The sequence below is a fragment of the Streptomyces sp. A0592 genome (assembly GCF_004795115.1).
Taxonomy (GTDB): domain Bacteria; phylum Actinomycetota; class Actinomycetes; order Streptomycetales; family Streptomycetaceae; genus Streptomyces; species Streptomyces erythrochromogenes.
Genome location: NZ_SSBM01000005.1, coordinates 56,602 through 283,234, shown reverse-complemented (window position 1 = coordinate 283,234; position 226,633 = coordinate 56,602). Strand labels below are relative to the sequence as shown.

At 71.3% G+C, this 226,633-nt stretch carries 217 protein-coding genes, 3 pseudogenes and 1 riboswitch (2 of these 221 running past the window's edge); of the genes and pseudogenes, 72 read left to right on the top strand and 148 right to left on the bottom strand.

Annotation, left to right across the window (positions count from 1 at the left end; genetic code table 11):
- Positions 1–319 carry the 5' portion of a DeoR/GlpR family DNA-binding transcription regulator gene (locus E6U81_RS10640; RefSeq protein WP_136229808.1) on the bottom strand. 638 nt of this gene lie to the left of the window's left edge, so 319 of the gene's 957 nt are visible here — the first part of the coding sequence; its start codon is at positions 317–319; its stop codon lies beyond the left edge, outside the window.
- Between the two features lie 175 nt (positions 320–494).
- Entirely contained in the window at positions 495–1,934 is a 1,440-nt protein-coding gene (locus E6U81_RS10635) for an NAD(P)H-quinone dehydrogenase (RefSeq protein WP_136229807.1), read from the bottom strand.
- A 211-nt stretch (positions 1,935–2,145) separates the two neighbouring features.
- Here E6U81_RS10635 and E6U81_RS10630 point away from each other — a divergent pair, with 211 nt between their 5' ends.
- The 3 genes from E6U81_RS10630 to E6U81_RS10620 all read left to right on the top strand — a co-directional run bounded on the left by E6U81_RS10630 (position 2,146) and on the right by E6U81_RS10620 (position 5,240).
- Positions 2,146–2,583, top strand: coding sequence for a gamma-glutamylcyclotransferase (locus tag E6U81_RS10630; RefSeq protein ID WP_031149742.1), 438 nt, complete (start codon positions 2,146–2,148; stop codon positions 2,581–2,583).
- A 168-nt stretch (positions 2,584–2,751) separates the two neighbouring features.
- Positions 2,752–3,558 (top strand): purine-nucleoside phosphorylase, encoded by an 807-nt coding sequence (locus E6U81_RS10625; protein ID WP_030661588.1) that lies wholly within the window; start codon positions 2,752–2,754, stop codon positions 3,556–3,558.
- A gap of 35 nt (positions 3,559–3,593) precedes the next feature.
- Positions 3,594–5,240 carry a phospho-sugar mutase gene (locus E6U81_RS10620; RefSeq protein ID WP_136229806.1) on the top strand — a complete coding sequence of 549 codons (1,647 nt, stop codon included), beginning with the start codon at positions 3,594–3,596 and terminating at the stop codon, positions 5,238–5,240.
- A gap of 127 nt (positions 5,241–5,367) precedes the next feature.
- Here the strand turns inward: E6U81_RS10620 and E6U81_RS10615 are convergent, their stop codons facing one another.
- The 3 genes from E6U81_RS10615 to afsQ1 are packed head-to-tail and all read right to left on the bottom strand — an operon-like array spanning position 5,368 to position 8,169.
- Positions 5,368–6,015 carry a hypothetical protein gene (locus tag E6U81_RS10615; RefSeq protein WP_136229902.1) on the bottom strand — a complete coding sequence of 216 codons (648 nt, stop codon included), beginning with the start codon at positions 6,013–6,015 and terminating at the stop codon, positions 5,368–5,370.
- Entirely contained in the window at positions 6,008–7,495 is a 1,488-nt protein-coding gene (locus tag E6U81_RS10610) for a HAMP domain-containing sensor histidine kinase (protein ID WP_136229805.1), read from the bottom strand. Before E6U81_RS10610 ends, E6U81_RS10615 begins: the two co-directional genes overlap by 8 nt.
- Positions 7,492–8,169, bottom strand: coding sequence for a two-component system response regulator AfsQ1 (afsQ1, locus tag E6U81_RS10605; RefSeq protein WP_063754818.1), 678 nt, complete (start codon positions 8,167–8,169; stop codon positions 7,492–7,494). The genes E6U81_RS10610 and afsQ1 overlap by 4 nt, the downstream gene beginning before the upstream one ends.
- Positions 8,170–8,369: 200 nt before the next feature.
- On the opposite strand from afsQ1, the gene E6U81_RS10600 reads away from it, so the two are divergent.
- Positions 8,370–9,068: a SigE family RNA polymerase sigma factor gene (locus tag E6U81_RS10600; protein ID WP_136229804.1), complete on the top strand. Its 699-nt coding sequence runs from the start codon at positions 8,370–8,372 to the stop codon at positions 9,066–9,068.
- A 172-nt stretch (positions 9,069–9,240) separates the two neighbouring features.
- Here the strand turns inward: E6U81_RS10600 and E6U81_RS10595 are convergent, their stop codons facing one another.
- Positions 9,241–9,942, bottom strand: a complete 702-nt coding sequence (locus E6U81_RS10595) for a hypothetical protein (RefSeq protein ID WP_078959232.1) — start codon at positions 9,940–9,942, stop codon at positions 9,241–9,243.
- 50 nt (positions 9,943–9,992) lie between these two features.
- Here E6U81_RS10595 and E6U81_RS10590 point away from each other — a divergent pair, with 50 nt between their 5' ends.
- The gene (locus E6U81_RS10590; protein ID WP_136229803.1) at positions 9,993–10,340 is read left to right on the top strand and encodes a hypothetical protein; all 348 of its coding nucleotides are present in this window, start codon (positions 9,993–9,995) and stop codon (positions 10,338–10,340) included.
- A gap of 213 nt (positions 10,341–10,553) precedes the next feature.
- On the opposite strand, the gene E6U81_RS10585 is transcribed toward E6U81_RS10590, so the two are convergent.
- The 3 genes from E6U81_RS10585 to deoC are packed head-to-tail and all read right to left on the bottom strand — an operon-like array spanning position 10,554 to position 13,862.
- A complete protein-coding gene (locus E6U81_RS10585) occupies positions 10,554–11,465 on the bottom strand; it encodes an aldehyde dehydrogenase family protein (protein ID WP_136229802.1) in 912 nt (303 codons plus the stop codon).
- Positions 11,458–12,894: an aldehyde dehydrogenase family protein gene (locus tag E6U81_RS10580; RefSeq protein ID WP_136229801.1), complete on the bottom strand. Its 1,437-nt coding sequence runs from the start codon at positions 12,892–12,894 to the stop codon at positions 11,458–11,460. Before E6U81_RS10580 ends, E6U81_RS10585 begins: the two co-directional genes overlap by 8 nt.
- A 5-nt stretch (positions 12,895–12,899) precedes the next feature.
- Positions 12,900–13,862: a deoxyribose-phosphate aldolase gene (gene deoC / locus E6U81_RS10575; protein WP_136229901.1), complete on the bottom strand. Its 963-nt coding sequence runs from the start codon at positions 13,860–13,862 to the stop codon at positions 12,900–12,902.
- A gap of 267 nt (positions 13,863–14,129) precedes the next feature.
- Here deoC and E6U81_RS10570 point away from each other — a divergent pair, with 267 nt between their 5' ends.
- The 5 genes from E6U81_RS10570 (at position 14,130) to E6U81_RS10550 (ending at position 17,436) form a co-directional block, all read left to right on the top strand.
- On the top strand, positions 14,130–15,146 hold the full coding sequence (locus E6U81_RS10570) for a hypothetical protein (protein ID WP_136229800.1): 1,017 nt from the start codon (positions 14,130–14,132) through the stop codon (positions 15,144–15,146).
- An 81-nt stretch (positions 15,147–15,227) separates the two neighbouring features.
- Positions 15,228–15,905: a class F sortase gene (locus tag E6U81_RS10565; protein WP_136229799.1), complete on the top strand. Its 678-nt coding sequence runs from the start codon at positions 15,228–15,230 to the stop codon at positions 15,903–15,905.
- Positions 15,880–16,515 carry a PH domain-containing protein gene (locus E6U81_RS10560; protein ID WP_136229798.1) on the top strand — a complete coding sequence of 212 codons (636 nt, stop codon included), beginning with the start codon at positions 15,880–15,882 and terminating at the stop codon, positions 16,513–16,515. Before E6U81_RS10565 ends, E6U81_RS10560 begins: the two co-directional genes overlap by 26 nt.
- Before the next feature lie 102 nt (positions 16,516–16,617).
- Entirely contained in the window at positions 16,618–17,196 is a 579-nt protein-coding gene (locus E6U81_RS10555) for a VanZ family protein (protein ID WP_240803750.1), read from the top strand.
- A gap of 39 nt (positions 17,197–17,235) precedes the next feature.
- Entirely contained in the window at positions 17,236–17,436 is a 201-nt protein-coding gene (locus E6U81_RS10550) for a PspC domain-containing protein (protein ID WP_136229796.1), read from the top strand.
- A gap of 9 nt (positions 17,437–17,445) precedes the next feature.
- Here E6U81_RS10550 and E6U81_RS10545 read toward each other — a convergent pair whose 3' ends face one another.
- The 3 genes from E6U81_RS10545 to E6U81_RS10535 all read right to left on the bottom strand — a co-directional run bounded on the left by E6U81_RS10545 (position 17,446) and on the right by E6U81_RS10535 (position 19,881).
- Positions 17,446–18,213 carry a hypothetical protein gene (locus E6U81_RS10545; RefSeq protein ID WP_240803749.1) on the bottom strand — a complete coding sequence of 256 codons (768 nt, stop codon included), beginning with the start codon at positions 18,211–18,213 and terminating at the stop codon, positions 17,446–17,448.
- A gap of 131 nt (positions 18,214–18,344) precedes the next feature.
- Positions 18,345–18,593: a hypothetical protein gene (locus E6U81_RS10540; protein ID WP_030964396.1), complete on the bottom strand. Its 249-nt coding sequence runs from the start codon at positions 18,591–18,593 to the stop codon at positions 18,345–18,347.
- Positions 18,594–18,732: 139 nt separating this feature from the next.
- Entirely contained in the window at positions 18,733–19,881 is a 1,149-nt protein-coding gene (locus E6U81_RS10535) for an adenosine deaminase (RefSeq protein WP_030663837.1), read from the bottom strand.
- A gap of 113 nt (positions 19,882–19,994) precedes the next feature.
- Between E6U81_RS10535 and E6U81_RS10530 the strand changes: the two genes are divergently transcribed.
- The 3 genes from E6U81_RS10530 (at position 19,995) to E6U81_RS10520 (ending at position 22,543) form a co-directional block, all read left to right on the top strand.
- Complete coding sequence (locus E6U81_RS10530; RefSeq protein ID WP_136229794.1) at positions 19,995–20,729, top strand: alpha/beta hydrolase; 735 nt, start codon at positions 19,995–19,997, stop codon at positions 20,727–20,729.
- A 98-nt stretch (positions 20,730–20,827) separates the two neighbouring features.
- A complete protein-coding gene (locus tag E6U81_RS10525) occupies positions 20,828–21,196 on the top strand; it encodes a cupin domain-containing protein (protein ID WP_136229793.1) in 369 nt (122 codons plus the stop codon).
- A 264-nt stretch (positions 21,197–21,460) separates the two neighbouring features.
- Positions 21,461–22,543, top strand: coding sequence for a helix-turn-helix transcriptional regulator (locus E6U81_RS10520; protein WP_240803748.1), 1,083 nt, complete (start codon positions 21,461–21,463; stop codon positions 22,541–22,543).
- A gap of 25 nt (positions 22,544–22,568) precedes the next feature.
- Here the strand turns inward: E6U81_RS10520 and E6U81_RS10515 are convergent, their stop codons facing one another.
- Positions 22,569–23,540, bottom strand: a complete 972-nt coding sequence (locus E6U81_RS10515) for a LysR family transcriptional regulator (protein WP_136229792.1) — start codon at positions 23,538–23,540, stop codon at positions 22,569–22,571.
- Positions 23,541–23,633: 93 nt separating this feature from the next.
- On the opposite strand from E6U81_RS10515, the gene E6U81_RS10510 reads away from it, so the two are divergent.
- Positions 23,634–24,917 (top strand): MFS transporter, encoded by a 1,284-nt coding sequence (locus tag E6U81_RS10510; protein WP_136229791.1) that lies wholly within the window; start codon positions 23,634–23,636, stop codon positions 24,915–24,917.
- Positions 24,918–25,006: 89 nt separating this feature from the next.
- Positions 25,007–25,735, top strand: a complete 729-nt coding sequence (locus tag E6U81_RS10505; protein WP_136229790.1) for a L,D-transpeptidase family protein — start codon at positions 25,007–25,009, stop codon at positions 25,733–25,735.
- A gap of 2 nt (positions 25,736–25,737) precedes the next feature.
- Here the strand turns inward: E6U81_RS10505 and E6U81_RS10500 are convergent, their stop codons facing one another.
- The gene (locus tag E6U81_RS10500; RefSeq protein ID WP_240803747.1) at positions 25,738–27,078 is read right to left on the bottom strand and encodes an MFS transporter; all 1,341 of its coding nucleotides are present in this window, start codon (positions 27,076–27,078) and stop codon (positions 25,738–25,740) included.
- A 188-nt stretch (positions 27,079–27,266) separates the two neighbouring features.
- Here E6U81_RS10500 and E6U81_RS10495 point away from each other — a divergent pair, with 188 nt between their 5' ends.
- Positions 27,267–28,277 carry a sigma-70 family RNA polymerase sigma factor gene (locus E6U81_RS10495; protein WP_136229789.1) on the top strand — a complete coding sequence of 337 codons (1,011 nt, stop codon included), beginning with the start codon at positions 27,267–27,269 and terminating at the stop codon, positions 28,275–28,277.
- On the opposite strand, the gene E6U81_RS10490 is transcribed toward E6U81_RS10495, so the two are convergent.
- A complete protein-coding gene (locus E6U81_RS10490; RefSeq protein ID WP_240803746.1) occupies positions 28,164–28,499 on the bottom strand; it encodes an STAS domain-containing protein in 336 nt (111 codons plus the stop codon). The two genes, E6U81_RS10495 and E6U81_RS10490, sit on opposite strands and share 114 nt — an antisense overlap.
- 56 nt (positions 28,500–28,555) lie before the next feature.
- Here E6U81_RS10490 and E6U81_RS10485 point away from each other — a divergent pair, with 56 nt between their 5' ends.
- Positions 28,556–28,747 (top strand): hypothetical protein, encoded by a 192-nt coding sequence (locus E6U81_RS10485; RefSeq protein ID WP_136229787.1) that lies wholly within the window; start codon positions 28,556–28,558, stop codon positions 28,745–28,747.
- Positions 28,748–28,749: 2 nt separating this feature from the next.
- On the opposite strand, the pseudogene E6U81_RS10480 reads toward E6U81_RS10485, so the two are convergent.
- The 12 genes and pseudogenes from E6U81_RS10480 to E6U81_RS10420 all read right to left on the bottom strand — a co-directional run.
- Positions 28,750–29,117: pseudogene (locus tag E6U81_RS10480) on the bottom strand (Uma2 family endonuclease); the annotation flags it as partial.
- Positions 29,118–29,263: 146 nt separating this feature from the next.
- On the bottom strand, positions 29,264–30,541 hold the full coding sequence (locus E6U81_RS10475) for a thymidine phosphorylase (RefSeq protein ID WP_136229786.1): 1,278 nt from the start codon (positions 30,539–30,541) through the stop codon (positions 29,264–29,266).
- Between the two features lie 105 nt (positions 30,542–30,646).
- A complete protein-coding gene (locus E6U81_RS10470; RefSeq protein WP_031149692.1) occupies positions 30,647–31,045 on the bottom strand; it encodes a cytidine deaminase in 399 nt (132 codons plus the stop codon).
- On the bottom strand, positions 31,042–32,304 hold the full coding sequence (locus tag E6U81_RS10465) for an ABC transporter permease (RefSeq protein ID WP_136229785.1): 1,263 nt from the start codon (positions 32,302–32,304) through the stop codon (positions 31,042–31,044). The genes E6U81_RS10470 and E6U81_RS10465 overlap by 4 nt, the downstream gene beginning before the upstream one ends.
- On the bottom strand, positions 32,301–33,416 hold the full coding sequence (locus E6U81_RS10460) for an ABC transporter permease (RefSeq protein WP_136229784.1): 1,116 nt from the start codon (positions 33,414–33,416) through the stop codon (positions 32,301–32,303). The genes E6U81_RS10465 and E6U81_RS10460 overlap by 4 nt, the downstream gene beginning before the upstream one ends.
- Complete coding sequence (locus E6U81_RS10455; protein WP_136229783.1) at positions 33,413–35,071, bottom strand: ABC transporter ATP-binding protein; 1,659 nt, start codon at positions 35,069–35,071, stop codon at positions 33,413–33,415. Before E6U81_RS10455 ends, E6U81_RS10460 begins: the two co-directional genes overlap by 4 nt.
- A 230-nt stretch (positions 35,072–35,301) precedes the next feature.
- Entirely contained in the window at positions 35,302–36,363 is a 1,062-nt protein-coding gene (locus E6U81_RS10450) for a BMP family ABC transporter substrate-binding protein (RefSeq protein ID WP_136229782.1), read from the bottom strand.
- A gap of 229 nt (positions 36,364–36,592) precedes the next feature.
- A complete protein-coding gene (locus E6U81_RS10445; RefSeq protein ID WP_136229898.1) occupies positions 36,593–37,837 on the bottom strand; it encodes an amidohydrolase in 1,245 nt (414 codons plus the stop codon).
- Between the two features lie 137 nt (positions 37,838–37,974).
- Positions 37,975–39,150, bottom strand: coding sequence for a hypothetical protein (locus E6U81_RS10440; RefSeq protein WP_136229781.1), 1,176 nt, complete (start codon positions 39,148–39,150; stop codon positions 37,975–37,977).
- Positions 39,151–39,267: 117 nt separating this feature from the next.
- On the bottom strand, positions 39,268–40,176 hold the full coding sequence (locus E6U81_RS40980; RefSeq protein WP_136229897.1) for an N-acetylneuraminate synthase family protein: 909 nt from the start codon (positions 40,174–40,176) through the stop codon (positions 39,268–39,270).
- A 441-nt stretch (positions 40,177–40,617) separates the two neighbouring features.
- Positions 40,618–40,992: pseudogene (locus tag E6U81_RS40975) on the bottom strand (NTP transferase domain-containing protein); the annotation flags it as partial.
- Positions 40,989–42,407 carry a DUF6716 putative glycosyltransferase gene (locus E6U81_RS10420; protein ID WP_136229780.1) on the bottom strand — a complete coding sequence of 473 codons (1,419 nt, stop codon included), beginning with the start codon at positions 42,405–42,407 and terminating at the stop codon, positions 40,989–40,991. The gene E6U81_RS10420 and the pseudogene E6U81_RS40975, both read right to left, overlap by 4 nt.
- Positions 42,408–42,583: 176 nt before the next feature.
- Between E6U81_RS10420 and E6U81_RS10415 the strand changes: the two genes are divergently transcribed.
- Entirely contained in the window at positions 42,584–43,564 is a 981-nt protein-coding gene (locus E6U81_RS10415) for a glycosyltransferase family 2 protein (protein ID WP_136229779.1), read from the top strand.
- Entirely contained in the window at positions 43,564–44,943 is a 1,380-nt protein-coding gene (locus E6U81_RS10410; RefSeq protein WP_136229778.1) for a polysialyltransferase family glycosyltransferase, read from the top strand. Before E6U81_RS10415 ends, E6U81_RS10410 begins: the two co-directional genes overlap by 1 nt.
- Positions 44,944–44,964: 21 nt before the next feature.
- Here the strand turns inward: E6U81_RS10410 and leuE are convergent, their stop codons facing one another.
- Positions 44,965–45,615: a leucine efflux protein LeuE gene (leuE, locus tag E6U81_RS10405; RefSeq protein ID WP_030822785.1), complete on the bottom strand. Its 651-nt coding sequence runs from the start codon at positions 45,613–45,615 to the stop codon at positions 44,965–44,967.
- 45 nt (positions 45,616–45,660) lie between these two features.
- Entirely contained in the window at positions 45,661–47,241 is a 1,581-nt protein-coding gene (locus E6U81_RS10400; protein ID WP_136229777.1) for a methylmalonyl-CoA mutase family protein, read from the bottom strand.
- 179 nt (positions 47,242–47,420) lie between these two features.
- On the opposite strand from E6U81_RS10400, the gene E6U81_RS10395 reads away from it, so the two are divergent.
- Entirely contained in the window at positions 47,421–48,293 is an 873-nt protein-coding gene (locus E6U81_RS10395; RefSeq protein WP_136229776.1) for a L,D-transpeptidase family protein, read from the top strand.
- Positions 48,294–48,623: 330 nt separating this feature from the next.
- Here E6U81_RS10395 and E6U81_RS10390 read toward each other — a convergent pair whose 3' ends face one another.
- Both E6U81_RS10390 and E6U81_RS10385 read right to left on the bottom strand, forming a co-directional pair.
- Complete coding sequence (locus E6U81_RS10390) at positions 48,624–49,640, bottom strand: hypothetical protein (protein WP_136229775.1); 1,017 nt, start codon at positions 49,638–49,640, stop codon at positions 48,624–48,626.
- On the bottom strand, positions 49,640–50,392 hold the full coding sequence (locus E6U81_RS10385; RefSeq protein ID WP_136229774.1) for an RNA polymerase sigma factor: 753 nt from the start codon (positions 50,390–50,392) through the stop codon (positions 49,640–49,642). Before E6U81_RS10385 ends, E6U81_RS10390 begins: the two co-directional genes overlap by 1 nt.
- Before the next feature lie 333 nt (positions 50,393–50,725).
- Between E6U81_RS10385 and E6U81_RS10380 the strand changes: the two genes are divergently transcribed.
- The 5 genes from E6U81_RS10380 to E6U81_RS10360 all read left to right on the top strand — a co-directional run bounded on the left by E6U81_RS10380 (position 50,726) and on the right by E6U81_RS10360 (position 54,888).
- The gene (locus tag E6U81_RS10380) at positions 50,726–51,331 is read left to right on the top strand and encodes a 2-oxo-4-hydroxy-4-carboxy-5-ureidoimidazoline decarboxylase (protein ID WP_136229773.1); all 606 of its coding nucleotides are present in this window, start codon (positions 50,726–50,728) and stop codon (positions 51,329–51,331) included.
- Positions 51,332–51,483: 152 nt separating this feature from the next.
- Positions 51,484–51,864 (top strand): succinate dehydrogenase, cytochrome b556 subunit, encoded by a 381-nt coding sequence (gene sdhC, locus E6U81_RS10375; protein ID WP_078628202.1) that lies wholly within the window; start codon positions 51,484–51,486, stop codon positions 51,862–51,864.
- A 5-nt stretch (positions 51,865–51,869) separates the two neighbouring features.
- Positions 51,870–52,352, top strand: coding sequence for a succinate dehydrogenase hydrophobic membrane anchor subunit (locus E6U81_RS10370; protein ID WP_136229772.1), 483 nt, complete (start codon positions 51,870–51,872; stop codon positions 52,350–52,352).
- Between the two features lie 23 nt (positions 52,353–52,375).
- Positions 52,376–54,130, top strand: coding sequence for a succinate dehydrogenase flavoprotein subunit (sdhA, locus tag E6U81_RS10365; RefSeq protein WP_136229771.1), 1,755 nt, complete (start codon positions 52,376–52,378; stop codon positions 54,128–54,130).
- Positions 54,130–54,888 (top strand): succinate dehydrogenase iron-sulfur subunit, encoded by a 759-nt coding sequence (locus tag E6U81_RS10360; protein WP_136229770.1) that lies wholly within the window; start codon positions 54,130–54,132, stop codon positions 54,886–54,888. Before sdhA ends, E6U81_RS10360 begins: the two co-directional genes overlap by 1 nt.
- A gap of 74 nt (positions 54,889–54,962) precedes the next feature.
- Here E6U81_RS10360 and E6U81_RS10355 read toward each other — a convergent pair whose 3' ends face one another.
- Positions 54,963–57,401, bottom strand: a complete 2,439-nt coding sequence (locus E6U81_RS10355; RefSeq protein ID WP_136229769.1) for a DUF4132 domain-containing protein — start codon at positions 57,399–57,401, stop codon at positions 54,963–54,965.
- The gene (locus tag E6U81_RS10350) at positions 57,401–57,793 is read right to left on the bottom strand and encodes a hypothetical protein (RefSeq protein ID WP_136229768.1); all 393 of its coding nucleotides are present in this window, start codon (positions 57,791–57,793) and stop codon (positions 57,401–57,403) included. Before E6U81_RS10350 ends, E6U81_RS10355 begins: the two co-directional genes overlap by 1 nt.
- A gap of 94 nt (positions 57,794–57,887) precedes the next feature.
- Between E6U81_RS10350 and E6U81_RS10345 the strand changes: the two genes are divergently transcribed.
- The 4 genes from E6U81_RS10345 to E6U81_RS10330 all read left to right on the top strand — a co-directional run bounded on the left by E6U81_RS10345 (position 57,888) and on the right by E6U81_RS10330 (position 60,171).
- Complete coding sequence (locus tag E6U81_RS10345; RefSeq protein WP_136229767.1) at positions 57,888–58,439, top strand: hypothetical protein; 552 nt, start codon at positions 57,888–57,890, stop codon at positions 58,437–58,439.
- A 158-nt stretch (positions 58,440–58,597) separates the two neighbouring features.
- A complete protein-coding gene (locus E6U81_RS10340) occupies positions 58,598–59,002 on the top strand; it encodes a hypothetical protein (RefSeq protein WP_136229766.1) in 405 nt (134 codons plus the stop codon).
- 3 nt (positions 59,003–59,005) lie between these two features.
- Complete coding sequence (locus E6U81_RS10335; RefSeq protein ID WP_240803745.1) at positions 59,006–59,431, top strand: DCC1-like thiol-disulfide oxidoreductase family protein; 426 nt, start codon at positions 59,006–59,008, stop codon at positions 59,429–59,431.
- A gap of 11 nt (positions 59,432–59,442) precedes the next feature.
- The gene (locus tag E6U81_RS10330; RefSeq protein ID WP_136229765.1) at positions 59,443–60,171 is read left to right on the top strand and encodes a TetR family transcriptional regulator; all 729 of its coding nucleotides are present in this window, start codon (positions 59,443–59,445) and stop codon (positions 60,169–60,171) included.
- On the opposite strand, the gene E6U81_RS10325 is transcribed toward E6U81_RS10330, so the two are convergent.
- The 3 genes from E6U81_RS10325 to E6U81_RS10315 all read right to left on the bottom strand — a co-directional run bounded on the left by E6U81_RS10325 (position 60,168) and on the right by E6U81_RS10315 (position 63,445).
- Positions 60,168–61,724, bottom strand: a complete 1,557-nt coding sequence (locus E6U81_RS10325) for an ABC transporter substrate-binding protein (RefSeq protein WP_136229764.1) — start codon at positions 61,722–61,724, stop codon at positions 60,168–60,170. The genes E6U81_RS10330 and E6U81_RS10325 overlap by 4 nt on opposite strands.
- 123 nt (positions 61,725–61,847) lie before the next feature.
- Positions 61,848–63,170 (bottom strand): metallophosphoesterase, encoded by a 1,323-nt coding sequence (locus E6U81_RS10320; RefSeq protein WP_136229895.1) that lies wholly within the window; start codon positions 63,168–63,170, stop codon positions 61,848–61,850.
- A gap of 5 nt (positions 63,171–63,175) precedes the next feature.
- Positions 63,176–63,445 (bottom strand): hypothetical protein, encoded by a 270-nt coding sequence (locus E6U81_RS10315; RefSeq protein ID WP_136229763.1) that lies wholly within the window; start codon positions 63,443–63,445, stop codon positions 63,176–63,178.
- Between the two features lie 121 nt (positions 63,446–63,566).
- Here E6U81_RS10315 and E6U81_RS10310 point away from each other — a divergent pair, with 121 nt between their 5' ends.
- A complete protein-coding gene (locus E6U81_RS10310; protein ID WP_240803744.1) occupies positions 63,567–64,817 on the top strand; it encodes a D-alanyl-D-alanine carboxypeptidase in 1,251 nt (416 codons plus the stop codon).
- Between the two features lie 235 nt (positions 64,818–65,052).
- On the opposite strand, the gene E6U81_RS10305 is transcribed toward E6U81_RS10310, so the two are convergent.
- The 4 genes from E6U81_RS10305 to glyA all read right to left on the bottom strand — a co-directional run bounded on the left by E6U81_RS10305 (position 65,053) and on the right by glyA (position 69,399).
- On the bottom strand, positions 65,053–66,006 hold the full coding sequence (locus E6U81_RS10305) for a YihY/virulence factor BrkB family protein (protein ID WP_136229761.1): 954 nt from the start codon (positions 66,004–66,006) through the stop codon (positions 65,053–65,055).
- Between the two features lie 178 nt (positions 66,007–66,184).
- Positions 66,185–66,790 (bottom strand): 2'-5' RNA ligase family protein, encoded by a 606-nt coding sequence (locus E6U81_RS10300; protein WP_136229760.1) that lies wholly within the window; start codon positions 66,788–66,790, stop codon positions 66,185–66,187.
- Between the two features lie 97 nt (positions 66,791–66,887).
- Complete coding sequence (gene trpS / locus E6U81_RS10295) at positions 66,888–67,901, bottom strand: tryptophan--tRNA ligase (RefSeq protein WP_136229759.1); 1,014 nt, start codon at positions 67,899–67,901, stop codon at positions 66,888–66,890.
- A 229-nt stretch (positions 67,902–68,130) separates the two neighbouring features.
- The gene (gene glyA, locus E6U81_RS10290; RefSeq protein ID WP_136229758.1) at positions 68,131–69,399 is read right to left on the bottom strand and encodes a serine hydroxymethyltransferase; all 1,269 of its coding nucleotides are present in this window, start codon (positions 69,397–69,399) and stop codon (positions 68,131–68,133) included.
- Between the two features lie 34 nt (positions 69,400–69,433).
- Positions 69,434–69,524: riboswitch (ZMP/ZTP riboswitch) on the bottom strand.
- 116 nt (positions 69,525–69,640) lie between these two features.
- Here glyA and rocD point away from each other — a divergent pair.
- The gene (rocD, locus tag E6U81_RS10285; RefSeq protein WP_136229757.1) at positions 69,641–70,846 is read left to right on the top strand and encodes an ornithine--oxo-acid transaminase; all 1,206 of its coding nucleotides are present in this window, start codon (positions 69,641–69,643) and stop codon (positions 70,844–70,846) included.
- 36 nt (positions 70,847–70,882) lie between these two features.
- Here the strand turns inward: rocD and E6U81_RS10280 are convergent, their stop codons facing one another.
- Positions 70,883–72,085, bottom strand: coding sequence for a glutathionylspermidine synthase family protein (locus E6U81_RS10280; RefSeq protein WP_136229756.1), 1,203 nt, complete (start codon positions 72,083–72,085; stop codon positions 70,883–70,885).
- Between the two features lie 7 nt (positions 72,086–72,092).
- Positions 72,093–72,389 carry a hypothetical protein gene (locus E6U81_RS10275; RefSeq protein ID WP_136229755.1) on the bottom strand — a complete coding sequence of 99 codons (297 nt, stop codon included), beginning with the start codon at positions 72,387–72,389 and terminating at the stop codon, positions 72,093–72,095.
- A 116-nt stretch (positions 72,390–72,505) separates the two neighbouring features.
- Between E6U81_RS10275 and E6U81_RS10270 the strand changes: the two genes are divergently transcribed.
- Entirely contained in the window at positions 72,506–73,348 is an 843-nt protein-coding gene (locus tag E6U81_RS10270) for a hypothetical protein (RefSeq protein ID WP_136229754.1), read from the top strand.
- Between the two features lie 58 nt (positions 73,349–73,406).
- Here E6U81_RS10270 and E6U81_RS10265 read toward each other — a convergent pair whose 3' ends face one another.
- Positions 73,407–74,804 carry a PLP-dependent aminotransferase family protein gene (locus E6U81_RS10265; protein ID WP_136229753.1) on the bottom strand — a complete coding sequence of 466 codons (1,398 nt, stop codon included), beginning with the start codon at positions 74,802–74,804 and terminating at the stop codon, positions 73,407–73,409.
- Between the two features lie 47 nt (positions 74,805–74,851).
- Here E6U81_RS10265 and E6U81_RS10260 point away from each other — a divergent pair, with 47 nt between their 5' ends.
- Positions 74,852–75,370 carry a carboxymuconolactone decarboxylase family protein gene (locus E6U81_RS10260; RefSeq protein ID WP_136229752.1) on the top strand — a complete coding sequence of 173 codons (519 nt, stop codon included), beginning with the start codon at positions 74,852–74,854 and terminating at the stop codon, positions 75,368–75,370.
- Positions 75,371–75,477: 107 nt separating this feature from the next.
- Here E6U81_RS10260 and E6U81_RS10255 read toward each other — a convergent pair whose 3' ends face one another.
- Positions 75,478–76,467, bottom strand: coding sequence for a malate dehydrogenase (locus E6U81_RS10255; RefSeq protein ID WP_136229751.1), 990 nt, complete (start codon positions 76,465–76,467; stop codon positions 75,478–75,480).
- Between the two features lie 195 nt (positions 76,468–76,662).
- A complete protein-coding gene (locus tag E6U81_RS10250; RefSeq protein ID WP_240803743.1) occupies positions 76,663–77,289 on the bottom strand; it encodes a short chain dehydrogenase in 627 nt (208 codons plus the stop codon).
- A gap of 71 nt (positions 77,290–77,360) precedes the next feature.
- On the opposite strand from E6U81_RS10250, the gene E6U81_RS10245 reads away from it, so the two are divergent.
- Positions 77,361–78,296, top strand: a complete 936-nt coding sequence (locus E6U81_RS10245) for a LysR family transcriptional regulator (protein WP_136229750.1) — start codon at positions 77,361–77,363, stop codon at positions 78,294–78,296.
- On the opposite strand, the gene E6U81_RS10240 is transcribed toward E6U81_RS10245, so the two are convergent.
- Positions 78,283–78,714 (bottom strand): DUF3017 domain-containing protein, encoded by a 432-nt coding sequence (locus E6U81_RS10240; protein ID WP_136229749.1) that lies wholly within the window; start codon positions 78,712–78,714, stop codon positions 78,283–78,285. The genes E6U81_RS10245 and E6U81_RS10240 overlap by 14 nt on opposite strands.
- Positions 78,704–79,564, bottom strand: coding sequence for a bifunctional methylenetetrahydrofolate dehydrogenase/methenyltetrahydrofolate cyclohydrolase (locus E6U81_RS10235; protein WP_136229748.1), 861 nt, complete (start codon positions 79,562–79,564; stop codon positions 78,704–78,706). Before E6U81_RS10235 ends, E6U81_RS10240 begins: the two co-directional genes overlap by 11 nt.
- A 245-nt stretch (positions 79,565–79,809) precedes the next feature.
- Between E6U81_RS10235 and E6U81_RS10230 the strand changes: the two genes are divergently transcribed.
- Entirely contained in the window at positions 79,810–80,472 is a 663-nt protein-coding gene (locus E6U81_RS10230; RefSeq protein WP_136229747.1) for a hypothetical protein, read from the top strand.
- 75 nt (positions 80,473–80,547) lie between these two features.
- Here E6U81_RS10230 and purH read toward each other — a convergent pair whose 3' ends face one another.
- Together purH and purN are read right to left on the bottom strand one after the other, a co-directional pair.
- Positions 80,548–82,143, bottom strand: coding sequence for a bifunctional phosphoribosylaminoimidazolecarboxamide formyltransferase/IMP cyclohydrolase (purH, locus tag E6U81_RS10225; RefSeq protein WP_136229746.1), 1,596 nt, complete (start codon positions 82,141–82,143; stop codon positions 80,548–80,550).
- Positions 82,140–82,763: a phosphoribosylglycinamide formyltransferase gene (gene purN, locus E6U81_RS10220; protein ID WP_136229745.1), complete on the bottom strand. Its 624-nt coding sequence runs from the start codon at positions 82,761–82,763 to the stop codon at positions 82,140–82,142. The genes purH and purN overlap by 4 nt, the downstream gene beginning before the upstream one ends.
- Before the next feature lie 244 nt (positions 82,764–83,007).
- Between purN and E6U81_RS10215 the strand changes: the two genes are divergently transcribed.
- Entirely contained in the window at positions 83,008–83,595 is a 588-nt protein-coding gene (locus tag E6U81_RS10215; RefSeq protein ID WP_136229744.1) for a hypothetical protein, read from the top strand.
- Between the two features lie 149 nt (positions 83,596–83,744).
- On the opposite strand, the gene E6U81_RS10210 is transcribed toward E6U81_RS10215, so the two are convergent.
- A complete protein-coding gene (locus E6U81_RS10210; protein WP_206309892.1) occupies positions 83,745–85,337 on the bottom strand; it encodes a DUF6350 family protein in 1,593 nt (530 codons plus the stop codon).
- Positions 85,338–85,456: 119 nt separating this feature from the next.
- Here E6U81_RS10210 and E6U81_RS41695 point away from each other — a divergent pair, with 119 nt between their 5' ends.
- On the top strand, positions 85,457–86,716 hold the full coding sequence (locus tag E6U81_RS41695; protein ID WP_136229743.1) for a transcriptional regulator: 1,260 nt from the start codon (positions 85,457–85,459) through the stop codon (positions 86,714–86,716).
- Positions 86,717–86,792: 76 nt separating this feature from the next.
- On the opposite strand, the gene sucD is transcribed toward E6U81_RS41695, so the two are convergent.
- The 5 genes from sucD to E6U81_RS10180 form a co-directional block, all read right to left on the bottom strand.
- Positions 86,793–87,683 (bottom strand): succinate--CoA ligase subunit alpha, encoded by an 891-nt coding sequence (gene sucD / locus E6U81_RS10200; RefSeq protein WP_030764277.1) that lies wholly within the window; start codon positions 87,681–87,683, stop codon positions 86,793–86,795.
- A 21-nt stretch (positions 87,684–87,704) separates the two neighbouring features.
- On the bottom strand, positions 87,705–88,883 hold the full coding sequence (sucC, locus tag E6U81_RS10195; protein WP_030659459.1) for an ADP-forming succinate--CoA ligase subunit beta: 1,179 nt from the start codon (positions 88,881–88,883) through the stop codon (positions 87,705–87,707).
- A gap of 291 nt (positions 88,884–89,174) precedes the next feature.
- Positions 89,175–90,371, bottom strand: coding sequence for a VWA domain-containing protein (locus E6U81_RS10190; RefSeq protein WP_240803742.1), 1,197 nt, complete (start codon positions 90,369–90,371; stop codon positions 89,175–89,177).
- Positions 90,372–90,426: 55 nt separating this feature from the next.
- The gene (locus E6U81_RS10185; protein ID WP_136229741.1) at positions 90,427–92,718 is read right to left on the bottom strand and encodes a DUF5682 family protein; all 2,292 of its coding nucleotides are present in this window, start codon (positions 92,716–92,718) and stop codon (positions 90,427–90,429) included.
- Positions 92,715–93,821: an AAA family ATPase gene (locus tag E6U81_RS10180; protein WP_136229740.1), complete on the bottom strand. Its 1,107-nt coding sequence runs from the start codon at positions 93,819–93,821 to the stop codon at positions 92,715–92,717. The genes E6U81_RS10185 and E6U81_RS10180 overlap by 4 nt, the downstream gene beginning before the upstream one ends.
- Before the next feature lie 134 nt (positions 93,822–93,955).
- Here E6U81_RS10180 and E6U81_RS10175 point away from each other — a divergent pair, with 134 nt between their 5' ends.
- Both E6U81_RS10175 and E6U81_RS10170 read left to right on the top strand, forming a co-directional pair.
- Positions 93,956–95,299 carry an SWIM zinc finger family protein gene (locus E6U81_RS10175; protein ID WP_136229739.1) on the top strand — a complete coding sequence of 448 codons (1,344 nt, stop codon included), beginning with the start codon at positions 93,956–93,958 and terminating at the stop codon, positions 95,297–95,299.
- Between the two features lie 252 nt (positions 95,300–95,551).
- On the top strand, positions 95,552–97,138 hold the full coding sequence (locus tag E6U81_RS10170; protein ID WP_136229738.1) for a DUF5691 domain-containing protein: 1,587 nt from the start codon (positions 95,552–95,554) through the stop codon (positions 97,136–97,138).
- Positions 97,139–97,499: 361 nt separating this feature from the next.
- On the opposite strand, the gene E6U81_RS10165 is transcribed toward E6U81_RS10170, so the two are convergent.
- Positions 97,500–97,901, bottom strand: coding sequence for a cobalamin B12-binding domain-containing protein (locus E6U81_RS10165; protein WP_030764263.1), 402 nt, complete (start codon positions 97,899–97,901; stop codon positions 97,500–97,502).
- A gap of 173 nt (positions 97,902–98,074) precedes the next feature.
- Here E6U81_RS10165 and E6U81_RS10160 point away from each other — a divergent pair, with 173 nt between their 5' ends.
- Positions 98,075–98,857, top strand: a complete 783-nt coding sequence (locus E6U81_RS10160; RefSeq protein WP_136229737.1) for an alpha/beta fold hydrolase — start codon at positions 98,075–98,077, stop codon at positions 98,855–98,857.
- A gap of 221 nt (positions 98,858–99,078) precedes the next feature.
- Complete coding sequence (locus E6U81_RS10155; protein ID WP_136229893.1) at positions 99,079–100,599, top strand: M23 family metallopeptidase; 1,521 nt, start codon at positions 99,079–99,081, stop codon at positions 100,597–100,599.
- Positions 100,600–100,690: 91 nt separating this feature from the next.
- Here the strand turns inward: E6U81_RS10155 and pcrA are convergent, their stop codons facing one another.
- Positions 100,691–103,207, bottom strand: a complete 2,517-nt coding sequence (gene pcrA / locus E6U81_RS10150) for a DNA helicase PcrA (protein WP_136229736.1) — start codon at positions 103,205–103,207, stop codon at positions 100,691–100,693.
- Complete coding sequence (locus tag E6U81_RS10145) at positions 103,191–103,538, bottom strand: helix-turn-helix domain-containing protein (RefSeq protein WP_136229735.1); 348 nt, start codon at positions 103,536–103,538, stop codon at positions 103,191–103,193. Before E6U81_RS10145 ends, pcrA begins: the two co-directional genes overlap by 17 nt.
- 125 nt (positions 103,539–103,663) lie before the next feature.
- On the opposite strand from E6U81_RS10145, the gene E6U81_RS10140 reads away from it, so the two are divergent.
- Both E6U81_RS10140 and E6U81_RS10135 read left to right on the top strand, forming a co-directional pair.
- A complete protein-coding gene (locus E6U81_RS10140; RefSeq protein ID WP_136229734.1) occupies positions 103,664–104,017 on the top strand; it encodes a hypothetical protein in 354 nt (117 codons plus the stop codon).
- A gap of 143 nt (positions 104,018–104,160) precedes the next feature.
- Positions 104,161–105,210, top strand: a complete 1,050-nt coding sequence (locus E6U81_RS10135) for a C40 family peptidase (RefSeq protein WP_136229733.1) — start codon at positions 104,161–104,163, stop codon at positions 105,208–105,210.
- A 58-nt stretch (positions 105,211–105,268) separates the two neighbouring features.
- Here the strand turns inward: E6U81_RS10135 and E6U81_RS10130 are convergent, their stop codons facing one another.
- The 4 genes from E6U81_RS10130 to E6U81_RS10115 all read right to left on the bottom strand — a co-directional run bounded on the left by E6U81_RS10130 (position 105,269) and on the right by E6U81_RS10115 (position 108,913).
- The gene (locus E6U81_RS10130) at positions 105,269–105,559 is read right to left on the bottom strand and encodes a hypothetical protein (RefSeq protein ID WP_136229732.1); all 291 of its coding nucleotides are present in this window, start codon (positions 105,557–105,559) and stop codon (positions 105,269–105,271) included.
- Positions 105,560–105,705: 146 nt separating this feature from the next.
- Complete coding sequence (locus E6U81_RS10125) at positions 105,706–106,809, bottom strand: alpha/beta hydrolase-fold protein (RefSeq protein ID WP_136229731.1); 1,104 nt, start codon at positions 106,807–106,809, stop codon at positions 105,706–105,708.
- Positions 106,810–106,898: 89 nt separating this feature from the next.
- Entirely contained in the window at positions 106,899–107,621 is a 723-nt protein-coding gene (locus E6U81_RS10120; protein WP_031147881.1) for a response regulator transcription factor, read from the bottom strand.
- Positions 107,618–108,913, bottom strand: coding sequence for an ATP-binding protein (locus E6U81_RS10115; RefSeq protein ID WP_136229730.1), 1,296 nt, complete (start codon positions 108,911–108,913; stop codon positions 107,618–107,620). The genes E6U81_RS10120 and E6U81_RS10115 overlap by 4 nt, the downstream gene beginning before the upstream one ends.
- Before the next feature lie 131 nt (positions 108,914–109,044).
- Here E6U81_RS10115 and E6U81_RS10110 point away from each other — a divergent pair, with 131 nt between their 5' ends.
- The 5 genes and pseudogenes from E6U81_RS10110 to E6U81_RS10090 all read left to right on the top strand — a co-directional run bounded on the left by E6U81_RS10110 (position 109,045) and on the right by E6U81_RS10090 (position 113,587).
- Positions 109,045–110,385 carry a PspC domain-containing protein gene (locus E6U81_RS10110; RefSeq protein ID WP_136229729.1) on the top strand — a complete coding sequence of 447 codons (1,341 nt, stop codon included), beginning with the start codon at positions 109,045–109,047 and terminating at the stop codon, positions 110,383–110,385.
- Positions 110,372–110,596, top strand: a complete 225-nt coding sequence (locus E6U81_RS10105) for a hypothetical protein (protein WP_136229728.1) — start codon at positions 110,372–110,374, stop codon at positions 110,594–110,596. Before E6U81_RS10110 ends, E6U81_RS10105 begins: the two co-directional genes overlap by 14 nt.
- A gap of 82 nt (positions 110,597–110,678) precedes the next feature.
- Positions 110,679–112,226, top strand: coding sequence for a recombinase family protein (locus E6U81_RS10100; RefSeq protein WP_136229727.1), 1,548 nt, complete (start codon positions 110,679–110,681; stop codon positions 112,224–112,226).
- A 182-nt stretch (positions 112,227–112,408) separates the two neighbouring features.
- Positions 112,409–113,117 (top strand): annotated as a pseudogene (locus tag E6U81_RS10095) (helix-turn-helix domain-containing protein).
- On the top strand, positions 113,117–113,587 hold the full coding sequence (locus E6U81_RS10090; protein ID WP_136229726.1) for an NUDIX domain-containing protein: 471 nt from the start codon (positions 113,117–113,119) through the stop codon (positions 113,585–113,587). The pseudogene E6U81_RS10095 and the gene E6U81_RS10090 overlap by 1 nt, the downstream one beginning before the upstream one ends.
- 8 nt (positions 113,588–113,595) lie before the next feature.
- On the opposite strand, the gene E6U81_RS10085 is transcribed toward E6U81_RS10090, so the two are convergent.
- The 4 genes from E6U81_RS10085 to guaA all read right to left on the bottom strand — a co-directional run bounded on the left by E6U81_RS10085 (position 113,596) and on the right by guaA (position 117,959).
- Positions 113,596–114,102, bottom strand: a complete 507-nt coding sequence (locus E6U81_RS10085) for a DoxX family protein (RefSeq protein WP_136229725.1) — start codon at positions 114,100–114,102, stop codon at positions 113,596–113,598.
- A gap of 18 nt (positions 114,103–114,120) precedes the next feature.
- On the bottom strand, positions 114,121–115,377 hold the full coding sequence (locus E6U81_RS10080; protein ID WP_206309891.1) for a hypothetical protein: 1,257 nt from the start codon (positions 115,375–115,377) through the stop codon (positions 114,121–114,123).
- A 102-nt stretch (positions 115,378–115,479) separates the two neighbouring features.
- Complete coding sequence (locus E6U81_RS10075; protein ID WP_136229723.1) at positions 115,480–116,250, bottom strand: class II aldolase/adducin family protein; 771 nt, start codon at positions 116,248–116,250, stop codon at positions 115,480–115,482.
- Positions 116,251–116,372: 122 nt separating this feature from the next.
- On the bottom strand, positions 116,373–117,959 hold the full coding sequence (gene guaA / locus E6U81_RS10070) for a glutamine-hydrolyzing GMP synthase (protein WP_136229722.1): 1,587 nt from the start codon (positions 117,957–117,959) through the stop codon (positions 116,373–116,375).
- 292 nt (positions 117,960–118,251) lie between these two features.
- Between guaA and E6U81_RS10065 the strand changes: the two genes are divergently transcribed.
- Positions 118,252–118,512: a chorismate mutase gene (locus E6U81_RS10065; protein WP_031147873.1), complete on the top strand. Its 261-nt coding sequence runs from the start codon at positions 118,252–118,254 to the stop codon at positions 118,510–118,512.
- A gap of 269 nt (positions 118,513–118,781) precedes the next feature.
- Here E6U81_RS10065 and E6U81_RS10060 read toward each other — a convergent pair whose 3' ends face one another.
- From E6U81_RS10060 to E6U81_RS10030, 7 genes are all read right to left on the bottom strand, one after another.
- Positions 118,782–120,413: an LPXTG cell wall anchor domain-containing protein gene (locus E6U81_RS10060; RefSeq protein WP_168714598.1), complete on the bottom strand. Its 1,632-nt coding sequence runs from the start codon at positions 120,411–120,413 to the stop codon at positions 118,782–118,784.
- Positions 120,414–120,579: 166 nt separating this feature from the next.
- Positions 120,580–122,397 carry a GMC family oxidoreductase gene (locus tag E6U81_RS10055; RefSeq protein ID WP_136229720.1) on the bottom strand — a complete coding sequence of 606 codons (1,818 nt, stop codon included), beginning with the start codon at positions 122,395–122,397 and terminating at the stop codon, positions 120,580–120,582.
- A 9-nt stretch (positions 122,398–122,406) separates the two neighbouring features.
- Positions 122,407–124,038, bottom strand: coding sequence for a succinic semialdehyde dehydrogenase (locus tag E6U81_RS10050; protein ID WP_136229719.1), 1,632 nt, complete (start codon positions 124,036–124,038; stop codon positions 122,407–122,409).
- Positions 124,039–124,141: 103 nt separating this feature from the next.
- On the bottom strand, positions 124,142–125,785 hold the full coding sequence (locus tag E6U81_RS10045; protein WP_240803740.1) for a serine/threonine-protein kinase: 1,644 nt from the start codon (positions 125,783–125,785) through the stop codon (positions 124,142–124,144).
- Positions 125,786–125,910: 125 nt separating this feature from the next.
- Positions 125,911–128,547: a protein kinase gene (locus tag E6U81_RS10040; protein ID WP_168714597.1), complete on the bottom strand. Its 2,637-nt coding sequence runs from the start codon at positions 128,545–128,547 to the stop codon at positions 125,911–125,913.
- A 77-nt stretch (positions 128,548–128,624) separates the two neighbouring features.
- Positions 128,625–130,877, bottom strand: a complete 2,253-nt coding sequence (locus E6U81_RS10035) for a protein kinase (protein WP_346766136.1) — start codon at positions 130,875–130,877, stop codon at positions 128,625–128,627.
- Positions 130,878–131,275: 398 nt separating this feature from the next.
- Entirely contained in the window at positions 131,276–132,982 is a 1,707-nt protein-coding gene (locus tag E6U81_RS10030) for a glycerol-3-phosphate dehydrogenase/oxidase (protein ID WP_136229717.1), read from the bottom strand.
- Positions 132,983–133,212: 230 nt separating this feature from the next.
- Here E6U81_RS10030 and E6U81_RS10025 point away from each other — a divergent pair, with 230 nt between their 5' ends.
- The 3 genes from E6U81_RS10025 (at position 133,213) to E6U81_RS41690 (ending at position 137,633) form a co-directional block, all read left to right on the top strand.
- Positions 133,213–134,442, top strand: coding sequence for a nucleotide sugar dehydrogenase (locus E6U81_RS10025; protein WP_136229716.1), 1,230 nt, complete (start codon positions 133,213–133,215; stop codon positions 134,440–134,442).
- Positions 134,443–134,909: 467 nt separating this feature from the next.
- A complete protein-coding gene (locus E6U81_RS10020) occupies positions 134,910–135,878 on the top strand; it encodes a hypothetical protein (RefSeq protein WP_240803739.1) in 969 nt (322 codons plus the stop codon).
- 12 nt (positions 135,879–135,890) lie between these two features.
- On the top strand, positions 135,891–137,633 hold the full coding sequence (locus E6U81_RS41690; RefSeq protein ID WP_136229714.1) for an insulinase family protein: 1,743 nt from the start codon (positions 135,891–135,893) through the stop codon (positions 137,631–137,633).
- Positions 137,634–137,702: 69 nt separating this feature from the next.
- Here the strand turns inward: E6U81_RS41690 and E6U81_RS10010 are convergent, their stop codons facing one another.
- The 4 genes from E6U81_RS10010 to E6U81_RS09995 all read right to left on the bottom strand — a co-directional run bounded on the left by E6U81_RS10010 (position 137,703) and on the right by E6U81_RS09995 (position 142,220).
- Entirely contained in the window at positions 137,703–138,827 is a 1,125-nt protein-coding gene (locus E6U81_RS10010; RefSeq protein WP_030659524.1) for a GuaB3 family IMP dehydrogenase-related protein, read from the bottom strand.
- A gap of 163 nt (positions 138,828–138,990) precedes the next feature.
- Positions 138,991–140,490, bottom strand: a complete 1,500-nt coding sequence (gene guaB / locus E6U81_RS10005) for an IMP dehydrogenase (RefSeq protein WP_136229713.1) — start codon at positions 140,488–140,490, stop codon at positions 138,991–138,993.
- 113 nt (positions 140,491–140,603) lie between these two features.
- Positions 140,604–141,233 (bottom strand): sigma-70 family RNA polymerase sigma factor, encoded by a 630-nt coding sequence (locus tag E6U81_RS10000; RefSeq protein ID WP_030659530.1) that lies wholly within the window; start codon positions 141,231–141,233, stop codon positions 140,604–140,606.
- A 375-nt stretch (positions 141,234–141,608) separates the two neighbouring features.
- Positions 141,609–142,220: a response regulator transcription factor gene (locus E6U81_RS09995; RefSeq protein ID WP_003948568.1), complete on the bottom strand. Its 612-nt coding sequence runs from the start codon at positions 142,218–142,220 to the stop codon at positions 141,609–141,611.
- 389 nt (positions 142,221–142,609) lie between these two features.
- On the opposite strand from E6U81_RS09995, the gene E6U81_RS09990 reads away from it, so the two are divergent.
- Positions 142,610–142,936: a WhiB family transcriptional regulator gene (locus E6U81_RS09990; RefSeq protein ID WP_030027725.1), complete on the top strand. Its 327-nt coding sequence runs from the start codon at positions 142,610–142,612 to the stop codon at positions 142,934–142,936.
- Positions 142,937–143,095: 159 nt separating this feature from the next.
- Here E6U81_RS09990 and E6U81_RS09985 read toward each other — a convergent pair whose 3' ends face one another.
- On the bottom strand, positions 143,096–143,995 hold the full coding sequence (locus tag E6U81_RS09985; protein WP_136229712.1) for a LysR family transcriptional regulator: 900 nt from the start codon (positions 143,993–143,995) through the stop codon (positions 143,096–143,098).
- A gap of 88 nt (positions 143,996–144,083) precedes the next feature.
- Between E6U81_RS09985 and E6U81_RS09980 the strand changes: the two genes are divergently transcribed.
- The 3 genes from E6U81_RS09980 (at position 144,084) to E6U81_RS09970 (ending at position 146,393) form a co-directional block, all read left to right on the top strand.
- On the top strand, positions 144,084–144,770 hold the full coding sequence (locus E6U81_RS09980; protein ID WP_136229890.1) for an MOSC domain-containing protein: 687 nt from the start codon (positions 144,084–144,086) through the stop codon (positions 144,768–144,770).
- 31 nt (positions 144,771–144,801) lie between these two features.
- A complete protein-coding gene (locus tag E6U81_RS09975; protein WP_136229711.1) occupies positions 144,802–145,575 on the top strand; it encodes an SDR family oxidoreductase in 774 nt (257 codons plus the stop codon).
- A gap of 107 nt (positions 145,576–145,682) precedes the next feature.
- Positions 145,683–146,393, top strand: a complete 711-nt coding sequence (locus tag E6U81_RS09970; RefSeq protein WP_136229710.1) for an ester cyclase — start codon at positions 145,683–145,685, stop codon at positions 146,391–146,393.
- Positions 146,394–146,457: 64 nt separating this feature from the next.
- Here E6U81_RS09970 and groL read toward each other — a convergent pair whose 3' ends face one another.
- The gene (gene groL / locus E6U81_RS09965; RefSeq protein ID WP_031147852.1) at positions 146,458–148,086 is read right to left on the bottom strand and encodes a chaperonin GroEL; all 1,629 of its coding nucleotides are present in this window, start codon (positions 148,084–148,086) and stop codon (positions 146,458–146,460) included.
- Between the two features lie 112 nt (positions 148,087–148,198).
- The gene (gene groES, locus E6U81_RS09960) at positions 148,199–148,507 is read right to left on the bottom strand and encodes a co-chaperone GroES (protein ID WP_030011064.1); all 309 of its coding nucleotides are present in this window, start codon (positions 148,505–148,507) and stop codon (positions 148,199–148,201) included.
- Between the two features lie 1,396 nt (positions 148,508–149,903).
- Here groES and E6U81_RS09955 point away from each other — a divergent pair.
- The 5 genes from E6U81_RS09955 to E6U81_RS09935 all read left to right on the top strand — a co-directional run bounded on the left by E6U81_RS09955 (position 149,904) and on the right by E6U81_RS09935 (position 155,937).
- The gene (locus E6U81_RS09955) at positions 149,904–150,584 is read left to right on the top strand and encodes a response regulator transcription factor (RefSeq protein ID WP_136229709.1); all 681 of its coding nucleotides are present in this window, start codon (positions 149,904–149,906) and stop codon (positions 150,582–150,584) included.
- Positions 150,577–151,914, top strand: a complete 1,338-nt coding sequence (locus tag E6U81_RS09950) for a HAMP domain-containing sensor histidine kinase (RefSeq protein ID WP_136229708.1) — start codon at positions 150,577–150,579, stop codon at positions 151,912–151,914. Before E6U81_RS09955 ends, E6U81_RS09950 begins: the two co-directional genes overlap by 8 nt.
- A 118-nt stretch (positions 151,915–152,032) precedes the next feature.
- Complete coding sequence (locus tag E6U81_RS09945; protein WP_136229707.1) at positions 152,033–153,247, top strand: LCP family protein; 1,215 nt, start codon at positions 152,033–152,035, stop codon at positions 153,245–153,247.
- A complete protein-coding gene (locus E6U81_RS09940; protein ID WP_136229706.1) occupies positions 153,235–154,629 on the top strand; it encodes an FtsW/RodA/SpoVE family cell cycle protein in 1,395 nt (464 codons plus the stop codon). The genes E6U81_RS09945 and E6U81_RS09940 overlap by 13 nt, the downstream gene beginning before the upstream one ends.
- 642 nt (positions 154,630–155,271) lie before the next feature.
- Complete coding sequence (locus E6U81_RS09935) at positions 155,272–155,937, top strand: HAD family hydrolase (protein WP_136229705.1); 666 nt, start codon at positions 155,272–155,274, stop codon at positions 155,935–155,937.
- Here the strand turns inward: E6U81_RS09935 and E6U81_RS09930 are convergent.
- Positions 155,918–157,144 carry a transcriptional regulator gene (locus E6U81_RS09930; protein ID WP_136229704.1) on the bottom strand — a complete coding sequence of 409 codons (1,227 nt, stop codon included), beginning with the start codon at positions 157,142–157,144 and terminating at the stop codon, positions 155,918–155,920. The two genes, E6U81_RS09935 and E6U81_RS09930, sit on opposite strands and share 20 nt — an antisense overlap.
- A 191-nt stretch (positions 157,145–157,335) precedes the next feature.
- Between E6U81_RS09930 and E6U81_RS39740 the strand changes: the two genes are divergently transcribed.
- Positions 157,336–157,497 carry a hypothetical protein gene (locus tag E6U81_RS39740; RefSeq protein ID WP_168714596.1) on the top strand — a complete coding sequence of 54 codons (162 nt, stop codon included), beginning with the start codon at positions 157,336–157,338 and terminating at the stop codon, positions 157,495–157,497.
- Positions 157,490–157,720, top strand: coding sequence for a hypothetical protein (locus tag E6U81_RS09925; RefSeq protein ID WP_136229703.1), 231 nt, complete (start codon positions 157,490–157,492; stop codon positions 157,718–157,720). Before E6U81_RS39740 ends, E6U81_RS09925 begins: the two co-directional genes overlap by 8 nt.
- Here the strand turns inward: E6U81_RS09925 and E6U81_RS09920 are convergent.
- Entirely contained in the window at positions 157,706–158,347 is a 642-nt protein-coding gene (locus tag E6U81_RS09920; RefSeq protein WP_136229702.1) for a hypothetical protein, read from the bottom strand. The two genes, E6U81_RS09925 and E6U81_RS09920, sit on opposite strands and share 15 nt — an antisense overlap.
- A 64-nt stretch (positions 158,348–158,411) precedes the next feature.
- Complete coding sequence (locus E6U81_RS09915; protein ID WP_136229701.1) at positions 158,412–159,170, bottom strand: GntR family transcriptional regulator; 759 nt, start codon at positions 159,168–159,170, stop codon at positions 158,412–158,414.
- A 198-nt stretch (positions 159,171–159,368) separates the two neighbouring features.
- On the opposite strand from E6U81_RS09915, the gene E6U81_RS09910 reads away from it, so the two are divergent.
- Positions 159,369–159,578 (top strand): hypothetical protein, encoded by a 210-nt coding sequence (locus E6U81_RS09910; RefSeq protein ID WP_136229700.1) that lies wholly within the window; start codon positions 159,369–159,371, stop codon positions 159,576–159,578.
- A 388-nt stretch (positions 159,579–159,966) separates the two neighbouring features.
- On the opposite strand, the gene E6U81_RS09905 is transcribed toward E6U81_RS09910, so the two are convergent.
- Both E6U81_RS09905 and E6U81_RS09900 read right to left on the bottom strand, forming a co-directional pair.
- On the bottom strand, positions 159,967–160,827 hold the full coding sequence (locus E6U81_RS09905; protein WP_136229889.1) for a polysaccharide deacetylase family protein: 861 nt from the start codon (positions 160,825–160,827) through the stop codon (positions 159,967–159,969).
- 14 nt (positions 160,828–160,841) lie between these two features.
- Positions 160,842–161,720 (bottom strand): polysaccharide deacetylase family protein, encoded by an 879-nt coding sequence (locus tag E6U81_RS09900; RefSeq protein ID WP_240803738.1) that lies wholly within the window; start codon positions 161,718–161,720, stop codon positions 160,842–160,844.
- Positions 161,721–161,905: 185 nt separating this feature from the next.
- Between E6U81_RS09900 and E6U81_RS09895 the strand changes: the two genes are divergently transcribed.
- Positions 161,906–163,096, top strand: a complete 1,191-nt coding sequence (locus tag E6U81_RS09895; RefSeq protein ID WP_206309890.1) for a methyltransferase domain-containing protein — start codon at positions 161,906–161,908, stop codon at positions 163,094–163,096.
- Between the two features lie 33 nt (positions 163,097–163,129).
- On the opposite strand, the gene E6U81_RS09890 is transcribed toward E6U81_RS09895, so the two are convergent.
- From E6U81_RS09890 to tsaB, 4 genes are read right to left on the bottom strand one after another with little or no spacing between them, the layout of a single operon-like run.
- Complete coding sequence (locus E6U81_RS09890) at positions 163,130–163,402, bottom strand: hypothetical protein (RefSeq protein WP_206309889.1); 273 nt, start codon at positions 163,400–163,402, stop codon at positions 163,130–163,132.
- On the bottom strand, positions 163,399–164,550 hold the full coding sequence (gene tsaD, locus E6U81_RS09885; RefSeq protein WP_136229697.1) for a tRNA (adenosine(37)-N6)-threonylcarbamoyltransferase complex transferase subunit TsaD: 1,152 nt from the start codon (positions 164,548–164,550) through the stop codon (positions 163,399–163,401). Before tsaD ends, E6U81_RS09890 begins: the two co-directional genes overlap by 4 nt.
- A complete protein-coding gene (rimI, locus tag E6U81_RS09880) occupies positions 164,543–165,022 on the bottom strand; it encodes a ribosomal protein S18-alanine N-acetyltransferase (protein ID WP_030825893.1) in 480 nt (159 codons plus the stop codon). Before rimI ends, tsaD begins: the two co-directional genes overlap by 8 nt.
- 26 nt (positions 165,023–165,048) lie before the next feature.
- Positions 165,049–165,711 (bottom strand): tRNA (adenosine(37)-N6)-threonylcarbamoyltransferase complex dimerization subunit type 1 TsaB, encoded by a 663-nt coding sequence (tsaB, locus tag E6U81_RS09875; protein ID WP_136229696.1) that lies wholly within the window; start codon positions 165,709–165,711, stop codon positions 165,049–165,051.
- 130 nt (positions 165,712–165,841) lie between these two features.
- Between tsaB and E6U81_RS09870 the strand changes: the two genes are divergently transcribed.
- A complete protein-coding gene (locus E6U81_RS09870; protein ID WP_168714595.1) occupies positions 165,842–166,408 on the top strand; it encodes a hypothetical protein in 567 nt (188 codons plus the stop codon).
- An 84-nt stretch (positions 166,409–166,492) separates the two neighbouring features.
- Here E6U81_RS09870 and E6U81_RS09865 read toward each other — a convergent pair whose 3' ends face one another.
- From E6U81_RS09865 to E6U81_RS09830, 8 genes are all read right to left on the bottom strand, one after another.
- A complete protein-coding gene (locus E6U81_RS09865; protein WP_136229695.1) occupies positions 166,493–166,681 on the bottom strand; it encodes a hypothetical protein in 189 nt (62 codons plus the stop codon).
- A 116-nt stretch (positions 166,682–166,797) separates the two neighbouring features.
- A complete protein-coding gene (gene tsaE / locus E6U81_RS09860; RefSeq protein WP_136229886.1) occupies positions 166,798–167,265 on the bottom strand; it encodes a tRNA (adenosine(37)-N6)-threonylcarbamoyltransferase complex ATPase subunit type 1 TsaE in 468 nt (155 codons plus the stop codon).
- A gap of 49 nt (positions 167,266–167,314) precedes the next feature.
- Positions 167,315–168,499, bottom strand: coding sequence for an alpha/beta hydrolase (locus tag E6U81_RS09855; protein WP_240803737.1), 1,185 nt, complete (start codon positions 168,497–168,499; stop codon positions 167,315–167,317).
- Between the two features lie 19 nt (positions 168,500–168,518).
- Positions 168,519–169,655 carry an alanine racemase gene (gene alr / locus E6U81_RS09850; protein WP_136229693.1) on the bottom strand — a complete coding sequence of 379 codons (1,137 nt, stop codon included), beginning with the start codon at positions 169,653–169,655 and terminating at the stop codon, positions 168,519–168,521.
- Between the two features lie 104 nt (positions 169,656–169,759).
- Complete coding sequence (locus E6U81_RS09845) at positions 169,760–171,163, bottom strand: NAD(P)H-hydrate epimerase (protein ID WP_136229692.1); 1,404 nt, start codon at positions 171,161–171,163, stop codon at positions 169,760–169,762.
- Positions 171,164–171,167: 4 nt separating this feature from the next.
- Positions 171,168–171,536, bottom strand: a complete 369-nt coding sequence (locus tag E6U81_RS09840) for a holo-ACP synthase (protein WP_136229691.1) — start codon at positions 171,534–171,536, stop codon at positions 171,168–171,170.
- 21 nt (positions 171,537–171,557) lie between these two features.
- Positions 171,558–173,405, bottom strand: a complete 1,848-nt coding sequence (gene glmS / locus E6U81_RS09835) for a glutamine--fructose-6-phosphate transaminase (isomerizing) (RefSeq protein WP_136229690.1) — start codon at positions 173,403–173,405, stop codon at positions 171,558–171,560.
- A 108-nt stretch (positions 173,406–173,513) separates the two neighbouring features.
- A complete protein-coding gene (locus tag E6U81_RS09830; protein ID WP_136229689.1) occupies positions 173,514–174,293 on the bottom strand; it encodes a hypothetical protein in 780 nt (259 codons plus the stop codon).
- Between the two features lie 263 nt (positions 174,294–174,556).
- Between E6U81_RS09830 and coaA the strand changes: the two genes are divergently transcribed.
- The gene (coaA, locus tag E6U81_RS09825; RefSeq protein WP_031152760.1) at positions 174,557–175,606 is read left to right on the top strand and encodes a type I pantothenate kinase; all 1,050 of its coding nucleotides are present in this window, start codon (positions 174,557–174,559) and stop codon (positions 175,604–175,606) included.
- A gap of 16 nt (positions 175,607–175,622) precedes the next feature.
- On the top strand, positions 175,623–176,597 hold the full coding sequence (locus E6U81_RS09820) for a DUF389 domain-containing protein (protein WP_136229688.1): 975 nt from the start codon (positions 175,623–175,625) through the stop codon (positions 176,595–176,597).
- Positions 176,598–176,602: 5 nt separating this feature from the next.
- On the opposite strand, the gene glmM is transcribed toward E6U81_RS09820, so the two are convergent.
- The 45 genes from glmM to rfbB form a co-directional block, all read right to left on the bottom strand.
- Complete coding sequence (glmM, locus tag E6U81_RS09815) at positions 176,603–177,961, bottom strand: phosphoglucosamine mutase (protein WP_136229687.1); 1,359 nt, start codon at positions 177,959–177,961, stop codon at positions 176,603–176,605.
- Positions 177,962–178,096: 135 nt separating this feature from the next.
- Positions 178,097–178,615, bottom strand: a complete 519-nt coding sequence (rpsI, locus tag E6U81_RS09810; RefSeq protein WP_136229686.1) for a 30S ribosomal protein S9 — start codon at positions 178,613–178,615, stop codon at positions 178,097–178,099.
- 42 nt (positions 178,616–178,657) lie between these two features.
- A complete protein-coding gene (gene rplM / locus E6U81_RS09805) occupies positions 178,658–179,101 on the bottom strand; it encodes a 50S ribosomal protein L13 (RefSeq protein ID WP_136229685.1) in 444 nt (147 codons plus the stop codon).
- A 238-nt stretch (positions 179,102–179,339) separates the two neighbouring features.
- Entirely contained in the window at positions 179,340–180,623 is a 1,284-nt protein-coding gene (locus E6U81_RS09800) for a glycosyltransferase family 87 protein (protein ID WP_240803736.1), read from the bottom strand.
- A gap of 30 nt (positions 180,624–180,653) precedes the next feature.
- Positions 180,654–182,282 carry an ATP-binding cassette domain-containing protein gene (locus tag E6U81_RS09795; protein ID WP_136229684.1) on the bottom strand — a complete coding sequence of 543 codons (1,629 nt, stop codon included), beginning with the start codon at positions 182,280–182,282 and terminating at the stop codon, positions 180,654–180,656.
- Positions 182,283–182,326: 44 nt separating this feature from the next.
- Positions 182,327–183,178 (bottom strand): tRNA pseudouridine(38-40) synthase TruA, encoded by an 852-nt coding sequence (truA, locus tag E6U81_RS09790; protein ID WP_136229683.1) that lies wholly within the window; start codon positions 183,176–183,178, stop codon positions 182,327–182,329.
- A 99-nt stretch (positions 183,179–183,277) separates the two neighbouring features.
- Positions 183,278–183,739 (bottom strand): 50S ribosomal protein L17, encoded by a 462-nt coding sequence (gene rplQ, locus E6U81_RS09785; protein WP_030154710.1) that lies wholly within the window; start codon positions 183,737–183,739, stop codon positions 183,278–183,280.
- Positions 183,740–183,845: 106 nt separating this feature from the next.
- Complete coding sequence (locus tag E6U81_RS09780) at positions 183,846–184,868, bottom strand: DNA-directed RNA polymerase subunit alpha (protein WP_007265920.1); 1,023 nt, start codon at positions 184,866–184,868, stop codon at positions 183,846–183,848.
- Positions 184,869–185,026: 158 nt separating this feature from the next.
- On the bottom strand, positions 185,027–185,431 hold the full coding sequence (gene rpsK / locus E6U81_RS09775; RefSeq protein WP_003956432.1) for a 30S ribosomal protein S11: 405 nt from the start codon (positions 185,429–185,431) through the stop codon (positions 185,027–185,029).
- 54 nt (positions 185,432–185,485) lie between these two features.
- A complete protein-coding gene (gene rpsM, locus E6U81_RS09770) occupies positions 185,486–185,866 on the bottom strand; it encodes a 30S ribosomal protein S13 (protein ID WP_007265919.1) in 381 nt (126 codons plus the stop codon).
- 198 nt (positions 185,867–186,064) lie between these two features.
- Complete coding sequence (gene rpmJ, locus E6U81_RS09765; protein ID WP_003956441.1) at positions 186,065–186,178, bottom strand: 50S ribosomal protein L36; 114 nt, start codon at positions 186,176–186,178, stop codon at positions 186,065–186,067.
- A 73-nt stretch (positions 186,179–186,251) separates the two neighbouring features.
- The gene (gene infA, locus E6U81_RS09760; RefSeq protein WP_003956442.1) at positions 186,252–186,473 is read right to left on the bottom strand and encodes a translation initiation factor IF-1; all 222 of its coding nucleotides are present in this window, start codon (positions 186,471–186,473) and stop codon (positions 186,252–186,254) included.
- A 138-nt stretch (positions 186,474–186,611) separates the two neighbouring features.
- Positions 186,612–187,463 carry a type I methionyl aminopeptidase gene (map, locus tag E6U81_RS09755; RefSeq protein ID WP_030653658.1) on the bottom strand — a complete coding sequence of 284 codons (852 nt, stop codon included), beginning with the start codon at positions 187,461–187,463 and terminating at the stop codon, positions 186,612–186,614.
- A gap of 92 nt (positions 187,464–187,555) precedes the next feature.
- Positions 187,556–188,203, bottom strand: coding sequence for an adenylate kinase (locus E6U81_RS09750; RefSeq protein WP_136229682.1), 648 nt, complete (start codon positions 188,201–188,203; stop codon positions 187,556–187,558).
- Positions 188,203–189,516 carry a preprotein translocase subunit SecY gene (gene secY / locus E6U81_RS09745; protein ID WP_136229681.1) on the bottom strand — a complete coding sequence of 438 codons (1,314 nt, stop codon included), beginning with the start codon at positions 189,514–189,516 and terminating at the stop codon, positions 188,203–188,205. Before secY ends, E6U81_RS09750 begins: the two co-directional genes overlap by 1 nt.
- A gap of 187 nt (positions 189,517–189,703) precedes the next feature.
- A complete protein-coding gene (gene rplO, locus E6U81_RS09740; protein WP_008739693.1) occupies positions 189,704–190,159 on the bottom strand; it encodes a 50S ribosomal protein L15 in 456 nt (151 codons plus the stop codon).
- A gap of 2 nt (positions 190,160–190,161) precedes the next feature.
- Positions 190,162–190,344 (bottom strand): 50S ribosomal protein L30, encoded by a 183-nt coding sequence (gene rpmD / locus E6U81_RS09735; protein ID WP_005313525.1) that lies wholly within the window; start codon positions 190,342–190,344, stop codon positions 190,162–190,164.
- Positions 190,344–190,946: a 30S ribosomal protein S5 gene (gene rpsE / locus E6U81_RS09730; RefSeq protein ID WP_046779243.1), complete on the bottom strand. Its 603-nt coding sequence runs from the start codon at positions 190,944–190,946 to the stop codon at positions 190,344–190,346. Before rpsE ends, rpmD begins: the two co-directional genes overlap by 1 nt.
- A gap of 45 nt (positions 190,947–190,991) precedes the next feature.
- Positions 190,992–191,375 carry a 50S ribosomal protein L18 gene (gene rplR, locus E6U81_RS09725; RefSeq protein WP_030026334.1) on the bottom strand — a complete coding sequence of 128 codons (384 nt, stop codon included), beginning with the start codon at positions 191,373–191,375 and terminating at the stop codon, positions 190,992–190,994.
- Between the two features lie 2 nt (positions 191,376–191,377).
- A complete protein-coding gene (gene rplF / locus E6U81_RS09720; RefSeq protein ID WP_030653648.1) occupies positions 191,378–191,917 on the bottom strand; it encodes a 50S ribosomal protein L6 in 540 nt (179 codons plus the stop codon).
- A 20-nt stretch (positions 191,918–191,937) separates the two neighbouring features.
- Entirely contained in the window at positions 191,938–192,336 is a 399-nt protein-coding gene (rpsH, locus tag E6U81_RS09715; protein ID WP_007265911.1) for a 30S ribosomal protein S8, read from the bottom strand.
- Between the two features lie 221 nt (positions 192,337–192,557).
- Complete coding sequence (locus tag E6U81_RS09705) at positions 192,558–192,743, bottom strand: type Z 30S ribosomal protein S14 (RefSeq protein ID WP_003956452.1); 186 nt, start codon at positions 192,741–192,743, stop codon at positions 192,558–192,560.
- Positions 192,744–192,748: 5 nt separating this feature from the next.
- Positions 192,749–193,300: a 50S ribosomal protein L5 gene (rplE, locus tag E6U81_RS09700; RefSeq protein WP_030154702.1), complete on the bottom strand. Its 552-nt coding sequence runs from the start codon at positions 193,298–193,300 to the stop codon at positions 192,749–192,751.
- Entirely contained in the window at positions 193,300–193,611 is a 312-nt protein-coding gene (gene rplX / locus E6U81_RS09695; protein WP_030008468.1) for a 50S ribosomal protein L24, read from the bottom strand. The genes rplE and rplX overlap by 1 nt, the downstream gene beginning before the upstream one ends.
- Positions 193,612–193,613: 2 nt before the next feature.
- Positions 193,614–193,982, bottom strand: coding sequence for a 50S ribosomal protein L14 (gene rplN, locus E6U81_RS09690; RefSeq protein ID WP_008739701.1), 369 nt, complete (start codon positions 193,980–193,982; stop codon positions 193,614–193,616).
- A 105-nt stretch (positions 193,983–194,087) separates the two neighbouring features.
- Entirely contained in the window at positions 194,088–194,369 is a 282-nt protein-coding gene (gene rpsQ / locus E6U81_RS09685; protein ID WP_136229680.1) for a 30S ribosomal protein S17, read from the bottom strand.
- A complete protein-coding gene (gene rpmC, locus E6U81_RS09680) occupies positions 194,369–194,593 on the bottom strand; it encodes a 50S ribosomal protein L29 (RefSeq protein ID WP_008739703.1) in 225 nt (74 codons plus the stop codon). The genes rpsQ and rpmC overlap by 1 nt, the downstream gene beginning before the upstream one ends.
- Positions 194,593–195,012, bottom strand: coding sequence for a 50S ribosomal protein L16 (rplP, locus tag E6U81_RS09675; RefSeq protein ID WP_030026326.1), 420 nt, complete (start codon positions 195,010–195,012; stop codon positions 194,593–194,595). The genes rpmC and rplP overlap by 1 nt, the downstream gene beginning before the upstream one ends.
- Positions 195,013–195,017: 5 nt before the next feature.
- Positions 195,018–195,857 carry a 30S ribosomal protein S3 gene (gene rpsC / locus E6U81_RS09670; RefSeq protein WP_007265905.1) on the bottom strand — a complete coding sequence of 280 codons (840 nt, stop codon included), beginning with the start codon at positions 195,855–195,857 and terminating at the stop codon, positions 195,018–195,020.
- Positions 195,857–196,204 (bottom strand): 50S ribosomal protein L22, encoded by a 348-nt coding sequence (rplV, locus tag E6U81_RS09665; RefSeq protein WP_037792011.1) that lies wholly within the window; start codon positions 196,202–196,204, stop codon positions 195,857–195,859. The genes rpsC and rplV overlap by 1 nt, the downstream gene beginning before the upstream one ends.
- Before the next feature lie 43 nt (positions 196,205–196,247).
- Positions 196,248–196,529: a 30S ribosomal protein S19 gene (rpsS, locus tag E6U81_RS09660; protein ID WP_008739713.1), complete on the bottom strand. Its 282-nt coding sequence runs from the start codon at positions 196,527–196,529 to the stop codon at positions 196,248–196,250.
- A gap of 12 nt (positions 196,530–196,541) precedes the next feature.
- On the bottom strand, positions 196,542–197,378 hold the full coding sequence (rplB, locus tag E6U81_RS09655) for a 50S ribosomal protein L2 (protein WP_008739715.1): 837 nt from the start codon (positions 197,376–197,378) through the stop codon (positions 196,542–196,544).
- A 39-nt stretch (positions 197,379–197,417) separates the two neighbouring features.
- Complete coding sequence (gene rplW, locus E6U81_RS09650; protein ID WP_030154694.1) at positions 197,418–197,741, bottom strand: 50S ribosomal protein L23; 324 nt, start codon at positions 197,739–197,741, stop codon at positions 197,418–197,420.
- A complete protein-coding gene (gene rplD, locus E6U81_RS09645; protein ID WP_136229679.1) occupies positions 197,741–198,391 on the bottom strand; it encodes a 50S ribosomal protein L4 in 651 nt (216 codons plus the stop codon). The genes rplW and rplD overlap by 1 nt, the downstream gene beginning before the upstream one ends.
- Positions 198,392–198,395: 4 nt before the next feature.
- Positions 198,396–199,040, bottom strand: coding sequence for a 50S ribosomal protein L3 (rplC, locus tag E6U81_RS09640; RefSeq protein WP_007265899.1), 645 nt, complete (start codon positions 199,038–199,040; stop codon positions 198,396–198,398).
- Between the two features lie 14 nt (positions 199,041–199,054).
- Positions 199,055–199,363 carry a 30S ribosomal protein S10 gene (gene rpsJ / locus E6U81_RS09635; protein WP_003948644.1) on the bottom strand — a complete coding sequence of 103 codons (309 nt, stop codon included), beginning with the start codon at positions 199,361–199,363 and terminating at the stop codon, positions 199,055–199,057.
- A 475-nt stretch (positions 199,364–199,838) separates the two neighbouring features.
- Complete coding sequence (locus E6U81_RS09630) at positions 199,839–200,963, bottom strand: hypothetical protein (RefSeq protein ID WP_136229678.1); 1,125 nt, start codon at positions 200,961–200,963, stop codon at positions 199,839–199,841.
- 94 nt (positions 200,964–201,057) lie between these two features.
- Positions 201,058–203,661: a peptidoglycan recognition protein gene (locus E6U81_RS09625; protein WP_136229677.1), complete on the bottom strand. Its 2,604-nt coding sequence runs from the start codon at positions 203,659–203,661 to the stop codon at positions 201,058–201,060.
- Positions 203,662–203,799: 138 nt separating this feature from the next.
- A complete protein-coding gene (locus E6U81_RS09620) occupies positions 203,800–205,608 on the bottom strand; it encodes a hypothetical protein (RefSeq protein WP_136229676.1) in 1,809 nt (602 codons plus the stop codon).
- Positions 205,609–205,639: 31 nt separating this feature from the next.
- Positions 205,640–206,539 carry a glycosyltransferase family 2 protein gene (locus E6U81_RS09615; RefSeq protein WP_136229675.1) on the bottom strand — a complete coding sequence of 300 codons (900 nt, stop codon included), beginning with the start codon at positions 206,537–206,539 and terminating at the stop codon, positions 205,640–205,642.
- Positions 206,540–206,545: 6 nt separating this feature from the next.
- Complete coding sequence (locus E6U81_RS09610; protein WP_136229674.1) at positions 206,546–206,968, bottom strand: DUF2304 domain-containing protein; 423 nt, start codon at positions 206,966–206,968, stop codon at positions 206,546–206,548.
- Entirely contained in the window at positions 206,965–207,654 is a 690-nt protein-coding gene (locus tag E6U81_RS09605) for a glycosyltransferase family 2 protein (RefSeq protein WP_030842670.1), read from the bottom strand. Before E6U81_RS09605 ends, E6U81_RS09610 begins: the two co-directional genes overlap by 4 nt.
- Positions 207,655–207,722: 68 nt before the next feature.
- Entirely contained in the window at positions 207,723–209,057 is a 1,335-nt protein-coding gene (locus E6U81_RS09600) for a hypothetical protein (protein WP_206309888.1), read from the bottom strand.
- A complete protein-coding gene (gene rfbD, locus E6U81_RS09595) occupies positions 209,054–209,926 on the bottom strand; it encodes a dTDP-4-dehydrorhamnose reductase (protein WP_136229884.1) in 873 nt (290 codons plus the stop codon). Before rfbD ends, E6U81_RS09600 begins: the two co-directional genes overlap by 4 nt.
- A 47-nt stretch (positions 209,927–209,973) precedes the next feature.
- The gene (gene rfbB, locus E6U81_RS09590) at positions 209,974–210,951 is read right to left on the bottom strand and encodes a dTDP-glucose 4,6-dehydratase (protein ID WP_136229673.1); all 978 of its coding nucleotides are present in this window, start codon (positions 210,949–210,951) and stop codon (positions 209,974–209,976) included.
- 81 nt (positions 210,952–211,032) lie between these two features.
- Between rfbB and rfbA the strand changes: the two genes are divergently transcribed.
- A complete protein-coding gene (gene rfbA / locus E6U81_RS09585) occupies positions 211,033–211,908 on the top strand; it encodes a glucose-1-phosphate thymidylyltransferase RfbA (RefSeq protein WP_030026474.1) in 876 nt (291 codons plus the stop codon).
- Complete coding sequence (rfbC, locus tag E6U81_RS09580) at positions 211,905–212,504, top strand: dTDP-4-dehydrorhamnose 3,5-epimerase (RefSeq protein WP_136229672.1); 600 nt, start codon at positions 211,905–211,907, stop codon at positions 212,502–212,504. Before rfbA ends, rfbC begins: the two co-directional genes overlap by 4 nt.
- A gap of 206 nt (positions 212,505–212,710) precedes the next feature.
- Here rfbC and tuf read toward each other — a convergent pair whose 3' ends face one another.
- The 4 genes from tuf to rpsL all read right to left on the bottom strand — a co-directional run bounded on the left by tuf (position 212,711) and on the right by rpsL (position 217,067).
- On the bottom strand, positions 212,711–213,904 hold the full coding sequence (gene tuf, locus E6U81_RS09575; RefSeq protein ID WP_136229671.1) for an elongation factor Tu: 1,194 nt from the start codon (positions 213,902–213,904) through the stop codon (positions 212,711–212,713).
- 146 nt (positions 213,905–214,050) lie between these two features.
- Positions 214,051–216,183, bottom strand: a complete 2,133-nt coding sequence (fusA, locus tag E6U81_RS09570) for an elongation factor G (protein WP_136229670.1) — start codon at positions 216,181–216,183, stop codon at positions 214,051–214,053.
- Positions 216,184–216,222: 39 nt separating this feature from the next.
- Positions 216,223–216,693 (bottom strand): 30S ribosomal protein S7, encoded by a 471-nt coding sequence (rpsG, locus tag E6U81_RS09565; RefSeq protein WP_007265894.1) that lies wholly within the window; start codon positions 216,691–216,693, stop codon positions 216,223–216,225.
- A 2-nt stretch (positions 216,694–216,695) separates the two neighbouring features.
- Positions 216,696–217,067 (bottom strand): 30S ribosomal protein S12, encoded by a 372-nt coding sequence (gene rpsL / locus E6U81_RS09560; RefSeq protein WP_007265893.1) that lies wholly within the window; start codon positions 217,065–217,067, stop codon positions 216,696–216,698.
- A 369-nt stretch (positions 217,068–217,436) separates the two neighbouring features.
- Between rpsL and E6U81_RS09555 the strand changes: the two genes are divergently transcribed.
- Complete coding sequence (locus E6U81_RS09555; protein WP_240803735.1) at positions 217,437–219,926, top strand: YfhO family protein; 2,490 nt, start codon at positions 217,437–217,439, stop codon at positions 219,924–219,926.
- Between the two features lie 346 nt (positions 219,927–220,272).
- Positions 220,273–220,446, top strand: coding sequence for a hypothetical protein (locus E6U81_RS39735; RefSeq protein WP_168714594.1), 174 nt, complete (start codon positions 220,273–220,275; stop codon positions 220,444–220,446).
- Positions 220,447–220,524: 78 nt separating this feature from the next.
- Here E6U81_RS39735 and E6U81_RS09550 read toward each other — a convergent pair whose 3' ends face one another.
- Together E6U81_RS09550 and rpoB are read right to left on the bottom strand one after the other, a co-directional pair.
- Positions 220,525–224,424, bottom strand: a complete 3,900-nt coding sequence (locus E6U81_RS09550) for a DNA-directed RNA polymerase subunit beta' (RefSeq protein ID WP_030653599.1) — start codon at positions 224,422–224,424, stop codon at positions 220,525–220,527.
- Positions 224,425–224,525: 101 nt separating this feature from the next.
- Positions 224,526–226,633, bottom strand: the 3' portion of a protein-coding gene (gene rpoB, locus E6U81_RS09545) for a DNA-directed RNA polymerase subunit beta (RefSeq protein WP_136229668.1). 1,375 nt of this gene lie beyond the right edge of the window; 2,108 of the gene's 3,483 nt are visible here — the last part of the coding sequence; its start codon lies beyond the right edge, outside the window; the stop codon is at positions 224,526–224,528.

Below are 226,633 nucleotides of genomic sequence, written 5' to 3'. Positions count from 1 at the left end.
GCTCCTGCGTCGTGGTGCCCGCGCCGACGACGACGGCCTCACCCTCTTCGACGAGGCCGGCCGCGACATCGGCGATGGCGGTCTTCTCCGCCGTCGCGAGATGGGACTTTTGCGGAAAGCCGGACTCCCGCGTGAAACCGCCCGGCAAGACCGCACCGCCGTGTCGGCGGTCGAGGAGTCCTTCGGCCTCCAGTGCCCGCACGTCCCGCCGTACGGTCACTTCGGAGGTCTGGACGACGCGGGCGAGCTCCCGGAGCGAAACCGCTCCGTTGGCCCGCACCATTTCGAGGATCAATTGGCGACGTTCTGCAGCGAACACGAAACTGACAGTAACCCCAACGACCGTCTGCTTTCAGCTCTTTGCGCCGGAATACCGAAGTTGTCCATATGGCAGGGCGACTAGTGGTATACGCGGCCCGAGGTCTGGGTGAACGTACGGCCACGCGGCGGCGCACCGCCCCAACGCCCTTGGGGCGCGGGGCGGTTGGGGTCGCTCACGCCTCCCCGGCGGCCTTCCGCGTGTGCAGCTGGCGCGCCACCTCGGCGATCGACCCCGACAGCGAGGGGTACACGGTGAACGCGTTTGCGATCTGCTCGACCGTCAGATTGTTGTCGACGGCGATCGAGATCGGGTGGATGAGCTCACTCGCGCGCGGGGAGACGACCACGCCGCCGACCACGATGCCGGTGCCCGGGCGGCAGAACATCTTCACGAAGCCGTCCCGGATGCCCTGCATCTTGGCGCGCGGGTTGCGCAGCAGGGGGAGCTTCACGACACGGGCGTCGATCTTGCCGGCGTCCACGTCCGCCTGGGTGTAGCCGACGGTGGCGATCTCCGGGTCGGTGAAGACGTTCGAGGACACCGTCTTCAGGTTCAGCGGGGCCACCGCGTCGCCGAGGAAGTGGTACATCGCGATGCGCCCCTGCATGGCGGCGACGGAGGCGAGTGCGAAGACGCCCGTGACGTCACCGGCGGCGTACACGCCCGGCGCGGAGGTGCGCGACACCTTGTCGGTCCAGATGTGCCCGGAGTCCTTGAGCCGGACCCCGGACTCCTCCAGGTTCATGTTCGCGGTGTTCGGAATCGCGCCGACCGCCATCAGGCAGTGCGTACCGGTCAGCACCCGGCCGTCGGAGAGGGTGACCTCGACCCGGTCGCCGACCCGCTTGGCGGACTCGGCGCGCGAGCGCCCGACGACGTTCATGCCGCGGCGCCGGAAGACGTCCTCCAGGACGGCCGCCGCGTCGGGGTCCTCGCCCGGCAGCACGCGGTCGCGGGAGGACACCAGGGTGACCCGGGAGCCGAGCGCCTGGTACGCGCCGGCGAACTCGGCTCCGGTCACACCGGAGCCGACCACGATGAGCTCCTCGGGGAGCTCGTCCAGGTCGTAGACCTGGGTCCAGTTCAGGATGCGCTCGCCGTCGGGCTGGGCGTCCGGGATCTCGCGCGGGGTGCCGCCGGTGGCGATGAGGACGGCGTCCGCCGTCAGGATCGTCTCGGTGCCGTCCGCGGCGGTGACGATGACGTCCCGGGTGCCGTCGATGCCCTGCGGGCCGCCCAGCTTGCCGCGGCCGCGCATGACCTTGGCGCCGGCGCGGGTGACGGAGGCGGTGATGTCGTGCGACTGGGCGAGCGCGAGGCGCTTCACGCGCCGGTTCACCTTGCCGAGGTCCACGCCCACCACGCGCGCGGCCTGCTCGATGTGCGGGGTGTCGTCCGCGACGATGATCCCCAGCTCCTCGTAGGAGGAGTCGAAGGTGGTCATCACCTCGGCGGTCGCGATCAGAGTCTTGGAGGGTACGCAGTCGGTCAGGACCGAGGCCCCGCCCAGACCGTCGCAGTCCACGACGGTCACCTCCGCGCCGAGCTGGGCCCCTACGAGGGCCGCCTCATACCCGCCGGGTCCGCCGCCGATGATCACGATCCGGGTCACGAAAAGTCCGCCTCACGTCTACCCGGCCGGCTGCCGCCCCGGCCGGTGTTCCGGGGGTTCTCCCCGGGGGATGCATTCCGTGCTCCATTGTCCCGCACGCTTCAAGGTGCTTCGCGCCCGGTACCGCCGCAGGGCTTCGTCGGGGGCTCCGTCCGGGGGTACGCCCGGCCGGGCACGCCCGCACGGCCACCCCTCCCGTACCCTCGACCTCATGTCGCTCTACGCCGCGTACGCCGGCAACCTCGACCCGCGGCTGATGACGCGCCGCGCTCCCCATTCGCCGCTGCGCGGCACGGGCTGGATCAACGACTGGCGGCTGACCTTCGGCGGCGAGCAGATGGGCTGGGAGGGCTCCCTCGCCACGATCGTCGAGGCGCCCCGTCACCAGGTCTTCGTCGCCCTCTATGACATCGCCCCGCTCGACGAGGACTCCATGGACCGCTGGGAGGGCGTCGGGCTCGACATCTACCGGCGCATGCGGATCCGGGTGCACACGCTGGACGGCGAGGACGCCGCCTGGTGCTACGTGCTCAACGGCTACGAGGGCGGTCTGCCCTCCGCGCGCTACCTGGGCGAGATCGCCGACGCGGCCGAGTCCGCGGGCGCCCCGCACGACTACGTGATGGAGCTGCGCAAGCGCCCCTGCTGACGGCGCGGCGGGACCGCCCGGGGCGGCCCACCCGACCGGTCACCCCAGGTCGTCGCAGGTCACGGTGGGTGGCGACGGACATTTGGTCGGAAACGACAAGACAACGATCCGAGCATGGTGAGCTGTGCCATCTACGCGCGTAGGCAATGAGCGGCTACGCTCGTCTGCGTGAACGCATCTGTTACCGATCCCACCGCCGCCGCCGACGCCGCAGCCGCCCGCCTGCGGGAGCTCACCGGCGCCGAGACCCACGATGTCGCCCTCGTCATGGGCTCCGGCTGGGCCCCCGCCGCCGAGGCCCTGGGCGCCCCCGAGGCCGAGTTCCTCGTCACCGAGCTGCCCGGGTTCCCCCCGGCCGCCGTCGAAGGACACGGCGGCAAGGTCCGCTCGTACAAGATCGGCGACAAGCGCGCGCTGGTCTTCCTGGGCCGCACCCACTACTACGAGGGCCGCGGCGTCGCCGCCGTCGCCCACGGTGTCCGCACCGCCGTCGCCGCCGGCTGCAAGACCGTCGTGCTGACCAACGGCTGCGGCGGTCTGCGCGAGGGCATGCAGCCCGGCCAGCCGGTCCTGATCAGCGACCACATCAACATGACGGCCACCTCGCCGATCATCGGCGCGAACTTCGTGGACCTCACGAACCTGTACTCGCCCGAGCTGCGCGCGCTGTGCAAGGAGATCGACCCCTCCCTGGAGGAGGGCGTCTACGTCCAGTTCCCCGGCCCGCACTACGAGACCCCGGCCGAGATCAACATGATCCGCGTCATGGGCGCCGACCTGGTCGGCATGTCCACGGTGCTGGAGGCCATCGCCGCCCGTGAGGCCGGCGCCGAGGTGCTCGGCATCTCCCTGGTCACCAACCTGGCGGCGGGCATCTCCGGCGAGCCGCTGAACCACGAAGAGGTCCTCCAGGCCGGCCGCGACTCGGCCGCGCGCATGGGCAAGCTGCTGACCCAGGTCCTCGCCCGCATCTGAGGCCCCGGGACCGTACGAGAGGTAAGGCGGAAGTAGTGCAGGAACAGGACGACCTGATCACCCGGGCCCAGGCCTGGCTGGCGGAGGACCCCGACCCGGAGACCGCGGCCGAGCTCGCCGCGCTCATCGGGGCGGGCGACACGGCGGAGCTGACCGACCGTTTCTCCGGCACCCTCCAGTTCGGCACCGCCGGACTGCGCGGTGAGATCGGCGCGGGCCCGATGCGGATGAACCGCAGCGTGGTCATCCGGGCCGCGGCGGGCCTCGCGGCCTACCTGAAGGCGCAGGGCCACGCCGGCGGCCTCGTCGTCGTCGGCTACGACGCCCGCTACAAGTCGGCGGACTTCGCCCGCGACACCGCGGCCGTCATGACCGGCGCCGGGCTGCGCGCGGCCGTCCTGCCCCGCCCGCTGCCCACGCCCGTCCTCGCGTACGCCATAAGGCACCTGGGCGCCGTCGCCGGCGTCGAGGTGACCGCGAGCCACAACCCGCCCCGGGACAACGGCTACAAGGTCTACCTCGGCGACGGCTCGCAGATCGTCTCCCCGGCCGACGCGGAGATCGCGGCGGAGATCGCCCGCGTCGACACGCTCGCCTCGGTCCCCCGCCCGGAATCCGGCTGGGAGGACCTCGGCGACGAGGTCCTGGAGGCCTACCTGGCCCGTACGGACGCCGTTCTGACCCCCGGGGGCCCGCGCGGCGTGCGGACCGTCTACACGGCCATGCACGGCGTCGGCAAGGACGTCGTGATGGCGGCCTTCGCCCGGCACGGCTTCCCGGAGCCGGTCCTGGTCGCCGAGCAGGCCGAACCGGACCCGGCCTTCCCGACGGTGGCGTTCCCCAACCCGGAGGAGCCGGGCGCGATGGACCTGGCCTTCGCCAGGGCCGCCGAGGTCCAGCCGGACATCGTGATCGCGAACGACCCCGACGCCGACCGTTGCGCGGTGGCCGTCCCCACCGCGGGCGGCTGGCGGATGCTGCGCGGCGACGAGGTCGGCGCGCTGCTCGCGGCGCACCTGGTCCACAAGGGTGCGACCGGCGTCTTCGCCGAGTCCATCGTCTCGTCCAGCCTGCTGGGCCGGATCGCGGAAGCGGCCGGCGTCGGCTACGAGGAGACCCTGACGGGCTTCAAGTGGATCGCCCGCGTCGAGGGCCTGCGCTACGGCTACGAGGAGGCGCTCGGCTACTGCGTGGACCCCGAGGGCGTCCGCGACAAGGACGGCGTGACCGCCGCCCTGCTGGTGGCCGAACTGGCCTCGGAGCTCAAGGAGCAGGGCCGCACCCTGACCGACCTGCTGGACGACCTGGCGATGGCCCACGGGCTGCACGCCACCGACCAGCTCTCGGTCCGCGTCTCGGACCTGTCGGTGATCGCCTCGGCGATGGCCGCGCTGCGCGCCGAGCCCCCGGTCTCGCTGGCGGGGCTGCGGGTGGTCTCGGCGGAGGACCTGGCCAAGGGCACGGAGTCGCTGCCGCCCACGGACGGCCTGCGCTACTACCTGGACGGCGCGTACAAGGCCCGGGTCATCTGCCGCCCGTCGGGCACGGAGCCCAAGCTGAAGTGCTACCTGGAGGTCGTCGTCCCGGTGGCCGAGGCCTCCGACCTGGCGTCGGCCCGCGCGACCGGCCAGGAAGTCCTGGACGCGGTCAAGAAGGACCTCGCGGCGGCGATGGGCCTGTAGGCCCTTCGGCAAGAACCGGCCTGCCTCGCCCCGTCCGGCGAGCCCGGCCCCGACGGCCCCCTTGAGTCCCGGCTCAGGGGGCCGTCGACATTTGCGCGGATCCTTCGCCCCGCGGGCGGGGCGCCGGTCAGCGGGACGCGGACGCGGACGGCGTCGGGCGGACGATCTCGCCCAGGGTCGGGACCGACTCCGGGCGGGAGCGGACCGCTTCCGTGCACTCCCACGCCCGCGGCGGATCGGCGTCCGGTCCGCCCAGGACCACCGGGCCCGGGCCGGCCGACACGGTGTCGCTGCCCGACAGCGTGCACACGATCTGCGACAGCGCCACCGGCGGCAGGTCCTCCGGCTTGCGGCTGAGCCGCACCGTGCCCGCCGGGTCGCCCGGCTTCGGTGCGCCCGCCGTCAGCCCGGCCGGCACCCCGGTCGAGAAGCCGGCGTCCCGTTCCTCCGCGCTCGGCGTCCGCTCCAGCGCCTCCAGCAGTGCCTGCGCGGCCTGCGTGACGGGATCCCGTACGGTGCCCTTCTCCGCCATCGGGACGACCCGCTCCACGCCGACCAGCTGCGACCCGCAGACCAGTTCCACCGTGGCCTGGAAGCCCGGTGCCCCGCTCTGCCCGCCCGGCTGCGCCGGGGTGTCGCACGAGACGCGCGACGGCGCCGCGCCCACGTCCACGGGCACGGTCGTCGCCCGGATCCCGCAGCCCGCGGTCGCGAGCAGCGCGATCCCGACGAGCGGGACCAGTACGGCCGGCACCGCCGGCAGGACCCTACGCATCCAGGTCACCAGTGATCGCCTTTCCCACGTCCACCGGCAGCCGCAGGGTGAACAGCGCCCCGCCGCCCGGCACGTTGGCCGCGGTGATGTCGCCGCCGTGGATGTGCGCGTTCTCCACGGCGATCGACAGTCCGAGCCCGCTGCCGTCCGACTTCGGCCGCGACGCGCTCGCCTTGTAGAAGCGGTCGAAGACGTGCGGCAGGACCTCTTCGGGGATGCCCGGCCCGTTGTCCTGGACCGCGATCACCAGCCAGTCCCCCTCCACGGTCACCGACACCCGCACCGGCGAGCCACCGTGCTTGAGCGCGTTGCCGATCAGGTTGGCCAGGATGACGTCGAGGCGGCGCGGGTCGAGGCGGACCACGATGCCGCGCTCGGCGTCGAGTTCGACCGCGTCGAGCCAGGCCCGGGCGTCGATGCAGGCCGTGACCTGGTCGGCGACGTTCACGTCGTCCAGCACCAGCTTCGCCGTACCCGCGTCGAAGCGGGTGACCTCCATCAGGTTCTCCACCAGGATGTTGAGGCGCCGCGTCTCGCTGACGACCAGCGCCACGGCCGGTGCGATCATCGGGTCGAGGTCCTCGACCTCCTCCTCCAGCACCTCGGCCACCGCGGTCAGCGCGGTGAGGGGCGTGCGCAGTTCGTGCGACATGTCCGCGACGAAGCGCCGGCTCGACTCCTCCCGCGCGCTCATGTCGGCGACCTTCTTCTCCAGTGCCTCGGCCGTCTTGTTGAAGGTGCGCGACAGGTCGGCGAGTTCGTCGGTGCCCGACACGTCGAGGCGGTGGTCCAGTTCGCCCTCGCCGAGCCGCCGCGCCGCGTCCCCCAGCCGCTGTACGGGCTTGAGCACGGTGCGGGCCGCGGCCTGCGCGAGCAGCGCGGAGCCGAGCAGGGCGAGGATGGTCGCGATGGTCAGCGACCAGGCGAGCGCGTTGAGGTCGTCCCGCTCCTGGGCGAGGGACTTGTACATGTAGCCGGTCGGTCCGCCGCCCACGATCCGCGTGCCGCCGACCAGGTACGGGTTGCCGCGCGGCTTCGTGCGCTGCCAGTACACGTGGTACTCGGCGTCGTTGGCCGCGGTCGTCTTCTGGCGGTCGTTCACCGCGTTCTGCAGGGACTTCGGGACGTCGGTCAGCCGGAAGTTGTCGGGCCCGGCCGCGCCGTACATCTGGCGGTTGTCCTTGCCCTCCTGCACGAGCAGCACGCTGTAGCCGGGGCTGCTGCCCGCCATCAGCTCGGCGGTGCGCTGCAGCTCCTCGGGCGTCGGATCGGCGGGCAGTGCGGCGGCACGGTTCTGCATCTCCTGGCGGAAGTCGCCGAGGGCCGCCTCCTGCACGCGGGTGAGCACGGCCTCGCGGTTGAGCCAGTAGGCGATCCCGGACGCGGACACGGCGGCCGTCAGGGCGACCAGTGCGAAGACGACGAGGAGCCGCAGCCGCAGGCTGGTCCAGCGCCGGCCCGCGAGCAACGACCGGATCACTGCGGGGAGTCCAGGCGGTAGCCGACGCCCCGGACCGTACGGATCAGGGTGGGCGAGGAGGGCACGTCCTCGACCTTGGCGCGCAGCCGCTGGACGCAGGCGTCGACGAGCCGCGAGTCGCCGAGGTAGTCGTGCTCCCACACGAGGCGCAGCAGCTGCTGGCGGGAGAGCGCCTGGCCGGGCCGGCGGCTCAGTTCGAGGAGGAGTCGCAGCTCGGTCGGCGTGAGCTGGAGGTCCTCGCCGTTCTTCGTCACGGTCATGGCGGCGCGGTCGATGACGAGGGAGCCGAAGCTCGCCGAGTCGCTCGACTCGCGTTCGCCGCGGCGCAGTACGGCCCGGATGCGGGCGTCGAGGACCCGCCCCTGGACGGGCTTGACCACGTAGTCGTCGGCTCCGGACTCCAGGCCGACGACCACGTCGATGTCGTCGCTGCGCGCGGTGAGCAGGATGATCGGCAGCTGGTCGGTGCGGCGGATCCGCCGGCACACCTCGAAGCCGTCGATCCCGGGCAGCATCACGTCCAGCACGATCAGATCCGGCCGCTGCTCTCGCAGTAGCTTCAGGCCGTCCTCGCCCGTCGCCGCGGTGGCCACACGGTGGCCCTGGCGTGACAGGGAGAGTTCGAGGGCCGTGCGGATGGCGTCGTCGTCCTCGATCAGCAACAGGAAAGGCACGGGCTCATTCTGTCTCATGGGCAGTCGGGAGTTCGACCGTCAGGGGGACGAGATCCTGCGTGGGTCCGCCGGGGTCCTGCCGGCGGTCGCTGTGACAGTGCTGTGACAGTCGACGGACACCCCGGTTAAGTCGGCCGGGCAATCTTCTACTCAACGCACAGCGATCCGAAGCAGAGACACTCCACGACGGGGGGCGCGAGATGAACACGCTGCACAGCACCAGCACCAGCGCGGTTGTCACGCGGCTGCACGATGTGAACCGCCGGGCGGGTGTCCGTTCGGTGGCGGTCGCCCGGCCCCGGCCGGCCCACGTCGTAGCCATTGACGCACACCAGTACCAGGCGGTTCCCGACCGGCAGCAGGCCCCGTCCTCGACGTCCGAGGCGGAGTTCACCGCCTACGTCCAGGAGCGGCGCGCCGCGCTGTACGCGACGGCCTTCCACCTCACCGGTGACCGTTACGAGGCCGAGGACCTGCTGCAGAGCGCGCTGTTCTCCACGTACCGCGCCTGGGACCGGATCAGCGACAAGGCTGCGGTCGGCGGCTACCTGCGCCGCACCATGACGAACCTGCACATCAGCGCGTGGCGTCGGCGCAAGCTGAACGAGTACCCGACGGAGGAGCTGCCGGAGACGGCCTCCGACACGGACGCGATGCGCGGTACGGAGCTGCGCGCGGTGCTGTGGCAGGCGCTGACCCGGATCCCGGAGCCGCAGCGCACGATGCTGGTGCTGCGCTACTACGAGGGCCGGACGGACCCGGAGATCGCGGAGATCCTCGGGATCAGCGTCGGCACGGTGAAGTCGAGCATCTGGCGCTCGCTGCGGCGCCTGCGGGAGGACGAGTCGCTGAGCTTCGGCCGCGACGAGGCGGAGTCCTTCGAGGAGCTGGTCGCGTAACGCGGCGCGGCGCACACAGACCATCGGGCCAGGGGGACCGTCCTACGGGGGTGGGGCGGGGGCCGCGGGGGGAAGAGGCGGGATCGAGCGGCCGGGGGTCCGCCCGATCCCGCCTTTTCGCGTGCGCGGGCTCCAGCGGTTCGCCGGGGCCGTGCCCGGCGCTCCGCGTCGGCTATGCCGGGGTGGTCGTGCGGTGGCGGCCCGCCGCGGCCGCGGCCAGGCGGCCGAGGGCCTCGTCGCCGGCGCAGGCGTGCGCGCCCAGTGCGACGTGGCGGGCCACGATGCCCCGTTCGGCGCGCATCAGCCGCAGGCCCCTGCGCAGCAGGAACGGCACGGACTTGCGGCCCTCGCGCAGATCGCGGGCGAGCCGGCGGCGGAAGGTGGTCGAGGGCCGGCCGCGCAGGCAGATGGCGTCCGCGAGGAGGCCGAGTTCCTGGCAGCGGGCGGCGACGTCCGCGGCGAAGATGCCCTCCGCGATGAACAGCGGGGTGCGGGCGATGTCGAGGGTGTCCCAGCCGGTGCGGGAGCTGGTGGCGATGTCGTAGACCGGCACGTCCGTCCGTCCCGAGGCGCACAGCTCGGCTATCGCGGCGACGGCGGTGTCGGCGTCCCAGGAGAGGGGGGAGTCCCAGTCGATGTCGGAGCTGCCCTCCACCAGCGGAAGGGTGGGGTCGTCGGCTTCCTTGTAGAAGTCGTCGAGGCGCAGCACGGGCAGCCCGGAGCGGGCGGCCAGCGAGGATTTTCCGGAGCCCGACGGACCGGTCAACAGGACGACTCGCGTCGGCGAAGGAGAGGAAGAGCTCACGGGACACCAGTCTGAACCATTCCCCCGGGTAGGGGATCCTCCCGGTGACCGGTTGGTGTCCAGGAACACACCTCCACTACGCTGCGTGCGCACGCGACTACGACACAGGCGGGATCCTCATGGCACGTCACGCAGCCCCTTCGGCACCGAACCGGCTCCGCAGCGCGGGCCTGACCCTCTCGATGGCCGGCGCCGCGCTGGCGATGGCCGCGGGCGGTGCGCAGGCCGGTGAGCTGGACGTCCCGGCGGCCGTGGCCGGGGTCACGGACCCGATCGCGAACCTGAAGGTGAACCCGCTGGCGCACACCGGTGTGGATCCGCTGGACAACGGTGTCGCCACCAAGGTCGCGGACTTCCCGGCCGTGGGCACGACCGCGGTGACGGGCATCCTCACCCAGGGCCCGTCGGTGGGCGAACTGCCCACGGCGGCGGTCTCGTCCCTCCTGGGCCCTCTCGCGCCCCGCTGAGGCCCCGCCGCGCCACGGGCGAGTGAGCCGAAGGCGGCGCGTCGGCGAAGGCGGGCGAGCGCCCGGAGGAACCGCGAGGCACGAGCGGTTTCGAGGACGTACGCCCGCCTGCAGCCGACAACAGCGCCGCCGGAGGCGAACCGAGCCCCGGAAAGCGAGTGGCCCCGGCAGCGCGGGGGACGCTGCCGGGGCCGGTCTCGTAGGGGGCCGGTCCTAGTAGGACGAGCCGCCCGCGCCCAGGGACCCGGTGGGGTGCCAGACGGTCTTGGTCTCCAGGAACGCCGTCATGCGGGAGGTGCCCGGGTCGGCGCTCCAGTCGTCCACAGGCTGTGGACGCAGGACGCGCTTGAGGTTGTCGGCCGCCGCGATCTCCAGCTCCTTGGCGAGGGCCGCATCGGCGCCGGCCAGGTCGATCGCGTTGACGTCCTGATGGGACGCCAGGTGCGGGCCCATCTCGCCGGCCTTGCCGGACAGGATGTTGACCACGCCGCCGGGCAGGTCGGAGGTGGCGAGCACCTCGCCCAGCGACAGCGCGGGCAGCGGGGACTTCTCGGAGGCGATCACGACGACGGTGTTGCCCGTCGCGATGACCGGGGCGATCACGGAGACCAGGCCCAGGAACGAGGAGTCCTGCGGGGCGACGACGGTGACGACACCGGTCGGCTCCGGGGTGGAGAGGTTGAAGAACGGGCCCGCGACCGGGTTGGCCCCGCCCACGATCTGGCCGATCTTGTCGGTCCAGCCCGCGTACCAGACCCAGCGGTCGATGGCCGCGTCGACGACGGCGGCGGCCTTCGACTTGGACAGGCCCTCGGCCTCGCCGACCTCGCGGACGAACTGCTCGCGCCGGCCCTCCAGCATCTCGGCGATGCGGTAGAGGATCTGGCCGCGGTTGTAGGCGGTGGCGCCCGCCCAGCCGCCGAAGGCCTTGCGTGCGGCGACGACGGCGTCACGCGCGTCCTTGCGGGAGGACAGGGGGGCGTTGGCCAGCCACTTGCCCTTGCCACCCGACGATGTTTGCGCGCTCACCTCGTACACCCGGCCGCTCTCGGAGCGGGGGAACTTGCCCCCGACGTACAGCTTGTAGGTCTTGAAGACGTTCAGACGCACAGAGGACTCAGACATCGAGGTAGGCCTCCAGACCGTGGCGGCCGCCTTCGCGGCCGAAGCCCGACTCCTTGTAGCCGCCGAAGGGCGAGGTCGGGTCGAACTTGTTGAACGTGTTGGCCCACACCACGCCGGCGCGGAGGTGGTTCGCGACCGCGAGGATGCGCGAGCCCTTCTCCGTCCAGATACCGGCGGACAGGCCGTACTGGCTGTTGTTGGCCTTGGCGACGGCCTCGTCGGGCGTGCGGAAGGTCAGCACGGACAGCACCGGGCCGAAGATCTCGTCGCGGGCGACGGTGTGCGCCTGGGTGACGTTGCTGAAGAGCGTCGGGGCGAACCAGTAGCCGGCGGACGGCAGCTCGCACGCCGGGGACCAGCGCTCGGCGCCCTCGGCCTCGCCGGTGTCCGCGAGCGCGGTGATCCGGGCGAGCTGCTCGGCGGAGTTGATCGCGCCGATGTCGGTGTTCTTGTCGAGCGGGTCGCCCAGGCGCAGCGTGGAGAGGCGGCGCTTGAGGCTGTCGAGCAGCTCGTCGTGGATCGACTCCTGGACCAGGAGGCGGGAGCCCGCGCAGCAGACCTGGCCCTGGTTGAAGAAGATGCCGTTGACGATGCCCTCGACGGCCTGGTCGATGGGGGCGTCGTCGAAGACGATGTTGGCGCCCTTGCCGCCCAGCTCCAGGGTGACCTTCTTGTCGGTGCCGGCGATCGAGCGGGCGATGGCCTTGCCGACCGCGGTCGAGCCGGTGAAGGCGACCTTGTTGACGTCCGGGTGCTCGACGAGGGCCGCGCCCGCGTCGCCGTACCCGGTGAGGATGTTGACGACACCCTTGGGCAGGCCCGCCTGGCGGCAGATGTCGGCGAAGAAGAGCGCGGAGAGCGGGGTGGTCTCGGCGGGCTTCAGGACGACCGTGTTGCCGGTGGCGAGCGCCGGGGCGATCTTCCACGCGAGCATCAGGAGCGGGAAGTTCCACGGGATGACCTGGCCGGCCACGCCGAGCGGGCGCGGGTTCGCGCCGTAGCCCGCGTGGTCGAGCTTGTCGGCCCAGCCCGCGTAGTAGAAGAAGTGCGCGGCGACCAGCGGGAGGTCCGCGTCGCGGGTCTCCTTGATCGGCTTGCCGTTGTCCAGGGTCTCCAGGACGGCGAGTTCGCGGCTGCGCTCCTGGATGATCCGGGCGATGCGGAAGAGGTACTTGGCGCGCTCGGAGCCCGGCAGCGCGGACCACTTCTCGAAGGCCTTGCGGGCGGCCTTGACGGCGCGGTCCACGTCGGCGGCGCCGGCCTGGGCAACCTCGGCCAGCACCTCCTCGCTGCTGGGCGAGACGGTCTTGAAGACCTTGCCGTCGGCGGCGTCGGTGAACTCGCCGTCGATGAAGAGCCCGTAGGAGGGGGCGATGTCGACGACCGAGCGGGACTCGGGAGCCGGTGCGTACTCGAAGAGGGATGCCATGGTGATCAGTCCACCGTCACGTAGTCGGGACCGGAGTAACGGCCGGTGCTCAGCTTCTGGCGCTGCATCAGCAGGTCGTTGAGCAGGCTGGAGGCGCCGAAGCGGAACCAGGTGTTGCTCAGCCAGTCCTCGCCCGCGGTCTCGTTGACCAGGACCAGGAACTTGATCGCGTCCTTGGTGGTGCGGATGCCGCCGGCCGGCTTCACGCCGATCTGGATTCCAGTCTGCGCCTTGAAGTCGCGGACGGCTTCGAGCATGAGCAGGGTGTTCGCGGGGGTGGCGTTGACGCCCACCTTGCCGGTCGACGTCTTGATGAAGTCGGCGCCCGCGAGCATGCCGATCCAGGAGGCGCGGCGGATGTTGTCGTAGGTCGACAGCTCGCCGGTCTCGAAGATGACCTTCAGGCGGGCCGCGCTGCCGTCGGGGCGGACGCAGGCCTCCTTGATGGCCTTGATCAGCTCGTACGTCTCCAGGTAGCGGCCGGCGAGGAAGGCGCCACGGTCGATGACCATGTCGATCTCGTCGGCGCCGGCGGCGACGGCGTCACGGGTGTCCGCGAGCTTGACCGGCAGCGCGGCGCGGCCCGCCGGGAAGGCGGTGGCGACGGAGGCGACCTTGACGTCGGCTCCGCCCAGCGCCGCCTTGGCGGTCGCCACCATGTCGGGGTAGACGCAGACGGCGGCCGTCATCGGGGTCGTGCGGTCGGTCGGATCGGGATTGACGGCCTTGGCGGAGAGCGCCCGGACCTTGCCCGGGGTGTCCGCGCCTTCCAGCGTCGTCAGGTCGATCATCGAGATGGCCAGGTCGATGGCGTACGCCTTGGCCGTCGTCTTGATCGAACGGGTGCCGAGGGAGGCCGCGCGGGCCTCCAGGCCGACAGCGTCGACGCCGGGCAGCCCGTGCAGGAAGCGGCGCAGCGCACTGTCGGACGTCGTCACGTCAGCGAATGCGGTGAGGGTGGTGGGCATGGTCACCAGATGAGCATATCTACGCGCGTAGCGACCTGTCACCCCCCTCCACCGGTTCTGACCGATCCGCTATGGAATCGACACCTCCGGCCGACACCCTTTGGCCCGTTACGCGACCATGACAGGAGGCGGATCGTCCGCCCGCACAAGATCCATAGATTTCTCTTCAGCAGCCCGCCACACCTGACCCGGTGAACCAGACCGAACAGACACAACGCGGCATGCGGCTCTCCTCCGCTCTCCTCATCCACGCTTCAAGGAGTCGTTATGCGTACCGCTCTGCGCACCTCCGTCGTCACTGTCGCCCTCGCCGGCGCGACGCTCGTCCCGGCCGCCGGCGCAGCGTTCGCGGCGCCCGCCACGACTCCGCGGCCCGCCTCGGCCCCGGCCCCGGACAACAGCCGCTACGAGGGCGAGCCCGTCTACATCGGGGAGGGCCTGGTCGCGGTGCTGCGCAACAAGGCGGAGGGCCCCGAGGCGTGGATCCGCGAGGTCGGCCCCCAGTGGAAGCCGGGCGACACCTACATGGTCCACGTCGTGACGAAGCTGGACCGGACCCTGCCCCACGACAGGGCCAAGGGCCTCGACCTGGAACTCACCAAGGCCGCGGGCGCCCGTCCCGTGCTTGTCGTCACCGCCGCGGACGGCAGCGCCACGTCCCACCCGCTGCCTGCGGGCGAGACCGGCACGGACTGCCGGGTCGGTCCGGTGGGGCAGGAGATGGGCGCGGGCATGAAGGCCGAGCTGTACCTCTCCGAGCTGGGCCCGAAGGTGCTGCTCTTCGAGGCCGGCGACGGTGGCCGCGGCTTCGCCCGGCTGGACCGCACCCACCCCTCGCTGCCGGAGTCCGCCGGCATCATCGCCCGGATCGTGCACCCGAGCAGTGCCGAGCCCGTCTTCGAGTGGAAGACGCAGGGCGGCAACGACACGGTCGGCCGGGTCGCGTTCCCCGCCTTCCCCAAGGGGTGCAGGCCCAGCTACGCGTTCACCGAGGACAAGCCGGTGACGAAGCGCACCACCCCCTCCTCCGCCTCCACCCCCGCTCCGGTGAAGCCGCAGACCGCGGGCCAGACGGCGGTGGTCCCGAAGGGCCCGGTCGCCGCGGGCGCCGAGCTCCCGGTCGCGACCGCCGCGGACACCGCCGGGACCGCCGCGGACACCGTCGGGACCGCCGCGGGCCGCGTCGACACCGCCACCATGACGGCCGGCGCCGCCCTGGTCGCCGCCTTCGGCGCCCTGGGCGCCAGCGTGGTCCTGCGCCGCCGCCGCGCCACCCGCGGCTGACGCCCCCGTCCCCGACCTCCTGCCCTCCTCCGGCGGGCCACCCGATCCGGTGGCCCGCCGCACGCCGTTCCCGGAGCACTCATGGCCCACCGTGTCCGCCCGCTGCTCGCCGCCGCCCTGCTGGCCGCCGCCCTGACCGGCTGCGGCGCGGCCACCGCCGGCCCGCCCGCACCCGGGGCGGCCGCCCCCTCCGCCGCCCCGGCCACCGTCACCCCCGGCACCGCGCCCGCGGACACCGCCCCGGCCGCCGCCCCGCTGCCCGCCTCCGAGCCCGTACGCGTGAGGATCCCCGCGGCCGGGGTGGACACCTCCCCGGTGCTCAAGCTGGGGCTGGCCGCCGACGGCACCGTCGAGGTGCCCTCCGTGGCCGACGGGGACAGGATCGGCTGGTACACGAAGGGCGTCACGCCCGGCGAGACCGGTCCCGCCGTCCTGATCGGCCACTTCGACACCGCCCGCGGCCCGGCCGTGCTGAGGGACGTCTCGCGCGTGCGCACCGGCGAGGAGATCACGGTCTCGCGGGCGGACGGGACCACCGCCGTCTTCCGCGTCCGCGAGCTGGAGCAGGTGGGCAAGGACCGGTTCCCGACCGCCAAGGTGTACGGCGACACCACCCGCCCGGAGCTGCGCGTCATCACCTGCGGCGGCGAGATCACGGACGGCCGCCGGCCCGACAACATCATCCTGTACGCCGATCTCGTGGGCCGAGATGGCGTGGGGCAGAATCGACCCCATGAGCAGCCAGCAGCCGACCGATGAGCCGGTCTATGACGACCGGGTCTACCGCTCCTCCATGGGCGTCGTCTCGGGGGTGCTGCTGCTCGCGCTGACGGCATGGCTCTGCGGGGACGCCGTGCTGCGCGGCTCGGGGAACACCCCGTGGATCGCGCTGGCGGCGGCGCTGTGCGCGGTCCCGCTGATCGTGGCGTTCACGATCCGCCCGGCCGTCTTCGCCAACGACGACCGGATGCGCGTACGGAACCCCTTCCGGATCATCGAGCTGCCCTGGGCCGCGGTCGACGTCGTGCGCTCCGGCTACTCGGCGGAGGTGCTGGCCGAGGGGTCGAAGTACCAGCTGTGGTCCGTGCCCGTCTCGCTGCGCGAGCGGAAGAAGGCCAACCGCCAGCGCCTGCGCCACGAGGGCCTGCGCGACCGGGAGGACCGGTCCGCGGGCGGGAAGGGCCGGGCTCCGGCCGAGCCGATGCGGGCCAGTGCCGACCGGATCGTCGACGAGCTCCAGCGGCTGGCCGAGCGCGGGGCCGAGCGACCCGGCGCCCAGGGCAACGTGCGCGTGCACTGGTCGTACGAGATCATCGCGCCCGCCGTGGCCGGCGCACTGCTGTTGATCGTCCTGGTCGCCACCCGCTGACCCGACCTGACCGAGGCGGTGGCCGACGGCCGGCACGGACCGTGCCCGCCACCACACCCCCGAGGCGGAACCATGGCTACCAGGTGGTGCGTCCTCGCAGGTGTGCAGCGTATTGAGGCCGACGGCGCTCCCGCCGGCGCCACCGCGATCCCCCTCCGTCTCCGACTCCTGGCCGGGGTCCTTCTCGCCGCCCATCTCCTGGTCGTCGGCTGGCTGACCCTGCGCCCCCTCGACGTCCCCTGGGCCGCTGCCGGCAATCTGACCCCGCTGGAGGGGATCAGGGCCGACCTCGCCCTCGGGCCGCTGGAGGCCGCCCGGCGGATCGGGGAGGGAATCGCGCTGCTGGCCCCGCTCGGGGTGCTGGTGCCGCTCGTCAGCGGGCGGCTCTGGCTGTCGAGGCTGGCCGAGTGGTCCTCCCTGGTGCGGACCACCGCCGCGGGCGCGCTGGTCTCGCTCAGCATCGAAATGCTCCAGAGCGGGGTCCCGGGCCGGGTCGTCGACGTCGACTCGGTGCTGCTGAACACCCTCGGCGTGCTGCTGGCGCACGCGGCCGTCGTACCGGCGCTGCGGGCACGGCTGCGCCGCTCACATGCCGTTTATCAGGGGGACACCCCGAAGATTTCCAGGGTCGGGCTCGGCCCCTGGACCGACGTTCTGTCAGCGGTCCAGCGGGAGTATTGAGTCATCGCAAGAAAGCGATCCCGACGAAGGAGAACCCCCATGAGCGCCCTGGTCCGCCCCCGTGACGGCCGTTGGATCGGCGGAGTCTGCGCCGGACTCGCACGGCGTTTCGGAATTTCCGCGAACGCGATGCGCGCCATATTCGCCGTCTCGTGCCTGCTGCCCGGCCCGCAGTTCCTGGTCTACATCGCGCTGTGGGTGCTGCTGCCGAACGAGAAGTCCACGTCGACCGCCTGGTAGCGGGGCCGCTCAGCCGGCCTTCCGGACCTTCTCCAGCTGCTTGTCGGTCACTTCCTGCGGCACCAGGACCTTCTGCGGGCCGCCCGCCACGTTGAGTGCCATCAGCCGCACGACGGTGTCGCCCTCGCGTACGACGACCAGGTGGACCTGCGCCGAGACGCCCTGGCCGGCCGCGGTCGTGGTCCAGCTGACGCTCTCGTCGCCGCTCGTGCGGTAGTCGGCGGTGCGGACCTCGCGGTAGCTGCCGGTCTGCTTGTCGACCGTGGCGGAGAAGCCGGTGCCGCAGGCGGCAACGGCGGTCTTGAGCCGGGCGATCAGCGCCTTCGCGTCGCTCTCGGCGTAGGAGCTGACGGAGGCGGAGACCGCGAGGCCCATCTGCTTCTGGGATCCGATGCCCCGGTTGACGGTCTCGCGGGCGGCGGGGTCCGGCTTGTCGCCCATGATGTCGGCGAGCGGCTGGCAGGCCTTCTTGTCGGCCTGCGGCTGACCGTCCGGGGCGCCCGGGTTCTTGCCCTGGGCGGAGATCTGATAGCCGGGCAGGTCGCCCTGGGTGAGCGCGGACCGGTCCAGCTTGGTGCCGCCGGTCTTCGGCGGGGCCGAGCCGGCCGGGTCCGGGGGCTCCGCGGGGGCGCCGGGCGCGCCGCCGGCGCTGCCCTCGGACCCCTTGGGGTCGGGGGACCTTCCCGTCGCGGGGGCGTCCGTACTGCTGCACCCCACCGCGGCGAACAGCAGGGCGGGGACCAGTGCGACCAGCGTCGCTCGTGCCTTCATGCGCATGACCGAGAACCTCATACCCAGTGCGTCGGCGGGCAGTTGGTGGTGATCGTGGCACACCGCGCGGCGGCACACACACCTTGTCGAAGGGGCGTGCGACCGCCGCGCGTGCGTTCGTCCGTCTCGCTTCGGCGTCAGCCGTTGAGGGCGCCGGTGACCGGGCCCAGCAGGCCGGTGACCGCGGCGGTGGGGTCGCTCGGCTGTCCCTCTTCGGCCTTCATCTGCTGCTGGCTGGTGACGCCCTCGAGCGCGCCGGTGGCGGTGCCGAGCGCGTCGGTGATGCCGATGGCGGGAACGGCGGCGGAGGCGGTACCGGCGGCGACGGCGGCGAGGGCGGCACCGACGGCGGCGGCACCGAGGAACTTGGCAGCTGACTGCTTCATGAAAGGTATTCCTTGCGACGGGGAATTGAGCGGCTCCGCAAACTAGTCACTTCAAACCCCCGCCCGCAAACATCCGATCATACGAGAAAGCGCCCGGAAATTGCCTCTCCCGGGCGCTTTCAGTACGTCATGCCGTGGCCTAGGCCGAGACAGAACCGCTGGTCGAGGCGGTCTGACGGAACAGCCACTCCGACTTCAGCTCCGCATAGCCGGGCTTGATGACCTCGTTGATCATGGCCAGTCGTTCATCGAAAGGAATGAACGCGGACTTCATCGCATTGACGGTGAACCACTGCATGTCGTCCAGCGTGTAGCCGAAGGTGTCCACGAGGTGCTCGAACTCGCGGCTCATGCTGGTGCCGCTCATCAGGCGGTTGTCGGTGTTGACCGTGAGCCTGAAGTGCAGCTTCCGCAGCAGGCCGATCGGGTGCTCGGCGTACGAGGCGGCCGCGGCCGTCTGCAGGTTCGAGGTCGGACACATCTCCAGGGGGATGCGCTTGTCCCGGACGTAGCTGGCCAGGCGGCCCAGCGTGACCGAGCCGTCCTCGGCGACCTCGATGTCGTCGATGATCTTCACGCCGTGCCCGAGGCGGTCCGCGCCGCACCACTGCAGGGCCTGCCAGATCGACGGCAGGCCGAAGGCCTCGCCCGCGTGGATCGTGAAGTGGTTGTTCTCGCGCTTGAGGTACTCGAAGGCGTCGAGGTGACGGGTGGGAGGGAACCCGGCCTCGGCGCCGGCGATGTCGAAGCCGACCACGCCGTTGTCGCGGTAGCGGTTGGCCAGCTCCGCGATCTCCAGCGCGCGGGCCGCGTGACGCATCGCGGTCAGCAGCGCGCCGACGCGGATGCGGTGGCCGTTGGCCTTGGCGCGGCGCTCACCCTCGCGGAAGCCGTCGTTCACTGCCTCGACGACCTCTTCGAGGGTCAGGCCGGCTTCCAGGTGCTGCTCGGGGGCGTAGCGGATCTCGGCGTACACGACGCCGTCCTCGGCCAGGTCCTCGGCGCACTCGGCGGCGACGCGGAAGAGGGCCGCCTTCGTCTGCATGACCGCGCAGGTGTGCGCGAAGGTCTCCAGGTAGCGCGGCAGGGAGCCGGAGTCGGCGGCCTCGCGGAACCAGATGCCGAGCTTGTCGGCGTCGGTCTCGGGGAGGTTCTCGTAGCCGACCTCGCGGGCCAGCTCGATGATGGTCCCGGGACGCAGTCCACCGTCGAGGTGATCGTGCAGGAGCACCTTCGGGGAACGACGGATCTGATCCGGGGTCGGCAGGTTGGGGGTCTCGCTCGTCATCTGCGCACTCTACTCCTACGCGCGTAGAGCGTCGTGTCCCCTGCGGGCGTCGATATGTAACAGAGACCGCGCGGACGGATGGCGTACACCCGAAGGTCTGAGACTGTTCCGCCATGGCACAGCATGCGCCGCCGGCGCGCGGGGCCCGCCTGGGGCGGGCGGCCGGCGCGAGAACCGGCTCGGGTCCGACGGAAAGCCCGGTCAACGGGGTGGTGCTCCTGCTTCCCGGGGCGTCCAGATTCTCCCCCGGTCCCCTGCGTCCGCTCGCGCGGGCGCTGGCCCGGGCGGGCGGTACGGACGGGCTGGTCGCGCACGCCGTCATCCACGGCGGGGAGTCCGCGCGGGAGGAGCAGGCGCGGTGGGCGGCGGACGAGGTGGTGCGGCGGTACGGGGACGTTCCGGTGTGCCTGGCCGGCTACGACGCGGGCGCCCTGGCCGCGCTGCGGGCGGCGGGGCACGGGGCCGTCAACTCGGTTCTGGCACTTGCCCCCTGCCTGGCGGAGGGGGTGCCCGCCGACTCCCCTGAACCGGTGAAACAGCTGTCGGGGCGGCAGGTGTTGATCGTGCACGGCACCAACGACGCGCGCAGCGATCCGGAGATCTCCTTCCGGCTGGCGGAGCGGGCCAAGAAGGCGAACCGCTCGACGTGCCGGTTCGAGGTGCACTCCGACGGGCACGGGCTGCGCGAGCACCAGGCGGAAGTGGTGGCGCTGGGCGTGGACTTCGTCCTGGGCGCGGTCTTCTCGGGGCGGTACTCGCGCCCCGTCACGGACGCCCTGGCCGCGCCGCCGCCGCTGGGCCTGAGGATGCCGCTGGCCTCCGGTTTCGGGAGGTCGCTGCGGGGATGAGGGGGGGCCGGCCGGGGCGCGGACGGCGAAGCGGGTTTCCGGGCGTACCGTGAGAAGTGGACTCGGGGTGCTCGCTCCTCTCCCGGAGGCGATCGGCCATGGCCGCAATCGACTGCAGGAACTTCGACCAGCCGGACGAGACCAGGCCGTTCGTCGGCGGCATGGGCAGGCTGGACCTGGTGGACACCGGGGACGGGGCGGTCGGGCGGGCCGTCTTCCTGCCGGGCTGGAAGTGGTCGGAGCACGTCCAGCCGCTGGCCGGGACGGACAGCTGCCGGGCCGACCACACCGGGTACGTCGTGAGCGGCCGTATGAAGGTCGTCATGGACGGCGGGGAGAGCGCCGAGTTCGGTCCCGGCGACTACATGCGGGTGCACCCGAGGCACAACGCCTGGGTGGTGGGCGACGAGCCCTGCGTGACGCTGGACTGGACCGGCTTCTCCGACTACGCGAAGCCCTCCGGCTGACGGCCCCGGCGCAGACCCGCAGACTCGCGGCCCCGGGGCCGCGGCTGCGGCCGGTCATCTCGCGCCGGTCCGTCCGTACCCGCCGTTCCGCCCCCTCTCGGTCGGATGGCACGGATGGACCGGCGCGACCGCGTTCCCCCTTCACGCCGTGTGACCACTGTGCCGCTTCGGCATGTGCCGAATGGGTCTTCTCAGGCGTCGTCTTGCCGCCTTGCGGGAACACGAGGGGTTTACGAACAGGTCCAGACCGGGACGAATACGCACATGCCAGCCGAGGGAACCGGAGCGTCCGGAGTGACGGCCGGGGCAGCCGGGGCAGCCGGTGCGTCCGGGGAGCTGACCCCCGCCGCCCGGCGCCTGTACGCGTACGCCGTCGAGCGGCACGCCTTCGACGCGGACGAGGCCACGCGGTCCCTCGGCGTGCGCGCGGCCGCGGCGATCACCGAGCTGGCCGCCGCGCACCTGCTCCAGCGGGCGCCGGGCGGCGGGCCGGACCGGTGGAGCGCCGTGGCGCCGCGGGCGGCGGCGGCCCGGGCCCTGGCCCCGCTGGCCCTGCTGGTACGGGAGACCCACGACGAGATGGACCGGCTGCGCGGGCGCCTGGAGGCGCTCGTGCCGGCGTACGAGGCGGGGACCGCGCACCGGGACCTGAGCGGGGCCGGACACCTGGAGCTGGTCACGGACCTCGGCGCCGTCCGGGGGCTGATCGCGGAGCTGGCCGCGGGGTGCGAGCAGGAGCTGCTGACCTCGCAGCCGGGCGGCGGCCGGCCGCCGGAGACCCTGGAGGAGTCGATCGGGCGGGACGAGTCGCTGCTGGCGCGCGGGGTCCGGATGCGCACGATCTACCAGCACACGGCCCGCTACTCGCGGCCCACGGCCGCGTACGTGGAGCGGGTGACGGCGCTGGGGGCGCAGGTGCGGACGCTGGGCGACGGGCTGATGCGGATGCTCGTGTTCGACGGGCGGACGGGGCTGATGGCGGTGCCGGAGCGCAGCGGGGCGGCGCTGGTGGTGCGGGAGCCGAGTGTCGTGCACTTCATGACCTCGGCCTTCGAGCGGTCGTGGCTGGGGGCGGAGCCCTTCCCCACGTCGGTGAGCCCGGAGGCGGCGCGGTCGATCTCGGACGAGCTGCGGCAGACGATCGTGCGGCTGCTGGCGGAGGGGCTGGAGGACAAGGTGATCGCGCGCCGCCTCGGCATGTCGGAGCGGACGTGCCAGCGCCACATCGCGGAGATCATGCGGGCGGTGGGCGCCAAGTCCCGCTTCCAGGCCGGCTACTTGCTGTCACCACCCCCCGTCCCGGCCCCGCCGGACCAGTACGGCCCGGGCCCGCCGCACCAGTCGTAATAGGCGCAGCTCCGGGCGGCGGCCATCAGTTTTCGCTCTGGTGGCCCTCCTGCGCCGCGAGCGGTTCCAGTTCCGGGATGAGGCGGCCGCGGCGGGAGAGGAGGAAGCGCTTGAACTCGGCGACCGGCGGGGTGTCGGGGTGGCCGTCGAGCCAGGCGACGCCGATCTCCCGGACCGCGCGCGGGGCGGTCACGTTCAGCTCGACCACCCCGGGGCGGGCCACGGCGGGGGGCGGCAGCAGGGCCACGCCTAGGCCGGCGGCGACCAGGCCGCGCAGGGTCTCGGCCTCCTCGCCCTCGAAGGCGACGCGGGGGGTGAAGCCGGCTTCCGCGCACAGGTCGTCGGTGATGCGGCGCAGGCCGTAGCCGGCCTCCAGGGTGACGAAGGTTTCCTCCGCGGCCTCGGCGAGGCGGATGCGCTTGCGGCCCGCGAGGCGGTGGTCGTCGGGGACGACCAGGCGCAGCCGCTGTTCGTCGAGGCGGCGGGCGACGAGGTCGGGGGCGTCGGGGAGCGGCGAGGTGAGGCAGAGGTCGAGTTCGCCGGCGCGCAGCTTCTCCAGCATGGCCTCGCCGTAGTTCTGGACCAGGGAGAAGCGCACGCGCGGGTGGTCGGCGCGGAAGGCGCGGATGAGGCCGGGTACGGTCTCGGGCCCGAGGGTGTGCAGGAAGCCGAAGGCGACCTTGCCGTAGGCCGCGTCGGCGTCCTGCTGGACGGACTCGGCGGCGTGGGCGATGCCGTCCAGGGCCTGTTCGGCGGAGACGAGGAAGGTGCGGCCGGCCGTGGTCAGGGCGACGGTGCGGCCCTTGCGGGCGAACAGGGAGACGCCCAGGTCCTGTTCGAGGCGGACCATGGCCCGGGACAGGGTGGACTGCGGTACGCCCAGCTCCTGGGCGGCGCGGGTGACGTGCTCGTGCCGGGCGACCGCGACGAAATACGCCAGCCGGGGCGCCAGCGACGTTGTCACTGCCATGTCTTCTACGTAACGGTTCGTCGACATCCACACTCCTGACCTCTACTGATGCATCAGTGGATCGATTATCGCGATTCTGTGCATTGGACGCATGAAAACCAGAGGCCTACCGTCGAAGGCATGCCTCCCGTTCATACCGGGGCACCCGTCATCCCGGGTGCCTCCACCGCGTCGTCCCCCGCACCGGAACCCCACTCCCCCGGCCGCCCCGGCTACCGCCGGATGAGCTTCGCGCTCTTCGCCGCCGGACTGGCGACCTTCGCCCTCCTCTACTCCACCCAGGCGCTGCTGCCCGCGATCTCCGACGACCTCGGGGTGACGGCGGGTCAGGCCAGCTGGACGGTGTCCGCGGCCACCGGCGCCCTCGCGCTGTTCGTGCTCCCGCTGAGCGCACTCTCCGAGCGGTTCGGCCGCACCCGGATGATGACGTGGTCGATGGCGATCGCCGTCGGCGTCGCGCTCCTCATCCCCTTCGCGCCGAACCTGGAGTGGCTGGTGGCGCTGCGCGCCGTGCAGGGTGCGGCGATCGCCGGCATTCCGGCCTCCGCGATGGCCTACCTGGCGGAGGAGGTCCGGCCCCGGTCGCTGGTGGCCGCGATCGGCCTGTTCGTGGCGGGCAACTCCATCGGCGGCATGAGCGGCCGCCTCGTCACTGGCTGGGCGGCGCAGCTGGGAGGCTGGCGGGCGGGTCTGGCCGCCGTCGCCGTGATGGCGCTGGCCTGCGCGGTGGTCTTCCTGGTGATGCTGCCTCGGGCGCGGTTCTTCCGCCCGGCGTCGCTGAACCCGCACGCGGTGGGCCGTACGGTCGCCGGTCATCTGCGCGATCCGCTGCTGCTGCGGCTGTACGGGATCGGCGCGCTCTTCATGACGGTCTTCGGCGCGGTCTACACGGTGATCGGCTACCGCCTGGTGGACGAGCCGTTCTCGCTCGGCCAGGGCGTGATCGGGTCGATCTTCCTGATCTACCTGGTCGGTACGGTGTCCTCCGCCGCCGCCGGCAAGCTGGTGGCCCGTACGGGACGGCGCGGCGCGCTGTACCTGGCGGTGACCACCACGGCGCTGGGGCTGCTGCTGTCGCTGTCGGACTCGCTGGTGACGATCGTGCTGGGGCTGGTCCTGATCACGGCGGGCTTCTTCGCCGGGCACGCGGTGGCCTCGGCCGCGGTGAGCCGGACCGCGAAGACGGGCCGCGCGCAGGCCTCCGCGCTCTACCAGTCGGCGTACTACCTCGGTTCCAGCGCGGGCGGCACCCTCGGCGCCCTCGCCTACCACGAGGCCGGCTGGGCGGCCACGGTCGGCATCGCGCTGCTCGCGGTGCTCGGCGTCGTCTCGATCACCCTGTACGGGACGCACGCGGCCCGCGCGCAGCGGCGCATACCGGCTTCCGCAGCGGGCGCGCGCTGACGGGACTTCGCTTCCACCGGAGGCAACCCCTGCTCGTTTTCCGGGCATTCAACACGGAGAACGAAGTGCGGTGAGCAGGGGAGGACCGGATGGGGACGCGGAAGGCGCGCGAACGAGCGGGACGGCGCGCGGCGGTGTGGGGCGGGGCGGTGTGGGGCGGGGCGGCGGCGCTGGCGCTGCCGCTGGTGGTGGTCGCGGGAGGCGGAACGGCAGAGGCCGCCTCCTGCAGCCCTGCCACCGGGCCGTACCAGCGCCAGGTGGAGAAGTTCCTGGGACGGCCCGTGGACGGCAGGCAGTCGACGGCCGACTGCACGGCCGTCAGGGCGTTCCAGACCAAGCACGGGATCAGCCCGGCCCAGGGCTACGCCGGGCCGCTGACCTGGCAGGCGATGAGCACGATGCTGGCCCAGCGGGCGGCGGGCAGCACCCCGAACAAGGCGGGCGACTGCCCGGTGGACCGGGGGCGGATCGCCTGCGTGGACCTGACGCGGCAGCTCAGCTGGATCCAGGACGGCGCCGCCCTGAAGTACGGTCCCGTTCCGGTCCGCACCGGAAAGGACGGCACGGAGACCCGGACCGGACCGAAGAGGATCTACCACCGCAGCATCGACCACTGGTCGACGGTCTACCACGTGTCCATGCCGTACGCGCAGTTCTTCGACGGCGGCATCGCCTTCCACTCGACCACCAAGAGCATGTGGAACCCGCCCGGTTCGGGCGGCTGCGTGAACATGCGGTCGGCCGATGCCAAGGCGTACTGGAACCTGCTCGGGAAGGGCGAGGACGTCTACGTGTACGGCCGCAAGCCGGGCACGTAGCCTCAGGCGGGCGCGGCGGCGGAAGCCGGGGCCGGCGTCCCGGCCAGGGCGTCCAACCTGCGCAGGCTGGCGCGGCGTTGGACGAGGGACAGGCCGGCCACCGCGGCCCCGAGGGCGATCCACCCGGCCGGGCCGGCCGCCATGACCGCCCCGGTGAGCAGCAGCGGGCCGGCGGACTTCTGCACGGACTGCGCCATGCCGGCCACGCCGAGGTACGAGGCGCGCGCCTCCCGGGGCGCGAGGGAGACGGCGAGTTCCCACGAGCTCACCGAGCGCATCAGCTCGGCCGCGGTGGCCAGCACCGCCGCGGCGAGCAGGGCGGCCGAGGCGGTCCAGGCCCCGCCGCCGGTCGCGGCGGCAAGGAGGGCGCAGCACAGGAGCGTGGTCAGCCCGTACAGGGCGACCGCCCCCGCCGCCTGGCGCGGGCCCTGGACCTTCGCCGAGACGCGCAGCTGGAGGACGACGACGAGGACGGTGTTGACGACCAGGAAGGCCGGGATCAGTTCGTGCGGCGCGGTCGTGCGGCTCACCAGCCACAGCGGGATGCCGATACCCAGAATCGAGTCGTCGAGGTGCATCGGGATGTCCAGCAGGACGAACCGGAGGTAGCCGCGGTCCCGCCACGGGCTCGGCCCTGCGGCCCCGGCAGCGGGCGCGGCGGCATCGTCGGCGGTGGGGGCGGGATCGTGGGCGGTCACGAGCCCGCGGCCGCGCGGTTCCCGGGTGCGCCACACCAGGGCGGCGGCCACGAGGAACGACAGCGCGTTGGCCAGGATGAGGACGTGGTAGGCGCCGCGGGTGCCGACGGCGAGGCCGATGGCGGCGAGGCCGGCGCCGAGCGCGTAGCCGGCGTTCGCCGAACTGCGCGACAGTGCCTGGTAGGTGGCGCGCCGATCGCCCGCGACCCGGGTGGCGAAGAGCATCTCCAGGGTCTTGGCCGCGCGGTCTCCGAGGTGGGTGACGGCCACCACGGGCAGCAGCAGCGCGAAGTCGGTGACGACGAGCAGCAGACAGAGGGTGACCAGGCGCAGCAGGTGGGCGCCGATCAGCAGGGAGCGCACCGGGAAGCGGTCGGCGAGGTGGCCCGCCAGGGGCGAGCCGGCGATGCCGGCGACCCCGGACGCCCCCAGCAGGATGCCGACCTGCCCGGGGTCGAGGCCGATGACGAAGGTGAAGTAGAGGACGCAGGCCGCGGCCCAGACGCCGGTGCCGGCGCGGTCCAGCAGCTGGGCGAGGAGCATGATGCGCGCGTCGCGGCCGCCGGGCGGCCGCCGCAACTGCGCCACGAGGCCGGGTTCCCGCTCCCCGCGCCGTGCTTTCCGGATCTCCCCGCCGCGCCGCATCCCAGGCCTCCCCGCCCGCCGTCCAGGTATCTCGACATCGAGATACAGGGGAAGCCTGCATCAGATTAATCTTGACGTCAAGATACTTGATGTCGATAGACCTGGGCGGCTCCGCGCTTCCGGCTGCCGTTGTCAGACCCCTCGGGTAGGTTCCGAAGCAGCCACGAACCTCAGGGGGATGGACCGACATGAGCGACCTCGCCACCACCAGTAGCGACCTCGACGCGGCGATGGACCGGTACCGGGTCGAGCTCACGGGCTACTGCTACCGGATGCTCGGCTCCGCCTTCGACGCCGAGGACGCGGTGCAGGACACCTACATCCGCGCCTGGCGCAGCCACGAGAAGTTCGAGGGCCGCTCCTCACTGCGGTCGTGGCTCTACCGGATCGCCACCAACGTCTGCCTGGACCTGCTGAACGCCGGGAACAAGCGGGCCCGTCCGATGGACCTGACCGCCCCGCAGCACCAGTCCTCCGCCGTCCTCAACCAGCGGCCCGAGGTGACGTGGCTGGAGCCCGTCCCGGACGGCCGGGTGCTGCCGCAGACCGCGGACCCGGCCGAGATGGCGCTCGCGAAGGAGTCCGTGCGGCTGGCCTTCGTCGCCGCCCTCCAGCACCTGCCGGCCAAGCAGCGCGCGGTGCTCATCCTGCGCGAGGTACTGGCCTGGAAGGCGGACGAGGTCGCACAGCTGCTGGACACCACGGTGGCGTCGGTGAACAGCGCACTCCAGCGGGCGCGGGCCACGCTGGCCGGGCAGCGGGTGCGCGAGAGCGAGTCGGCCGACCCGCTGGACGCGGAGCAGGCGAAGCTGCTGGAGCAGTACCTGGCCGCCTTCGAGTCCTACGACATCTCGCGCCTCACGACGCTGCTGCACGAGGACGCCGTCCTGTCCATGCCGCCGTTCGACCTGTGGCTGCAGGGCAAGGCGGACATCGCGGCGTGGCACCTCAACCAGGGCATCGGCTGCAAGGGCTCCCGCCTGATCCCGACGACCGCGAACGGCATGCCGGCCTTCGGCCAGTACCGCCCGCGCGAGGACGGCACGCCGGGGCACACCCCGTGGGCGCTGCAGGTGCTGGAGGTCTCAGACGGCCGGATCGTCGGCCTCAACGCCTTCCTGGACACGGCCCGGTGGTTCCCGCTCTTCGGCCTCCCCGAGCAGCTCGACGAGTCCGACGAGGCCCAGCAGGGCGCGTAGCGGGGGCGCGGCCCCGGTGACCCGCAGCGGCCGCCCCCGCGCGGTCAGCCGCAGCCGGGCCAGCACCTCCACGGCGCCCAGGCCCGGCGCGGTCACGGCGCGCGCGTCGCACTCCACCGCGCGCGCCCCTTCCTCGTACAGCCGGGCCAGGCGCGCGCACAGCAGGACGGCGTCGCGCGCGGTCGGGGCGGGTCCGGGCAGCACGAGTCGGGTGGTCTCCACGAGGTGATGACTCCCCCGCCCGCCGGAACTCATCGGCGGCTGCGCAGCAGGGCGGGATGAGACCTGCCTCCTGGGATCCGGTCGAGACCGTGGACCCGGTGGAAGCCGCCAGGATCGAGCCGCACTCCGGCTACGCCTGCGCCGGCGACGAGATCGACGACGGCCTGGAGGCCCACCTGCGCGGCTACCTGTTCCGGCTGGGGCACCGAGGCGAGCCGCGACCGGGCGAGGCCATGCCGGTGCTCTGAGCTCAGGGTCGGGGGAAGCCGGACGTGTCGAGCGCCAGGTCGAACGGCGCCGGAAGTTTCACGGTCTCGCCGAACTTGCCCGCCCACAGCAGGCGGTACGTGCCGCTCGTCGGCTCGCCGTACAGGTGAACCGCCGGTTCTCCGGTCGCGTGCGGATCGATGAGGAGATGGAGCGGGATGCCGGCGGTGGCGTATCCGTGGAGCTTGGCGACCCGGTCGTTGACCGCGTTCGACATCGAAGTGACCTCGACGACGAGTTCGGCGGCAGCCGCGGGAATGGAGTTGGCCTGATCGTCCCGGCGATGATCTCCACCTTGCGGCCCTCGGGCCAGTCCGTCTCCTCCCAGAAGCGGACGAGGCCCTCCCAGCTTCCGTGGGCGGGGGCGGGGGCGTCGGGAGTGAAGAGTGGTGCGCACCTGTCCTGTGCCTCCTGAACCCGTCGCCACCGATCCCAGCATGCCGAACGGGACCGGCGGGGGTCCACCGGTCCCGTTCACCCGCAAGGGAAGGCGCAGGTCAGGCGATGCGGTCCAGGACGATCGGCGTGGCGGAGAAGGCCGTGCCCGCCGGAGCGATGTCGTAGGTGCCCTCGAGCGCGCCCAGGGCGTACTCGAACTTCTCCGGGGTGTCCGTGTGCAGCGTCATCAGCGGCTGGCCGGCCGTGACGGTGTCGCCCGGCTTCGCGTGCAGCTCGATGCCGGCGCCCGCCTGCACCGGGTCCTCCTTGCGGGCGCGGCCGGCGCCGAGGCGCCAGGCGCCGACGCCGACGCCGTACGCGTCGAGGCGGGTCAGGACGCCCGACTCGGGGGCGGTGACGACGTGCTGCTCGCGGGCCACGGGAAGCGTCGCGTCCGGGTCGCCGCCCTGGGCCGCGATCATCCGGCGCCAGTGGTCCATCGCGGAGCCGTCGGCCAGGGCCTTCGCCGGGTCGGCGTCCTTGATGCCCGCCGCGTCCAGCATCTCCTTGGCGAGCGCGATGGTCAGCTCGACGACGTCGGCGGGGCCGCCGCCGGCGAGGACCTCGACCGACTCGCGGACTTCGAGGGCGTTGCCGGCGGTCAGGCCGAGCGGGGTGGACATGTCGGTGAGCAGCGCGACGGTCTTGACGCCCGAGTCGGTGCCGAGGCCGACCATGGTGCGGGCGAGCTCGCGCGCGTCCTCGATGTTCTTCATGAAGGCGCCGGAGCCGACCTTGACGTCCAGGACGAGTGAGCCCGTGCCCTCGGCGATCTTCTTCGACATGATCGAGGAGGCGATCAGCGGGATCGCCTCGACCGTGCCGGTGACGTCGCGCAGCGCGTAGAGCTTCTTGTCGGCCGGGGCCAGGCCGTCGCCCGCCGCGCAGATGACCGCGCCGGTGGTGTCGAGGACGTGCATCATCTCCTCGTTGGAGAGCAGCGCACGCCAGCCGGGGATGGACTCCAGCTTGTCGAGGGTGCCGCCGGTGTGGCCGAGGCCGCGGCCGGACAGCTGCGGCACGGCCGCGCCGCACGCGGCGACGAGCGGGGCCAGCGGGAGGGTGATCTTGTCGCCGACGCCGCCGGTGGAGTGCTTGTCGGCGGTCGGGCGGGAGAGGGCGTCGAAGTTCATGCGCTCGCCGGAGGCGATCATCGCCGCGGTCCAGCGGGCGATCTCGGTCCGGTTCATGCCGTTGAGCAGGATGGCCATGGCCAGTGCGGACATCTGCTCGTCGGCCACGACACCGCGGGTGTAGGCGTCGATGACCCAGTCGATCTGCTCGGGGCTCAGCTCACCGCGGTCCCGCTTGGTCCGGATGACGGAGATGACGTCCATGAGGTGCTTCCTTCTACGCGCATAGAGAGAGGGAGGAGAGGGGATCAGGGAACAGCAAGTGCGACGGCCCTCCGCCCCGGCAGGGGCGGAGGGCCGTCGGCACGGCTATCTCAGGTGACCGGGCCCGAAGGCCTGGGGCAGCATCGCCGCGAGCGGCAGGACCCCGTCCGGGGTGTCCACCAGCAGCTCGTCGCCGCCGAATTCGTACAGCAGCTGGCGGCAGCGCCCGCACGGGACGAGGATCTCGCCCTTGCCGTCCACGCACGTGAAGTGCGTGAGGCGGCCGCCGCCCGTGGCCTGGAGGGAGGAGACCAGGCCGCACTCGGCGCACAGGCCGAGCCCGTAGCTCGCGTTCTCGACGTTGCAGCCGGTCACGATGCGGCCGTCGTCCACGAGGGCGGCGACACCGACCGGGAAGCCCGAGTAGGGGGCGTACGCCCGGGTCATCGCCTCCCGGGCGTGCGTCCGCAGGGCTTCCCAGTCCACCGCGTGCTCCACGGTCACTTGCCCTGGCCCTTTTGGTACGGCATGCCGTCCGCCTTGGGCATCCGCAGGCGCTGCGCCGACAGGGCGAGCACGAGCAGGGTGGTCAGGTACGGGGCCGCGTCGACGAACTGGCTCGGCACCGCGTCGGTCACCGCGTACCAGACGAACAGCAGCGCGGCGAAGGCCGCCGAGATGCCGGCCTGGATGTACTTCTTCTTGTAGAGCTGCCAGACGCAGACGATGACCAGCAGGATCGCGATCAGCAGCAGCATCGCGTGGACGTTCTCGGCGCCACCGCGCAGCTTGAGGCTGTCGATGAAGCCGAACAGGCCCGCACCCAGCGCCATGCCGCCCGGCATCCAGTTGCCGAAGATCATCGCGGCGAGACCGATGTAGCCGCGGCCGCCGGTCTGGCCCTCCTGGTAGATGGGGCTGGCGACCTCGGACAGGTACACGCCGCCGAGGCCCGCGAGGGCGCCCGAGACGATCACGGCGATGTACTTGTACTTGTAGACGTTGACGCCGAGGGACTCGGCGGCGATCGGGTTCTCACCGCAGGAGCGCAGGCGCAGGCCGAAGGAGGTCCGCCACAGCACCCACCAGGTGGCGGGGATCAGCAGCAGGGCCACGATGGTCAGCAGCGAGATCTCGGTGATCAGGCCGCCGATGACGCCGGCGAGGTCCGAGACGAAGAACCAGTGCTTGGCCTGGAGGTCGGCCATCCAGTCCGAGAGCCCCGGAATGGTGATCTTGGTGATCGGCTCGACCTGCGGGGACTGCTTGGAGGAGCCGCCCGGCGCCTCGGCGAACGTGAAGTTCGACAGGTACTGGGTGAAGCCGAGCGCCAGGATGTTGATGGCCACACCCGAGACGATGTGGTTGACGTTGAAGGTCACCGTGATGATCGCGTGCAGCAGGCCGCCGACGGCGCCGCCGGCGATGCCGACGAGCACACCGGTCCAGGGGCCCCACTGGTAGCCGGCCCAGGCACCGAACCAGGTGCCGAGGATCATCATGCCTTCGAGACCGATGTTGACGACGCCCGCGCGCTCGGCCCACAGGCCGCCGAGACCGGCGAGGCCGATCGGCACGGCGAGGGAGAGGGCGCCGGAGACCTGGCCGATGGAGGTCAGGTCGTTGGCCCCGGAGATCACGCGGACCAGCGAGACGAGCGCGAGGCCGCCCGCGATGATCAGCAGGATCCAGGGAAGGGTGAGCTTCTTGCGGGCGCCCGGCGCGGGTGCCGCCTTCTTCGTGGAAACGGTGCTGGCGCTCACGCCGCGACCTCCTTCTCGGTCTTCATGGCGTGGCCCGCAGCCAGCTCCTCGCCGACCTTCTGCTGCTGACGGCGGATGCCGTAGCGGCGGATCAGCTCGTAGGAGACGACCACCGCGATCACGATCAGGCCCTTCATGATCGTGCCGATCTCCTTGGCGTAGCCGGCCGTGTCGAGACCGGCGGACGCCTTGTCGATGAAGGCCATCAGGAGGGCGGCGAAGAAGATGCCCACGGGGCTGTTGCGGCCGAGCAGCGCGATGGTGATGCCGGTGAAGCCCACACCCACGGGGAAGACGAGGGTGTACGTGTGGCTCTCGCCGAGCAGCACGGGCATGCCGGACAGGCCGGCGACGGCGCCGGAGATGAGCATCGCGGTGATGATCATCTTCTTGGAGTCGACACCGGAGGCCGCGGCCGCGGACTCGCTGGCGCCGCTGGCGCGCAGGTCGAAGCCGAAGCGGGTGCGGTTGAGCACGAACCAGTAGACGACGCCGAGGGCGAAGGCGATGAAGGTGAAGCCGTAGATCTCGCCCGAGTCGCCCATGGAGAGGGCCGGGAACCAGCCGGACTGCGCGATCTCGCCGGTGGTGAGGTCGTTGGAGCCCTCCACCTGTACGCCGAGGTTCTTCGGCAGGATCAGCCAGGCGATGAGGCTGGTGGCGATGGCGTTCAGCATGATCGTCGAGACGACCTCGCTCACGCCGCGCTTGGCCTTGAGGACACCCGCGATACCGGCCCAGAAGGCACCGGTCAGCATCGCGACGAGGACGATCAGCAGGATGTGCAGCGGACCGGGCAGCGCGATGGCGCCACCGACCACGGCGGAGATCATCGCGGCGAGGCGGTACTGGCCGTCGACGCCGATGTTGAAGAGGTTCATCCGGAAGCCGATGGCGACGGCCAGGGCTGCCAGGTAGTACGTGCCGGCCTGGTTGACGATGAGGACCTGGATGTCCTCGTAGCCGCCGTTCTCCACCATGAGGCGCAGCGGCTCGATCGGGTTGATGCCCGTCGCCGCCAGCACGATCATGGTCAGTACGAAGGCGCTGACCAGCGCGAGCAGGGGCCCGGCGATGGCGAGCAGCAGCCGGTCCTTGTCGAATTTCTTCATCGGGCCTCGTCCTCCGTCGTGTCACCGTCGGCAGCGGCGGAGTGGTTGTCGGTTGCTTCCAGGTGCCCCGAGGCGGCGCCCGTCATGGCGGTGCCGAGCTCCTCGGGAGTGACGGTCGCGGGGTCGGCGTCCGCGACCAGGCGACCGCGGTAGATCACGCGCAGGGTGTCGGACAGGCCGATGAGCTCGTCCAGGTCCGCGGAGATCAGCAGCACGGCCAGGCCCTCGCGGCGGGCCGCGCGGATCGCGTCCCAGATCTGCGCCTGCGCGCCGACGTCCACACCGCGCGTGGGGTGGGCGGCGATGAGGAACTTGGGGTTGTGGCTCATCTCGCGGCCGACGATCAGCTTCTGCTGGTTGCCGCCGGAGAGCGAGGCCGCGGTGACGTCGATGCCGGGCGTGCGCACGTCGTACTCGCGCACGATCCGCTCGGTGTCCTTGCGGGCCGCCTTCGGGTCGAGGATGCCCTTCTTGGAGTTGGGCGCCTCGGTGACGTGGCCGAGGATGCGGTTCTCCCAGAGCGGGGACTCCAGCAGCAGGCCGTGGCGGTGGCGGTCCTCGGGGATGTAGCCGATGCCGCCCTCGCGGCGCTTGCGCACCGGGAGCTTGGTGATGTCCTTGCCGTCGAGGGTGATGACGCCCGCGTCGGGGGCCATCATGCCCATGAGGGCCTCGATCAGCTCCGTCTGACCGTTGCCCTCGACACCGGCGATGCCGAGGATCTCGCCCTTGTGGATGGTGAGGCTGATGTCGTCCAGCAGGAGACGGCCGGCCTCGGCCTTCTCCAGGGTCGCGGAGTCCGGGGCGCCCGCGGGGACCAGGACCTCCGGCTCGGCGACGACGGCGTTGTCCGCGGCGACGGTCAGGCCCGTCACCTGGAGCATCGGCGTCGTGGTCACCGTCGACTCGCGGGTCTCCGGCGACGGCAGCTCGGCACCGACCATCAGCTCGGCGAGCTGCTTGGGCGTGGCGGTCTTCGGGTCGGCGGTACCGACCGTGGTGCCGCGCCGGATGACGGTGATGTCGTCGGCGACCTTCAGGACCTCGCCCAGCTTGTGCGAGATGAAGATGACGGTCAGGCCCTCGGACTTGAGCTCGCGCAGGTTGTCGAAGAGTGCGTCCACCTCCTGCGGCACGAGCACTGCGGTCGGCTCGTCGAGGATGAGGATCTTCGCACCGCGGTAGAGGACCTTGAGGATCTCCACGCGCTGGCGGTCGGCGACGCCGAGGTCCTCGACGAGGGCGTCGGGACGCACGCCGAGGCCGTACGCGTCCGAGATCTCCATGATCTTCTTACGGGCCTTGGCGCCGATGCCGTACAGCTTCTCGCCGCCGAGAACCACGTTCTCCAGGACGGTGAGGTTGTCGGCGAGCATGAAGTGCTGGTGCACCATGCCGATGCCGCGGGCGATGGCGTCGCCCGGGCTGGTGAAGGCGACCTGCTCCCCGTCGATGGCGATGGTGCCCTCGTCCGGCTTCTGCATGCCGTAGAGGATCTTCATCAGAGTCGACTTGCCGGCGCCGTTCTCACCGATGAGGGCATGGACCGTGCCCTTGCGGACGGTGATCGCGATGTCCTTGTTGGCGACGACGCCGGGGAAGCGCTTTGTGATGCCGTGCAGTTCTACGGCGAGGGGCGGGCTGGACGCGTTGATGACGCACTCTCCTTGGCGCGAAAGGAGCGGAAGGCAGGGAGGACAGGGCGGGGAGTGAAAGTATCGCGTCCACGATGCTTCTACGCGCGTAGCACTGTCGGAAGTGAAAACTCGCGGCCACGAAGGCTGCTAGGTCACAGACTAGTGATCACAGAACGGGCTCGGGGCCCGGGAGCGATGTCGACCGCTTCCCGGACCCCGGAGACCAGGACTACACGTTCAAGACGACCTTACGGAGCGGTCTTGACGGTGATCTTCTTGGCGATGATGTCGGCCTTGGCCTTCTCCACCGCGGCGGTGACGTCGGTCATCTCCTTGTACTTCGGGTTGGAGTCGGCCAGGCCGACGCCGTCCTTGTCCAGGCCGTAGCGGATCTCACCGGTGGTGGGCTTGCCATCCTCGACCGACTTGATCAGGTCGAAGACGGAGTCCGAGACGTCCTTCGTGACCGAGGTCAGGATGGAGTCCTTGTACTTCGCCAGACCGGCCTGGTTGTACTGGTCGGAGTCGACGCCGATGGCCCACTTGCCCTTGGCGGAAGCGGCCTCGATGGCACCGGAACCGGCGAGACCGGCGGCGGCGTAGATCACGTCGGCGCCCGCGTCGAGCTGGCCCTGCGCGGCGGCCTTGCCCAGGTCGGGCTTGGCGAAACCGTCGAAGTTCGGCGGCTGGGTCAGGTACGCGGAGAGCACCTTGGCGTTCGGGTTGGTCTCCTTGACGCCCTGGGTGAAGCCCGCCTCGAACTTCTTGATCAGCGGGACCTCGACACCGCCGATGAAGCCGACCGTGCCGGTCTTGGACGCCTTGGCGGCGGCGACGCCGGCCAGGTAGGAGCCCTGCTCCTCGTTGAAGACCATGTTGGCGACGTTCGGGCCGGTCACCGAGGTGTCGTCGATGATGCCGAACGTGGTGTTCGGGAACTTCGGCGCGACCTTCTTGATGGCTGGGGCGTAGGCGAAGCCGACGCCGATGACCGGGTTGTTGCCCTTGCGGGCCAGCTCGGTGAGGCGCTGGACCTTGTCGGCCTCGCCCTCGCCGTCGGTGGGCTCCGCCTCGGCGCCCTTGATCTTCAGCTCCGTCTCGGCCTTCTTCAGACCGGCGTAGGCAGCGTCGTTGAACGACTGGTCGCCGCGGCCACCGATGTCGTACGCGATGGCTGCGGACTTCTGACCGCCCGACTCCGAGGGGGAGGCGGCAGCGTCAGAGGACTTCTTACCGCCACAGGCGGTGGCCGAGAGGGCCAGCGCCGCGGACGCGATGCCCACGGTGGCGATCCTGGTGATCCGGCGCAAGGGGAGGCTCCTTCAAAACCTGACCGAAGCGCCACGACCGGCGCTGGTTTCGCGGCGATCGTAACGCGCGTAGATGTCAGTTAAAGGCCCGTTCATGAGTCGTTATCGGATCGTCGCGAACCGGACAGTGACCGATCGGTAACTGCCAAGGCGTCCAGCCCTTGTGTACCAAGGGCTGGACGCGCCCGCCGGGAGGCTCGCCGATGTTGTAAGGAGTGCCGCCCGATCGCTACCGGGAAGGCGGTGTGCGACGGCCGTCGATCAAGGCGGCGGCGGTGAAGAACTCGACGCCGACGGCGATCGCGTCCTCGTCCACGTCGAAGTCCCCGCGGTGCAGATCGCGCTTGGCGGTGTCGCCGGGAGTGCGCACTCCCAGGCGGGCCATGGCACCCGGGACGTGCTCCAGGTACCAGGAGAAGTCCTCCCCGCCCAGGCTCTGCTCGGTGTCCTCGACCGACTCGGCGCCGCAGCGGGCTCCCATCGCCTCGCGCAGCAGCTCGGTGATCACCGGGTCGTTGACCACCGGCGGCACCCCGCGCACGTGGTTGATCTCGAACTTGGCCCCGTGCATGGTCGCGATCTCGTCGATCGCCGCGTGGATCATGTCGGGCGCCTCGTGCCAGGCGGCCAGGTCCAGGCAGCGAACAGTTCCGGACAGCTCGGCGTGCATCGGAATCACGTTGCAGGCGTGCCCGGCCTCGATCCGGCCCCAGGTGACCGACATGCCCGAGCGGGCGTCCATCCGGCGTGCGAGCAGGGCGGGGGCGTCGACGGCCACCCGGGCGGCGGCGGTCACCAGGTCGGTGGTCAGGTGCGGCCGCGCCGTGTGCCCGCCGGAGCCGGTGAGGCTGACCTCCAGCCGGTCGCAGGCGGAGGTGATGGGACCGGCCCGCAGGCCGATCCGGCCGGCGTCGACCCGGGGGTCGCAGTGCACCGCCACGATCCGGCCCACCCCGTCCAGCACCCCGGACTCGATGGCGTCGGTGGCTCCGCCGGGGAGCACCTCCTCGGCGGGCTGGAAGAGCAGCCGCACCGGTCGCGGCAGGAGTCCCTGCCGGTCGAGTTCGGCGAGGACGAGGCCGGCTCCGAGGACGACGGCCGTGTGCACGTCGTGGCCGCAGGCGTGGGCGCGGTCGGGGGAGGTCGAGCGGTACGAGACGTGCGTCTTGGCGTCCGGAATGGGCAGGGCGTCGATGTCCGCGCGAAGGGCCAGCATCGGCCGGCCGCCGTCCCAGGTGCCTACGTCACAGATCAGGCCCGTGCCGGACTTCAGGACCCGTGGTCGCAGGCCGGCTTTCTCAAGCCTGGCCTTGATCGCCGCAGTGGTGCGGAATTCCTGGTGTCCGAGCTCCGGGTGCATGTGCAAGTCCCGGCGGAAGGCGATCAGTTCGGTGCGCAGGTGGTCCGGAAGTTTGCCGGGCAGCTCGGGCCGGTCGGACGCGACGGGCTGGAGGGTCTGGGACTCGCGGGACATCAACTGGTTCACCCGTTGAAGGGTAGGCGCACGGATGGCTCAACTGGCCGGGGATCACGAAAAGTTCATGCCGTTAGGGGAAAGAAACCCAGCCTCTGGACGCATGACCGGGTGACCCCGGGGGTAAACTCGCGCGCTCATCCGGCCGTGGGCGCCGCCTGGGCAGGCAGTCTGTGCACATCACGAGCGGTGTCGGTGACCCCCGCGAGGAAGCTCTTCGCACGCGCGGACGCGGACCCGGTGAGCCAGGCCGGGTCGACATCGCATACGGCGACCGTGACACCCGTACCGGTCAGGGCGTACGGCAATGTGTGGACGACGGTGGACGGAAAGCTGAGGATCGTCCGGCCGACGGGACCCCGACGGGCGATCAGTTCCAGCGGCAGGTCCGGGCGTACGATCTCCAGCCCGGTCTCCCGGCTCAGCGCGCGCAGCTTCTCCGGGGACTCGCGCCGGTGTGCGAAGTAGCGGGTGGCTCCGTGCTCCAGGGTGAGGGAGCGGACCGCGCCGAGGTAGCGGTCCGGGTCGACGACGCCGGTCTCCACGAGCGAGGTGCCGACCAGGTCGGTGCCCCTGGTCAGGCGGGGCGGACCGAAGCGGGCGCGGGTCCAGGCGAACTCGTTGGCCCGCAGCGCCATCCCGCCGTGCGGGGCGACCGGCATCGAGGTGAACACCTCGACGCGGCGGGCCCTGCCCGTGCCGGCGGCCGGGTCCGGGGCGAAGCGGCGCCGCGCCGCCGCCGAGACGGGCGCGTACGCCAGCTCGCGGACGCGGCCGGGCAGCCCTCCGCCGCCGACCCGGTGCCAGCGGACGAGGCGTTCGCCGCGGGCGGTCTGCGCGACGAACTCCATCGTCGCGGTGCCGTCGTCGACCACGACCAGTTCCTCGGCGCGCACCAGGGTGAGCAGGAGCTGGACGTAGCGCGAGAAGGGGTCGCCGACGACGACGGTGCTCGCCGCGCGGACGTCGCACGCCAGTGCGGCGAGGGCCTTCAGCGGCGCGAGCCGGCTTCCGCGCGCCTCCTGCCACTGCACCTCGCACCCCTCGTCCCGGGCCAGCGCCGCCATCCGGCGCAGCTGGCCGCGGGACATGGGGTCGGTGGGCGGCAGGACGACGATCCGCACGGGTGCGAGCGGGACCGCGGGGCGCGGGCCGGGCTCCGCCCCCGGGCCGGCGGCGCGGCGCCCGCGCTGGCTCGGGACTCCGTCCAGCGTTCTGCCGGCCGCGGTGGCACGCGCGTACGCCCACTCCAGCACGTTCAGGAGTTGGACCGGGCTCTCGACGAACGCCAGGGTGGAGGCGGAGGTGCTCACACGTGCTCCTTGTCGTGGGGCGGGGCTGGTACGCACGCCGGACGTGAGCCGGGCCGTCTCTTTCGGATCGAGGTGCGGTGCCGGGCGGCGCGGGCCCGGCAAGATCCGAGAGACGGCCTAGACGGCTGCCAGCTCGCCGCGGACGCGGCGGAGCTTCTTCATGGGGCCGAGCTCGGACTCGTAGACCCGCTTGACCCCGTCGCCGAGGGCGGTCTCGATGGTGCGGATGTCGCGGACCAGGCGGGTCAGGCCGCCGGGCTCGACGGAGGCGGCCTGGTCGGAGCCCCACATCGCGCGGTCGAGGGTGATGTGGCGCTCGACGAAGGTGGCGCCGAGGGCGACGGCGGCGAGGGTGGTCTGCAGGCCCGTCTCGTGGCCGGAGTAGCCGATCGGGACGTTGGGGTACTCGTCGCGCAGGGTGTCGATGACCCGCAGGTTGAGCTCCTCGGCCTTGGCCGGGTACGTCGAAGTGGCGTGGCAGAGCAGGATGTTGGCGCTGCCCAGCACCTCGACCGCGTGGCGGATCTGCTGCGGGGTGGACATGCCGGTGGAGAGGACGACGGTGCGCCCGGTGGCGCGCAGGGCGCGCAGCAGTTCGTCGTCCGTGAGGGAGGCGGAGGCCACCTTGTGGGCGGGGACGTCGAACTTCTCCAGGAAGGCGACGGCCTCGGTGTCCCACGGGGAGGCGAACCAGTCGATGCCGCGCTTGGCGCAGTGGTCGTCGATGGCGCGGTACTCGTCCTCGCCGAACTCGACCCGGTGGCGGTAGTCGATGTAGGTCATGCGGCCCCACGGGGTGTCGCGTTCGATGTCCCACTGGTCGCGCGGGGTGCAGATCTCCGGGGTGCGCTTCTGGAACTTCACGGCGTCGCAGCCGGCTTCGGCGGCGGCGTCGATGAGGGCGAAGGCGTTGCCGAGGTCGCCGTTGTGGTTGATGCCGATCTCGCCGACGACGTAGACGGGGCGGCCGGGGCCCGCGGTGCGGGAGCCGAAGGTACGCAGGCGGGGGTCGGGCGTGGAGGTCATGGCAGGGGGCGTCCTTCGGTGCGGGGGCGTTCGGGGTGCAGGGGGTGTACGGGGCGTGGGCTGCGGGTCGGGGTGGTGCGGGTCGGGGTGGTGCGGGTCGGGGTGGTGCGGGTCGGGGTGTGCGCCGCCGGGGCGGGGGTCGAGCAGCGGGGCGAGCAGCCGGGCGCGGGCCAGGTCGTGCGGGTCGTCGATCTCCAGCACGCGGGCGGGGTCGGTGGGGACGGGCAGGGTGCGGCCGAAGAAGCGGTGGCGGGCGGTGCGGAAGCCGGCGGCGTCCATGGCGTAGGCGGCGCCGGTCTCCAGGAGGTCCTGCGGCCGGGCCTGGCGGCGGGGCCGGTAGGCCGGGTCGTGGTTGATCCCCGTCCCGGAGCCGTCGGGGCCGTCCCGCCAGAGGAAGCCGTGGAAGGGGGCCACGGTCAGGGCCGAGTCGGCCGCCCCGGAGGCGACGGCGACGGCGACCGATTCGACGTCGGAGGTGGCGAGGAAGGGGCTGGTGCACTGGACGAGGAGGACCACGTCCACGGTGAGCGAGTGGAGTTCCTCGAAGGCGGAGAGGGCGTGCAGGAGGGCGGCCTCGCTGCTCGCGGTGTCGCCGGAGATCGCGGTGGGGCGGGCGATCACGTCGGCGCCCGCGGTGCGGGCGGCCTCGGCGATGGCCTCGGAGTCGGTGGAGACCACCACGTCGGTGACGGTCGGCGCGGCCCGGCAGGCCAGGACGGCGCGGGCGACGAGCGGGATGCCGGCGACCTCGGCGAGGTTCTTGCCGGGGACCCCCTTGGAGCCGCCGCGGGCGGGGATGACGGCGAGGACCCTCACAGCTCCCCCAGTCTGCGGATCACCGGGGCGACGCGCTGCACCCCGTGCCGGTACGCCCCGCGGGCGGCCTCGCGCAGGTGGGCGCGGAGCCGGCGGCGCAGCCGGGACTCCCCGGCCTCCTGCCGTGCGGCGCCGGGCAGCGGGGTGCCGTCGGGGGCGAGGCGGTGCCGGGCCAGGATGCCGGGCAGGTATCCGGGGGCGGTGGTGAGCGTGTAGTAGGGGGCGGGCGGGGGCAGCCGGGTCGCGGCGAGCAGGCCGGCGACCTTGGCCCGGGCGACGGCGTAGGCGTCACCGCCCGCGGCGGAGCCCGGTCCGGCCGCAGCGGGGACGCCGACCGGGCCCGCGCCTGCCGGGCCCGCGCCGACCGGGCCCGCGCCGACCGGGCCCGCGCCGACCGGGCTCGGGGCGCCGGGGGTGCGTACGCCCTGGGCGGCCAGCCAGACCGGGTCGCCCTCCGGGAGGAGCCCCGAGTCGAGCTGGTCCCAGGAGGCCAGGCAGCCGGAGCCCAGGAAGTGGTGGTTGCCGAGGGCCTCGCGGATGCCGAGGTCGGTGAGGATCGCCGTCGGGATGGAGCGGTGCAGGGACTCCAGGGCGGCCGTGGAGGAGACGGTGACCAGCAGGTCGGTGCCGTCCAGCACCTCGCCCATGTTCCCGTACACCAGGCGGCAGTTGGCGGGCAGTCCGCCGGGGAGCTTCTCCGCGAGCCGCTGGTAGGGCTGCTCCTCCAGGTGCGTGGTGTGCTCCCCTGGCTTGCTGCGCAGCTTGATCAGCACCTCCCGGTCGGGGTGCTTGCGGGCGTGGCCGGCGGCCCGTTCCAGCAGGTAGGCGCGGTCGGCGCGGCTGTCGGGCACGGAGGGCTGCACCGCGAAGACCACCGTGTGGGCGCGGCTCCCGGCCGGCTCGTACGGCGCCCCGCCCAGGAAGGGCAGCGCGGTCTCGGTGACGGCGCCGGCGTCCGCGCCGACCCCTTGGTACACGGCACGGAAGCGCTCGGCGTCGTGGCGGGAGTTGGCGAGGACGAGGTCGGCCCCGTGCCTCAGCAGCAGCCCGTCGGCGAGCTTCTCGTACACGACTCCGACATATCCGGTGACGAGTACGGGTCGCCCGGCGGGGGCCGGCCACAGGGCGCGCGCCCCGTGCAGGACGGCCTGGACGGCTCCGCCCACGAGCGCGAGGACGACCACGTCGTAGCGCTCGCGTTCGATCTCGGCGAGGAACTCGGCACAGGTCACCTCGGTCAGCCGGTCGGCCCGTACCCCGACCTCGCCGAGCTGGCGCGCGGTGGGCGTGGCACGGCCGCGCAGCAGGTATCCGGTGAGCCGGGGGTCGGGGACGAGGCGGCGGGCGGTGGTCGCGCCCCATTTCCATCTCGTGTCGGAATCGGCGAGTACGGCGACGCGTTTGCGTTCTGGCACGCGGCAGAAGCTATTCGGCGATTTCGGTGATCGGCCCAACGAACGCACAACAGCGGGTTAACAAAACGTCTACTGAATGCGAAAGCGCACGGGTTAACCCGCCCGCCCCGCGCCGTTCACATGAAATCCGCATCCGGGCCACAGTGAATGCCGGGCGGCGTCCTAGTGTCTCGCGGGTGCCCAAGCTCTCTGTTGTCGTGCCGTTCTACAACGTGCAGACATACGCACCGGACGCCCTGAAGAGTCTCGAACTGAACGCCCGGGAGGATTTCGAGTTCCTGCTCGTCGACGACTGCTCGACGGACGGGACGCCCGACCTGCTGGAACGGGCGGCGGCGCAGCTGCCCGGGGCGGTGCACCTCAGACACGGGAGCAACGGCGGCCTGGCGACGGCACGCAACACCGGGCTGGACGCGGCGCGCGGCGAGTATCTCGCCTTCCTGGACGGGGACGACTGGCTGGCCCCCGGCCACCTGGCCCGGATGTTGACCGCCATCGAGGCCCTGAACTGCGATTTCATCCGCACCGACCATGTCCGGTGCACGGGGCGGACGCGGAGCGTGCAGCGCGTGCCCTTCGGTCCGCAGTCCGTCGTGGCCGATCCGCGCGGAGCGATCCTGCCCGCCGACCGGGCGACGTCGGTGGACTATCCGTACGCCTGGGCCGGGATGTACCACCGGCGGCTGCTGAAGGCGGGCCTGCTGCACTTCACCGACGGACTGCGCACGGCGGAGGACCGGCCGTGGATCTGGCGGCTGCACCGGGAGGCCGAATCCTTCGCGGCGGTCGGACTGCCCGGGATCTTCTACCGGCGCGGTGTTTCCACGTCGTTGACGCAGATCAAGGACGAACGGCAGCTCGATTTCATCCGGGCATTCGACGAGGTCCTCGCCGGCGCCGCCGCCGACCGGGAATCCGATCTGCTTCTCCCGAAATCCGTACGAACGTACTGCGCAATTATCGCGCACCATTTCGGATCCATCGAAAGGTACGAACCGGCCGTGGCCAAGAAACTCCGCCTCATGAGCGCGGCCGCGCTCGGCCGCATGCCCCAGGACGTGCTGGACCAGGTCCTGGACTCGATGGACGCCGAACGCTCCGCGCTCCTGCGCCGCCTGCGCGGCAGCCGCCGCACCCCGTCGGGGGCGACCGTCTGATGCTCACGCAGATCTTCCTGGCCTCGACCCTCTACGGTGCCGCCACCCTCGCGGCGGGCGTCGACGCCGGCTCCTTCCCGCCCGCGGGCCGCCGGATCCTGCTGACCAGCAACCACGCCGTCACCGCCGAGGTGGCCCCGGGACCGGCCGGCATGCCGGGCTTCGCCGCGCTGCGCACCCGCTTCGACGAGGTGTTCGACTGGAACGCCGTGATCGAGCCGCAGCACCCGAGCACCTGGGCCCCGCGCGCCGAGGACGTCCCGATCTGGGAGCGGCACCTGCGCACGCTGTGGGGACTCGGCGAGGACCGGGTCGAGCTGATCGTGGAGTCCCTCCAGGTGCCTCCGGCCCAGTCCCTGTGCCGGCTCTTCCCGGGCGCAGCGGTCGATGTCTACGCCGACGGGCTGATGAGCTACGGACCCACCCGCTTCCGCCTCGACCCGCAGCTCGGGATGCGGGTGCGGCGGGTGCTCCACCTGGATCTGGTGCCCGGCCTGGAGCCGCTGCTGCTGACGGAGTTCGGGGCGCGGCCGGAACCGGTGCCGGCGGAGTCCTTCCTGAAGGTCCTCGCGGAGCTCCCCCCGCACGGCGCGGACCTGGACGGCGTCGGGGAGTCCCCGGCCCTGCTGCTGGGCCAGTACCTGTCGGCGCTCGACCTGATGACCCCGGACGAGGAGGAGGAGCTGCACGCCTCGATGGTCCGGGGCGCCTTCGCGCTCGGCCACCGGGAGCTGGTCTTCAAGCCCCACCCCAGCGCGCCGGCCGAGTACGCCCGCCGGGCCGCGGCGGAGGCCGAACGCCTCGGCGCCCGGCTCACCGTGACGAGCAGCCCGGTCCTGGCCGAGACCCTCTACCGGCGGCTGCGCCCGGCGCTGGTGGTGGGCTGCTTCTCCACGGGGCTGCTGACCGCCGCCACCCTGTACGGGCTGCCCGTGGCGCGCACCGGCACCGGGGCCGTGCTGGCCCGCCTGGCCCCGTACCAGAACAGCAACCGGGTGCCGCTGGTGCTGGTGGACTCGCTGCTGCCGGACCTGGCGGACCCGGAGGCGGTCCGCGCCTGGTCGCCCGCGTCCGTGGGCCGGGCGGGAGCGGAGCGGGCCGGGCTCCTGACCGCCGTCGGGTTCACCATGCAGCCGCAGATCCTGTCCGCGCGGCGGGCCCGGGCCGAGGCGTACCTGGCCGCCCATCTGACGCAGGGCACCTGGCGGTACTTCACGCGCCGCCGGCTGACGACGCTGGGCCTGCCCGGCGGCATCCCCGCCCGGCTGTCGTTCCTGCCGCGCAGCCGGACCGTGCGGCGCATGGCCCGGACGCTGCGCCGCGTCCTGAACCGGCGCGGCCCGAACCGACGCGGCCCGAACCGACACGGCCCGAACTGACGCGGCCTGGACCGCAAGGCGTCAGCTGACGGCGAGCTTGGCCGCGAAGCCGAGGAACAGCACGCCCGCCGCCGAGGTCGCCCCGGCCGACAGCCGCTTGCGGCGGCGGAAGGCCTCCGACAGGCGGGTGCCGCCGAATATCAGCAGCGTCAGGTAGAGGAAGCTGCCGGTCTGCAGCAGACCGCCCAGGACCAGGAACGACAGCGCCGGGTAGGCGTAGGACGGGTCCACGAACTGCACGAAGAAGGACATCAGGAAGAGGATGGCCTTCGGGTTGAGCAGGCTGATCAGCAGGGCGCGGCGGTAGGGCCGCTCGTTCTCGGCCGGGTCGGCGGGGCCCGCGGCCCGCGCCTCGTCCCGCTCCCGGCGCGTGCGCCACAGCGCCCAGGCGCCCCGCATCATCCCGACGGCCAGCCAGGCCAGGTAGCCGGCGCCGAGGAACTTCACCACGGTGAAGACCAGCGGACTCGCGCGGAGCAGCGCACCGGCGCCCACGGCGGTCAGCGCCATCAGGACGGCGTCGCCGGTGAACACCCCGGCGGCGGCCTTGTAACCCGTGCGCACCCCGCGGCGGGCGGCGACGGACAGCACGTAGAGCGAGTTCGGTCCCGGCAACAGAATGATCAGGACGAGGCCGGCGAGGTACGTCGGCAGATCGGTGACACCCAGCATGTGCAGGAGTGTCGCATGAGGACACACCTGACAGGCCATCCTGTTTCACCATGTGGAACCGGTGGGCTCGTACGTCCCCCAGACCTCCCGCAGCGCCCCGCACACCTCGCCCACCGTGGCCCGCGCACGCAGCGCCTCCTTCATCGGGTACAGCACGTTCGCCGTGCCCGACGCCGCCTCCCGCAGCGCCCCGAGCGCCGCCGTCACCGCCGCTCCGTCGCGCTCGGCACGCAGCCGGGCCAGCGCCGCGCACTGCCGCTCCTCGATCGCCGGGTCCACGCGCAGCGGCTCGTACGGCTCCTCCTGCTCCAGCGCGAAGCGGTTGACCCCGACCACCACCCGCTCCCCGCTGTCGGTCTCCCGTGCGATGCGGTAGGCGTTCCGCTCGATCTCCGCCTTCTGGAAGCCGGCCTCGATCGCGGCCACCGCCCCGCCCTGCTCCTCGACCCGCCGCATCAGGTCGAGGGCCGCCGCCTCCAGTTCGTCCGTCATCCGCTCCACCGCGTACGACCCGGCGAAGGGGTCCACGGTGTGCGGTACGTCCGTCTCGTGCGCGAGGACCTGCTGGGTGCGCAGCGCCAGGCGGGCCGACTTCTCCGTGGGCAGCGCGATCGCCTCGTCGAAGGAGTTGGTGTGCAGCGACTGGGTGCCGCCCAGCACCGCCGCCAAGGCCTGCACGGCGACGCGTACGAGGTTCAGCTCGGGCTGCTGCGCGGTGAGCTGGACGCCGGCGGTCTGGGTGTGGAAGCGCAGCATCATCGACTTCGGGTCCCGCGCCCCGAACTCCTCGCGCATGACGCGGGCCCAGATCCGCCGGGCGGCGCGGAACTTCGCGACCTCCTCCAGCAGGGTGGTGCGGGCGACGAAGAAGAAGGACAGCCGGGGCGCGAACTCGTCGACCGCCATCCCTGCCGCGAGGGCCGTACGGACGTAGGCGATGCCGTCGGCGAGGGTGAAGGCCACCTCCTGCGCGGGCGAGGCGCCGGCTTCGGCCATGTGGTAGCCGGAGATGGAGATGGTGTTCCATCTGGGGATCTCGGCCCGGCAGTAGCGGAAGGTGTCGGCCGTCAGACGCAGCGAGGGCTCGGGCGGGAAGATGTACGTGCCCCGGGCGATGTACTCCTTCAGGACGTCGTTCTGGATCGTCCCCGTCAGTTGCGCGCCCGGAATGCCCTGTTCCTCCGCGACCAGCTGGTAGAGCAGCAGGAGCAGCGCGGCGGGTGCGTTGATCGTCATCGAGGTGGAGACCCGGTCGAGGGGGATCCCGTCGAACAGCGTCCGCATGTCGTCGAGCGAGTCGACGGCCACTCCGACCTTGCCGACCTCGCCGTGGGCGAGGGGCGCGTCGGAGTCGTGGCCCATCTGGGTCGGCAGGTCGAAGGCGACGGACAGTCCGGTGCCGCCGCCCGCGATGAGCTGTCGGTAGCGGGCGTTGGACTCGGCGGCCGTGCCGAAGCCGGCGTACTGCCGCATGGTCCACGGCCGGCCGGTGTACATGTTCGGATAAATCCCTCGGGTGTAGGGGAAGTCCCCAGGTACACCCAATTGGACCTCCGGGTCCCATTCCGTCAGATCGCCCGGCCCGTACACCGGTTCGACCGGGATTCCGCTCTCCGTGCTTGCCATGTGACGAAGTCCTCCGTAGAGCAACCGGGCCCGGGGCTGATACAACCGTGCCCGCGCGTCGCTTCTTAAGGCCGTGGACGGTTGCTGGTCACAATGGCGCAACATCCCGGAACCCTGTGCAACTCTCCACGCGCGCCAGGCATCACCTAGATACACGACGTAGAAACCGGGGGACTGCAATGCAGCGCCAGAGAGTCATAATCCGCACGATCGGAGTGGCCGCCGCCGTCGCGCTCGCCGCGACCGCCTGCGGTCCGCAGAAGACGGAGTCCGCCGGCTCCTCCTCCGCGGCACCGTCCTCGCCCACGGCGGGCGCCACCCCGGAAGCCTCCCCGTCCACCGACAACAAGCCGGGCGAGCCCTCGCCGTCGGCCTCGACGTCCGCCTCCGCCTCCGCGTCGGCCTCGCCTTCGCCCTCGGTGAAGCAGATCATGGCCAACGGCGACGAGAGCGAGCAGGTCCGCGAGCTCCAGGCCCGACTGAAGCAGCTCAAGCTGATGACGGTGGCGCCGACCGGTTTCTACGGCTCGAAGACCACGGCCGCGGTGAAGTCCTTCCAGTCGAAGAACGGTCTGGACGCGACCGGCGGGGTCGACGAGAAGACCTGGAAGAAGATCCAGAGCTCCAGCAAGAAGCCCACCGCCGACGAGCTGCGCCCGCCGACCGTCAACGAGGTCGCGGCGCCCGACCCGCGCTGCATGACCGGCCGCGTCATGTGCATCAGCAAGGAGAGCCGCACGCTCGCCTGGATGATCGACGGCAAGGTCGTCTCCACGATGGACGTCCGCTTCGGCTCGGAGAACACCCCGACCCGCGAGGGCGTGTTCAACGTGGGCTGGAAGGCCAAGGACTGGACGTCGACGATCTACCACACGCCGATGCCGTACGCGATGTTCTTCAGCGGCGGCCAGGCGGTCCACTACTCGGCCGACTTCGCGGCCCGCGGCTACAACGGCGCCTCGCACGGCTGCGTGAACGTCCGCGACAAGGGCAAGCTGTCGAAGCTCTTCAACGACGTGCAGGTCGGCGACAAGGTCGTCGTCTACTGGTGAGCCCGCAGGGGGTGAAGCAGGGGCCCGGATTCCGGGCCCCGACCGTGCAGCCGGCCGCGAGCCGCTGAAACGCCACAGGCCGTCCTTTTCGTATCCCGCCACACCGGCGGGCTGCGAAAAGGACGGCCTGTCGCGTTGAGCGGCTGTCCCGTCGAGCGGGTCGAAGTAATGGGCGCGGGCAGGGCCGGGGGAACGTGCCCCGCCCGCGCCGGTTGCGCAGAGCCCAGGGGTACGGGGGGAACCCCGGCTCATGCGCGGCCGATGACCAGTCGGCTCGATTAGTACTGCGTCGCCGATTCGAAAAGTGTTACAGGCGGGTCGGCGTATGTGTCAGCGAACCGCGCGCAGGGGTGTGGAGCCCTGCGGAACGGTGGGCGTCAGGCTCGGCGCCCTGAGCGTCCCGCCCTCTGCCGGGGGCGAGTCGCGGCGCTTGGTGCCGTCGGCGTCCCGCTCCAGCACCGAGGCGCAGTAGGCCGGTATCCGCAGCAGTCCGTCGGCCAGACGTGAGAGGCGCTCGCGCCGGTCGTCGTTGAGCCGGCCCTTGCGGTACTCCTCGCAGAGGTCGGCCTTGAGCCGGCCGTCCAGCTCTCGCTGGCGGTCCCTGCCGAGCTCCCCGGTGCCCAGGTTGTCCCGGCTGCCTTCCCGGTCGCCCGGACCGCTGCGGTCGTCCGGGGTGTGCTTGCCCGTGCCGCCGCTCGTCGAGGTGCCCGAGGAGGTTTCGGGGGCCGTTCCGGTGTCGGGCACCGTATGTCCGTCCGCGTTCGGCGAGGGCGCCACGGGGGCGAACGCCGGGGCCGAGCCGTCCGGCTGCGGGGTGGGCAGCAGCTTCGGGGCGAGCGTGGGGGCACTGGTGCCGACGCCCGGGACCGGGCTCTCTCCTACGCTCACGGACATCGCCGGTCCGGGTCCCGCGGTGTCGTGCCGGGACCGGTCCAGCAGCCCGGCGCCCGCCGCGGCGGCCAGTCCGCCCGCGACGACGCTCGCGAGGGCCGCGGCCAGGCCGAAGCTCACGGTCCGGGCGCGCCGGCGGGCGGGTACGGGCGCGGGGACGACACGGCCGAGGTCGATGAGGGGTTCGCCGAAGGCCTCGGCAGCGGACGGCACGGCGGCGCGGGGCGCGCCGGCGCGCGCCGCGCGGTAGGCGTCCATCGCCGCGCCCTCACCGGGCAGTTCCGTACCGCTGGGCGCCGCGGCCACTGCGGCCAGGGCGTCCAGGGCGGCCCGCAGCCGGGCGGCCTCCATCGCGGCACGCGTGTCGGCGGCGGGCCCCACAGGTTCCGTCGGTCCGCCGCGCAGGAATGCTTCCGCCGCGGCCTCGTCCAGCCACCTGTCGCGCTCGTCGGCCATCACATGTCCTTCTGCGTCCGCCAACGTGAATGCGTCACACCGGTTTGTTCTGCGTAGCTGCCGCCCCGGCCACGCTGTGCGGGTACGGCGTCGAGATCCCTCCCGCCCCCGCCGTCCCACGCATGGCCATCGGCATTATGGCCGACCGCGGCGGCCGCCTTGGAGCCGGTGCCCGGACCTGCGTCGTAGCCGCCGTCCGCACCCTGCGCGGCGAGCAGTTCCGCCAGCTTCTTCAGACCGCGGTGCGCGGCGGTGCGCACGGCGCCGGGCCGCTTGCCCAGGGTCTCGGCCGCGCTCTTGGCGTCGAGGCCGACCACGACCCGCAGGACGACGGCCTCGGCCTGGTCCTGCGGGAGCTGGGCTATGAGCGCCATGGTGCGCCCGGTGTCGAGGGACTCCATCGCCGCGCCGGCCGTGTCGCACTCCGCGGCCCAGCTCGTCAGCTCGGTGTCGTCGCCGCCGATGGCGGGCCGGCGGCCGCGCATGCGTATGTGGTCCAGGGCCCGGTTGCGGGCGATGCGGGCGGCCCAGCCGCGGAAGCGGTCGGCGTCGCCGGTGAAGGAGTCGAGGTCGCGGGCGATCTGCAGCCATGCCTCGGAGGTCACGTCCTCCGCATCGCCGTCCCCGACGAGCGTGCGTACGTATCCGAGCAGGCGTGGGTGCACGGCACGGTACACAGCACGGAACGCGTTCTCGTCGCCGTCCTGTGCCGCGAGCACCGCGGCGGTCAGCTCCGCGTCGTCCCCCAGCAAAGTCCCCAACCTGTCCTGTACGTGTGGCGCAAATCAGCACGTTACGGCTTTCAAGCACCTCTCGTCCACGAGTGATACAACGTGCAACCAATCCTGCGCGGAGCGAGGTGTGACACAAAACGCACCCGAGGCGCTGACAGGGGTACGGGCTTGTCGCACGAGCCCGTGACGGATGGCGGCCGGGGCCTCTCCTGTGGGGGGTGGCGGCCTCGGTCGCCCTCCCCCTTTCGGGCATTCCACCATGCCCGCCCGTCGCGCTCACGTCATCCTTTCGGCTCACTTCCGGGTGAAATCCCCGCATGGGTACGACACACCCTGCCCTGCGTCGATAGCGTGGCGGGACACCCGCGCCACGCCCCGAGGAGCCCCCCGCTGTCCAGCCATTTTCCGGCACAGGCCCGCGGCTGCCCCGACCCCGCCCACGGCCCCGGACTGACGCGGTTCAATACCCTGTCCCCCGAGGCCGCCCGGGCCGTCCTCCTGCACTGCTGCGGAAGCCGCCGCTGGGCGCACCGGGTGGCGGCGCACCGCCCCTACCCCGACGCCGGAGCCCTGCTGGCCGCCGCGGACGAGGCCAGTTACGACCTCTCGCAGGCCGACCTGACCGAGGCACTGGCCTCGGAGCACTCGGCGGAACTGGACCACGGGGCGTCGTACGCCGCGCTGCTGGCGCTCGACGCGGCCCATGCGGAGTACGAACGGAAGTTCGGCCACGCCTTCGTGATCTGCCTCGACGGGCACCCGCCGGAGGAGCAGGCCGACCAGCTGCTGGGGGCGATCCGGCGCCGAATGGGGCACGAGGTGGACGAGGAGCGCTCGATCTCCGCGGACGAGCTGCGCCGTGTCGCGCAGTCCCGGCTGCTGGACCTGACGCGCTGGCTGACCCGCCCGGACGGCGCGTCTGCGGCTGAAATCGGGCTATTCGCCCCTGTGGGATAGCCCGTACGTGCCTGTTTGATCACACAGCCGGACCCCGCGCGAGGGAACCGACAACTCGTCGCTACGATGTCCGGGGCCGGTGGACCGTACCCGGCCGGGCCCGACCGACAAAGAAGCCGGCTGGCCCCCGCCCCGCTTCCGGAGGGTTTTCCGTGCCGGCTGGAACGTTGTACCGCGGCCGGGAAGGAATGTGGTCCTGGGTGGCTCATCGAGTCACCGGCGTCCTCATCTTCTTCTTCCTGTTCGTACACGTCCTCGACACCGCTCTCGTCCGCGTCTCCCCCGAGGCGTACGACGATGTCGTGGCTACCTATAAGACTCCGATCGTCGCGCTGCTGGAGTACGGCCTCGTGGCCGCCATCCTGTTCCACGCGCTCAACGGTCTCCGTGTCATCGCCGTGGACTTCTGGTCCAAGGGCCCGCGCCACCAGAAGACGATGCTCTGGTGGGTCGTGGGCATCTGGGTCGTGCTGATGGTCGGGGCTCTCTACCCCGTGCTCGGCCACGCGGCCGCTGAACTGTTCGGGAAGTGACGCGCATGTCCTCTGACACTTCTTCCCCCAAGGTGATCGGCGACGTGGAGGGTGTTTCCCTCTACGACGTGGACAACCCCGCGCCCTACATCGAGGCGCCGCGCAAGCGCACGGGCAAGACGCCCCGCTCGACCCGCGGCAACTTCGAGATGGTCGCGTGGCTCTTCATGCGCCTCTCGGGCATCGTGCTCGTCGTCCTCGTCATCGGCCACCTGCTGATCCAGCTGGTGCTCGACGGCGGCGTCTCCAAGATCGGCTTCGCCTTCGTGGCCGGCCGCTGGGCGTCCCCGTTCTGGCAGGTCTGGGACCTGCTGATGCTGTGGCTGGCGATGCTGCACGGCGCCAACGGCCTGCGTACCGTCATCAACGACTACGCGGAGCGTGCCAACACGCGGCTGTGGCTGAAGGGCCTGCTCTACACCGCCACGGTGTTCACCATCCTTCTGGGCACGCTGGTGATCTTCACCTTCGACCCGAACATCCGCTAGGCAACGGGGCTGAGGCGAAACCAATGAAGATCCACAAGTACGACACCGTCATCGTCGGCGCAGGTGGCGCCGGCATGCGCGCCGCCATCGAGTCGACGAAGCGCAGCCGCACCGCGGTGCTGACGAAGCTCTACCCCACCCGCTCCCACACGGGCGCCGCGCAGGGCGGCATGGCCGCCGCGCTGGCGAACGTGGAGGAGGACAACTGGGAGTGGCACACCTTCGACACGGTCAAGGGCGGTGACTACCTGGTCGACCAGGACGCCGCCGAGATCCTGGCGAAGGAGGCCATCGACGCGGTCCTCGACCTGGAGAAGATGGGCCTGCCGTTCAACCGCACCCCGGACGGCACCATCGACCAGCGCCGCTTCGGCGGCCACTCGCGCAACCACGGCGAGGCGCCGGTCCGCCGGTCCTGCTACGCCGCGGACCGCACCGGCCACATGATCCTCCAGACGCTGTACCAGAACTGCGTCAAGGAGGGCGTGGAGTTCTTCAACGAGTTCTACGTCCTGGACCAGCTCCTGGTCGAGGAGGACGGCGTCAAGAAGTCGGCCGGTGTGGTCGCGTACGAGCTCGCCACCGGCGAGATCCACGTGTTCCAGGCCAAGGCCGTCATCTACGCCTCCGGCGGCACCGGCAAGTTCTTCAAGGTGACCTCCAACGCGCACACCCTCACGGGTGACGGCCAGGCGGCCTGCTACCGCCGCGGCCTGCCGCTGGAGGACATGGAGTTCTTCCAGTTCCACCCGACGGGCATCTGGCGCATGGGCATCCTGCTGACGGAGGGCGCCCGCGGTGAGGGCGGCATCCTCCGCAACAAGGACGGCGAGCGCTTCATGGAGAAGTACGCGCCGGTCATGAAGGACCTCGCGTCCCGTGACGTCGTCTCGCGCTCCATCTACACCGAGATCCGTGAGGGCCGCGGCTGCGGTCCGGCCGGTGACCACGTGTACCTGGACCTGACGCACCTCCCGCCGGAGCAGCTCGACGCGAAGCTCCCGGACATCACCGAGTTCGCGCGCACCTACCTGGGCATCGAGCCGTACACGGACCCGATCCCGATCCAGCCCACCGCGCACTACGCCATGGGCGGCATCCCGACCAACGTCGAGGGTGAGGTCCTGGCGGACAACACCACCGTCGTCCCGGGCCTGTACGCGGCCGGCGAGGTCGCGTGCGTGTCGGTCCACGGCGCGAACCGCCTGGGCACCAACTCGCTGCTGGACATCAACGTCTTCGGCAAGCGCTCCGGCATCGCGGCCGCCAAGTACTCGCAGGAGAACGACTTCGTCGAGCTCCCCGAGAACCCGGCGCAGCAGGTGGCCGACCTGGTCGAGCACCTGCGCAACTCCACGGGCAACGAGCGGGTCGCCGAGCTGCGTCTGGAGCTCCAGGAGACGATGGACGCGTGCGTGATGGTGTTCCGTACGGAGCAGACCATCAAGACCGCGGTCGAGAAGATCGCGGAGCTGCGCGAGCGCTACAAGAACGTGTCCGTCCAGGACAAGGGCAAGCGCTTCAACACGGACCTGCTGGAGGCCATCGAGCTGGGCAACCTGCTCGACCTGGCCGAGGTCATGGCCGTGTCCGCGCTGGCGCGCAAGGAGTCCCGCGGCGGTCACTACCGCGAGGACTACCCGAACCGCGACGACGTCAACTTCATGCGCCACACCATGGCGTACCGCGAGGTCGGCGCCGACGGCAAGGATTCCGTCCGGCTGGACTACAAGCCCGTCGTCGTCACCCGCTACCAGCCGATGGAGCGTAAGTACTGATGGCCACCCCCACCCTGGACAAGATGGAGGCCGCGGCCGCGGCCTCGCCGTTCATCACGGTCACCTTCCGGATCCGCCGCTTCAACCCGGAGATCTCGGACGAGTCGGTCTGGCAGGACTTCCAGGTCGAGATCGACCCGAAGGAGCGCGTGCTCGACGGTCTCCACAAGATCAAGTGGGACCTCGACGGCACGCTGACCTTCCGCCGCTCGTGCGCGCACGGCATCTGCGGCTCGGACGCGATGCGGATCAACGGCAAGAACAGGCTCGCCTGCAAGACGCTGATCAAGGACATCAACCCCGAGAAGCCGATCACCGTCGAGGCCATCAAGGGCCTCACGGTGATGAAGGACCTCGTGGTCGACATGGAGCCCTTCTTCCAGGCGTACCGGGACGTCATGCCGTTCCTGGTCACCAAGGGCAACGAGCCGACGCGCGAGCGCCTGCAGTCCGCCGAGGACCGCGAGCGCTTCGACGACACCACCAAGTGCATCCTGTGCGCCGCGTGCACGTCCTCGTGCCCGGTGTTCTGGAACGACGGCCAGTACTTCGGCCCGGCGGCGATCGTCAACGCGCACCGCTTCATCTTCGACTCGCGTGACGAGGCCGGCGAGCAGCGGCTGGAGATCCTGAACGACAAGGACGGCGTGTGGCGCTGCCGCACGACCTTCAACTGCACCGACGCGTGCCCGCGTGGCATCGAGGTCACGAAGGCGATCCAGGAAGTCAAGCGTGCGCTGATCACGCGCCGCTTCTGACCTCCCGGTCCCTGCCTGTACGAGGGCCCCGTCCCCGGTTCTTCCGGGGGCGGGGCCCTCGTGCGTCGACGGCCTCAGCGGCGGCCCAGCTGGCTGGTGATCGTCGGGTCGGTGATCTCCGTGTCCTTCGCGAGGAGCATCGCCTTGGAGAGGATGACGGCGAGGGTGCGGTCCCCCTCGAAGGGCAGGTAGCCGGGATCGGCGGCGCCCGCCCCGCCGGAGCCGCCGGGCACGATGCACAGGTACTGGTCGTTCGGCGACATCAGGATGTTCCCCGAACCGAGGTGGATCTTGTACGTGTGCAGCTCGCCCCGCACGTGCAGGAACCGGCCCTCCACCGTGCAGCGGTCCGCGACGGCCAGCCTCGGCACGAGGCGCTCCAGCAGGGCCCGCCGGGTCTCGGCGCTCGCGCCGAGCTCGCCGAAGCCGTAGGAGGTCCAGTAGTCCCGGAAGCGGCCCTGCGGCCCGCCGTCGGACCACGTGGGGTCGTTGCCGACGCTGGCCACGCCCACGAACAGGTCCACGTCGCGCATCACCTCGCTCAGCACCAGCTCGGGTATCTCCGCCAGCGGCAGCGGGCCGTCCCCGCGGCGGCGGCCCGCCCCGGGCCACGCCGCGTACCCGCCGCCGTAGCTGCTCGCCCAGTTCTGCGGGGCGTCGATCGGATAGAAGCGCACCTGGTCGGTGCGCAGCCGCAGGTAGGTGCCCGACTCGGTGGTGTCGATGCCGTACTCGTGCCCCTCGCCCTCGATCCAGTACTCCGCCCGCAGCCCCCACCGGGGCAGCTCGCGGGTGGCGGGCGGGACGGAGTCGTCGACGCACAGGCGGAGCCGGTTGTGCCAGCCCCGGGCCGCGGTGAGCGAGTTGAACTGGTGCTGGCGCAGGATGTGCGCGGCGAACCGGTTGGAGTACGTCCGCGTCCTGCGTTCGGCGTCGGTCAGCAGGTACACCTCGCGGTGGGCCTGCTTGAAGGGCTGGGTCACGGCGTGCCGCTCCAGCCACTCGCGCCAGGCGAGCACCTCGGCGGGCTCCCGGCCGACGGGGTGCCACAGCTCGACGGGGGCGCCCCCGGTGCGGGCGGCGTCGGCGAGGGGGGCGCCGGCCAGGGTGCGCAGCTGCCCGTCCGCGAAGCAGACGGGCGTCCCGTCCACGGTCCAGATCAGCCGCCGGGCCAGCGTGCCGACCAGCGGGTGGTCGAGGTACCGCTCGCGCCACTGCCCGTACGCCCACCGGCGGCGGGCGAGGAACTGCCGGTCCAGCCGCTCCGCCTGCGCCGACAGCGACTTCTCGATGTCCTTGACCAGGCCCTTGAGCTCCTTGAGCTCCTCGGCGTGGTCCCGCCGCACGGTGGCGGGCGCGGTCCTGACCTGCCTCCCGGCGGCGTTGCGCCAGGCCAGGACGGCCCGGTTCCCGCGCACTTCGAGTTCCGCGGCGGCCTCGCCGAAGCGGAAGCAGGCTTTCCCCACCTCCGTGAGCCCGTACGCGGGAACGGCCAGTTCCTCGATCTCCTCCCGGCTCAGCCCGAGCGCGGTGGCCCGCGTCTGCAGCGCCGCGTCGACGAGCTTGAGGGTGCCCTTGTAGGTGACCCGGGTGCCGAGCCGGGCGAGCTCGGCGAGGGCGGCCTCACCGTCCGTCAGGGCCAGGGCGCCGACCGCCGCGTTGGCCACCTTGGGGTTGCGCGGGCCGACGCCTGCGGCCTTGCGCAGCGAGGTCTCCACGAGCGCACCGAGGGCGCGCACCGTGTCGGGGTGCGCCGGCAGCAGGGCCAGCAGCCGGACCAGGCCGCGCAGGGCGTTGGCGTTGTAGGGGTCGAAGGTGTTGTTGACGTCCGGCTCGTACTCCGCCCGGTCCAGTTCGAAGGTGCGGGGCCGCCCGACGAGGGCGAGCAGCGGCAGCAGGGCCTCACGGACGGTCTCGGCCCCGAGGCCCCCGACGAGCGCCCGGCCGCGCTTCTCCCAGGCGGCGGAGGGCTTGGCGGCCCTGGCGGTCAGCGCGTGCGCGAGCAGCTCGCGCAGCCGCTCGTCCTCCATGGCCCGCTCCGCCCACGCCTCGCCGACGTTGAGCACGGGCTCGGTGAACCGTGCGGCGAACCGGACGATCTCCTGGTCGGCGTAGGCGCCCACGGCGGTGCGCCGCACGGTGGCGATGACGGCGGGCGAGAGCTCCCGGCCCGCGGCGGCCTCGGCCTCGACGAGGGTCTCGCAGCGGTGCCCGTACCAGAAGGAGTGGGCGCGGCCGAGGACGTCGAGCTCCGCGGCCCGCTCCGCGGCCAGCGGGAGGCCGTCCAGGCCCCGGCCCACCAGCGCGGTCAGGGTGAGCAGCGTGAGCCGGACCGGGTCGGTGTCGCTTCCCCGCCGGTGGCGGTCGGCGAGCGCCTCGACCAGCAGGAGCCGTTCCTCGGGCGGGAGCTCCTCCACCGCGGCGAGCTGCTGCTTCACCGCGGGGTGGCGGAAGGAGCAGTTGACCACCCGGCGCACCAGCCGGTCCGCCATGACCTTGACGTTGCCGGTCATCAGCCGCCCACCAGCGCGACGAGCTTGAGGAAGGTGACCTCGACGCCGAGCGGGAGGTCCACCTCCTCGTCCAGGTCGGTGATCTGACGGTCCCCCACCAGGACGAGGAAGCCGTTGCGCTCGAACGCCCGCAGCGCCAGCTCGGTCTGCTTCTCCGGGTCGATGCGGCGCGGCGTCCGCAACGCGTACCCGTTGAGGGTGCGCTCGGCGCCCTCCGGCTGCACCAGCCCCTGGAACACCTCGGGCCGCTTGGCGTGGTACTCCGCGACCTCCTGGAACACCCTGCGCCGGATCAGCTCGCGCAGCGCGAGCCGCTCCTCGGCGATGTCGAGTCCCCAGCCGTCGCCACGGCTTCCGGCGGTCGTCTCGTCGACGAAGGTCACCATTCCCATGCCCTGGACAGTAGGGGTGCCCACTGACAAAGGGGGACGCCGAGCTGCGCGACCCGGGATACAGGGCGGGGGTGCCTGTGGAAGGATCGGCCGTATGAGCGAGCAGCAGCCGAACCCGTACACGAGCGACCCCGCCGGTCAGGGCGGCCCGCCCGGCGTGCCCGGCCAGGGCGACTACAAGTGGGGCCCCGGTGAAGCCAGTTACGGATACCCCCAGCCCTACCCGGCGGCCCCGGCCTACCAGCCGACCATCGGCGGCGCGGGCATGTCCGTCCCCGGCGGCTACCCCGCCGCCCCGGTCGGCGGCGCCGGCTTCGCCCTCGGCGACATCACCGTCGCCGGCGACCAGATCATCACCCCGTCGGGCGCCATGCCGCTCAGGGGCGCGATGTGGAACGCGACGGACTTCTCGCGCACCGAGGAGAAGATCCCGCCCCACGCGATCGTGCTGGCGATCGTCTTCTTCCTGTTCTGCCTGCTCGGCCTGCTGTTCCTGCTGATGAAGGAGAAGACCACCACCGGCTACATCCAGGTCACGGTGACCAGCGGCGGCCGCCACCACTCCACGATGATCCCGGCCGTGGACGCGAACACCTATCACTGGGTGATGTCGCAGCTCAATCACGCGCGTGCACTGAGCATGTGAGGATCCGGCACGACGCAGACGGGCCCCGGCCGAACGGCCGGGGCCCGCGTGCGTTTCCGGTGCGCCGAGCACACGGGAAACACTCGCTTGAACTTGTTCAAAAAACGTTCTAGAGTCATCGACGTCAGCATTTGAACACGTTCAAGGGGGCTGGGGCGATGGACCTCACCGTGGTCACATACGTCATCTACCTGCTCATCAGCATCGGTCTCACCGTCTGGGTGGCCCGTACGCTCAGCCGCAACGGCCGGGTCTTCATCGGCGACGTCCTCCACGGCAACGAGAAGCTCGCGGACGCCGTCAACCAGTTGCTCGTGGTCGGCTTCTACCTCGTCAACATCGGGTTCGTGACCCTCTACCTGCGCTCGAGCGAGGAGGTCGACACCGCCCGCGGGCTCTTCGAGGCGCTCTCGGTCAAGCTCGGCGTCGTCCTGCTGGTCCTGGGCGTCATGCACCTCGGCAACGTGTGGGTGCTGAACAAGATGCGCCGCCGCGGGATCATGGAGCGCCAGCAGACCCCGCCCGTCCCCCCGCAGGGGTGGACCGCGCCGGTCGGAGCCTGAGCCGTGGCACCCACCGGGGCCGTGCACCGGCTGACCGTCCTCTACGACGCCGACTGCCCGCTCTGCGTGCACATCCGGCACTGGCTGCTGGCGCAGCGGTGCCTCGTACCGATCGCCCTGGTCCCCGCCGCGTCCTGGGAGGCGCGGCGGCGGTTCCCGCGGCTGGACCACGCCTCGACGCTCCGGGAGATCACCGTCGTCGGGGACTCCGGGCAGGTGTGGACCGGGACCGACGCCTTCATCGTGTGCCTGTGGGCGCTGGTCGAACACCGGCCGAAGGCGAACTGGCTGGCGACGCCGGCCGGCCGCCCGTTCGCCCGGGCCGCCATGTTCACGGCCTCCGCCTGGCGGCAGGCCGTGCGCACCGAAGGGCAGCCCGGGGCCGTCGAGGGACCGGCCTGTGACGACCAGTGCTCCGTGCCCCGATAGGCTCATACACCGTGACTGATCAGAAGGCTCCCAAGAGCGAGCAGACCCGCACGCTCATCCTCGAAACCGCGCTCCGCCTCTTCCAGGAGCGCGGCTTCGACAAGACGACCATGCGGGGCATCGCGAAGGAAGCCGGTGTCTCGGTCGGCAACGCCTACTACTACTTCGAGTCCAAGGAACACCTGGTCCAGGGCTTCTACGACCGGATCAGCGCCGCCCACCAGGCGGCGGTCCGGCCGATCCTGGACAACGAGACCGATCTGCAGAAGCGGCTCGCGGGCGTACTGACCAGCTGGCTGGACATCGGCGCCCCGTACCACGAGTTCGCCTCGCAGTTCTTCAAGAACGCGGCGGACCCGGAGAGTCCGCTCAGCCCCTTCTCACCGGAGTCGGAGCCGGCCCGGCAGGCCGCGATCGACATCCACCGAGAGGTGCTGGCCGGCGCGAAGACCAAGGTGCCGGCCGAGCTGGCCGACGTACTGCCGGAGCTGATGTGGCTCTCGCAGATGGGCCTGGTGCTCTACTGGGTCTTCGACCGCTCCCCGGACAGCGAGAAGTCGCGGCGGCTCGCCGAGCGCGGGGCGCAGCTCACGACGCGGGGCATCGTACTGGCCCGCTTCCGGGTGCTGCGGCCGCTGGTGCGCGAGGTCCACGAGCTGTTCGCGGACTTCCTGCCGGGCATGGCCCAGACGGCTGCGGGCCGGCGCAAGGCGTCCGACCCGCACCCGGACACCGCCTAGAGCCAGTTGAGTTCCCAGAGGCGCCAGACACCGGTGCCGTCGGACAGGTTCTGGGCACCGGTGACGGCCTCGCGGGACATCACGTAGTCCTTCTTCTGCCAGATCGGCACCATCGGGGCCTGCTGGGCGACCGCCTTCTGCAGGTCCCGGAACTCGGTGGCGGCGTCGGAGCGCTCCGAGTGGGACTGGGTGCGGGTGATCAGCTCGTCGACGTGCTTGTCCGAGAAGCCGTTGTTCATGGAGGAGTCGGCGCCGACGAGCGGGGCGAGGAAGTTGTCCGCGTCCGGGAAGTCCGCGATCCACCCGATCGTGTAGGCGTCGAACTCTCCCGCCGCGTAACCCTTCTGGAAGTCGTTCCACTCCTCCACCGGCTTGAGCGTCACCAGGAAGAGGCCCGTGGCCTCCAGCTGCCGCTTGATCTCCTCGGCCTCGGGCATGTTCGCGCCGCGCACGTTCACACCGAGCCTGAGCTGCACGGGGCCGTTGATCCCGGCGTCCTTGAGGAGCTTCTTGGCGGTGGCGCCGCTGGGCGCGGGGTAGGCGTCGAAGAACGGGGTGCTGTGTCCGGCGATGCCCGCGGGGACCAGGGAGTACAGCGGGGTGACGGTGCCCCGGTAGACCTCGCCGGCCACCTTCGCGCGGTCCAGGACGGCGGCGACGGCCTGCCGGACGGCGAGCGGGGCGGCGGCGGAGCCGGGGCGGACGTTGAAGACGACCGAGCGGATCTCACTGCCGCCGGACGCCTGGTAACGGGTGTCCTTCATGCCCGGGTTGAGGCCGGCGAGCACCGCCGGGGGCATCTCCCGGTGGGCGACCTCGACCTGACGGCCGTTCCAGGCCTGGTCGAGCTGCTCGGAGTCCTTGAAGTACCGGACGGTGACGGCGGCGCGGGCGGGCCTGCCCTGCCCCTTGTACGAGGTGTTCGGCTTGAGCTCGGCGCTCGTACCGGCCTTGTAGGCGCCCAGCGTGTACGGGCCCGAGCCGTCGACCTTGCCGTCCTCGCGCAGGGACTTGGCCGGGTACTTGTCCTTGTCGACGATCGAGCCGGCACCCGTCGCGATCTTGAAGGGGAAGGTGGCGTCGCCCGCGGACAGGGTGAAGGTGACCGTACGGCCCTCGGCCTTGACCGACTCCAGGGTGTTGAGGAGCGGGGCCGGCCCCTGGTCGGAGTTGATCGCCTTGATGCGGTCGAAGGAGTGCTTGACGTCCTCGGCGGTGATCGCTCGACCGCCGCCGAAGGTCACGTCGGGGCGGAGCTCGCACCGGTAGACGGTGAGCTTCTGCCCCACGAACCCGCAGGAGGAGGCGGCGTCGGGCACGGGGGTGTCCGAGCCGGGCTTCATGGTCAGCAGCGACTGGTAGATGTTGCTGAACAGGGCCCAGGAGCCCGCGTCGTACGCCCCCGCCGGGTCGAGGGAGGACACGACGTCGCTGGTCCCGACGCGGATGGCACCGCGGCTCGCGGCATCCTCGGGCAGCAGCTGCCAGGCGGCGACGCCGGCCGTGCCGAGGACCAGCCCGGCCGCGATGATCTTCCAGCGGACAGACCGCATCCCGTGAACCCCACCCCTTGTCCCGGAGACAGCGACCCGCTGTCCGATTACCGGATATCCCATCACGGAATATCAGCCACCGGAAGATCGTTCCGGGCACGGCCGGTTGGCGGTTGGGGCGGGTCAGGCCTGGTATGAGGCGAGTTCGACGACTGTGATGTCGGACGGCGCGCCCACCCGGACCGGCGGTCCCCAGGCCCCCGCCCCGCGGGAGACGTAGAGCTGGGTGTCGCCGTAGCGCTCCAGGCCGGCGACGGTGGGGTTGGCGAGCTCGGCGAGGTAGTTGCCCGGCCAGAGCTGGCCGCCGTGGGTGTGGCCGGAGAGCTGGAGGTCGACGCCGTGCCTGATGGCGTCGTGGATGACCACCGGCTGGTGGGCGAGGAGCACCGCGGCCCGCGAACGGTCGCGGTCGCCGAGGGCGGCCCGGAAGTCGGGGCCGCTGCCCTCCTGCTCGCCCTGGATGTCGTTCACGCCGGCGAGGTCGAAGTGCGGCAGGGCGCGCCGGGCGTTCTCCAGCGGCGTCAGGCCGAGCTCGCGGACGTGGTCGACCCACTGCTCGGCGCCGGAGAAGTACTCGTGGTTGCCGGTGACGAAGAAGGACCCGTGGCGGGCGGTCAGCCCGCGCAGCGGCTCCGCCGCGGACCCGAGGTCGGGGACGCTGCCGTCGACGAGGTCGCCGACGATGGCGATGAGGTCGGGCTGGGTCCGGTTGACCGTGTCGACGATGCGCTGGGCGTGAGCACGGCCGAGCACCGGGCCGAGGTGGACGTCGCTGACGACCGCGATCCGGAAGCCGTGCGCCGCGCGCGGCAGTTTGGCCAGGGGGACCTGGACGCGCTTCACGCTCGGCCCGCGCAGCACTCCGTACGCGCCGTTGCCGACGGTGCCGAGGGCGACGGCGGCGGCCGCCCCGCCGATCGTGCGCGCGACGAAGGTGCGCCGGCTGAGCCCGCCGCCCGGGGCCGCCGCTGCCGGCTCCCCGCCCGACTCCTCGGACGTACCGTCCGCGGCGAGCACCGCGCCGGGCTCCGCCTCGGTGCCGTCGGTGGAGGACGGCGCCGCGGTCGTGGCCGCCGCGGGCCCGGCGGCGGATTGCTCCGCGGGAGGTCCTGCTACCGCCCCGGAGGGGTCGCGGTGGGCCAGACGGCGGAGCAACAGCGCGCGGATCGGCTCCGCGACCAGCATCGTCAGGGTCAGGTACAGGAGCACCGCGAGCCAGAGGTACCCCGGCCAGGACACCGTCTGCTGCAGCCAGAAGGGGGCCCCGGCGCGGCCCGCGGTCAGGGCGGCCACGGAGAGGAGGGGCAGGGCGATGGTCAACGCGGTGCCGACACGGCGGGGCAGGCCACCGGGGGCGGTGGTGTCCCGGACCAGGCGGACCCACAGCCAGCGGTGCACCGCGACGAGCAGGGCGCAGACCGCCAGCGCGACCAGCGCGAAGACCAGGATCGTCATGCCGCACCGCCCTCGGCGCCGGAACGTGACGCACGCCGCACGGCCAGGACTGCGCGCAACCCGATCACACCGACCGCCGTCCCCAGGAGAAAGGACGTCACCGCGAGCGTCAGGTGGACCCAGAAGTAGGCAGTGGGGTCACCCGCCGTGTCGAAGGCCTGGCCACTGCCGTTCTTCCACAGGTTCCGGACGAAAGACACCCAGATGAACCAGGTCCACACCCCGAAGGCGAGCAGGAACCAGGAGGCGGCACGGCTGAGTTTCATGTCCCCAGTATCGGTTTCGTCCCCGGGACGGACGCGCCGGGGTGGGCTGTCCCGGGGTTGGTTGCCGCGAAATGGCCGGTCCGCGACGCCATCCAGCTCATCGGGATGTACTTTCACCTGCGTGTCTGCCAAGACGACCGCACTGACGGTCCTTACCGCCGCGCTGCTGGTGCCCACCATGCTGGTGGCTCCCGTCCACGCCGCGCCGACCCCGCCGGCCGACGGGAAGGGCCAGGCCGCCAAGGCCCCGGCGGCGCCCGCACCGCCCGCCTCGATGTCCACGGTCGGCGGATCGCTGCTCGGCCAACCGGGGACGCAGGTGAACCTGCTGCCCGGCGCGCCCGCCCTGCCGACGAACCTCACGGGCCGGTCGTGGATCGTGGCGGACGCCGAGTCCGGCGAGGTCCTGGCGGCGTACAACGCGCACTGGCGGCTGCCCCCGGCCTCGACGATGAAGATGCTCTTCGCGGACACGCTGCTGCCGGGCCTGCCCAAGGAGCAGGTGCACAAGGTCACCGACCAGGACATGGACGGCGTGGGCCCGGGCAGCAGCCTGGTCGGCGTCAAGGAGGACCACGAGTACTCCGTCCACGACCTGTGGCTCGGGGTGTTCCTCCGGTCGGGCAATGACGCCGTGCACGTACTTTCGGCCATGAACGGCGGCGTCGAGAAGACCGTCAAGGACATGCAGGCGCACGCGGAGGAGCTCCAGGCGCTGGACACCCACGTGGTGTCGCCCGACGGGTACGACGCCCCGGAGCAGGTGTCGAGCGCGTACGACCTCACGCTGATCGCCCGCTCCGGACTGCAGAAGCAGGACTTCCGGGAGTACTGCGGCACGGCGAGCGCGAAGTTCCCCGGCCTGCAGGAGCCCGGGAAGCCGCGGGACTACTTCGAGATCCAGAACACCAACCGGCTGATGACCGGCGCGGGCGGGCTCTCCCCCTACAAGGGCATCGCCGGGGTGAAGAACGGCACGACGACCATGGCCGGCTCCACCTTCACGGGCGCGGCGCAGCAGGGCTCGCGCAAGCTGCTGGTCACCGTGATGAACCCGGGCGCGGGCGGCTTGAACTCGGTCTACGAGGAGACCGCCGCGCTGTTCGACTGGGGGTTCGCCGCGGCCGGGAAGGTCAAGCCGGTGGGTGAGCTGGTGCCGCCGAAGAGCGCGGACACCTCCCCGCACGGCTCGCCGGCCCAGTCCCACGAGAACAACGCGTCGGGGGACGGCCTGGTCCCGGGCGGCGGCATGGGCACCGCACTCGGCGTCGCGGGCGGCGCGCTCGTGGTGCTGGCGGGCGGCGCCTACGTGGTCAACCGGCGCTGGCCCCGCGGCCGTCGCAGCCGCGGCCGCGACGAGGAACTCGTCTAGGCCGTCTCTTCCGGATCTTGCCGGGCCCGCGCCGCCCGGCACCGCACCCGGCCGCGCTGTCGAGGCGCCCGAGTACGTCCAGTACACGGGCGCCCCTCCGCCTTGCCGGCCACGGCACCGGACGACGCGGGCCCGACCGACAAGATCCGAAAGAGGCGACCCAGGCCGTCTCCCGTCGGTCCGGGACCCCCCGCGCGGGCGGGGGTCCCGGACCGGCGGGTCGCCCGAACGGGTCCTACGAGCCCCCACGTGGGGTTTCGCGCGCCTCACCGACCGCCGGGGGATCCGCGGCGCCGTCGCCCGCACCGTCGCCCTCATCGCCGCCGTCATCGCCGCCGTCGTCCTCGCGGGTGGCCGTCCACGCGGAGACGTACAGCAGCAGCTTCGCCATGAAGTTGATCCAGAGCAGCAGGGCGATCGGCACACCGAAGGCCCCGTACATGCTCTTCGCCGCGACCCCCCGCATGTAGCCGCTGAGCAGCAGCTTCAGCAGCTCGAAGCCGGCCGCGCCGATCAGCGCCGCCTGGATGAGGCGGCCCCTCGGCGGTTCGACCCCGGGAAGCAGGGTCAGCAGGTAGAGCAGCACCAGGAAGGCCGCCACCACGCCGATCAGGAAGGCGAAGGTGCGCAGCAGTGCGCCACCGGGGCCCTCGCGCGGGATGCCCAGCCAGTCGGCGGACTTCCCGACCGCGCTGGACCCGAGGATCGAGGCCGCGGCGGAGAGCAGGCCCACCCCGCCGAGGCCGAGCAGGACGAGCCCGTCCTTGCCCTTGCGGACGATCGGGTTCCCGTCGTCCTCGTCGTCCTTGTCCCACACGGCGCGCAGGCAGTCCCGCATCGACCCCACCCAGCCGATGCCGGTGAAGAGCAGCAGGGCGCCGGCGACGAGGCCGATCGTGGCCGCGTTCGCGACGAGCCCGTTGATGTCGAGCTGGTCGGAGATGCCGGGGACCTGTTCGGCGAGGTTCTTCTCCAGCCGGTCCAGCTGCTCGGGGCTGAGCAGCGCCGCACCGACCGCGGCGGCCACGGTGATCAGCGGGAAGAGCGCGAGAAAGCTGATGAAGGTGATCGCGGCGGCGAGCCGGGTCCAGTGCACGCGGTCGAGGCGTTCGTACGAGCGCCACGCGTGCGTCCGCATGAGACGGCTCGCCAGCGGCCCGATCACCGGGAGTTTCGTCAGCCAGTCCATGGGGTCACCGTAAATGAGACGCCGGAAATAGCCGGGATTGTCGCTTTCAGGTACTACGGTCGTCGATTGTGACTTTTCGCCCAGCGCCCTCGATGGGGCGTCCGTTCCACACCCTCGTCCTGCGAAGGCTGAGGTTCCGCGCCCGGCGCACCGCCCGGCTGACCCTGCGCCCCCTCCGTCAGGAAGGGCGTACGGTCGCCCCCGCCGCCTCGGCGGTCTGGTCGACGGGAGAGCCCGGCTGCGCCGGAACGCCTATGGGCCCGCTCCCGAAAGGGTATTCACGCAGCTTGCGCCAGACCCCGTCGGAGCCCTGCTCGTAGAGGGCGAACCCCTCGCAGACCCACTCGGCGGCGTACTCGGCCAGCGTCGCGAACGCCACGTCCATCGCCTCGTCGGAGATCCCGTGGGCGACGGTCACGTGGGGGTGATACGGGAAGGCCAGCTCGCGGCTGAGCGGCCCGGCGGGGTCGCGGACCTCGCCCTGGAGCCGGGTGCAGCCCTCGACGCCCTCGACGATCTGCACGAAGACGACCGGCGAGACGGGCCGGAAGGTTCCCGTCCCGCTCAGCCGCATCACGAAGGCGGGGAAGGAGGCGGCGACCTCGGTGAGGTGGGCCCGGATCGCCGGGAGCCGGTCCGCCTCCACCTCGGTCGGCGGTACGAGGGTGACGTGCGTGGGGATGCCGTGCGCGGCGGCGTCCCCGAAGCCCGCGCGCAGCTCCTGGAGGCGGCTGCCGTACGGCTCCGGGACCGCGATCGAAACGCCGAGCGTTACGGTCCCCACGTATCTCTCCTTCGCTGGACCCTGTGGACTCCTGCCGCCCCAGTGTGGGGCCAGGACCCCTCTTCGTGCCAGAGCCGTCTGTCCGTAGTTGCGTTCGTCAGTGCTTGGCGGGCAGCAGACCCAGGCGGTCGTACGCCTGCGCGAGCGTCTCCGCGGCGACCGCGCGGGCCTTCTCCGCGCCCTTGGCCAGGATGGAGTCCAGCGTCTCCGGGTCGTCCAGGTACTCCTGGGTGCGCTGCTTGAACGGTGTGACGAAATCGACCATCACGCCGGCCAGGTCCGTCTTCAGCGCGCCGTAGCCCTTGCCGACGTACCGCTCCTCCAGGGCGGGGATCGACTCGCCCGTGAGGGTGGAGTAGATCGTGAGCAGGTTGCTGACGCCGGGCTTCTTCTCGGTGTCGAAGCGGACCTCGGCCTCGGTGTCGGTGACCGCGCTCTTGATCTTCTTCTCGGTGGCCTTGGCCTCGTCGAGGAGGTTGATCAGGCCCTTGGGCGACGACGCCGACTTCGACATCTTGATCGCCGGGTCCTGGAGGTCGTAGATCTTCGCGACCTCCTTGACGATGTGCGCCTGCGGGAGGGTGAAGGTCTGGCCGAAGCGGCCGTTGAAACGCTCGGCCAGGTCGCGGGTCAGCTCGATGTGCTGGCGCTGGTCCTCGCCCACGGGGACGGCGTCCGCCTGGTAGAGCAGGATGTCGGCGACCTGGAGGATCGGGTACGTGAACAGGCCGACGCTGGCGCTGTTGACGCCGCCCTTGGCGGACTTGTCCTTGAACTGGGTCATCCGGCTGGCCTCGCCAAAGCCGGTGATGCAGTTCATCACCCAGCCGAGCTGCGCGTGCTCGGGGACGTGGCTCTGGATGAAGAGCGTGCAGCGCTCGGGGTCCAGGCCGGCGGCCAGCAGCTGCGCGGCGGAGAGGCGGGTGTTCGCGCGCAGGTCCTTCGGATCCTGGGGCATGGTGATCGCGTGCAGGTCGACGACCATGTAGAACGCGTCGTGCGTCTCCTGGAGGGCGACGTACTGGCGGATGGCTCCGAGGTAGTTCCCGAGGTGGAACGAACCGGAGGTGGGCTGGATGCCGGAGAGCGCGCGAGGACGATCAGAAGCCATGGCTCCATTCTCTCAGGTGCGGAGCGGGCTCACGCCCGCACTCGGCCGGTTCCTCCCGCCGCGCGGTGCCCGTGGGCGCCGCCCGCACCCGCGCCCCGATCGTCGGCGGGGCCGGATCTTCGGCTCCGCCGGAATCGAGGCGGGGGCCGGGGCGGAGCCCCGGCCCCCGCCTCGCCGGCGTGTGAGGCGCGGGAGCCGGGGGCGGCGCCCCCGGCAGCGGTGCCGCGGGTCAGGACAGCGGGAGGCCCGGGGCCGGGAAGGCGGCCATCAGGTCGGCGACCTCGGTGCGCATCGCGGCCAGGGCCCGCTCGTCGCCCTTCGCGGCGGCGTCCACGGCGCGCGAGATCCAGTCGGCGACCAGCGGCATGTGCTCCGCGGACAGCCCGCGCGACGTCAGCGACGGCGTGCCGATCCGGATGCCCGAGGGATCGAACGGCTTGCGCGGGTCGAACGGGACCGTGTTGTAGTTCACGACGATCCCCGCCCGGTCCAGGGCCTTGGCCGCGACCTTGCCCGGCACCTCCTTGCCCGTCAGGTCGATCAGGATCAGGTGGTTGTCCGTACCGCCCGAGACCAGGTCGAAGCCCCGCTCCAGCAGGGCCGCGGCCAGCGCCTTGGCGTTGGCGACGACCGCGTGCGCGTACCGGACGAAGGACGGCTGCGCCGCCTCGTGCAGCGCCACCGCGATGCCGGCCGTCGTCTGGTTGTGCGGACCGCCCTGCAGGCCGGGGAAAACGGCCTTGTCGATCGCCTTCGCGTGCTCCTCGCGGCACATCAGCATCGCGCCGCGCGGACCGCGCAGGGTCTTGTGGGTCGTGGTGGAGATGACGTCCACGTGCCCCGCCGGGGAGGGGTGCGCGCCGCCCGCGATCAGGCCGGCGATGTGGGCGACGTCCGCGACCAGGACCGAGCCCGCCTCGCGCGCGATCTCCGCGAAGGCGGCGAAGTCGATGGTCCTCGGCAGGGCGGTGCCGCCGCAGAAGATCAGCTTGGGCCGCTCCGCGAGGGCCAGCTCGCGCACCGCGTCGTAGTCGATCAGGCCGGTGTCGGCGCGGACGCCGTACTGCACGCCGCGGAACCACGAGCCCGTCGCCGAGACTCCCCAGCCGTGCGTCAGGTGGCCGCCCATCGGCAGGGCCATGCCCATGACCGTGTCGCCGGGCTGCGCGAAGGCCAGGTAGACGGCCAGGTTGGCCGGGGAGCCGGAGTACGGCTGCACGTTGGCGTGGTCCACGCCGAACAGGCCCTTGGCCCGCTCGACCGCCAGGGCCTCGACCCGGTCGATGTTCTGCTGGCCCTCGTAGTAGCGGCGGCCGGGATAGCCCTCGCTGTACTTGTTCTGCAGCACCGTGCCGGAGGCTTCGAGAACGGCCGCGGACACGTAGTTCTCGCTGGGGATCAGGCGCAGGGTCTGCGCCTGCAGGACTTCTTCCGCGGCGACGAAGGACGCCAGTTCGGGGTCGGTCGCGGACAGGGCGGGATGGCGGCTCGCGGACATGGCGGGCTCCTCCGGGGTCGATGTGATCGGTACCCCGCGAGGCCCAGGCGAGCGGCCCTGAATGCGGTCGAGCGCGCACGACTCCCCCGGAGTTGGTTCTCCGTACGCCAGTCGCCGTGCGTACGAACACCCTAGCGGGCGCGCCGCGAACAGGTTTCCATGTCCGGGATACGAGCGACGATAAGAAGGTGACGCCACCCTCGTCACCGCTTCACCGGCCAGACGGACGATCGGAGACCCCGTGTCGACAACAGCTGATGCCATCCGCTCCGCCGACGCGCACAGCGCGCACAACTACCACCCGCTGCCCGTGGTCGTCGCGTCCGCGGAAGGCGCGTGGATGACCGACGTGGAGGGCCGCAGATACCTCGACATGCTCGCCGGCTACTCCGCGCTCAACTTCGGGCACGGCAACCGCCGTCTGATCGACGCCGCGCGGGACCAGCTGGAGCGTGTCACGCTCACCTCGCGCGCCTTCCACCACGACCGGTTCGCCGACTTCTGCACCGAACTCGCCGCGCTGTGCGGCAAGGAGATGGTGCTGCCCATGAACACCGGTGCGGAGGCCGTGGAGACGGCGGTGAAGACCGCCCGCAAGTGGGGCTACCAGGTCAAGGGCGTCCCGGACGGACACGCCAAGATCGTGGTGGCCGCCGACAACTTCCACGGCCGGACCACGACGATCGTCTCTTTCTCGACGGACCACGACGCCCGCGACCACTTCGGCCCGTACACGCCGGGCTTCGAGATCGTCCCGTACGGGGACCTCACCGCGCTGGCCCACGCCGTCACCGAGAACACCGTGGCCGTGCTGCTGGAGCCGATCCAGGGCGAGGCGGGGGTGCTGGTGCCGCCCGCCGGGTACCTGGCCGGCGTGCGGGAGCTGACCCGTGAGCGGAACGTCCTCTTCATGGCCGACGAGATCCAGTCGGGGCTCGGCCGGACCGGGAAGACCTTCGCCTGTGAGCACGAGGGGGTCGTCCCGGACGTCTACATCCTCGGCAAGGCGCTCGGCGGCGGCGTGGTGCCGGTGTCGGCGGTGGTCGCCGACCGGGACGTGCTGGGGGTGTTCGGGCCCGGCCAGCACGGGTCCACCTTCGGCGGGAACCCGCTCGCGTGCGCCGTCGCCCTGGAGGTCGTCGCCATGCTGCGGACCGGCGAGTTCCAGCAGCGGGCCACCGAACTGGGCGACCACCTCCACCACGAGCTGAACCTGCTCGTCGGCGGGGGCGCCGTGACCGCCGTCCGTGGCCGCGGGCTGTGGGCGGGCGTCGACATCGACCCCTCCCGCGGTACGGGCCGGGAGATCTCCGAGAAGCTGATGGAGCTCGGGGTGCTCGTGAAGGACACCCACGGCTCGACGATCCGGATCGCCCCGCCGCTGGTGATCACCAAGGAGGACCTGGACTGGGGCCTGGACCAGCTCCGGTCGGTGCTCGGCGCGTAGGACGCGCCGAGCACGCGGAGTTTCAGAGGGTGGCGTTCAGAGGATGACGTGGGGCAGGAAGCGGGCGTACTCGTCCGTGACCGGCCCCGCCGACTCGCGGATGCCGAGCCCCGCCGCCTCGTCCTCGACGACCCATGCGCCGAGCACCACCCGGTTGCCGTCGAAGTCGGGCAGCGGGGCCAGTCCCTGGAAGCAGTACCGCTCCCCCGGCTCCGGTACGAACGGCTCGGCGTCCGGGCCCGGCTCGTGCAGGGTGACGCCCGCGCCCTCGCGGCCGAGGAGGGGCTTGGCCACGTATCCGTCCGACCCGGGCTCCGCCAGCTCGCGCGGGCCGTCGAGGTAGGCGGGCAGCAGGTTCGGGTGCTCCGGGAAGAGCTCCCACAGGATGGCGAGCAGCGCCTTGTTGGAGAGCAGCATCTTCCACAGCGGCTCGATCCAGCAGGTGGTGCCGGATCCGCCGCCGTGGTCGTAGGTGCCGAGGACCTGCGGGCCGAACTCGTCCGTGGCCAGCCACTCCCACGGGTAGAGCTTGAAGCAGCTGCGGATGAAGCGGAGCTTCTCGTCGACGAACCGGCCGGACAGGCTGTCCCAGCCGATCTGCTCCACGGAGAGGGCATGCGTCTCCAGGCCGGCCTGGTCGGCGGTCTCCTGGAGGTAGGCGACCGTCATCAGGTCCTCGCCGAGCTCGTCGGTCTCGGAGTGCGCGAAGTGCAGCGGGCCGGGCGCCAGCAGCTCCGCCTGGCGGCGCCAGGCGTCGACGAGGCGCTCGTGCAGGGAGTTCCACTGGTCGGCGCCGGGGAACCGCTCCTCCATCCAGAACCACTGCGGGCTGGCCGCCTCCACCAGGGAGGTCGGGGTGTCCGCGTTGTACTCCAGCATCTTGGCCGGGCTGCCGCTGCCGTCGTAGCGCAGGTCGAACCGGCCGTAGAGGGAGGGCTGCTCGGCCCGGCGGCGCCAGGACTCGGCGATCAGCCCGGCGAGCCGCGGGTCCGTGATGCCGAGGTCGGCGAAGCGGTCGTGCTCGACGATGTGCGCGGCCGCGGCCAGGCACATGGCGTGCAGTTCCTCGACGACGTTCTCCAGCGCCTCGACCTCGGGGAGGGAGAAGGAGTAGTAGGCGCTCTCGTCCCAGTAGGGGCGCAGCGAGTCGTCGGGGTAGCGGGTGAGGGGATAGATCAGCCCCTGTTCCTCTACCGTCTTCTGCCAGCCGGGCCGGGGCTCGATGGTGTGGCGCTGCATCGTCTGATCAGCCGCCGCTGGAGCTGGAGTGGCCGCCGATGCCGCCGCGGGTGACGGCGGACTTGTCGAAGCTGCCGCCGCTGACCTTGCCGTTGGTGACGTGGCCGCCGTAGTAGTACGCGCCGGTTCCGCCGGTCTTGCACTCCTTGCTGTTCAGATGGTCCAGCGTGGAGCGGGACGCGCAGCGGCGGTCCGGTTCGTCGCTGCTGCCGCAGGCCACGAGGGTGGCCGCGAGCAGGCCCATGCCTCCGAGGGCGACGGCGCCGGAGCGCATACGGCGCTGGTTGGTGCTGCTGATGTCCATGTCTGCTGCTCCCCCTGGGGCCTGGCGTGCTCCCGACAGACTAGAGCGGGCTCCCCGGCCGATGGAATCCGGCCGCCGTGAGATCCGTGACCTAGAGTCAGTTCGTGCTGATTGGGATGATTTGTTCGCTGGGTGCGGCGGTGTGTTTCGGTACGGCGTCCGTTCTGCAGGCCGTCGCGACGCGTGCGGTGGAGCCGGGCAGCGGGTCCGGGGTGGACGCGGCGCTGCTCCTGCGGGCCGCGCGGCAGTGGCGTTACGTGCTGGGCCTCGGCCTGGACGGCGCCGGATTCGTCCTGCAGATCATCGCGCTGCGGCACGTGCCGATCTACGTGGTCGGGGCCGCGCTGGCCGCCAGTCTGGCCGTGACGGCGGTGGTCGCGTCGCGCCTGATGGCGGTGCGGTTGTCCCGGGCGGAGTGGGGCGCGGTGGGCGTGGTGTGCCTGGGGCTGCTGATGCTGGGGCTCTCCGCGGGCGAGGAGGGCGGCGGGACGGGTTCGCTCGCGCTGAAGCTGGGGCTGCTGGGGGTGGCGGTGCTGGTGCTGCTGGTCGGCGCGGTGGCGGGCGGCCTGCCGGACGGGCCGCGGGCGCTGGTCCTCGGCCTGGGGTCGGGCACGGGCTTCGGGGTGGTGGAGGTCTCGGTGCGGCTCATCGACTCGGTGTGGGACTTCGCCAACCCCGCCCTCTACGCGCTCCTGCTGGGCGGGGCGGCCGGGTTCCTGCTCCTCACCTCGGCACTGGCGCGCGGCTCGGTGACGGTCGCGACGGCGGGCCTGGTGCTCGGCGAGACCATCGGCCCGGCGGTGGTGGGCGTGGTCTGGCTCGGTGACCGCACCCGGGAGGGCCTGACGTGGCTGGCGGTGACGGGCTTCGCGGTGGCGGTCGCCGGCTCCCTGGCCCTGTCCCGCTTCGGCGAACCGAAGTCGCCGGCGGGGCCGAACTCCGGCCCCGCCGGCGTTTGAGGCGCGGGGTCCGGGGCGGAGCCCCGGGTCTTCCGGCCGCGCCGGGCACCCCGCAGGGTCACGGCAGGGAGGCGGCGAGCGCCGCGAGGGTCGGGGTCCAGGCGCTGTCCGACGGGGTCCCGTAGCCGACGACCAGCGCGTCCCGCGGCGCGAGCTCGGCCCGCGGGTGGCGGAAGGCGGACAGGCCGTGCAGGGCCAGGTCGTGCCAGGCCGCCGACTGCAGCACGGACCGCTCCGTGCCCGCCGGGAGGTCGAGCACCGCGTGCAGGCCCGCCGCGATCCCGGACACCCCCGCCACCCGGCCGCCCACCGCCGCCACCAGCTCGTCCCGCCGCCGCCGGTAGCGCAGCCGCATCCCGCGCACGTGCCGGTCGTACGCCCCGGATTCGATGAACTCCGCCAGCGTCAGCTGGTCCAGCGTGCTGGAGGTCCAGTCGGTGTACCCCTTCGCGGCGCTCACCTCCTCCGGCAGGCCCGGCGGGAGCACCATCCAGCCCATCCGCAGCCCCGGGGCGAGGGACTTGCTGGCGGTGCCGAGGTACACCACCCGGTCCGGATCCAGTCCCTGCAGAGCCCCCACGGGCTGCCGGTCGTACCGGAACTCCCCGTCATAGTCGTCCTCCAGGATCAGCCCGCCGGTGGTCCGGGCCCAGTCGACCGCGGCCGCCCGGCGGGCCGGGGTCAGGGCCGCGCCCGTCGGGAACTGGTGGGCCGGGGTCAGCAGCACCGCGCCCGCCGCCGCGGTCAGCTCCCCCGTACGGGCCCCTTCGGCGTCCACCCCGAGCGGCCTGGTACGCAGCCCCGCCCGCACCAGCTCGTCCCGGTGGAAGTCCAGGCCGTACCCCTCCACGGCCACCTCCCGCACCCGCCGCGCCCGCAGCACCGCCGCGAGCAGTTTCAGCCCGTGCAGGAACCCCGCGCACAGCACGATCCGGTCCGGGTCCGCGTACACCCCGCGCGCCCGCGCCAGGTACCCCGCCAGCGCCTGCCGCAGCTCGATGCGCCCGCGCCCGTCGGTGGCGTAGCCGAAGGCCTCGTTCGGGGCGGCGGTCAGCGCCCGCCGAGCCGCCGCCAGCCAGGCCGCGCGGGGGAAGCCGCCCAGGTCGGGGGTGCCGGGGATCAGGCTGTAGGCGGGCCCGCCGGGCGCGGGGCGCCGGACGGGGCCGGCCGTCGCGGGCCGGCGCGGGCGCGCCCGTTCGGCGACCCGGGTGCCGGAGCCCTGCCGGGCCGTGAGCCAGCCCTCGGCGACGAGTTCGGCGTACGCCTCCGCGACCGTGTTCCTGGCGATGCCCAGGTCGGCCGCGAGGGTACGGGACGACGGCAGCCGGGTCCCGGCCGCCAGCCGCCCGCTGCGCGCGGCCTCGCGCAGGGCCTCGGTGAGCCCGGCCCGCAGGCCGCGCCCGGCGGACAGGTCCAGATGCAGGTCGGCCCCGAAAGTGGCCCACGAATCCATCATGAATATGGACCATACCGGCGGGCCGCCTGCCTCCTACGGTGGAACACATGACCACCACCGCTGACAACCAGCAGACCCACTCGCACGCCTACGCCCCCGAGCACAGCCCGCGCCTGAACATGGCGAAGCTCGCCCCCGAGGCCTACAAGGCCGTCCTGGCCCTGGAGATCGCCTCCAAGAAGGGCCTGGATCCGTCCCTCGTCGAGCTCGTCAAGATCCGCGCCTCGCAGATCAACCACTGCGCCTTCTGCCTCGACATGCACACCAAGGACGCGATCGCGGCCGGTGAGAGCGTCGAGCGCATCGTGCAGCTGGGCGCCTGGGAGGAGTCGCGGCACTTCTACACCGAGAAGGAGCTCGCCGCGATCGAGCTCACCGAGGCGGTCACCGTCCTGACCGACGGTTTCGTGCCCGACGAGGTGTTCGCGAAGGCCGCCGCGCACTTCGAGGAGCGCGAACTGGCCCAGCTGATCACCGTCATCGCGACGATCAACGTGTGGAACCGCTTCGGCGTCACCACCCGCATGGTGCCGGGCCACTACAAGCCGGGCATGTACAAGGCCTGAGCGGCATCACGCCGAAGCGCCCCGGCCTGAGAGGGCCGGGGCGCTTCGGTTCGTCCTGCTTGCCGAGGTCGCGGGGGTGTCCGCGCTCCACGGCGAGGAGCGGTGGATCAGATCAGGCCGAGCTCGCGGACCGCGTCGCGCTCCTCCGACAGCTCCTGGACGGAGGCGTCGATGCGGGCGCGGGAGAACTCGTTGACGTCCAGGCCCTGGACGATCTCGTACTTGCCGTCCTTGCAGGTGACGGGGAAGGAGGAGATCAGACCGGCCGGGACGCCGTAGGAGCCGTCGGACGGGATACCCATCGAGGTCCAGTCGCCCTCGGCGGTGCCGTTGACCCAGGTGTGCACGTGGTCGATGGCGGCGTTGGCGGCCGAGGCGGCGGAGGAGGCGCCACGGGCATCGATGATCGCGGCGCCGCGCTTGGCGACGGTCGGGATGAAGGTGTCGGCGAGCCACGCCTGGTCGTTCACGACCTCGGCGGCGTTCTTGCCGGCGATCTCCGCGTGGAAGATGTCCGGGTACTGGGTCGCCGAGTGGTTGCCCCAGATCGTCAGGCGCTTGATGTCGGAGACGGCGGCACCGGTCTTGGCGGCCAGCTGCGAGATCGCGCGGTTGTGGTCCAGGCGGGTCATCGCGGTGAAGCGCTCGGCCGGTACGTCCGGGGCGGAGGCCTGCGCGATGAGCGCGTTGGTGTTGGCCGGGTTGCCCACGACCAGGACCTTGATGTCGTCCGCGGCGTGCGCGTTGATGGCCTGGCCCTGCGGCTTGAAGATGCCGCCGTTGGCGGCGAGCAGGTCGCCGCGCTCCATGCCCGCGGTGCGCGGACGGGCGCCCACGAGCAGCGCGACGTTGGCGCCCTCGAAGCCCTTGTTCGGGTCGTCGAAGATGTCGATGCCGGCGAGCAGCGGGAAGGCGCAGTCGTCGAGCTCCATGGCGGTGCCCTCGGCGGCCTTCATGCCCTGGGGGATCTCCAGGAGCCGGAGCTTGACCGGCACGTCCGCGCCGAGCAGGTGACCGGACGCGATGCGGAAGAGCAGCGCGTAGCCGATCTGGCCGGCGGCGCCGGTGACGGTGACATTCACAGGAGTGCGGGTCATGGCCTTCTCCGTTAGACAGCTGGCGGTGGGGCGTCCCTGCCCCATGTGCTGGAGGACGCCGCTCCCCTGTAAATCTTGACGTGAAGAGACATCCGCGGTCAGGCTATCCGACCCGGGCGCGGCCCAACCCCCGGGTCCCTGTGGTGCGTGGCACACGCCTCCGGTGTTTCGAAGGTCGAGTCGATGGCAGGACCTTTATTCGACCCGGAAGATCTGGCCCGTCCGGTGGCCCTCGATCGACTTGACGTAGGCGTTCGCCGCGCGGGCGACCGGTACGGCGTCGAATCCCGCGAAGGCGTCCCCGTACACGCCGAGGGACTCCTCGAAGACGGTGGGGCTGACGGCGTTGATGCGCTGGCGGCCCGGCAGTTCGATGGCGGCGGCGCGCACGAAGGCCTCGACGGCGCCGTTGACGAGGGAGGCCACCGAGCCGGTGAGCAGGGGCTCGCGCGTGAGGACGCCGGTGATCAGGGTGTACGAGGCGTGCGCGGGCAGGTGCGCGACGCCCTGGCGGACCAGCTCGATCTGGCTGACCGCCTTGCCCTCGATACCGCTGCGGATGTCGGCGGTGGTCAGTTCGGCGAGGGGGCGCCACGGCACGCTGCCGGCCGCGCTCGCCACGGCGTCGATCCCGCCGAACCGTTCGGCCAGCTGCTCGTACAGGGACCGGACGGATTCCGGGTCGGTGATGTCGACGAGGATGTCGGCGTCCTTGCGGGAGGCGGTGACGACCTGGTGCCCCCGCTCGTCCAGGGCCCGGTGGACGGCCCTGCCGAGGGTCCCGTTCGCTCCGATCAGCACGACCTTCTTCTTCGCGTTCATGAGATCGAGCATCACGCGACGCCAATGTGAAGTCCAGCTACTTCTTCTACATCGATCCTTAAGATGAACTCATGCTCGACGTGAAGCGGATGATCATCCTTCGGGACCTGGCGGAGCACGCGCGCGTGACCGCCGTCGCGGACCTGCACGGGGTGACGCCCTCCGCGGTCTCGCAGCAACTGCGCGCCCTGGAGGCCGAGGCCGGGGCCGCCCTCGTCGAACGGGACGGGCGCGGACTGCGGCTCACGGCCGCCGGCGCGGCACTGGCCGCCTCCTGCGAACCGGTCCTCGCGGCCCTGGAGCGGGCCGAGGCCGCGGTACGGGCCCTCGACACCGAGCCGAGCGGGGAGCTGGCCGTCGGGTGCGCTCCGAGCGCGCTGGCCACGGTGGCCGCGCCGCTCGTCGCCGAGCTCGCCGTGCGCCACCCCCGGCTGCGCCCGCGCATCGTGCAGACCGACCCCGAGGAGGCCCTGCCGCTGCTGCGCGGGCGCCGCCTCGACCTGGCGGTCACCTACGCCTACCCGCTGCTCGGGGCCCCGCCCGCACCCGGGACCACGGCCGTGCCGCTCTTCGACGACCCCCTGTGCCTCGCGTTGCCGCAGACGCTGCTGCCGGCCTACGAGCGGGACGGCCTCGCCGCCCTGCGGGACAGCGCCTGGGTCTCGGCCCCGGCCCCGAGCAGCTGCCGCGAGATGCTCCTGCACGCCTGCCGGAACGCCGGGTTCACCCCTCGTATCGCGCACGAGTGCGCGGACCTGCGCTCCGGGCTGTGGCTCGTCGCCACCGGGCAGGCCGTCTCGATCCTGCCGGGACTGCTGTGCGACGCCCCGCCGCCCGGCACCGCCGTACGGCAGCTGCCGGGCGCGGGGCGGACGCTGGACGTCCTGGTCCGGTCGGGCACCGAGAGCCGGCCCGCCGTCGCGGCCGCGCTGGCCGTCCTCACCGCGTCCGGCGCACCGGGCGCGCCCGGCGTACCCGGCGCGCCCGGCCCGCTCAGCGCACGGTGAAGCGGACCGCGCTCTCCAGGAACGGGATCTCCAGCAGCGGATAGGGCTCCATCACCAGCGCGAGCAGCGTGATCGCCACGCCCAGCAGCCCGTAGGTGATCATGTCGGTGAAGCGGGAGCGCACCGCGAGCATCCCCACCGAGGGCAGCACGCGCCGCAGCACCGCCGCCACGATCAGGGCCACACCGATCACCAGGCACCCGGCCCGGGCCTGCCCGAGCGCGGTGGTCAGCAGCCCCACCGCGGTCGCGGCGAGCACGCTGAGCATCGGCCACTGGCGGGCGGGCGTGGACACGGCCCCGGGGACGGCGCGGCCGCTGCCCTCGGGGCGGGCCGTGTCGCGCGTGACGGACGGGAAGCGCCGGGACTTGGCCGCGCCGCTCCCGTTCACGTGCTCGGCGCCCGGTTCAGCGCGCACTGCCGGTCCGCTCCGCCGCCTCGACGACGTTGACGAGCAGCTGGGCGCGGGTCATCGGGCCGACCCCGCCCGGGTTCGGCGAGATCCACGCGGCGACCTCGGCGACGCCGGGGTGCACGTCGCCGACGATCTTCCCGGACTCGTCGCGGCTGACGCCCACGTCGAGCACGGCCGCGCCGGGCTTCACGTCCTCGGGCTTGACCAGGTGCGGGACGCCGGCCGCGGCGACGATGATGTCCGCCTGGCGCAGCAGCCCGGAGAGGTCGCGCGTACCGGTGTGGCACAGCGTGACGGTGGCGTTCTCGGACTTGCGGGTCAGCAGCAGGCCGATGGACCGGCCGACGGTGATCCCGCGGCCGAGGACGACGACGTGCGCGCCGTTGATCTCGACGCCGTGGTGGCGCAGCAGTTCGACGATCCCGTACGGGGTGCAGGGCAGCGGGCCCGGCTCGTTCAGCACGAGCCGGCCCAGGGAGGTCGGGTGCAGGCCGTCGGCGTCCTTCAGCGGGTCCATCAGCTCCAGGACCCGGTTGGTGTCGATGCCCTTGGGGAGCGGGAGTTGGACGATGTAGCCCGTGCACTGCGGGTTGGCGTTGAGCTCGCGCACGACCTCCTCGATGTCCTCCTGGGAGGCCGTCGCGGGCAGTTCGCGCTGGAGGGAGGCGATGCCGACCTCGGCACAGTCCTTGTGCTTGCCGTTGACGTACCAGCGGCTGCCCGGATCGTCGCCGACCAGCAGGGTGCCGAGGCCGGGGGTGATGCCCCGGGCCTTCAGGGCCGCCACACGGGCGGTCAGTTCGGACTTGATCGCGGCCGCGGTGGCCTTGCCATCGAGAATCTGGGCGGTCATGCCCCCATCCTCCCGGATGAGGTGGCCCGGGTTCCAGTCAAGGTGTTCGCGGGACCGTAGGGTTCATTGCACTTGCACAACAAGTGACCGGCTTGTATGCCAACCAACTGGACAAGGCCTCGCCGGTCGGACCACGATGAAACGACTGAGTGCCGCGGGCAGTGCCGGGGGGCGGACCGCACCGTGCAGGATTCCTCCGCGCTCATTGCCGTGCGTCCCCGCACTTCCACGGAGGAACACCCCAGATGAGTTTCGGCGACCCGCACAATCCGTACGGACAGCAGCCGCAGGGCCAGCCCGGCTACGGCTACCCGCAGCAGGCCCCGCAGGGCATCCCGCCGCAGGGCGGCGGCTACGCCTACCCGCAGCAGGCCCCGCAGGCCTACCCCGGCGGCCCCGCCGGATACCCGGGCGGCTACCCCGGGGCGCAGATGGAGATGCCCGGCGGGGCGAAGGCCGCGCGCGTCATCCTCTTCGTCATGGGTGCCCTTCAGGCGCTCGGCGGCCTGTTCATCATCATCGGCGGCGCCCTGCTGGGCGCGGCGCTCTCGGACTCCTCCAGCTCCTCCGCCGAGGACGCGGGTGCCGTCGCCGGCACCGCGGGCGTCGTCCTGGGCCTGCTGTTCATCGGCTTCGCCCTGTGGCCCATCCTGACCGCGGCCAAGATGGGCAAGGGACGTGGCGGAGTACGCGTCTCCGGCATCATCTACGGCTCGGTCCAGACCCTCTTCGCCGTTCTCGGCATCCTGCTGAACCTGGTCGCGCTCGGCGCGAGCGAGCACACCACGGGCTCCGGCGGCCTCACCGTCATCTCCGTACTGCCGTCCGTGGTCTCCCTCGCCCTCGGCCTCACGATCGTCATCGGCCTCGCCAAGGCCGGGGACTACTTCCGCCGTCCCCAGTACTGAGCCGCCCCCCGACACGGCGAAGGCCGCGACCCGCACTGCGGGTCGCGGCCTTCGCCGTGTCGGGGTGGGCGTGACTCAGTGGAAGAAGTGCCGGGTCCCGGTGAAGTACATCGTCACGCCGGCCTTCTGCGCGGCCTCGACGACCTGCTCGTCACGGACCGAACCGCCCGGCTGGACCACGGCCTTGATGCCCGCGGCGGTCAGGATCTCCAGGCCGTCCGGGAAGGGGAAGAAGGCGTCGGACGCGGCGTACGAGCCCTGCGCGCGCTCGGCGCCGGCCCGCTCGACGGCGAGCTTCGCCGAGTCGACGCGGTTGACCTGGCCCATGCCGACGCCGACCGAGGCGCCGTCCTTGGCGAGCAGGATCGCGTTCGACTTGACGGCCCGGCAGGCACGCCACGCGAAGGCCAGCTCGGCGAGCTCCGCCGGGGACAGGGCCTCGCCGGTGGCGAGCGTCCAGTTGGCCGGGTCGTCGCCCTCGGCCTGGAAGAGGTCGCTCTGCTGGAGCAGCGCACCGCCGCTGACGGGCTTGAGGTCACCCGGCTGGTGCGGGGTGCCGTCCACCTTCAGGACGCGGATGTTCTTCTTCTTGGCGAGGATCTCGACCGCGCCGTCCTCGTAGCCGGGGGCGGCGATGACCTCGGTGAAGATCTCCGCGACCTGCTCGGCCAGCTCGACGGTCACCGGGCGGTTGACGGCGATGACGCCGCCGAACGCCGACAGCGGGTCGCAGGCGTGCGCCTTGCGGTGGGCGGCGGCGACGTCCGCGCCGACGGCGATCCCGCACGGGTTGGCGTGCTTGATGATCGCGACGCACGGCTCTTCGTGGTCGTAGGCGGCGCGCCGCGCGGCCTCGGTGTCCACGTAGTTGTTGAAGGACATCTCCTTGCCGTGCAGCTGCTCGGCGTTGGCGAGCCCGCCCGGCTGCCCGTCCGTGTAGAGGGCGGCTGCCTGGTGCGGGTTCTCGCCGTAGCGCAGGGTGGACTTGCGCTCCCAGGCGCCGGCGAGGAACTCGGGCAGGGCGCCCTCCTCGCTCTCCGGGGCGTACGCGTTCGTGAACCAGGAGGCGACGGCCACGTCGTAGGCGGCCGTGTGCTGGAAGGCCTCGGCCGCCAGCCGCTTGCGAGCGGTGAGGTCGAAGCCGCCGCCCTGGGCCGCGGCGATGACGTCGGCGTACCGCTCGGGGCTGGTGACCACGGCGACCGACGGGTGGTTCTTGGCGGCGGCGCGGACCATCGACGGACCGCCGATGTCGATCTGCTCGACGCACTCGTCCTCGGTGGCACCCGACTGGACGGTGGCCAGGAACGGGTACAGGTTGACGACGACGAGGTCGAAGGGCTCGACACCCAGCTCGGCGAGCTGGTTGCGGTGGTCCTCCAGGCGCAGGTCGGCGAGGATGCCGGCGTGCACGCGCGGGTGCAGGGTCTTGACCCGGCCGTCGAGGCACTCGGGGAAGCCGGTCAGCTCCTCCACCTTGGTGACGGGCACCCCGGCAGCGGCGATCTTCGAGGCGGTGGAGCCGGTGGAGACGAGCGCGACGCCCGCCCCGTGCAGGCCGCGGGCCAGCTCTTCCAGTCCCGTCTTGTCGTAGACGCTGATGAGCGCACGACGGATCGGCCGCTGGGTCGTGGTCGGGTCGTTGCTCGCTGCGGTGTCTGCGGCGGTCACTGGATTGTTACCTTTCGTCCCTCAATGCGGTAGCCGTGCCGGGCCAGGCGCCCCACGACATCGACGAGCAGCTGTCGCTCGACTTCCTTGATGCGCTCATGGAGAGCGGCTTCGTCGTCCTCGTCCCGGACCTCGACCACACCCTGGGCGATGATCGGACCGGTGTCCACGCCGCTGTCCACGAAGTGGACCGTGCAGCCGGTGACCTTCGCACCGTAGGCGAGCGCGTCCCGCACGCCGTGCGCTCCGGGGAAGGAGGGGAGGAGGGCGGGGTGGGTGTTGATGAACCGGCCGCCGAAGCGGTCGATGAACTCCTTGCCCACGATCTTCATGAAACCGGCCGACACGACGAGGTCGGGCGCGTGCGCGTCGGTCGCCGCGGTGAGGGCGGCGTCCCACTCGGCGCGGCTCCCGTAGTCCTTCACCGGGCAGACGAAGGTGGGGATCCCGGCCTTCTCCGCCCGCTCCAGGCCGGCGATGTCCGCCCGGTCGGCCCCCACGGCGACGACTTCGGCACCGAAGCCCTCGGATCCGCCGGGATGGGCGTCGATGGCGTCGAGCAGGGCCTGGAGGTTGGTGCCGGAACCGGAGACCAGCACGACCAGGCGGGAGGCGGCCATGGGAGGCCCTTTCTCGCGGAATTGCGGTGTTCGTCCTTGTGTGGTCATACGAAACTTCGGGGTACCGATATACGGGGAACCATACGAAGCCGCCGACCGCCTGCAACGATACCGGCACACCGGACGGCCCCCGAGGGACGGGGGGACGGGCGGGCGGTAGCGTCAGGCGTACAAGCCGCAAACTGGCCTCACCTCGCCTCGATGTCCTCGTGACGTCCATGACACAGGGGAAGTAACACACCCGATGCCGGACCGCCGTCAGCCCGACTCCCCCACCGACGACAACCCCTTCGCGGCCCCGCCGGAGGGCCGGCCCGACCAGCCGTGGCAGCCGCGCAGCGGTGGCGACGACGGCAGGAACGGCGACGGGAACGGCCCGGGGGACTCGGGCGGAGACCGCGGCCCGGCGCGCTGGGACCCGACGGACCCGATTCAGCGCCGCGCCCGCTACGCGCTGCTGGCGGGCATGTGGGGCCTCTTCTTCGGGATCTTCCTGGTCCCGTCGGTCGGCCTGCTGCTGGGCGCGCTCGCCCTGTACTGGGGGATCAGCGCGCTGCGCGGGAAGCCGGCCGCCGCGACCGGCGAGCCGGGTGCCCCGGAGGGCCTGGACGCCCTCGGCCCGGCGGCCCGACCGCAGCGCACGGCGGCGGTGAGCGGCCTGGTGACCGCCTCGCTGGCGATCCTGCTGGCCATGGGCACCTACGCGATGCAGCTCGCGTACAAGGACTTCTACGTCTGCCGCGACGACGCCCTCACCAAGACGGCGGAACTCCAGTGCAACACCCTCCTCCCGAACGACTTCGTCGGCAAGGTCCTGAAGGTCCCCCAGTAGCCCGCCAAGAGGCGCCGGGCCGAAGCCCCGGCGCCTCCCGCCCTGCGGCTTTTCCCGTCCCCGCCGGCGTTTGAGGCGCCGCTTCAGCCCCGCCGGCGTTTGAGGCGCGGGGGCTCGGGGGCGGGAGCCCCCGGGCGGCGCCGCACCGGCTAGGCGGGCGGCTTCCGCCGGGGCAGCACCCGCACGCCGGTCACCGGCGGCGGCACGGGCGGAACCGGCGGAACCGGCGGAACCACCGGAGCAAGAGCCGGGGCCGGGCCCGGGCGAAGGTCCAGCCCCGCGACCACGGTCACCGCCCGACGCGCCCGCAGCGCAGGTACGGCCGCAGCCACCGGAACCGCCTGAACCGCCGGAGGCGCCGGCTCGGGAACGATCTCCGGAACCAGCGTCCCCGACGCCTTCCGCATCGCCTCCCAGCGCAGCTCCCGCACCCCGCTGTCGTGCCACCCGTCGTCCACCGGAGCATGCGCGTCCACCGCGACCGGCCCTGCCGCCGGCCGGTAGCGCCATGCGTGCACGCCCACCGCCACCGGCACCGCCAGCGCCAGAGTCCACGCGAAGGCCGCCGCACCCGTGGCCCACCACACCGGCCCGAACTCGGCCAGCCTCCGCGAGCCCAGCGGTCCCGCCGAGACCGCCGCGAGCCCGGCCATCGCCAGACCGCACACCAGCGCGCCGAGGGCCGCCGTGAGCGCCGTCTCCCCGTACGACACCTCGCGCGAGCGGCGTACCGCGAACCAGCCCACCGCCAGCCCCGCCACCACCGGCACCCCGGCGGCGGCCCAGGTCAGCGGCGTGCCCGGCCCGGCGGCCGGGAGCGCCTCCAGCAGCGGGAACCGGGGCAGCGCGGGCGCGCCCGCGAAGCCCAGCGGGGTGGCCGTCACCTCGGCCCCGAGGGCGAAGCCGGGACCGAGGGCGTAGGCCGCTCCCCAGACCATGGCGTTCGGGATCAGGGCGATCGCGAGCAGCAGCACCGCGAACCGGCCCGACCACACCCCGGTCAGCGACAGGAACGAGGCCTGGACCTGCGCGCCGTGCCAGGCGAGCGAGGCGCCGACGAGGAGCGCTCCGCCGCCCAGGAGTACCAGGGCGCCGCCCGCGCCCGCCCGCAGCGCCAGCGCGTACCGAGGGCGCACGAACCCCCTCCGTACGCCCCCCGGCAGCCAGTTCGGCAGCGGCCCGAGCGGCCGCCCCTTGGCCCCCCACACCCCGCCGGCCGCGGCCAGCACGGCGACCAGCGGGACGTGCCAGGCGGCGCTGAGCGGGTCGGCCGGCATCGGGCCGCCGGCGGCGTACACGGTGGCGAACGCCCCGACGGCGAGGTACCCGCAGAGCACGGCCGAGAACACGGCCGTCGCGGGCAGCACCTCCTCGTCCTCCTCGTCACAGGCACCGCCCAGCCGGGCCGCCCGCCGCATGAGCAGGACGGGCAGCGCGACGAGCAGCAGCGGAGTCACACCAACGGGTGCAGGGACGCCGGAAAGAGTCTCGTACCGCAGCAGTTCGGTCCCGTGGGCGAGCAGCCACAGCCCGGCGGCGAGGTGCAGGGCCCCGCCGGGGCCGCTGTCGGGATAGGGGGAGCTGATCCACAGGACGATGACGAGCACGGCGAGGAAGCCGAGCCCGAGTCCGGCCGCCACGGCGCCGCCCACCACGCATGCGGCGGCGGCCGGCGAACGCCGCCGCACACCGGCTCGCGGGGCCGCCGACAACCGGGTCCCGCGTTCGGTCACTTGGGTCACCCCGTCATGGTGCCAACGACACGCGCTATGGGCGGGTAACAGGCGAATGTCCGTGGTGTCGCCCAATATACGTTTATGTACTTTATTGCTCAGGGCTGCCGGGTCGCGGGGAGTGTGGGATGACACGAAACGTCGAAGACCTGCCCACCCCGCACGAGCGCCGAAGACTGCGCGAAGCCGCGGAACTGACGCTCGATGAGGTCGCGGCGGCCATGGGCGTCACCGCGGCGACGGTCCGGCACTGGGAGTCCGGGCGCACGAACCCGCGCGGCCGCAAGCACGACGCGTACGCGCGGTACCTCGACGGCCTCGCCGCGCTGCCGGCGGCCGCGGACGCGCCCGGACCGCCGGACCGGACCGACCCGGCCGACGTCGCGGATACGGCGGATACGGCCGATACGGCAGAACCGTTCCTGGTGGCGGTGGCGGCGGCCCCCGGGGCCGGAGCCGCCGCCGGGGCCGGGGGAAGTCCGGCCACCCCTGAGGGGGCCGCGGTCACCGCCGAGGTCCCCGACACCGGCGGCGGCCCGCCGGGAGCCGTCACCCGACCGGTCGTACATCCCGTCCACGGACCGGCCGGCGCCTTCGACACCCTCTACGACCGGGCCGCGCCCACCCTCGCCCTGCAGGCCTACCTGCTCACCGGCCGCCGCGCCCTCGCCCTGGAGGCCGTGGACCGGGCCTTCACCCGGGCCTGGGACCAGTGGCCCGAGGTGGCCACCGACCCGGACCCGGAGGGCTGGGTGCGCGCGATCGCGTACGAGTACGCGCTCTCCCCCTGGCACCGGTTCCGGCGCGCCCACCGCAGACCCGACCGGCCCCCCGCCGATCCCGCCGACCGGATCGTCCTCGACGCCCTGCTCTCGCTGTCCCGGATCCACCGCCGCACCGTCCTGCTCTACGACGGCGTCGGCCTCGACCTGCCCGACACCGCCGCCGAGACGGAGGCCACCACCCTCGCCGCCGGCAACCGCATCCTGCACGCGCACGCCGACCTCGCCGCCCGGATCCCCGAACTGGCCGACGTACCCGCCGAGAAGCAGTCCGCGGCGCTGCGGGAGCGGCTCGTCGCCCTGCGTCCGCCGTTCCCGCTCGACCCGCGGCCGGCGTCGGCGGTCCGCGGCGGCGGCGAGCGGCGCGGCCGGCAGTGGACCCGGGCGACGCTCGGCCTGACCGCGATGATCACGGCCGCCACCGCGTACACGGCGACGACGGCGCCCACCCGGTACGACCCCCCGCCGGCGCCCGGCGAGAGCGTGACCGGGGTCCCGGCGCTCAGCGGCCCGCAGCAGCTCACCGAACGGAGCAGGCAACTCCACGACAAGCTGCGCGCGGATCCGCAGGCAGGTCCGGCGCGCATCACCCCGCAGATCGAGTGAGACCGCGTACGCGAATGGGCGTGGCCCGCACCCCGAGGGGGTGCGGGCCACGCCCGTTCAGCCGTACGGCCGCTGCTTACTGAGCGGCGTTCAGGATCGCGCGAGCGAGCTCGGCGGTCTCGGTCGGCGTCTTGCCGACCTTGACGCCGGCGGCCTCGAGGGCCTCCTTCTTGGCCTGCGCGGTGCCGGAGGAGCCGGAGACGATGGCGCCGGCGTGGCCCATGGTCTTGCCCTCGGGGGCGGTGAAGCCCGCGACGTAGCCGACGACCGGCTTGGTGACGTTCTTCGCGATGAAGTCCGCCGCACGCTCCTCGGCGTCGCCGCCGATCTCGCCGATCATGACGATCAGCTCGGTCTCCGGGTCGGCCTCGAAGGCCTCCAGGGCGTCGATGTGCGTGGTGCCGATGACCGGGTCGCCACCGATGCCGACGGCGGAGGTGAAGCCGATGTCACGGAGCTCGTACATCATCTGGTAGGTCAGCGTGCCGGACTTGGACACGAGACCGATCTTGCCGGGCTTGGTGATGTCGCCCGGGATGATGCCGGCGTTGGACTGGCCGGGGGTGATCAGACCCGGGCAGTTCGGGCCGATGATCCGGGTCTTGTTGCCCTTGGCGGTCGCGTACGCCCAGAAGGCGGCGGAGTCGTGCACCGCGATGCCCTCGGTGATGACGACGGCCAGCGGGATCTCGGCGTCGATGGCCTCGACGACGGCGGCCTTGGCGAAAGCCGGCGGGACGAAGAGGACGGAGACGTTGGCGCCCGTCTTCTCCATCGCCTCGGCGACGGAGCCGAAGACCGGGACCTCGGTGCCGTCGAAGTCGACGGTCGTGCCGGCCTTGCGCGGGTTCACGCCACCGACGATGTTGGTGCCGTCAGCCAGCATCAGCTTGGTGTGCTTCATGCCCGTGGCACCGGTCATGCCCTGGACGATGACCTTGCTGTCCTTGTTGAGGAAGATAGCCATGTGAGTCTTTGACCTCTGCCCTTACTTCGCAGCCGCGAGCTCGGCGGCCTTGTCGGCCGCGCCGTCCATGGTGTCCACGCGCTGCACCAGCGGGTGGTTGGCGTCCGAGAGGATCTTGCGACCCAGCTCGGCGTTGTTGCCGTCGAGACGGACGACGAGCGGCTTGGTGACCGCCTCGCCCTTCTCCTCCAGCAGGGCCAGCGCCTGGACGATGCCGTTGGCGACCTCGTCGCACGCGGTGATGCCACCGAAGACGTTGACGAAGACGGACTTGACGTCCGGGTCCCCGAGGATGATCTCGAGACCGTTGGCCATGACGGCGGCGGAGGCGCCACCGCCGATGTCCAGGAAGTTGGCGGGCTTCACGCCACCGTGGTTCTCGCCGGCGTAGGCCACGACGTCCAGGGTGCTCATGACGAGACCCGCGCCGTTGCCGATGATGCCGACCTCACCGTCGAGCTTGACGTAGTTGAGGTTCTTCGCCTTGGCGGCGGCCTCGAGCGGGTTCGCGGCGGCGTGGTCGACGAACTCCTCGTGACCCGGCTGGCGGAACTCGGCGTTCTCGTCGAGGGAGACCTTGCCGTCGAGGGCGATGACCTCGCCGGAGGCGACCTTCGCGAGCGGGTTGACCTCGACGAGGAGCGCGTCCTCGGCGATGAAGGTGTCCCACAGGGTCACGAGGACCTCGGCGACCTTCTCGGCGACCTCGGCCGGGAACTGCGCCAGCGCGACGATCTCGCGGGCCTTCTCGATGGTCACGCCCTCGTTGGCGTTCACCGGGACCTTGGCGAGCTTCTCCGGGGTCTCCTCGGCGACCTGCTCGATGTCCATGCCGCCCGCGACCGAGGCCATGGCCAGGAAGGTGCGGTTGGTGCGGTCGAGGAGGTACGAGACGTAGTACTCCTCAAGGATCTCGGGAGCGGTCTCCGCGATCATCACCTTGTGGACCGTGTGGCCCTTGATGTCCATGCCCAGGATGTCCGTCGCACGTGCGACGGCCTCGTCCGGGGTGGCGGCCAGCTTCACGCCGCCGGCCTTGCCGCGGCCGCCGACCTTCACCTGCGCCTTGACGACCGACTTGCCGCCCAGCCGCTCGGTGGCCTCGCGAGCCGCCTCAGGCGTGTCGATGACTTCACCGGCCAGCACCGGTACACCGTGCTTGGCGAAGAGGTCCCTCGCCTGGTACTCGAACAGGTCCACGCGCGTCCGTCCCTTGTCTTTTTAAAGATTCGCAGTGATTCGCGGTTGTCTGCTATCTGCGTGGGCGTGCCGCGGAGGGCAACGTGACGGCGCTGTCACAAGGAAGGCGCACACGGTGACCGTGGACGCGGCATGTCCGTCCGGCAGGTTATCCCCGTGGGGCGTGCGTCCCTAAATCGCAGATCACACCTGAGCGGTGATACCTGTCACAGAACACCTCACGGTTGAACTGGAAATTCGTGTGATCGGCCGATTCACACGGCGTGCCGGGGCGGGCGTGTCGGAGGATCGTCAGGGGGTCGGCAGGGGGCGCTTCTCCAGCGCCGCGGCCATTACCTCCGGGAACAGGTCGGGGGTGCAGGCGAAGGCCGGCGCACCGAGCGCGGCGAGGGCGGCGGCGTGCTCGCGATCGTAGGCCGGGGCCCCCTCGTCGGACAGCGCCAGCAGGGTCACGAATTCGACGCCCGCCCCCTTCATGGCCGCCACGCGTTTCAGCATCTCGTTGCGTATGCCGCCCTCGTAGAGATCACTGATGAGGACGACCACCGTGTCGGCGGGCCGGGTGATTTTCGACTGGCAGTAGGCGAGGGCGCGGTTGATGTCGGTGCCGCCGCCCAGCTGGGTGCCGAAGAGGACGTCGACCGGGTCGTCGAGCTGGTCGGTCAGATCGACGACGGCGGTGTCGAACACGACCAGGCGGGTGGCGATCGAGCGCATGGAGGCGAGGACTGCGCCGAAGACGGAGGCGTAGACGACGGAGGCCGCCATCGAACCCGACTGGTCGATGCAGAGGATGACCTCCTTCTTCACCGATTGCGCCGCCCGGCCGTATCCGATCAGCCGCTCGGGGACGACGGTGCCGTACTCGGGCAGGTAGTTCTTCAGGTTGGCCCGGATCGTGCGGTCCCAGTCGATGTCGCGGTGGCGGGGACGGCTGATGCGGGCGGATCGGTCGAGCGCACCGGTGAGGGTGGCCCGGGTGCGGGTCGCGAGCCGCTTCTCCAGCTGCTCGACCACCTTGCGGACCACGGCCCGCGCCGTCTCCTTCGTCGTCTCGGGCATCGCCTTGTTGAGCGAGAGCAGGGTGCCGACCAGGTGGACGTCCGGTTCGACGGCCTCCAGCATCTCCGGCTCCAGCAGCAGGGCGGACAGCCCGAGCCGCTCGATCGCGTCGCGCTGCATCACCTGGACCACCGAGCTCGGGAAGTACGTACGGATGTCCCCGAGCCAGCGGGCCACGTTCGGCGCGGAGCCGCCGAGCCCGGCCGACCGCGCCGACCCCGAGGCCCGGCGGGACCCTCCGTCGCCGCCTCCCCCGTACAGCGCCCCGAGCGCGGCGTCCATCGCCGCGTCCCGCCCGGTCAGCGCGTGCCCGGTGCCATCGGCGTCTCCCCCGCCCAGCACCATCCGCCACCGCCGCAGCCGCTCGACCCCGGAGGGGTCCGCGGTGTCCTGCCCGACCGCCACACCCATGTCCGTACCGCTCATCCGTCCGTCCCCCTGCACTCGTCGCACTCGTCGTACTCGTCGTTGCACCGCACTGTCAGGCGGCTGCCGCCCCGTCGGGAGCCGCGAGCAGCATCCGGACCAGCTCCGTCACCGCGTCCGCCCGCAGCGGGTCCAGGTCGGGGGCGAAGCCCTCGGGGGCCGAGCCCACCGCGCGCGCCGCCCCCGCGGAGGCGGCCGGGCCGCGCCGGACCAGCTCGCCCAGGGTCCGCTTCACCCCCGGCTCGTACGCCCCGAACGTCCGCCTCAGCAGCGGGAGCACGTCGGTGAAGGCGCGCTCCGGCACCCCCACCAGCCAGCTGTCGATCAGACCCAGCAGCCGGTCGTCGTGGACCAGCAGGGTGCCGCCGCCCGAACTCCCGCCCGCGAAGCCCTCGATCCAGCCCGCCGCGTCGGCGGGCGAGGCGGCCGGGGACAGCGCGAGCCCCATCAGCCGGGCCGTCTCCTCGGCCTCCAGCCGCCCGTCGTCGAGGAGCAGCCGGGCCGCCCTGCCCCGGATGACGCCCGGCACGGTGTCCCGGCCGGCCAGCGTCCGCAGCACCGCGGACCAGCGCTCCCGCAGCCCGTCTCCGGAGTCCGCCAGCAGGCCGACCGCCGTGTGCACCCCGTCGACGTGGCCGCGCAGCTCCGCCGCCGCGTCGGCGTCCAGGCCGGCCGCGCAGGCCGGCGGGAGCGCGACGCATATCCGCTCGGCGAGCCCGGCCGCGACCGCGCCGAGCGCCGTCGCGTCGGTGCCCCGCACGTCCCCGTAGCGCAGCGAACGGGCCAGCGCCGGCAGGGCCTTCGCGAGGCGGGCGACGTCGGTGTCCAGCGCGGCACGGTCCGCCAGGGCCCGCAGTACGGCCGGCAGCGCCTCGGAGAGCCCGGCCAGGAGGCACCGCTCGGCCAGTGCCGTGACCTCGCCCAGTTCCTCGGCGCCCGCGGCGTCCGCCTCCGCCCTGGCGGTGGCCGCCGCGAGGACGGTGGTGCCCCAGATCCCGGCCTCGGCCACCCGCACGGACAGTTCCGGCTCCCAGCGCAGCCGCCAGGTCTCCCGGAAGGTGCCGGTGCTGCTGCGGGAGGCGGTCGGGGTGCCCCAGCCGATGCCGAGCAGCCGCAGCCGGTGCAGCAGCAGGGACTTCGCGGCGTCGGTGTCCTTGCGCAGGTCCAGTTCCAGCTCGCGTTCCTGCGCCTCGGCCTTGAGCCGCAGCGACCGCTGCTGCCGCGTCAGGTCCCGCTGGAGCGGTACGACGGGCGCCGCGTCCGGGACCTCGCCGAGCACGTCGCCGACGACGAGGCGGTCCTCGATGAGCGCGAGCGGGACGTCGGAGCCGTCGCACATCACGGCCCGGACCGCTTCCAGGGTCTCCGTCAGGCCGGGCAGGGGCCTGCCCCGCATGGCGGCCAGGGTCTCGGCCAACCGGACCGCCTCGATGACGTGCGCCGAGGAGACCTGCCGGTCCTCCTCGCGCAGCAGGCCGGCGACCTTGGTCAGCCACCGCTCGACGGGCCGGTCCCGGGCGGAGAAGAGGTGGGCGTACCAGCCGGGCGAGGTGATCCCCGCGCCGTACCCGCCGGCCCGGGCGAGCCGGCGGTGCGTCCACGGCACCCAGGTGGTCTCCACCTTGACCTTCGGCAGTCCGGTCAGCAGCGCCCTGTCGGCGGCCACGGTGGTCTTCGCCCGCAGCGCCGGGACGTGCCAGGCCCCGCACACCACGGCGTACCCGTCGCCGAACTCACGGCGGGCGGCACGCATCCGCTGCCGCATGTACGCCTCGCGCACCAGGTCGCGGCGGTGGCCGCCGTCGCCGTAGGCCTCGCGCAGGGCTGCCATGGCCTCCCCGAGCGCCTCGAACGCACCGAGCGCCTCCTCCCCCGCGCCGCCGGTGCCCCGGTGCTCGACGACGTCCTCCCACCAGCGCTCGGGGTCGTCGTACCCGGCGGTCTCGGCGAGCACCGCGAGGGGGTCCAGCCGGACGGTGTCGGCCCCGGCGTGGTCCGCGTCCGGCTCCTCGACGGCGGCCAGCGAGTGCGCGGCGGGCAGGTCCATGAACCGGACCGGTACGCCGGCCTCCTGCGCCCAGCGGATCGCCACCCACTCCGGGGAGAAGTCGGCGAGCGGCCAGAACGCGGCCCGGCCCGGGTCGTCGGCGGCGTGCGCGAGCAGCGCCACGGGCGGCCGCATGCCGGGGTCGGCGGCCAGTTCGAGCAGGGCGTCCCCTTCGGGCGGCCCCTCGATCAGCACGGCGGCCGGGCGGGCCACGTCCAGGGCGGAGCGGACCGCGCGGGCCGAGCCGGGCCCGTGGTGGCGCACGCCGAGGAGCAGCGGGCCCGGGCGGGCCGCGCTCATACCGTCACCTCCCGGCAGGCGCGGTAGAAGTCCTTCCAGCCGTCGCGCTCGCGGACCACGGCCTCCAGGTACTCCTGCCAGACCACCTTGTCGGCGGCCGGGTCGCGGACGACGGCGCCGAGGATGCCCGCGGCCACGTCGGAGGGGCGCAGGACACCGTCCCCGAAGTGGGCTGCCAGGGCGAGGCCGTTGGTGACGACGGAGATGGCCTCGGCGGTGGAGAGGGTGCCGCTGGGCGACTTCACCTTCGTGCGGCCGTCGCCGGTGACACCGTCGCGCAGCTCGCGAAAGACGGTGACGACGCGGCGGATCTCCTCCAGTCCCTCGGGCACGGCCGGCAGGTCGAGGGCGCGGCCCATCTGGTCGACGCGGCGGGCCACGATGTCGACCTCGGCGTCCGCGGTGGCGGGCAGCGGCAGGACGACGGTGTTGAAGCGGCGGCGCAGCGCGCTGGAGAGCTCGTTGACGCCGCGGTCGCGGTCGTTGGCGGTGGCGATGAGGTTGAAGCCGCGTACGGCCTGGACCTCTTGGCCGAGCTCCGGTATCGGCAGGGTCTTCTCGGACAGGACGGTGATGAGGGTGTCCTGGACGTCGGCGGGGATGCGGGTGAGCTCCTCGACGCGGGCGGTCATGCCGTCGGCCATGGCCCGCATGACGGGGCTGGGGACGAGAGCCTCGCGGCTGGGGCCGTGGGCGAGGAGCCGGGCGTAGTTCCAGCCGTACCGGATGGCCTCCTCGGGGGTGCCGGCGGTGCCCTGGACGAGGAGGGTGGAGTCCCCGCTGACGGCGGCGGCGAGGTGTTCGGACACCCAGGTCTTGGCGGTGCCGGGAACGCCGAGCAGGAGCAGGGCGCGGTCGGTGGCCAGGGTGGTGACCGCGACCTCGACGATGCGGCGCGGGCCCACGTACTTGGGTGTGATCACCGTGCCGTCGTCGAGCGTGCCACCGAGAAGGTAGGTGGCGACGGCCCACGGGGAGAGCTTCCAGCGGGTCGGGCGGGGCCTGTCGTCGGCGGCCGCCAGGGCTTTCAGTTCGTGCGCGTAGGCGTCTTCGGCGTGCGGTCGCAGCGCTTCGGCGCCGATGCCGTTCTCGGGCTTGCTCATGGTCCCCCTCCAATGCTCGGCAGCCGCTCCCGACTGCTGTTCCAACGGTGCACCACGCCACTGACAACACCCCCCGCTCATCACGTTGTTGCAGGTCAGAGCGATTGTCAGAGGGGGTCTCTACGGTGGTTGTCATGACTGAGCAGGGGGTCCGCTGGACGGCGGAACAGGTACTGGCTCTGGCTCCTGACGATGCTTCACGCAAGGCGGGCGGCAGACTCGGCGGGGCGGGGCCGTGGTCACAGATCGGAGGTTCCGCTTCCGGTTCTGTATGGGGGCTGTGCAAGGGCAGCGGCAGCAATCCGTACCGGACGGTCGTCGACCTGACGGGACCGGCCTACAAGTGCTCCTGCCCGAGCCGGAAGTTCCCGTGCAAGCACGCGCTGGGACTGCTCCTGCTCTGGTCCGCCGAGGGGGTCGGCGAGCCCGGGGAGGCGCCGGAGTGGGCCGCGCAGTGGCTGGCGGACCGGGCGGCCAAGGCCGCACGTCCGGCGGGCGCGGCGGCCGGGCCGGTGGACGAGGAGGGGGCCCGGCGGCGGGCCGAGCGACGGGCGGCGCGCATCGGCGCCGGCGTCACCGAGCTGGAACAGCGGCTGGCCGACCTGCTGCGCGGCGGCCTCGCGGGCCAGGAGCACGCGGGGTACGCGGCGTGGGAGGAGACCGCGGCCCGGATGGTGGACGCCCAGGCCCCCGGACTGGCCGGGCGCGTAAGGGAGTTGGGGACGATACCCAGTTGCGGCCCCGGCTGGCCCGCCCGGATGCTGGAGGAGGCGGCGCTGCTGCACCTGCTGGACCGGGCCTGGATGGGGGTGACGGGGCTTCCGGACCAGTTGGCGGCGACCGTGCGCAGCCGGGTGGGACTGCCGGCCTCCGGGGAGGGGGAGGCCGTACGGGACCGCTGGCTGGTGCTCGCCCAGTACGACTCGGTGTCGCCGGACGGACGGCTCACCACCCGCCGGATATGGCTGCGCGGGCTGGCGGGCGGACGGCCCGCGCTGGTGCTGGACTTCGGACCGCCCGGGCGGCCGCCGGGGCTGGCGCTGCCGGTGGGGCTGGTGCTGGAGGCGGAGATGCGCTTCCGGCCCGGGTCTGCGGGGCTGCGGGCGGACCTCGGGGAGAGGTTCGCGGCGGCCGCGCCGTGCACGGAGGTTCCGGCCGGGGTGGGCACCCAGGCGGCCCTGGAGGCCTATGGGACGGCACTGCGGGACGACCCGTGGCTGGAGTCCTGGCCGGTGGTGCTCGGTCCGGTGGTTCCGATACCGGGAGAGCTCGGCTGGCAGCTGGCGGACGCGGAGGGCACCTCCGCCCTGCCGGTGCCCCTCACCGGGGCGGGCAGCCGCTCCCGCGGGGGTCTGTGGCAGCTGGCCGCGTTGTCGGGCGGGGGCCCGGTCACGGTCTTCGGCGAGTGCGGCCACCGCGGCTTCACCCCGCTGACGGCCTGGCAGCCGGACTCCTCGGAGCCGGTCGCCCTGTCCTGAGCCGGGCGGCGGGACGACAACCACATCGCAGGGGGCCTGGGGGGTCCTGTGCCGTCGTACGGCGGCAGCAGGGAGAAGTGCGGCGCCGGGGGGCGCCGTGCACGCAACGACGAGAAGCCGGGGGGCTTTCATGAACGACAACCACGCCAGTTGAGCGGACCCGTAAGGGACATCGACAGCCCCGGTCCCGCGGAGGGGGCGGGACCGGGGCACTGGACACCACCGAGGACGAGCAGCGAGGGAGGGGCACCGATGGGCGAGGGTGACGAGGGGTACGGGGAGTGGCAGGAGCTGGTCGGCGCCGCGCTGCTGGGCACCGACCGGCGCCGGGGCGGGGGCCCGGCCGGCTCGCCGGAGGCGCTGCTGGACGCGGCGGCCGTGCACACCGTGCGCCGCCGCGCCGGGTTGCGGCCTGCGGGAGCGCGCCCGCGCCCGGAGCCCGCACCCCGCGACCCGCGGCCCGCGCCTCCGCAGGCGGCGGCCCACCGGCTCGCGCAACTGCTGGCCGGGCGCAGCGGCCCGGTGAACGGCGGCGGGCGGCGCGGATCGGCCCCGGACCTGACGGAGCTGCTGCCGCAGTGGCTGGCCGCGGCCGGACGGCACGGCTACCGCGCGCCCGCCGCGCTCGTACCGGCGCTGCTGGACGCCGCCCGGGCCCGTACGGACCTGCGCCCGCAGGCGCTGGCCCTGGCCGGGACGCGGGGGCTGTGGCTGGCGCGGATGAATCCGGACTGGCGGTTCGCCCTGCGCGGCGGGGCGGGCGGCGGGGAACTGCCGGACGTGACCGACGCGTCCGCGGTGGAACGGCTGTGGGAGGAAGGGCTGTTCGCCGAGCGGGTCGCACTGCTCGGGGCCGTACGGGCCCACGAGCCGGCGGCCGCGCCGCGACTGCTGGCGACGACCTGGGCGACCGAACGGGCCGAGGACCGGCTGATGTTCCTCGACTCGCTGAGGGTCGGGCTGTCCCTGGAGGACGAGCCTTTCCTCGAGGCGGCGCTGGGCGACCGCAGCCGCAATGTCCGCGCGACGGCCGCCGAACTGCTGTCGGCGCTCCCGCAGTCGGCGCTGGCGGGCCGGATGGCCGAGCGCGCCCTGGCCTGCGTGGGACCGGAGGGGGTGACGCCGCCGGCCGAGTGCGACGGGGGGATGCTCCGCGACGGCGTCGTCAAGCGGCCGCCCGCCGGCCGCGGGGAGCGGGCCTGGTGGCTGGGCCAGCTGGTGGAGGCGGCTCCGCTGTCGTGCTGGCGGGAGCGGTTCGGGGGCCTGGGCCCGGCGGAGATCGTGGCACTGCCGGTGGCCGCGGCCGAGGGCTGGACGGAAGAACTGCACGCGGCGTGGTGCCGGGCGGCGGTGCGCCAGCGGGACCCGCAATGGTCGCGGGCCCTGCTCGGCCCGGCGTCGGCGCCGCCCGCGGCGGGTCCGGGTACGGCCTCTCTCGCGGAGCGGGCCAAACTGCTGGAGACCCTCCCCGAGGGGGAACGGGCCGAGTGGGTGGCGCAGTTCGTCCGGGCGCACGGGCTGTCCGAGGCGTTCCAGCTGCTCGGGGTGTGCGTGGTGCCGTGGGCGGGCGCGCTGGGCCGCGCCGTGGTGGACGCGCTGGACGCCGCCCGGGAGGCCGGCAGCTATCCGTGGAGCTTCAGCGGAGTGATGGGCCTGGCCGAACGCTGCCTCGACCCTTCCGAGGCCGGCCGGCTGGAGGCCCTGACCGCGTACGCGGCGGCGGAGGAACCGCCGGACGCGTCGCCGGGCGCGGCCGCGTACTGGGCCGAGGCCTTCCAGCGGCTGGTGGCCACGCTCCGACTGCGCGCGGCGATGCTGTCGGAACTGGCCCCGTCCTGACCGGGGACCTGCGGGGCACAGCGCTGAAATCCGGAGCCGGACCCCTGCGGGGCGTGGAGCCGACGCCCGGAGCCGGGCCACTGTGCCCGGATCCCGGGCCGGCGCACGGCCGGAGCTCCGCCCCGGCTACCGCCGGAAGGTGGGCCTGGGGCGTCCGGCCGGGCACCGCCCGGACCCGGCACAAATGCTGCGGCCGCTGCCGGGATGAGCCCCGCTCGGGCGTGGCGAATGCGGCGGCCCCCGCCGGGCACTGCCCGGCCCCGCGGGATCCCGCCCCGCGCGGGGCGGGTCCGGCAGGGCGGACTCCCAGGGGGCCGGGGCGCGGCCGGACGGACGGGCCCCACCGCAGGACCGCCGGAGGCTACTGGCGGACGTGGGCGTTGACCCAGTCCACGATCGAGGTGGTCGTCGCACCCGGGGTGAAGATCTCGGCCACGCCCTTCTCCTTCAGGGGGGCGATGTCGTCCTCCGGGATGATGCCGCCGCCGAAGACCTTGATGTCCTCCGCGTCGCGCTCCTTCAGGAGCTCCAGCACACGCACGAAGAGCGTGTTGTGGGCGCCCGAGAGGATCGAGAGGCCGATCGCGTCGGCGTCCTCCTGGATCGCGGTGTCCACGATCTGCTCGGGGGTCTGGTGGAGGCCGGTGTAGATGACCTCCATGCCCGCGTCCCGCAGCGCCCGCGCGATCACTTTGGCCCCGCGGTCGTGGCCGTCGAGACCCGGCTTGGCCACCACCACACGGATCGGACCGGTCACACCCATCGCACTGCCTCCCGAGTGAACGAACGTTAAGTACAGCATCGCGCACGCCGCCGTTTCGCGGTCAAGCACGAGGGGGAAATCACACGTGGGACGGCATTGCGCCACCGTGCCGACAGCCGCACGGCACGGTGGCGCGGCGGCCGTCGTCCCCGGAGCATCACAGGAGGCCGTCGATGGGTCTGTCCTTACCCGTGCCCGTCCCCTTCTCCGGCGCCGCACTGCGGGCCGGAGCCCTGGAAGTCGTCGTGCTCGGCGGGCACCTCCTGCTGTACCCCACCGGGGTGTGCCAGGAGAAGGTGGCCGCCGTCCCGGCCACGACACGCCCGCCCGTCCTGCTGCTCCACGGGTTCACCGACAACCGCTCCGTCTTCGTCCTGCTGCGCCGCGCCCTCGCAGTCGGCGGCCTGCGGCACGTGGAGGCGTACAACTACTCGCCCCTCACCCTCGACCTGCGCGTCACCGCCCGCCATCTCGCCCGGCGTGTCGAGGAGCTGTGCGAGCGCACCGGCCAGGAGCGGGTGGACCTCGTCGGGCACAGCCTCGGCGGCCTGATCGGCCGGTACTACGTCCAGCGCCTCGGCGGCGACACGCGCGTGCGCACCCTCGTCACGCTCGGTACCCCGCATTCCGGCACCCGGGTCGCCCCCTTCATGGACGCGCACCCCCTGGTGCGGCAGATGCGCCCGGACTCCGAGGTGCTGGCCGAGCTGGCGGCGCCCTCGCCCGGCTGCGCGACCCGCTGCGTGGCGTTCTGGAGCGAGTTCGACACGCTGATGGCCCCGGTGGGGAGCGCCCGGATCGAGCATCCGGACCTGCGCGTGGAGAACGTGCAGGTCATGGGTATCGGCCACCTCGCCCTCCCGGCGCACCCGGCGGTCATCACGGCGGTCGGACGCGCCCTCGACGGCTCGGCGCCGACCGTCGTGACGGGCCCCGACGCCGCATCCGTCGCCTGACCGTTCGGCGACCCGGAGTCGAACACATTTCGAACTCAAGGCCAAGGCTGCGTCTTTCGGCGACCGAAAGACGGCCGAATGCCCGGTTCCGCTGATCTGGGGACCCGGCGAAGATTGTCGTTGCGAGTAACCGACGGGTACAGTCACGCCACTGCTCTCCTCCGGTGAACTTCGAGTTCCCGGCCACCCAGGCCCCCACTGCCGAGGCGAAAGAGAAGTTGGTGAACGACCGCCCCTCGTCGGGCCAGTACCCGGATGCCGGGTATGACGGCCTCTCCACCACCGCTTTCGCTGGTGACTCGACCTACGTTTCCTACGAAACGCAGGGCCAAGGGGTCAACTACGCTGCCTACGGCTCCTATGAGACCGGCGCGTACGACACCACCGCGTGGACCTCGCAGGACCCTTACCTGTCCACGATCCCGTCGCAGTCCGCACCCGAGGACACCACCGGGAGCTGGGACGCGAACGCCTGGAACACGGCGGGGGCGGGCACCGACTACTCCGGCTACACCGCCTACCCGACCGCCTCCTTCGGCTACGACACCTCCGCCGAGCAGACCGGCCACTGGGCGATGCCGGGCTTCGGCACCACCGGTACCGAGACCGGCGCCTACGACGCGACCGCCTGGAACACCGTCACGCAGGCCCCGGCACAGCCCGAGGCCGAATACGCGTACGACTACCAGCCCGCGCAGCAGGACTACGCGTACGGCACGACCACGCTGGGCACCGTCGGCTACGTCCACGAGACCCCGGCCGCCCCGGAGACCGGGGCCGACACCTACAGCGAGACCGCCGTCTTCGAGGTGCTCTCCGACCCGGCGCCCGAGGCCGCCGAGGCGTACGAGCTGCCCGAGGTCCACGAACTGCACGGCGTGCACGACATGCCCACCCAGGCCATGCCGGTGACCTCCGCCCCGCGCTCCGCGCGCCGGACCGCCGCCAAGGCCAACGCCAAGACGGCCGGTGCCAAGACGACGGGCGCCAAGTCGGCCGGCGGCCGTCGGCGCACCCCGGCGAAGCGTTCCGCCCTGCTCACCGTCGCGGTTCCCTCCGCCTGCGTGATGGGCGTCGCGGGCGTCGCGGCCGCCTCCGTCGGCGGACTCACCGGTACGGACAAGCCCGGCGAGGACACCACCACGATGGCCGCGCCCGACCCGGCCTCGGTGAAGCCGGTCGCCGCGAACACCAAGCTCGACACCCAACTGGTCGCGCTCAGCGCCGACGCGGGCGACTTCGCGGACCGCGCGAGCCGCACCCAGGAGCGCATCGACCTGCACGAACGCCAGGAAGAAGAAAAGAAGAAGAAGGCCGAGGAGGCCGCGGCCAAGGAGGCCGCCCGCCCCAAGTTCGCGATCCCCGTCGCGCAGCACGGCCTCAGCGCCAGCTTCGGCCAGGCCGGCGGCATGTGGATGTCGGTGCACACCGGCATCGACTTCCCGGTGTCCTACGGCACCCCGGTGATGGCCGCCACCGACGGCACCGTGCGCACGCAGTACAACAGCGCCTACGGGAACATGGCCATAGTGACCGCGCCCGACGGCACCGAGACCTGGTACTGCCACCTCAGCTCCACCAAGATCCGCGGCGGCAAGGTCAAGGCGGGCGATGTCATCGCCTACTCCGGCAACTCCGGCAACTCCACCGGCCCGCACCTGCACTTCGAGGTCCGGCCCGGCGGCGGCTCCGCGATCGACCCCCTGGCCTGGCTGCGCAGCAAGGGCCTGGACCCGAGGTAGGTTCCTCGGCACGACCGGTTGACCGAGTGCCCGGCAGCGTTCCCGCTGCCGGGCACTCGTGCGTACACAGGAGCCCGGACCGGGCCGACCCTCAGAGCTTCTGCACCGGCGCGTACCGCAGCAGCAGCCGCTTCGGCTTGTCGTCGCCGAAGTCGATGGTGGCCTGCGCGTCCGCGCCCGCTCCCTTGACCTCCATGACGGTGCCGAGCCCGAACTGGTCGTGCGTGACCCGGTCCCCGACCACCAGGGCGATGACGGGCTTGTCCGCGGCCCGGCGCGTCGCGAACCCGGACGGGCCGGACTTCGTGCGCGACGAGGACAGGAAGGCCTCGGGCGAGGTGCCGAACGAGGACCGTCCGCCGCCCGAGCCCGAGCCGTAGCCCGAACTGCGCATCGGGCCGGCCGGCTTCTGGGCCGCACCCGTGCGCTTCCACTGCAGGTACTGGTCCGGGATCTCCTCCAGGAACCGCGACGGCGGGTTGTACGACGGGGTGCCCCACGCACTGCGCATGCTGGACCGGGTCAGGTAGAGCCGCTCGCGCGCACGCGTGATGCCGACGTAGGCGAGGCGGCGCTCCTCCTCCAGCTCCTTGGTCTGGCCCAGCGCGCGCATGTGCGGGAAGACCCCGTCCTCCATGCCGGTCAGGAACACCACCGGGAACTCAAGGCCCTTGGCGGTGTGCAGGGTCATGAGGGTGATGACGCCGGAGCCGTCCTCGTCCTCGTCGGGGATCTGGTCGGAGTCGGCGACGAGGGCGACCTGCTCCAGGAACTCGGCGAGCGTGCCGGGGCCGGCAGGTGCCGTGCCCTCCGGCGCCTCGGCGGCCGCGGCCTCGCGCGCCTGCTCGAACTCCAGGGCCACGGCGGCCAGTTCCTGGAGGTTCTCGATCCGCGTCTCGTCCTGCGGGTCGGTCGATGCCTGGAGTTCGGCGAGGTAGCCGGTGCGCTCCAGGACCGCCTCCAGCACCACCGCCGGGCCTGCGCCCGAGTCGACGATCGTACGGAGCTCCTCCATCAGCGCGTTGAACCGCTTCACGGCATTGGTGGAGCGGGCCGCCATGCCGAAGGCCTCGTCGACGCGCCGCAGCGCCTGCGGGAAGGTGATCTTCTCGCGCAGCGCGAGCGCGTCGACCATCGCCTCGGCGCGCTCGCCGATGCCGCGCTTGGGCACATTCAGGATGCGGCGCAGCGGGACGTTGTCCTCGGGGTTCGCGAGGACGCGCAGGTACGCGAGGACGTCGCGGACCTCCTTGCGCTCGTAGAAGCGGACGCCGCCGACGACCTTGTACGGCAGGCCGACCCGGATGAAGATCTCTTCGAACACACGGGACTGGGCGTTGGTCCGGTAGAAGATCGCGACGTCGCCGGCCCTGGCGTCACCGGCGTCGGTGAGCCGGTCGATCTCGTCGGCGACGAACTGGGCCTCGTCGTGCTCGGTGTCGGCGACGTAGCCGGTGATGACGGCGCCGCTGCCGGCCTGGGTCCACAGGTTCTTGGCGCGGCGGTTCTCGTTGCGCTCGATGACGGCGTTGGCGGCGGAGAGGATCGTCTGCGTGGAGCGGTAGTTCTGCTCCAGCAGGATCGTCGTCGCGTCCTTGTAGTCCTCCTCGAACTGGAGGATGTTGCGGATCGTCGCGCCGCGGAAGGCGTAGATCGACTGGTCGGCGTCACCCACCACGCACAGCTCGGCCGGGGGCAGGTCCGGGTAGCCGGTGCCGACCAGCTCGCGCACCAGCGTGTACTGCGCGTGGTTGGTGTCCTGGTACTCGTCGACCAGGACGTGCCGGAAGCGGCGCCGGTAGTGCTCGGCGACGTCCGGGAAGGCCTGGAGCAGGTGGACCGTGGTCATGATGATGTCGTCGAAGTCGAGGGCGTTGGCCTCGCGCAGCCGGGCCTGGTACATCGCGTACGCCTGGGCGAGCGTCTTCTCAAAACCGTCGGCCGCCTGGTCGGCGAAGGCCTCTTCGTCTATCAGCTCGTTCTTCAGGTTCGAGATCTTGGCGTTGAACGACTTCGGCGGGAACTTCTTCGGGTCCAGGTCCAGGTCGCGGCAGACGAGCGCCATCAGGCGCTTGGAGTCGGCCGCGTCGTAGATCGAGAACGAGGACGTGAAGCCGAGCCGCTTGGACTCGCGGCGCAGTATGCGCACGCACGCGCTGTGGAAGGTGGAGACCCACATGGCGTTCGCGCGCGGGCCGACCAGGCCCTCGACGCGCTCCTTCATCTCGCCGGCGGCCTTGTTGGTGAAGGTGATCGCCAGGATCTGGCCGGGGTGGACGTTCCGGGCGGCCAGCAGGTGGCCGATCCGGTGGGTCAGCACCCTGGTCTTGCCCGAGCCGGCGCCGGCCACGATGAGCAGCGGGGTGCCGGCGTGCACGACGGCGGCGGCCTGCTGCTCGTTCAGGCCGTCCAGGAGCGCCGCCGGGTCGATGACGGGCTTGGGGGCGCCGTCCCGGTAGTACGCGTCCCCGGTCATGGGCACGTCGAAGTGGCCGCCGAAGAGGTCGTCCGCACCCGCCTCCGGGGCGGGGTGCTCCTCGGGCGGCGGCGGGACCTCGTCGGAGGGGGTGAGGTCCGCCAGGAAGCTGTCGTCAAAGAGGCTGCTCATCGCATTCCGAGTCTAGGGGGCGGGACCGACAGGCCAGCACGAGTTCCAGCAGACCGGGGAAGCGGAGCTCCAGGTCGTCGCGGCGCAGCGTGAGGTAGAGCCTGCGGCCCTGGGCGCGCCGGCCGATGACTCCGCTCTCGCGCAGCGTCTTGAGGTGGTGCGTGACGCTCGACCGGGGCAGGCCGGGCACGACCTCGCCGCAGAAGGCCTCCTCGCCGGAGGCGAGCTTGCGGACGATCTCCAGCCGGACGGGGTGTCCGAGCGCCGCCAGGACGTCGACGAGCTCGAGCCGGTCGGCGGCGGGGTGGGGCAGGTCGGCGGCGGCAGGCATGCCCCCCACTGTACGCAGATCTCGTACGGACGTTGCCGGAGCGTTCCTGAGCAGGGCGGCAGGCCCTCGCCGGCGGGCCGACCCGCTTCTTCGGCCGGGTCCGCGCCCCCGTACGCTCGACTGCCATGGACGTACTCATCAGTGTCTTCGTCGGCCTGCACATCATCGGGATCGCCGCTCTCCTCGGCGGCTTCCTGACCCAGATGAAGGCGATGAGCGCGGGCACCGCCCGCTTCACGCCCGCCATGCTGCACGGCGCGCTCACGATGCTCGTCACCGGCGTGCTCCTCGTCGGCTTCAACGAGATGGACGGCACGCCCGTCAACAACATCAAGGTCGGCGTGAAGCTCGCGCTCCTCTTCGTGATCCTCGCCCTCGTCTACGTCAAGCGCGACGAGGAGCAGGTGGACAAGGCGCTCTTCGGGGCGGTGGGCGGACTGACCGTGATCAACATCTTCATCGCCCTTCTCTGGCACTGACCCGCACCGCAGCGATCCGCTCCGGTCCCGTGCGGCCAGCTCCGATCGCATCAGGACACTTACGATCATCGCGTCATCCGCCCGTTACCTTCGGGTCTAGCGTCCTCCTCCAAGCACCGGCAGAGGAAGGACGTGAGGCCCTCGTGGCCAGTCATCGAAAGCCCAGGCAGCGCTCGCTCTCCGGCGGCCCGGTACGGACGACCGCCGCCATCGCCCTCGCGGGCGCTGCCACCGCCACCGCCTTCGAAGGCGCCGCCCAGGCCGACCCCCGGCCCACCCCCGCGCAGATCAAGACGGAGGTGGACCGCCTCTACGAGGAGGCCGAGGCGGCGACCGAGCGGTACAACGGGGCGAAGGAGCAGGCCGACGAGGCCGAGAAGGCACTGACCGGCCTGCGCGAGGAGGCCGCCCGCAAGGCCGACCAGCTCAACACCGCCCGCAGCGCGCTCGGGACGCTCGCCGCCTCCCAGTACCGCAGCGGTTCCCTGGGCACCGCCGTACAGCTCGCCCTGGCGGACGACCCGCAGGAGTACCTCGCCCAGGCCTCCTTCATCTCCCGCGCCGGGGACCGCAACGCCGCCGGGATCACCACCGTGCGCCGCAAGCTGGACGAGGTGTCGAAGCTGCGGGAGCAGGCCTCCGGCCGGCTCTCCGACCTCCGCTCCCGGCAGGACGAGCTCGCCGCCCACAAGGCCGAGGCCGAGGAGAAGCTCGCCGCCGCCAAACGCCTGCTGGCCAAGCTCACCGCCGAGGAGCGCGCCGCCTACGACGCCCAGGCGCCGGGCGCCGCCGCCTCCGCAGCCCCCGGCCCGGTCACCGCCGCGCCCCCGCCGGCCGCCGACGGCTCGCGCGCGGCCCGCGCCGTGGCCTTCGCGTACTCCTCGATCGGCAAGCCCTACGTGTGGGGCGCGACGGGGCCCGGCTCCTTCGACTGCTCGGGGCTGACCCAGGCGGCCTGGCGCTCGGCCGGGGTCTCGCTGCCCCGCACGACCTACACCCAGATCAACGCCGGCCGGCGCGTCTCCCGCGACCAGCTGGCCCCCGGCGACCTGGTGTTCTTCTACTCCGGGATCACCCACGTCGGCCTCTACGTCGGCAACGGCCAGATGATCCACGCCCCCCGCCCGGGATCGACGGTCCGGCTGGCGCCGATCGACTCGATGCCCTGGGCCGGCGCCTCCCGCCCGGCGTGAGGTCCCGGCCCTGCACGGGGTCCCTGCCCGGCGTGCGGCCCGTGAGCCCTCGGCCCCCTCAGCCCTGCGCGCAGTACCCGCACGTCCCGCGCCGGCGGAAGTAGTGGGCGAGGGTGGCGGCGCCCAGCGCCGCTCCCCACACGACCCACAGCATCGCCGGGTAGTTGGTCCCCCAGCCGAAGGGCTGGTTGCCGGCGCGGATCATCATCAGGCCGCTGGGGACGGCCACCACGGAGACCAGCAGGGCCGGGACGATCGCGGTGGCGGGGGCGACCGGCCTCCCCGCCCTGAACGGCACCCACCGCGGCCAGACCTCGCCCCAGCGCGCGTTCAGCCCGTGGGTGAGCACTCTGTGCCATGGCCCCGATCCCCCTCGGAAGTCGTCCTGGGACCAGGCTCCCGGCCTGCGGCCACCCGGCACATCGGCCGACCGGCAGAGATCGGCCGCCCCCCGACGGCCGATGTCTGCCGATCGGCAGATCCGCGGGCCGCGGCCTACGGGGCCTTCACCACGCCGCTCAGCCAGCCGAAGGTCTGCGGCAGCTGCTTGGACCACGAGTCGAGGTTGTGGCCGCCGGTGACCTTCTCGGCATGGACGGCGGTGGGCTTCTGGGCGATCGCCTTGAGGTCCATGCCGGACAGGTAGCCGTCCTGCTCCGCGCCCGACAGCCAGAGCGAGACCGCCGGCGGCGCCGGCTGGGCCTTGAGGACGTTCTTCAGGTTGTGCGAGACGCGCAGCTGCGGGTCCTGGGCGACGAGCGAGGAGGGTTCCTGGCCCGGGTCGTTGTAGCCGGACAGGGAGACGGCCGCGCTGTAGCGGTCGGGGTGGGCGATCGCCAGCTTGGCGGCGCAGTAGGCGCCGGCCGAGTAGCCGGCCACGCCCCAGGTGCGGGCCTCGTCCGAGGCCCGGAAGTTGTCGACGACCATCTTGCGGACGTCGACGCTGAACCAGCTGTCCGCGTTCACCTTGCCGGGGAGGTTGGCGCAGCCGGTGTCGCCGTTGCCCACGAGCATGGCGCGCGGCGAGACGAGGATGAACGGCTGCACCTTGCCGCTCTTCATCAGCGGCTCCAGCACCTCGTGGGCCTTGAGCCCCTGGAACCAGGACTTGCCCGTCCCCGGAATGCCCGGGATCAGCTCGACGACCGGGAACTTCTTGTCCTTGAAGGCCGGGTCGTCGTACTGCGGCGGCAGCCACACCAGCACGTCGCCCTTGACCCCGGATATCTTCCCGTCGAGCTCGGTCTTCTTCACGCGGCCGCCGAGGCCCTCGACCGGCTGGAAGGCCTGCTTGACCTTCGGCGCCTCTTCGACCTTCTTGCCGCCCATGCCGTCCGGACCGAGGTCGGGAGCCGCGGTGACGTACTTGCCCGTGCCGAGCAGATCGCCCCACGAGTTGTAGAAGTGCTCGGCCCTGTTGACGGCGACGAACACCACGGCGACGGCTGTGACCTGGGCGAACAACACCATCAGGGTGCGCAGGACGGTGCGTACGACGGCAGGGCCGCGCACCTTGCTCCAGACGGCCAGGGGAAGGATGACGGCGATCACGGTCAGCGCGATCACCGACACGAAGAAGGGTGTACCGGTCAAGCTCATCACGCCAGCCTAGAGTGCGGCCGGAGGCAGCCCGGTTGCCCATTCGACCTGCGGTGTGGGTCACACCGCAGGTCGGGGGCCGTCAGGCGTCACACGAGTCGGCGGGCCGTCGCCCAGCGGGTCAGCTCGTGGCGGTTGGAGAGCTGCAGCTTGCGCAGCACCGCCGAGACGTGGGACTCCACCGTCTTCACCGAGATGAAGAGCTGCTTGGCGATCTCCTTGTACGCGTAGCCGCGCGCGATCAGCCGCAGCACCTCGCGCTCGCGCTGCGTGAGCCGGTCCAGGTCCTCGTCCACCGGCGGCGCGTCGGTGGAGGCGAACGCGTCGAGCACGAAGCCCGCCAGCCGCGGCGAGAACACGGCGTCCCCGTCCTGCACCCGGAAGACCGAGTCCACCAGGTCGGTGCCGGTGATGGTCTTGGTGACGTAGCCGCGCGCACCGCCGCGGATCACACCGATGACGTCCTCGGCCGCGTCGGACACCGACAGCGCCAGGAACCGCACCGGATTCTCGGCGGCCGCCATCAGCGGGGCGCAGCGGCGCAGCACCTCGACACCGCCGCCGCCGGGCAGGTGCACGTCGAGGAGGACCACCTCGGGCCGGGTGGCGGTGATGACGGTGACGGCCTGGTCGACGTCGGCGGCCTCGCCGACGACCTCGACCCCGGTCCGGTCGGTCTCGCCGATCTCGGCCTGCACTCCCGTGCGGAACATCCTGTGGTCGTCGACGAGCACCACCCGGACGCGCCCCCGGCTACCGCCGGGGGGACCCCCGGTCTCCCCCGTGCCTGCGTTCTCTCCGGCCTCGGTCATGCCGCGTTCGCCGCCCTCTCCATCTCCAGCTCGACTTCCGTGCCGCCGTCGGGCGCGGACCGCAGTCGCGCGGTCCCGCCGTTGCGCTGCATCCGGCCGATGATCGATTCTCGTACGCCCATGCGGTCTTCGGGTACCGCGTCGATGTCGAAGCCCGGTCCCCGGTCCCGTACGGACACGAACACCGTCTGCCCCTCCACCTCCGCGTACACCTGCACCGGGCCGCCCTCGCCACCGTACTTGGCGGCGTTGACCATCGCCTCGCGCGCGGCCTGGATCTGTGCGGCCAGCTTCTCGTCGAGGGGGCAGTCGCCGACGACGACGACCTCGATGGGCACGCCGTGGTGGTCCTCCACCTCGGCGGCGGTCTTCTTCACGGCCTCGGCCAGGGTGGCCGGTTCCTCGGCCTCGTCCTTGCCGGTGCCCTCGGGCTTGTAGAGCCAGTTGCGCAGCTCGCGCTCCTGGGCGCGGGCGAGCCGGCGCACCTCGCCCACGTCCTCCGCGTTGCGCTGGATCAGGGTGAGGGTGTGCAGCACCGAGTCGTGCACGTGGGCGGCGACCTCGGCACGTTCCTGGGCGCGGATGCGCATGAGCCGCTCCTCGGAGAGGTCCTGGGTCATCCGGATCAGCCAGGGGCCGGCCAGCAGGGCGACCCCGACGAGGACGGCGAGGGTGGCGGTCAGGACGTTCCCGAGCTGCGCGGCGGAGCCCCGTACGACGATGAAGACGGTGAGGCCCACCCCGACCAGGGCGACGCCGGCGAGCGCGCGGGCGGCCTGGAAGAGCCGCCCGTGCCGTCCGGCGGCGGTGGTCCAGTGGGCGCGGCGGGCGTTGTCGGCCTGCCGCCATACGAGGACCACCCCGGCCCCGACCAGCAGCGTCGGCCACACGTAGCGCCCGGACTCGCCGCCCAGCTGGACCTTGGAGATGAAGATGCCCGCGCCGATGAACAGGGCGATCAGTGCCGTGATCTGCCCGCGGTCGGGTTTGCGCAGGCGGCGCGTGCCGTCGGGAAGGGCCTCGAAGAAGGAGCGGTGCCCGGCGCGCCCGCCGACTCCGAGCGGTACGAAGACCCAGAACGCGGCGTAGAGCAGCACGCCCAGCCCGTCGCCCCACATGAACAGCAGGAGGAACGCGAGCCGGACCCAGCCCACGGGCAGCCCGAGGTGCCCGGCCAGCCCGCGCGCGACACCGCCGAGCATCCGGCCGTCCGCGCTGCGGTAGAGCTTGCGCTGCGGCGGGTCGTCGGCGTCCGGGGCGTGCGGGGGGCGGGAGGCGGCGGCTACGGGCATGTCACCAAGGGTCACACGGCGGGCCGCGGCCGGGCATCAGGGCATCCCCCCACTTCTGCCCGGGAGATTTCAGGGTTGCGCCAGGGTAGGGCCGGATTCCGGGTGCCCGCGCCGACCGTCACCATGGACGCATGACCGAAGTACACGACGCCCCGCCGGCGGACACCGGGGCACCCCGGGCGGCCGAGCCCCGGCCGCCCCTGCGCCGCAGCAAGCGCGACAAGCACCTCGCGGGCGTGTGCGGCGGCCTGGGCCGGTACTTCGACCTGGACCCGGTCGTCTTCCGGATCGTCCTCGGCGTCCTCGCGGTCACCGGCGGCGTCGGCCTCATCTTCTACGGCTTCGCGTGGCTGCTGCTCCCGCAGGAGGGCGAGGAGGACAGCGAGGTGAAGAAGCTGCTGACGGGCCGGGTCGAAGGGGCGACCCTGGCGGCGGTGTTCGCCGCCCTGGTGGGCTGTGCGCTGTTCCTGTCGATGCTGGACAACGGCGCGCTGGCGCTGTTCTCGGTCCTGGTGGTGCTGGCGCTCGGCGGCGCCTCGTACTGGTCCCAGCGGCGCCGGCAGAGCCTCGCCCCCGAGACGGAGGCGCCCGCCCCGGGCGGGGCCGCGTCCCGCGCCGCGCACTCTCCGGCGGCCCCGCCGGAGACGAAGGCGCCGCCCGCTCCCGGTTCCCCCTCCTGGTGGCGGGACCCGCTGGTCAAGGACGGCACCACCGGCCCCGTCGGCTCGACGGGGTACCTGTGGGGTCCGCCCGACGCCGCCGGCCCGGTGGAGTCCGAGGCCGCGGGCACCGCGGACGCGTCCGTACGGCCGCCCGCCGCCGCCCGGGTCCGCGGGGGCGGCATCGGCGGCCGGGTGTTCGTGCTCGCCCTGCTGGCGGGAGCGGCCGGTACCGCGGCGCGATGGGAGGGCAGCTCCCTCGGCGAGGCCCTGCAGACCGGGCTCGCCGCCGCCCTGATCGTCTTCGGCCTGGGCCTCGCGGTCAGCTCCCTGGTGGGGCGCACCGGCTTCGGCACGGTCGTGCTGGCCGTGTTCACCTCCGGTCTGCTGGCGGGCGCCGCGGCGCTGCCGCGCGAGATCGGCACCGACTGGCGGGAGGTCGAGTGGCGGCCGGCCGCGGTGGCCGACGTACGGCCCGAGTACGAGGCGGGCACCGGGCTGGCCACCCTGGACCTGAGCCGCCTGGACGTGCCCAGGGGCACCACCGTGGCCGTGAGCGCCTCCATCGACGCGGGCCGGCTCAAGGTGCTGCTGCCCCGGGAGGTCACCGCCCAGGCGGACGTCACCGTCCGGCGCCTCGGCGACATCCAGCTGCCGGGCGACTACGCGGGCCGCATCGAGCGGGCCGGGCCCGGGCAGCAGAACCGGACGGCGACCCTCGCCCCGGCCGCCGGCACCGAGGCCGGCGGGACGATCGAGCTGGACCTCAGTGCGGGTATCGGACAGGTGGAGGTGGCCCGTGCGGCGTCATGAGTTCCAGCCGGGACGGCTGATCGCAGGGCTGGTCCTGCTGCTGGCGGGCGCGCTCTACCTCGTCGAGACCACCGGTGAGGCCGACATGCCGTGGTACGCGGTCATCCCGCTGACCGCGGGCGGGCTGACGCTGGCCGCACTGGTGGGCCTGGTCACCTACGCCGTACGCCGTGACCGGCGCGAGGCGATCTCCGAATCCAGGGACAGGTAGGGCGCACCGGCGAGGATCAGCGGGGTCCAGGCCATCAGGTAGATCAGGTCACTGACGTACTGCTGCTATAGGGTCTGCGCCTATGAAGCCTGTGCGTGTACTGATCGCTCTCAGGATCAGCAACGAGACCGACGCATCCACTTCGCTGGAGCGCCAGCTCCAGGACTGCATGGCCTACGTAGCCGAGAGGCAGCACCTCGGATGGCAGGTTGTGGGCGTGGCCAAGGACGCCCACATCTCCGCCACCAAGTCCCATCCGTTCGAGAGACCACAGCTCGGGGAATGGTTGAACAACCGGGCACCTGAATTCGATCTGCTGCTGTTCTGGAAGATGGACAGGTTCGTCCGCAAAGTCGTCGACATGCAGGACATGATCAAGTGGGCGACGACTCACGGCGGCAAGTTCCTGGTTTCCGCCAAGGAACCCGTACTCGACATGGTCGGCCCATTTCGGCACGTCATCATCGACCTGTTCGCGGCTATCGCCGAGACCGAAGCCCAGAACATCTCCATGCGAGTCAAGTCGTTCCAGAGCTACGCCAAGTCCAAGAACGTCTGGGCCAAGGGAATCCCGCCCTACGGTTACGAATCATTCCGCGACACCGACGGAGCAATGAGACTCCGGGTGCGCGAGAATCAGAAGGAAGTCATTCGGGAGATGTACAAGCGGGTGGTCGAGGCCTGCGAGCCCTACTCGGCCATCTGCGATGACTTCAACGCCAGAGGCATTCTATCCCCTGGCGGCGAGAGGATGTCGAATCGCCGGAGGAACAACGGCGAACCTCTACCGATATGGCGGAGCCGCACCCTCACATCCATCCTGAGGTCTGAAACAATCCTCGGCTGGAAGTGCGAGGAAGTGAAGGTTCCCGGAAAGAAGTATGGATTCTCCCAGCCGATCCTGACTTCCGAAGGAAAGATTCGCATGGCAGACCCACTCATCACAGATGACGAGTGGTCGAAACTCCAGGACGAAATGAATGGGCGCCCAAGCGCTGCCCGCCGCTCGACGAAGAACACGACTGCATATCGCGGCGTGGTACTCTGCGGCGGCTGCGGCGGCAACTTGTATCTCTTCAATCCGGAGCGGCAACAGGGCAAGCCTGTCTATCGCTGCAACAAGTCGGCCAACCGAGAATCCTGCGGGAAGGGTTACGCCTTCCGAGCCGAGAAGGTGAGGGAGGTCGTAGAGAGCGCGGTACTGGGAGTCATCGGAGACTTCCCCATGCATGAGCGTCACTACGTCAAGGGTTCGAACAACTCCCAGAGACTCCAGGAGATCAAGGAGTACGTGACGGAACTCCAGAGGTCCATCCGCCCCGGAGGAAAGAACTCGGCCGGATTCGCCAAGAAGGCCACCGAAGAAGAGATCGCAGCCCTCTACGAGGAACATGATTCCTTGGCCGCCGAGGGAGACAAGCCGGACAGGTACGAATACCGGGACACCGGGGAGACCTTCCGCCACATGTGGGAGCGGAACGAGGGCAACGACACCGAGAGGACACGCCACCTACTCAAGGCGGGGATCACCGTCCGCCTGAACCCGCTCATCAAGGGAGTCTCGAATACCACGGACTTCGGCGCAGTGGTGGATCTGGGCAACCTGAGCCAGCCGTTCACTATGCACTGACAAACAACTGGGCCTCCAAAGGGGGCCCAGCGCTAAGTAGCACTAGATATAGAGAACCCCTCAAAATAGATGCACCTGTCTGCGAGCAATTCCCGGACGGAACCTCGCACATTCTCCACTTTGGGACGTCCCAATGAGGGTAGAACGTCCCTATGGCTGGCGATGAGCGTCTGCGGGCGACGATGACTTCCAGGGGGTGGACACACTGAACTCTTGCCGAGGCATCGGGAGTCGATCCCAAGAGCGTCGAGCGATGGGTGAACCTCGGGAGGGTGCCCCGGAGGGCAACCGCGATCAAAGCTGCCGAGGCCCTGGGAGAGGACATACACCTTTGTGGCCCGCGTTGAGGCAGGCTCGGTCGGCAAGGGCTGTGAGTCCCGAACTGGTGGCCCTCTCCGAGCAGCGGGCAGACCTTCCCGTGTCGGTGTTCGTCGACCTTCTGTCGTCGGCCCAAGAGCGGGTCGATGTCTTGGTTTATGCGGCCGTCTTCCTGCATGAGGCGTACCCCGCCTCAATGACCTACTCAGGGAGAGGGCAGAGGCCGGATGCCGGGTGCGCATCTGCTTGGGTGACGCCGACTCTCAGAACGTTCAGCTACGGGGCCAAGAGGAGAGATTCGGGCACGGCATCGAGTCACGATGCCGGCTGGCGCTGTTGCACTACCGGTCGCTTGTCGACGTCGCTGGTGTGGAGATCAGAACCCATGGAACGACGCTCTACAACTCGATCTACGGGGCCGACGACCAAGCCCTGGTCAATGCCCACGTGTGGGGCGTGAACGCGTACGGTGCGCCGGTGTGGCACCTGCGACGCGCTGACGGCGGGTCCATGTTCGACACCTACACCGAGAGCTTTGATGCCGTCTGGTCCACGGCACAGGAGGTCAGCTAGTGGCACGCATCGAGTACTTCGATGATCCGGACGCCCCGGAGCCGAACAGCATGGTCGTAGCGGCGTCTGCCGTGGTGACCGACGACATGGGCCGCATCCTGCTTCAGAAACGCTCAGACAGCGGTCTATGGGCTTTGCCGGGCGGAGGCATGGAGATGACCGACAGCCTGCCCGGCACGGCCGTCCGAGAGGTCAAGGAAGAGACCGGCCTGGACGTAGAGATCACCGGGCTCGTCGGGACGTACACCGACCCCCGGCACATCATCGCGTACACCGACGGAGAGGTCCGCCGACAGTTCAACGTGTGCTTCCGGGCCCGCCTGGTAGGCGGGACCCTGACTGTCTCGGACGAGTCCCTGGAACTCCGCTGGGTGGACCCTGGCGCTCTCGGCTCCCTGGACGTGCACCACACACAACGGCTGAGGCTGACCCACTTCTTGGAGGACCGGGAGGCCCCCTACCTCGGATAGCTCCGTCCTCAGGTGGTCGCCGTCCGCCTGCGCCTGATCAGGGCATCCAGTGACCAGTAAGGTGCTCCGGCCATCACAAGAGGTAGCCAGCAAAACAAGTAAGCGAGGTCGTTGCCGTAGTAGTACGGGGACACCGCCCACGACACCGTGAGCCACAGGCTGAGCGAGATCAGCGCCCCGCCGATCGCCGCGGTTCGCGACAGCAGGCCGGCCAGCGTGCCGAGGCCGACCAGGATCTCGGCGACGGCGAGGAACACGGCGAAGCCCACGGGGGATTCCAGGGACAGGTCCACGAGGGCGGGGATCGCCGAGGTGTCGCGCACCCCGCGCATCAGGTCGCCGATGGAGCCGTCGCCGGAGGCGGAGAGGAACGCGGGATCGAAGAGCTTGTCCAGTCCCGCGTAGACGAAGGTCACGCCGAGGAAGAGCCGCAGGGGCAGGAGGTGGTACCGGGCAGCCTGGTCACGCAGCCCGCGCGGTACGTCGGTCCGGGGAGGTGCTTCGGTTCTGGTCACGCGACATGTGTACCCCGATCACTCGGCCACGTCGATGGTGCAGCGGTTGGATTCCACTCCGGCGGCCGTGACCACCTGGATTTCGGTGCGCCCGGGTTCCACTTCCGCCGGGACCGGCACCGTCAGCACCGCGTCGGAGGGATTGGTGAACCCGCCGGGCACCGGGACCAGCGGTACGTGCACGTGGACCGCCCCGATCCGCACCACGAGCCGGGCGAGCATCTCCGGGGTCTGCGCCCCGGGCGGCACGAAGCCCACGCCCCGGATCTCGATGTCGTCCCCGGGGCGGACAGCGGCGTCCAGGTCCCCGGGCTCCCGTCTGCGCACCACCGACAGCACGAGCGGGCGGCTGCCCTCCGCGTACTTCGCCGCCAGGTACACCGCGGCGGACAGGGCGACGAGCAGGGCCAGCGCCCACGGCAGCTGCGGCAGCCGGTCCGGGAAGCGGGCGAGCGAGGCCGCCGCGTAGGCCAGGACGACCGTCGAGACGAGCACGTACTGGGCGTCCGGGAAGCTGCCGCGGCCCGCGTCGTCCGTCAGCAGGTCCGCTCCGCGCGGCCGGTCGGCCGGCAGCTTCTGCAGCCGCTGGCTCATGATGCGTACGGAGACCACCCGGCGCACCAGCACCGCCACCCCGGAGGTCAGCACGACCACCGACAGCAGCGGCAGCGCCCGGTCCAGGGCGAGGCCCGCGTACAGTGCCTGCCGCTCCGGGCCGGGGACCGACGCGGCCAGCCGCAGCGCGGGCAGCAGCGTGGCGAACGCCGTGAGCACCACCCAGGCGCTGGGCACCGCCTTCGAGGTGGACAGCCGGTTGTCCTCGCCGACCAGCGGGGCCAGCAGCCCGCCGCGCAGGGACTGGGCGCGGGCCGCGACCGTCAGCAGCCCGGCCAGCAGCAGGGCGGCGAGCAGTCCGGCGGTGCGGGCCGTGGACCAGCCGGTGCCGAGCGCGGCGGCGACCTGGACCAGCAGCAGGACGCCGGCGGCGATCCACACGGCGAGGACGGCCCGCCGCGAGAACACGTACAGCCAGGTGTTCCCGGCCTCCCGGCCGCGGTCGGCGACGTTGCGGGCGGACAGGGCCAGCTCGTCGGAGACCCACTGACGGGAGGCGCCGAGGGAGTGGGCGACGGCGGCCGGCACGCCCTGCCCGGCGGCGAACTCGTCGCGCTTCTCCAGGAACGCGGCGACCGCTCGGCGGTGCCCTTCACGTGCGCACTCTTCGCAGGCACAGGCAGTGGTATGGGTGCCGCGGGACATCTCTTGGACAGCCACGTACGTGCCGCCTCTCTGAACTACGGGGCAATGCCAGCGAATTGTGCACCACTGCGGCAGTGCTCCGGATTGCGCACGATGTCAGAGCAGGTGATTAACGGTTCATGATGTTGACGCCATGTCCGCGACGGTCTGCCACAGCGGCTGGTAGCTCACCCAGGCGGCGAGGTCCCCGCCGAACCGCTCGCGGGTGGCGAGGGCGCTGTGGTGGTCGATGAGCACCGGTTTCCCGGCGGCCCGTGCGAGCAGCTGGACCTGCGCCGCCCGTTCCGCCGCGACGAACCACCAGGCGGCCGCGTCCACGGAACCGCCGACGGTCAGCAGCCCGCGGTTGCGCAGGATGAGCGCCTTGTACGGGCCGAGCGCCCGGCCGATCCGCACGCCGTCCTCCGCGCCGGCGTACTCGTCGAGGAGCGCGTGGTCCTCGTAGAAGGCGCAGGCCTCGTGGGAGAGCGGGGAGAGCAGTTCACCGAGGGCGGCCAGGGCCCGGCCGTACGGGGCCTGCGCGCGGACGACGGCCACCGCCTCGGGGCGCGCCCGGTGCACGGCCGCGTGCACGGCGAAGGCCAGCTGGTTGACCCGCCGCTCCCCCTGCACCACGCGCCCGCCGCCGTCGACGAGCAGCAGGTCCTCGGCGCGGAGGGCGGCGAAGGAGCGGCCGAAGGGGTTCACCCAGTAGCAGTCGTCGAACTCCGGGTCCCGTGCGGTGACGTGCCCGGCGACCCCGTCCTCGTACCCGAGGCGGGCGAACAGCCGCAGCGTTCCGGCGAGGCGCTCCTTGCGGTGCGCGCGCTCCTCGGCCGGGTCGGCGTGCGCGGGCGGCATCTCGAACCGCAGCCGGTCCACGGGCACGGGTACGGGCTGGTCCGGCATGGGCGCTCCTTCGACGGCTCGGCACGCGGCGCAAGGTACCCGCGCCCCTGCCAAGTGGCCAGAGAAACGGCGGAGCCGCCGCTCCGAAGGAGCGGCGGCTCGTCACGCACTGCGGGGTGGGACTACTCCCACTCGATGGTGCCCGGGGGCTTGCTCGTGCAGTCCAGGACCACACGGTTCACCTCCGGCACCTCGTTGGTGATGCGGGTGGAGATCCGGGCGAGCACCTCGTACGGCATGCGCGTCCAGTCCGCGGTCATCGCGTCCTCGGAGGAGACGGGGCGCAGGACGATCGGGTGGCCGTAGGTGCGGCCGTCGCCCTGGACGCCGACGCTGCGGACGTCCGCGAGCAGGACGACCGGGCACTGCCAGATCTCGCGGTCCAGGCCGGCCGCGGTGAGCTCGTGGCGGGCGATGGCGTCGGCCTCGCGGAGCAGGTCCAGGCGCTCCTTGGTGACCTCGCCGACGATGCGGATGCCGAGGCCGGGGCCGGGGAAGGGCTGGCGCTGGACGATCTCGTCGGGCAGGCCGAGCTCCTGGCCGACCATGCGGACCTCGTCCTTGAACAGCTGGCGCAGCGGCTCGACGAGCTCGAACTCGATGTCGTCGGGGAGGCCGCCGACGTTGTGGTGCGACTTGATGTTCGCGGTGCCGGTGCCGCCGCCGGACTCGACGACGTCCGGGTACAGGGTGCCCTGCACGAGGAAGGCGACCGCGGGGCCGTCCTCCTGGAGGATCTCCAGCTGGGCCTGCTCGAAGACGCGGATGAACTCGCGGCCGATGATCTTCCGCTTGGTCTCCGGGTCGGAGACGCCGGCGAGGGCGTTCAGGAAGCGCTCCTGCGCGTCGACGACCTTCAGCTGCACGCCGGTGGCGGCGACGAAGTCCTTCTCGACCTGCTCGGTCTCGCCCTTGCGCATCAGGCCGTGGTCGACGTAGACGCAGGTGAGCTGGGAGCCGATGGCCTTCTGCACGAGGGCCGCGGCGACCGCGGAGTCCACGCCGCCGGACAGGCCGCAGATGGCGCGCTTGTCGCCGACCTGCTCGCGGATGGCCGCGATCTGCTCCTCGACGATGTTGCCGGTGGTCCAGGTGGGGGCCAGGCCGGCGCCGCGGTAGAGGAAGTGCTCCAGGATCTGCTGGCCGTGCGTGGAGTGCATCACCTCGGGGTGGTACTGCACGCCGTACAGCTTCTTCTCGTCGTTCTCGAAGGCCGCCACGGGTACGACGTTCGTCGACGCGGTGACGGTGAAGCCCTCGGGGGCGGCGGAGCAGGCGTCGCCGTGCGACATCCACACCGACTGGTTCTCCGGGGTGCCCTCGAAGAGGGTGGAGCCGGTCCTGGAGACGTGCAGCGGGGTGCGGCCGTACTCGCGGGCGCCGGTGTTGTCGACGGTGCCGCCGAGGAGGGTCGCCATCAGCTGGAAGCCGTAGCACATGCCGAAGACGGGGATCCCGGCCTCGAAGAGGGCGCGGTCGAGCTGCGGGGCGCCTTCCTCGTAGACGGAGGACGGACCGCCGGAGAGGATGATCGCCTTCGGGTTCTTGGCCAGCATCTCGTCGACGGGCATCGAGCTCGGCACGATCTCGCTGTAGACCCGTGCCTCGCGGACGCGGCGGGCGATGAGCTGGGCGTACTGGGCGCCGAAGTCGACGACGAGAACCGTGTCCGGGGCGCTGTCGTGGGCGGCGGAGGGTGCTTCTGGCACGGGGCGGCCTTCCGGCGGAAGAGGTGGCTGTTTTGTCGATTCTAACGGGGGACGCCGGGGCCCCTTTGTCTCACCATCCGAATCGGCTTGGCACACGACGGGACACGGGGCCATAATCCCTTCCGTGCGCAAGCAGCTGAGCTTCCTCTTTACCTATGGCACCGGCCGGTCCGGTCGCCATGGGTCATCGTGATGCTCGCTTGAGCCGCTGACTTCCCAGAGCGCCCCGGTCCGACAGGACCGGGGCGCTCCGCGTTTCCGCTCCTGTCGGCACGACCCACAGGAGAACACCATGAGCGTCACCACCACCCCCGAGCAGCTGATCGCCGAGTCCCGCACCCGTATCGACGCGATCGACGACCGGATCATCGGACTGATCCAGGAGCGGATGGCCGTCTCGACGGTCATCCAGGACGCCCGGATCGCCTCCGGCGGGCGCCGGGTGCACCTGTCCCGCGAGATGGAGGTGCTGTCCCATTGGAGCGATGCCCTCGGCAAGCCCGGCACCGCCCTCGCGATGACCCTGCTGGAGCTGTGCCGGGGCCGGGTGTGACGGCTGTTCGTCACTCGTCCGGAGCGTGACCGCCCCCGGGACGCTTCGTTGGTGAGGATGTCCGCGTCAGCCAGCCGCGGAACCGCAACACCACGCGTGGCTCTGCAGGAGCGATGAGACGTGCGCCTCGTGGTGCGCACGTCGTGGGACCTCGCTCCTTCGCGTGACCGGACGGCAGGGGACAGCAGCCCGGTCACCTCGTGGACGGCCGGCCCGGGGGACGCCCCGGGCCGGCCGTTCTGCGTACCGGGCCGCGCGGCCCGGCACGTCTAGGCGTGCGAGCCGGCCTTGCGGCGGAAGGCCAGGACCAGGCCGCCGCCCGCGGCCACGAGCACCGCGCCGCCGAGCGCGAGCATGCCGGCGGAGCTGCCGGTGGCGGCGAGGCCGCCGTTCGCGGTGGCGCCGGAGGTGGCGGTCGCGGTCGGCGTGGCCGAGGTGGTCGCCGTCGCGGACGGCGAGGGGCTGGTCGTGGCGGTCGGCGTGGCGCCGCCGTCCTTCGCGCTGATCACGACGGGCGTCTTGTCATTGGCGTGGTTCGGGTCCCACGGCTGCCCCTTGGCGCCCTCGGGCGCCTGCTGGCCGACCGTCACGGAGCCCGCCGCGTTCGCCACGACCTGCTCGATCTTCAGCTCGAACGGGTAGCTGAACTTCTCCCGCTCCCCCACGACGTGGCCGGTGGAGCAGAAGTAGCGCGGCGCGCCGAGCGTCTGCTCGCGGGCGGTGCCGTCGGCGTTGACGCCGTGGCAGCCGGCCGGGACCTTGGTGACCTTCGTGCCGGCCGGGATCACGATGTCGGTGCGGGCGACGCTCTTTCCGGAGCGCAGTTCCGCCACCCAGGCGGGACCGTTGTTGCGGAAGCCGAAGTCGGCCCTGACCGTCTCGCCCGTCCCGCCGACGAGGGCGACGGGCCAGGCCACGAGGTCGGCGCTGTTGCGCGTCCTGAAGTCGAACTCCTGGAGGTTGTTCCAGGGGTCGAGGTCGGCCGACTGCGCGGAGGCCTTGCCGGCGGCGCGTTCCCGCACGGCCAGCTTCTTGCCGCCGGTCGGCTTCCTGGACGCCTTGCCGACCTTCGGCTGCTGCCCGTCGGCGTACACGGCGTAGGTGAGGGTGTCGGCGAAGGCGTGCGGGGCGGCCTTGAGGGTCAGCGATCCGTCGACCCCGTAGACGCTGCCCGGCTTGTACTCGCCCTCCAGCAGGCACTGCACCGTGCTCCAGGCCGTGTTCAGGGGCTGCCCCTCGCCCTTGTCCTCGGAGTAGGAGCAGTTGTCGTACTGCTCCAGCAGGTCGATGCCGTGCGTGGTCCGCATCTCCAGGACGACGCCCCGGACGGGCTCCGTGCCCTCGTTCGCGAAGACGATCGACAGGTTCTGCTGGTCGCCCGGCTTCTGCTCCTCCTTGAGCGCGGCCCGCTCCAGTACCAGGTCGGGGCCGCCGACCCGGACCTTGGTGGTGGCGGCCTTGAAGGTGGCGCCCTCGGCCTTGCCGGTCACGGTGAGGTCGGCGGTGGCGCCGGCCTTGCTGCCCGGGGCGGCGCTGAGGTCAAGGTCGACGACGCCGGTCTCGCCCTTCCACAGCGCGGGCCGCTTGCAGGTGACGGCCGCCTCGGTGAGCGTGCACTCCGAGCCCTGCTGCTTCGCGAGGGCGACGTCGGCGATCCCCTTGAGGCCGCTCAGGTCGATCGTGAAGGTGCTCTGGCGCTCGAACGCCGAGGCGGTGTCGTTGACGAGCCGGAACTCGACCGAGGTCTTCTGCGGTGCGCCGCTCTGCCCGGGGTGCGGGCGCAGGCCGATCTCGGCCGGTCCGGCCAGGGTGAAGGAGGGGTCCGCGGCGTGTGCGGGGGTGGCTGCGAGACCCAGGGCGGCGATGCCGCAGGCAGCCAGCAAGGAGATGGGCTTTCTCATGCTGCCGTTGACGGTCGAGCGCGATGCGCAGTTGCCTCGTTGGCCATGTGATCGACACCACACCCCGGCTTGGCGGATTCCGGTACAACCATCAAGGCTGAACATCTGTCACGTATGTACCGCGGTGGGTACCGCGCTCGGAGGGGGAGCGCGGTACCCACCGCCGTCATCCGGCAGGTTCCGGATCCCGTGGGGGGATTTCGGGGACTGCCAGGAACGGCAGCCGCAGCGCGCCGAACGCGTCCTTGGGGACGGCCGGCCGGACCGGTTCGACCGCGTCCAGGCGGGTGTAGGCGGCGCCCTGTTCGGGCCGCGGGTCCTGCTCCCCCTTGTTCGGCCAGTACGACATCGCCCGCTCCGCCTGCGCGGTGATCGTCAGCGACGGGTTGACCCCCAGGTTCGCGGAGACGGCCGAGCCGTCGACCACCGAGATGCCCGGGTGCCCGTAGAGCCGGTGGTACGGGTCCACCACACCCTCCTGCGCCGACGCCCCGATCGGGCAGCCGCCCAGGAAGTGCGCGGTCAGCGGGGTCCCCATCAGCTCGCCGATGTTGCTGCCGGGGAAGCCGTTGATCTCCTCGGCCAGCAGGGTCGCGGCCTGCGTGGCCTCGGCGATCTGCACCGGGTTCGGGGCGCCGTGTCCCTGGCGGGCGGTGAGCATGCCCTTCCCGATCCCGCCCGGCCTGCGGTACGTGGTGAGCGAGTTGTCCAGGGACTGCATGACCAGGCCGATGATGGTCCGCTCCGACCAGCGCCGGTTGGACAGCGACCGGGCCAGCTGGAGGGGGTGCCTGGCGGTCCTGGCCAGCCAGCCGCGGACCCGGTGGGCGCTGTGGGGGACCTGCAGGACGGTCATGAACCCCATCGCGTTGGACCCCTTGCCGTAGCGGACCGGCTCGATGTGGGTGTCGGCGTTGGGGTGCACGGAGGAGGTGATCGCCACGCCCCTGGTGAAGTCGGCCCGCTGCTCCGTGCCGGGGCCCGCACCGCGGCGCCTGCGGTAGCGGCGGTCGTCGGTCTGCGCGCCGACGATGCCCTCGGAGTTGGTCCGGGTCAGCTGCCCGAGCCGCTCCGACAGGCGCGGCAGCTCGCCGCGGTCCTTCATGGTGTGCAGCAGGGTCTGCGTGCCGTACGTGCCCGCGGCGACGACCACGTACCGGCAGCGCAGCACCTTCGCCTTCCCGCGGCGGCGGCCGTCGGTGGGCACGGTGCGCACGCGGTGGCCGCCGTCCGGGTGCTCGGACAGGGCGGTGACCGTCGTCATGGGGTGGATGACGGCCCCGGCGCGTTCGGCGAGGTGCAGGTAGTTCTCGTTCAGGGTGTTCTTCGCGCCGTGCCGGCAGCCGGTCATGCACTCGCCGCACTCGGTGCAGGCCTTGCGGGAGGGGCCGGCCCCTCCGAAGTACGGGTCCGCGGTCTCCTCGCCGGGCCGGACCCGGGGCCCGGCGCCGGCGTCCTCGCCGTCGCCGAAGAAGACGCCGACCGGGGCCATGTGGAAGGTGTCCGCCACGCCCATCTTCTCGGCGGCCGCCTTGAGGTGGACGTCGGAGGGGGTCATGGTCGGGTTGAGGCGCACCCCGAGCATCCGCTTGGCCTGCTCGTAGTACGGGGCGAGTTCGCCCCGCCAGTCGGTGATGGACGCCCACTGCCGGTCCTCGAAGAAGGCCCGGGGCGGCACGTACAGGGTGTTGGCGTAGTTCAGCGAGCCGCCGCCGACGCCGGCGCCCGCGAGCACCATGACGTTGCCCAGCAGGTGGATCCGCTGGATCCCGTACAGCCCGAGGGCCGGGGCCCACAGGTAGTTGCGCAGGTCCCAGCTGTTCTTCGGCAGGCTCTCGCGGGTGAAGCGGCGCCCTGCCTCCAGGACGCCGACCCGGTAGCCCTTCTCGGTGAGGCGCAGGGCCGAGACCGACCCTCCGAAGCCCGATCCGATGACGATGACGTCGTAGTCGTAGGCGTCGTCGGACGCGTCGTCGTGCGACACGGATACCCCTTAGCGCAGTCGGAGAGCCTTCATGACCTGGAGGCTGCGGGTCATGAACGCCGCGTACTTCTCGTCGTCCATGCCCAGCGAGGGCGCCATGGGGACCAGCCGCTGGTGGGCGACGGTCTGGGCCTCGGTGTACTTGAGGATGCCCTCGGAGCCGTGGCGGCGGCCGAGGCCGGAGTCCTTCATGCCGCCCATGGGCGCCTGGGCGCTGCCGTAGGCGGGGGCGTAGCCCTCGTTGATGTTGACGGTGCCGGTGCGCAGGCGGGCGGCGACCAAGTGGCCGCGGCGGGCGCTCTTGGTCCAGACGCTGGAGTTGAGGCCGTAGGCGGTGGCGTTGGCCTCCGCGATCGCCTGCTCCTCGTCGGTGAAGCGGTAGATCGAGACGACCGGGCCGAAGGTCTCCTCGCCGCAGACCGCCATGGGGGCCTCGACGCCGTCGAGGATGGTGGGCTCGTAGAAGAGCGGGCCGATGTCGGGGCGGGCGGTGCCGCCGGCGACGAGGGTGGCGCCCTTGGCGACGGCCTCGTCGACGTGCCGCTGTACGGTCTCCAGCTGGCGCTCGCCGACCAGCGAGCCCATGTCGGCGCCGTAGGACAGGGAGCTGCCCAAGCGCATGGCCCGGGTGCGGGCGGCGAACCGCTCGACGAAGTCGTCGGCGATCGAGGCGTGGACGTAGAGCCGCTCGATGGAGATGCACAGCTGGCCGGCGGAGGAGAAGCAGGCGCGGACGGCGCCCGCGGCGGCCTTCTCGACGTCGGCGTCGTGCAGGACGAGCATGGCGTTCTTGCCGCCGAGTTCGAGGGAGACCCCGACGAGCCGGTCGGCCGCACCGCGGGCGACCTCGCGGCCGGTGCGGGTGGAGCCGGTGAAGGAGACGTAGTCGGCGTGGCGGACCACCTCGGGGCCGACGACGGGGCCTTCGCCGAGGACGATCTGGAACACCTCGGCGGGCAGCCCGGCCTCGATCAGCAGGTCGCGGGCCCAAAGGGCGGTCAGCGCGGTCTCGGTGTCGGGCTTCATGACGAGCGCGTTGCCCGCGACGAAGGCCGGCAGGGCGTCGCCGACCGACAGCTCCAGGGGGTAGTTCCAGGGGGCGATCTGGCCGACGACCCCGCGCGGCTGGCGCAGCTCGGTGACCTTGGTGAGGGTGGGCATCGCGCCGGTGTGGCCCTTGGGGCGCAGGTACGAGGGCGCCTTGCGGCCGTAGTGGCGGGCCGAGACCGCGACGGCCTGGACCTCCTCGTGGGCGTGCAGGCGGGCCTTGCCGGTCTCCAGCTGGATCAGGTCGAGGACCTCGGCCTGCCGGGCGAGGACCAGGTCGTGGAAGCGCAGCAGGACTGCGGCTCGCTTGGCGACGGGGACGGCCGCCCAGGCGGGCTGGGCGGCGCGGGCCCGGTCGAAGGCCTCGGCCACGTCCTCGGGGGTGGCCTCGGGGAGCTCCGCCAGCCGGTCCCCGGTGAAGGGGGTGTGGTTGGCGGTGCGGCCGGAGCCGATCACTCCGCGCGTCAGCCGTGCGACCAGGTCGGGGGTGACCACATCGGCTGCGGTGCGGGCACCGGCCGGGGCCGGGGCAACCGGGTTGGTGGGCTGCGGTGCGGTGCGGAGGGGGGCGTCGGAGGCCTGCGAGTCCGTCATGCCGGTGAGCGTATTGCGCCCGGCAGCCTTTGGGTACCCGCCGGTAACCGGATTTTGCCTTTTCCGCCAGTGATCGCTGGCAGGATGCCCGGATCGGTGCCGATCAGGGCTTCTTGGCGGGCGGCTCCCAGCCGCTGAGCACGACGTCGAACTGCTGGCGGGTCTTGTCCCAGTCGGCGACCGGGCTCGCAATGTAGATCGCGTACTCGGTCTCGTCCGCGGCGATGTACATCTGTTCCCTGGCCCTGCGCGGGCCGGGGTGGCTCTGCTTCTCCGTCCAGCTGAAGTCCCAGAGCGCGCCCCGGGTGCTGCCCCGGAAGGTGTTCTGGTTCAGCTGGTGCTTCTTGTAGTCCGTCCGCGCCGCCACCTTCTCCTCAAGGTCCAGCAGGTGGGCGTACGGGTCCTTGTAGTCCGGGCTGGGGTCGGCCGCGATCCGGATGAGGTGCTTGCCGTCGTCCGGGGTGTAGTCGATCTGGTCACCGTTCGCCTGCCTCTTCCAGCCCTCCGGGATGAACAGGGTGAAGCCCACGATGGGGTCGACGACCCTCGTGTAGCCGGCCGGCGGGGCCGCCGCCTGCGGCTTGCCCTCGTCGCCGGAAGTGCCGCCCGTCGAGCTCGTGACCTTGTCGGTACTGCCGTCCGCCCCCGAGTCCCCGGTGTACTTGAGGACCCCGAAGACACCGCCGCCGCCGAGCAGCGCGGCCACCAGGGCCACCACCGCGGCGCGCTTGAGCCAGCCGCCGTCCCGGTCGGCGGGCGCGGCCGCGGCAACCGCCCCGGAGACCGCGGGCTCCGGCAGCGGGGCCGTCTGCGCGACCTCCTCGTGCGGGGCCGGCACCTCGGGCCGCTCCTGGGCCGGGGCGAGCTCCTCCGAGGTGACGGCGCGCGTCGGCACGTATGCGTGGGCCGCCTTCGGCTCGCGGCCCTCCATCGCCTCCAGCAGCATCCGCTCGGCCTCCTCCGCCGAGGGCCGCTCCGTCGGGTCCTTGCGCAGCAGGGACGTGATCACCGGACCCAGCGCCCCGGCCTGGCGCAGCGCCGGTGGCTCGTCGTTCACCACGGCCTGCATGCTGGAGATGGGCGACGTGCGGCGGAACGGGGAGCGTGCCTCCACCGCCGTGTACAGGGTGGCGCCCAGCGACCACAGGTCGGAGGACGGGTCGGGGATCCCGCCGGTGACCCGCTCGGGCGCCAGGTAGTCGATCGAGCCCACGATCTCGCCGGTGCGGGTGATGGAGGAGTCGCCCTCGATCGCGGCGATCCCGAAGTCGGTGAGCAGCACCCGGCCGTCCTTGGCGAGGAGCACGTTGCCCGGCTTCACGTCCCGGTGCAGCACGCCGACCGCGTGCGCGGCGCGCAGGGCGCCCAGCACGTGCAGCCCGATCCGGGCCGCCTCGCGCGGCTCGATCCGCCCGGCCGCCTTGGCCGCGTCCGCGAGGGAGGGGCCGTCGATGTACTCCATGACGATCCACGGCCGGTCGTCGTGCTCCAGCACGTCGTGGACGGTGACCACCGCCGGGTGCTGGATCCGGGCCGCCGCCCGGGCCTCCTTCTGCGTCCGGGCGTGCATGACGTCCCGGTCGGCCTGGGTGACGTACAGACCCGCCGTCAGTTCCTTGACCGCGACGGTCCTGTGGAGCAGCTCGTCATGCGCGCGCCACACCTTCCCCATGCCGCCCCGGCCGATCGGCTCGACGAGCCTGTACCGGCCCGCCAGCACGGCGCCCCCACCTGTCTGCTGTTCCACGAATTCCCGCCGCTCTCTGCACTTCAGGCCAGATTACGGAGCCCACGGGGGCTGTCGGAACCGCCCGGGCGCCGAAAGACGGCACTGTGACGCAATCGCCGTACTGATCAGTCGTCAAAATCCGCTCATCCGCCCGCCTTGTAACTCGCCGTGGCCTTCTCGAAGACTTCGGTGACCTTGGTCTGCTCGTCCTCCGGCCCGGTCACCAGGACGACGTGGTAACTGCCGCCCAGTGCGACGACGAAATTGCGGGCGAACACGTTGCGACCGGTCCCGTCGATCCACGTGTAGCGGCCCGTGGCGCGGAGTTGCTGTCCGACCCGGGTGGTCTTCACGTCCCCGACGGTCGACCATGTGGACGTCCGGTACGGCGTCAGCTCCGGCTCCTTGTCCTTCTGGTACGCCGCCGGGTCCGGATTGCCCTCGACCTTGTCCCGGCCGGGGACCACGGTCAGTACGAACGCCCCGTCCGTGTACCGCACCTGGCCCGCCTCATTGATCCCGCGGCGCTCCCAGCCCTCGGGGACGGCGATCTCGAAGTGCTCCGGGTCCTGCTGGGTGGTGTAGCCGGGCGGGGCCGGCGCGGGTGCGGCCTGCGACGCGGCGGGCCCGGTCGTCTGGGGTGCGGGCTTGGACTCGGGCGTGCCGGTGGGTACCTGGGAGGGGCTCGGCCCGGTGGACGTGTGCGCGGTGGCCTGTCCGGGGCCGCCCTGCTCCTGCGGAACCCCGGCCCGGGGCATGAACAGCATCGCGTACGCCACGGCCCCGGCGAGGAGGACCAGGATGCCGAGGACGAGGGTCCGGCCGAGCGCCCGCGGCTTGCGGGCGGCCGTGGGATTGCGGTGCCGCCCGTGGACCTCGCCTCGGCGGCGTACGACGGGCAGCCGCGCGGGATCCGCCTCCGGCATCGGGAGCACGCCGAGCCCGGCGTCCGGCTCGGGAGCGGTCCGTACGAGCGAGCGCAGCCAGCCGCGCAGTTCCTCGAAGTCGGGCCGCTCTGTGGGGTCCTGGCGCAGCAGGGACTCCACGACCGGGCGGAGCGCGCCGCACTCCTCGGCGAAGGCGGGGGGCTCGGCGCAGACCATCTCGACGAGCTCGGCGACGCTGTCCTCCGGGTACGGGGCGTGGCCCTGCACGGCGCGGTAGAGCAGCGCGCCGAGCGCCCAGAGGTCGGTGGCGGGCCCGACGGGCGCCGCCAGCTGCCAGTGCCCGTGCACGGGGCCGGCCTGTTCGGGGGCCCACCGCTCGGTGATCGCGCCGACCACGGCCATGCGCGTGTGCCGTGCCCGCTCGGCGTCGAGCCCGGTCCACGCGGCCGCCTGCGGAGCCGGTTCCGGTTCCGGTGCCGAGCCCGGTGCCCGCTCCGGGGCCAGGAGCGGCAGCGGGGGCGGGCCGCCGAGCGCGGGGCGCCCCGGGGTCTCGGCGTGGCGGTAGCCCTGCGGCAGGGCGAGCTGCGCGGGCAGGGCGGGCACGGCCGGCGCTTCGGCGCGGCTCCAGGCCGGTGGGGCCGGTACGGGCTGCGGCCGGGTCTCGGGCCACGGCTCTGGCTCCGGCCTCGGCGGGGGCTGCGGCTGCGGTCCGGGGTGGGGCTGCGGTTCGGGCTGGGGCTCGGGCTGGGGTCCGGGCTGGGGCTCGGGCTGGGGTCCGGGCTGGGGCTCGGACTGCGGGAGGGCCGGGCGGCGCGGGGTCGCGCCGTGCCAGGCACCGGCGGTCCCGGCCCCGGTCTCCGGTCCTCCCCCGTACGGATACGAGTAGCCCTGCGGGAGGGTCGATCCCTCGGGCCTGCGCTCGGGCGCGGCCGCGGCCCCCGCCTCGATCGCGGCTCCGGTACCGGCCTCGGCCTTGCGCTGCTCGGTGACCCGGGCGGCGGCGGCCCGCGCGCCCGCCCGGTAGGCGGCGATGACGCCGGCGCGCGCGGCGGCCTGGACGTCGGCACGGTCCTGCGGCCGCCCGGGGGTGATGTGGTCGGTGTACCGCGGCCCGGTGTCGTACCCCGGGGCCACGAGGGGCGCGTACCCGGGGGCGTCGTCCGGTTCCGGCGCCCGCGGCGGGGGCGGGGCCTGGGCGCGGGCGGGAGCGGGGGCCGGAGGCGGTGGCACCGGAAGCGGTGCGGAGGGTACCGGAGCCGGTAACGGGGCGGGTGCGGGGCCGCCGCCCCAGCGCTGCCCGTCGGGACCGGAGTCGGTGGTGCGGGGGACGGGGTCGTACCCGCACAGGGCCTCCTCCGCGGCCCCGGCCGCGAGGCCCGTCAGCACGACCCGGCCGTCCTCGCACACCAACACCGTCCGGACGGTGATGTTCCGGTGGGTCCAGCCGTGGGCGTGCAGCACCCGCAGCGCGGTGAGCACGTCCGACGCCACCTCAGCAGCCCGGTAGGGATTGAGGGGTTCGTCGGCGAGCAGTGCGGCCAGCGGCTTGGCCGGGACCAGTTCGCTCACTATCCACAGCGACTCGCCCTCGGCGAACACGTCGAAGACCTGGTCCAGCCGGGGGTGGTCGGGAATCGAGGCCGCGGCCTGCGCCGCCTCGATCGCGCGCCGCACGGCCGGCAGGTCGGCGGGAGCACGACGGGCCGCCGGAACGGCCTGCGGCCCGTCCATCAGCTCGGCGTCCACGACCTCCGGCAACGGCACCTGCCGGACCAGGACTTCCTGTCCGCTACGCGTGTCGAAGGCCCGGGTCTCGACGAGCTCGTACTCGTCGGACGGCGGCAGCGGCAGGCGGTAGCGGCCGGCCAGGATCCGGCCCGCGTACTCCTCCACATCGCCTCCCCCGAGTGCGGCAGGCCTTCAGGGCCCCGCTGACACGATACGTCGAGAGGGGCGCCTGCGTCCCGGGGTCAGCCGAGAGGCTGGAACGTCTGGAAGGCGACGTCGCGCATCTGGGTGCACTCCGGGCCGTCCCACTGGTCCGCGGGGCAGCTGATCATGATGGCGTAGCCGTGCGTGGCATCGGTCTTGAACCCGCGGTTGAGCACGCGGACCTTCGTCCCGCCCTGCTCGCGCTCGAACTCCCAGTCCGCGACGGTCGGGTAGCCCCGGTACTCCGCCTTGTCTATGCGGATCTGCCGGTAGCCCTTGCTGCTGCCGCCCACGGCGGGGGCCAGCTTGACCCAGGCGAGGGCCGCGTCGTCGCCCGGCTTGTTGGTGAAGTCGACCTGGATCCGCGGGAACCCGCCGTCGCGGCTGAATATCCCGCCGGAGTTGTCACCGGCCGTCCCCGTCCGCTTGAACCCCTCGGGCATCGCCATCGAGAAGTGGAACCCGGGCTCCGTGATCACCGCGTATCCGGCGGGGAGTACGCCTCCCGCGCCCCCGGTCGTGGCGCCCTGCCCCTGGCTCTGGCCTTGACCCTGGCCCTGGCCCTGGCCCTGGCCGGCGGTCTGCTGGCCCTGGCCCTGGCCGCCGGCTCCCGCGTCGGTGCCGGTACCGGTGCTGGTGCCGGCGGTGCCGCCCGCGCCCGTCTCACCGGTGTTCCCCGAGGGCTTCGGGGAGCCCTGTTCGGCTCCGCCCGAGGTCTGCGGGGCGGACGCGGCCGGGGTGGCGCCGCCCTTGCCCTGGTCCTTCTTGTCCTTGTCGTCGCCGCTGATCGCCCAGGCGATCAGCGAGCCGACCACCGCCAGCACGGCGACCACGGCGACGACCGCCAGCACGATGGTGCGGCGCGGCATGACGTCCGTGAGCGGCGCGACGACGGAGGCGGGTCGGCCCTTCGGCGCTTCCGCCGCCGAGGCCGCGGTCGTGGCGGCGGCAGCGGCCGTCGCCTTGCGGGCGGCCTTCAGCGCGGCGCGGGCACGCTCGCGCTGCTCCCGCTCGCGGCGCTCCCGCTCCTTCTTCGCGGCCTTCTCGGCGGCCTTCTCCGCGGTGGCCCTCTCCGCGGCCTGCTTGGCGTCCGCCAGCGATATCTGCCGGGTCTCCTCGGCGACCGCGGGCACCACGGGGGCCGGTACCGGCTCGGGCGCGGCGATCACAGCGGTGAGCATCGCCCGGGCGTGTCCCTCGTCGAGGCGGCGGGCCGGGTCCTTGGCGAGCAGACCGTAGATGACCTCGGCGAGCGGGCCGGCGTTCTTCGGCGGGTCGACCGGTTCCGTCATCACCGCGGTGAGCGTGGCGAGCGCGGACCCCTTGTCGTACGGGGGCGTGCCTTCGACGGAGGCGTACAGCAGGCCGCCGAGCGACCACATGTCGGCGGGCGGACCGGGCTTCTGGCCGCGGGCGCGCTCGGGCGAGATGTACGAGGGGGCGCCGACGAGCATGCCGGTGGAGGTGACGGAGGGGTCTCCCTCGACCTGCGCGATGCCGAAGTCGGTGAGGACGACACGGCCGTTGCCGGCGATGAGCACGTTGGAGGGCTTGACGTCGCGGTGCAGGATGCCCTGGCCGTGCGCGGCACGCAGGACGTCGAGCACCGCGAGGCCGACCTCGGCGGCGCGGTGCGGGGTGAGGGGGCCGTTCTCCCGGATGAACTCGGCGAGCGAGGGCCCCTCGATGAGCTCCATGACGATCCACGGCCGGGCGTCCTCGTCGACGACGTCGTAGACGGTGACGGCGCCGCCGCTGCGGATCCGGGCGATGGCCTTGGCCTCGCGGAGGGTTCGGGTGATGAGGCGGCGCTTCTCGTCCTCGTCGACCCCGCTGCTGAAGCGGAGCTCCTTGACGGCGACGGTGCGGCCCAGGGTCTCGTCCTGGGCCCGCCAGACGGTACCCATGCCGCCCTTGCCGAGCACGGCCCCCAGCCGGTACCGCCCGGCCAGCAGGCGCCCTTCGTCCTGGCCGTTCCCGGCCGCCTTGGCGGCGGCGGCCTTGACGGCGGCGGCCATGGCATCGGCCTTCTCGACGACGGGGTTCGCCCCGGTCGCCCCCACGGGCCTGGCCGCGGGCTTCGCGTCCTCGGGCTCGGCCGCAGGCGCGGCCTTGCTCAGCCGCGGCTTCGGAGCGGCGGGCTTCGACCCCTCGGGCTTCGCCTCGGCGTCCGACTCCGCGGGCACGGCCTTGCTCAGCCGCGGCTTCGACGGGTCGGGCTCCGCCACGGGCGCGGAGGCAGCCTCCGGCTCCGCGCCGGCGTCCGCCGCGGGCGCGACCTTGCCCGACACCGGCTTGGCATCCTCCGGTTCCGCCGCGGCCTTGCCGGGCTTCCGCCCCGCGGGCTCCGCCGCAGGCGCTGCGGCGGCGGCAGGGGCGGGATTCAGCCCATCAGGCTCCGCGTCAGCGGCCGTCCTTGCCGCGGGCACGGAAACTTCCTCGGGCTTCGCCGCAGGCGCAGAGGCGCCATCGTCAAGCTTCGCCGCAGGCGCCCCGGCAGGTGACTCGGTGTGCTCCGGCTTCGACATGCGTCCCCTCTGCGATCGTGCCGCTGCTCCGCCCGCCCCAGCGGCTGAGCGACCCGGCGGCCGGGGCCCACGGTAACCCGCCCCGGCAGAGCCATCATTGTTCCTCACTCCGCAACGGACGGACCCCCCGGGTCTGCGGTTCCGCCTTCCGCATGCCGGAGTTACAACGGAACGATGTCGGGCGCCCCCAGTCGCGCCGCGTCCGCCGTCTGGTCGTCCGGCTGACGCTGCGATTCCCGCTCCGCCTGGACCCTCTTCTCGTAGTGCTCCACTTCCTTCTCGATCTGCTGCTTGTCCCACCCCAGCACCGGCGCCATCAACTCGGCGCACTCCCGTGCCGACCGCGTCCCCCGGTCGAAGGTCTCGATCGAGATCCGCGTCCGCCGCGTCAGTACGTCGTCCAGGTGCCGCGCCCCCTCGTGCGAGGCGGCGTACACGATCTCCGCCCGCAGGTAGTCGTCCGCCCCGGTCACCGCCCTGCCCAGTTCCGGATCGGCGGCGACGAGGTCGAGCAGTTCCTCCGTCAGCGTCCCGTACCGGTTCAACAGGTGTTCCACCCGCACCACATGCAGGCCGGTCCGGGCCGCGATCCTCGCCCGGCCGTTCCACAGGGCCCGGTACCCCTCGGCCCCCACCAGCGGCACGTCCTCCGTCACGCACGGCGCCACCCGCTGGTCCAGCCCGTGCACCGCCTCGTCGACCGCGTCCTTCGCCATGACCCGGTACGTCGTGTACTTCCCGCCCGCGACCACCACCAGCCCCGGCACCGGATGCGCCACCGTGTGCTCGCGCGACAGCTTGCTCGTCGCGTCCGACTCGCCGGCCAGCAGCGGCCGCAGGCCCGCGTACACACCCTGGACGTCGTCGCGCGTCAGCGGCACCGCCAGCACCGAGTTCACGTGTTCCAGCAGGTAGTCGATGTCCGCACTCGACGCCGCCGGGTGGGCCTTGTCCAGGTCCCAGTCGGTGTCGGTGGTCCCCACGATCCAGTGCCGCCCCCACGGGATGACGAAGAGCACCGACTTCTCGGTCCGCAGGATCAGCCCGGTGGTGGAGTGGATGCGGTCCTTCGGCACGACCAGGTGGATGCCCTTCGACGCCCGTACGTGGAACTGCCCGCGCTCCCCGATCAGCGCCTGGGTGTCGTCCGTCCACACCCCCGTGGCGTTCACGACCTGCTTCGCGCGGATCTCGTACTCGACGCCGCCCTCCACGTCCTGCACGCGTGCGCCGACGACCCGTTCGCCCTCACGCAAAAACCCGACGACCCTCGCCCGGTTGGCGCAGTGCGCCCCGTACGCCGCGGCCGTCCGCACGAGCGTCGTGACGTACCGCGCGTCGTCCATCTGGGCGTCGTAGTACTGGAGGGCGCCCACCAGGGCGTCCTTGCGCAGCGCCGGCGCCACCCGCAGGGCACGGGAGCGCGAGAGGTGCCGGTGCACCGGCAGGCCCCGGCCGTGCCCGCTGGAGACCGACATCGCGTCGTACATCGCGACGCCCGCCCCGGCGTAGAGCCGTTCCCAGCCCTTGTGCTGCAGGGGGTACAGGAAGGGCACGGGCTTGACCAGGTGCGGGGCGAGGCGCTCCAGCAGCAGCCCGCGCTCCTTCAGCGCCTCCCGCACGAGGGCGAAGTCGAGCATCTCCAGATACCGCAGGCCGCCGTGGACGAGCTTGCTCGACCGGCTGGACGTGCCCGAGGCCCAGTCCCGGGCCTCCACCAGGCCGGTGGACAGGCCCCTCGTCACGGCGTCGAGCGCGGTGCCGGCGCCGACCACGCCCGCGCCCACGACCAGCACGTCCAGTTCCCGTTCGGCCATCCGGGTGAAGGCCGCGGCTCGCTGCTCCGGCCCCAGTGTCGCTGTCCTCACGGCTGCCTCCCGTTGGTGCGGGTGAGATCCCGCTCGCATGCCCCCCGTTTCCCGATTCTGACGCCCCGCACCCACATCAGCCACCGCCTGTGGACAACACAACGGTGGCGTTCACCCCGGAATGCGACATATCTGTCATATATAAGCCTAGTCTGACATTGCGCCAGCTCCCCTGTCCTCGGGAGGACTTGCGCGGCACCCCCTCACGCCTGGGAAGGGACGGCATCCCCATGCCCGCAGACCTCGCCGTCATCGGACTCGGCCACCTCGGCCTCCCGCTCGCCCAGGCGGCCGTCGCCGCCGGAATCGAGACGGTCGGCTACGACAGCGGTCCGGTCACGGACTCCACTCTCTCCGCTGCCGAGATCCGCCGCATGTCGGCGGCCGGCTTCCGGGTCACCACCAACCCCGCCGAGCTCGGCCGGGTCCGCACGGCCGTCATCTGCGCCCCCACCCGGCTCGGCGCGGACCGTGCGCTGGACCTCTCCGCCGTGGGCGGCGCGGGCCGCGCCCTCGCCGCACGGCTGCGCCCGCACACCACCGTGATCCTCGAATCCGCCGTACACCCCGGCGTCACCGAGGACTACCTGCGGCCGATCCTGGAAGAGGGATCCGGGCTCCGCGCCGGCCGGGACTTCCACCTGGCCTACTCCCCCAGCCGCCTCGACCCCGGCAACCGGACCCACGGCATCTCCAACACCCCCAAGGTGATCGGCGGCCTCACCCCCGCCTGCACCGAGTCCGCGCACGCCTTCTACGCCCGCCTCACCGAGAAGGTGGTCCGCGCACGCGGCCTGCGCGAGGCCGAGACCGTGCAGCTCCTCGAAACCAACTACCGCCACGTCAACATCGCCCTGATGAACGAGATGGCCGTGCTCTGCCACGACCTCGGCGTCGACCTGTGGGACGTCATCCGCTGCGCCGAGACCAAGCCGTACGGGTACCAGGCCTTCCGCCCCGGCCCCGGCGTCGGCGGCCACGGCGTCCCCCTCGACCCGAACTACCTCCCCCACACCACCCGCACCCCCGGACATCCGCTGCGCATGGTCGGCCTGGCGCAGGAGATCAACGACCGGATGCCGCAGTACGTGATCCAGCGCTCCGCCACCCTGCTGAACGAGCACGGCAAGTCCGCCCGCGGGGCCCGCGTCCTGCTGCTCGGCGTCACGTACAAGCCCGACCTCGCCGACCAGGAGGGCTCCCCGGCCGGCGAGATCGCCAGCCGCCTCATCGACCTCGGGGCGCTGATCAGCTACCACGACCCGTACATCACGGGCTGGCGGGTCAGGGACCAGCCGGTCCCCCGCGCCGAGTCCCTGTACGAGGCCGCGGCCAACGCCGACCTCACGATCCTGCTCCAGCACCACCGCACCTACGACATGCAGGCCCTGGCGGTGAAGGCCCAGCTCCTCCTGGACACCCGGGGCGCCAGCCCGATCGGCGCCGCCCACCGCCTCTGAGCAGCCGGAAAATCCCCCTGGCGATGTCCGACCGGGCTGCCGCGCCCGACTCCTCCACCCCGGTCGCCACGCCGCCGCGGCAGTCGGCGCGGTCGTCGGCCTGGCGGCCGGCAAGGCGGGTGGCTCCAACCCGGTCCTGCCGCTGCTCAGCGTTCTGCTGTCCCTGGCAGCCGTCTTCGGGGGCCGGCTCTTCGGCATCGCCTGGATCCTCGCCGACCAGTTCGGCACCACCGTCCCGGACGCCCTGAGCATCGGCGTGCCCCAGCTGGTCGAGGCCTTGCAGGAAGTGTCCTCCCCGATGACCTTCCTCTTGCTCGCCATCGGCGGCCACACCGCGTTCCAGGCGGCCCGCAAGGCCGGCCACTGACACACCGCCGGACGGCGGGGCGCTGAGCAGGCACGATCGGTCGGCCGCGGAGGGGGAATCCCGGTCGACGCCGATCCGCACCGGTCCATATGATCCGCGCGTGCCCGCTCATACCCCACCCGTTCGGCCCGTGTTCGAACCCGCCGACCGCATACCCGCCCTCGCCGCACTGCGCTCCGCCGTCCAACGCCAGGACTGGGCCGCCGTCGCCGCGGCCTTCGACGGACTCGCCGACGAGGACGACCGGGCCCTCGCCTGCCGGGTCGTCGCCGAGACGGACGGCTCCGAGGCCTTCCTTCGACAGACGGCGCAACGCTCGCCGCGCGATCCGCTGCCCCGGAGCCTGCTCGCCGACCGGCTGGTGCAGATCGGCTGGGGAATCCGTACCGGCCACCGGGCCCGCCACGTCTCCAGGCAGCAGTTCGACGAGTTCCACACCCACCTGCGGCGTGCCGAGATCCTGCTGATCGACGTCTGCGCCGAGCACCCGCGGTACGCCCTGGCCTGGTACCTGCGGGTCATCACCTCGCGCGGCCTCGAACTGGGCCCGGGCGAGACCCGCCGCCGATACGACCGGCTCGCCGAGCACCACCCGCACCACTTCGGCGGCCAGTCGCAGCTGCTCCAGCAGATCTGTCCCAAGTGGGGCGGCAGCTGGGAAGCCGCCCACGGCTTCGCCCGGGAGTGCGCCGCCAAGGCACCCGAGGGAAGCCCCAACGGGGCGCTGGTCGCCATCGCCCAGCTGGAGAACTATCTGGAGATCGCCGAACAGGCCAGCGTCGGAGCAGCGTCGACGTACCTGCGCGACCTCGACAACCAGACCCGGCGGCTCGAAGCGGCCGCCCGGTCCGCCCTCCACCCCGCCGCCCGGGCCGACGCCTTCCGCTCCGTCGACGCCCACAGCGCCTTCGCCGCAGCGCACAGCGCCGCCGGCCGGCACGCCGCGGCGGCCCCGCACTTCCGCGCCCTCGGCGACCGCGCGAGCGAGTTCCCGTGGGGCTACCTGGGGTCCGGCGACCACGAGGACGAGTTCGAACGCCACCGCAAGATCGCCCTGGCGAAGGGCTGAGGGACCACGGAGATGGACATCGACACCACCACGGCGCCCACCGCCACGACCGACGCGGACGGGGTCACCACCACCACCGTGGACGGCGTGCGCACCCTGCTGGCGCCCCGCTCCGGACCCGTCACCGCGGGCCTCCTCTTCCGCGTGGGCCGCGCCGACGAGACCCTCGCCACCAGCGGGATCACCCACCTCGTCGAGCACCTCGCCCTGCACCGGCACGGGATGGGCGATCTCCACTACAACGGCGCGACCGCCGCCGCGTACACCCTCTTCACCGTCACCGGCACCACCGCCGACGTGGTGGAGTACCTCAACGGAGTCTGCGCGGCCCTGCGCGACCTGCCGGTGGACCGGCTGGAGACCGAGAAGGAGATCCTCCGCACGGAAGCCGCCGGCCGGGGCCGCGGACCGGGGCACGGCATGGACGTGTGGCGCTACGGCGCCCGCTCCTACGGCCTCACCGACTGCGCCGAGACGGGCCTGCCCGCCATCACCGCCGAGGACGTCCGCGCCTGGGCCCGGACCCGGTTCACCACCGAGAACGCGGTCCTGTGGATGACCGGCGACACACTCCCCGAGGGCCTGGACCTGACCCTCCCCGCCGGCGAGTGGCTGCCCGCCCCCGAGCCGACCTCGGCCCTGCCCGCCACCCCGGCCTATTTCCACGGCGACGCGGGCGGAGTCGTGCTCACCTCGGTGCTGCCCCGGTCGACCGCGGCAAGCCTGTTCGCCGAGGTCCTCGGCAAGGAGCTCTTCCGGGAGCTGCGCCAGAAGGGCGGCTACTCCTACACGGCCGCCGCCGAGTACCACCCGCGCGACACCGACCACGCCACCGTCACCGCCTACGCCGACGCCCTCCCGGCCAAGCAGGACGCACTGGTAGGCGCCTTCGTCGACGTCCTCGCGAAACTGCGGGCCGGCCGGATCGAGCAGGCCGACCTGGACTCCGTACGGGCCTCCGCGCTGGCGCAGTTCGACAGCCCGGAGCTCGCCGCGGCGATGCTTCCGGGCACCGCCATGAACCTCCTGATGCGCCACCGCCACCTGGCCGCCGACGGGGCGCGGGCCGAGATCGAGGCGGTCACCGTCGAGGACCTCCACGGCGTCGCACGGGAGCTGTGGGCGGACGCCCTCATGCAGGTGCCGGGCCGGGGCGTGGACTGGGCGGGCCTGACCGCGGCCGCGGCTTCCACGGAGATCGTCACCGGACGCCGCTACTCGGCCCTGGAGGACGGGAAGGTCGCCCTGCTCGTCGCGAAGGACGGCATCAGCCTGGTCACGCCGAACGACCAGGTGACCGTGCGGTACGCGGACTGCGCCCTCATGCAGGTCTTCCCGGACGGCGCCCGTCACCTCGTCGGCAACGACGGCTTCAGCATCGCCGTCGAGCCGACGCTGTACCGCCTGACGCTCGGCTGGCTCGCTCCGCTCGACGCCGGCGTGCCGCCCGCCTCCGTGGTCCGTATGCCGCCGCGCGACCCGGCGCGGATCCCGCGGCCGAACCCGTCGGACGTCCAGCGGCGGGTGGCCCCGACCAACCGCAGCGGCGCCGTCACGACGTGGATCTGGCTGCTGGGCACCCTCACGGTGCTCCTCACAGCCGCCACCGGCGTCGTCGTCTTCGCCGAGACCGACCCGGAAGTGAGCCCCGAGGGGCCGGACTGGGGCGCGGTCTTCTTCTCGGGCCTGCTGACCGTGGTCTGCGCCTACCCGTGGATCGAATACCTGCGCAAGCGCAGGCGCGGCGAAGGCTGAGCCGACTCCCGGCACGCCGAAGGGCCCACCCCCGAAACGGGGGTGGGCCCTTCGGCGTGTGAGGCGGGGTCAGCGGCGGTGCTGGGAGTCCGCGACCGTGACCTCGACCCGCTGGAACTCCTTGAGTTCGCTGTAGCCGGTGGTGGCCATCGAACGGCGCAGCGCGCCGAAGATGTTCATCGAGCCGTCCGGGCTGTGCGAGGGACCGGTGAGGATCTCCTCGGTGGTGCCGACGGTGCCGAGGTCGACCTTCTTGCCGCGCGGCACGTCCTCGTGGACGGCCTCCATGCCCCAGTGGTTGCCCTTGCCGGGCGCGTCCGTGGCGCGGGCCAGCGGGGAGCCCATCATCACGGCGTCGGCGCCGCAGGCCACGGCCTTCGGGATGTCGCCCGACCAGCCCACGCCGCCGTCGGCGATGACGTGCACGTAGCGGCCGCCGGACTCGTCCATGTAGTCGCGGCGGGCCGCGGCCACGTCCGCGACGGCGGTCGCCATCGGGACCTGGATGCCGAGCACGTTGCGGGTGGTGTGCGCGGCGCCGCCGCCGAAGCCGACCAGCACGCCCGCGGCACCGGTGCGCATCAGGTGCAGGGCCGCGGTGTAGGTGGCGCAGCCGCCGACGATGACCGGGACGTCGAGCTCGTAGATGAACTGCTTGAGGTTCAGCGGCTCGGCGGCGCCGGAGACGTGCTCGGCGGAGACGGTGGTGCCGCGGATGACGAAGATGTCCACGCCCGCGTCGACGACGGCCTTGGAGAACTCGGCGGTGCGCTGCGGGGAGAGCGCGGCGGCGGTGACGACGCCCGAGTCGCGCACCTCCTTGATCCGCTGACGGATCAGGTCGGCCTGGATCGGCGCGGAGTAGATCTCCTGGAGGCGGCGGGTGGCGGCCTCCTCGTCCAGCTCCGTGATCTCGTCGAGCAGCGGCTGCGGGTCCTCGTAGCGGGTCCACAGGCCTTCGAGGTTCAGCACGCCGAGGCCGCCGAGCTCACCGATGCGGATGGCGGTCTGCGGGGAGACGACCGAGTCCATGGGGGCGGCCAGGAAGGGGAGCTCGAAGCGGTACGCGTCGATCTGCCAGGCGATCGAGACCTCCTTCGGGTCCCGGGTACGCCGGCTCGGGACGATGGCGATGTCGTCGAACGCGTACGCCCTGCGGCCGCGCTTGCCGCGCCCGATCTCGATCTCAGTCACGTGTGGTGGCCTTTCCTCTGGGTCTGCCCGTCCAGTATCCCCGAACCCCGGCGGGCCGCGTTCCGGTGACCGCTGTACGGACTCCGTGCGCACTCCGTGCGCACTCCATGCGAGAGGGGCGGACCCGGTGACCCCGGGTCCGCCCCTCCGCGCCTGCGCCTGCTCAGCCCTTGCGGCTGTAGTTCGGGGCCTCGACGGTCATCTGGATGTCGTGCGGGTGGCTCTCCTTGAGTCCCGCCGAGGTGATACGCACGAAGCGGCCGTTCTCCTGGAGCTCCGGCACGGTGCGCCCGCCCACGTAGAACATCGACTGGCGCAGGCCGCCGACGAGCTGGTGGACGACCGCGGACAGCGGGCCGCGGTAGGGCACCTGGCCCTCGATGCCCTCGGGGATGAGCTTGTCGTCGCCGCCCACGCCCTCCTGGAAGTAGCGGTCCTTGGAGAAGGAACGCTGGTCGCCTCGGGACTGCATCGCGCCGAGCGAGCCCATGCCGCGGTAGGACTTGAACTGCTTGCCGTTGATGAAGAGCAGCTCGCCCGGGGACTCCTCGCAGCCCGCGAGCAGCGAGCCGAGCATCACCGTGTCGGCGCCCGCGACCAGGGCCTTCGCGATGTCGCCGGAGTACTGCAGGCCGCCGTCGCCGATGACCGGGACGCCGGCCGCCTTGGCGGCGAGCGAGGCCTCGTAGATCGCGGTGACCTGCGGGACGCCGATGCCGGCGACGACGCGGGTGGTGCAGATGGAGCCGGGGCCCACACCGACCTTGATGCCGTCGCAACCGGCGTCGATCAGCGACTGGGCGCCGTCGCGGGTCGCGACGTTGCCGCCGATGACGTCGACCGCGGAGTTCGACTTGATCTTGGAGACCATGTCGCCGACCAGGCGGGAGTGGCCGTGGGCGGTGTCGACGACGATGAAGTCGGCGCCCGCCTCGATCAGGGCCTGGGCGCGCTCGTACGCGTCGCCGGCGACGCCGACGGCGGCGCCGACCAGGAGGCGGCCGTCCTTGTCCTTGGCGGCGTTCGGGTACTTCTCGGCCTTGACGAAGTCCTTGACCGTGATGAGGCCCTTGAGGATGCCCGCCTCGTCGACCAGCGGAAGCTTCTCGATCTTGTGGCGGCGCAGCAGCTCCATGGCGTCCACGCCCGAGATGCCGACCTTGCCGGTGACCAGCGGCATCGGGGTCATGACCTCGCGCACCTGACGGCTGCGGTCCGACTCGAAGGCCATGTCGCGGTTGGTGACGATGCCGAGGAGCTTGCCGGCGGGGTCGGTGACCGGGACGCCGGAGATGCGGAACTTCGCGCAGAGCTCGTCGGCCTCGCGCAGGGTCGCGTCCGGGTGCACCGTGATCGGGTCGGTGACCATTCCGGACTCGGAGCGCTTGACGAGGTCGACCTGGTTGGCCTGGTCCGCGATGGACAGGTTGCGGTGCAGTACGCCGACGCCGCCCTGGCGGGCCATCGCGATGGCCATGCGGGCCTCGGTGACCTTGTCCATGGCGGCGGACAGCAGCGGGATGTTCACGCGCACGTTGCGGGAGATGAGGGAAGAGGTGTCGATGTCGTCCGGGGCCATGTTCGACGCGCCCGGCAGCAGCAGCACGTCGTCATAGGTCAGTCCGAGGGTGGCGAATTTGTCGGGCACTCCGTCGGCAGTCATGACACCTTCCCAATGGTCTTGCTCAGCGCGGATGTCCATGCTAACGGGATCCCGACGCGTCTCATTCCACGACCAAGGTCAACCGGAAGTTTCGTAGTTTCCTACGACTATGCCTACTGCTCGGCGAGCGCACGGAGCCGGCTGAGGGCCCGGTGCTGGGCCACGCGCACGGCTCCGGGAGACATCCCGAGCATCTGGCCGGTCTCCTCCGCGGTCAGCCCGACGGCCACCCGCAGCACGAGGAGCTCGCGCTGGTTCTCCGGAAGGTTCGCCAGCAGCTTCTTGGCCCAGGCGGCGTCGCTGCTGAGCAGCGCGCGCTCTTCCGGGCCCAGCGAGTCGTCCGGCCGCTCGGGCATCTCGTCCGACGGCACGGCCGTGCTGCCCGGGTGCCTCATGGCGGCCCGCTGCAGGTCGGCGACCTTGTGCGCGGCGATGGCGAAGACGAAGGCCTCGAAGGGCCGACCGGTGTCCCGGTAGCGCGGCAGCGCCATCAGGACGGCGACGCAGACCTCCTGCGCGAGGTCCTCCACGAAGTGGCGGGCGTCACCCGGGAGCCGGGACAGCCGGGTGCGGCAGTAGCGGATCGCCAGGGGGTGCACGAAGGCGAGCAGGTCGTGCGTGGCCTGCTCGTCACCCTCCACCGCCCGGCGTACGAGCGCGCTGACGCCCCCGGCACTGCCGCCTCCGGCGGCGCCGGTGGGGCCTGTGGCCGCAGGGGACCCCAGGGCCTCGTCGTCGCGCATCAGTCCATGGTGCCTTGGCGCCGGAGCATCCGCGGCACCGTGGCCCTTGTTGTGCGTCGAAGCGTTATGAGCGGGTGCGCCGGAACTCTTCATCTGCGCCCTCCCCTCCCGCTCGGCCGAATAGTCCCCGAGAGACTCCACACCCTCAAGGATGCGGCATCGCGCACGAAGCGAGACGTCCCCCGGATTGTGCCCCGCCAACCCCCGGGTGCGCACCGGGTACGGCGGGACGGGGCTACCGCGACGAGAAGAGGCGCCGGGAGGCGCCGGGCGACGGCAAGAGCGGCGCGCCGCCCCGTCCACCGGTGGCGGACGGGACCGCTCTCGACGATCCGCGGTCTGCGGCGGACCGGGCCGGGCCCGGCCGCTGCGGGGTCAGCGGACGAGACCCCAGCGGAAGCCGAGCGCTACGGCGTGCGCACGGTCCGAGGCGCCGAGCTTCTTGAACAGGCGGCGGGCGTGCGTCTTGACCGTGTCCTCGGAGAGGAAGAGCTCGCGCCCGATCTCCGCGTTGGACCGGCCGTGGCTCATGCCCTCCAGCACCTGGATCTCTCGCGCGGTGAGGGTGGGCGCGGCGCCCATCTCGGCGGAGCGGAGCCGGCGCGGGGCCAGTCGCCAGGTCGGGTCGGCGAGGGCCTGGGTGACCGTGGCCCGCAGTTCGGCGCGCGAGGCGTCCTTGTGCAGGTAGCCGCGGGCGCCGGCGGCTACCGCGAGGGCCACGCCGTCCAGGTCCTCGGCGACCGTCAGCATGATGATGCGGGCGCCGGGGTCGGCCGAGAGGAGGCGGCGGACCGTCTCCACACCGCCGAGCCCGGGCATCCGTACATCCATCAGGATCAGGTCGGAGCGGTCGGCACCCCAGCGGCGGAGGACTTCCTCGCCGTTGGCAGCCGTCGTCACACGCTCGACGCCGGGCACGGTGGCAACCGCGCGACGGAGCGCCTCTCGGGCAAGCGGGGAGTCGTCGCAGACGAGGACGGATGTCATGACCGCCCTCCGCAGCTGCTGATGCGCGTCACCTTGAGCCTCCAGGCTGGTACGTATCGTCACCTGTGCGGTCGATGCTCCCGGACACCTGTCCGAGAACTTGTGGGTTCAACCGCCTTCGCACTCTCAACGATGGTCACTCGAAAGAGTTACGGGTCGGACGGACACCTTCGGCACTCTACGTGAGGAAGCGAACACTGCGGCGGAGGCGCGAGCGGCCTGTCCTCCATCTGGAGCTATGCCCTATTTGGCGGCTTTCCTTCCGTTTGGCACGTGTCTGAGGCTAGATTCCCAATGAGTCATATTTACATCTACTCCGACAGTAGGTGTGGAGACCCTTGGAGACATGGACCGTATCCGCCTCAGTACCGGCACCAAGAGGACTACCAATGGCAGATTTCTCCCGCCTCCCCGGACCGAACGCCGACCTCTGGGACTGGCAGCTGCTAGCCGCCTGCCGCGGGGTCGACAGCTCCCTCTTCTTCCACCCGGAGGGCGAGCGGGGTGCGGCCAGGAGCGCGCGCGAGGCCTCGGCTAAAGAGGTCTGCATGCGATGCCCGGTTCGTTCGGAATGCGCCGCGCACGCACTCGCCGTCCGTGAGCCCTACGGGGTGTGGGGCGGCCTCACCGAGGACGAGCGCGAGGAACTGATGGGCCGCGCCCGGCACCGTCTGATCCCCGCGTCGAGTGCGATCGGACCGATCGCGCCGCACTGAGAGCCGACGAAACGACGGAAGGAACGTTTCCTCCGCACCACCTGCACGCCGGGCGTGTCGCCGCCCGGCCGGGGTTTCACACGTTCGGCCGTACGCGCGCCCCGCGCGTACGGCCGGTACGTGGCCGCGCGCACGGCCGGCGCATGCTCCTGCGGGCGGTCAGCGCGTGGCCGCGCGCTCCAGCTCGGCCAGGGTCGCGGCCACGGCCGGCACCCTGGCCAGGTCGGGCAGGGTCAGCGCCACGACCTCCCGCTCGACGGCCGGCTCCACGACGAGCGTGCTGACGCCCTTGGCCCGCACGGACTCCACCGCGAGCTCCGGCAGCACCGCCACGCCCAGCCCCGCCCCGACCAGGCCGACCACCGCCGGATAGTCGTCGGTGGCGAAGTCGATGCGCGGGGTGAAGCCCGCGTCCTCACACACCTCCACCAGATGGCGGCGGCAGCGCGGGCAGCCCGCGATCCAGGGCTCGTCGGCCAGTTCCGCCATGCCCACGCGCTCCGCCCCGGCCAGCGCGTGGCCCTCGGGGACCAGCCCCACGAGCCGGTCGGTCAGCAGCGGCCGCACCACGAGGTCCTCCCACTCGGCCGCGGACCCGGCGGCCCCGCCGTAGCGGAAGGCCAGTGCCAGATCGCAGTCCCCCTCGCGCAGCATCTCCACGGACCGCGGCGGCTCGGCCTCGACCAGCGAGATACGGGTGCCGGGGTGCTCGGCGCGCATCGCCGCGAGCGCGGTCGGCACCAGGGTGGAGCTGCCGCTGGGGAAGGACACGAGCCGCACCCGGCCCGCGCGCAGCCCGGCGATGGCCGCGACCTCCTCCTCGGCGGCGGTCAGCCCGGCCAGGATCCCGGCGGCGTGCCGGACCAGGGCCTCGCCCGCCTGGGTCAGCCGCATCTCGCGGCCGGTGCGGATGAGCAGCGGGGTGCCGGCCGACTGCTCCAGCGCCTTCATCTGCTGGGAGACGGCGGGCTGGGTGCAGCCGAGTTCGCGCGCGGCGGCGGAGAAGGACCCGGTCCCGGCGACGGCGCGCAGTACCCGGAGATGACGTGCCTCGATCACCCTTCGATCATAAGGCCCTCTTTGACCGTCGCACGAATACCTCTGTGACGCTTTGGGGCCGCCCGGTTAGCCTGTGCCCATGGGTCCCATGCATCTGATCTCCGTGAACGTCGGCTCCGCCACGCCTTCCGAGTACACCGACGCGGAGAGCGGGGTGACGGGCATCGGCAAGCGTCCCGTCCCCGGCCCGGTCCGCGTCGTCGCCCCGGGCGACAAGGCCTCCGGCCTCGGCAGCGGCCTGGAGGGCGATGCCATCTGCAACCGGCGCCACCACGGCGGCGACCACCAGGCCGTCTACGCGTACGCCCGCGAGGACCTCGACCTGTGGGAGCGGGAGCTGGGCCGCGAGCTGCCCGGCGGGCTCTTCGGCGAGAACTTCACCACGTCCGGCATCGACCTGAACACCGCGCGGCTCGGCGACCGCTGGCGGGTCGGCGCGGACCTCGTCCTCGAAGTGGCCTCGGCCCGCATCCCGTGCCGCACGTTCCAGGGGGCGCTGGGCGAGGCGGGCTGGGTCAGGCGGTTCACCCAGGAGGCCCGGCCGGGCGCGTACCTCCGGGTGATCCAGGAGGGTTCCGTCTCCCCCGGCGACCCCATCGAGATCATCCACCGCCCGGACCACGAGGTGACGGTGCAGCTCTGGTTCCGCGCCTTCACCACCGAGCGCACGCTGCTGCCGAGCACCCTGGCCGCGGGCGCGGCGATGGAGCCCGAGGCGCACGAGACCGTGCGCCGGTACGTGGAGAAGTACGGGACCGGGGCCGGGGCGCGATAACGCTGTCATCCGGGGCGGCTAGGTTGCGCCTATGACGACTGCGTTGATTACGGGATCCACGGCGGGCATCGGCGCCGCCTTCGCCCGGCGGCTGGCCGCCCAGGGGCACAACCTCGTGCTGGTGGCGCGCGACACCAAGCGCCTCGGCGAGCAGGCGACGGAGCTGCACGACCTGCACGGCATCGAGGCCGAGGTGCTGGTCGCCGACCTGTCCACCGAGGAGGGCATCGCCTCGGTCGAGAAACGCCTCGGTGACCGCACGCACCCCGTGGACCTGCTGGTCAACAACGCGGGCTTCGGCAACAAGGGCCGCTACCTCGAAGTCTCCATGGCCGACGAGCTGACCATGCTCAAGGTGCACGTCGAGGCGGTGCTGCGGCTGACCTCGGCGGCGTCGGAGTCGATGCGCTCGCGCGGCCGCGGCGGCGTGATCAACGTGGCCTCGGTGGCCGCCTTCGTACCGCGTGGTACGTACGGGGCCAGCAAGGCCTGGGTCGTGCAGTTCACCCAGGGCGCGGCACGGGACATGGCGGGCTCCGGGGTCCGGCTGATGGCGCTGTGCCCCGGCTTCGTACGGACGGAGTTCCACCAGCGCGCCGGCATGGGCACGGACAACATCCCCGGCTGGATGTGGCTGGACGCCGACAAGCTGGTGGCCGCGGCGCTGGCCGACCTGGCCCGCGGGAAGACGGTGTCCGTTCCGGACCCGCGGTACAAGGCGCTGATGGGCGTGGTGAAGCTGACGCCGCGCGGGCTGCTGGGCGGGGTGTCCTCGCGCACCGGCCGCAAGTACGGGCCCCAGTAGCGTTCGTGACCCGCCGGTAAGCCTCCGCCGAAGCCCGCACCGGAACCGCCAAACAGGCTAATTCTCCCTAAACTGGACATGTCCTATCTCCAGCGGGAGGCGACGCGATGACATTCGTACAAGTGATCGATTATGAGACGACGCGGTTCGATGAGATGAACGCGCTCATCGACCGCTGGGCGGAGCAGAGCAGCGGCAGGCGCACCGCCACGCACACGATGATCGGCCAGGACCGCGAGGCCCGGAACCACTACGTGGACATGGTGGAATTCGCCTCGTACGAGGAGGCGATGAGGAACTCTCAGCTCCCCGAGACGGACCGAATGTTCCAGGAGATGGTGTCCCTCTGCGAGGGGATGCCGAAGTTCATGAACCTCGACGTCGTCCGCGACGAGCACCTCAACAAACAGCTCGCGAACCGGGTGTTCCAGGAAGCCGCCATGGCCGGCGACATGGGCGTCCTCGACGAGTGCTTCGCGGTGAACTACATCGACCACGACGCCAGCAAGGAGGAGTCCACCGTCATCGGGCGCGAGGGCATGCGCTCGGACATGGAGATGTGGCGGGCGGCCTTCGACATGACCTTCGAGCCGACGGTCCAGGTGGCCGAGGGCGACATGGTCACGACGGTGTGGAACTGGCGCGGCACCCACAAGGGAGAGTTCATGGGGGTCGCACCGACCGGGAAGACGTACGAGATGTCCGGGACCACGACCTTCCGGTGCCAGGACGGAGAGATCACCGAGGGCTGGTGGCACTACAACCCCGGAGCCCTGCAACGCCAGATGGGCGGGACCGGAGCGCCCTACGGGACCTGAGGCCCGAACACGGGGAAGGCCCCGCTCCGCGGCTGCGGAACGGGGCCTTCGACGTGGAGCGCGATCAGTGGCTGTGGCCGTGACCGTGGCCGTGACCGGCGTCGCCCTCGTCCTCCGCCGGCTTCTCGACGACCAGGGTCTCGGTCGTGAGCAGCAGGGAGGCGATGGAGGCGGCGTTCTCCAGCGCGGAACGGGTGACCTTCACCGGGTCGATGACGCCGGCCTTGACCAGGTCGCCGTACTCGCCGGTGGCGGCGTTGAAGCCCTGGCCCTTGTCGAGCTCGGAGACCTTCGAGGTGATGACGTAGCCCTCGAGGCCCGCGTTCTCGGCGATCCAGCGCAGCGGCTCGACGGCGGCGCGGCGCACGACCGCGACACCGGTGGCCTCGTCGCCCGACAGGCCGAGGTTGCCCTCGAGGACCTTGACGGCGTGGACGAGCGCGGAGCCACCGCCGGAGACGATGCCCTCCTCGACCGCGGCACGGGTCGCCGAGATGGCGTCCTCGAGACGGTGCTTCTTCTCCTTGAGCTCCACCTCGGTGGCGGCGCCGACCTTGATGACGCAGACGCCGCCGGCGAGCTTCGCCAGGCGCTCCTGCAGCTTCTCGCGGTCCCAGTCCGAGTCCGTGGACTCGATCTCGGCCTTGATCTGGTTGACGCGACCGACGACTTCCTCGTGGCTGCCGCCACCGTCGACGATGGTCGTGTCGTCCTTGGAGATGGTGACGCGGCGGGCGGAGCCCAGTACGTCCAGACCGGCCTGGTCGAGCTTGAGGCCGACCTCCTCGGCGATGACGGTGGCACCGGTGAGGGTGGCCATGTCCTGCAGCATCGCCTTGCGGCGGTCACCGAAGCCCGGGGCCTTGACGGCCACCGCGTTGAAGGTGCCGCGGATCTTGTTGACGACGAGGGTGGAGAGCGCCTCGCCCTCGACGTCCTCGGCGATGATCAGCAGCGGCTTCGAGCCACCCGCCTGGATGACCTTCTCCAGCAGCGGCAGGAGGTCCTGGATGGAGGAGATCTTGCCCTGGTTGATCAGGATGTACGGGTCGTCGAGGACGGCCTCCATACGCTCCTGGTCGGAGACCATGTACGGGGAGAGGTAGCCCTTGTCGAAGGCCATGCCCTCGGTGAACTCCAGCTCCAGGCCGAAGGTGTTGGACTCCTCGACGGTGATGACACCGTCCTTGCCGACCTTGTCCATCGCCTCGGCGATGAGCTCGCCGACCTGCGAGTCCTGCGCGGAGAGCGCGGCCACGGCGGCGATGTCGGACTTGTCCTCGATCGGACGGGCAGTCGCGAGGAGCTCCTCGGAGACGGCCTTGACCGCGGCGTCGATGCCCTTCTTCAGGGCGGCCGGGGAAGCACCCGCGGCGACGTTGCGCAGACCCTCGCGGACCAGCGCCTGGGCCAGCACGGTGGCGGTGGTGGTGCCGTCACCCGCGATGTCGTTGGTCTTGGTCGCCACCTCCTTCACGAGCTGCGCGCCCAGGTTCTCGTACGGGTCGTCCAGCTCGACCTCGCGGGCGATGGTGACACCGTCGTTGGTGATGGTGGGGGCGCCGAACTTCTTGTCGATGACGACGTTGCGGCCCTTGGGGCCGATCGTCACCTTGACCGTGTCGGCAAGCTTGTTGACGCCGCGCTCGAGGGCGCGACGGGCGTCCTCGTCGAACTTCAGGATCTTCGCCATGGGAGCGGTTCAGCCCTCTCGAAAACTCGGGTTTAACGAGCTACGCCCCTCGCCGCCCGGCAATCAGCGGGGTGACCAGGGGCGTAGCTCAAAGCAGTGCTGTGAAGCGAAATTACTTCTCGACGATCGCGAGCACGTCGCGAGCCGAGAGGACGAGGTACTCCTCGCCGCTGTACTTCACTTCGGTGCCGCCGTACTTGCTGTACAGCACGATGTCGCCGACGGTGACGTCCAGCGGGAGACGCTGGCCGTCCTCGAAGCGACCCGGACCGACCGCGAGGACGACGCCCTCCTGGGGCTTCTCCTTCGCGGTGTCCGGGATGACCAGGCCGGAGGCCGTGGTCTGCTCGGCGTCGAGCGGCTGGACCACAATGCGGTCCTCAAGCGGCTTGATGGCAACCTTGGAGCTGGCGGTCGTCACGATCCGACCTCCCCCTTCGGAGATCCGGGGTTAACTGTCTGAGGTGGCGACCAGGTCGATCCGTCGTCGCGGGTGCCGGACCTGCCTGTCGCTGTGTTGGCACTCACCTGGGGTGAGTGCCAGGTGCGAGACTATTCCGGCGATTAGCACTCGGTCAAGCGGAGTGCCAATTCCCGACCTCCGGGCGTTGCGCGCAGCCCGATCCGCCCCCCGCCCGGGATCACTACTGTCCCGCCCCCGCCCCCCACAAACCCACCCCCCTGCGCGGCCGCTGCGCGGGGCTCGGCGGTGTCGGGGGGGCGGTGCGGTGCGGTGCCCGTGCCGGGGGCTGCGCGGTGTACGGCCCTGCCGCGTGCGGGGTCGCTGCGCGGGCTCGGCGGTGTGGTGAGGCGCGGTTCCCGTGCCGGGGGCTGCGCGGTGTGACGGCCCCTGCCGCGTGCGGGGCTTGGCGGTGTCGGGGGGTGGGGCGGTGCGGTGCCCGTGCCGGGGGCTGCGCGGTGTGACGGCCCCTGCCGCGTGCGGGGCTTGGCGGTGTCGGGGGGTGGGGCGGTGCCCCGCACGAGGATCTCCTCGGCTCGCGCCGGGCGGCCGCGGTTCTGCCGTTCGGCCTGGGTTGCGCGCTCGTCCTGCGGAGACCCTCCTGCGTGTCCCCACCCCACGGCAGCGCTCCGGCAAGTACCCGGGAAGCCCCTGGCACGGCCCGGCCGAGGGGGGTGGGGACGTGGCGGGGTGTCCCCGCAGGACGAGCGCGCAACCCCCGGGCCACAACCGAGACATCCCCGCACGCGCCGAGCCGAGGAGACACCCCGGCGGCGGCCCCACACCCCGACCGAACCGATCCCGCCGAGCCGAAACCAGCCCCCCACCCCGCCGAGCACCCCGCAGGGGAGGGGTCGAGGGGACACCGCGGTGGCGTCCCCGTACCCCGACGGGTCGGCCCGGTCGCGCCGAAACAAGCCCCCCACCCCGCCGAGCACCCCGCAGGGGCCCGGCGGCCCCGTACCCCGACCGGACCGATCCCGCCGCGCCGAAACAAGCCCCCCACCTCGCCGAGCACCCCGCAGGGGCCCGGCGGCCCCGTACCCCGACCAGGTCGGCCCGGTCGCGCCGAAACAAGCCCCCCACCTCGCCGAGGACCCCGCAGGGGCCCGGCGGCCCCGTACCCCGACCAGGTCGGCCCGGTCGCGCCGGAGCAAGCCCCCCACTTCGCCGAGGACCTCGATCCCGCTGCGCCGGAGCGAGCCACTCACTCTGCCGAGCGCCCTGCGGGGAGGGGGCGAGGGGACACCCCGCAGGGACCTCGCACGCCGCCCGAACCGACCCGGCCGAGCCGGAGCCCCCACCCCGCCGAGCACCCCGCAGGGGCCCGGTTCGGGTGGTATGTGACGCTTGAGCCGTGCGCATCCTCGTGGTCGAAGACGAACAGAACCTCGCCGAGTCCCTGCGGCGCGGCCTGTCCGCCGACGGGCACCTGGTCGACGTCGCGCACGACGGCCACCGCGGCCTGGACCTGGCCCTCGCCGGCGGCCCGTACGACGTCGTCCTGCTCGACCTGATGCTCCCGGGTCCAGGCGGCCACGCCATCTGCACGCGGATGCGCTCCCACGGCGACACCACCCCCGTCCTGATGCTCACCGCCAAGGACGGCGAGCACGACGAGGCCGAGGGGCTGGACGCCGGCGCCGACGACTACCTCACCAAACCGTTCTCCTTCGTGGTCCTGGCCGCCCGGATCCGGGCGCTCGCCCGCCGCGCCGGAGCCGGCGACCGCGGCACCCTGCAGGCCGGCGACCTCGTCCTGGACCCGCGCGGCCGCCGCTGCCGCCGCGGCGAACGGGACATCGAGCTCACCGCCCGCGAACTCGGCGTGCTCGCCTGCCTGATGGAGCAGCCCGGCCGCGCCGTCGCCAAACAGGACATCCTGGACGAGGTCTGGGACACCCCGCAGGACATCGACCCGAACATCGTCGAGGTGTACGTCTCCTCGCTGCGCAAGAAGATCGACGCCCCCTTCGGCCGCCGCTCCATCCGCACCGTCCACGGCACCGGCTACCGGATGGCCCCCGACGGTGGCTAGGCGACCGGGGATCCGGGCGCGCACCGCCGCGGCCGCCGCCCTCGCCATGGCCGCGGTGCTGGCCGCCGGCGGGCTGTGGCTGCACGCCCTGCTGCGGGCCAACCTCCTCGACAACACCACCGGCCGCACCGAGCTCGCCGCCCTCAGGGCCGCCGCCCAGCTCGACTCCCGCACCCCGCCGCCCGGCGGACGGCTGCCCGCGCCCGAGAACGGCGTGGACCTGGTCCTCGTACGCGACTCCGCCGGCCGGACCGTTGCCGCGACCGGCGGCGACCCGCGGCACGCCCCCGGCCTGGACGGCGCACCGCACCCCGGCCCCGGGGAGGACTCCCGCGCGGCCGTACTCCCGCCCGAGCACCCCGGCGGGCACCGGCGCGCGGTGGTAGCCGTCGCGGCGCCCGGCGGGCACACGGTGTACGCGATGACCGTGCTCGGCGACGTCGACGACGCGACCCGGGCCGTCGCCGTCGGGCTGCTGGCGGGCGCGCCCCCGCTGATCGGCTTCGCCGCGGCCCTGGCCTGGTGGGTGACCGGCCGCGCGCTGCGCCCGGTGGACGCCATCCGCACCGAGCTGGCGTCGGTGAGCGCCAGCGAGCTGGACCGCCGGGTCCCGGACCCCGGCGGGGCGGACGAGATCGCGCAGCTGGCCCGGACCGTCAATGCCACCCTCGACCGGCTGGAGCGCTCCGACGCCCGGCAGCGGCAGTTCACCGCGGACGCCTCGCACGAGCTGCGCAATCCGCTGGCAGCCGTACGGTCCCGGCTGGAGGTGGCGCTGGCGGCGGACCGCCCCGACCGCGAGTCGGTCGCGGCCGCTCTGGCCGAAACCGAGCGGCTGCAGCGGATCGCGGCGGACCTGCTGCTGCTGGCCCGCCTCGACGGCGGGCCGCCGCCCCGGACCGAGCCGGTGGACCTGGCGCTGCTGGCCGCGGAGGACGTGGCCCGCCGGGGCGGCGCCCGGGTCGCGCTACGGCTGGACGCGCGGGCGCCCGTACCGGCGGCCGGGGACCCGCCGCGGCTGGAGCGGGCGCTGGCCAACCTGGTGGACAACGCCCTGCGGCACGCCCGCTCCGAGGTCGCGGTCCGGGCGGCCGAGGAGGACGGATGGGCGGTGCTGGAGGTCACGGACGACGGCCCGGGCATCCCGGACGCGGACCGGGACCGGGTCTTCGAGCGGTTCGTACGGCTGGACGCGGACCGCAGCCGGGCCTGCGGCGGCACCGGCCTCGGCCTGGCCATCGCCCGGGAGATCGCGCGGGCGCACGGGGGCGACGTACGCGCGCTGCCGGCGCCCGCCGGGGGCGCGCGGCTGGTGCTGCGGATCCGGTAGCGGGGCGGGGCCGGGGGCGTGGGGCCGGGGGGCGTGGGGCGACGTGGGGCGGCAGGCCTGAACGCCCCTTCAGGAACCTCAGGATTCCTTCAGCGGGCCTGCCCCACCATCGACTGGCATGAGCGCGCACCGGAGGAAGACGACGACCCGACGCCGCCCCCCGTCCCGCCGTCGGCGGCTGGTCCGCACGCTGCTGGTCGCGACCTGCACGCTGGCGGTGATGGCCGGCGGGGGCGCCTGGTACCTGTATCGGGACCTGGCCGCCGGAATCGGCAGCTCCAAGGCCCTCGAAGGAGCCGAGAAGTCGAGGTTCGGCGACACCAACATCCTGCTCATCGGCCTGGACAGCCGCCGGGACCAGAACGGCGAGGAACTGCCCGAGGAGGTCCTCGACCAGCTGCACGCCGGCAGTTCGGACATCGGGGGCTACAACGCCAACACCCTGATCCTGCTGCACGTGCCGGGGGACGGCAGCCGGGCGAAGGCCTTCTCGGTGCCGCGCGACGACTTCGTCGACATACCCGGCCACGGCAAGGACAAGATCAAGAAGGCGTACGGGCTGGCGAAGGCCCGGAAGGAGGGGCAGCTCGCCGCAGCGGGCGTGAAGGACTCCCGGCAGCTGGAACGGGAGGGCCGGGAGGCGGGGCGGGCGGCCCAGATCGCGACGGTGCGCGCCTTCCTGGGGGTGCCGGTCGATCACTTCGCCGAGCTGAATCTGGCCGGTTTCCACCACCTCGCGGACGCGCTGGGCGGCGTACCGGTGTGCCTGAACAAGGCGGTCAAGGACCGGTACTCGGGAGCCGACTTCCCGGCCGGCCCGCAGACCCTCGACGGCCGGCAGTCGCTCGCCTTCGTGCGCCAGCGGCACGGCCTGGACGGCGGCGACCTGGACCGGACGAAGCGGCAGCAGGCCTTCCTCGCGGGTGCGACGAAGAAGCTGAACTCGGCCGGGACCTTCACGGACCCGGCGAAGCTGATCAAGCTGATCGACGCCGCGAAACAGGACGTGGTGACCGACCAGGGGTGGGACCTGCTGTCGTTCGTGAAGCAGGCGAAGAGCCTGTCCGGCGGCAGGGTGCAGTTCACGACGCTCCCCGTCGAGCGCTTCGGAAGGAACCTCGGGGAGGACATCAACGTCGTAGATGATATGAAGATAAAGCGCCTCATTGCAGAGCAGATCGGACCCAAGGCTTCCGCAAGCCCCGGCGCGCCGAGCGCCCCGGCGAGCGAGCCCGGCGCACCCGGCTCCGCACAGGGGGCGCGCGAGGCATCACCCCCACCGGCCTCCTCACCCTCCCCCAAGGACGGCGGCGGCATCCCGTGCGTGGACTGAGGCCCCTGACGACGGCGGGCGCACGCCGCCGCACCGAAGCGCTGCTCCTGGTCCTCGTCATCGTCATCGCCGTCTTCGGGCACGCCGCCGCAGGCCTCGCGATGAACGACGAGCTCCCGCCCAACCTCGCCGACTTCACCATCTCCATGACCCTGCTGGCACTGGTGGGCCACCTCGGCGTGCGCCGCTTCGCGGCCTACGCGGATCCGCTGGTCTTCCCGCTCGCCATGCTGCTCACCGGGCTGGGGCTCGTACTGATCCACCGGCTCGACCAGGGCTACATCGAGCGGTGGAACTCGGACGCCAACGCCCCGGGCCAGCTGCTGTGGACGGTGGTCGGGGTCGCCGCGTGCATCGCGATGCTGGGACTGCTGCGCGACCACCGGCTGCTGCAGCGGTTCATCTACATCACGATGGCGGTCGCGCTGGTGCTGCTGATCGCACCGGCGTTCTTCGGCGCCGACACGTACGGCGCCAAGCGGTGGATCATCCTCTTCGGCTTCTCGATCCAGCCCGGCGAGTTCGTGAAGATCATGATCGCGATCTTCTTCGCCGGCTACCTGGTGATCCACCGCGACTCGCTGGCCCTGACGGGCCGGAAGTTCCTCGGCATGCGGCTGCCCCCGATGCGCCAGCTCGGACCCATCATCACCGTGTGGATCCTCTCGATGCTGGTGCTGGTCTTCGAGCGGGACCTCGGCACGTCGCTGATCTTCTTCGGCGTCTTCGTGGTGATGCTGTACGTCGCCACCGAGCGCACCAGCTGGATCGTGTGCGGCCTGCTCATGGCCTCGGCGGGCGCCTTCGTGGTCGGCTCGACGGAGCCGCACGTCAAAGCGCGCGTGGCGGCCTGGCTGAACCCGCTCTCCGTCTACTGGGAGAACCCTCCCCCGGGCGTCACCTCGGACCAGTCGGCGCAGGCGCTCTTCAGCTTCGGCACGGGCGGCATCTCCGGGACCGGCCTCGGCATGGGACACCCCGAGCTGATCAAGTTCGCCGGGCGCAGCGACTTCATCCTCACCACCGTGGGCGAAGAACTCGGCCTGGCCGGGGTCATGGCCGTACTGGTCCTCTACGCACTCCTCGTGCAGCGCGGCCTGCGGATGGCACTCGGCGCCCGCGACCCCTTCGGCAAGCTGCTGGCGGTGGGCCTGGCCGCGGCGTTGGCCCTGCAGGTCTTCGTGGTCGCCGGAGGCGTCACCGGCCTGATCCCCCTGACGGGCAAGGCCCTGCCCTTCCTGGCCAAGGGCGGCTCGTCCCTCCTGGCCAACTGGATCATGATCGCCCTCCTCCTCCGCATCAGCGACAGCGCGGAACGACAACGCGAGGCGGACGCCCAAGACCCGGCGGAAACGACGATCACACCGGTGGTGCGGGTGTAGGGATCGGGGCACGGCGGAAGCCGATGGGGCGGGGGCTGGGAAGCGCGGGGTAGTGGCGTGCGAGCGGTGCCTCAGCGGGTCGGGACCGGCAGCACGCGGGGGGTGCGGGGGGGTGTTTGAGCGGGGCGGCATCAGTGACGTGCTGGGGGTTTCCCGTCCGTCCTATCGTCTTCCGTGTCGGGCCGGTCCCTCAAGGGCGCTCGTTCCTCGCGTCGCTTCGCGATGTCGCTGCGCTCCACCCTTGACCGCCCGTCCCGCCCCGGAAAATCGAGGACAGCCGGGAAGCCCCCAGAAGAACGGGCCGGGGGAGAAGACACCATCGGGGCGTCGGAGAGGCCCGGGCAGAGCCCGTGCGCTCCAGATCGCTACGCGGTCCTGCCCGTCGGCGTCCGCAGGCCTCTTGGGCTGGGCATAAGCCGCCATCGATGGCGAGGCGCTTCTCGATCACGCGACTGCAGTTCGGCTGGGGCTGGTCATAAGCCGCAGACGCCCTGATGCGCCCGCCTTGGACGGCGTCTGCGGGCGGTTTGGGGGAAGGACGAGCGCCAGATGACGGCTGAGGCGATGCCCATCCAGGTCTGGGGTATGTCCCGCCGAACCGGGAAGGCGCTAGGTGCGGCCCGCCGTGATTAGGCTGACCGCATGACGATTCGCGCTGTGGTTTTCGACGTTGGCGAGTGCCTCGTGGACGAGACCAGGGAGTACGGGACATGGGCCGACTGGCTGGGAGTCCCCCGCCATACCTTCGCAGCGATGTTCGGCGCCGTCATCACCCAAGGGCGCGACTACCGGGAGGTGTTCCAGCCCTTCAAGCCCGGCTTCGACCTGACGGCCGAGCGCGAGGCCCGCGCCGCGGCGGGTCAGCCCGAGCACTTCGACGAGAGCGACCTCTATCCTGACGTCCGGCCGGCCCTCACGGCACTACGCGAGGCAGGTCTCTGGCTGGGCATCGCAGGGAACCAGACGGTGCGGGCAGGTGGGATCCTGCGCTCGCTGTTCGCCGATGACGTCGACCTCATCGGGACGTCGGACGACTGGGGCGCCAGCAAGCCGGATCCCGAGTTCTTCGTCCGCGTCGCAAAGGTTGTCCCGTTCGCCCCGGAAGAGATCCTCTACGTCGGCGACCGCGTCGACAACGATCTCCGCCCAGGCTACGCGGCGGGCATGCACACCGCGCTCATCCGCCGCGGCCCGTGGGCAACGATCCAGTGGGACAGCTCTGAGGCGTTGGAACTTCCGACGTTCCGGATCGAATCCCTCGAAGAGCTGCCGACCCGGATCACAGAATTCAATTCGTCAGAGCGCTGACCACCGAACCCCATCCGTACAGACGGTCGTCGAGTTCGCGGACGCATCGCTCGTGCTGCCACGGTACGAGCGCGCGCCTCACGTCACGGACGCGCTCCAGCCCCGTCGCGTACCAGTGGGATTCGAGCAGGTCGAGCGCGCGCAATGCATACCCTGCGGCGGCCTCCGGCTTGCGCGCAGCAGCTTCTACCGCCCCTAGGTCGCCTAGGATCACCGTCCGCTGCTTGTCGGAATCGGCAGGCAGCTCGGCCAGCGCGCGGAGCAGTGTTTCCCGGGCTTGCGGCAGACGCCCCGCCTTGAGCTCGGTATTGCCCTTGAACGCGGCCAGCCTCACGACCGAGAACCAGTCCATCCACTCCGGGCTCGCGTACGCGCCTCCGGCAGTGAGCACATCCTCGCCGTGGGCGATCAGGTTGAGCGCCGTCCGTGTGTTGCCACAGCGGGTCTCGCATTCGGCCTCGACTGCGTCCAGCCATGCCAGGAACTCTGCGGAGGCCGGTGCCCGGCGGGCGTAGGTACGGGCTGCGATCATCCGCTCCGAGGCCGCGAGCTGGTCCCCTGACCATCCCGGTACGAAGGCCATGTGCGCCAGGATCGCGCTGCCGAGGAGCGGGTCGTCGGCCTCGCCCGCCGCCTGCAGGGCCTGCACCCAGGTGTCTCGCGCGCGCTCGGGTGCGCGTTGGTCGAAGAACTCGATCCGCCCTGCGAGAAGGTGGCTCTCCGCCAAGGCGGCGGCCAAGGTCTGGTGCGTCTGTCCGGCTGTGGCGGGGAGCAAAACCTCCCCGAGTCCTGCATGTGCGACGACGGCCGGGTGGAGTGTGGCGGGCGCGACGCTCCAATAGAGCTGCCGGTGGGCGCGAGTGACCGCGAGATAGTCCGATGCGACGGTCGCGGGCTGCATTGCGTTCTGGCTCCGGACCGCGCCTCGGGCCGGCGGTGCCAGGCGGGTGGGCGAAAGCCCGTACTCCGCAGTGCCGGGACGCGGCTCGAAGCCAAGCTGCTCCATGTCCTGCCCCAGGAGTTCTTGGAGTGCGCGGCGGGCTTCGGGGTACGGCCAGGGCGGCGTTTCGGACTCCCACCGTTGCACCTGCTTGATACCGACGTTCACGCCTCTGCGAGCCAGGGCGTCGATGAGGTCTTGCTGGGACCGGTATCCGGCGGCCAAGCGGGCGGCGCGTAGACGCGTGTTGCCCGTAGGACGTGGCATCTCATCCTCCTTGTGAAAGCGGGATGTGCCCACTGTCCCAGGACGTCGCATCTGTTGCCCATGATTCACCGCATCGAGCGCACAGAAGTCCTTTTATGCGACGCCAGAAGTCCCCGAGAGGTCCTCGGCAAGCGACCTTTACGAGTCCAGTCTTGACTCACCACCCGCTACCAACAGGAGGGAGCAGCACCGTGACGAGCCCCACCCCTCGCGGCGTTTGGAGCCTCGACATCCCGGACAGTCCGAGCGTCGGATTCGCCGCTGTCCAGCAGCCCAGTCCCGAACTCCTGGCTCGCGCGCAGGCCGGCTTCGAGCGTTTCACCGCCGCCAGCGGGGTCGAGAGCGATGAGTGAGCGGTACGAATACGTGCCGCACCTGCTCCTGCGGCGCCGTGTCCGTGACATCGCTTCCGGCGCCGAAGGCGAGTTGATGGCCGTGATCAACGAGAACGTCTCGGAAGCCGGCCTCGAATGCTGGGTGGAACTGGCCTACATCCGTGGCGCATCCGGGCGGGAGTTCACCACCTCGGTCGCCAACATCGTGCCTGCCTGTTCGGCCGCGTCACGCCAGACGTGAGTCATTTTCTGCAGACGGCATTCGCTGTGGGTCGACGTGCGCGGGGTGGCGCTCGGCGAGCAGTCGCTTGCGCTTGCGGTGGCGGGTGCGGCGGACGGCGGTGACGAGGACGATGGCGGCGCAGAGGACGATGCCGAGGACGGCGAGAGCGACGGCCAGTGCCAGCCAGCCCGCAAGCGCGAAAAAGCCTCCGGCGTCCCCGATGGCGTACTTGGATTCCGCGTGGGACGAACAGGTGACCTCGAAGTCGCCCGCTCGGGAGACGTCGATGGTGTAGAGCGGGTTCCAGGTCTCGTGACGGGTGAGGAACACGTCGACTCCCGGACCGGTGAGGCGGGGGTCGCCCGGCCCGGTGACGCTGCACTTCGCGGAGGCGATCGGGCCGAATTCCTCGTCCCTGATCCAGATGGACTTCTCGCTCCCCGGATCGAGCCGGAGGGTGACGGTCCTGCCGTTGGCGAACGGATGGCCGGTGTCCACCGCCTGGGTCGCGCTGTTGAACCGGAGCACACCGATCACCGCGGCCATCAGGATCAGCACGACGGCGATCGCGCCTGCTGCGACGTACCAGCGACGGCTGGGCCGGAGTTCGTTCGCCGGTATCCGCGGCGGTGGGGAGGGCTTCACCGGCACACCCTAGATCGTTCTGTCCGCCGACGGTCGCCGGGCCCCGCACGGGCGGTCCCGCCCGTCAGGCGTCGAAGTCGTATTCCAGGATGTAGGAGGCGGAGTCCAGGGTCATTTCGTTGACCTCGACGGCTCGGCCGTCCTCGGCGAACGCGGTGCGGACGATGCGGATGACGGGCGTGCCCATCGTGAGGGAGAGCCGGTCGGCCTCTTCGGCGGACGGCATGCGGGAGCGGATCTCCTCGCGGAAGTGGACCGGGCCGTGGCCCAGCTCGGCCAGCCGGGCGTACGTCCCGCCCGGGCCCGTCTCGTGCTGGGTGATGGGCGAACCGGCGACGACGTCCGACGGCAGGTAGGAGGTCGCGAAGAGCACCGGCTTGCCGTCGAGCACGAAGCGGCGGCTGCGCGCCCACACCTGGGTTCCCGGTGTGATGCCGAGCGCGTCGCAGACGCGGTCGTCCGCCTCTTCTTCGCGTACGTCGATCTGGTCGACGACCAGCTCCCGGTCCTCGGAGTCCGTCGACCAGATGGAGCGGCCCGCACCCCACGTCTCCTGCGCCAGCCGCTGAAGACCGCGCCGCCGCAGGGGTCTGAACGCCCGGACGAAGACCCCGGCACCCTTCCGCGCCTCGGCGAGGCCTTCGTTCTGCAGGACGCCGAGGGCCTGGCGGGCGGTCATCCGGGCGACCTCGTAGGCGGCCATGAGGTCGTTCTCACCCGGCAGCCGGTCGCCCGGGCCGTATTCGCCGGCCTGGATGGACTTCCTCAGCGCGTCGGCGATCCGCTGGTACTTCGGCTGCCGAGTAGCGCCCTGGCTGGTCATGAGAACGATCACTCCCTTTCCTCTCCAGACACCCTAGGGCGAGAGGTGGGCCACCGCACGCATCAGCCCGGGAGCCCATTCGGGCGCAGTTCTCTAGAGAGGTGTTGCGAACGGAAGGCGGATCCGGTGTAGTGGAAATGTCTCTGGAGAGGCTGCCGTTGAAGGGGTGGTCTGCATGCCTCAGCACCGTGACGTCCGGTGAGCGAGCGCTACGAGCACGTGCCGCACCACCTGCTGCACCGACGCGTTCGCGACATCGCTTCCGGTGTCGAGGGCGAGCTGATGGCCGTGGTCAACGAGAACGTCTCGGACGCCCCCACCGAGCACTGGGTGGAGCTCGCCTACATCCGCGGCGCGTCCGGACTGGAGTTCACCACGTCGGCCGCCAACGTCGAGCCCGCAGACTGAGCCCCACCCCATCGGTCACGGGCCGAGGTACTCGAGGACGCCGCCGTGCGGGTGCCGGGCACTCCGGCAGGTACCGGACGGGCACGGTGTCGCCGACGGCGTGGGGCGCATGGGCCACCAGCTCGGCACGCACGCCCCGCCCCTCCGGCGTCAGGAATCCCAGGATCAGCCGCCGCTGGCTGGTGGTGTATCCGTCCGAGGAGCGGTTGTGCACCACGTAAGCCTCCAGGCAGCGGGCCTCTGCCACCACCCCTCCCGGATGGTTCTTCGGTTCACCAGCGCCACGCGCACCATGGAGACCAGTCCCGCGACACCCAGGGCGGCAACGGCTCCCGTAAGGATGCGCTGTCGGGCTCAGGGGGTGCGGACGCCCCCCGGCGGGCCGCCGCTAGAGGTAGTCCTCCAGGCGGCCGATCTTGTAGCCCTGCTCCTGGATGCGCTGGAGCATGCGGGTCGTCATCTGGATCTCCGTCGCGCCCTTGAGTTCGGACGGGCCGCGGAAGTGGGCGAGGACGATGTCACCGGGCTGGAGGGCGGAGCCCTGGGCGTACTGGAAGTTGTTGATCTGCATCGACACCCGCCACAGGAGGATCGACGAGACACCGCACTCCGAGGCTGCCCGGAGGGTGTCGTCGTTGTAGTTGCCGAAGGGCGGGCGGAAGAGCGGCGGGCGCCGGCCGAAGCGCTGCTCCAGCTTGTCCTGCTGGCCGCATATCTCCTTCTTCTGCGCCTCGAAGGAGAGGGTCCGCAGGTTCGGGTGGGTCAGCGTGTGGTTGTTCACCGTGCTCGCCGAGCCGTTGTCGCGGAGCTTCTCGAAGTGCCCGTAGTCGGACGAGGCCACGCTGTCCGTCAGGAACATGCTGATCGGCAGCTTGAGGTCGGCCGCCATCTTGAGGAACTCGGGGTCCTTCTCCGCGCCGTCGTCGAAGGTCAGGAAGACTATTTTCTCCCCGGCCGGCAGGGGTATTCGGTCTATCACCGGGACCTTGCCCGCGGCCGCCTTGGGGAGCTGCGGCTTCTGGGCGGGCTTCGGCGCGTACTGGACGGGGGCGGTGAGGCCCCACTTCTTGTACGCCTCGTCGCCCGCGCCGCCCGGCGCGGGCGACGCGGGTGCGGGAGCCGACGCGGACGGCGTCTGCGACGGCTCCTGCGTCGTCTTGCGGCCCAGCCGTTCGATGGGCTCCACACTCTCCCCGCACCCCGTCAGGGAGAGCGCGAGCGCGCCGGCCGCCAGCGTTCCGGCTACCAACCGGCGCACGTACCTCACAAGTAGTCCTCCAGGCGTGCCACGGCGTATCCCTTGTCCGTGACGGTCTTCATGACATGACGGATCATGTCAGGCATCGTGCCCTTCCAGTCCTCCTTGCCCCGGAAGTGCGTGAGGATGATGTCACCGGGGTGCAGGTCACGATCCCACTCGCGGTAGTCCATGCGGTTCGTGAACGCCTCGGCGTTCCACAGCGGGACCGCCTTGATGCCGCAGGACTTCGCCGCCTTGAGGGTGTCGTCGTTGTAGTTGCCGTACGGCGGCCGGAAGAGGGTCGGGCGCTTGCCGAACGTCTTCTGGATGGTGTCCTGCTGGCCGCAGATCTCCTCGCGCTGCTGCTCGTACGACAGCCCGGGCATGTAGCGGTGGTTGAGGGTGTGGTTGTTCAGGGTGACGCCGGCGGCCTGCATCTGCTTGAAGTACGGGTAGTCGTCCTTCACCAGGTAGTCGCTGAGGAAGGCCGTGTACGGGATCTTCAGCTCCTGCATCATCTTCAGGAACTCGGGGTCCTTCTCCGAGCCGTCGTCGATGGTCAGGAAGACGACCTTGTCCTCGGTGGGGACGGTGGTGAAGACCGGGGGCAGTTCGTCCTCTTCGTGGTTCCACACCTCGAAGCCGTCGCGGGTGCTGATGTGCGGCTTCTCCTTCGGCGCCGCGGGGGCGGCGAGCGGCACCTTGCGCAGCCCCCACTTCTTCGCCGCGGCGACGCGCGCCTGCTGCAGCGCCTTGGCCTTCTCGGCGGCGCTGAGCGCGCCCGCGGCGCCCGCCTCGGAACCCTTGGCGGCCTTCGCCTTCTCGGCCTTGTCCGGAGCCCCCGACTGCCCCGAGCCGCATGCCGTGCCGAGGGCGGCTACGAGCAGGGCGGCCACGGCCACCCCGAACCGGCGGCGCGGACCCGCCGCGCGCCGGTGACCCAGTTGCGTCTTATCTTCCCTTTGTCCGACTAGCTGCATAGCAGCGCATCCTGGCATCCGACACGCAGGCTTCCGGGCCGACACCGCGCACCGGTCTGCGACGTTCCTCCGACCGGCCCACACACCCCGTCGCCGACAATGGACCCGTGACCCCCGAAGACTTCGCCGCCCTCCTGGCCCCCGAGGGCCGCGCCCTCCTCGACTCGCTCCGCGACCACGACCCCGCCCAGGAGCTGGCCGTCGCCACCCGGCTGCGCCGCGAGCACCCCGCCGGGCTGGTCTCCGCGGCCCTCGGGCAGGCCCGGCTGCGGCAGCGCGCGGTGGCGAAGTTCGGGGCCGAGGACGCCTTCCGGATGTACTTCACCCCCGGCGGCGGCGAGATGGCCACCCGCGCGTCGGTGGCCTCGTACCGGGCCGAGCGGCTCGCCGCCCTCGGCGTACGCAGCGTGGCGGACCTGTGCTGCGGCATCGGCGGGGACGCCCTCGCCCTGGCCCGGCTCGGCATCCGGGTGCTCGCGGTGGACCGCGACCCGCTGACGGTCGCCGTCGCGCGCGCCAACGCCGAGGCCCTGGGGCTGGCGGACCTGATCGAGGTCCGGGAGGCCGACGTGACGGAGGTGGACACCGCCGGCTACGACGCGGTCTTCATCGACCCGGCCCGGCGCGGGGGCCGCGGGCGGATCTTCGACCCGGAGTCCTACTCACCGCCGCTGTCGTGGGCCGTCGGGACGGCCCGTGCGGCGAAGTACGCGGCCATCAAGATCGCCCCCGGGATCCCGCACGAGGCGGTCCCGGCGGAGGCCGAGGCCGAGTGGATCTCCGACCAGGGGGACGTCAAGGAGGCCGTGCTCTGGTTCGGCACCGCCCCCGGGACCGTGCGCGCCACCCTGCTGCCCGGGCCGCGCGAGCTGCACACCGCCGATCCGCTGCCCGACCCGGAGGCCGGGCCGGTGGGCCGCTGGCTCTACGAGCCCGACGGCGCAGTGATCCGCGCCCATCTGGTCGCCGAGGTCGCCGAGCAGCTGGACGGCCGGCTGATCGACCCGACGATCGCCTACATCACCGCGGACGAGCTGCGGACGACGCCGTACGCGACCGCGTACGAGATCACCGACGTGCTGCCCTTCGGTATGAAGAAGCTGAAGGCCCTGCTGCGCGAGCGCGGGGTCGGGATCCTGACCGTGAAGAAGCGCGGTTCGGCCATCGAGCCCGAGGAGCTGCGTAAGAAGGTCAAGCCGCAGGGCCCGAACTCGGCGACCGTCTTCCTGACCCGGGTGGCGGGCGCCCCCTCGATGCTGATCGGCGCACCGGCGCCGGCCGTGCCGCCCGGGGCGTAGGCGCCCGGGCCGGGGCGCCCCGACGCTCCGGGGTCAGCCCCCCTCGACCTCCACCGACTCGAACCGCCAGCGGTGCACCGCCCGCGTGATCAGGTCGGCGGCCGGCTCGGGCAGCTCGGGCAGGTCCGCCGCGACCCCCTCGGCCGCCTCCCACCAGGTGATGACGAGGACCCGGTCCTGCGGGGCCCGGAACACCTCGCGGCGTACCGGGTCCCGGGCGAGGACCTGGGCGCGGGCCCACTCCAGCAGCTCGTTGCCCCGGCCGTCGGCCGCCCGGGCCTCCCACATCAGCGCGACGGTGCTCACGAGTAGAGGTTGTCCTTGCTCAGCTCGTGCACGTGGTCGTGGTCGTGGTCATGACCGTGACCGTGCGAGTGGCCGTTTCCGTGCGCGTGGCCGTGCGTGTGGGACGTCCCCGGCACGTGCGGGTCCGTGACCGGCAGCGAGGAGTCCGCCGACAGGTCCCAGTCCGAGGGCGGCCGGTTCCGCTTGACCATCTCGGCGCCGAGCGCGGCCACCATCGCCCCGTTGTCCGTGCACAGCTTCGGCCGCGGCACGCGCAGGGTGATGCCCGCGGCGTCGCAGCGCTCCTGGGCGAGCGAGCGCAGCCGCGAGTTGGCCGCCACACCGCCGCCGATCATCAGGTGGTCGACGCCCTCGTCCTTGCACGCCCGGATCGCCTTGCGCGTCAGGACGTCCACGACGGCCTCCTGGAAGGACGCCGCCACATCGCGCACCGGCACCTCCTCGCCCGCGTTGCGCTTCGCCTCGATCCAGCGGGCGACGGCCGTCTTCAGCCCGGAGAAGGAGAAGTCGTACGCGGGGTCGCGCGAGCCCGTCAGGCCGCGCGGGAAGTTGATCGCCTTCGGGTCGCCCTCCTTGGCGAGCCGGTCGATGACCGGGCCGCCGGGGAAGCCCAGCTGGAGCACACGGGCGATCTTGTCGAAGGCCTCGCCCGCGGCGTCGTCGATGGTCGCGCCGAGCGGCCGTACGTCGGAGGTGATGTCGGGGGCCAGCAGCAGCGAGGAGTGCCCGCCGGAGACCAGGAGCGCCATGGTGGGCTCGGGCAGCGGGCCGTGCTCCAGCTGGTCGACGCAGATGTGCGAGGCCAGGTGGTTGACGCCGTAGAGGGGCTTGCCGAGGGCGTACGCGTAGGCCTTGGCGGCCGAGGTGCCCACCAGCAGCGCCCCGGCGAGGCCGGGCCCGGCCGTGACCGCGATGCCGTCGAGGTCGCGGGCGCTGACACCGGCCTCCTTCAGGGCGCGTTCGATGGTGGGGACCATCGCCTCCAGGTGGGCCCGCGAGGCCACCTCGGGCACGACGCCGCCGAAGCGGGCGTGCTCGTCGACGCTCGACGCGATCGCGTCCGCGAGGAGGGTGGTTCCGCGGACGACGCCGACGCCGGTCTCGTCGCAGGACGTCTCGATGCCGAGGACGAGCGGTTCGTCAGCCATTGCTCTCACTGCTCTCAGTTCGTGCTTGTGCGGGGTCGGTCAGTCGCATGACGAGCGCGTCGACGTTGCCCGGCTGGTAGTAGCCGCGCCGGAAGCCGATGGGCTCGAACCCGAAGCGCTCGTAGAGCTTCTGGGCGCGCGTGTTGTCCACGCGCACCTCCAGCAGCACCTCGGCGCATTCGAACGCGGTGGCGGCGCGCAGCAGGTCGGTCAGGAGCCGGGCGCCGAGCCCGGTCCCCCACTGGTCGCGGGCGGCCGCGATGGTCTGTACGTCGGCCAGGTCGCCGGCGGCGGCCAGTCCGGCGTAGCCGACGAGGCGGCCGTCGGGCGTCTCGGCGACGACGTAGCGGCGGGTGGCCTGCGGGCCGCGCGCGTGGGCCAGTTCGGACCAGAACATCCCGGCGGACCAGGCGTCCTCCGGGAAGAGGTCGTGCTCCAGTTCCAGCACCGGTGCGATGTCCCACCAGCGCATCTCGCGCAGAACCGTCTCGGCCGTGGTCACTTCGGGGTGACCACCTTGTAGTTCTTGGGCACCTGCGCGTCGGGGCGGCGCAGGTAGAGCGGGGTCGGGGGAAGGAACTCCGCGCCCGCGGCCAGCCGTTCCGCCGCCAGGGAGGCCAGCGCGGCGGCCGACTGGTGCTCGGGGCCCCGCGCGTCCGGGAACACCTCGGGGTACAGGAGTGCGCCCTGGCCCACCGCGGGCAGGCCGGCGACCTGCTCGGCGATGTCCGCCGGGCGGTCCACGGAGGGCTCGCCGACGCGCGTGCGCGGGTCCTCGTAGCGTGCCCAGTAGACCTCCTTGCGCCGCGCGTCGGTGGCGACGGTGAAGGGGCCCTCGATCCCTGCGGTGCCCGCGGCGTAGGCGAGTCCGTCCAGCGTGCACAGGCCGTGGACGGGCACGCCCAGTACGGCGGCGAAGGTGGAGGCGGTGACGAGGCCGACGCGCAGTCCGGTGTAGGGGCCGGGCCCGACGCCGACCACGATGCCGGTGATCGCGTCGAGCTTCAGGCCGGCCTCGGCGAGGACGCGGTCCACGGAGGGGATCAGCAGCTCCCCGTGGCGGCGGGCGTCGACCTGGTCGGACTCGGCGAGGACGGACTCGCCGTCGTGCAGGGCGACGGTGACGGCGGGCGTGGCGGTATCTACAGCGAGCAAGAGCACGCGAACAGCCTACGACTCCGGCGGCCGCACCCCTTGCGCCCGGTCGTGGAGCGGGGCGGCTGCTACCTTTCGACCGAGGGATCACAGAGGGATCACAAGGGATCGCGTCAGCGCGGAGAGGTGGAGCAAGGTGGCACGCAGCAGCTCGGGAATCGTGGCCGGGCTCACCGCCGCGGCGATCGCAGCCGTCGGCTTCCTCGGCTACCAGGCTTCCGCGACGGCGCCGGCGCATCCCCCGCAGGCGGCCGCGCAGGAGCCGGCCCCGGCGGCGAGCCCGGCGGCCGCGGGCAAGCAGGACCCGGCGAAGCCGGTGTCCGTGCCCGAGGGTTCCGGCACGGGTGTGCGCGTCGTGTACTCGGTGGGGCAGAAGCGGGTGTGGCTGGTGGGGGACGCCGCGCAGCAACAGCAGCTCAGGTCGTTCACGGTGATGCCGAGCACGGTGCACCCGAAGCCGGGCACCTACCTCGTCGGTTCGCGCTCGGGCTCGGTCACGGGCTCGGACGGGGTGCCGATCGAGCACGTGGTCCGGTTCGCCACCCAGGAGGGTGTGGCGGTCGGTTTCAGCGCCCGCGTGGACGGCTCGACGCCGGAGCCCGACCCGAACAAGAAGACCGGCGGCATCCGCATGTCGCGGGCCGACGGCGACGCGATGTGGGCCTTCGCGACGATCAACTCCAAGGTCGTCGTCGTTCCCTGACGGTACGCGCTTCCTTCACCCGTACGGGCGACCGGCCGAGGCCGGGTGCCCGGGACGAGCCCTCCGGCCCCGTTCGGGGTCCTTTCAGGCCGCTTCGGATTCCGGAGCGGCCTGTTCGCGTACGCAGGCCTGCGGCTCGGCCTCGCGCGGGAGGCGTTCTTCGCGCGAGGGCGGCGTCGAGACGGCGGTGGCGGCCACGCCCGCGGCCAGCAGCGCGTACATGGAGACGGTGGACGGGCGGGGGTGGCGCTGTGCTCCTGCTGGTGCCGACATGGCTGCCTCCTGGACCCCGGGACGCCGTACTTAGGCATACCTAAGAAACTCTCGGTACCATGTCATCACGAGGGCTGCCGCCAACGCAATATCTTGCCGACGAGTTGTCGGCACGTTTACTCCGAGAACGCTCCGGCCAGGGCCTCCAGCCCCGCTCCGGCGCCCCAGCGCGCTCCGACCCCCCGCACCGAGACCTCCCGTACGTCGTCCAGGACCTCCTCGTGGCCGACGGCCCGCGCGATCACCACGTGCAGCCTGTCGTCGGAGAGCTCCTCGACCTTGCCGTCACCCCACTCCACGACGACCACGGACTCGGGCAGCGAGACGTCGAGGTCCAGGTCCTCCATCTCGTCCAGCCCGCCGCCCAGGCGGTACGCGTCCACGTGCACCAGCGCGGGCCCGCCGGTCAGCGAGGGGTGCACCCGGGCGATCACGAAGGTCGGCGAGGTCACGGCCCCGCGCACGCCCAGCCCCTCGCCCAGGCCCCGGGTCAGCGTGGTCTTGCCCGCGCCCAGCTCGCCGGTCAGCAGGACGAGGTCGCCGGGGCGCAGCAGGCCGGCGATCCGGCGGCCCAACTCCTGCATCGCCCCGGGGGAGTCGACGGTGATCAGGGTCTGCGCGCCGCGCCCGGACTCAGCTTCCGGGGCCTGGCTGCGCTGTGCTTCCAGCGGTACTTCTTCCATGCGCGCCAACGTTAGTCGCTACCGGGACCGGCACCGCCCCGGTGCGGGCCAGCAGCTCGGTCAGCAGCCGCGTCACGGTCTCGGGGCGCTCCAGCATCATCAGGTGCCCGGTGGACTCCAGGACGACGAGTTCGGCGGCGGGCAGCACGTCCTTGATGGCCGCGCTGTGCCCCGGCGGGGTGATCATGTCCTTGTCCCCGGCGATGACGGTGACCGGTACGCCGGCGAACTGCTGGAGCGCGGCGGTCTTGTCGTGGGTCTGGAAGGCCGGGTAGAACTCCGCGACGACGTCGATCGGGGTGGCCTCGATGAGCCGCTCCGCGAAGCGCGCGACGCCCGGGTCCACGTCCCGGGAGCCGAACGAATACATCTTGATCATGCCGGCGAAGAGGTCCGCGGTGGCCCGCCGGCCCTTCTCGACCAGTTCCACCTGCGATCCGAGCGCCTTCAGCACGCCCGGCAGGATCCTGCGCACGGCGCCCACGCCGGCGGCGGGCAACCCGTACGTCACCTCGCCGAGGCGGCCGCTGGAGGTCCCGACCAGGGCCACGCCGACGACGCGGTCGCGCACGAGGTCCGGGTACTGCTCGGCGAATCCCATGATGGTCATTCCGCCCATCGAGTGACCCACCAGGATCAGCGGGCCCTCCGGGGCGGTGGCGTCGATGACGGCCTTCAGGTCCCGGCCGAGCTGCTCCATCGTGAGCGGTTCGCCGTCCGCCTGGGCCAGGCCGCGCGCGCTGCGCCCGTGGCTGCGCTGGTCCCAGTAGACCGCGCGGACCACTCCGCGCAGGGCCGCCCGCTGGAAGTGCCAGGAGTCCTGGGCGAGGCAGTAGCCGTGGCAGAAGACGACGGTCGCCGGGGGTTCTGCCTTGCGCCGCAGCCGGCGCCGCTTGCCCTCCTCGGGGAGCTCGTCGACCTCGTAGTAGAGCTCGGTGGCGTCCTCGGCCCGGCAGGTGCCCTCGGTGCCGCGCAGGGAGCCGTAGTCCCCCGCGGCGTCGAGGGCCAGGCGGGCCTTCCTGCGCATGCCGCGTCCGACGGTGATCCGCTCGACCGCGACACCGGCCGCCGCACCCGCGGCTATCACGCCGATGGCGGCGCCGGCCCAGCCGGCCCTGCGCCAGTTCTCGCTCACGCCGCCGCCCTCACTCCGCTCAGCCGCCCAGGTACACCCGGGGCACGCGGCCACCGATACGGGTGACGATCTCATACGCGATCGTGTGTGCCGCTTGTGCCCAGTCCTCGGCGGAGGGTTCACCGCGTTCCGCGTCGCCGAAGATGACGACCTCGTCGCCGGCGCGGGCGCGGTCTTCTCCCAAGTCGACCACGAACTGGTCCATGGCGACGCGTCCGGCGACGTGGCGGACCTTGCCGCCGACGAGCACCGGGCCGGTCCCCGAGGCGTGGCGCGGGATGCCGTCGGCGTAGCCGGCCGGAACCAGCGCCAGGCTCGTCTCCCCGCTGGTGGTGTAGTGGTGGCCGTAGCTCACCCCGTGCCCGGCGGGGACCGTCTTGACCAGCGCGAGGGAGGCCTTGAGGGTCATCGCGGGCCGCAGGCCCAGCTGGGCCGGGGTGCCGAGCTCGGGCGCCGGCGAGACCCCGTAGACGGCCAGCCCGCAGCGCACCAGGTCGTAGTGGGACTCGGGCAGGGTGAGGGTGGCCGGCGAGTTGGCGATGTGCCGGACCTCGGGGTCGACGCCCTCCTTCTCGGCGTACGCGAGCATCTCGCGGAAGGCGTCGAGCTGGAGCCGGATCGAGGGGTGGCCGGGCTCGTCGGCGCAGGCGAGGTGCGACCAGAGGCCGGTGACCTTGACGGTGCCCTCGGCCTGGGCGGCGACGGCCGCCCCGACCAGGGCCTCCCAGTCGGCGGGCTGGCAGCCGTTGCGGCCGAGGCCGGTGTCCGCCTTGAGCTGGATGCGGGCGGTGCGGCCGGCCGCGCGGGCGGCCTCGCGCACCTCGTCCAGGGCCCACATGCCGCTGACGGAGACGTCCAGGTCGGCCTCGACGGCCTCCCGCCAGGGCCCGCCGGGGGTCCACAGCCAGCACATGATCCGGCCTTCGATCCCGGCGGCGCGCAGCGCGAGGGCCTCGTCCGGGGTGGCGGTCCCCAGCCAGGCGGCACCGGCCTCCTGGGCGGCCCTGGCGCACTCCACTGCCCCGTGCCCGTAGGCGTTCGCCTTGACGACGGCCATCAACTCGGCCCGGGGCGCCCGCTCGCGCAGTGCGCGCACGTTCTCCCGCACGGCGTCAAGATCGATCTCCGCGTACACGCGCGTCGGTGTCTCGTTCATCGCCCCCAGTCTCTCAGAATCCCCGCCCGGCACTGGTGCGGGCGGCCGAAGAGGCGGACAATTCCTCCCCCGCGGGGTGCGGGTCCGAGCTCCGGTGAGCGGGGTCAGGGGTGGGCGGTGTCCTGCCAGGCGGCGGGAAGGGCTTCGGCCACCTGGTGGGCGAGCAGGGGCCCGCCCGTACGGCGGGCCGCCAGGCCGTGGAGGTACGCGCCCACCGCGCCGGCGTCCGCGCCGGACAGCCCGCCCGCCAGGAGGGACCCGGCCAGTCCGGACAGCACGTCCCCGCTGCCCGCCGTGGCCAGCCACGGCGTTCCCGTCGGGTTCACCCGGACCGGCCGGGCGCCCGCGGGGGCGACCAGCGTCGTCGAACCCTTCAGCAGGACGGTGGCCCCGTACCGCTCGGCCAGCCGCCGTACGGCCGCCAGCCGGCCCGCCTCCACCGACTCCCGCGCCACCCCCAGCAGGGCCGCCGCCTCCCCCGCGTGCGGGGTCAGCAGGGTCGGGGCCGTCCGCGCGCGCAGCACCGCCGGGTCCAGACCGCGCAGCCCGTCGGCGTCGACGAGTACCGCCGCGTCGCCCGCGAGCAGGTCCGCGACCTCGCCGGCGCGCCCCTCCCCCAGGCCCGGGCCGATCACCCACGCCTGGACCCGTCCGGGCCCGATCAGCGTCTCGGGGTAGCGCGCCAGGACGGAGTCCGCCGCCGGGCCCACGTAGCGCACCGCGCCCGCGCCGCCTCGGAGGGCTCCCGCCACGGCCAGCACCGCCGCTCCCGGGTACTGCCCCGATCCGGCGACGATCCCCACGACGCCGCGCCGGTACTTGTCGCTCGACGCCGTCGGCTCCGGCAGCAGCCCGGCCACGTCCGCGTGCTGAAGGGCCTCCACCTCGGGCTCCGGCAGCTCCAGACCGATGTCCACGAGGTGCACCGCGCCCGCGCGGGAGGCTCCGGGGTCGATCAGCAGACCCGGCTTGTACGCCCCGAACGTCACCGTCACGTCGGCGGTGACGGCCGGTCCCGCCACCTCCCCGGTGTCGGCGTCCACCCCGCTGGGCAGGTCCACGGCGACCACGGGGACCCCCGGCGGGATCCGCTCCGCCAGCGCGGCGCCCGCGGGCCGCAGCCCGCCCCGCCCGCCGATCCCGAGCAGTCCGTCCACCACCAGGTCCGCCCGCTGCGGTACGGCCTGCGCCACCCGCCCGCCGGCGGCCCCCAGCGCGGCCAGGCCGCCGGCGTGCATCCGTTCGGGGTCCATCGGCACGGCCGTCACCCCGGCGCCGCGGCGCGCCAGCCGGGCGCCGGCGTACAGGGCGTCGCCTCCGTTGTCGCCGGGGCCGACGAGCAGCACCACGCGCGCCCCGTAGACCCGGCCGCGCCGCCGCGTCAGCAGGCCCGCGCAGACGGCGGCCAGTCCGGCCGCCGCCCGCAGCATCAGGGCGCCCTCCGGCAGCCGGGCCATCAGCTCCCGTTCTGCGGCCCGTACGGTCTCCACGCTGTAAGCAGTACGCATGGGGTCAACCCTCCGCGATCACCACCGCGGAGGCCACACCTGCGTCGTGGCTCAGCGAGATGTGCCAGGACTTCACGCCCATCGCCAGAGCCCGCGCCTGCACCGTCCCCGACACCCGCAGCCGGGGCCGCCCGCTGTCCTCCACGTAGACCTCGGCGTCGGTCCACAGCAGGCCGGCGGGCGCGCCGAGCGCCTTGGCCAGCGCCTCCTTGGCGGCGAACCGAGCGGCGAGCGACGCGGTCCCGCGCCGCTCGCCGCTCGGCAGCGTCAGCTCGGCCTCGACGAACAGCCGCCCGGCCAGGCCCGGCGTGCGCTCCAGCGCAGCCCCGAACCGCTCGATCTCCGCCACATCGATCCCGACGCCGACAATCACGAGGCCTACCCCACTACCCGACTACTCCACGGTCACGGACTTTGCGAGGTTACGCGGCTGGTCCACCTCGTTGCCGCGGGCCGTGGCCAGTTCGCAGGCGAACACCTGCAGCGGGACCGTCGACACCAGCGGCTGGAGCAGCGTCGGCGTCGCCGGGATGCGGATCAGGTGGTCCGCGTACGGGACGACCGCCTCGTCGCCCTCCTCCGCGATCACAATGGTCCGCGCCCCGCGCGCCCGGATCTCCTGGATGTTCGACACGATCTTGTCGTGGAGCACCGAGCGGCCGCGCGGCGAGGGGACGACCACGACCACCGGCAGGTCCTTCTCGATGAGTGCGATGGGCCCGTGCTTGAGCTCACCCGCCGCGAAGCCCTCGGCGTGCATGTACGCCAGCTCCTTGAGCTTGAGCGCGCCCTCCAGAGCCACCGGGTAGCCCACGTGCCGGCCGAGGAAGAGCACGGTGTTCTTGTCGGCGAGGGACCGCGCGAGCTCCCGTACCGGCTCCATGGTCTCCAGGACGGTGTCCACGGCGGCGGCGATGTCCGACAGCTCGCGGATCACCGCCTCGATCTCGTCGCCCCACTTGGTGCCGCGGACCTGCCCGAGGTACAGCGCGACCAGGTAGCAGGCCACGAGCTGGGTCAGGAAGGCCTTGGTCGAGGCGACGGCGACCTCGGGACCGGCGTGCGTGTAGAGCACGGCGTCCGATTCACGCGGGATCGTCGAGCCGTTCGTGTTGCAGATGGCCAGCACTTTGGCGCCCTGCTCGCGTGCGTGGCGCAGCGCCATCAGGGTGTCCATGGTCTCGCCGGACTGCGAGATCGCCACGACCAGCGTCCGCTGGTCCAGGATCGGGTCGCGGTAGCGGAACTCGCTCGCCAGCTCCGTCTCGCACGGGATGCGGGTCCAGTGCTCGATGGCCAGCTTCGCGATCATGCCCGCGTGGTAGGCCGTACCGCAGGCCACGATCACGACCTTGTCGACCTCCCTGAGGACCGAGACGGGGATGCGCACCTCGTCCAGGCTGAGCGAGCCGCTCCCGTCGATCCTGCCCAGGAGGGTGTCGGCGACGGCCTTCGGCTGCTCGGCGATCTCCTTGAGCATGAAGTAGTCGTATCCCCCCTTCTCGGCCGCCGAGGCGTCCCAGTCGACGTGGTACGCCCGCACGGAGGCGGCCGTGCCGTCGAAGTTGGTGACCGTGACCCCTTCGCGCCGGAGTTCGACGACCTGGTCCTGGCCCAGCTCGATCGCGGACCGGGTGTGGGCGATGAACGCGGCGACGTCCGAGGCGAGGAAGTTCTCCCCCTCGCCGACGCCCACCACCAGGGGGGAGTTGCGGCGCGCGCCGACCACCACGTCCGGTTCGTCCGCGTGCACGGCCACCAGGGTGAACGCGCCTTCGAGGCACCGGCACACCTGGCGCATGGCCTCCGCGAGGTCGCCGGTGGCCGAGAACTGCTCGGCCAGCAGGTGCGCGACGACCTCGGTGTCGGTCTCGGACTCCAGCCGGTGTCCGCGCTCGGCGAGCTCGGCCCGCAGCGCGGCGAAGTTCTCGATGATGCCGTTGTGGACGACGGCCACGCGCCCCGAATTGTCGAGGTGCGGGTGGGCGTTGACGTCGGTGGGCCCTCCGTGGGTCGCCCACCGGGTGTGCCCGAGTCCCGTGGAACCGGCCGGCAGCGGGTGCGCGACCAGTTCCTTCTCCAGATTGACGAGCTTGCCGGCCTTCTTGGCGGCGGCCAGGCTGCCGTCTGCGAGTACGGCGACCCCTGCCGAGTCGTAGCCGCGGTACTCCAGTCGCTTGAGTCCGGCGATGACCACATCGAGCGCAGACTGCGCTCCCACGTAACCCACAATTCCGCACATAGGGCGCAGCGTACGCCGTGGTCGGCCGTCTGCCCCGTACCTGAACACGCCGAAAACCCCGCCCCGGCAGAGCTGCCGGAACGGGGTCGGGGTGCGGGCCGGCCGGGGTCAGCCGAGCTTCTTGGCCTGCGCGTCGACGACCGCCTTCGGGAACTCCGGCTTGCCCGAGAGGTTCTGCACGGAGAACGTCGCGAGGGTGTTGCCCTTGCGGACCACGATCAGCTGGGCGGCCATCGAGGCCTCGGCGTCGCTGAAGTCGGCGATGAGGGACACGGCCTCGTCGCCGGCCGTGACGGCGTCGCCCGGCGTCACCTTGTTGATCTTCACGGTCTCGCCGTCCTGCGTCATCGTGTACCCGCCGGCGCAGGCGGTGCCCGCCGTCTTGAAGGCGGCGAACGCCTCCTCGGCACCCTTGCCGTCGTAGGAGGTCAGGGTCACGGCGGTGCCGGTGACGCCGGTGAGCATCTCCAGGCCGGCCTTCAGCTTGTCCGCCTCCGAGGCGTTGGGGTCGGCGGGCTTGCCGGAGGTGCCGCCGACGTTGGTGCGGGCCACGCCGGTGGAGGTGCCCTGGGGCGCCATCGAGGAGGCCTGGACGATCGGCTTGCACTCGGCCTTGTCGGTGGTGGCCGCGAGGGCGGCGACCTGGGCCGCGGTGGGCGCCTTGACGACGGTGTCCTTCGGGGCCTCGGCCTGGGTGATCAGGAGGGACGCCAGCTCGGCGTCCGTCTTGCCCTTGGCCGCCGCGGCGGCGGGGGCGGACGAGGCGGGAGCCGACGGCTTGGCGTCGGCCCCGGTGTCGGCCTTGTCGGAGCCGCAGGCGGTGGCCATGAGGGCCAGCGAGACGGCGGAGGCGGCGATGACGGAACGGCGGATCAGGGTGCTGCGCACGGAAAATCTCCCCCACAGGGTGATGCGATGACGGTCGATACGGGCTCGTACGGCACCCCCTCCCCAGGGGCTCGCCGGAACCGCGGTGATCAACGGTACGTGCCCCCACCGACAGCGACTCGCCCGAAAACGCCGTCCGAAGTCGATCGTGACCGGGGCGAGACCGTGCGGCCCCCGAATCGAGACCCCGTGGCCAGATGTCCCCTTGGTCACGTGACCGACCCCACCACCCACAACCGCCCCCCAGCCCCGACAATGGCGGTGTGATCACTTCGCCGCCACGAAGCAACACGCCCGAGGGTGCAACGGAGCACACCGGCCGGGACGCGCAGCCCCCGCGGACCGCGCACCGCCGGGGCCCCGAGGCCTCGCCCTACCTCGACCTCACCCGGGCCGAGTGGAGCGCCCTGCGCGAGCGGACCCCGCTGCCGCTGACCGCCGACGAGGTGGAGCGCCTGCGCGGCCTCGGCGATGTCATCGACCTCGACGAGGTCCGCGACGTGTACCTGCCGCTCTCGCGCCTGCTGAACCTCTACGTCGGCGCCACCAGCAACCTGCGGGGCACCCTCAACACCTTCCTCGGCGACGCCGGCAACGGCCACGGTTCACAAGCGGGCACCCCCTTCGTCATAGGGGTCGCCGGCTCGGTCGCCGTCGGCAAGTCCACCGTGGCGCGCCTGCTCCAGGCACTGCTCGCCCGCTGGCCCGAGCACCCCCGCGTGGAGCTGGTCACCACCGACGGGTTCCTGTACCCGATGAAGGAGCTCCAGCGGCGCGGGCTCACCTCCCGCAAGGGCTTCCCCGAGTCCTACGACCGCCGCGCGCTCACCCGCTTCGTCGCCGACATCAAGGCCGGCAAGGACGAGGTGCGGGCCCCGGTCTACTCGCACCTGATCTACGACATCGTGCCGGGCGAGGAGCTCGTCGTACGCCGCCCGGACATCCTCATCGTCGAGGGCCTCAACGTGCTCCAGCCTGCGCTGCCCGGCACCGACGGCCGGACCCGCGTCGCCCTCGCCGACTACTTCGACTTCAGCGTGTACGTGGACGCCCGCCCCGAGGACATCGAGCGCTGGTACCTCAACCGCTTCCGGAAGCTGCGCGAGACCGCCTTCCAGAACCCGTTCTCGTACTTCCGCAAGTACACGCAGGTCTCCGAGGAGGAGGCCATGGAGTACGCGCAGACGATGTGGCGGACGATCAACCGGCCCAACCTGCTGGAGAACGTGGCCCCCACCCGCGGCCGGGCCACCCTCGTCGTCCGCAAGGGACCGGACCACAAGGTCCAGAAGCTGAGCCTGCGCAAGCTGTAGTGGTTAGGGTGCGGGCATGCTGCATCTGCGGATGATCACCCCGCACCACCTCACCGAGCAGGTGGTGGAGGTGATCGACCGGACGGTCGGCACCACCCACCTCGTCGTCCTCGCCGGCGCCGCCCGCGACCCGGCGGGCGACCTCGTCCTCTGCGACGTCGCCCGCGAGGCGGCCGACGAGCTGCTCCAGGAGATGCGTTCCCTCGGTATCGACAGGACCGGTTCGATCGCCGTCGAGAACATCGACCTGTCGATCTCCACGCGGGCCGACGAGGCCGAGGAAGAAGCGCCGGGCGAGGCGGCCGACGCGGTGGTCTGGGAACAGCTCGCGGAGTCGACGCACGAGGAGTCCACCCTCACCATCACCTACGCCGCCTTCATGATCCTGGCGACGATGATCGCGGCGTGCGGTGTCGTGCTCGACAACGCCGTGCTGATCGTGGGCGCGATGGCGGTGGGCCCCGAGTTCGGCCCGCTCGCCGGCATCTGCACCGGCCTCGTGCAGCGCAGGCCCCGGCTGGCCTGGCGCTCGTTCATCGCGCTGGCGGTCGGATTCACGGCGGCGATCGTCGCGACGACGGCCTTCAGCCTGGCCATGGACGCCCTCGGGCTCTTCCACGAGCACCTGCTGGAGAACGAACGGCCGAACACCAGCTTCATCTGGCAGCCCGACCCGTTCTCGTTCGTCGTGGCGCTGCTCGCGGGCGTGGCCGGCATGCTCTCGCTGACGTCCGCGAAGGCCGGCGCCCTGGTCGGCGTGGCGATCTCCGTGACCACCGTCCCGGCGGCCGCCAACGCCGCCGTGGCCCTCGGCTACGGCGACCTCGGCCAGATGTGGGGCTCCGGCATCCAGCTGGCGCTCAACCTCGGCGGGATCATCCTCTCGGGGACGCTCACCCTCATGGCCTGGAAACTGCTGTGGCGCACCCAGCAGAACCGGATGATCCGGAAGCCGGGTGCGCCACGCAGACCTGGTGGAGGCGTCCTCTAGGCCGTCTAGCCGAGCGCCGACTTCACGGCGTCCGCGAGCCGGCCGGCGACGGCGCGGGCCTGCTCGATGTCGGCGGCCTCGACCATCACCCGTACGAGCGGCTCCGTACCGGACGAACGCAGCAGCACCCGGCCGGTGGTGCCCAGCTCGCGCTCGGCATCCGTCACCGCGACCGCGAGCTCGGCCGAGGTCGTCACCCGGGACTTGTCCACGTCGGGAACGTTGATCAGGACCTGCGGCAGCCGCTGCATGACGCCCGCCAGCTCGGCGAGGGACTTGCCGGTGGCCGCGACCCGCGCCGCGAGCAGCAGGCCGGTCAGCGTGCCGTCGCCGGTGGTCGCGTGGTCGAGGATGATCACGTGGCCGGACTGCTCGCCGCCGAGCGCGTAGCCGTGCTCCTTCATCGACTCCAGCACGTACCGGTCGCCGACCCCGGTCTGCACGACCTGGATGCCCTCGCCCTCCATGGCCAGCTTGAAGCCCAGGTTGGACATCACGGTGCCGACCACGGTGTTCTCGCGCAGCTGGCCGGCCTCGCGCATGGCCAGCGCCAGCACCGCGAGGATCTGGTCGCCGTCGATCTCCGCGCCGTTGCCGTCCACGGCCAGGCAGCGGTCCGCGTCGCCGTCGTGCGCGATGCCCAGGTCGGCGCCGTGCTCGACCACGGCGGCCTTGAGCAGGCCGAGGTGGGTGGAGCCGCAGCCGTCGTTGATGTTCAGGCCGTCCGGCTCGGCGCCGATCGTGACGATCTCCGCGCCGGCCCGGGCGAACGCCTCGGGCGACACGTAGGAGGCCGCGCCGTGCGCCTCGTCGAGGACGATCTTCAGGCCGTCGAGACGGTTCGGGAGGACGCCGATGAGGTGGGAGACGTACTTCTCGAAGCCCTCGGTGTAGTCCGAGACGCGGCCGACACCGGACCCGGTGGGCCGGTCCCAGGGCGCACCGGTGCGGTGCTGCTCGTACGTCGACTCGATGCGGTCCTCCAGCTCGTCGGCGAGCTTGTGGCCGCCGCGGGCGAAGAACTTGATGCCGTTGTCGGGCATGGCGTTGTGGCTGGCGGAGAGCATCACGCCGAGGTCGGCGCCCAGCGCACCGGTGAGATACGCCACCGCCGGGGTGGGCAGCACACCGACGCGCAGGACGTCCACGCCCGCGCTCGCCAGGCCGGCCACGACGGCGGCCTCGAGGAATTCGCCGGAGGCCCGGGGGTCCCGGCCGACCACGGCGGTCGCCCGGTGGCCCTCGAAAGTGCCCGCCTCGGCGAGTACGTGGGCAGCCGCCACGGAGAGGCCGAGCGCGAGCTCCGCCGTCAGATCCGCGTTGGCGACGCCGCGTACACCGTCCGTCCCGAAGAGTCGTCCCACTGTTGTCCTCCCGAGTTTGCGCTTCGCGTATGACCGCTTGTGTCAGGTATTTGCCGCTTGTGGCGGTAAACGAACCGCCCCGGCAGCACAGAGAGTGCTGCCGGGGCGGTTTCGTTGCAGAACAGCAGGCGCAGATTAACGCTTGCTGTACTGCGGAGCCTTACGGGCCTTCTTGAGACCGGCCTTCTTGCGCTCGACCGCACGGTCGTCGCGGGAGAGGAAGCCGGCCTTCTTCAGCGCCGGGCGGTTGTTGTCCACGTCCGCCTCGTTCAGCGCACGGGCCACACCGAGGCGCAGGGCGCCGGCCTGGCCGGAGACGCCGCCACCCGAGATGCGGGCGATGACGTCGTAGCGGCCGTCAAGCTCGAGGAGCTTGAAGGGCTCGTTGACTTCCTGCTGGTGCACCTTGTTGGGGAAGTAGTCCTCAAGGGTGCGACCGTTGATCTTCCACTTGCCGGTGCCCGGAACGATCCGGACGCGGGCGATGGCGTTCTTGCGACGGCCCAGGCCGGCAGCCGGCTGGGGGTCGCCGAAGCGACCGGCAAGGGACTCGGAGGTGTAGTCGCCCTCGACGGCGACCTCAGACTCGCTGGTGTACTCCTCGACGTTGCCCTCGAACTCTTCGACGGTCGTCTCGGCGGTGGTCTCGGCCACGATGCTCCTCAGAATTTTCTACGTCTTAGGGGGTGGCCGGAACTACTGCGCGACCTGGGTGATCTCGAACGGCACCGGCTGCTGGGCAGCGTGGGGGTGCACATCGCCCGAGTAGACCTTCAGCTTCGAGAGCATCTGACGGCCCAGGGTGTTCTTGGGGAGCATGCCCTTGACGGCCTTCTCGACGGCCTTCTCCGGGTTGTTCGCCAGCAGGTCGTCGTAACGCACGGAGCGCAGACCACCCGGGAAGCCGGAGTGGCGGTAGGCCATCTTCTGCGACGCCTTGTTGCCGGACAGGTGAACCTTGTCGGCGTTGACGATGATGACGAAGTCGCCCATGTCCATGTGGGGGGCGTAAGTCGGCTTGTGCTTGCCGCGCAGGAGGGCTGCGGCCTGGGTCGCCAGACGGCCGAGGACAACGTCCTGGGCGTCGATGACGAGCCACTGGCGCGAGATGTCGCCGGGCTTGGGGCTGAACGTACGCACGCGTATGCCTTCGCTTCTTCAGTGGTGGTATCCCACGGGCGCTAGCCCGGCGGGAAGGTCCTGACAGGGTCACCACGGACGATCACGACAGCCCTCGCTCACATCGGGGACGCAACCCGAGTGAACGGCCAACTGCTGGTCATCGGTCCGGTGGACCGGCGTAAGGCCCTTTCACGTGAGAATGAGAAAGCCAATACGCATAACAAACCAGCAGGATACCCAAGCAGACCCGTACGGGTCAAAACGCGGTCCGCGATGCCGATGCTGCTGGCGTCGCGGCGCACTCCGGTTCGGTCCTGGATGGGGACCCCGCAGTTGTTACGGGCTCCAGAGTAACCCGCCCGGAGCGCAGTGCACGACGCGCAAGCACAAACGCGAGCCCGCAGAGGGTGGCGCAGTCCTTGAAGGCACGCCGTTTGTGGGCCAGCTCCGAGGGCCACGGCACCAGGGCCAGCTGGGGTGTCAACGCCAGCCAGAACCAGGGCGATCGGGGCATCGAACCCGGCCGTACCGCCGAGGCCAGCAGCAGCGGCAGCACCACGAGGAGGTAGTGGTCGAAGGACGGCCGCGACACCAGGAATGCGGCGAGCATCACCATGCAGGCCGTCTCCACGAGACGCAGCTCACCGGCGTCCGCGTCCTGCTCCGTACGCCGCCACCGCACCCAGGCCGCCCACAGCCCGGCCGCGGCCCCGGCGAAGGCCACCAGCACCGCCAGCGGCTGCGGCACCCCCAGCCGCGGCAGCACCGCTATCGGCGAGGCGTCCCAGGGCAGCGCGTACGCGTCCTGCCCCTGGAGCAGGAACGGCAGGGTCTTGGTGAAGAACAGCGACGGGCTCGGCATCAGCAGCGCCCCGGCCAGCGAGAGCCCCAGCGGCACCAGCACCGCCGCGGCCAGCCCCCGCCACCGGCGGGCCAGCAGGAACAGCAGCCCGATCGGCACCAGCATCGGCTTGCAGGCGATGGCCAGCCCGACCACCAGCCCGGCCCGCCCCCACGACCCGCGGTGCGCGAGCAGCAGCGCCACGGGCAGCGCGGCCGCCGAGACGGCCGTCCAGTTGCCGATCAGCACCAGGTTCACCCACGGCTTGTACGCGAGGGCGAACACGGCCAACCCGCCGACCGCGAACCGCGAGCGCAGCGGCACCGAGAACAGCCGCAGGGCCGCCAGCCAGCCGACGCCCAGCAGACCCGCCATCCCGACCGGCAGGATCCAGCGCAGCACGCCCCGCGGCACCAGCGCCTCCGGCACCGCCATGAGCACGGCACTGGGCAGGTACAGGAAGCGCTTGTCCTCGTACGGCGACCCGCCCTCCAGCAGCGTCTGCGCCGCCTTGACGACGAAGGCGTTGTCCGAGCCCCAGTTCGCCCGCAGGCTCGTGGAGACGCAGATCCCCAGGAGCACCGCCAGGGAGAGCACCCGCCAGGACCGGGGGGCCGGCCGCAGCAGCCACGCGATCAGCCGGTTCCCCGGGGCCGCCGCCTCCCACCTCATGAGCCAGATGCCAGGCCTCAGGCCCACGACGCCCCTCCCTCATCGCTCAGCCACCGCTCAGCGCTTGCGTTCGACCCTGCGTTCGTCCCAGACGGGCTCCTGAGTCTCCCGCACAACACCGTCCGAACCGAAGACCAGGTAACGGTCAAATGTGCGCGCGAACCAGCGGTCGTGCGTCACGCACAGCACGGTCCCGTCGTAGGACTCCAGGCCGTCCTGAAGGGCCTCCGCGGACTCCAGGTCCAGGTTGTCCGTGGGCTCGTCCAGCAGCAGCGCCGTGGTGCCCGCCAGCTCCAGCAGCAGGATCTGGAACCGCGCCTGCTGGCCGCCCGAGAGCTTCTCGAAGGGCTGCTCGGCCTGGCGCTCCAGCTCGTAGCGGCGCAGGGCCCCCATCGCCTGCCCCAGCGGCTTGGCGGCCTCCGTCCACAGGATCTCGACGAGGGTGCGGCCGAACAGCTCCGGGTGGGCGTGCGTCTGCGCGAAGTGGCCGGGAACCACCCGTGCGCCCAGCTTCCAGGCACCGGTGTGCTTGACGTCCTCGCCCGCCAGCAGCCGCAGGAAGTGCGACTTGCCGGAGCCGTTCGAGCCGAGCACCGCGACGCGCTCCCCGTAGAAGATCTCCAGGGAGAACGGCTTCATCAGACCGGTGAGCTCCAGTTTCTCCACGGTCAGCGCGCGCACGCCGGTCCGGCCGCCCTTGAGCCGCATCTTGATGTCCTGCTCGCGCGGCGGCTCCGGCGGCGGCCCGGCCTCCTCGAACTTCTGGAAGCGGGTCTGCATCGCCCGGTAGCGCGAGGCCATGTCGGGGCTGCTCGCGGCCTGGTTGCGCAGCCGCAGCACCAGGGCCCTGAGGCGGGCGTGCTCCTCGTCCCAGCGCCGCTTGAGCTCCTCGAAGCGGGCGAAGCGCTCCTTGCGGGCCTCGTGGTAGGTGGCGAAGCCGGCGCCGTGCACCCACACGTCGGAGCCCGTCGGGCTCGCCTCCAGGCTGATGATCTTCTCGGCGGCCTGGGTCAGCAGCTCCCGGTCGTGGGAGACGAAGAGCACCGTCTTGCGGGTCGCCCTCAGCTGCTCCTCCAGCCACCGCTTGCCGGGGACGTCGAGGTAGTTGTCCGGCTCGTCGAGCAGCAGCACCTCGTCGGGCCCGCGCAGCAGCGCCTCCAGCACGAGCCGCTTCTGCTCCCCGCCCGACAGCGTGCGCACCTCGCGGAACTGCGCGGAGTCGTACGGGATGGCCAGCGCGGCCATCGTGCAGACGTCCCACAGGGTCTCCGCCTCGTAGCCCTGCACGTCGGCCCAGTCGCTGAGGGCCTGGGCGTAGGCCATCTGCGCGGCCTCGTCGTCCACCGTCATGATCAGGTGCTCGGCGCGGTCGACGGCCTTCGCGGCCTCCCGGATCCGCGGCTGGGACACCGAGACCAGCAGGTCCCGTACGGTCGTCTCGTCGCGTACGGAGCCCACGAACTGGGACATCACGCCGAGGCCGCCGCTGATGGCGACGCCGCCGCCGTGCGGCTGCAGCTCGCCGGAGATCAGCTTCAGCAGGGTGGTCTTGCCGGCGCCGTTCGCCCCCACCAGGGCGACCACCGCCCCCTCCCCCACGCGGAAGGAGACGTCGGGGAGCAGGACCCGCCCGTCGGGAAGGTAGTACTCCAGGTGGCTGGCTTCGAGATGTCCCATGCCGGGCATTGTCCAGGTCGGCGCGCGATCCGCCCAAACGATTTCGCCGCGGCTCAGCAGCAGCCGGCGGCCGGCAGGGTCCGCATGTTGCGCGCCTCCTTGCTGCGGGCGGCCAGCAGCTCGTCGGCCGGGTAGCCGACCTCCTCCAGGGTCAGCCCGTGCGGCTTGACCACATGCACCGAGGAGTCCCGTACGGCGGCGGCCAGCACCTTGCCGGGCCAGTCGGTGGGCCGGTGGCCGTCGCCGACGTGCAGCAGGGCGCCGACCAGGGAGCGGACCATGTTGTGGCAGAAGGCGTCGGCGCGGACGGTCGCGGTGATGATGCCGTCCTCGGCGCGCTCCCAGCTGAGCTGCTGAAGCGTGCGGATCGTCGTGGCGCCCTCGCGCTTCTTGCAGTAGGCGGCGAAGTCGTGCTCGCCCAGCAGCGCGGCGGCGGCCTCGTTCATGGCATCCACGTCGAGGGGCCACTGGTGCCAGAGGACGTGGCCGCGGCGCAGCGGGTCCACGCCGCCCTGGTGGTCGCCGACGCGGTAGGCGTAGCGGCGCCAGATGGCCGAGAAGCGCGCGTTGAAGCCCTCGGGGGCCTCGGCGACCCTCCACACCCGTACGTCGTGCGGCAGGCGGCCGGCGAGGCGGCGCAGCAGCTTGTCGTGGTGCTCGGCCCAGACCTCCTCGGCGAGGTCGAACTGCGCGACCTGCCCGCGGGCGTGCACGCCCGCGTCCGTGCGCCCGGCCACGGTCAGCTCGACCGGCTCCGTCAGCCGCATCACGGTCTGCAGGGCGCTCTCCAGCTCCCCCTGGACGGTCCGCAGCGTGCGCTGCTTCGCCCAGCCGGAGAAGTCCTTGCCGTCGTAGCTCAGGTCCAGCCGTACCCGGACGTGCCCGGGCTCCACCTCGTCACTCACGTGACCGATCCTCTCAGAATCACCCATATGCAGAACGGGCCCGCCCCGGAAGGGGGCGGGCCCGTTCAGAGCCGTTCAAGCAAGCGTGATCCCGGGGGATCAGGCCTCCTTGGTCTCCTCGGCGGGGGTCTCGACGGCCTCCGCCTCCTTGACCGCGCGCTTGGTGGCGGCCTCGGCCTCACCGGTGGCCTGCTGGGCGACCGTGAGGGCCTCGACCAGCTCGATCACGGCCATCGGGGCGTTGTCGCCACGACGGTTGCCGATCTTGGTGATGCGCGTGTAACCACCGGGGCGGTTCTCGTAGCGCGGGGCGATCTCGGTGAAGAGCGTGTGCACGATGCTCTTGTCCGTGATCGTCTGCAGCACCAGGCGACGGTTGTGGATGTCGCCCTTCTTGGCCTTGGTGACCAGACGCTCGGCGTAGGGACGCAGGCGGCGGGCCTTGGCCTCGGTGGTGGTGATGCGGCCGTGCTCGAAGAGCGCCTTCGCGAGGTTCGCGAGGAGGTGCTTCTCGTGCGCGGCGGAGCCGCCCAGGCGGGCACCCTTTGCGGGACGCGGCATTGTTACTCCTTCAAATCTGCACCGGCCGTGTCAGGTACCGGAGTCAGTTCCCTCAAGCGGTCGCGAGAGGGTGGGTGCGGGGGGCGTGAGCCCCCCGCAAGCTTTCTCAGTACTGCTCGGTCTCGACGAAACCGGCGTCCGCGTCGTCGTCGGCGCCGAAGGCGTCGGCGGCGGCGGTCGGGTCGAATCCGGGCGGGCTGTCCTTGAGGGCCAGGCCCATGCCGGCCAGCTTCGCCTTGACCTCGTCGATCGACTTCGCACCGAAGTTGCGGATGTCGAGCAGGTCGGCCTCGGAGCGGGCCACGAGCTCACCCACGGAGTGGATGCCCTCGCGCTTGAGGCAGTTGTACGACCGAACGGTGAGCTCGAGCTCCTCGATCGGCAGCGCCAGGTCGGCGGCCAGGGCGGCGTCCGTCGGGGACGGGCCCATGTCGATGCCCTCGGCGTCGATGTTGAGCTCGCGGGCCAGACCGAACAGCTCGACCAGGGTCTTTCCGGCGGACGCCATGGCGTCGCGCGGGCGCATGGCCTGCTTGGTCTCGACGTCGACGATCAGCTTGTCGAAGTCGGTGCGCTGCTCGACTCGGGTCGCCTCGACCTTGTAGGTGACCTTGAGGACCGGGCTGTAGATGGAGTCGACCGGGATGCGGCCGATCTCCTGGCCCAGCTGCTTGTTCTGGACGGCGGAGACGTAGCCGCGACCGCGCTCGACGGTCAGCTCCATCTCCAGCTTGCCCTTGCCGTTGAGCGTGGCGAGGACCAGGTCCGGGTTGTGCACCTCGACACCGGCCGGGGGCGCGATGTCGGCGGCGGTGACCAGGCCGGGACCCTGCTTGCGCAGGTACATCACGACCGGCTCGTCGTGCTCCGAGGAGACGACCAGCTGCTTGATGTTCAGGATGATGTCCGTGACGTCTTCCTTGACACCCGGCACGGTGGTGAACTCGTGCAGGACGCCGTCCACGCGGATGCTGGTGACAGCGGCACCCGGGATGGAGGACAGAAGGGTACGGCGCAGGGAGTTGCCGAGGGTGTAACCGAAGCCCGGCTCCAGGGGCTCGATCACGAACCGCGAGCGGTACTCGTCTACGACCTCTTCGGTCAGCGACGGACGCTGAGCGATAAGCATGTCTGTGTTCCTTCATTCGTGGACGCCCACTATTTGACGCCCGACGGGGGCCGTACCGGGGTGACCCGGGTACGGCTACTGCAAGGGTACGGGCGGTACGTCCCCCGAAGGGGTCGTACCGCCCGGACACTCAAGAACGCAACTGTGCGTCCGCTGCGTCAGACGCGGCGGCGCTTCGGCGGGCGGCAGCCGTTGTGCGGGGTGGGGGTGACGTCCTGGATCGAGCCGACCTCGAGGCCGGTGGCCTGGAGGGAGCGGATCGCGGTCTCGCGGCCGGAGCCCGGACCCTTGACGAAGACGTCAACCTTGCGCATGCCGTGCTCCTGCGCGCGGCGGGCGGCCGACTCGGCGGCCATCTGCGCGGCGAAGGGGGTGGACTTGCGCGAGCCCTTGAAGCCGACGTGGCCGGCGGAGGCCCAGGAGATCACGTTGCCGGACGGGTCCGTGATCGAAACGATGGTGTTGTTGAACGTGCTCTTGATGTGGGCGTGCCCGTGAGCGACGTTCTTCTTTTCCTTGCGGCGCACCTTCTTGGCAGCGCCCTGACGACCCTTGGGGGGCATCTAAATCTCCTACGGGAGGTGGTCGGTCCTACAGCGCAAGACCGCTGAACAGGACTACTTCTTGCCCGGCTTCTTCTTACCGGCGATCGCGCGACGCGGGCCCTTGCGGGTACGCGCGTTCGTGCTGGTGCGCTGGCCGTGCACCGGGAGGCCGCGACGGTGGCGGATACCCTGGTAGCACTGGATCTCGATCTTGCGGCGAATGTCGCCCTGGATCTCGCGGCGGAGGTCACCCTCGGTACGGAGGTTGGCGTCCACGTACTCGCGGATCTTGACGAGGTCCTCTTCGGCCAGGTCACGAACGCGGGTGTTCGGGTTCACGCCGGTGGAGGCGAGGATCTCCTTGGACCGGGTGCGCCCGATACCGAAGACGTAGGTGAGTGCGATCTCCACACGCTTTTCGCGCGGGATGTCAACACCGGAAACGCGTGCCATTCAATGGCTCCTGTGTGTTCGGGGGTCTTCCACAGAACCGATCCCGACCGCCGACCACCCGAGTGGGCGATGGTACGTCCGGGTCCCCGGCCCCCGCCGGAGGTGCCGCCGGCCCTTGCGGGGCTGGGCGGGTTCTGCGTATGTACGTTTTCTTACGTCGCGCGAAGAACTGCGTTAAGGCAGGTCGGTCGGCGTGCGTCAGCCCTGGCGCTGCTTGTGGCGCAGGTTGTCGCAGATGACCATGACCCGGCCGTGACGGCGGATCACCTTGCACTTGTCGCAGATCTTCTTGACGCTCGGCTTGACCTTCATGTTGGTGAGGTTCTCCGGGTCAGTGCCACCACCCGCACCGGGACGGACGCCCAGGCAGGAGTGAGAGCAAGATCTACTTGTATCGGTAGACGATCCGGCCACGCGTCAGGTCGTACGGAGACAGCTCCACAACGACCCGGTCATCGGGCAGGATGCGGATGTAGTGCATGCGCATCTTCCCGCTGATGTGCGCGAGGACCTTGTGACCGTTCTGGAGTTCCACCTTGAACATGGCGTTCGGGAGGGACTCGATCACGGTGCCCTCGATTTCGATGGCACCTTGCTTCTTGGCCACGCTTCGCCTTTCGAATCGGCTACCTTGATCGGCTCCGTGCGCCATGCAGACATGGAAGTGCACGAGAGCCGACGAGTCAGTCTACGTCAGGGCACCCAGAAAGACGAATCCGGAAAGTTTGCCCCAGAGTCTAGATCATTAACCGAGGGGGTCCGGGGCCGTGGTGACCCCGTACTCCGCCAGCTTCGCCTTGCCGCAGTCCGGGCTGGTCAGGACGATCGGACCGGCCTCCGTCAGCGCGATGGAGTGCTCCCAGTGCGAGGACCAGGTGCCGTCCGTCGTGATGACCGTCCAGTCGTCGGAGAGGACCTCCGTCTGGGCGGTGCCCAGGGAGACCATGGGCTCGATCGCCAGGCAGACGCCCGGAACCAGCTTGATCCCCTTGCCCCGCTTGCGCGAGACGTAGTTCAGCAGGTGCGGGTCCATGTGCATCTCGGACCCGATGCCGTGGCCGCCGTAGTCCTCGATGATCCCGAACTTGCCGAGGCTGTGCTCACCGGTGGAGGGGCGGGGCTGGCGCTTGATGTACGTCTCGATCGCCTTGGAGATGTCCACGAGGCGGTTGCCCAGCTTCATGGCGGCGATGCCGGCCCACATGGACTCCTCGGTGACCCGGGACAGCTCCACCAGCTCCGGAGCGTGACCGGTGCCCACGAAGGCCGTGTACGCGGCGTCCCCGTGCCAGCCGTCCACGATCGCGCCGGCGTCGATCGAGATGATGTCGCCGTCCTTGAGGACGGTCTTGTCGTCCGGGATGCCGTGGACGACGACCTCGTTCACCGAGGTACAGATCGTCGCGGGGAAGCCGCCGTAGCCGAGGAAGTTCGACTTCGCCCCGGCGTCCGCGATGACCTTGCGGGCCACCATGTCCAGATCCCGCGTGGTGGCGCCCGGCACGGCCGCCTCACGCGTCGCCGCATGGATCGCGGCGACGACCAGCCCCGCCTCGCGCATCTTCGCGATCTGCTCGGGGGTCTTGATCTGCACCATAGGGGCGTGCCTTCCAGCTTCGAAACGGGTCTTCTCAACAGTACGGCCGCGATGCCCTGGGGACACCGCGGCCGTACCTGTACTACTGGGGACTACTTCTGCAGGGCGTCCATGGCGCGCTTCGTGACGTCCGCGACCTCACCGAGGGCCGGGATGGTCACCAGCAGGCCCTGGGCCTTGTAGTAGTCGATGATCGGCTCGGTCTGCGTGTGGTAGACCTCCAGCCGGTTGCGCACCGTGGCCTCGGAGTCGTCACCGCGCTGGTAGAGCTCGCCACCGCAGTGGTCGCAGACGCCCTCGGTCTTCGGGGCGGCGTACACCACGTGGAAGACGTGCGCGGACTCGTTGCGGCAGACGCGGCGGCCGGCGATGCGCTTGACGACCTCGTCCTCCTCGACCTCCAGGTCGAGGACGGCGTCGAGCTTCATGCCCGACTCCTGCAGCATCACGTCGAGGGCCTCGGCCTGGGAGACGTTGCGCGGGAAGCCGTCGAGCAGGAAGCCGCCGGCGGCGTCGGACTGCTCCATCCGGTCCTTCGCCATGCCGATGGTGATCTCGTCCGGGACGAGGTCGCCCGCGTCCATGAACGCCTTGGCGCGCAGGCCCAGCTCGGTGCCCTGGCTGATGTTGGCCCGGAACAGGTCGCCCGTGGAGATGTGCGGGATCGACAGGTTCTTGGCAAGGAACGCGGCCTGCGTGCCCTTGCCCGCACCGGGCGGTCCGACGAGGACGATTCGCATCAGCGGAGGAACCCTTCGTAGTTACGCTGCTGGAGCTGGCTCTCGATCTGCTTCACGGTTTCCAGACCCACACCCACGATGATGAGGATGCTCGTCCCGCCGAACGGGAAGTTCTGGTTCGCTCCGAAGCCGGCCAACGCCATCGTCGGCACAAGAGCGATGAGACCCAGGTACAGCGACCCCGGCCAGGTGATCCGGTTGAGCACGTAGCTCAGGTACTCGGCGGTGGGTCGACCGGCGCGGATACCGGGGATGAACCCACCATACTTCTTCATGTTGTCTGCAACTTCCTCGGGGTTGAACGAGATCGCCACGTAGAAGAACGCGAAGAAGACGATCAGGAGGAAGTAGACAGCGATGTAGTACGGGTGGTCGCCCTTGACGAAGTGCTTCTGGATCCAGGTGGCCCAGCCCGCGGTGGACCCGCTGAACTGCACGACCAGTGCCGGGATGTAGAGCAGCGACGAGGCGAAGATGACGGGGATGATGCCCGCCTGGTTCACCTTGAGCGGGATGTAGGTGGAGGTACCGCCGTAGGCACGGCGGCCGATCATGCGCTTCGCGTACTGGACCGGGATCCGGCGCTGCGCCTGCTCGACGAAGACCACCAGGCCGACCATCGCGAGGCCGACCAGCATGACGACGCCGAACTCGACCCAGCCGTCAGCGATCTTGCCCTGGAGCTTGATCTGCCACAGGGCGCCGATGAAGCCGGCGGCGATCGAGATGAACATGAGGATCGACATGCCGTTGCCGATGCCGCGGTCGGTGATGAGCTCACCGAGCCACATGACGACGCAGGTACCGGCGGTCATGGTGATCACCATGACGACCGTGGTGAAGATCGACCGGTCGGGAACGATCTGGCTGGCGACCTGGCACCCCTGGAACAGGGCGCCCGTCCGGGCGGTGGCGACGAGGCCGGTGCCCTGGAGGATCGCGAGCGCGACCGTCAGATAGCGCGTGTACTGAGTGATCTTCGCCGTGCCGGACTGGCCCTCTTTTTTGAGGGTCTCCAGCTTCGGGATGACCACGGTCAGCAGCTGCAGAATGATGCTCGCCGTGATGTACGGCATGATGCCGAGCGCAAAGATCGTGATCTGCAGCAGCGCGCCACCGCTGAACATGTTGACGAGGCCGAACAGACCATTGCTGCTTCCGGCCTGTTCAACGCAGATCTGTACGTTCTTGTAGCTCACGCCGGGAACGGGGACATGTGACCCGAGCCGGAACAGCACGATGATGCCGAGCGTGAAGAGCAGCTTCTTGCGCAGGTCGGGCGTCTTGAACGCCCGGGCGAACGCGGTGAGCACGGTGCCTCCTGCGACCCCCGCGCTACTGCGTCAGAGGTGACGGTCTGAGGGATCGACGTATACGACAAAGCAATGGTGCACGCCACCTTACCGGCGAGTGTGCCCCCCGTGGAACGACCAACCGGGGATGCCCCATATGTGAGGCATCCCCGGTCGGGTTTTGAGCTATTCAGCCACTGAAATCGTCTTAGACGAGCTCGGTGACAGTGCCGCCGGCAGCGGCAATCTTCTCCTTGGCGGAGGCGGAAACGGCGTCAACCGAAACCTGCAGCGCCACGGAGAGCTCGCCCTGGCCCAGGACCTTGACGAGGCTGTTCTTGCGAACCGCGCCCTTGGCGACCAGGTCGGCCACCGTGACTTCTCCACCCTCGGGGTAGAGAGCGCCGAGCTTGTCCAGGTTCACGACCTGGAACTCGGTGCGGAACGGGTTCTTGAAGCCCTTGAGCTTCGGCAGGCGCATGTGGAGGGGCATCTGCCCACCCTCGAAGCGCTGCGGGATCTGGTAACGGGCCTTCTGGCCCTTCGTACCACGACCGGCCGTCTTACCCTTCGACGCCTCACCACGACCGACACGGGTCTTCGCGGTCTTGGCGCCGGGGGCGGGACGGAGGTTGTGGGCCTTCAGCGGGCTGTTCTCAGCCATGATTAGTCAACCTCCTCAACCGTCACGAGGTGGCGGACGGTGTGCACCATTCCGCGGAACTCGGGGCGGTCCTCCTTGACGACGACGTCGTTCAGGCGCTTGAGCCCGAGCGAACGCAGCGTGTCGCGGTGGTTCTGCTTGCTGCCGATGTACGACTTCGTCTGCGTGATCTTGAGGCGGGCCATCAGACACCCGCCCCGGCACGTGCACGAAGGAGAGCCGCGGGGGCGACGTCCTCGAGGGGCAGACCACGGCGAGCCGCGATCTCCTCGGGACGCTGCAGGCCCTTGAGGGCCGCCACGGTCGCGTGCACGATGTTGATCGCGTTGTCGGAGCCCAGGGACTTCGACAGGATGTCGTGAACGCCGGCGCACTCCAGAACGGCGCGCACCGGGCCACCGGCGATAACACCGGTACCGGGGGAAGCAGGCTTCAGCAGGACAACGCCGGCCGCCTTCTCGCCCTGGATCGGGTGCGGGATGGTGCCCTGGATGCGGGGAACCTTGAAGAAGTTCTTCTTGGCTTCCTCGACGCCCTTGGCGATGGCCGCGGGAACTTCCTTGGCCTTGCCGTAACCGACACCTACCGTGCCGTCACCGTCACCCACCACGACGAGCGCGGTGAAGCTGAAGCGACGACCACCCTTGACAACCTTGGCGACACGGTTGATCGCGACAACGCGCTCAACGTAAGCGGTCTTCTCGGCGGCAGCGCCACCGTCGCGACCCTTCCGGTCCCGCCGCTCGCCGCCACCGGCACCGCTTCCGCGGCGCTGGGGTCCAGCCATTGGATTACCTCTCTCTGTTACGTCCGTGAGTCCCGGAACCGGGGCTTAGAACTTCAGCCCGGCTTCGCGGGCGGCGTCAGCCAGAGCGGCAATGCGCCCGGCGTATCGGTTGCCACCGCGGTCAAAGACGACGGTCTCGACACCCGCGGCCTTGGCACGCTCGGCGACGAGCGCGCCGACGGCCTGGGCCTGGGCGCTCTTGTCGCCTTCGCCACCGCGGATCGAAGCGTCCAGGGTCGACGCCGACGCCAGGGTGTGACCCTGGAGGTCGTCGATGACCTGAGCAACGATGTTGCGGTTGGAACGCGTCACGACGAGGCGCGGACGCTCCGCCGTACCCGAGACGTTCTTGCGGATGCGGATGTGGCGGCGAGCCTTGGCAGCGCGCTTGTACGCGTCGCCCTTGGCGATCTTCACACCGTATGCCATGGCTACTTACCAGCCTTTCCGACCTTGCGGCGGATGACCTCGCCGGCGTACTTGACACCCTTGGCCTTGTACGGGTCGGGCTTCCGCAGCTTGCGGATGTTGGCGGCGACCTCGCCGACCTTCTGCTTGTCGATGCCCTCGACCGAGAACTTGGTCGGCGACTCGACCTTGAAGGAGATGCCCTCGGGCGCCTCCACCAGGATCGGGTGGCTGTAGCCGAGCTGGAACTCCAGGTTGGAGCCCTTCGCGGCCACGCGGTAACCGACACCGCTGATCTCGAGAGCCTTGACGTATCCCGTGGTCACACCGGTGATCATGTTCGCCACCAGCGTGCGGGACAGGCCGTGCAGGGCCTTGTTCTGACGCTCGTCGTTCGGACGGGTGACGTTCAGAACGCCGTCCTCGTCCTTGACAACTGCGATGGGCGCCTTAACGGTGTGCGCGAGGGAACCCTTGGGGCCCTTCACGTTGACCGTCTGGCCATCGATGGTGACGTCCACACCGGCGGGAACCTGGATGGGGAGCTTGCCGATTCGCGACATTGCTTTTCCTCCGTTCCCGACTACCAGACGTAGGCGAGGACTTCCCCACCTACGCCCTTCTTGCCTGCCTGCTGGCCGGTCAGGAGACCGTGGGACGTGGAGATGATCGCCACGCCCAGGCCGCCAAGGACCTTCGGCAGGTTGGTGGACTTCGCGTACACGCGCAGACCGGGCTTCGAGATCCGCTTGATGCCCGCGATGGAGCGCTCACGGTTCGGCCCGAACTTCAGCTCAAGGACGAGGTTCTTGCCGACCTCGGCGTCCTCGACCTTCCAGCCGGTGATGAAACCCTCCTGCTTGAGGATCTCCGCGATGTGCGACTTGATCTTGCTGTGCGGCATCACGACGGTGTCGTGGTACGCCGAGTTAGCGTTACGCAGACGGGTCAGCATGTCTGCGATCGGGTCAGTCATGGTCATGAAGTGGCCTTCGGCCTCTCTCGCCGGGGTTTCCTGTATGCGCCATCCCTCTCCCCACTCAGTGGCGGGACGGGTGCGGTGCGGGGACCTACGGCGTAGTAAGTCGATAGGGCGGCGGACGCCCAACCACACAAGCCTAAGGCATGCGCGGCTGGGCACCCACCGTCCAGATGCTTACCGAGAGTGCCTGGTGACGCCCAAGTCCTTGCGGACGAGGGTGTTTACCAGGAGCTCTTGGTCACGCCCGGCAGCTCGCCACGGTGAGCCATCTCACGGAGGCACACGCGGCAGAGGCCGAACTTGCGGTACACGGAGTGGGGACGACCGCAGCGCTGGCAGCGGGTGTACGCACGCACACCGAACTTGGGCTTGCGGGCAGCCTTCGCGATGAGAGCCTTCTTCGCCATCTCGCTTACGCCTCCTTGAAGGGGAAGCCGAGGTGACGAAGGAGCGCGCGGCCCTCAGCGTCGTTGGTCGCCGTGGTGACCACGGTGATGTCCATACCCCGGGTACGGTCGATCTTGTCCTGGTCGATCTCGTGGAACATGACCTGCTCCGTGAGACCGAAGGTGTAGTTGCCACGGCCGTCGAACTGCTTCGGCGACAGACCACGGAAGTCACGGATACGCGGCAGCGCGAGCGACAGCGTACGGTCCAGGAACTCCCACATGCGGTCACCACGGAGGGTGACGTGGCAGCCGATCGGCTGACCCTCGCGCAGCTTGAACTGCGCGATGGACTTGCGGGCCTTCGTGACGGCCGGCTTCTGACCGGTGATCGTCGTCAGGTCGCGGATGGCGCCGTCGATCAGCTTGGAGTCGCGGGCGGCGTCGCCCACACCCATGTTGACCACGATCTTCACGAGGCCGGGGATCTGCATGACGTTCTCGTAGGAGAACTCCTCACGCAGCTTGCCCGCGATGTCCTCGCGGTACTTCGTCTTGAGACGCGGAGTGGTAGCCATCAGATGTCCTCACCCGTCCGCTTGGCAACGCGGATCTTGTTGCCCTCGTCGTCGAAGCGGTAGCCGACGCGGGTGACGACCTTCTTGCCGTCCTTCTCCACAACCAGCTGAACGTTGCTGACGTGGACCGGGGCCTCGGTGATCACAATGCCACCGGCCTGGTTCTGCGCAGCCTTGGTGTGCTTCTTGACCCGGTTGACACCCTCGACGAGGACGCGGTTGTCGGCGGGGAAGGCGACGATGACCTTGCCCTGCTTGCCCTTGTCCTTACCGGTGATGACCTGAACCAGGTCGCCCTTCTTGATCTTCATGCTTACAGCACCTCCGGCGCGAGCGAGATGATCTTCATGAACTTCTTCTCGCGCAGCTCACGGCCCACCGGGCCGAAGATACGGGTGCCGCGAGGGTCGCCGTCGTTCTTCAGAATGACGGCGGCATTCTCGTCAAAGCGGATGTACGAGCCGTCCTGGCGGCGACGCTCCTTGACGGTGCGAACGATGACCGCCTTGACGACGTCACCCTTCTTCACGTTGCCACCGGGGATCGCGTCCTTGACGGTGGCGACGATGACGTCACCGATGCCCGCGTAGCGGCGACCGGAACCACCGAGAACACGGATGCAAAGGATTTCCTTGGCACCAGTGTTGTCGGCGATACGCAGTCGCGACTCCTGCTGGATCACGTGTATCTCCTGTTTGTCTGCCGGTTCCCGGCGGGGGCTTCACTCCGGAGAGCGTCGCCCCCACCGAGCCTGGCGGAACGAACCTGAGGGAAACCCCTCAGGTGCTTACTTGGCCTTCTCGAGGATCTCGACGATGCGCCAGCGCTTGCTCGCCGACAGCGGACGCGTCTCCATGATGAGGACGCGGTCGCCGACGCCGGCAGCGTTCTGCTCGTCGTGCGCCTTGAGCTTGTTCGTACGGCGGATGACCTTGCCGTACAGGGCGTGCTTGACGCGGTCCTCGACGGCGACGACGACGGTCTTGTCCATCTTGTCGCTGACGACCAGACCCTCACGGGTCTTGCGGAAGCCGCGGTCGGTCTTCTCAGTCACGTTGTTCTCGCTCATCAGGCGCTCTCCACCGTCTCGATACCGAGCTCACGCTCGTGCATCAGGGTGTAGATGCGAGCGATGTCCTTACGGACGGACTTGAGCCGGCCGTTGTTCTCCAGCTGACCCGTGGCCGCCTGGAAGCGGAGCTTGAACAGCTCCTCCTTGGCCTCGCGCAGCTTGCCAACGAGCTCCTCGTTGCCGAGCTCACGCAGCTCGGACGCCTTGGTTCCCGTCGCCATCACGACTCACCTGCCTCGCGCCGAACAATCCGGCACTTCATCGGAAGCTTGTGAGCAGCGCGGGTGAGCGCCTCACGAGCAATCTTCTCGTTCGGGTAGGACAGCTCGAACATGACCCGGCCCGGGTGCACGTTGGCGATCCACCACTCGGGAGAACCCTTACCGGAACCCATGCGGGTCTCGGCGGGCTTCTTCGTGAGCGGGCGGTCCGGGTAGATGTTGATCCAGACCTTGCCGCCACGCTTGATGTGGCGGGTCATCGCGATACGAGCCGCCTCGATCTGGCGGTTCGTCACGTACGCCGGGGTCAGCGCCTGGATGCCGTACTCGCCGAACGAGACCTCAGTACCGCCCTTGGCCATACCGCGGCGCTTCGGGTGGTGCTGCTTGCGGTGCTTGACCCTACGAGGGATCAGCATGTCGGTCAGGCCTCCGTTCCGGTGCTCTCAGCCGGAGCGGCGGCGGGAGCGTCGGCCTTGGGGGCCTCGGCACCAGCAGCCTGCTGCGGCTTGCGGCCACCACGGCCGCCGCGCTCGCCACCACGGCCACCACGGCCGGCGGGACGGTCGCCAGCGCCGGCACCACGGGCCGGGCGGTTACCCGCACGGGCCGCAGCGTTCTCGGCGCGAACCTCGGCGATGTTCTTGACGTCGCCCTTGTAGATCCAGACCTTCACACCGATACGGCCGAAGGTGGTCTTGGCCTCGAAGAAGCCGTAGTCCACGTTCGCGCGCAGCGTGTGCAGCGGCACACGACCCTCGCGGTAGAACTCGGAGCGGGACATCTCGGCGCCGCCGAGGCGGCCGCCGCACTGGATCTTGATGCCCTTGGCGCCGGCCTTCATCGTGCCCTGCATGCTCTTGCGCATGGCACGACGGAAGGAGACGCGGGAGGAGAGCTGCTCGGCAACGGCCTGGGCAACGAGCTGAGCGTCGAGCTCGGGGTTCTTGACCTCGAGGATGTTCAGCTGGACCTGCTTGCCCGTGAGCTTCTCGAGGTCACCGCGGATGCGGTCGGCCTCGGCGCCACGGCGGCCGATGACGATGCCCGGACGAGCGGTGTGGATGTCCACACGCACGCGGTCACGGGTGCGCTCGATCTCAACCTTCGAGATGCCGGCGCGCTCCATGCCGGACGTCATCATCCGACGGATGGCGACGTCTTCCTTGACGTAGTCCTTGTACAGCTTGTCGGCGTACCAACGCGACTTGAAGTCGGTGGTGATGCCGAGCCGGAACCCGTGCGGGTTTACCTTCTGGCCCATTACCGGGAACCTTCCTTGCTGCTGACGACCACGGTGATGTGGCTGGTCCGCTTGCGGATCCGGTAGGCACGGCCCTGCGCACGCGGACGGAACCGCTTCAGGGTCGGGCCCTCGTCCACGAACGCCTCGCTGATGACCAGCGTGGAGGCGTCCGGGTGGTTGTAGTTGTGTGCGGCATTGGCAATGGCGCTGTCCAGCACCTTGCCAACCGGCACGCTCGCGGCCTGCGGGGCGAAACGCAGGACCGCCTGAGCCTCCGTGGCATCCATGCCACGGATAAGGTCCACCACTCGGCGGGCCTTCATGGGCGTGACGCGGATGTACCGCGCCTGGGCCCTGGCTTCCATGGTTGTCCCTTCGGTGTAAGTCATAGTCGTAACCACCCCGCCTTTAGCGGCGCTTCGACTTCCGGTCGTCCTTGACGTGGCCGCGGAAGGTGCGAGTCGGCGAGAACTCGCCGAGCTTGTGGCCGACCATCGACTCGGTGACGAACACCGGGACGTGGGTCTTGCCGTTGTGCACCGCGATGGTGTGACCCAGCATGCTGGGGATGATCATCGAGCGACGGGACCAGGTCTTGATGACGTTCTTGGTGCCGGCTTCGTTCTGGACGTCCACCTTCTTTACGAGGTGGTCGTCGACGAAGGGCCCCTTCTTGAGACTGCGCGGCATCTAAACCCGCTCCTAGCGCTTCTTGTTCGTCTTGCGGCGGCGGACGATGTACTTGCTCGAAGCCTTCTTCGGCGAGCGAGTACGACCCTCCTTCTGACCCCACGGGGAGACCGGGTGGCGACCACCACTGGTCTTGCCCTCACCACCACCGTGCGGGTGGTCAACCGGGTTCATCGCGACACCGCGGACGGAGGGGCGAACGCCCTTCCAGCGCATGCGGCCGGCCTTGCCCCAGTTGATGTTCGACTGCTCGGCGTTGCCGACCTCACCGACGGTGGCGCGGCAGCGCGCGTCGACGAGACGGATCTCGCCCGACGGCATACGAAGGTGGGCCATCGTGCCCTCCTTCGCCAGCAGCTGCACGGAGGCACCGGCCGAGCGCGCGAACTTGGCGCCGCCACCGGGACGGAGCTCGATCGCGTGGATCGTGGTACCGACCGGGATGTTGCGGAGCGCAAGGTTGTTGCCGGGCTTGATGTCGGCCGTGGGGCCGTTCTCAATCCGGTCGCCCTGCTTCAGAGCCTTCGGCGCGATGATGTAGCGCTTCTCGCCGTCCGCGTAGTGCAGGAGCGCGATGCGCGCGGTGCGGTTGGGGTCGTACTCGATGTGCGCGACCTTGGCCGGCACGCCGTCCTTGTCGTGACGACGGAAGTCGATCACGCGGTAGGCGCGCTTGTGTCCACCACCCTGGTGGCGAACGGTGATCCGACCGGTGTTGTTACGGCCGCCCTTGCTGTGCAGGGGGCGAACCAGCGACTTCTCCGGCGTGGACCGCGTGATCTCGACAAAGTCGGCGACGCTGGAGCCACGACGGCCCGGGGTCGTCGGCTTGTACTTGCGGATACCCATTTCTCAGTCCTCGTCCGATTCCGGACGACTAGACCTCCGTTAGGAGGCCTGGCCGCCGAAGATGTCGATTCGGTCGCCCTCAGCGAGGGTCACGATGGCGCGCTTGGTGTCAGCGCGCTTGCCGAAACCGGTCTTGGTGCGCTTGCGCTTACCCTGACGGTTGATCGTGTTGACCCCGGTGACCTTGACCCCGAAGACCGCTTCCACGGCCTGCTTGATCTGGGTCTTGTTGGAGCCAGGCGCGACGATGAACGTGTACTTGTTCTCGTCCAGCAGTGCGTAGCTCTTCTCCGAGACAACCGGCTTGATCAGCAGGTCGCGCGGGTCGGTGAAGGTCTTGCTGGTAACGGTCGCCTCAGACATCAGGCGTCGCTCCCTTCGGTCTCATCGGCCTTGGGGCCAGACACGAAGGACTCGAGCGCGGCCTGGGTGAAGACCACGTCGTCAGAGACGATCACGTCGTACGTGTTCAGCTGGCCCGGCTCCAGGATGTGAACCTGGGGCAGGTTGCGGGCGGACAGCCACGCGGCCTCGTCGGCACGCTCGACGACCAGGAGCAGGTTCTTGCGCTCCGAGATCTTGCCGAACAGCGTCTTGGCGGCCTTCGTGGAGGCGGCACCCTCGACCACGCCGGTGACGACGTGGATGCGGGAGTGACGCGCACGGTCCGAGAGGGCACCGCGGAGGGCGGCGGCCTTCATCTTCTTGGGGGTCCGCTGCGAGTAGTCACGCGGCTGCGGGCCGTGGACGACGCCACCGCCGGCGAACTGCGGAGCGCGGGTCGAACCCTGACGGGCGCGGCCGGTGCCCTTCTGGCGGTACGGCTTGCGGCCACCACCACGGACTTCGCCACGGGTCTTGGTCTTGTGCGTGCCCTGACGGGCAGCAGCCAGCTGAGCGACAACGACCTGGTGGATCAGCGGAACGCTGGTCTTGGCGTCGAAGATCTCCGCGGGGAGCTCGACGGTACCGGCCTTGTCGCCTGCCGGCGAAAGGATGTCAATGGTGCTCATTACCTCAAGCCCCCTTGGCCGCGGTACGGACCAGGACGAGGCCGCCGTTCGGACCGGGGACTGCGCCCTTGATGAGGAGCAGACCCTTCTCCGCGTCAACCGCGTGGATGGTCAGGTTCTGGGTGGTGACGCGCTCGTTACCCATGCGACCGGCCATGCGCATGCCCTTGAAGACACGCCCAGGGGTGGCGCAGCCACCGATCGAACCGGGGGAGCGGTGCTTGCGCTGCACACCGTGACCGGCGCCGAGGCCCCGGAAGTTGTGCCGCTTCATGACACCGGCGAAGCCCTTGCCCTTGCTGTTGCCCGTGACGTCAACCTTGACGCCGGACTCGAACACCTCAGCAGTGATCTCCTGGCCGAGCGTGTACTCGCTGGCGTCGGAGGTGCGGAGCTCCACCAGGTGGCGGCGGGGGGTCACGTCGGCCTTGGCGAAGTGGCCCTTGAGGGGCTTGTTCACCTTGCGCGGGTCGATCTCGCCGAAGGCGATCTGGACCGACTCGTAGCCGTCGATGTCGTTCGTACGGACCTGGGTAACGACGCAGGGTCCGGCCTTGACCACGGTCACCGGGACGACACGGTTGTTCTCGTCCCAGACCTGGGTCATGCCGAGCTTCTCGCCCAGGACGCCCTTGATCTGCTTTGCCATCTTCTCGACGCCTCTCAGAGCTTGATCTCGATGTCAACGCCGGCCGGAAGGTCCAGGCGCATCAGCGAGTCAACGGTCTTGGGGGTCGGGTCGAGGATGTCGATCAGGCGCTTGTGCGTGCGCATCTCGAAGTGCTCGCGCGAGTCCTTGTACTTGTGCGGCGACTTGATGACGCAGTACACGTTCTTCTCAGTGGGCAGCGGCACCGGGCCCGCGACCGACGCACCAGTGCGCGTCACCGTCTCGACGATCTTCTTCGCCGAGGAATCGATGACCTCGTGGTCGTAGGCCTTGAGCCGGATGCGGATCTTCTGTCCCGCCATGGCTACTCCGTAGTCCTGTCTCTGTGTGGAAACGCTCTGGCTCCCGGTCGGCTGCGGGACGGGGTCCCGCTGCCTCTCCTCCGACCCACGCGGTCGGGCGTGTCGCACTCCCTCCACAGAAAATTCCCATACGGAAATTCCCTCGTCCAAGGGGGTGCGGTCCCAAGACCGCGCTTCGGGGGAGAAACACCCACCGAGTGCCTGGTGTGCACCGTGCTGACACTTCCCAGAAGATTCCCGTACGTCCGTCCCCATTGCTGCCCCGAGGGGCAGATTAAGGACGACGAGTACTGTGGGACTCGCTTCCGGTCCTCCCGGCGGGAGGCGCGCAGCATCGGCACTCAGCCGAGCAACTTGAACAGTCTGCCATACGAGACACGTACCTGGCCAATCGGGCGGAAGAGAATACCCCGCCACGCTGAGTGGTCAAACTGCGCCGCGCCCTGTGCCCGGCGGGGCCCCTCCCCCGGCGGCGTCAGGTCCGCGAGACCGTTCCGCAGCCCTCCTTCTCGGGCTGTTCCAGGGCCTGGCTGCGGTCGTACGGGTCCCTGGGCGGCCCCGTCGGCTCGGGGCCGTCGGTCGGGGCGTCCTGGAACATCGGATGCAGGTACCCGTCGTGGACGAAGCACTCCGAGTTCGCGATGTCGTACTGGTAGGGCCCGACCTGCATCATCCCCGCCTCGACCCGCCACTTGCGGGGGTCGGCGAAGGTGAACTCCATCTGCCTGCGCACGATGGTGCGGCTGACCTCCTCGGCACCGCTCTTCGCCTGGACCAGCGGGTAGACGAAGGTGTAGTCGGTCATGACGTCGATCTGGCCCGGGCTCGCGCCGGGCTCGACCGTCATCCGGCCGCGCACCTTCACCACGTCGCCGGCGAGGCGCACCTGTGCCGGGTCGGCGCGGGTGAACACCTGGAGCGGGTCCGCGTCCCGGCCCGGGCGGGCCAGGGCCCCTTCCAGCCGGTCCACCATCTCCCGCTGGCCGGGGTCGATCATCTGCAGGGCCGCGGTGGGGCGCTCGCCGCGCAGCGTCGCCGGGTCCAGGTTGGCGAGCACCAGGAACTGCTTCGTCCGCTCCAGCCCCTGGGCGACCAGCTCGCGGCTGACCCCGTTCACTGCGGTGGCCTCCGGTATCTCGATGCCGGCGGCGCCGTCCGCCCACTGGAGGGCCGGGGAGCCCCGGAAGGGCTCCTTCAGGGTCGGGCGGTCCGGGTCCAGCGAGGGCGGCGGGGCGGTGGGGCGCTCGGTCTCCGGTGCCAGTGGGCCGGCCTTCGCGGCCTCCTCACGGGCTGCGGTCTTGCCGGTGAGCCGGTCGATCACCAGCTCGGGTCGTACGGCGATCAGCGCGAGCCCCGCGATGCCGAGGACGGCCAGGACGGCTCCCAGCCTGCCCGGGCGGCGGCGCTGCCGCGGTGCGGGGCCGGTGCGCCAGCCGGGCGGCTCCTGGCCCTGCGTGGAGCGCAGCCGCGCGGTGACCATGCGCGCCCGGGCCGAGGGCTCCTTCGGCGCGTCCCCCGCCCCCTGGGCGGCCTGCTCCATGAACCGCGCCCACTCCTCGTCGGAGACGCCCGGTCTGTCGTGGTGGTCGTTCTTCCCCATGCCCTGTCCTCCCCTTGTCTGCCCGACATGCGTGAGGGGCCCCGCACCTTTCGGTGCGGAGCCCCCTCACCTGCGCAAAGGTGTGTTCACACGCTCAGCGGAAGTACCCCGTGATGTCCGCGATGAGGTCCACGGATCCCGAGTTGTTGTAGAAGCTGACCTTGCCGTCCACCACGGGCACGACCACCAGGTTGGGGATGGTCAGGCCGGGGGTGAAGTTCAGGTTCGAGGCGCTCGTACGGGTCGTGCCGCTCGGGAAGACCGACACGAAGCTGGCCTCGGTCGGGTTCGTCGCGGTCACGTTCAGCGCCACGGCCTTGATCCCGGTGGCCGGGATGCCGCCGATGCCCGCCACGGGCAGGGTGACGACGCTGCCGCCGGTGACCGGGCCCTGGCGGACGCCGGTGCCCGTGCGGGTGTCCATCAGGCGCTTCGGGCCGAAGTTCGCGTGCGTGGCGCCCGTGTCGCTGTCGGAGAAGTAGCCGGTGATGTCCGCGATCAGGTCGACGGTGCCCTGGTTGTTGTAGAAGCTGACCTTGCCGTCCACGACCGGCACGACGACCAGGTTGGGGATCGTCTGGCCCGGGGTGAAGTTCAGGTTCGACGCGCTGGAGCGGGTCGTGCCGCTCGGGTACACCGACACGAAGCTCGGCTGCGTCGGGTTCGTCGCCGTCACGTTCAGCACCACGGCCTTGACGCCGGTGGCCGGGATGCCGTCGACGCCCGCCACGGGCAGGGTGACCACGCCGCCGGTGCCGACCGGGGCGGCCGGGACGCCGGCGCCCGTGCGGGTGTCCATCAGGCGCTTCGGGCCGAAGTTGGTCTGCGTGGCGCCGTCACCGGTGGAGGTGAAGTAGCCGGTGATGTCCGCGATCAGGTCGACGGTGCCCTGGTTGTTGTAGAAGCTGACGCTCCCGTTGATGACCGGCACGACCACCAGGTTGGGGATCGTCCGGCCCGGGGTGAAGTTCAGGTTCGACGCGCTGGAGCGGGTCGTGCCGCTCGGGTACACCGACACGAAGCTCGGCTGCGTCGGGTTCGTCGCCGTCACGTTCAGCACCACCGCGGTGGGCGTGCCGCCGGTGGCCGCGGCCACCGGCAGGGTGACCACTTCGCCGCTGCCGACGGGGCCCTTGCGGACGCCGAGGCCCTCGCGGGTGTCCATCAACCGCTTCGGGGTCAGGGGGACGAACTTGGCGCCCTTGACGTCCGCTTCGACGGTGACCGCGAGGCTCGTGGAGACCTTGCCGTTCGCGGCGGTCGCCCGGACCCGGACCTCGTGCTTGCCGTCGGTCACGACCGCGGTCGCCTTGCGGCCCGCGCCGTCGGTCACCGCGGCGGCCTCACCGTCCACGAGGAGCTCGAACTTGGCCAGCCGGCCGGTGGCCGTGCTGGTGGTCCAGTCGACGGTGAGGGCGGCGCCGCTCGGGAGGGTGGCGCCCGGCGCCGCCGTCGCGCCGTTCACCGAGGCGATCTTCAGCTGGGCCGCGGGGCCCGTCTGGCGGAGCGCCTCCAGCTGCGGGTAGAGCGAGTTGCCCGGGCACTGGGTGTTGAAGCCGTCGCGGTGACCCGAGAGCGACTTGAACTGGTACTGCTGCCCCTTGGTGAAGGAGGTGCCGAAGTAGTTCTTCTGCGTGTCGCCCGCGGTCAGCGTCGCGGTGCCGTTCATGTCTCCGTCGTACTGGCCCAGCTTGTACGCCGCGGCCTTGGAGATGCCTTCGAGCGCGGCGGCGGAGGCGCCGCCGTTCGTGTAGTCGCCGAGGACGGAGACGCTGGTCGACTCGGCGTTCCAGCCGTAGGTGTGGGCGCCTTGGACAGGCTGGTCCACGCCGCCCTGGCGGCCCTCGAAGAGGGTGCCGCACTTGTCGACGAGGAAGTTGTAGCCGAGGTCGCGCCAGCCGTTGGTCTTCACGTGGTAGACGTGCAGACCCCGGACGATGGCCGCGGACTCGGAGCACTCGTAGGGCGCGGTGGCCGCCGTGTGGTGGACGAAGACGGCCTTGATCTTCGCGCCGGGCAGGTAGATCGGTCCCTCGTTGTTCAGGGACTCGTCGGCGCCCCACTGCACGCGGGAGACCACGTCCGGCCGCGGGGCGGTGGATTCCGGTCCCGGCGTCGTCGGCGCGGGGTCGACGGCGGGGAGGGAGAAGGCGGCCGGGCCGAGGCCCAGGTCGTTCTTCTTCTTGGCCTGGGCGGCGCCGGCGCCCGGGTCCACCAGGTTCAGCTCCATGCCGGCGGGCAGTGCGCCGCCCCCGGTCACCCGTACCTCGGCGCCGTCGGACGGGCCGACCCAGACCGGTTCGGTGGCGCCGCGCAGGCCCGGGCGCTTGCCGTCGAGGCCGGACTCGGCCTGCTCCAGCACGACCCACTTCGACCACTTTCCGCTGTCGGCGTCACGGGTGCGGGCCTCGATCTTGCCCGTCACCTCCGCCTCGGGGTCGGTCCAGGAGACGCCGAGGAGCCCGAACGGCTCGGTGTCCTGCTGGGAGAGGACGGCCTCGCCCCTGCCCTTGGGCTTGAGGGCGAGCTTGTGCACCTCCCCCTCGACCGGTCCCTTCTCGCGGGCGCGGGCGCTGTAGGGCGACACCTCGCCCTCGTCGGAGCCGCCCGTGCCGTTCGCGACGCCCTGTATGCCCAGGACCGCCACGACGCCGAGCGCGGCGGCCAGAGCCGTCCCGCGCGCACGACCTAGTTTCAAGTTGTCCCCAACCCCTATAGAGAACCCGCCAGGTGAGAGCACTGGCCGACGGGATCTTACTGGCCGGGATGACGGCCGATCAGGGCGGGACGGGGGGTGCGGGCGTGATGCGCATCGCAGTCGGGTCGCACGCGAGTGCTATTCCACCGACTTGTCCTTGAATGGCGCCTTGCGGCCGCAGATCGCGGGCCAGTCCTTGGCCACGATGTTGGCGCACCAGATCTCGCCGTCGTCCTTGAACTGCTTCCACAGCTTGACGTCGAGGTCCTCGCAGCCCTTGTTCGGCGCGAAGCGCGGGCACTTGCCGTTGGGCAGCTTGATGTCGTGCGCGCGCCAGGCGTCGAGGCCCATGAGGTCGGTGTCCTCGTGCGTCGGCATGTAGCGGTTGACCGACCAGGAGGCGCCCATGGTGGCGAACAGCGCGACCGCGCACACCATGCCGGCCGAGAGCTGACGGATCGTCCGGCGCGGGAGGACCCGCGCCGACGGGGCGGCGGAGGCCGGGCGCAGGGTCCGCTCGGTCCAGCCCGAGCCCCGCTGGACCGCCACCATCACGCCGAGGACGGCCAGGATCATCAGCGAGTACATGATGATCCAGGTGGTCCGCGGGAAGAGCTGGACCGCCTTGTCGTGCTCCATGTGCGAGGCGAACCAGAAGCGGGCGAGCCAGGCGCCCGCGAGGACCGCCGCAGCGGTACGGACCATGATGTTCCGCAGGCCCAGGCCGACTCCGAGGCCCACACCCAGGATCAGCAGCAGCGCGAACCCGGTCTGACCGGCCATCTCCCCGGAGACCGGCCACTGGTTGTACTTGATGTAGCCGGTCCGGTCGGAGATCCATCCCAGCACGTAGCCCGGGTCCGCGTACACGCCGAGGTAGGCGTACCGGTCCGGGGTCTGCGAGCCCAGCCGTGCCATCTGGTAGAGCAGCGGGGCGCCGATGATCCCGGCGGTGACGAGTACGGACCCGACGAACAGCGCCGCCCGCTTCACCGCGGGGGCGCCGGCCCGCCACGGGAAGAGGAAGAGGAAGAGCACGGCGGCGCCGGGCGCGGCCCAGACGAACCAGCCCGAGTACCAGAGGAAGAGCACGCCGAAGACCGCGCCGAGGCCGGCGCCGCGCAGCGCCAGGGACTTCGGGGTGCGGCCGGCCGACCTGCGCAGCTCGCGGAAGCAGTACCCGAGGAGCGGCAGCAGCACGATCATCACGACGTGGCTGTACGGGCGGACCGGGTCGAGGAAGAGCACGGCCGCCGGGACGGCGATCAGCAGCGCCCAGAGGGGGCGGAGCAGCAGGCGCCAGGACAGGTAGGCCATCGGGCCGACCAGGGCGCTGCAGATGATCTGGAGGTCGTGCAGGGCGAAGCCCGCGCTGCCGAGGCCGTCGTAGCGGACCTTGGCCCACAGGGCCATCAGCGCCGGGAACGCGGGCGGGTAGATGCCCGACATGCCCTCGCCCGACAGGAACGAGTTGGCCATCTCCACCAGAACGCTCGGGTCGCCCTCCTGGCCGCCGAGCGGGTGCGGGGTGCCGCGCAGCGCGACGACGATGCCGCCGGCCACGACGCCGGTGGCCAGCCCGGCCAGGGCGCCGCAGACCAGCCGCTTGACGATCCGGTGACGCCGGTCCGAGCCCCGGTAGGCCGTGTAGAGCAGCAGTGCGAGCAGCGGGAGCCCGATGACGGCGACGTGCAGCTGGAGCCTGGCGAGTCCGCTGACCTGGCCGATGCGGTTCATCGGGTTGACGCCGATGTGGCGGCTCAGCAGCGTGTAGCCGAGGGCCGCCACCACGCTGACGACCACCTCGGCCAGGACCAGCACCCACCTACGGGAGAGCCACGCCTCGCCCCGTGAGGGGGACGGGCGGCTCGCGGCCTTCGCCGGTTCGCCAGGACGCCGGTCCGGGGCGCCGGCCTCGCCGACCGCCTCGGTGGCCAGGTGTGTCATCTCGGTCCGTTTCGTGGTGGGCGGGCTCTGATCAGTTCTGGCCGGAGGTGAAGGCGTGCTTCGCCAGCGTGCGGGCGCCCGCCTTGTTGCCGCTACGGAGGGCTCCGGGGAGCATCGTCAGCGCGTGCAGCCGGGAGGCACTGTGGAAGCGCGCCGCGCGGGCCGCCTTCGGCCAGCCGCGGGCGTCCATGCGGTCGGCCACGGCGGAGAAGTAGCGCTCGGCCTCGGCGAAGCGGGTGCCGGAGAAGGCCTGGACCGACGACTCGCTGACGGCATGCCGGCGGTACTGGAAGACGGTCGTCGAGTTGTCGATGACCATCTGCTCCCCGCCTTCGAGCAGGTCGACGACGAGCGCGAGGTCCTGGATCACCGAGTAGTCGTCGCGGAAGTTCACCTTGCGCAGCACCTCGCCGCGCCAGGCGATCGACGGGAAGTAGAGCCAGTTGCCGCGCAGCACGCTGGCGGCCAGCTCCTCGCCGCCCATCAGGCGGCGGCCCTTCACCTGCGGTGCGTACAGCCGCTTCTTGGTGTTGTCGGCCAGGCCCTGGGTCACCTGGCCGGTGCCGTCGATGACCTCGACGCCGGGCTGGACCATCCCGATGCCCGGCCGCTCCTCGATGATCGAGCGGACGGTCTCCAGGTAGTGGGGGTGCAGCACGTCGTCGCAGCCCATGATGACCACGTAGTCGGCCTCGGACAGCCGCACGCACTTCTGGAAGTTCTTGGTGATGCCGAGGTTCTGCTCGTTGCGCGTGTAGTGCACGCGGTCGTCGCCGAGCCCGGCGAACCAGCCCGGTACCTCGGGCTCCTTGCCGTCGTCGATCACGACGAGGCGGAAGTCCCGGTCCGTCTGCGCCAGGACGCTGCGGACGGCGTCCTGCATCAGCTGCACGTCCCCGTAGTAGGGGAGCATGAAGTCGAAGGTCACCATGCGGCGTCAGGCCTTCACGGAGTCGGAGTCGGCGTCCGCCTCGGCATGGGCGTCGCCGCCGGCGACGGGCTCGGCACCCAGACGCTCGTCGTTGTGCCGCATGCCCTCGTTGATGGCCACCGTCCGGGCGAGGTCGGTGATCTTCTTCTCCAGCGAGCGGAACCGCAGGAAAGTGTTGAGCGTGAGGAAGCCCATCCCGAGGACCATCACGTACAGCACCAGGTCGGTACCGCGGCCGACGCCGAGCTGGTGGGCCAGCCAGGTCACGTCCGTCGGGCGGAGCACTGCGTACACGTTGACGATGACGAACAGGGAGAACGCGATGCGCTTCCACGCCCGGTTCTTCGCCTGGCTCCACGTTCGGATGAAGACCAGGGCCATCGACACGGAGCCGACGATCAGGACGAGCTGGATCCAGAAGTACTTCATCGACGCCCACGCTCCCGCAGCGAAATGTCAAAGATGATGTTCACGCCGTTGATGAGGGACTGGCCCTTGGAGCGCGAGTATTCGGTGTAGAGGATGTCCACCGGGACCTCGGTGACCCGCAGGTCGGAGCCCGCGAGGAAACCGACGAGCTCGGACGCGTGCGCCATGCCGTTCATGGTGATGTTCAACTGCTCGGCGGCCTTGCGGCTCAGGACGCGCAGACCGTTGTGCGCGTCGGTGAGCTTGAGCTTGCGGGCGGTGGGGCTGACGGCGGCGGCCGTGCGCAGGACGACCTGCTTGATCCACGGCACCTGGCCGTTCTGCTCGATGAAGCGGGAACCGAGCACCACGTCGGCCTCGTCCCGCCGCAGCACGCCGACCATCGTCTCGACGTCCTTGGTCTGGTGCTGGCCGTCGGCGTCGAAGGTCGCGAAGTAGCGGGAACCGGGCTGGGAGAGCGCGTACTTCAGACCGGTCTGGAGGGCAGCGCCCTGACCGAGGTTGACCGGGTGGCGGACCAGGTGGGCGCCGGTGGTGGCTATGTGCTCGGCCGAGTCGTCGGTGCTGCCGTCGTCGACGACGACGATGTTGGGGAACGTCTTGCGGGCCCCCTCGACCACGTCGGCGATCACCTGGCCCTCGTTATAGGCCGGTATGACCAGCCAGACATCGTCGTATTGGGACACGGTAGCTCCAGCGGAATGTGGCACGTACGAGTGCACGGTGATCGGTGTGACGTCTTGGGCCGGCATGGTCATCTCCCGACCGCGCCCACGCCCGGGGCGTCGGTGTCGGCCGTCTGCCGGGGTGCTTCACCGGCTGCGGCCGCGGCTCCGGGGAAACTCAGCCTGAGGGCTGCCAGCATAGCGACCACTGTGGCGGTCGAGCCCAGGGCGTAGGCGACGATCACGCGCACGGCCACCTCGCCCGGGATCAGGGTGATGCCCACCAGGACCGCGGTACCGAGGGCCCAGCAGAGCAGCTGCAGGTTGTGCCGCTTGAATACCATGAGCGCTTGTCCCAGGACCATCGCGAACATGTATGCCACGGTGCCTGCGGACAGCAGGAAGAAGTCGAAGTGTCCCAGCACCGGATCCGCGATGCCGAAGAGCACCTCGATGAGCCAGGGGCCGAGGGCCGTGGCGGGTACGCCGCCGAGCAGGCCCAGCGCTCCGACGACCAGGGCGATCCGGCGCAGCATCGCCCAGAAGGCCGCGCGGTCGCCGGCGGTGAAGGCGGCGGTCAGACCGCTGAGCAGCGAGGCCTGCAGCGAGCCGAAGACGAAGAGCGGCACCCGCGCGAGGACCAGGGCGCTCAGCAGCGAGGCGATCAGCGCGCTGTCGGACGGGGCCAGCAGCTTGGTGCTCATCACGGCCGCGTTCACGACCACTTGGGACAGCAGGGTCGCGCAGACGAGCAGGCCGAGGCCGCCCGACAGCTCCCGCCAGGCGATCGGCTCGCCGGGACCGACCGCGCGCAGCAGCGCCGGCAGCGTCACCAGCGTCGCGACGACGGGCGCGACGCCCAGGATGAGGCTGAAGGCCAGTGCCGAGTGCAGTCCGAAGGCGGCGCACCCGAAGGCGAGCACGATGCGCAGGCCGCCGTCGACGGCGAGCTGGGTGCCGTACGCGCCGAAGCGGCCGAGGCCCGCCAGCACACCGCGGGTGAGGTAGCAGACGGCCATGCCGGTGAAGGCGCCGCCGAGCGCGGCCACCAGGGCTCGGTCCCCGTGGAAGAGCAGGTCGGCTATGGGGCCGGCGGCGAGGACGAGGACCAGCAGGGTCGCGCCGAGGATCCCGGCGGTGAGGAGGGTGGCGCGGCGCAGCACCGGGCCGGCGCCGTGGCCGAGGACCGCCCGGGCGGACACGATCCGGGTGAGCTCCTGCTCGATGGGGAAGAAGACGCCGATGCCGATGGACATGACGATCGTCCACAGCACCGAGACGTTCGCCAGGGCTTCCGTCGACAGGCTGTGCCCGGCCACGCCCAGGTGGACGTAGGAGGCGGCGCCGAGCACGACGGTGCCGCCGGCCACCGCGACGGTGCCCGGCGGCAGCGCCGCGGTCAGCTTGTTCAGCAGGGTTTTCATCCCGTGCGGCCGTCCCGGGCCGCCTTCGCGAGTGCGGCGAAGCCGGGGGTGGCCAGCGCCTGGGCCAGCTGTTCGCGCCAGTCGGGCAGCGGCTCCAGTCCTGCCTCCACCTTCCACGCGTCGTGCGCCAGCACGCTGAAGGCGGGGCGGGCTGCAGGACGGACGAACGCCTCCGAGGTGGTCGGGCGGATCCGCTCGGGGTCCAGACCGCTCAGCCGGTAGGTCTCGCGGGCCAGTCCCATCCAGGTGGTCCGGCCGCTCGCGGTGCCGTGGTAGATCCCGCCCGTGGCCCCGCCCTTGAGGGCGGCCCGGCCGAGGTCGACCAGGTGGCGGGCCAGCGCGTAGGACCACGTGGGCTGTCCGTGCTGGTCGTCGACCACGTCGAGGGTGTCGCGCTGGGCGGCGAGCTTCAGCATGGTGGCGACGAAGTTCGGCCCGTGCTCGCCGTACAGCCAGGCGGTCCGTACGACGTAGCCGTCCTGCGGCAGCAGTTCGGTGACGGCCTGCTCGCCGACCAGCTTGGAACGCCCGTAGGCGTTGACCGGGCCGGTCCCGGCGTCCTCGCGGTACGGCTCCGAGGCGTCGCCGGGCAGCACGTAGTCGGTGGAGACGTGGACCAGGCGGACGTGGGCGGCGGCGCACGCACCGGCGAGGACGCGCACGGCGGTGCCGTTGACGGCGGTCGCGGCCTCCTCTGCGGTCTCGGCGCCGTCGACGTCCGTCCAGGCGGCGCAGTTCACGACCACGGCGGCGCCCTCGACCGCGGCCCGGACGGCTGCCGGGTCGGTGATGTCGAGGTCGGCGCGGCGCAGGCCCACGGCCTCGATCCCGGCGTGCTCCAGGACGGCCAGGACGTCCTGGCCGAGCATCCCGCCGGCGCCGGTGACGAGCCAGCGCCCGGCCGAGGTGTTGGTGCTCACTTCTGCAGGGCCGCCTTCGCCTTCAGCGGCTCCCACCAGGCGCGGTTCTCGCGGTACCAGTCGATGGTGGCCTTGATGCCGGCCTCGAAGGTGACCTGCGGCGCGTAGCCCAGCTCGGCGCCGATCTTGCTGATGTCGATGGAGTAGCGCAGGTCGTGGCCCTTGCGGTCCTCGACGTGCTCGACCATGTCCCAGCCGAGGCCCGCGGCCTCCAGCAGGACGCCGGTGAGCTCCTTGTTGGTGAGCTCGGTGCCGCCGCCGATGTTGTAGACCTCGCCGGCGCGGCCCTTGCGCATGGCCAGGTCGATACCGCGGCAGTGGTCGGAGACGTGCAGCCAGTCGCGGACGTTGCCGCCGTTGCCGTACAGCGGGACCTTCCTGCCGTCCATCAGGTTCGAGACGAACAGCGGGATGACCTTCTCCGGGAACTGGTAGTGCCCGTAGTTGTTGGAGCAGCGGGTGACCACCACGTCCATGCCGTGCGTGCGCGCGTAGGCCAGCGCCAGCAGGTCGGAGGACGCCTTGGAGGCGGAGTACGGGGAGTTGGGCACCAGCGGCCACTCCTCGGTCCAGGAGCCCTCGGTGATCGAGCCGTAGACCTCGTCGGTGGAGATGTGGACGAAGCGGCCGACGCCGTGCTTGCGGGCGGCGTCCAGCAGCACCTGGGTGCCGACGACGTTCGTCATGACGAAGGGGCCCGCGCCGGCGATCGACCGGTCCACGTGGGACTCGGCGGCGAAGTGCACGACCACGTCGTGGCCGGCCATCACCTGGTCGACGGCCTCGGCGTCGCAGATGTCGCCCTGGACGAAGCGGTATCCGGAGTGGTCCGCGACCGGGGCGAGGTTGGCCTCGACGCCCGAGTAGGTCAGCTTGTCGAAGACGGTGATCTGCGCCGTGGCGTCTGCACCGAGCTGCTGGCGGACGAATTCTGAACCGATGAAGCCGGCGCCGCCGGTCACGAGGATGCGCATAATACGAAGAGTCTAGCCGCCTGCCGAACGTCACACGCCGGACGGTCGGACCGCCCCGGCCCTCTCGCATAGGGTTCACCCATGCGTGGAATCCTTTTGGCCGGTGGCACCGGATCGCGACTCTGGCCGCTGACTCGGGCCGTCTCGAAGCAGCTGCTGCCCGTCTTCGACAAGCCGATGATCTACTACCCGCTCTCCACCCTGGTGATGGCGGGCATCAGCGAGATCCTGATCATCACCACCCCTGAAGACCGCGACCAGTTCGAGCGCCTGCTCGGCGACGGTTCGCAGTTCGGACTGCGGCTGGAGTACGCCGTCCAGGAGCGCCCGGAGGGCATCGCCCAGGCGTTCGTGCTCGGCGCCGACTTCATCGGTGACGAGTCCGTCGCGCTGATCCTCGGCGACAACATCTTCCACGGCAGCGGCCTCGGCACCCGCCTCGCTCAGCACACCGACGCCAAGGGCGGCCGTGTGTTCGCGTACCCGGTGGCGGACCCGACCGCCTACGGCGTCGTGGAGTTCGACGAGAAGGGCCAGGCCATCTCCATCGAGGAGAAGCCGGTCAAGCCCAAGTCCCGCTACGCGGTGCCCGGTCTGTACTTCTACGACAACCAGGTCGTGGAGATAGCCAAGGGCCTCAAGCCCAGCGCCCGCGGCGAGCTGGAGATCACCGCCGTCAACGACGCGTACCTCCAGGCCGGCGAGCTCAACGTCACGATCCTGGACCGCGGTACCGCCTGGCTCGACACCGGCACCTTCGTCTCGATGGTCCAGGCCTCCGAGTTCGTCCGCGTGATCGAGGAGCGTCAGGGCTTCAAGATCGGCTGCATCGAGGAGGCGGCCTGGCGGGCCGGCCTGATCGACTCGGCCCAGCTGCGCGCGCTCGCCGAGCCGCTGACCAAGAGCGGTTACGGCACCTACCTCCTGGCCCTGCTCGACGAGGAGGAGGGCAAGTGAAGTTCCGCGAGCTCTCCATCGCGGGCGCCTTCGAGGTGACCCCGCAGCTGCACGGCGACCCGCGCGGCCTGTTCACCGAGTGGTACCGCTTCGACCGCCTGGCGGAGGTCGTCGGCCACCCGCTGAACCTGGCGCAGGCGAACCTCTCCGTCTCCGCCGCCGGCGTAGTCCGCGGCATCCACTTCGCCGACGTGCCGCGCGGCCAGGCCAAGTACGTGACCTGCGTGCGCGGCGCCGTGCTCGACGTCATCGTCGACCTCCGGGTCGGCTCCCCCACCTTCGGCAAGTGGGAGGGCGTGCGCCTCGACGACGTAGACCGCCGCGCCGTCTACATCCCCGAGGGTCTCGGCCACGGCTTCTGCGCCCTGAGCGACGACGCGACGCTGTCGTACCTCTGCTCGGAGACGTACAACCCGACCGGCGAGCACTCGGTGCACCCGCTCGACCCGGACCTGGGCATCGAGTGGCCGGCCGACGTCCCGCAGCTGTCCGCGCGCGACGAGGCCGCCCCGTCGCTGGCCGAGGCCATCTCGACCGGGCTGCTGCCCGACCACGCGGCCTGCATCGAGTTCACCGAGTCCCTGCGCGTGAACTGACGCACCGCCCCCGCACGGCACAAGGGCCGCACCCCGCGACGGGGTGCGGCCCTTCGGCGTTGCCGGTCCGGTCGCCGCGGCGCACGCGCACCGCGGCGACCGGACCGGCAACGCCGAAGGGCCCCGTCCCACCGCCGAAGCGATGGGCCGGGGCCCTCCGGTGCAACTTGGTGCCCGGTCAACGGGCTACCAGGTCAGAACTCGAATTACTTCGAGATCTTGGTGACCTGGCCGGCGCCCACGGTACGACCACCCTCACGGATGGCGAACTTCAGGCCCTCCTCCATGGCGACCGGCTGGATCAGCGCGACCGTCATCTCGGTGTTGTCGCCCGGCATGACCATCTCCGTGCCGGCCGGCAGGGTGACGACACCCGTGACGTCCGTGGTACGGAAGTAGAACTGCGGACGGTAGTTGTTGAAGAAGGGGGTGTGACGGCCACCCTCGTCCTTCGACAGGATGTAGGCCTGGGCCTCGAACTCGGTGTGCGGGGTGACCGAACCGGGCTTGATGATGACCTGGCCGCGCTCGACGTCCTCGCGCTTGATGCCACGGAGGAGCAGACCGACGTTCTCACCGGCCTGGCCCTCGTCGAGCAGCTTGCGGAACATCTCGATACCGGTGACCGTGGTGGTGGTCTTCTCTTCCTTGATACCGATGATGTCGACGGTCTCGTTGACCTTCAGGACACCACGCTCGATACGGCCGGTGACGACCGTACCGCGACCGGTGATCGTGAAGACGTCCTCGACGGGCATGAGGAACGGCTTCTCGGTGTCACGCGGCGGGGTCGGGATGGCCTCGTCGACGGCGGACATGAGGCCGAGGAGCTTCTCGCCCCACTCCTTGTCGCCCTCGAGCGCCTTCAGCGCGGAGACGCGGACGACCGGCAGGTCGTCGCCCGGGAACTCGTACTCGGAGAGCAGCTCACGGACCTCGAGCTCGACGAGCTCCAGGATCTCCTCGTCGTCCACCATGTCGGCCTTGTTCAGGGCGACAACGATGTAGGGGACGCCGACCTGGCGGGCCAGGAGCACGTGCTCCTTGGTCTGCGGCATCGGGCCGTCGGTGGCGGCGACCACGAGGATCGCGCCGTCCATCTGCGCGGCACCGGTGATCATGTTCTTGATGTAGTCGGCGTGACCCGGGCAGTCGACGTGGGCGTAGTGACGCGCCTCGGTCTGGTACTCGACGTGCGCGATCGAGATGGTGATACCGCGCTGGCGCTCCTCAGGAGCCTTGTCGATCTGGTCGAAGGCCGAGGCCTCGTTCAGGTCCGGGTACGCGTCGTGCAGCACCTTGGTAATGGCGGCCGTGAGGGTCGTCTTACCGTGGTCAATGTGACCGATGGTGCCGATGTTGACGTGCGGCTTAGTCCGCTCGAACTTCGCCTTCGCCACGGGGTCCTCCTGGAGAGTGGTTCTGTACGCCTTACAGATCGGCGCCAGGTGATCTTTGCTGGAAAGCCGGCCCCCGGGGCAACGGAGTGTGACTCCTGTTGCCCCAGAGGTTCCGGTGACAAGCCTAAAGCGTGTACTCGGAAGAGTTACTCGCCCTTGGCCTTCGCGATGATCTCCTCGGCGACGTTCCGGGGAACCTCGGCGTAGGAGTCGAACTGCATCGAGTAGCTGGCGCGACCCGAGGTCTTGCTGCGGAGGTCTCCGACGTAGCCGAACATCTCCGAAAGGGGCACGAGGCCCTTCACGACGCGAGCACCGTGACGCTCCTCCATGGCCTGGATCTGGCCACGGCGGGAGTTGATGTCACCGATGACGTCACCCATGTAGTCCTCGGGCGTGGTGACCTCGACGGCCATCATCGGCTCAAGGAGCACGGGAGAAGCCTTGCGCGCGGCCTCCTTGAAGGCCTGCGAACCGGCGATCTTGAAGGCGAGCTCCGAGGAGTCGACCTCGTGGTAGCCACCGTCGAGAAGCGTGACGCGAACGCCAGTCATCTCGTAGCCGGCCAGGATGCCGAACTGCATGGCTTCCTGCGCACCGGCGTCGACCGAAGGGATGTACTCCTTCGGGACGCGTCCACCGGTGACCTTGTTCACGAACTCGTACGCCGGACCGTCGGTCTCGGTGATGGGCTCGATCGCGATCTGCACCTTGGCGAACTGACCGGTACCACCGGTCTGCTTCTTGTGCGTGTAGTCGTGACGCTCGACGGCCTTGCGGATCGTCTCGCGGTACGCGACCTGCGGCTTGCCGACGTTGGCCTCGACCTTGAACTCGCGCTTCATACGGTCGACCAGCACCTCGAGGTGCAGCTCGCCCATACCGCCGAGGATGGTCTGGCCCGTCTCCTCGTCCGAGTGAACGTGGAAGGAGGGGTCCTCCTCCGCGAGACGCTGGATGGCGACACCCAGCTTCTCCTGGTCACCCTTGGACTTGGGCTCGATGGCGACCTGGATGACCGGAGCCGGGAAGTCCATGGACTCCAGGATCACGGGCTGCTTGTCGTCACACAGCGTCTCACCGGTGGTGGTCTGCTTCAGGCCCATGACGGCGACGATGTCGCCGGCGCCCACCGCGTCGATCTCTTCACGCTTGTTGGCGTGCATGCGGTAGATCTTGCCGATGCGCTCCTTCTTGCCCTTGACGGAGTTCAGCACCGCAGTGCCGGCCTCCAGGCGGCCCGAGTAAACCCGGACGAAGGTGAGCTTGCCGAGGTGCGGGTCGCTCATGATCTTGAACGCGAGCGCGGCGAGGGGCTCCTCGTCGGACGGCTTGCGCTTCACGACCACCTCGGCGTCGCGGACGTCGTGGCCCTCGATGGCCTCGATGTCCAGCGGCGACGGCAGGTAGCGGACGACGGCGTCGAGCAGGGGCTGAACGCCCTTGTTCTTGAACGCCGTGCCACAGAACACCGCGGTGATCGTGGGCTCGCCCTTGCCCTTGCCGGAGTTCAGGATGATCCGGCGGACGGCGGCGTGCAGCTGCTCGACGGTGGGCTCGTTGCCCTCCAGGAACAGCTCCATGATCTCGTCGTCGTTCTCGGCGACGGTCTCGACCAGCTTGCCGCGCCACTCTTCAGCGGCCTCGGTGTGCGTGGCCGGGATGTCGACGATGTCGTACATCTCGCCCTTGGTCGCCTCGGCGGACCAGACGAACGCCTTCATCGTGACGAGGTCGACGACACCCTGGAAGTCGGCCTCGGCACCGATGGGGAGCTGCATGACGATCGGAACCGCACCGAGGCGGTCCTTGATCATGTCGACACAGCGGTGGAACTCGGCGCCGGTGCGGTCGAGCTTGTTGACGAAGCAGATGCGCGGCACGCCGTAGCGGTCCGCCTGACGCCAAACGGTCTCGGACTGCGGCTCTACGCCGGCCACACCGTCGAAGACGGTGACGGCACCGTCGAGGACGCGGAGCGAACGCTCCACCTCGACGGTGAAGTCGACGTGACCCGGGGTGTCGATGATGTTGATGGTGTGGTCAACATCTTCGAGCGGCCAGTGGCAGGTCGTCGCGGCAGACGTGATGGTGATACCACGCTCCTGCTCCTGCTCCATCCAGTCCATCGTGGCGGCGCCGTCGTGGACCTCACCGATCTTGTACGACACACCGGTGTAGAACAGGATGCGCTCGGTGGTGGTCGTCTTGCCCGCGTCGATGTGGGCCATGATCCCGATGTTGCGGACCTTGGCCAGGTCAAGCGAAGTGGTAGCCATAAGGCTTCGGTCTTCTCTCGGTCTCGATGTGGGGTGGGACTACCAGCGGTAGTGCGCGAAGGCCTTGTTGGACTCGGCCATCTTGTGCGTGTCCTCGCGCTTCTTGACGGCAGCGCCAAGACCGTTGGAGGCGTCGAGCAGCTCGTTCATGAGGCGCTCGGTCATGGTCTTCTCACGACGGGCGCGGGAGTAGCCCACGAGCCAGCGGAGGGCCAGGGTCGACTGGCGACCCGGCTTGACCTCGACGGGGACCTGGTAGGTCGCGCCACCGACACGGCGGGACTTGACCTCGAGGGACGGCTTGACGTTCTCCAGCGCGCGCTTCAGCGTGATGACCGGGTCGTTGCCGGTCTTCTCGCGGAGGCCTTCCATGGCGCCGTAGACGATGCGCTCGGCGGTGGAGCGCTTGCCGTTCAGGAGGATCTTGTTGATGAGCGACGTCACCAGAGGAGATGCGTAGACCGGGTCGATGATGACCGGGCGCTTCGGGGCGGGGCCCTTACGAGGCATTCTTACTTCTCCTTCTTGGCGCCGTAGCGGCTGCGGGCCTGCTTGCGGTTCTTGACAGCCTGGGTGTCAAGCGCACCGCGGATGATCTTGTAACGAACACCCGGCAGGTCCTTCACACGGCCACCACGCACGAGCACGATCGAGTGCTCCTGCAGGTTGTGTCCCTCACCCGGAATGTAAGCGGTGACCTCGATGCCGGAGGTCAGACGCACACGCGCGACCTTACGGAGCGCCGAGTTCGGCTTCTTCGGGGTGGTCGTGAACACACGCGTGCAGACGCCGCGACGCTGGGGCGAGGCCTCGAGCGCGGGAGTCTTTGTCTTCTCGACCTTGTCCTGCCGGCCCTTACGGACCAGCTGCTGGATCGTAGGCACTACTTCTCCGGTTTCTGTGTGCCGTGTAGTGAAGCTAACCTGGAACTTTGCCGACCCACGCGGTCGGGTGTGTCGGATCCTGCACACTTCCACCGAGGTGGAGAGAGGCGCGGATCGCAGTGTGGTCTTCTCGGCTCACCGCGGGTCTGAAGCGCGCGCGGGAGCCCAGGGCACACCCCAGGCACAAGGTCAGAGCGTACCTACCTCATGGAGGTAGGTCAAAACAAATGCCCAGCACGAAAACCCGCCGCGCGCAAGCGGGACGGGGGCCGTTCGGCCCGGCGGCCCGCCCCGGCGCCCTAAACTGACAGCTTGCCCGGGCGCTGGGCGCCCGCGAGTCGATCAGCAGGGAGCAGCACATTGGGGACCGTGGCACCCGAGCCGACCACAGTCGATGCCCGGCCCCCCGCCCCGGAGCGCCCGTCGGCGGTCCGCCGGTCCGTCCGCCGCTCCACCCGCCTGCGCGGCCCCCTGCTGGCCTTCCTCCTGACCGCGACCGCCTTCTGCGCGGCCTGGGCGGCGCGCGGCACGTTCCCCTTCGGCAACACCGGGCGGGCCCTCAACGACCAGGCCAACCAGTACGTGCCCTTCCACCGGGCGCTGTGGGACCTGGTCCACGGGCAGGCCGCCGGCGACCTGCTCTTCACCTGGCGCGGCGGCTTCGGACAGCAGTTCCTGTCCGACTACCACACCTACCTCGGCAACCCGTTCTCCTGGCTGGCCGTCCTCGTCCCCCGCGCCCACGTCGACCTCGCCGTCTTCGCGGTCACGCCGGTCACGATGGGCGCCGCCGCCGCCGTGATGACGGTGTACCTCGGCAAGCTGCACGCCGGCCCGTGGTGGCAGCGGGGCGTGCTCGGGGCGACGTACGGCCTGTGCGGCTGGGCGCTCAGCGACGCCTCGTACATCCCGATGTGGCTCTGGGGCCTGGTCGCCCTCCCCATGCTCGGCATCGCCGTCGAGTGGTGCCTGGAGGGCCGCCGCTGGCCGGGAGCGGCGCTGCTGGTCTCGCTGGCCTGGTTCGGGAACTTCTACACGGCGATGATGGCCACGATGGCGGCCTGCGTCCTGCTGGCGATCCGCCTCGCGACCCGCGACACGACGGCCCGGGAGCGGCTGCTGGCCCTGTGGCGGGCCGCGGCGGCCGCCGGGACCGGGATCCTGCTCACGCTCCCGCTGCTGCTGCCGTCCTTCCTGTCGAGCGGCGCCGCGCAGCCCACCAAGGCCGCCGCCTTCGACCCCGTGCGGATCGAGGTCTTCTTCGCGGGCATGCTGCCGGCCACCCACCTGTGGGGCGGCCGCCCCAGGCTGTACGTGGCCTCGCTCGGCCTGATCCTGGCCGGCTCGTTCCTGCTCAACACCGCCGTCGCGCGCCGCACCCGCCTGGTGTGGGCGGGGGCCACCGCGCTGGTCCTCGCCTCCTTCCAGTTCCCGCCCACGCAGTACGTGTGGCACGGGCTGGCGGTGCCGAACGGCAACCCGTACCGCGAGACCTTCGTCTTCAGCGGGATGGTGGTGGTGCTGGCCTGGCTGGCGCTGGCCAACCGGCCGCGCCCGCGGCACCTGGCCCTGATGGCCGCCCTGCTGGTCGCAGCCGCCTTCGTACTGCGCCACACCGACGACTTCGGCGGCTGGACCTGGCCGGCGGTGCTCGGCGGCGGGGGCGTCTCGCTGCTGGCGCTGGTCCTGCTGCGGCTCGGCGAGAAGCGCCGTTTCCTGGTCCCGGTCGCCGCTGTGCTGATGATCGGCGTCGTCCTCGCGGAGTCCACCGCGGCCGCGGCCGGCGCCGACGCCCGCCGGGCGCGCGAGCGCTGGGCCAAGCCGATCCCCACCTCGAACCAGTCGATCGCCCGGCACTTCGACGCCGTACGCGGGGCCCAGGGCTGGCCCGCCTACCGGACCGACTCGGGCGCGCCGCAGACCGCGTACAACGACGCCCTGGCGCTCCGGGCGGAGGGGCCGCAGTACTACAGCAGCTACCTCCCGGAGGCCACCTACCGGGCGCTGGAACCCCTCGGGTACGGCTTCAAGAACGACGGCCGGACCTTCTTCGGCGCCGACAACCCGGTGCTCGACGCGATCTTCTCGATCGGTGCGCGGGTCCGCCCGGGCGCCGAACCGGACAGCTGGACGGCCGAGCGGTTCCCGGCGCCCCCGCTCGTCACCGTCCGCACCGGCCCGTACGCCTCCCCGAACCCGGCGGACAGCGTCTACGCCCGCCAGGAGACCGTCCTGGGCTCCACCGTCTACGAGGTCCCGCAGGTCACCCGCGGAGGTGGCGCCGAGGTCCAGACGTACACGGCCCAGTGCCGGCCCGGCTCCGAGGCCTACTGGTACTCCCCCGCCCTGTACGGCTCCCTCCGCGCTGGCGCGACCGAGAAGCCGCTGGAGGACGAGATGACCGGGGTGACCCCGCTCGGCCCCGTCCCGGCCTCCGGCAGGGTCGAGGTCACCGTGCGGACCCGTACGCAGGGCGCCGACGCGGGCGCCCACCCGCTGGGCTGCCTGGACCGCGCGGCCCTCGCCGCGTCCGTCGACCGGCTGAAGGCCACCGGCGCCACCGCGGTCGAGGTCGGCGGCCACTCCCTGCGTGCCGCCCTCCCCGCGGACACGCGGGGCACGGCGGTCGTCGCCACCACCGCGGTCCCCGGCTGGAGCTGCTCGGCCCCGATCAAGCCCTTCCACGGCCTCCTGGCCGTGGACCTCCCCCCGGGAACGACCGAGATCTCCTGCACCTTCACCCCGAAGGGCTTCACGGCCGGCCTGGCCGGCGCCGCCCTGGCCCTCCTGGCCCTGGCCGCCGTCGCGGCGCCCCCCGCCCTGCGCCGCCTGCGCCGCCACCGCAGGTCCGGATCCTGATCCGTCCCGGCCCGCACCCGTTCGCGAACCGGACTCATCCGATCGTTCTTTCGATATCCCCTGCCGTGATGTCGGCGGCAACCGAAGATCGCATGCTCAGCACGGTCCGTGAACGGACGGCACGAAGGCACAGCCGTTCCGGCACCGCCGCGGCCCACTGGTCCCCGCCGCCTTAAGTGGATGACGCACCAGACGGACCTCCTGCCCGCCTCGCCGACCAGGCCGGGACGAGTGCGTCGCCAGGCGCGGCAAGCTCCCTGACACCGACAGGACCGGCGCCCCCGGCAGCGACGGCAGCCTCCTCGGATTCAGGTTCCTGACCGCCTCGAAGGACCAGGTCACGGCCATGATCCTGGTGCGGACGGCGGACGGGACGTACGGCGCCCTCACCGCCTCCGCGGTGTGGGAGGACGGCGACTGGAAGCTGCGCCCGACGCTGACGGGGTCGATCAGCGAGAGCATCGCGCCCGTGGGCGGCACCGACGGGTTCGTCCTGTGGGGTGCCGGCAACGGCTCCTGACGTCCTGCGCAGGCGGGAAACGCCGCAGGGCGGCCACCCTCTCGGGTGACCGCCCTGCGGTTACTGCTCGTGTCCGACTCAGCCGTTGTACGGGCCGTAGTCGTAGTCCTCCAGCGGGACAGCCTGGCCGGAGCCGGTGCCGAAGGGCGAGTAGTCGATGTCGTCGTAGCCGACGGCCGAGTACATCGCGGCCTTCGCCTCCTCGGTGGGCTCCACCCGGATGTTGCGGTAGCGGGCGAGGCCCGTACCGGCCGGGATGAGCTTACCGATGATGACGTTCTCCTTGAGGCCGATCAGGGAGTCGGACTTGGCGTTGATCGCCGCGTCCGTCAGCACCCTGGTCGTCTCCTGGAAGGACGCCGCCGACAGCCACGACTCGGTCGCGAGCGAGGCCTTGGTGATACCCATCAGCTGCGGACGGCCGGAGGCGGGGTGACCGCCCTCGGTGACCACGCGACGGTTCTCGGTCTCGAACTTCGACCGCTCGACCAGCTCGCCCGGCAGGAGCTCCGCGTCGCCGGACTCGATGATCGTCACGCGGCGCAGCATCTGCCGGATGATGATCTCGATGTGCTTGTCGTGGATCGACACGCCCTGCGAGTTGTAGACCTTCTGGACTTCGCCGACCAGGTGGACCTGGACGGCACGCTGACCGAGGATGCGCAGCACGTCGTGCGGGTTGGTGGCACCCATGGTGAGCTTCTGGCCCACCTCGACGTGGTCGCCCTCGTGCACGATGACCTTGGCGCGCTTCGAGATCGGGAACGCCGTCTCGTCGCTGCCGTCGTCGGGCGTGATGACGATCTTCTTCGTCTTCTCGGTCTCCTCGATCCGCACGCGGCCGGCGGCCTCGGAGATCGGGGCGACACCCTTCGGGGTACGGGCCTCGAAGAGCTCGACGACACGCGGCAGACCCTGCGTGATGTCGTCACCGGCCACACCACCGGTGTGGAAGGTACGCATCGTCAGCTGGGTACCGGGCTCACCGATGGACTGGGCGGCGATGATGCCGACCGCCTCACCGATGTCGACCAGCTTGCCGGTGGCGAGGGAGCGGCCGTAGCAGAAGGCACAGGTGCCGACCGCGGACTCGCAGGTCAGGACCGAGCGGGTCTTGACCTCCTCGACGCCGTTGGCGACCAGGGCGTCGATGAGCACGTCACCGAGGTCGACGTTGGCCGGCGCGATGACCTTGCCGTCGATGACGACGTCCTCGGCCAGCATGCGGGCGTAGATCGAGGTCTCGACGTCGTCGGCCTTGCGCAGCACGCCGTCCTCACCGCGAACGGCGATCTTCAGCTTCAGACCGCGCTCGGTGCCGCAGTCCTCCTCGCGGATGATGACGTCCTGCGAGACGTCCACCAGACGACGGGTCAGGTAACCCGAGTCGGCGGTACGCAGGGCGGTGTCCGCCAGACCCTTACGGGCACCGTGCGTGGAGATGAAGTACTCCAGAACGGTGAGGCCCTCACGGAAGGACGCCTTGATCGGACGCGGGATGGTCTCGTTCTTCGCGTTCGACACCAGACCACGCATACCGGCGATCTGTCGCATCTGCATCATGTTTCCTCGGGCACCCGAGTCAACCATCATGAAGATGGGGTTCGTCTTGGGGAAGTTCGCGTTCATCGCCTCGGCAACCTCGTTGGTCGCCTTGGTCCAGATCGCGATGAGCTCCTGCGTGCGCTCGTCCTTGGTGATCAGACCGCGCTCGTACTGCTTCTGGACCTTCTCGTCCTGCGCCTCGTAGCCCGCGACGATGGCCTTCTTGGCCTCGGGCACGACGACGTCGGAGATGGCCACGGTGACGCCCGAACGGGTCGCCCAGTGGAAGCCGGCCGCCTTCAGGTTGTCGAGCGTCGCCGCCACGATGACCTTGGGGTAGCGCTCCGCCAGGTCGTTGACGATCTCGGAGAGCTGCTTCTTGCCCACCGAGTAGTCGACGAACGGGTAGTCCTCGGGCAGCAGCTCGTTGAAGAGCGCGCGGCCCAGGGTGGTGCGAAGACGGAAGCTGTCGCCCGGCTGGAACTCCTGCTCGCCCTCTTCGGCGACCGGCGGCACCCAGCCGCGCGGCGGGATGGTGCCCACCGGGAAGCGGATGTCGACGGACGACTGCAGCGCGAGCTCGCCGGCGTCGAACGCCATGGTCGCCTCGGCCGTGGAGCCGAACGCGCGGCCCTCGCCCTTGGTGTCACGGAGCTCACCGTCGGTGGTCAGGAAGAACAGACCCAGGACCATGTCCTGCGTCGGCATCGTGACCGGACGGCCGTCGGCCGGCTTGAGGATGTTGTTCGAGGACAGCATCAGGATGCGGGCCTCGGCCTGCGCCTCCGCGGAGAGCGGCAGGTGCACGGCCATCTGGTCACCGTCGAAGTCCGCGTTGAAGGCGGTGCAGACGAGCGGGTGGATCTGGATGGCCTTGCCTTCGACCAGCTGGGGCTCGAAGGCCTGGATGCCGAGGCGGTGCAGCGTGGGCGCACGGTTCAGCAGAACCGGGTGCTCGGCGATGACCTCTTCGAGGACGTCGTAGACGACCGTGCGGCCGCGCTCGACCATCCGCTTGGCGCTCTTGATGTTCTGCGCGTGGTTCAGGTCGACCAGGCGCTTCATCACGAACGGCTTGAAGAGCTCCAGCGCCATGGCCTTGGGCAGACCGCACTGGTGCAGCTTCAGCTGCGGACCGACGACGATCACGGAACGCGCGGAGTAGTCCACACGCTTGCCGAGAAGGTTCTGACGGAATCGACCCTGCTTGCCCTTCAGCATGTCGCTGAGGGACTTCAGGGGACGGTTGCCGGGACCGGTCACCGGACGACCACGACGACCGTTGTCGAAGAGGGCGTCCACGGCCTCCTGGAGCATGCGCTTCTCGTTGTTCACGATGATCTCGGGGGCACCGAGGTCGAGAAGGCGCTTCAGGCGGTTGTTGCGGTTGATCACGCGGCGGTACAGGTCGTTCAGGTCGGAGGTCGCGAAGCGGCCACCGTCCAGCTGCACCATCGGACGCAGGTCCGGCGGGATGACCGGGACGCAGTCCAGAACCATGCCCTTGGGCTTGTTGCTGGTCTGCAGGAACGCGGAGACGACCTTGAGGCGCTTGAGCGCACGGGTCTTCTTCTGGCCCTTGCCGGTACGGATGATCTCGCGGAGGCGCTCGGCCTCCTCCTCCAGGTCGAAGGACTCGAGACGCTTCTGCAGCGCGGCGGCGCCCATGCAGCCGTCGAAGTACGTGCCGAAGCGGTCACGCAGCTCGCGGTAGAGCAGCTCGTCGCCCTCGAGGTCCTGGACCTTGAGGTTCTTGAAGCGGGCCCACACCTCGTCGAGGCGGTCGATCTCGCGCTGGGCGCGGTCACGGAGCTGCTTCATCTCGCGCTCGGCACCCTCGCGCACCTTGCGGCGCACGTCGGCCTTCGCACCCTCGGCCTCGAGCTCGGCCAGGTCGGACTCGAGCTTCTTGGCACGGCCTTCGAGGTCGGCGTCGCGGCGGTTCTCGATCTGCTGGCGCTCGACGGAGACGTGGGCCTCCAGCGACGGCAGGTCGCGCTGACGGCGCTCGTCGTCGACAAACGTGATCATGTACGCGGCGAAGTAGATGACCTTCTCGAGGTCCTTCGGCGCGAGGTCCAGCAGGTAGCCCAGGCGCGACGGGACGCCCTTGAAGTACCAGATGTGGGTAACGGGAGCGGCAAGCTCGATGTGGCCCATCCGCTCACGGCGCACCTTGGCACGCGTGACCTCGACGCCACAGCGCTCACAGATGATGCCCTTGAAGCGGACACGCTTGTACTTGCCGCAGTAGCACTCCCAGTCCCGGGTCGGACCGAAGATCTTCTCGCAGAAGAGTCCGTCCTTCTCGGGCTTCAGGGTGCGGTAGTTGATGGTCTCCGGCTTCTTGACCTCGCCGTGCGACCAGGTTCGGATGTCGTCCGCGGTGGCAAGGCCGATCCGCAGCTCGTCGAAGAAGTTGACGTCGAGCACTGTGCGTCAATCCCTCTTTCGGGGTCGTGTCTCTTGATCAGTGGTCTGAACGGTCCCGGGGATGACGGGGGGCTCTGTTCGTGAGCCCCCCGTCAGGCCCGTCAGACCTCTTCGACGCTGCTCGGCTCGCGCCGGGACAGGTCGATACCGAGCTCCTCCGCCGCGCGGAAGACGTCCTCGTCGGTGTCGCGCATCTCGATGGACATGCCGTCCGAGGACAGCACCTCCACGTTGAGGCAGAGCGACTGCATTTCCTTGATGAGCACCTTGAAGGACTCGGGAATGCCCGGCTCGGGGATGTTCTCGCCCTTGACGATGGCCTCGTAGACCTTCACGCGGCCGGTGACGTCGTCGGACTTGATGGTCAGCAGCTCCTGGAGGGCGTAGGCGGCGCCGTACGCCTCGAGCGCCCACACCTCCATCTCACCGAATCGCTGGCCACCGAACTGTGCCTTACCACCCAGCGGCTGCTGCGTGATCATCGAGTACGGACCGGTCGAACGGGCGTGGAGCTTGTCGTCGACCAGGTGGTGGAGCTTGAGGATGTACATGTACCCGATCGAGATCGGGTCCGGGAACGGCTCACCGGAGCGGCCGTCGAACAGGCGCGCCTTGCCGGACGGGAGGACCAGGCGGTCACCGTCGCGGTTCGGGATGGTGTGCTCGAACAGGCCGGCGAGCTCGTCCTCGCGGGCGCCGTCGAACACGGGGGTGGCGACGTTGGTGCCGGGCTCGACGCGGTCGGCGCCGATGGCCTTCAGTCGCTCGGCCCACTCCTCACCCAGACCGGAGACGTCCCAGCCGCGGCTGGCGAGCCAGCCGAGGTGGATCTCCAGGACCTGTCCCGGGTTCATTCGGGACGGGACACCCAGCGGGTTCAGGATGATGTCGACCGGGGTGCCGTCCTCAAGGAACGGCATGTCCTCGATCGGGAGGATCTTGGAGATGACACCCTTGTTGCCGTGACGGCCGGCGAGCTTGTCACCGTCGGTGATCTTGCGCTTCTGGGCGACGTAGACGCGGACCAGCTGGTTCACGCCCGGGGGAAGCTCGTCGCCCTCCTCGCGGTCGAAGACGCGGACGCCGATGACCTTGCCGATCTCACCGTGGGGGACCTTGAGCGAGGTGTCACGCACCTCGCGGGCCTTCTCACCGAAGATCGCGCGGAGCAGACGCTCCTCCGGGGTCAGCTCGGTCTCGCCCTTGGGCGTGACCTTGCCGACCAGGATGTCGCCGGCGACGACGTCCGCACCGATGCGGATGATGCCGCGCTCGTCAAGGTCCGCGAGGACCTCCTCGGAGACGTTCGGGATGTCCCGGGTGATCTCCTCGGGGCCGAGCTTGGTGTCACGGGCGTCGACCTCGTGCTCCTCGATGTGGATCGAGGAGAGGACGTCGTCCTGCACGAGGCGCTGCGACAGGATGATCGCGTCCTCGTAGTTGTGGCCTTCCCACGGCATGAACGCGACGAGCAGGTTCTTGCCGAGGGCCATCTCGCCCTCTTCGGTCGCCGGTCCGTCGGCGAGGACCTGGGACTCGATGATCCGGTCGCCCTCGTTGACGATGACCTTCTGGTTGACCGAGGTGCCCTGGTTCGAGCGGGAGAACTTGGCGACGCGGTACGTGGTGTACGTGCCGTCGTCGTTGGCGACGGTGATGTAGTCGGCCGAGACCTCCTGGACGACACCGTCCTTCTCCGCACGGATCGAGTCACCGGCGTCGACCGCACAGCGGTACTCCATGCCGGTGCCGACGAGCGGGGCCTCCGCCTTGATGAGCGGAACGGCCTGGCGCATCATGTTCGCGCCCATGAGGGCACGGTTGGCGTCGTCGTGCTCCAGGAAGGGGATCATCGCGGTCGCGACGGACACCATCTGGCGCGGGGAGACGTCCATGTAGTCGACGTCGCCGCCGGCGATGTAGTCGATCTCGCCGCCACGACGGCGGACCAGGACGCGGTTCTCGGTGAAGCGCATGTCCTCGGACAGGGCCGCGTTGGCCTGCGCGATGACGAAGCGGTCTTCCTCGTCGGCCGTCAGGTAGTCGACCTCGTCGGTGACGACGCCGTCGATGACCTTGCGGTACGGGGTCTCGACGAAACCGAACGCGTTGACGCGGCCGTAGGACGCGAGCGAGCCGATCAGACCGATGTTCGGGCCTTCGGGGGTCTCGATCGGGCACATGCGGCCGTAGTGCGACGGGTGGACGT

Excerpts from the sequence above, each read along its gene's own strand:
- E6U81_RS10630 (WP_031149742.1), top strand. The coding sequence starts at position 2,146 with ATGTCGCTCTACGCCGCGTACGCCGGCAACCTCGACCCGCGGCTGATG.
- E6U81_RS10615 (WP_136229902.1), bottom strand. The coding sequence starts at position 6,015 with ATGCGTAGGGTCCTGCCGGCGGTGCCGGCCGTACTGGTCCCGCTCGTC.
- E6U81_RS10600 (WP_136229804.1), top strand. The coding sequence starts at position 8,370 with ATGAACACGCTGCACAGCACCAGCACCAGCGCGGTTGTCACGCGGCTG.
- E6U81_RS10590 (WP_136229803.1), top strand. The coding sequence starts at position 9,993 with ATGGCACGTCACGCAGCCCCTTCGGCACCGAACCGGCTCCGCAGCGCG.
- E6U81_RS10585 (WP_136229802.1), bottom strand. The coding sequence starts at position 11,465 with ATGTCTGAGTCCTCTGTGCGTCTGAACGTCTTCAAGACCTACAAGCTG.
- E6U81_RS10580 (WP_136229801.1), bottom strand. The coding sequence starts at position 12,894 with ATGGCATCCCTCTTCGAGTACGCACCGGCTCCCGAGTCCCGCTCGGTC.
- deoC (WP_136229901.1), bottom strand. The coding sequence starts at position 13,862 with ATGCCCACCACCCTCACCGCATTCGCTGACGTGACGACGTCCGACAGT.
- E6U81_RS10570 (WP_136229800.1), top strand. The coding sequence starts at position 14,130 with ATGCGTACCGCTCTGCGCACCTCCGTCGTCACTGTCGCCCTCGCCGGC.
- E6U81_RS10565 (WP_136229799.1), top strand. The coding sequence starts at position 15,228 with ATGGCCCACCGTGTCCGCCCGCTGCTCGCCGCCGCCCTGCTGGCCGCC.
- E6U81_RS10560 (WP_136229798.1), top strand. The coding sequence starts at position 15,880 with ATGAGCAGCCAGCAGCCGACCGATGAGCCGGTCTATGACGACCGGGTC.
- E6U81_RS10550 (WP_136229796.1), top strand. The coding sequence starts at position 17,236 with ATGAGCGCCCTGGTCCGCCCCCGTGACGGCCGTTGGATCGGCGGAGTC.
- E6U81_RS10545 (WP_240803749.1), bottom strand. The coding sequence starts at position 18,213 with ATGCGCATGAAGGCACGAGCGACGCTGGTCGCACTGGTCCCCGCCCTG.
- E6U81_RS10540 (WP_030964396.1), bottom strand. The coding sequence starts at position 18,593 with ATGAAGCAGTCAGCTGCCAAGTTCCTCGGTGCCGCCGCCGTCGGTGCC.
- E6U81_RS10535 (WP_030663837.1), bottom strand. The coding sequence starts at position 19,881 with ATGACGAGCGAGACCCCCAACCTGCCGACCCCGGATCAGATCCGTCGT.
- E6U81_RS10530 (WP_136229794.1), top strand. The coding sequence starts at position 19,995 with ATGGCACAGCATGCGCCGCCGGCGCGCGGGGCCCGCCTGGGGCGGGCG.
- E6U81_RS10525 (WP_136229793.1), top strand. The coding sequence starts at position 20,828 with ATGGCCGCAATCGACTGCAGGAACTTCGACCAGCCGGACGAGACCAGG.
- E6U81_RS10520 (WP_240803748.1), top strand. The coding sequence starts at position 21,461 with ATGCCAGCCGAGGGAACCGGAGCGTCCGGAGTGACGGCCGGGGCAGCC.
- E6U81_RS10515 (WP_136229792.1), bottom strand. The coding sequence starts at position 23,540 with ATGTCGACGAACCGTTACGTAGAAGACATGGCAGTGACAACGTCGCTG.
- E6U81_RS10510 (WP_136229791.1), top strand. The coding sequence starts at position 23,634 with ATGCCTCCCGTTCATACCGGGGCACCCGTCATCCCGGGTGCCTCCACC.
- E6U81_RS10505 (WP_136229790.1), top strand. The coding sequence starts at position 25,007 with ATGGGGACGCGGAAGGCGCGCGAACGAGCGGGACGGCGCGCGGCGGTG.
- E6U81_RS10500 (WP_240803747.1), bottom strand. The coding sequence starts at position 27,078 with ATGCGGCGCGGCGGGGAGATCCGGAAAGCACGGCGCGGGGAGCGGGAA.
- E6U81_RS10495 (WP_136229789.1), top strand. The coding sequence starts at position 27,267 with ATGAGCGACCTCGCCACCACCAGTAGCGACCTCGACGCGGCGATGGAC.
- E6U81_RS10485 (WP_136229787.1), top strand. The coding sequence starts at position 28,556 with ATGAGACCTGCCTCCTGGGATCCGGTCGAGACCGTGGACCCGGTGGAA.
- E6U81_RS10475 (WP_136229786.1), bottom strand. The coding sequence starts at position 30,541 with ATGGACGTCATCTCCGTCATCCGGACCAAGCGGGACCGCGGTGAGCTG.
- E6U81_RS10460 (WP_136229784.1), bottom strand. The coding sequence starts at position 33,416 with ATGAAGAAATTCGACAAGGACCGGCTGCTGCTCGCCATCGCCGGGCCC.
- E6U81_RS10445 (WP_136229898.1), bottom strand. The coding sequence starts at position 37,837 with ATGTCCCGCGAGTCCCAGACCCTCCAGCCCGTCGCGTCCGACCGGCCC.
- E6U81_RS40980 (WP_136229897.1), bottom strand. The coding sequence starts at position 40,176 with ATGACCTCCACGCCCGACCCCCGCCTGCGTACCTTCGGCTCCCGCACC.
- E6U81_RS10410 (WP_136229778.1), top strand. The coding sequence starts at position 43,564 with ATGCTCACGCAGATCTTCCTGGCCTCGACCCTCTACGGTGCCGCCACC.
- leuE (WP_030822785.1), bottom strand. The coding sequence starts at position 45,615 with ATGCTGGGTGTCACCGATCTGCCGACGTACCTCGCCGGCCTCGTCCTG.
- E6U81_RS10400 (WP_136229777.1), bottom strand. The coding sequence starts at position 47,241 with ATGGCAAGCACGGAGAGCGGAATCCCGGTCGAACCGGTGTACGGGCCG.
- E6U81_RS10395 (WP_136229776.1), top strand. The coding sequence starts at position 47,421 with ATGCAGCGCCAGAGAGTCATAATCCGCACGATCGGAGTGGCCGCCGCC.
- E6U81_RS10390 (WP_136229775.1), bottom strand. The coding sequence starts at position 49,640 with ATGGCCGACGAGCGCGACAGGTGGCTGGACGAGGCCGCGGCGGAAGCA.
- E6U81_RS10370 (WP_136229772.1), top strand. The coding sequence starts at position 51,870 with ATGTCCTCTGACACTTCTTCCCCCAAGGTGATCGGCGACGTGGAGGGT.
- sdhA (WP_136229771.1), top strand. The coding sequence starts at position 52,376 with ATGAAGATCCACAAGTACGACACCGTCATCGTCGGCGCAGGTGGCGCC.
- E6U81_RS10360 (WP_136229770.1), top strand. The coding sequence starts at position 54,130 with ATGGCCACCCCCACCCTGGACAAGATGGAGGCCGCGGCCGCGGCCTCG.
- E6U81_RS10355 (WP_136229769.1), bottom strand. The coding sequence starts at position 57,401 with ATGACCGGCAACGTCAAGGTCATGGCGGACCGGCTGGTGCGCCGGGTG.
- E6U81_RS10350 (WP_136229768.1), bottom strand. The coding sequence starts at position 57,793 with ATGGGAATGGTGACCTTCGTCGACGAGACGACCGCCGGAAGCCGTGGC.
- E6U81_RS10345 (WP_136229767.1), top strand. The coding sequence starts at position 57,888 with ATGAGCGAGCAGCAGCCGAACCCGTACACGAGCGACCCCGCCGGTCAG.
- E6U81_RS10340 (WP_136229766.1), top strand. The coding sequence starts at position 58,598 with ATGGACCTCACCGTGGTCACATACGTCATCTACCTGCTCATCAGCATC.
- E6U81_RS10325 (WP_136229764.1), bottom strand. The coding sequence starts at position 61,724 with ATGCGGTCTGTCCGCTGGAAGATCATCGCGGCCGGGCTGGTCCTCGGC.
- E6U81_RS10315 (WP_136229763.1), bottom strand. The coding sequence starts at position 63,445 with ATGAAACTCAGCCGTGCCGCCTCCTGGTTCCTGCTCGCCTTCGGGGTG.
- E6U81_RS10305 (WP_136229761.1), bottom strand. The coding sequence starts at position 66,006 with ATGGACTGGCTGACGAAACTCCCGGTGATCGGGCCGCTGGCGAGCCGT.
- trpS (WP_136229759.1), bottom strand. The coding sequence starts at position 67,901 with ATGGCTTCTGATCGTCCTCGCGCGCTCTCCGGCATCCAGCCCACCTCC.
- glyA (WP_136229758.1), bottom strand. The coding sequence starts at position 69,399 with ATGTCCGCGAGCCGCCATCCCGCCCTGTCCGCGACCGACCCCGAACTG.
- E6U81_RS10280 (WP_136229756.1), bottom strand. The coding sequence starts at position 72,085 with ATGCAGCGCCACACCATCGAGCCCCGGCCCGGCTGGCAGAAGACGGTA.
- E6U81_RS10275 (WP_136229755.1), bottom strand. The coding sequence starts at position 72,389 with ATGGACATCAGCAGCACCAACCAGCGCCGTATGCGCTCCGGCGCCGTC.
- E6U81_RS10270 (WP_136229754.1), top strand. The coding sequence starts at position 72,506 with ATGATTTGTTCGCTGGGTGCGGCGGTGTGTTTCGGTACGGCGTCCGTT.
- E6U81_RS10265 (WP_136229753.1), bottom strand. The coding sequence starts at position 74,804 with ATGATGGATTCGTGGGCCACTTTCGGGGCCGACCTGCATCTGGACCTG.
- E6U81_RS10260 (WP_136229752.1), top strand. The coding sequence starts at position 74,852 with ATGACCACCACCGCTGACAACCAGCAGACCCACTCGCACGCCTACGCC.
- E6U81_RS10255 (WP_136229751.1), bottom strand. The coding sequence starts at position 76,467 with ATGACCCGCACTCCTGTGAATGTCACCGTCACCGGCGCCGCCGGCCAG.
- E6U81_RS10250 (WP_240803743.1), bottom strand. The coding sequence starts at position 77,289 with ATGAACGCGAAGAAGAAGGTCGTGCTGATCGGAGCGAACGGGACCCTC.
- E6U81_RS10245 (WP_136229750.1), top strand. The coding sequence starts at position 77,361 with ATGCTCGACGTGAAGCGGATGATCATCCTTCGGGACCTGGCGGAGCAC.
- E6U81_RS10235 (WP_136229748.1), bottom strand. The coding sequence starts at position 79,564 with ATGACCGCCCAGATTCTCGATGGCAAGGCCACCGCGGCCGCGATCAAG.
- E6U81_RS10230 (WP_136229747.1), top strand. The coding sequence starts at position 79,810 with ATGAGTTTCGGCGACCCGCACAATCCGTACGGACAGCAGCCGCAGGGC.
- purN (WP_136229745.1), bottom strand. The coding sequence starts at position 82,763 with ATGGCCGCCTCCCGCCTGGTCGTGCTGGTCTCCGGTTCCGGCACCAAC.
- E6U81_RS10215 (WP_136229744.1), top strand. The coding sequence starts at position 83,008 with ATGCCGGACCGCCGTCAGCCCGACTCCCCCACCGACGACAACCCCTTC.
- E6U81_RS41695 (WP_136229743.1), top strand. The coding sequence starts at position 85,457 with ATGACACGAAACGTCGAAGACCTGCCCACCCCGCACGAGCGCCGAAGA.
- sucD (WP_030764277.1), bottom strand. The coding sequence starts at position 87,683 with ATGGCTATCTTCCTCAACAAGGACAGCAAGGTCATCGTCCAGGGCATG.
- E6U81_RS10190 (WP_240803742.1), bottom strand. The coding sequence starts at position 90,371 with ATGAGCGGTACGGACATGGGTGTGGCGGTCGGGCAGGACACCGCGGAC.
- E6U81_RS10185 (WP_136229741.1), bottom strand. The coding sequence starts at position 92,718 with ATGAGCGCGGCCCGCCCGGGCCCGCTGCTCCTCGGCGTGCGCCACCAC.
- E6U81_RS10180 (WP_136229740.1), bottom strand. The coding sequence starts at position 93,821 with ATGAGCAAGCCCGAGAACGGCATCGGCGCCGAAGCGCTGCGACCGCAC.
- E6U81_RS10175 (WP_136229739.1), top strand. The coding sequence starts at position 93,956 with ATGACTGAGCAGGGGGTCCGCTGGACGGCGGAACAGGTACTGGCTCTG.
- E6U81_RS10170 (WP_136229738.1), top strand. The coding sequence starts at position 95,552 with ATGGGCGAGGGTGACGAGGGGTACGGGGAGTGGCAGGAGCTGGTCGGC.
- E6U81_RS10165 (WP_030764263.1), bottom strand. The coding sequence starts at position 97,901 with ATGGGTGTGACCGGTCCGATCCGTGTGGTGGTGGCCAAGCCGGGTCTC.
- E6U81_RS10160 (WP_136229737.1), top strand. The coding sequence starts at position 98,075 with ATGGGTCTGTCCTTACCCGTGCCCGTCCCCTTCTCCGGCGCCGCACTG.
- pcrA (WP_136229736.1), bottom strand. The coding sequence starts at position 103,207 with ATGAGCAGCCTCTTTGACGACAGCTTCCTGGCGGACCTCACCCCCTCC.
- E6U81_RS10145 (WP_136229735.1), bottom strand. The coding sequence starts at position 103,538 with ATGCCTGCCGCCGCCGACCTGCCCCACCCCGCCGCCGACCGGCTCGAG.
- E6U81_RS10140 (WP_136229734.1), top strand. The coding sequence starts at position 103,664 with ATGGACGTACTCATCAGTGTCTTCGTCGGCCTGCACATCATCGGGATC.
- E6U81_RS10125 (WP_136229731.1), bottom strand. The coding sequence starts at position 106,809 with ATGAGCTTGACCGGTACACCCTTCTTCGTGTCGGTGATCGCGCTGACC.
- E6U81_RS10120 (WP_031147881.1), bottom strand. The coding sequence starts at position 107,621 with ATGACCGAGGCCGGAGAGAACGCAGGCACGGGGGAGACCGGGGGTCCC.
- E6U81_RS10115 (WP_136229730.1), bottom strand. The coding sequence starts at position 108,913 with ATGCCCGTAGCCGCCGCCTCCCGCCCCCCGCACGCCCCGGACGCCGAC.
- E6U81_RS10110 (WP_136229729.1), top strand. The coding sequence starts at position 109,045 with ATGACCGAAGTACACGACGCCCCGCCGGCGGACACCGGGGCACCCCGG.
- E6U81_RS10100 (WP_136229727.1), top strand. The coding sequence starts at position 110,679 with ATGAAGCCTGTGCGTGTACTGATCGCTCTCAGGATCAGCAACGAGACC.
- E6U81_RS10075 (WP_136229723.1), bottom strand. The coding sequence starts at position 116,250 with ATGCCGGACCAGCCCGTACCCGTGCCCGTGGACCGGCTGCGGTTCGAG.
- E6U81_RS10065 (WP_031147873.1), top strand. The coding sequence starts at position 118,252 with ATGAGCGTCACCACCACCCCCGAGCAGCTGATCGCCGAGTCCCGCACC.
- E6U81_RS10060 (WP_168714598.1), bottom strand. The coding sequence starts at position 120,413 with ATGAGAAAGCCCATCTCCTTGCTGGCTGCCTGCGGCATCGCCGCCCTG.
- E6U81_RS10050 (WP_136229719.1), bottom strand. The coding sequence starts at position 124,038 with ATGACGGACTCGCAGGCCTCCGACGCCCCCCTCCGCACCGCACCGCAG.
- E6U81_RS10025 (WP_136229716.1), top strand. The coding sequence starts at position 133,213 with ATGCCCGCAGACCTCGCCGTCATCGGACTCGGCCACCTCGGCCTCCCG.
- E6U81_RS41690 (WP_136229714.1), top strand. The coding sequence starts at position 135,891 with ATGGACATCGACACCACCACGGCGCCCACCGCCACGACCGACGCGGAC.
- guaB (WP_136229713.1), bottom strand. The coding sequence starts at position 140,490 with ATGACTGCCGACGGAGTGCCCGACAAATTCGCCACCCTCGGACTGACC.
- E6U81_RS10000 (WP_030659530.1), bottom strand. The coding sequence starts at position 141,233 with ATGCGCGACGACGAGGCCCTGGGGTCCCCTGCGGCCACAGGCCCCACC.
- E6U81_RS09995 (WP_003948568.1), bottom strand. The coding sequence starts at position 142,220 with ATGACATCCGTCCTCGTCTGCGACGACTCCCCGCTTGCCCGAGAGGCG.
- E6U81_RS09990 (WP_030027725.1), top strand. The coding sequence starts at position 142,610 with ATGGCAGATTTCTCCCGCCTCCCCGGACCGAACGCCGACCTCTGGGAC.
- E6U81_RS09980 (WP_136229890.1), top strand. The coding sequence starts at position 144,084 with ATGCATCTGATCTCCGTGAACGTCGGCTCCGCCACGCCTTCCGAGTAC.
- E6U81_RS09975 (WP_136229711.1), top strand. The coding sequence starts at position 144,802 with ATGACGACTGCGTTGATTACGGGATCCACGGCGGGCATCGGCGCCGCC.
- E6U81_RS09970 (WP_136229710.1), top strand. The coding sequence starts at position 145,683 with ATGACATTCGTACAAGTGATCGATTATGAGACGACGCGGTTCGATGAG.
- groL (WP_031147852.1), bottom strand. The coding sequence starts at position 148,086 with ATGGCGAAGATCCTGAAGTTCGACGAGGACGCCCGTCGCGCCCTCGAG.
- E6U81_RS09945 (WP_136229707.1), top strand. The coding sequence starts at position 152,033 with ATGAGCGCGCACCGGAGGAAGACGACGACCCGACGCCGCCCCCCGTCC.
- E6U81_RS09935 (WP_136229705.1), top strand. The coding sequence starts at position 155,272 with ATGACGATTCGCGCTGTGGTTTTCGACGTTGGCGAGTGCCTCGTGGAC.
- E6U81_RS09930 (WP_136229704.1), bottom strand. The coding sequence starts at position 157,144 with ATGCCACGTCCTACGGGCAACACGCGTCTACGCGCCGCCCGCTTGGCC.
- E6U81_RS09925 (WP_136229703.1), top strand. The coding sequence starts at position 157,490 with ATGAGTGAGCGGTACGAATACGTGCCGCACCTGCTCCTGCGGCGCCGT.
- E6U81_RS09915 (WP_136229701.1), bottom strand. The coding sequence starts at position 159,170 with ATGACCAGCCAGGGCGCTACTCGGCAGCCGAAGTACCAGCGGATCGCC.
- tsaD (WP_136229697.1), bottom strand. The coding sequence starts at position 164,550 with ATGGCTGACGAACCGCTCGTCCTCGGCATCGAGACGTCCTGCGACGAG.
- rimI (WP_030825893.1), bottom strand. The coding sequence starts at position 165,022 with ATGCGCTGGTGGGACATCGCACCGGTGCTGGAACTGGAGCACGACCTC.
- E6U81_RS09865 (WP_136229695.1), bottom strand. The coding sequence starts at position 166,681 with ATGTCGGCACCAGCAGGAGCACAGCGCCACCCCCGCCCGTCCACCGTC.
- tsaE (WP_136229886.1), bottom strand. The coding sequence starts at position 167,265 with ATGCAGGAGTTGGGCCGCCGGATCGCCGGCCTGCTGCGCCCCGGCGAC.
- alr (WP_136229693.1), bottom strand. The coding sequence starts at position 169,655 with ATGAACGAGACACCGACGCGCGTGTACGCGGAGATCGATCTTGACGCC.
- E6U81_RS09845 (WP_136229692.1), bottom strand. The coding sequence starts at position 171,163 with ATGCGTACTGCTTACAGCGTGGAGACCGTACGGGCCGCAGAACGGGAG.
- glmS (WP_136229690.1), bottom strand. The coding sequence starts at position 173,405 with ATGTGCGGAATTGTGGGTTACGTGGGAGCGCAGTCTGCGCTCGATGTG.
- E6U81_RS09820 (WP_136229688.1), top strand. The coding sequence starts at position 175,623 with ATGCTGCATCTGCGGATGATCACCCCGCACCACCTCACCGAGCAGGTG.
- E6U81_RS09795 (WP_136229684.1), bottom strand. The coding sequence starts at position 182,282 with ATGCCCGGCATGGGACATCTCGAAGCCAGCCACCTGGAGTACTACCTT.
- rplQ (WP_030154710.1), bottom strand. The coding sequence starts at position 183,739 with ATGCCGCGTCCCGCAAAGGGTGCCCGCCTGGGCGGCTCCGCCGCGCAC.
- E6U81_RS09780 (WP_007265920.1), bottom strand. The coding sequence starts at position 184,868 with ATGCTTATCGCTCAGCGTCCGTCGCTGACCGAAGAGGTCGTAGACGAG.
- rpsK (WP_003956432.1), bottom strand. The coding sequence starts at position 185,431 with ATGCCCCCCAAGGGTCGTCAGGGCGCTGCCAAGAAGGTGCGCCGCAAG.
- rpsM (WP_007265919.1), bottom strand. The coding sequence starts at position 185,866 with ATGGCACGCGTTTCCGGTGTTGACATCCCGCGCGAAAAGCGTGTGGAG.
- rpmJ (WP_003956441.1), bottom strand. The coding sequence starts at position 186,178 with ATGAAGGTCAAGCCGAGCGTCAAGAAGATCTGCGACAAGTGCAAGGTG.
- map (WP_030653658.1), bottom strand. The coding sequence starts at position 187,463 with ATGGTGCAGATCAAGACCCCCGAGCAGATCGCGAAGATGCGCGAGGCG.
- E6U81_RS09750 (WP_136229682.1), bottom strand. The coding sequence starts at position 188,203 with ATGCGAATCGTCCTCGTCGGACCGCCCGGTGCGGGCAAGGGCACGCAG.
- rplO (WP_008739693.1), bottom strand. The coding sequence starts at position 190,159 with ATGGCTGAGAACAGCCCGCTGAAGGCCCACAACCTCCGTCCCGCCCCC.
- rpmD (WP_005313525.1), bottom strand. The coding sequence starts at position 190,344 with ATGGCCCGCCTCAAGATCACGCAGACGAAGTCGTACATCGGCAGCAAG.
- rpsE (WP_046779243.1), bottom strand. The coding sequence starts at position 190,946 with ATGGCTGGACCCCAGCGCCGCGGAAGCGGTGCCGGTGGCGGCGAGCGG.
- rplR (WP_030026334.1), bottom strand. The coding sequence starts at position 191,375 with ATGGCATACGGTGTGAAGATCGCCAAGGGCGACGCGTACAAGCGCGCT.
- rplF (WP_030653648.1), bottom strand. The coding sequence starts at position 191,917 with ATGTCGCGAATCGGCAAGCTCCCCATCCAGGTTCCCGCCGGTGTGGAC.
- rpsH (WP_007265911.1), bottom strand. The coding sequence starts at position 192,336 with ATGACCATGACTGACCCGATCGCAGACATGCTGACCCGTCTGCGTAAC.
- E6U81_RS09705 (WP_003956452.1), bottom strand. The coding sequence starts at position 192,743 with ATGGCGAAGAAGGCTCTCATCGCGAAGGCTGCCCGCAAGCCCAAGTTC.
- rplE (WP_030154702.1), bottom strand. The coding sequence starts at position 193,300 with ATGGCTACCACTCCGCGTCTCAAGACGAAGTACCGCGAGGACATCGCG.
- rplX (WP_030008468.1), bottom strand. The coding sequence starts at position 193,611 with ATGAAGATCAAGAAGGGCGACCTGGTTCAGGTCATCACCGGTAAGGAC.
- rpsQ (WP_136229680.1), bottom strand. The coding sequence starts at position 194,369 with ATGAGCGAGAACAACGTGACTGAGAAGACCGACCGCGGCTTCCGCAAG.
- rpmC (WP_008739703.1), bottom strand. The coding sequence starts at position 194,593 with ATGGCGACGGGAACCAAGGCGTCCGAGCTGCGTGAGCTCGGCAACGAG.
- rplP (WP_030026326.1), bottom strand. The coding sequence starts at position 195,012 with ATGCTGATCCCTCGTAGGGTCAAGCACCGCAAGCAGCACCACCCGAAG.
- rpsC (WP_007265905.1), bottom strand. The coding sequence starts at position 195,857 with ATGGGCCAGAAGGTAAACCCGCACGGGTTCCGGCTCGGCATCACCACC.
- rplV (WP_037792011.1), bottom strand. The coding sequence starts at position 196,204 with ATGGAAGCCAGGGCCCAGGCGCGGTACATCCGCGTCACGCCCATGAAG.
- rpsS (WP_008739713.1), bottom strand. The coding sequence starts at position 196,529 with ATGCCGCGCAGTCTCAAGAAGGGGCCCTTCGTCGACGACCACCTCGTA.
- rplB (WP_008739715.1), bottom strand. The coding sequence starts at position 197,378 with ATGGGTATCCGCAAGTACAAGCCGACGACCCCGGGCCGTCGTGGCTCC.
- rplW (WP_030154694.1), bottom strand. The coding sequence starts at position 197,741 with ATGTCTGAGGCGACCGTTACCAGCAAGACCTTCACCGACCCGCGCGAC.
- rplD (WP_136229679.1), bottom strand. The coding sequence starts at position 198,391 with ATGAGCACCATTGACATCCTTTCGCCGGCAGGCGACAAGGCCGGTACC.
- rplC (WP_007265899.1), bottom strand. The coding sequence starts at position 199,040 with ATGGCAAAGCAGATCAAGGGCGTCCTGGGCGAGAAGCTCGGCATGACC.
- rpsJ (WP_003948644.1), bottom strand. The coding sequence starts at position 199,363 with ATGGCGGGACAGAAGATCCGCATCCGGCTCAAGGCCTACGACCACGAG.
- E6U81_RS09630 (WP_136229678.1), bottom strand. The coding sequence starts at position 200,963 with ATGGGGAAGAACGACCACCACGACAGACCGGGCGTCTCCGACGAGGAG.
- E6U81_RS09620 (WP_136229676.1), bottom strand. The coding sequence starts at position 205,608 with ATGACACACCTGGCCACCGAGGCGGTCGGCGAGGCCGGCGCCCCGGAC.
- E6U81_RS09615 (WP_136229675.1), bottom strand. The coding sequence starts at position 206,539 with ATGGTGACCTTCGACTTCATGCTCCCCTACTACGGGGACGTGCAGCTG.
- E6U81_RS09610 (WP_136229674.1), bottom strand. The coding sequence starts at position 206,968 with ATGAAGTACTTCTGGATCCAGCTCGTCCTGATCGTCGGCTCCGTGTCG.
- E6U81_RS09600 (WP_206309888.1), bottom strand. The coding sequence starts at position 209,057 with ATGAAAACCCTGCTGAACAAGCTGACCGCGGCGCTGCCGCCGGGCACC.
- rfbD (WP_136229884.1), bottom strand. The coding sequence starts at position 209,926 with ATGCTCGGCCAGGACGTCCTGGCCGTCCTGGAGCACGCCGGGATCGAG.
- rfbB (WP_136229673.1), bottom strand. The coding sequence starts at position 210,951 with ATGCGCATCCTCGTGACCGGCGGCGCCGGCTTCATCGGTTCAGAATTC.
- rfbA (WP_030026474.1), top strand. The coding sequence starts at position 211,033 with ATGCGTGGAATCCTTTTGGCCGGTGGCACCGGATCGCGACTCTGGCCG.
- fusA (WP_136229670.1), bottom strand. The coding sequence starts at position 216,183 with ATGGCTACCACTTCGCTTGACCTGGCCAAGGTCCGCAACATCGGGATC.
- rpsG (WP_007265894.1), bottom strand. The coding sequence starts at position 216,693 with ATGCCTCGTAAGGGCCCCGCCCCGAAGCGCCCGGTCATCATCGACCCG.
- E6U81_RS39735 (WP_168714594.1), top strand. The coding sequence starts at position 220,273 with ATGATCCTGGTGCGGACGGCGGACGGGACGTACGGCGCCCTCACCGCC.